Origin of the sequence: Paenibacillus sp. FSL H8-0034 (assembly GCF_038000305.1) — a bacterium.
In the GTDB taxonomy this organism is placed as follows: Bacteria; Bacillota; Bacilli; order Paenibacillales; family NBRC-103111; genus Paenibacillus_S.
Map to the genome: position 1 here is coordinate 6,552,947 of NZ_JBBOBS010000001.1, position 230,686 is coordinate 6,783,632.

The 230,686-nt window shown below is 46.7% G+C and carries 204 protein-coding genes (2 of these 204 cut by a window edge); 54 read left to right on the forward strand and 150 right to left on the reverse strand.

Annotated features, from left to right (window positions below; all coding sequences use genetic code 11):
- On the forward strand, nt 1–277 hold the 3' end of the coding sequence (locus NST47_RS29390) for a hydroxypyruvate isomerase family protein (protein WP_341158305.1). It extends 494 nt beyond the left edge of the window; 277 of the gene's 771 nt are visible here — the last part of the coding sequence; the start codon falls outside the window, past its left edge; it ends in the stop codon at nt 275–277.
- Nucleotides 278–655: 378 nt separating this feature from the next.
- On the opposite strand, the gene NST47_RS29395 is transcribed toward NST47_RS29390, so the two are convergent.
- The 5 genes from NST47_RS29395 to NST47_RS29415 form a co-directional block, all read right to left on the reverse strand.
- Nucleotides 656–1,696, reverse strand: a complete 1,041-nt coding sequence (locus tag NST47_RS29395) for an FAD-dependent oxidoreductase (RefSeq protein WP_341158306.1) — start codon at nt 1,694–1,696, stop codon at nt 656–658.
- Nucleotides 1,693–3,597, reverse strand: a complete 1,905-nt coding sequence (locus NST47_RS29400; RefSeq protein ID WP_341158307.1) for an FAD-dependent oxidoreductase — start codon at nt 3,595–3,597, stop codon at nt 1,693–1,695. Before NST47_RS29400 ends, NST47_RS29395 begins: the two co-directional genes overlap by 4 nt.
- 36 nt (nt 3,598–3,633) lie before the next feature.
- Nucleotides 3,634–5,175, reverse strand: a complete 1,542-nt coding sequence (locus NST47_RS29405) for an extracellular solute-binding protein (RefSeq protein WP_341158308.1) — start codon at nt 5,173–5,175, stop codon at nt 3,634–3,636.
- Between the two features lie 152 nt (nt 5,176–5,327).
- Nucleotides 5,328–6,203 (reverse strand): carbohydrate ABC transporter permease, encoded by an 876-nt coding sequence (locus NST47_RS29410; protein ID WP_341158309.1) that lies wholly within the window; start codon nt 6,201–6,203, stop codon nt 5,328–5,330.
- Between the two features lie 60 nt (nt 6,204–6,263).
- Nucleotides 6,264–7,250 (reverse strand): ABC transporter permease, encoded by a 987-nt coding sequence (locus NST47_RS29415; RefSeq protein WP_341158310.1) that lies wholly within the window; start codon nt 7,248–7,250, stop codon nt 6,264–6,266.
- Between the two features lie 251 nt (nt 7,251–7,501).
- Between NST47_RS29415 and NST47_RS29420 the strand changes: the two genes are divergently transcribed.
- Nucleotides 7,502–9,304: a sensor histidine kinase gene (locus tag NST47_RS29420; protein WP_341158311.1), complete on the forward strand. Its 1,803-nt coding sequence runs from the start codon at nt 7,502–7,504 to the stop codon at nt 9,302–9,304.
- A 51-nt stretch (nt 9,305–9,355) separates the two neighbouring features.
- Nucleotides 9,356–10,975 carry a response regulator transcription factor gene (locus tag NST47_RS29425; protein WP_341158312.1) on the forward strand — a complete coding sequence of 540 codons (1,620 nt, stop codon included), beginning with the start codon at nt 9,356–9,358 and terminating at the stop codon, nt 10,973–10,975.
- Between the two features lie 865 nt (nt 10,976–11,840).
- Here the strand turns inward: NST47_RS29425 and NST47_RS29430 are convergent.
- The 7 genes from NST47_RS29430 to NST47_RS29460 all read right to left on the reverse strand — a co-directional run bounded on the left by NST47_RS29430 (nt 11,841) and on the right by NST47_RS29460 (nt 21,502).
- Nucleotides 11,841–14,168 carry an FAD-dependent oxidoreductase gene (locus NST47_RS29430; protein ID WP_341158313.1) on the reverse strand — a complete coding sequence of 776 codons (2,328 nt, stop codon included), beginning with the start codon at nt 14,166–14,168 and terminating at the stop codon, nt 11,841–11,843.
- Between the two features lie 19 nt (nt 14,169–14,187).
- Complete coding sequence (locus NST47_RS29435; protein WP_341158314.1) at nt 14,188–15,687, reverse strand: extracellular solute-binding protein; 1,500 nt, start codon at nt 15,685–15,687, stop codon at nt 14,188–14,190.
- Nucleotides 15,688–15,757: 70 nt separating this feature from the next.
- Nucleotides 15,758–16,618 (reverse strand): carbohydrate ABC transporter permease, encoded by an 861-nt coding sequence (locus NST47_RS29440; RefSeq protein WP_341158315.1) that lies wholly within the window; start codon nt 16,616–16,618, stop codon nt 15,758–15,760.
- Nucleotides 16,612–17,520 (reverse strand): ABC transporter permease, encoded by a 909-nt coding sequence (locus tag NST47_RS29445; RefSeq protein WP_341158316.1) that lies wholly within the window; start codon nt 17,518–17,520, stop codon nt 16,612–16,614. The genes NST47_RS29440 and NST47_RS29445 overlap by 7 nt, the downstream gene beginning before the upstream one ends.
- Before the next feature lie 108 nt (nt 17,521–17,628).
- Complete coding sequence (locus NST47_RS29450; protein WP_341158317.1) at nt 17,629–19,392, reverse strand: sensor histidine kinase; 1,764 nt, start codon at nt 19,390–19,392, stop codon at nt 17,629–17,631.
- A gap of 4 nt (nt 19,393–19,396) precedes the next feature.
- The gene (locus NST47_RS29455) at nt 19,397–20,923 is read right to left on the reverse strand and encodes a response regulator transcription factor (protein ID WP_341158318.1); all 1,527 of its coding nucleotides are present in this window, start codon (nt 20,921–20,923) and stop codon (nt 19,397–19,399) included.
- A gap of 444 nt (nt 20,924–21,367) precedes the next feature.
- Entirely contained in the window at nt 21,368–21,502 is a 135-nt protein-coding gene (locus tag NST47_RS29460; RefSeq protein ID WP_341158319.1) for a hypothetical protein, read from the reverse strand.
- Nucleotides 21,503–21,963: 461 nt separating this feature from the next.
- Here NST47_RS29460 and NST47_RS29465 point away from each other — a divergent pair, with 461 nt between their 5' ends.
- Nucleotides 21,964–22,149 carry a hypothetical protein gene (locus tag NST47_RS29465; RefSeq protein WP_341158320.1) on the forward strand — a complete coding sequence of 62 codons (186 nt, stop codon included), beginning with the start codon at nt 21,964–21,966 and terminating at the stop codon, nt 22,147–22,149.
- A gap of 177 nt (nt 22,150–22,326) precedes the next feature.
- Here NST47_RS29465 and NST47_RS29470 read toward each other — a convergent pair whose 3' ends face one another.
- The 8 genes from NST47_RS29470 to NST47_RS29505 form a co-directional block, all read right to left on the reverse strand.
- On the reverse strand, nt 22,327–23,565 hold the full coding sequence (locus tag NST47_RS29470) for an MFS transporter (RefSeq protein WP_341158321.1): 1,239 nt from the start codon (nt 23,563–23,565) through the stop codon (nt 22,327–22,329).
- 30 nt (nt 23,566–23,595) lie between these two features.
- Nucleotides 23,596–24,525, reverse strand: coding sequence for an ABC transporter ATP-binding protein (locus NST47_RS29475; protein ID WP_445667488.1), 930 nt, complete (start codon nt 24,523–24,525; stop codon nt 23,596–23,598).
- Nucleotides 24,526–24,642: 117 nt separating this feature from the next.
- A complete protein-coding gene (locus NST47_RS29480; protein ID WP_341158323.1) occupies nt 24,643–25,605 on the reverse strand; it encodes an ABC transporter ATP-binding protein in 963 nt (320 codons plus the stop codon).
- 175 nt (nt 25,606–25,780) lie between these two features.
- Nucleotides 25,781–26,521: a cysteine hydrolase family protein gene (locus NST47_RS29485; RefSeq protein WP_341158324.1), complete on the reverse strand. Its 741-nt coding sequence runs from the start codon at nt 26,519–26,521 to the stop codon at nt 25,781–25,783.
- Between the two features lie 42 nt (nt 26,522–26,563).
- Entirely contained in the window at nt 26,564–27,307 is a 744-nt protein-coding gene (locus tag NST47_RS29490) for a cysteine hydrolase family protein (protein WP_341158325.1), read from the reverse strand.
- Nucleotides 27,308–27,361: 54 nt separating this feature from the next.
- Nucleotides 27,362–28,255, reverse strand: a complete 894-nt coding sequence (locus NST47_RS29495; protein ID WP_341158326.1) for an ABC transporter permease — start codon at nt 28,253–28,255, stop codon at nt 27,362–27,364.
- 25 nt (nt 28,256–28,280) lie between these two features.
- Entirely contained in the window at nt 28,281–29,225 is a 945-nt protein-coding gene (locus NST47_RS29500) for an ABC transporter permease (RefSeq protein ID WP_341158327.1), read from the reverse strand.
- Nucleotides 29,226–29,241: 16 nt separating this feature from the next.
- Nucleotides 29,242–30,816 carry an ABC transporter substrate-binding protein gene (locus NST47_RS29505; RefSeq protein ID WP_341158328.1) on the reverse strand — a complete coding sequence of 525 codons (1,575 nt, stop codon included), beginning with the start codon at nt 30,814–30,816 and terminating at the stop codon, nt 29,242–29,244.
- A gap of 354 nt (nt 30,817–31,170) precedes the next feature.
- Between NST47_RS29505 and NST47_RS29510 the strand changes: the two genes are divergently transcribed.
- Nucleotides 31,171–32,109 carry a LysR family transcriptional regulator gene (locus NST47_RS29510; RefSeq protein WP_341158329.1) on the forward strand — a complete coding sequence of 313 codons (939 nt, stop codon included), beginning with the start codon at nt 31,171–31,173 and terminating at the stop codon, nt 32,107–32,109.
- 158 nt (nt 32,110–32,267) lie between these two features.
- On the opposite strand, the gene NST47_RS29515 is transcribed toward NST47_RS29510, so the two are convergent.
- On the reverse strand, nt 32,268–32,585 hold the full coding sequence (locus tag NST47_RS29515; RefSeq protein WP_341158330.1) for a hypothetical protein: 318 nt from the start codon (nt 32,583–32,585) through the stop codon (nt 32,268–32,270).
- Nucleotides 32,586–32,959: 374 nt separating this feature from the next.
- Between NST47_RS29515 and NST47_RS29520 the strand changes: the two genes are divergently transcribed.
- Both NST47_RS29520 and NST47_RS29525 read left to right on the forward strand, forming a co-directional pair.
- The gene (locus NST47_RS29520; protein WP_341158331.1) at nt 32,960–34,315 is read left to right on the forward strand and encodes a cytochrome ubiquinol oxidase subunit I; all 1,356 of its coding nucleotides are present in this window, start codon (nt 32,960–32,962) and stop codon (nt 34,313–34,315) included.
- A complete protein-coding gene (locus tag NST47_RS29525) occupies nt 34,312–35,331 on the forward strand; it encodes a cytochrome d ubiquinol oxidase subunit II (RefSeq protein WP_341158332.1) in 1,020 nt (339 codons plus the stop codon). Before NST47_RS29520 ends, NST47_RS29525 begins: the two co-directional genes overlap by 4 nt.
- Before the next feature lie 144 nt (nt 35,332–35,475).
- Here the strand turns inward: NST47_RS29525 and NST47_RS29530 are convergent, their stop codons facing one another.
- The 13 genes from NST47_RS29530 to NST47_RS29590 all read right to left on the reverse strand — a co-directional run bounded on the left by NST47_RS29530 (nt 35,476) and on the right by NST47_RS29590 (nt 50,337).
- The gene (locus tag NST47_RS29530; RefSeq protein ID WP_341158333.1) at nt 35,476–36,558 is read right to left on the reverse strand and encodes a Gfo/Idh/MocA family protein; all 1,083 of its coding nucleotides are present in this window, start codon (nt 36,556–36,558) and stop codon (nt 35,476–35,478) included.
- A 286-nt stretch (nt 36,559–36,844) separates the two neighbouring features.
- Nucleotides 36,845–37,429, reverse strand: coding sequence for a histidine phosphatase family protein (locus NST47_RS29535; RefSeq protein WP_341158334.1), 585 nt, complete (start codon nt 37,427–37,429; stop codon nt 36,845–36,847).
- A 58-nt stretch (nt 37,430–37,487) separates the two neighbouring features.
- On the reverse strand, nt 37,488–38,921 hold the full coding sequence (locus tag NST47_RS29540) for a hypothetical protein (protein WP_341158335.1): 1,434 nt from the start codon (nt 38,919–38,921) through the stop codon (nt 37,488–37,490).
- 1 nt (nt 38,922) lies between these two features.
- Nucleotides 38,923–39,630: an HAD family hydrolase gene (locus tag NST47_RS29545; protein ID WP_341158336.1), complete on the reverse strand. Its 708-nt coding sequence runs from the start codon at nt 39,628–39,630 to the stop codon at nt 38,923–38,925.
- Nucleotides 39,631–39,648: 18 nt separating this feature from the next.
- Nucleotides 39,649–41,022: a sulfatase-like hydrolase/transferase gene (locus NST47_RS29550; protein ID WP_341158337.1), complete on the reverse strand. Its 1,374-nt coding sequence runs from the start codon at nt 41,020–41,022 to the stop codon at nt 39,649–39,651.
- A gap of 33 nt (nt 41,023–41,055) precedes the next feature.
- On the reverse strand, nt 41,056–42,066 hold the full coding sequence (locus NST47_RS29555; protein ID WP_341158338.1) for a sulfatase-like hydrolase/transferase: 1,011 nt from the start codon (nt 42,064–42,066) through the stop codon (nt 41,056–41,058).
- The gene (locus NST47_RS29560; RefSeq protein WP_341158339.1) at nt 42,059–42,472 is read right to left on the reverse strand and encodes a sulfatase-like hydrolase/transferase; all 414 of its coding nucleotides are present in this window, start codon (nt 42,470–42,472) and stop codon (nt 42,059–42,061) included. Before NST47_RS29560 ends, NST47_RS29555 begins: the two co-directional genes overlap by 8 nt.
- Nucleotides 42,473–42,550: 78 nt before the next feature.
- A complete protein-coding gene (locus NST47_RS29565; protein WP_341158340.1) occupies nt 42,551–44,041 on the reverse strand; it encodes a sulfatase family protein in 1,491 nt (496 codons plus the stop codon).
- Nucleotides 44,042–44,128: 87 nt separating this feature from the next.
- Nucleotides 44,129–45,472 (reverse strand): ABC transporter substrate-binding protein, encoded by a 1,344-nt coding sequence (locus NST47_RS29570; protein WP_341158341.1) that lies wholly within the window; start codon nt 45,470–45,472, stop codon nt 44,129–44,131.
- 23 nt (nt 45,473–45,495) lie between these two features.
- Nucleotides 45,496–46,323 (reverse strand): carbohydrate ABC transporter permease, encoded by an 828-nt coding sequence (locus NST47_RS29575; RefSeq protein ID WP_341158342.1) that lies wholly within the window; start codon nt 46,321–46,323, stop codon nt 45,496–45,498.
- Nucleotides 46,320–47,258 carry a carbohydrate ABC transporter permease gene (locus NST47_RS29580; RefSeq protein WP_445667489.1) on the reverse strand — a complete coding sequence of 313 codons (939 nt, stop codon included), beginning with the start codon at nt 47,256–47,258 and terminating at the stop codon, nt 46,320–46,322. The genes NST47_RS29575 and NST47_RS29580 overlap by 4 nt, the downstream gene beginning before the upstream one ends.
- A gap of 277 nt (nt 47,259–47,535) precedes the next feature.
- Nucleotides 47,536–48,903: a sulfatase-like hydrolase/transferase gene (locus tag NST47_RS29585; protein ID WP_341158344.1), complete on the reverse strand. Its 1,368-nt coding sequence runs from the start codon at nt 48,901–48,903 to the stop codon at nt 47,536–47,538.
- 15 nt (nt 48,904–48,918) lie between these two features.
- Nucleotides 48,919–50,337 carry a sulfatase family protein gene (locus tag NST47_RS29590; RefSeq protein WP_341158345.1) on the reverse strand — a complete coding sequence of 473 codons (1,419 nt, stop codon included), beginning with the start codon at nt 50,335–50,337 and terminating at the stop codon, nt 48,919–48,921.
- 314 nt (nt 50,338–50,651) lie between these two features.
- Here NST47_RS29590 and NST47_RS29595 point away from each other — a divergent pair, with 314 nt between their 5' ends.
- Both NST47_RS29595 and NST47_RS29600 read left to right on the forward strand, forming a co-directional pair.
- On the forward strand, nt 50,652–51,410 hold the full coding sequence (locus tag NST47_RS29595) for a DeoR/GlpR family DNA-binding transcription regulator (protein ID WP_341158346.1): 759 nt from the start codon (nt 50,652–50,654) through the stop codon (nt 51,408–51,410).
- 47 nt (nt 51,411–51,457) lie between these two features.
- Nucleotides 51,458–51,757, forward strand: coding sequence for a hypothetical protein (locus tag NST47_RS29600; protein WP_341158347.1), 300 nt, complete (start codon nt 51,458–51,460; stop codon nt 51,755–51,757).
- Here the strand turns inward: NST47_RS29600 and NST47_RS29605 are convergent.
- The 3 genes from NST47_RS29605 to NST47_RS29615 all read right to left on the reverse strand — a co-directional run bounded on the left by NST47_RS29605 (nt 51,752) and on the right by NST47_RS29615 (nt 55,377).
- Nucleotides 51,752–52,471 (reverse strand): response regulator transcription factor, encoded by a 720-nt coding sequence (locus tag NST47_RS29605; RefSeq protein ID WP_341158348.1) that lies wholly within the window; start codon nt 52,469–52,471, stop codon nt 51,752–51,754. The two genes, NST47_RS29600 and NST47_RS29605, sit on opposite strands and share 6 nt — an antisense overlap.
- A gap of 77 nt (nt 52,472–52,548) precedes the next feature.
- Nucleotides 52,549–54,351 (reverse strand): two-component system histidine kinase PnpS, encoded by a 1,803-nt coding sequence (gene pnpS / locus NST47_RS29610; RefSeq protein WP_341159785.1) that lies wholly within the window; start codon nt 54,349–54,351, stop codon nt 52,549–52,551.
- A gap of 267 nt (nt 54,352–54,618) precedes the next feature.
- Complete coding sequence (locus tag NST47_RS29615; protein ID WP_341158349.1) at nt 54,619–55,377, reverse strand: SDR family oxidoreductase; 759 nt, start codon at nt 55,375–55,377, stop codon at nt 54,619–54,621.
- Nucleotides 55,378–55,565: 188 nt separating this feature from the next.
- Between NST47_RS29615 and NST47_RS29620 the strand changes: the two genes are divergently transcribed.
- Nucleotides 55,566–56,177, forward strand: coding sequence for a TetR/AcrR family transcriptional regulator (locus tag NST47_RS29620; protein WP_341158350.1), 612 nt, complete (start codon nt 55,566–55,568; stop codon nt 56,175–56,177).
- An 80-nt stretch (nt 56,178–56,257) separates the two neighbouring features.
- Here NST47_RS29620 and NST47_RS29625 read toward each other — a convergent pair whose 3' ends face one another.
- Nucleotides 56,258–57,793, reverse strand: coding sequence for a fumarate hydratase (locus NST47_RS29625; RefSeq protein WP_341158351.1), 1,536 nt, complete (start codon nt 57,791–57,793; stop codon nt 56,258–56,260).
- 202 nt (nt 57,794–57,995) lie between these two features.
- On the opposite strand from NST47_RS29625, the gene yfbR reads away from it, so the two are divergent.
- Entirely contained in the window at nt 57,996–58,586 is a 591-nt protein-coding gene (yfbR, locus tag NST47_RS29630; protein WP_341158352.1) for a 5'-deoxynucleotidase, read from the forward strand.
- Nucleotides 58,587–58,604: 18 nt separating this feature from the next.
- On the opposite strand, the gene NST47_RS29635 is transcribed toward yfbR, so the two are convergent.
- The 4 genes from NST47_RS29635 to NST47_RS29650 form a co-directional block, all read right to left on the reverse strand.
- A complete protein-coding gene (locus tag NST47_RS29635; RefSeq protein WP_341158353.1) occupies nt 58,605–59,411 on the reverse strand; it encodes a DUF4253 domain-containing protein in 807 nt (268 codons plus the stop codon).
- Between the two features lie 141 nt (nt 59,412–59,552).
- The gene (locus NST47_RS29640) at nt 59,553–59,969 is read right to left on the reverse strand and encodes a hypothetical protein (RefSeq protein ID WP_240416166.1); all 417 of its coding nucleotides are present in this window, start codon (nt 59,967–59,969) and stop codon (nt 59,553–59,555) included.
- A gap of 120 nt (nt 59,970–60,089) precedes the next feature.
- Nucleotides 60,090–63,266, reverse strand: coding sequence for an efflux RND transporter permease subunit (locus NST47_RS29645; protein ID WP_341158354.1), 3,177 nt, complete (start codon nt 63,264–63,266; stop codon nt 60,090–60,092).
- The gene (locus NST47_RS29650) at nt 63,263–63,856 is read right to left on the reverse strand and encodes a TetR/AcrR family transcriptional regulator (RefSeq protein ID WP_341158355.1); all 594 of its coding nucleotides are present in this window, start codon (nt 63,854–63,856) and stop codon (nt 63,263–63,265) included. Before NST47_RS29650 ends, NST47_RS29645 begins: the two co-directional genes overlap by 4 nt.
- A 216-nt stretch (nt 63,857–64,072) precedes the next feature.
- On the opposite strand from NST47_RS29650, the gene NST47_RS29655 reads away from it, so the two are divergent.
- A complete protein-coding gene (locus NST47_RS29655; protein ID WP_341158356.1) occupies nt 64,073–64,594 on the forward strand; it encodes a GNAT family N-acetyltransferase in 522 nt (173 codons plus the stop codon).
- A gap of 107 nt (nt 64,595–64,701) precedes the next feature.
- Here the strand turns inward: NST47_RS29655 and NST47_RS29660 are convergent, their stop codons facing one another.
- The 5 genes from NST47_RS29660 to NST47_RS29680 form a co-directional block, all read right to left on the reverse strand.
- Complete coding sequence (locus NST47_RS29660; protein ID WP_341158357.1) at nt 64,702–65,829, reverse strand: NADH:flavin oxidoreductase; 1,128 nt, start codon at nt 65,827–65,829, stop codon at nt 64,702–64,704.
- Nucleotides 65,830–66,164: 335 nt separating this feature from the next.
- Nucleotides 66,165–67,106 (reverse strand): malate dehydrogenase, encoded by a 942-nt coding sequence (gene mdh, locus NST47_RS29665; RefSeq protein ID WP_076233188.1) that lies wholly within the window; start codon nt 67,104–67,106, stop codon nt 66,165–66,167.
- Nucleotides 67,107–67,974: 868 nt separating this feature from the next.
- A complete protein-coding gene (gene icd, locus NST47_RS29670) occupies nt 67,975–69,273 on the reverse strand; it encodes an NADP-dependent isocitrate dehydrogenase (RefSeq protein ID WP_076233186.1) in 1,299 nt (432 codons plus the stop codon).
- A 140-nt stretch (nt 69,274–69,413) separates the two neighbouring features.
- A complete protein-coding gene (gene citZ / locus NST47_RS29675) occupies nt 69,414–70,526 on the reverse strand; it encodes a citrate synthase (protein WP_341158358.1) in 1,113 nt (370 codons plus the stop codon).
- Nucleotides 70,527–70,781: 255 nt separating this feature from the next.
- Entirely contained in the window at nt 70,782–71,639 is an 858-nt protein-coding gene (locus tag NST47_RS29680) for an ATP-dependent DNA ligase (RefSeq protein WP_341158359.1), read from the reverse strand.
- A 103-nt stretch (nt 71,640–71,742) separates the two neighbouring features.
- Between NST47_RS29680 and NST47_RS29685 the strand changes: the two genes are divergently transcribed.
- A complete protein-coding gene (locus NST47_RS29685; protein WP_240416184.1) occupies nt 71,743–71,967 on the forward strand; it encodes an alpha/beta-type small acid-soluble spore protein in 225 nt (74 codons plus the stop codon).
- Between the two features lie 73 nt (nt 71,968–72,040).
- On the opposite strand, the gene NST47_RS29690 is transcribed toward NST47_RS29685, so the two are convergent.
- Nucleotides 72,041–72,691 carry a glycoside hydrolase family 73 protein gene (locus NST47_RS29690; protein WP_341158360.1) on the reverse strand — a complete coding sequence of 217 codons (651 nt, stop codon included), beginning with the start codon at nt 72,689–72,691 and terminating at the stop codon, nt 72,041–72,043.
- Between the two features lie 209 nt (nt 72,692–72,900).
- Here NST47_RS29690 and NST47_RS29695 point away from each other — a divergent pair, with 209 nt between their 5' ends.
- Nucleotides 72,901–74,433: a Ppx/GppA phosphatase family protein gene (locus NST47_RS29695; protein ID WP_341158361.1), complete on the forward strand. Its 1,533-nt coding sequence runs from the start codon at nt 72,901–72,903 to the stop codon at nt 74,431–74,433.
- Here NST47_RS29695 and ppk1 read toward each other — a convergent pair.
- The 8 genes from ppk1 to NST47_RS29735 all read right to left on the reverse strand — a co-directional run bounded on the left by ppk1 (nt 74,424) and on the right by NST47_RS29735 (nt 86,802).
- Nucleotides 74,424–76,517, reverse strand: a complete 2,094-nt coding sequence (gene ppk1 / locus NST47_RS29700) for a polyphosphate kinase 1 (RefSeq protein WP_341158362.1) — start codon at nt 76,515–76,517, stop codon at nt 74,424–74,426. The two genes, NST47_RS29695 and ppk1, sit on opposite strands and share 10 nt — an antisense overlap.
- 146 nt (nt 76,518–76,663) lie before the next feature.
- A complete protein-coding gene (locus NST47_RS29705) occupies nt 76,664–77,092 on the reverse strand; it encodes an acyl-CoA thioesterase (RefSeq protein WP_341158363.1) in 429 nt (142 codons plus the stop codon).
- A gap of 157 nt (nt 77,093–77,249) precedes the next feature.
- The gene (gene pyk, locus NST47_RS29710; RefSeq protein WP_076233178.1) at nt 77,250–79,007 is read right to left on the reverse strand and encodes a pyruvate kinase; all 1,758 of its coding nucleotides are present in this window, start codon (nt 79,005–79,007) and stop codon (nt 77,250–77,252) included.
- Nucleotides 79,000–79,980 (reverse strand): acetyl-CoA carboxylase carboxyl transferase subunit alpha, encoded by a 981-nt coding sequence (accA, locus tag NST47_RS29715; protein WP_341158364.1) that lies wholly within the window; start codon nt 79,978–79,980, stop codon nt 79,000–79,002. Before accA ends, pyk begins: the two co-directional genes overlap by 8 nt.
- A gap of 1 nt (nt 79,981) precedes the next feature.
- On the reverse strand, nt 79,982–80,893 hold the full coding sequence (gene accD, locus NST47_RS29720; protein ID WP_341158365.1) for an acetyl-CoA carboxylase, carboxyltransferase subunit beta: 912 nt from the start codon (nt 80,891–80,893) through the stop codon (nt 79,982–79,984).
- Between the two features lie 51 nt (nt 80,894–80,944).
- Nucleotides 80,945–81,136, reverse strand: a complete 192-nt coding sequence (locus tag NST47_RS29725) for a glutamate decarboxylase (RefSeq protein ID WP_076233175.1) — start codon at nt 81,134–81,136, stop codon at nt 80,945–80,947.
- Nucleotides 81,137–81,315: 179 nt separating this feature from the next.
- Nucleotides 81,316–83,016, reverse strand: coding sequence for an S-layer homology domain-containing protein (locus NST47_RS29730; RefSeq protein ID WP_341158366.1), 1,701 nt, complete (start codon nt 83,014–83,016; stop codon nt 81,316–81,318).
- A 162-nt stretch (nt 83,017–83,178) separates the two neighbouring features.
- Nucleotides 83,179–86,802 carry a DNA polymerase III subunit alpha gene (locus tag NST47_RS29735; RefSeq protein WP_341158367.1) on the reverse strand — a complete coding sequence of 1,208 codons (3,624 nt, stop codon included), beginning with the start codon at nt 86,800–86,802 and terminating at the stop codon, nt 83,179–83,181.
- A gap of 126 nt (nt 86,803–86,928) precedes the next feature.
- Between NST47_RS29735 and NST47_RS29740 the strand changes: the two genes are divergently transcribed.
- Nucleotides 86,929–87,261 (forward strand): YtrH family sporulation protein, encoded by a 333-nt coding sequence (locus NST47_RS29740; RefSeq protein WP_076233234.1) that lies wholly within the window; start codon nt 86,929–86,931, stop codon nt 87,259–87,261.
- On the forward strand, nt 87,258–87,758 hold the full coding sequence (locus NST47_RS29745) for a hypothetical protein (RefSeq protein WP_445667415.1): 501 nt from the start codon (nt 87,258–87,260) through the stop codon (nt 87,756–87,758). The genes NST47_RS29740 and NST47_RS29745 overlap by 4 nt, the downstream gene beginning before the upstream one ends.
- Nucleotides 87,759–87,793: 35 nt before the next feature.
- Here the strand turns inward: NST47_RS29745 and NST47_RS29750 are convergent, their stop codons facing one another.
- From NST47_RS29750 to NST47_RS29765, 4 genes are all read right to left on the reverse strand, one after another.
- Nucleotides 87,794–89,266, reverse strand: coding sequence for a hypothetical protein (locus tag NST47_RS29750; RefSeq protein ID WP_341158368.1), 1,473 nt, complete (start codon nt 89,264–89,266; stop codon nt 87,794–87,796).
- A gap of 107 nt (nt 89,267–89,373) precedes the next feature.
- Nucleotides 89,374–90,204: a VOC family protein gene (locus NST47_RS29755; RefSeq protein WP_341158369.1), complete on the reverse strand. Its 831-nt coding sequence runs from the start codon at nt 90,202–90,204 to the stop codon at nt 89,374–89,376.
- 47 nt (nt 90,205–90,251) lie between these two features.
- On the reverse strand, nt 90,252–92,018 hold the full coding sequence (gene cysI / locus NST47_RS29760) for an assimilatory sulfite reductase (NADPH) hemoprotein subunit (protein ID WP_341158370.1): 1,767 nt from the start codon (nt 92,016–92,018) through the stop codon (nt 90,252–90,254).
- A 15-nt stretch (nt 92,019–92,033) separates the two neighbouring features.
- Nucleotides 92,034–92,861, reverse strand: a complete 828-nt coding sequence (locus tag NST47_RS29765; RefSeq protein ID WP_341158371.1) for a uroporphyrinogen-III synthase — start codon at nt 92,859–92,861, stop codon at nt 92,034–92,036.
- A gap of 284 nt (nt 92,862–93,145) precedes the next feature.
- Here NST47_RS29765 and pdxR point away from each other — a divergent pair, with 284 nt between their 5' ends.
- Nucleotides 93,146–94,591 carry a MocR-like pyridoxine biosynthesis transcription factor PdxR gene (gene pdxR / locus NST47_RS29770; protein WP_341158372.1) on the forward strand — a complete coding sequence of 482 codons (1,446 nt, stop codon included), beginning with the start codon at nt 93,146–93,148 and terminating at the stop codon, nt 94,589–94,591.
- A 129-nt stretch (nt 94,592–94,720) separates the two neighbouring features.
- Entirely contained in the window at nt 94,721–95,812 is a 1,092-nt protein-coding gene (gene serC / locus NST47_RS29775; RefSeq protein ID WP_341159787.1) for a 3-phosphoserine/phosphohydroxythreonine transaminase, read from the forward strand.
- Nucleotides 95,813–95,868: 56 nt separating this feature from the next.
- On the opposite strand, the gene NST47_RS29780 is transcribed toward serC, so the two are convergent.
- The 9 genes from NST47_RS29780 to NST47_RS29820 form a co-directional block, all read right to left on the reverse strand.
- Complete coding sequence (locus NST47_RS29780) at nt 95,869–96,444, reverse strand: SCO family protein (protein WP_341158373.1); 576 nt, start codon at nt 96,442–96,444, stop codon at nt 95,869–95,871.
- 14 nt (nt 96,445–96,458) lie between these two features.
- The gene (locus NST47_RS29785; protein ID WP_341158374.1) at nt 96,459–96,788 is read right to left on the reverse strand and encodes a c-type cytochrome; all 330 of its coding nucleotides are present in this window, start codon (nt 96,786–96,788) and stop codon (nt 96,459–96,461) included.
- A gap of 58 nt (nt 96,789–96,846) precedes the next feature.
- Complete coding sequence (gene cyoE / locus NST47_RS29790; RefSeq protein WP_341158375.1) at nt 96,847–97,737, reverse strand: heme o synthase; 891 nt, start codon at nt 97,735–97,737, stop codon at nt 96,847–96,849.
- Nucleotides 97,734–98,060: a cytochrome o ubiquinol oxidase subunit IV gene (gene cyoD / locus NST47_RS29795; protein ID WP_076233165.1), complete on the reverse strand. Its 327-nt coding sequence runs from the start codon at nt 98,058–98,060 to the stop codon at nt 97,734–97,736. The genes cyoE and cyoD overlap by 4 nt, the downstream gene beginning before the upstream one ends.
- Nucleotides 98,061–98,687, reverse strand: a complete 627-nt coding sequence (gene cyoC, locus NST47_RS29800; RefSeq protein WP_341158376.1) for a cytochrome o ubiquinol oxidase subunit III — start codon at nt 98,685–98,687, stop codon at nt 98,061–98,063.
- Nucleotides 98,687–100,666 carry a cbb3-type cytochrome c oxidase subunit I gene (locus NST47_RS29805; protein WP_076233163.1) on the reverse strand — a complete coding sequence of 660 codons (1,980 nt, stop codon included), beginning with the start codon at nt 100,664–100,666 and terminating at the stop codon, nt 98,687–98,689. Before NST47_RS29805 ends, cyoC begins: the two co-directional genes overlap by 1 nt.
- 36 nt (nt 100,667–100,702) lie before the next feature.
- Nucleotides 100,703–101,611 carry a ubiquinol oxidase subunit II gene (cyoA, locus tag NST47_RS29810; protein ID WP_341158377.1) on the reverse strand — a complete coding sequence of 303 codons (909 nt, stop codon included), beginning with the start codon at nt 101,609–101,611 and terminating at the stop codon, nt 100,703–100,705.
- A 171-nt stretch (nt 101,612–101,782) separates the two neighbouring features.
- Entirely contained in the window at nt 101,783–103,243 is a 1,461-nt protein-coding gene (locus tag NST47_RS29815; RefSeq protein ID WP_341158378.1) for an aminotransferase class I/II-fold pyridoxal phosphate-dependent enzyme, read from the reverse strand.
- A 58-nt stretch (nt 103,244–103,301) separates the two neighbouring features.
- Nucleotides 103,302–103,484, reverse strand: coding sequence for a hypothetical protein (locus tag NST47_RS29820; protein ID WP_341158379.1), 183 nt, complete (start codon nt 103,482–103,484; stop codon nt 103,302–103,304).
- A 228-nt stretch (nt 103,485–103,712) separates the two neighbouring features.
- Here NST47_RS29820 and hisC point away from each other — a divergent pair, with 228 nt between their 5' ends.
- Together hisC and NST47_RS29830 are read left to right on the forward strand one after the other, a co-directional pair.
- Entirely contained in the window at nt 103,713–104,834 is a 1,122-nt protein-coding gene (gene hisC / locus NST47_RS29825) for a histidinol-phosphate transaminase (protein ID WP_341158380.1), read from the forward strand.
- Nucleotides 104,835–105,012: 178 nt separating this feature from the next.
- Entirely contained in the window at nt 105,013–105,489 is a 477-nt protein-coding gene (locus NST47_RS29830) for a hypothetical protein (protein WP_341158381.1), read from the forward strand.
- 8 nt (nt 105,490–105,497) lie between these two features.
- On the opposite strand, the gene NST47_RS29835 is transcribed toward NST47_RS29830, so the two are convergent.
- Nucleotides 105,498–107,459, reverse strand: a complete 1,962-nt coding sequence (locus tag NST47_RS29835) for an ATP-dependent DNA helicase (protein WP_341158382.1) — start codon at nt 107,457–107,459, stop codon at nt 105,498–105,500.
- Nucleotides 107,460–107,487: 28 nt separating this feature from the next.
- Nucleotides 107,488–107,757 carry a DUF1294 domain-containing protein gene (locus NST47_RS29840; protein ID WP_341158383.1) on the reverse strand — a complete coding sequence of 90 codons (270 nt, stop codon included), beginning with the start codon at nt 107,755–107,757 and terminating at the stop codon, nt 107,488–107,490.
- A gap of 219 nt (nt 107,758–107,976) precedes the next feature.
- Here NST47_RS29840 and NST47_RS29845 point away from each other — a divergent pair, with 219 nt between their 5' ends.
- Entirely contained in the window at nt 107,977–108,264 is a 288-nt protein-coding gene (locus tag NST47_RS29845) for a YtpI family protein (RefSeq protein ID WP_076233148.1), read from the forward strand.
- Between the two features lie 58 nt (nt 108,265–108,322).
- Here NST47_RS29845 and NST47_RS29850 read toward each other — a convergent pair whose 3' ends face one another.
- Nucleotides 108,323–109,666 carry a DRTGG domain-containing protein gene (locus NST47_RS29850; RefSeq protein WP_341158384.1) on the reverse strand — a complete coding sequence of 448 codons (1,344 nt, stop codon included), beginning with the start codon at nt 109,664–109,666 and terminating at the stop codon, nt 108,323–108,325.
- Between the two features lie 144 nt (nt 109,667–109,810).
- Here NST47_RS29850 and NST47_RS29855 point away from each other — a divergent pair, with 144 nt between their 5' ends.
- Nucleotides 109,811–110,146: a hypothetical protein gene (locus NST47_RS29855; protein ID WP_341158385.1), complete on the forward strand. Its 336-nt coding sequence runs from the start codon at nt 109,811–109,813 to the stop codon at nt 110,144–110,146.
- Nucleotides 110,147–110,219: 73 nt separating this feature from the next.
- Here NST47_RS29855 and NST47_RS29860 read toward each other — a convergent pair whose 3' ends face one another.
- Nucleotides 110,220–110,489, reverse strand: a complete 270-nt coding sequence (locus NST47_RS29860) for a hypothetical protein (protein ID WP_341158386.1) — start codon at nt 110,487–110,489, stop codon at nt 110,220–110,222.
- A 227-nt stretch (nt 110,490–110,716) separates the two neighbouring features.
- On the opposite strand from NST47_RS29860, the gene NST47_RS29865 reads away from it, so the two are divergent.
- Nucleotides 110,717–111,988 (forward strand): S8 family peptidase, encoded by a 1,272-nt coding sequence (locus tag NST47_RS29865; RefSeq protein WP_341158387.1) that lies wholly within the window; start codon nt 110,717–110,719, stop codon nt 111,986–111,988.
- Nucleotides 111,989–111,993: 5 nt separating this feature from the next.
- Here NST47_RS29865 and NST47_RS29870 read toward each other — a convergent pair whose 3' ends face one another.
- On the reverse strand, nt 111,994–112,914 hold the full coding sequence (locus NST47_RS29870; protein WP_341158388.1) for an AraC family transcriptional regulator: 921 nt from the start codon (nt 112,912–112,914) through the stop codon (nt 111,994–111,996).
- A gap of 149 nt (nt 112,915–113,063) precedes the next feature.
- On the opposite strand from NST47_RS29870, the gene NST47_RS29875 reads away from it, so the two are divergent.
- Nucleotides 113,064–115,733 carry a family 78 glycoside hydrolase catalytic domain gene (locus tag NST47_RS29875; protein WP_341158389.1) on the forward strand — a complete coding sequence of 890 codons (2,670 nt, stop codon included), beginning with the start codon at nt 113,064–113,066 and terminating at the stop codon, nt 115,731–115,733.
- A 145-nt stretch (nt 115,734–115,878) separates the two neighbouring features.
- Here the strand turns inward: NST47_RS29875 and NST47_RS29880 are convergent, their stop codons facing one another.
- Entirely contained in the window at nt 115,879–116,973 is a 1,095-nt protein-coding gene (locus tag NST47_RS29880) for an acyltransferase (protein WP_341158390.1), read from the reverse strand.
- A gap of 246 nt (nt 116,974–117,219) precedes the next feature.
- Between NST47_RS29880 and NST47_RS29885 the strand changes: the two genes are divergently transcribed.
- Genes NST47_RS29885 through NST47_RS29895 form a run of 3 tightly spaced genes read left to right on the forward strand, consistent with a single transcriptional unit; the run spans nt 117,220 to nt 120,010 of the window.
- A complete protein-coding gene (locus NST47_RS29885) occupies nt 117,220–117,999 on the forward strand; it encodes a DeoR/GlpR family DNA-binding transcription regulator (RefSeq protein ID WP_341158391.1) in 780 nt (259 codons plus the stop codon).
- Nucleotides 117,996–118,814 carry an HAD family hydrolase gene (locus tag NST47_RS29890; protein ID WP_341158392.1) on the forward strand — a complete coding sequence of 273 codons (819 nt, stop codon included), beginning with the start codon at nt 117,996–117,998 and terminating at the stop codon, nt 118,812–118,814. The genes NST47_RS29885 and NST47_RS29890 overlap by 4 nt, the downstream gene beginning before the upstream one ends.
- A complete protein-coding gene (locus NST47_RS29895; protein WP_341158393.1) occupies nt 118,811–120,010 on the forward strand; it encodes an MFS transporter in 1,200 nt (399 codons plus the stop codon). The genes NST47_RS29890 and NST47_RS29895 overlap by 4 nt, the downstream gene beginning before the upstream one ends.
- A gap of 111 nt (nt 120,011–120,121) precedes the next feature.
- Here NST47_RS29895 and NST47_RS29900 read toward each other — a convergent pair whose 3' ends face one another.
- Entirely contained in the window at nt 120,122–120,364 is a 243-nt protein-coding gene (locus tag NST47_RS29900; protein WP_341158394.1) for a hypothetical protein, read from the reverse strand.
- A 112-nt stretch (nt 120,365–120,476) separates the two neighbouring features.
- Here NST47_RS29900 and NST47_RS29905 point away from each other — a divergent pair, with 112 nt between their 5' ends.
- Nucleotides 120,477–120,818 carry a hypothetical protein gene (locus NST47_RS29905; RefSeq protein ID WP_341158395.1) on the forward strand — a complete coding sequence of 114 codons (342 nt, stop codon included), beginning with the start codon at nt 120,477–120,479 and terminating at the stop codon, nt 120,816–120,818.
- Between the two features lie 173 nt (nt 120,819–120,991).
- On the opposite strand, the gene NST47_RS29910 is transcribed toward NST47_RS29905, so the two are convergent.
- The 4 genes from NST47_RS29910 to NST47_RS29925 all read right to left on the reverse strand — a co-directional run bounded on the left by NST47_RS29910 (nt 120,992) and on the right by NST47_RS29925 (nt 127,253).
- Nucleotides 120,992–121,207, reverse strand: coding sequence for a hypothetical protein (locus NST47_RS29910; RefSeq protein ID WP_076233136.1), 216 nt, complete (start codon nt 121,205–121,207; stop codon nt 120,992–120,994).
- A 265-nt stretch (nt 121,208–121,472) separates the two neighbouring features.
- Nucleotides 121,473–123,467: a sulfatase-like hydrolase/transferase gene (locus NST47_RS29915; protein ID WP_341158396.1), complete on the reverse strand. Its 1,995-nt coding sequence runs from the start codon at nt 123,465–123,467 to the stop codon at nt 121,473–121,475.
- Between the two features lie 278 nt (nt 123,468–123,745).
- Entirely contained in the window at nt 123,746–125,677 is a 1,932-nt protein-coding gene (locus NST47_RS29920) for a GAF domain-containing protein (protein ID WP_341158397.1), read from the reverse strand.
- Nucleotides 125,670–127,253 (reverse strand): DUF342 domain-containing protein, encoded by a 1,584-nt coding sequence (locus tag NST47_RS29925; protein ID WP_341158398.1) that lies wholly within the window; start codon nt 127,251–127,253, stop codon nt 125,670–125,672. Before NST47_RS29925 ends, NST47_RS29920 begins: the two co-directional genes overlap by 8 nt.
- A gap of 245 nt (nt 127,254–127,498) precedes the next feature.
- Here NST47_RS29925 and NST47_RS29930 point away from each other — a divergent pair, with 245 nt between their 5' ends.
- The 5 genes from NST47_RS29930 to NST47_RS29950 all read left to right on the forward strand — a co-directional run bounded on the left by NST47_RS29930 (nt 127,499) and on the right by NST47_RS29950 (nt 133,895).
- Nucleotides 127,499–128,866, forward strand: coding sequence for a YheC/YheD family endospore coat-associated protein (locus NST47_RS29930; protein WP_341158399.1), 1,368 nt, complete (start codon nt 127,499–127,501; stop codon nt 128,864–128,866).
- An 18-nt stretch (nt 128,867–128,884) separates the two neighbouring features.
- Nucleotides 128,885–130,120 (forward strand): YheC/YheD family endospore coat-associated protein, encoded by a 1,236-nt coding sequence (locus NST47_RS29935; protein WP_341158400.1) that lies wholly within the window; start codon nt 128,885–128,887, stop codon nt 130,118–130,120.
- A gap of 113 nt (nt 130,121–130,233) precedes the next feature.
- Complete coding sequence (locus NST47_RS29940) at nt 130,234–131,601, forward strand: YheC/YheD family endospore coat-associated protein (RefSeq protein ID WP_341158401.1); 1,368 nt, start codon at nt 130,234–130,236, stop codon at nt 131,599–131,601.
- Nucleotides 131,602–132,762: a YheC/YheD family endospore coat-associated protein gene (locus tag NST47_RS29945; protein ID WP_341158402.1), complete on the forward strand. Its 1,161-nt coding sequence runs from the start codon at nt 131,602–131,604 to the stop codon at nt 132,760–132,762.
- 14 nt (nt 132,763–132,776) lie between these two features.
- Nucleotides 132,777–133,895 (forward strand): YheC/YheD family endospore coat-associated protein, encoded by a 1,119-nt coding sequence (locus NST47_RS29950; protein WP_341158403.1) that lies wholly within the window; start codon nt 132,777–132,779, stop codon nt 133,893–133,895.
- A gap of 88 nt (nt 133,896–133,983) precedes the next feature.
- Here the strand turns inward: NST47_RS29950 and NST47_RS29955 are convergent, their stop codons facing one another.
- The 8 genes from NST47_RS29955 to NST47_RS29990 form a co-directional block, all read right to left on the reverse strand.
- Complete coding sequence (locus NST47_RS29955) at nt 133,984–134,628, reverse strand: HAD family hydrolase (RefSeq protein WP_341159788.1); 645 nt, start codon at nt 134,626–134,628, stop codon at nt 133,984–133,986.
- 218 nt (nt 134,629–134,846) lie between these two features.
- Nucleotides 134,847–135,416 (reverse strand): manganese catalase family protein, encoded by a 570-nt coding sequence (locus NST47_RS29960; protein WP_076233126.1) that lies wholly within the window; start codon nt 135,414–135,416, stop codon nt 134,847–134,849.
- Nucleotides 135,417–135,448: 32 nt separating this feature from the next.
- Nucleotides 135,449–135,712: a spore coat protein CotJB gene (locus NST47_RS29965; RefSeq protein WP_240416246.1), complete on the reverse strand. Its 264-nt coding sequence runs from the start codon at nt 135,710–135,712 to the stop codon at nt 135,449–135,451.
- Nucleotides 135,713–135,800: 88 nt separating this feature from the next.
- Nucleotides 135,801–136,004 carry a spore coat associated protein CotJA gene (locus tag NST47_RS29970; RefSeq protein ID WP_341158404.1) on the reverse strand — a complete coding sequence of 68 codons (204 nt, stop codon included), beginning with the start codon at nt 136,002–136,004 and terminating at the stop codon, nt 135,801–135,803.
- A gap of 145 nt (nt 136,005–136,149) precedes the next feature.
- Entirely contained in the window at nt 136,150–137,193 is a 1,044-nt protein-coding gene (gene ytvI / locus NST47_RS29975; protein WP_341158405.1) for a sporulation integral membrane protein YtvI, read from the reverse strand.
- Between the two features lie 16 nt (nt 137,194–137,209).
- Complete coding sequence (locus tag NST47_RS29980; protein ID WP_445667416.1) at nt 137,210–138,559, reverse strand: hemolysin family protein; 1,350 nt, start codon at nt 138,557–138,559, stop codon at nt 137,210–137,212.
- Nucleotides 138,560–138,624: 65 nt separating this feature from the next.
- Nucleotides 138,625–139,749 carry a radical SAM/CxCxxxxC motif protein YfkAB gene (yfkAB, locus tag NST47_RS29985; RefSeq protein WP_341158407.1) on the reverse strand — a complete coding sequence of 375 codons (1,125 nt, stop codon included), beginning with the start codon at nt 139,747–139,749 and terminating at the stop codon, nt 138,625–138,627.
- A 182-nt stretch (nt 139,750–139,931) separates the two neighbouring features.
- Nucleotides 139,932–141,023: an HD-GYP domain-containing protein gene (locus NST47_RS29990; protein ID WP_341158408.1), complete on the reverse strand. Its 1,092-nt coding sequence runs from the start codon at nt 141,021–141,023 to the stop codon at nt 139,932–139,934.
- 343 nt (nt 141,024–141,366) lie between these two features.
- Here NST47_RS29990 and NST47_RS29995 point away from each other — a divergent pair, with 343 nt between their 5' ends.
- Nucleotides 141,367–142,197: an undecaprenyl-diphosphate phosphatase gene (locus NST47_RS29995; protein ID WP_341158409.1), complete on the forward strand. Its 831-nt coding sequence runs from the start codon at nt 141,367–141,369 to the stop codon at nt 142,195–142,197.
- A 115-nt stretch (nt 142,198–142,312) separates the two neighbouring features.
- Nucleotides 142,313–142,747 carry a PilZ domain-containing protein gene (locus tag NST47_RS30000; protein ID WP_076233120.1) on the forward strand — a complete coding sequence of 145 codons (435 nt, stop codon included), beginning with the start codon at nt 142,313–142,315 and terminating at the stop codon, nt 142,745–142,747.
- Here NST47_RS30000 and NST47_RS30005 read toward each other — a convergent pair.
- Both NST47_RS30005 and NST47_RS30010 read right to left on the reverse strand, forming a co-directional pair.
- Entirely contained in the window at nt 142,722–144,185 is a 1,464-nt protein-coding gene (locus NST47_RS30005) for a bifunctional metallophosphatase/5'-nucleotidase (protein WP_341158410.1), read from the reverse strand. The genes NST47_RS30000 and NST47_RS30005 overlap by 26 nt on opposite strands.
- 32 nt (nt 144,186–144,217) lie before the next feature.
- The gene (locus NST47_RS30010) at nt 144,218–144,676 is read right to left on the reverse strand and encodes a molybdopterin-dependent oxidoreductase (protein ID WP_341158411.1); all 459 of its coding nucleotides are present in this window, start codon (nt 144,674–144,676) and stop codon (nt 144,218–144,220) included.
- A gap of 182 nt (nt 144,677–144,858) precedes the next feature.
- Here NST47_RS30010 and NST47_RS30015 point away from each other — a divergent pair, with 182 nt between their 5' ends.
- From NST47_RS30015 to NST47_RS30025, 3 genes are all read left to right on the forward strand, one after another.
- Nucleotides 144,859–145,554 (forward strand): molybdenum cofactor biosynthesis protein, encoded by a 696-nt coding sequence (locus NST47_RS30015; protein WP_341158412.1) that lies wholly within the window; start codon nt 144,859–144,861, stop codon nt 145,552–145,554.
- Nucleotides 145,555–145,597: 43 nt separating this feature from the next.
- Complete coding sequence (locus tag NST47_RS30020; protein ID WP_341158413.1) at nt 145,598–146,671, forward strand: ThiF family adenylyltransferase; 1,074 nt, start codon at nt 145,598–145,600, stop codon at nt 146,669–146,671.
- Between the two features lie 182 nt (nt 146,672–146,853).
- A complete protein-coding gene (locus NST47_RS30025; protein ID WP_341158414.1) occupies nt 146,854–147,891 on the forward strand; it encodes an HD-GYP domain-containing protein in 1,038 nt (345 codons plus the stop codon).
- Nucleotides 147,892–148,023: 132 nt separating this feature from the next.
- Here NST47_RS30025 and NST47_RS30030 read toward each other — a convergent pair whose 3' ends face one another.
- The 7 genes from NST47_RS30030 to NST47_RS30060 all read right to left on the reverse strand — a co-directional run bounded on the left by NST47_RS30030 (nt 148,024) and on the right by NST47_RS30060 (nt 155,297).
- The gene (locus NST47_RS30030) at nt 148,024–149,127 is read right to left on the reverse strand and encodes a C40 family peptidase (protein ID WP_341158415.1); all 1,104 of its coding nucleotides are present in this window, start codon (nt 149,125–149,127) and stop codon (nt 148,024–148,026) included.
- A gap of 169 nt (nt 149,128–149,296) precedes the next feature.
- Nucleotides 149,297–150,694, reverse strand: a complete 1,398-nt coding sequence (gene sufB, locus NST47_RS30035) for a Fe-S cluster assembly protein SufB (protein ID WP_262688065.1) — start codon at nt 150,692–150,694, stop codon at nt 149,297–149,299.
- Between the two features lie 51 nt (nt 150,695–150,745).
- Entirely contained in the window at nt 150,746–151,174 is a 429-nt protein-coding gene (gene sufU, locus NST47_RS30040; RefSeq protein WP_076233112.1) for a Fe-S cluster assembly sulfur transfer protein SufU, read from the reverse strand.
- Nucleotides 151,161–152,387: a cysteine desulfurase gene (locus NST47_RS30045; protein WP_341158416.1), complete on the reverse strand. Its 1,227-nt coding sequence runs from the start codon at nt 152,385–152,387 to the stop codon at nt 151,161–151,163. The genes sufU and NST47_RS30045 overlap by 14 nt, the downstream gene beginning before the upstream one ends.
- Entirely contained in the window at nt 152,384–153,691 is a 1,308-nt protein-coding gene (gene sufD, locus NST47_RS30050) for a Fe-S cluster assembly protein SufD (protein ID WP_262688062.1), read from the reverse strand. Before sufD ends, NST47_RS30045 begins: the two co-directional genes overlap by 4 nt.
- A 26-nt stretch (nt 153,692–153,717) precedes the next feature.
- The gene (gene sufC, locus NST47_RS30055) at nt 153,718–154,548 is read right to left on the reverse strand and encodes a Fe-S cluster assembly ATPase SufC (RefSeq protein ID WP_341158417.1); all 831 of its coding nucleotides are present in this window, start codon (nt 154,546–154,548) and stop codon (nt 153,718–153,720) included.
- Between the two features lie 164 nt (nt 154,549–154,712).
- Nucleotides 154,713–155,297: a DUF1802 family protein gene (locus NST47_RS30060; RefSeq protein WP_341158418.1), complete on the reverse strand. Its 585-nt coding sequence runs from the start codon at nt 155,295–155,297 to the stop codon at nt 154,713–154,715.
- A 172-nt stretch (nt 155,298–155,469) separates the two neighbouring features.
- Between NST47_RS30060 and NST47_RS30065 the strand changes: the two genes are divergently transcribed.
- The gene (locus tag NST47_RS30065) at nt 155,470–155,643 is read left to right on the forward strand and encodes an asparagine synthase (RefSeq protein ID WP_076233107.1); all 174 of its coding nucleotides are present in this window, start codon (nt 155,470–155,472) and stop codon (nt 155,641–155,643) included.
- Nucleotides 155,644–155,716: 73 nt separating this feature from the next.
- Here the strand turns inward: NST47_RS30065 and NST47_RS30070 are convergent, their stop codons facing one another.
- Nucleotides 155,717–155,908 carry a hypothetical protein gene (locus NST47_RS30070; protein WP_341158419.1) on the reverse strand — a complete coding sequence of 64 codons (192 nt, stop codon included), beginning with the start codon at nt 155,906–155,908 and terminating at the stop codon, nt 155,717–155,719.
- 272 nt (nt 155,909–156,180) lie between these two features.
- Between NST47_RS30070 and mtnK the strand changes: the two genes are divergently transcribed.
- The 4 genes from mtnK (at nt 156,181) to NST47_RS30090 (ending at nt 159,607) form a co-directional block, all read left to right on the forward strand.
- The gene (gene mtnK / locus NST47_RS30075; protein ID WP_341158420.1) at nt 156,181–157,392 is read left to right on the forward strand and encodes an S-methyl-5-thioribose kinase; all 1,212 of its coding nucleotides are present in this window, start codon (nt 156,181–156,183) and stop codon (nt 157,390–157,392) included.
- Nucleotides 157,393–157,407: 15 nt separating this feature from the next.
- Complete coding sequence (gene mtnA / locus NST47_RS30080) at nt 157,408–158,496, forward strand: S-methyl-5-thioribose-1-phosphate isomerase (RefSeq protein WP_341158421.1); 1,089 nt, start codon at nt 157,408–157,410, stop codon at nt 158,494–158,496.
- Between the two features lie 157 nt (nt 158,497–158,653).
- Nucleotides 158,654–158,875 (forward strand): hypothetical protein, encoded by a 222-nt coding sequence (locus NST47_RS30085; protein WP_341158422.1) that lies wholly within the window; start codon nt 158,654–158,656, stop codon nt 158,873–158,875.
- Nucleotides 158,876–158,893: 18 nt separating this feature from the next.
- Nucleotides 158,894–159,607 (forward strand): ABC transporter ATP-binding protein, encoded by a 714-nt coding sequence (locus NST47_RS30090; protein ID WP_341158423.1) that lies wholly within the window; start codon nt 158,894–158,896, stop codon nt 159,605–159,607.
- Between the two features lie 87 nt (nt 159,608–159,694).
- Here NST47_RS30090 and NST47_RS30095 read toward each other — a convergent pair whose 3' ends face one another.
- Nucleotides 159,695–160,129 carry a MerR family transcriptional regulator gene (locus tag NST47_RS30095; RefSeq protein ID WP_341158424.1) on the reverse strand — a complete coding sequence of 145 codons (435 nt, stop codon included), beginning with the start codon at nt 160,127–160,129 and terminating at the stop codon, nt 159,695–159,697.
- Nucleotides 160,130–160,297: 168 nt separating this feature from the next.
- Here NST47_RS30095 and NST47_RS30100 point away from each other — a divergent pair, with 168 nt between their 5' ends.
- Entirely contained in the window at nt 160,298–161,155 is an 858-nt protein-coding gene (locus NST47_RS30100) for an SDR family NAD(P)-dependent oxidoreductase (protein WP_341158425.1), read from the forward strand.
- A gap of 103 nt (nt 161,156–161,258) precedes the next feature.
- Here the strand turns inward: NST47_RS30100 and NST47_RS30105 are convergent, their stop codons facing one another.
- The 10 genes from NST47_RS30105 to NST47_RS30150 all read right to left on the reverse strand — a co-directional run bounded on the left by NST47_RS30105 (nt 161,259) and on the right by NST47_RS30150 (nt 172,646).
- Complete coding sequence (locus NST47_RS30105; RefSeq protein WP_341158426.1) at nt 161,259–164,477, reverse strand: alpha-mannosidase; 3,219 nt, start codon at nt 164,475–164,477, stop codon at nt 161,259–161,261.
- 53 nt (nt 164,478–164,530) lie between these two features.
- On the reverse strand, nt 164,531–165,565 hold the full coding sequence (locus NST47_RS30110; RefSeq protein WP_341158427.1) for a LacI family DNA-binding transcriptional regulator: 1,035 nt from the start codon (nt 165,563–165,565) through the stop codon (nt 164,531–164,533).
- A gap of 113 nt (nt 165,566–165,678) precedes the next feature.
- Nucleotides 165,679–166,272 carry a PilZ domain-containing protein gene (locus NST47_RS30115; RefSeq protein ID WP_341158428.1) on the reverse strand — a complete coding sequence of 198 codons (594 nt, stop codon included), beginning with the start codon at nt 166,270–166,272 and terminating at the stop codon, nt 165,679–165,681.
- 426 nt (nt 166,273–166,698) lie between these two features.
- Nucleotides 166,699–167,493: an SDR family NAD(P)-dependent oxidoreductase gene (locus NST47_RS30120; RefSeq protein WP_076233087.1), complete on the reverse strand. Its 795-nt coding sequence runs from the start codon at nt 167,491–167,493 to the stop codon at nt 166,699–166,701.
- Between the two features lie 15 nt (nt 167,494–167,508).
- Nucleotides 167,509–168,669 carry a UxaA family hydrolase gene (locus NST47_RS30125; protein ID WP_341158429.1) on the reverse strand — a complete coding sequence of 387 codons (1,161 nt, stop codon included), beginning with the start codon at nt 168,667–168,669 and terminating at the stop codon, nt 167,509–167,511.
- Nucleotides 168,670–168,718: 49 nt separating this feature from the next.
- Nucleotides 168,719–169,039 carry a UxaA family hydrolase gene (locus NST47_RS30130; RefSeq protein ID WP_341158430.1) on the reverse strand — a complete coding sequence of 107 codons (321 nt, stop codon included), beginning with the start codon at nt 169,037–169,039 and terminating at the stop codon, nt 168,719–168,721.
- A 114-nt stretch (nt 169,040–169,153) separates the two neighbouring features.
- Nucleotides 169,154–170,074, reverse strand: a complete 921-nt coding sequence (locus tag NST47_RS30135) for a fumarylacetoacetate hydrolase family protein (RefSeq protein ID WP_341158431.1) — start codon at nt 170,072–170,074, stop codon at nt 169,154–169,156.
- Nucleotides 170,075–170,122: 48 nt separating this feature from the next.
- The gene (locus NST47_RS30140) at nt 170,123–170,896 is read right to left on the reverse strand and encodes an SDR family NAD(P)-dependent oxidoreductase (RefSeq protein ID WP_076233083.1); all 774 of its coding nucleotides are present in this window, start codon (nt 170,894–170,896) and stop codon (nt 170,123–170,125) included.
- A gap of 25 nt (nt 170,897–170,921) precedes the next feature.
- A complete protein-coding gene (locus NST47_RS30145) occupies nt 170,922–171,677 on the reverse strand; it encodes an IclR family transcriptional regulator (protein WP_341158432.1) in 756 nt (251 codons plus the stop codon).
- Nucleotides 171,678–171,905: 228 nt separating this feature from the next.
- Complete coding sequence (locus NST47_RS30150) at nt 171,906–172,646, reverse strand: SDR family oxidoreductase (protein WP_341158433.1); 741 nt, start codon at nt 172,644–172,646, stop codon at nt 171,906–171,908.
- A gap of 182 nt (nt 172,647–172,828) precedes the next feature.
- Here NST47_RS30150 and NST47_RS30155 point away from each other — a divergent pair, with 182 nt between their 5' ends.
- Entirely contained in the window at nt 172,829–173,404 is a 576-nt protein-coding gene (locus tag NST47_RS30155) for a TetR/AcrR family transcriptional regulator (RefSeq protein WP_341158434.1), read from the forward strand.
- Nucleotides 173,405–173,473: 69 nt separating this feature from the next.
- On the opposite strand, the gene NST47_RS30160 is transcribed toward NST47_RS30155, so the two are convergent.
- From NST47_RS30160 to NST47_RS30205, 10 genes are all read right to left on the reverse strand, one after another.
- Nucleotides 173,474–175,288 carry a SpoIIE family protein phosphatase gene (locus NST47_RS30160; RefSeq protein WP_341158435.1) on the reverse strand — a complete coding sequence of 605 codons (1,815 nt, stop codon included), beginning with the start codon at nt 175,286–175,288 and terminating at the stop codon, nt 173,474–173,476.
- Entirely contained in the window at nt 175,285–176,283 is a 999-nt protein-coding gene (locus NST47_RS30165; RefSeq protein ID WP_341158436.1) for a sensor histidine kinase, read from the reverse strand. The genes NST47_RS30160 and NST47_RS30165 overlap by 4 nt, the downstream gene beginning before the upstream one ends.
- Nucleotides 176,284–176,291: 8 nt before the next feature.
- Nucleotides 176,292–176,681 (reverse strand): DUF1987 domain-containing protein, encoded by a 390-nt coding sequence (locus NST47_RS30170; protein ID WP_341158437.1) that lies wholly within the window; start codon nt 176,679–176,681, stop codon nt 176,292–176,294.
- A gap of 15 nt (nt 176,682–176,696) precedes the next feature.
- Complete coding sequence (locus NST47_RS30175; RefSeq protein WP_341158438.1) at nt 176,697–177,245, reverse strand: SiaB family protein kinase; 549 nt, start codon at nt 177,243–177,245, stop codon at nt 176,697–176,699.
- 21 nt (nt 177,246–177,266) lie between these two features.
- Nucleotides 177,267–177,989 (reverse strand): response regulator transcription factor, encoded by a 723-nt coding sequence (locus NST47_RS30180; protein WP_076233075.1) that lies wholly within the window; start codon nt 177,987–177,989, stop codon nt 177,267–177,269.
- Between the two features lie 274 nt (nt 177,990–178,263).
- A complete protein-coding gene (locus NST47_RS30185) occupies nt 178,264–179,208 on the reverse strand; it encodes a LutC/YkgG family protein (protein ID WP_341158439.1) in 945 nt (314 codons plus the stop codon).
- The gene (locus tag NST47_RS30190; protein WP_341158440.1) at nt 179,198–180,712 is read right to left on the reverse strand and encodes a LutB/LldF family L-lactate oxidation iron-sulfur protein; all 1,515 of its coding nucleotides are present in this window, start codon (nt 180,710–180,712) and stop codon (nt 179,198–179,200) included. The genes NST47_RS30185 and NST47_RS30190 overlap by 11 nt, the downstream gene beginning before the upstream one ends.
- A complete protein-coding gene (locus NST47_RS30195) occupies nt 180,693–181,439 on the reverse strand; it encodes a (Fe-S)-binding protein (RefSeq protein ID WP_341159789.1) in 747 nt (248 codons plus the stop codon). The genes NST47_RS30190 and NST47_RS30195 overlap by 20 nt, the downstream gene beginning before the upstream one ends.
- Before the next feature lie 967 nt (nt 181,440–182,406).
- Nucleotides 182,407–183,120, reverse strand: coding sequence for a FadR/GntR family transcriptional regulator (locus NST47_RS30200; protein WP_341158441.1), 714 nt, complete (start codon nt 183,118–183,120; stop codon nt 182,407–182,409).
- 171 nt (nt 183,121–183,291) lie between these two features.
- On the reverse strand, nt 183,292–184,164 hold the full coding sequence (locus NST47_RS30205; RefSeq protein ID WP_341158442.1) for a helix-turn-helix transcriptional regulator: 873 nt from the start codon (nt 184,162–184,164) through the stop codon (nt 183,292–183,294).
- 250 nt (nt 184,165–184,414) lie between these two features.
- Here NST47_RS30205 and NST47_RS30210 point away from each other — a divergent pair, with 250 nt between their 5' ends.
- On the forward strand, nt 184,415–186,391 hold the full coding sequence (locus tag NST47_RS30210; protein WP_341158443.1) for a beta-galactosidase trimerization domain-containing protein: 1,977 nt from the start codon (nt 184,415–184,417) through the stop codon (nt 186,389–186,391).
- Nucleotides 186,392–186,531: 140 nt separating this feature from the next.
- Here the strand turns inward: NST47_RS30210 and NST47_RS30215 are convergent, their stop codons facing one another.
- Nucleotides 186,532–186,834, reverse strand: a complete 303-nt coding sequence (locus NST47_RS30215) for a YunC family protein (RefSeq protein ID WP_076233069.1) — start codon at nt 186,832–186,834, stop codon at nt 186,532–186,534.
- 177 nt (nt 186,835–187,011) lie between these two features.
- On the opposite strand from NST47_RS30215, the gene NST47_RS30220 reads away from it, so the two are divergent.
- Complete coding sequence (locus NST47_RS30220; protein WP_341158444.1) at nt 187,012–187,557, forward strand: hypothetical protein; 546 nt, start codon at nt 187,012–187,014, stop codon at nt 187,555–187,557.
- Between the two features lie 164 nt (nt 187,558–187,721).
- On the opposite strand, the gene NST47_RS30225 is transcribed toward NST47_RS30220, so the two are convergent.
- From NST47_RS30225 to NST47_RS30235, 3 genes are read right to left on the reverse strand one after another with little or no spacing between them, the layout of a single operon-like run.
- Nucleotides 187,722–189,650 (reverse strand): sensor domain-containing protein, encoded by a 1,929-nt coding sequence (locus NST47_RS30225; protein ID WP_341158445.1) that lies wholly within the window; start codon nt 189,648–189,650, stop codon nt 187,722–187,724.
- A 50-nt stretch (nt 189,651–189,700) separates the two neighbouring features.
- Nucleotides 189,701–190,081 (reverse strand): DUF423 domain-containing protein, encoded by a 381-nt coding sequence (locus tag NST47_RS30230; protein WP_341158446.1) that lies wholly within the window; start codon nt 190,079–190,081, stop codon nt 189,701–189,703.
- A gap of 27 nt (nt 190,082–190,108) precedes the next feature.
- Complete coding sequence (locus NST47_RS30235; RefSeq protein ID WP_341158447.1) at nt 190,109–190,408, reverse strand: hypothetical protein; 300 nt, start codon at nt 190,406–190,408, stop codon at nt 190,109–190,111.
- A 184-nt stretch (nt 190,409–190,592) separates the two neighbouring features.
- Here NST47_RS30235 and NST47_RS30240 point away from each other — a divergent pair, with 184 nt between their 5' ends.
- Nucleotides 190,593–191,372, forward strand: a complete 780-nt coding sequence (locus tag NST47_RS30240) for an ABC transporter ATP-binding protein (RefSeq protein ID WP_341158448.1) — start codon at nt 190,593–190,595, stop codon at nt 191,370–191,372.
- A gap of 105 nt (nt 191,373–191,477) precedes the next feature.
- On the forward strand, nt 191,478–191,954 hold the full coding sequence (locus tag NST47_RS30245) for a MarR family winged helix-turn-helix transcriptional regulator (RefSeq protein WP_076233064.1): 477 nt from the start codon (nt 191,478–191,480) through the stop codon (nt 191,952–191,954).
- Between the two features lie 88 nt (nt 191,955–192,042).
- Here NST47_RS30245 and NST47_RS30250 read toward each other — a convergent pair whose 3' ends face one another.
- From NST47_RS30250 to NST47_RS30305, 12 genes are all read right to left on the reverse strand, one after another.
- Entirely contained in the window at nt 192,043–192,525 is a 483-nt protein-coding gene (locus NST47_RS30250) for a DinB family protein (protein WP_341158449.1), read from the reverse strand.
- 2 nt (nt 192,526–192,527) lie between these two features.
- The gene (locus NST47_RS30255; protein ID WP_341158450.1) at nt 192,528–193,697 is read right to left on the reverse strand and encodes a CaiB/BaiF CoA transferase family protein; all 1,170 of its coding nucleotides are present in this window, start codon (nt 193,695–193,697) and stop codon (nt 192,528–192,530) included.
- A 28-nt stretch (nt 193,698–193,725) separates the two neighbouring features.
- A complete protein-coding gene (locus NST47_RS30260) occupies nt 193,726–194,313 on the reverse strand; it encodes a cysteine dioxygenase family protein (protein WP_341158451.1) in 588 nt (195 codons plus the stop codon).
- 44 nt (nt 194,314–194,357) lie between these two features.
- Entirely contained in the window at nt 194,358–195,101 is a 744-nt protein-coding gene (locus NST47_RS30265) for a CoA-transferase (RefSeq protein WP_341158452.1), read from the reverse strand.
- On the reverse strand, nt 195,098–195,952 hold the full coding sequence (locus NST47_RS30270) for a CoA transferase subunit A (RefSeq protein WP_341158453.1): 855 nt from the start codon (nt 195,950–195,952) through the stop codon (nt 195,098–195,100). The genes NST47_RS30265 and NST47_RS30270 overlap by 4 nt, the downstream gene beginning before the upstream one ends.
- Nucleotides 195,953–196,087: 135 nt before the next feature.
- Nucleotides 196,088–198,124: an ABC transporter ATP-binding protein gene (locus NST47_RS30275; RefSeq protein WP_341158454.1), complete on the reverse strand. Its 2,037-nt coding sequence runs from the start codon at nt 198,122–198,124 to the stop codon at nt 196,088–196,090.
- A 3-nt stretch (nt 198,125–198,127) separates the two neighbouring features.
- Nucleotides 198,128–199,024 carry an ABC transporter permease gene (locus NST47_RS30280; RefSeq protein ID WP_262687312.1) on the reverse strand — a complete coding sequence of 299 codons (897 nt, stop codon included), beginning with the start codon at nt 199,022–199,024 and terminating at the stop codon, nt 198,128–198,130.
- Between the two features lie 63 nt (nt 199,025–199,087).
- Complete coding sequence (locus NST47_RS30285; protein ID WP_076233057.1) at nt 199,088–200,014, reverse strand: ABC transporter permease; 927 nt, start codon at nt 200,012–200,014, stop codon at nt 199,088–199,090.
- A gap of 21 nt (nt 200,015–200,035) precedes the next feature.
- Nucleotides 200,036–201,682 carry an ABC transporter substrate-binding protein gene (locus NST47_RS30290; protein WP_341158455.1) on the reverse strand — a complete coding sequence of 549 codons (1,647 nt, stop codon included), beginning with the start codon at nt 201,680–201,682 and terminating at the stop codon, nt 200,036–200,038.
- Nucleotides 201,683–201,724: 42 nt separating this feature from the next.
- Entirely contained in the window at nt 201,725–203,053 is a 1,329-nt protein-coding gene (locus NST47_RS30295; protein ID WP_341158456.1) for an LLM class flavin-dependent oxidoreductase, read from the reverse strand.
- A gap of 44 nt (nt 203,054–203,097) precedes the next feature.
- Complete coding sequence (locus NST47_RS30300) at nt 203,098–204,426, reverse strand: LLM class flavin-dependent oxidoreductase (RefSeq protein ID WP_341158457.1); 1,329 nt, start codon at nt 204,424–204,426, stop codon at nt 203,098–203,100.
- Nucleotides 204,427–204,471: 45 nt separating this feature from the next.
- A complete protein-coding gene (locus NST47_RS30305; RefSeq protein ID WP_341158458.1) occupies nt 204,472–205,806 on the reverse strand; it encodes an LLM class flavin-dependent oxidoreductase in 1,335 nt (444 codons plus the stop codon).
- Nucleotides 205,807–206,099: 293 nt separating this feature from the next.
- Here NST47_RS30305 and NST47_RS30310 point away from each other — a divergent pair, with 293 nt between their 5' ends.
- Nucleotides 206,100–206,984, forward strand: coding sequence for a LysR family transcriptional regulator (locus NST47_RS30310; RefSeq protein ID WP_341158459.1), 885 nt, complete (start codon nt 206,100–206,102; stop codon nt 206,982–206,984).
- A gap of 131 nt (nt 206,985–207,115) precedes the next feature.
- Here NST47_RS30310 and NST47_RS30315 read toward each other — a convergent pair whose 3' ends face one another.
- The gene (locus NST47_RS30315; protein ID WP_341158460.1) at nt 207,116–208,129 is read right to left on the reverse strand and encodes an SDR family oxidoreductase; all 1,014 of its coding nucleotides are present in this window, start codon (nt 208,127–208,129) and stop codon (nt 207,116–207,118) included.
- A 356-nt stretch (nt 208,130–208,485) separates the two neighbouring features.
- Between NST47_RS30315 and NST47_RS30320 the strand changes: the two genes are divergently transcribed.
- On the forward strand, nt 208,486–209,586 hold the full coding sequence (locus NST47_RS30320) for an iron-containing alcohol dehydrogenase family protein (protein WP_341158461.1): 1,101 nt from the start codon (nt 208,486–208,488) through the stop codon (nt 209,584–209,586).
- Between the two features lie 91 nt (nt 209,587–209,677).
- Here NST47_RS30320 and NST47_RS30325 read toward each other — a convergent pair whose 3' ends face one another.
- The 8 genes from NST47_RS30325 to NST47_RS30360 form a co-directional block, all read right to left on the reverse strand.
- Complete coding sequence (locus tag NST47_RS30325) at nt 209,678–210,733, reverse strand: alcohol dehydrogenase catalytic domain-containing protein (protein ID WP_341159790.1); 1,056 nt, start codon at nt 210,731–210,733, stop codon at nt 209,678–209,680.
- Nucleotides 210,734–210,961: 228 nt separating this feature from the next.
- On the reverse strand, nt 210,962–212,626 hold the full coding sequence (locus NST47_RS30330) for an RCC1 domain-containing protein (RefSeq protein ID WP_341158462.1): 1,665 nt from the start codon (nt 212,624–212,626) through the stop codon (nt 210,962–210,964).
- A gap of 116 nt (nt 212,627–212,742) precedes the next feature.
- Nucleotides 212,743–214,806, reverse strand: a complete 2,064-nt coding sequence (locus NST47_RS30335) for an exosporium glycoprotein BclB-related protein (protein ID WP_341158463.1) — start codon at nt 214,804–214,806, stop codon at nt 212,743–212,745.
- Nucleotides 214,803–216,638 (reverse strand): glycosyltransferase, encoded by a 1,836-nt coding sequence (locus NST47_RS30340; RefSeq protein ID WP_341158464.1) that lies wholly within the window; start codon nt 216,636–216,638, stop codon nt 214,803–214,805. Before NST47_RS30340 ends, NST47_RS30335 begins: the two co-directional genes overlap by 4 nt.
- Nucleotides 216,639–216,996: 358 nt before the next feature.
- Nucleotides 216,997–217,650 carry a GntR family transcriptional regulator gene (locus tag NST47_RS30345; RefSeq protein WP_341158465.1) on the reverse strand — a complete coding sequence of 218 codons (654 nt, stop codon included), beginning with the start codon at nt 217,648–217,650 and terminating at the stop codon, nt 216,997–216,999.
- Nucleotides 217,651–217,685: 35 nt separating this feature from the next.
- Nucleotides 217,686–218,813: a mandelate racemase/muconate lactonizing enzyme family protein gene (locus NST47_RS30350; protein ID WP_341158466.1), complete on the reverse strand. Its 1,128-nt coding sequence runs from the start codon at nt 218,811–218,813 to the stop codon at nt 217,686–217,688.
- Between the two features lie 4 nt (nt 218,814–218,817).
- Nucleotides 218,818–219,579, reverse strand: coding sequence for an SDR family NAD(P)-dependent oxidoreductase (locus NST47_RS30355; protein WP_341158467.1), 762 nt, complete (start codon nt 219,577–219,579; stop codon nt 218,818–218,820).
- 374 nt (nt 219,580–219,953) lie between these two features.
- A complete protein-coding gene (locus tag NST47_RS30360; RefSeq protein WP_341158468.1) occupies nt 219,954–220,505 on the reverse strand; it encodes a PadR family transcriptional regulator in 552 nt (183 codons plus the stop codon).
- 307 nt (nt 220,506–220,812) lie between these two features.
- Between NST47_RS30360 and NST47_RS30365 the strand changes: the two genes are divergently transcribed.
- Entirely contained in the window at nt 220,813–221,835 is a 1,023-nt protein-coding gene (locus NST47_RS30365; protein ID WP_445667417.1) for an alpha/beta hydrolase family protein, read from the forward strand.
- A gap of 67 nt (nt 221,836–221,902) precedes the next feature.
- On the opposite strand, the gene NST47_RS30370 is transcribed toward NST47_RS30365, so the two are convergent.
- Together NST47_RS30370 and NST47_RS30375 are read right to left on the reverse strand one after the other, a co-directional pair.
- Nucleotides 221,903–222,592, reverse strand: a complete 690-nt coding sequence (locus tag NST47_RS30370) for an MgtC/SapB family protein (RefSeq protein WP_341158469.1) — start codon at nt 222,590–222,592, stop codon at nt 221,903–221,905.
- Nucleotides 222,593–222,796: 204 nt separating this feature from the next.
- Nucleotides 222,797–223,909 (reverse strand): slipin family protein, encoded by a 1,113-nt coding sequence (locus NST47_RS30375; protein WP_341158470.1) that lies wholly within the window; start codon nt 223,907–223,909, stop codon nt 222,797–222,799.
- Between the two features lie 631 nt (nt 223,910–224,540).
- Between NST47_RS30375 and NST47_RS30380 the strand changes: the two genes are divergently transcribed.
- Nucleotides 224,541–225,860 carry a helix-turn-helix transcriptional regulator gene (locus tag NST47_RS30380; RefSeq protein ID WP_341158471.1) on the forward strand — a complete coding sequence of 440 codons (1,320 nt, stop codon included), beginning with the start codon at nt 224,541–224,543 and terminating at the stop codon, nt 225,858–225,860.
- Entirely contained in the window at nt 225,841–226,650 is an 810-nt protein-coding gene (locus tag NST47_RS30385; protein WP_341158472.1) for a WYL domain-containing protein, read from the forward strand. Before NST47_RS30380 ends, NST47_RS30385 begins: the two co-directional genes overlap by 20 nt.
- A 51-nt stretch (nt 226,651–226,701) precedes the next feature.
- Here NST47_RS30385 and codA read toward each other — a convergent pair whose 3' ends face one another.
- From codA to NST47_RS30405, 4 genes are all read right to left on the reverse strand, one after another.
- Nucleotides 226,702–227,979 (reverse strand): cytosine deaminase, encoded by a 1,278-nt coding sequence (gene codA / locus NST47_RS30390; RefSeq protein WP_341158473.1) that lies wholly within the window; start codon nt 227,977–227,979, stop codon nt 226,702–226,704.
- Nucleotides 227,980–227,999: 20 nt separating this feature from the next.
- Nucleotides 228,000–228,803: an ABC transporter permease gene (locus tag NST47_RS30395; RefSeq protein ID WP_262687340.1), complete on the reverse strand. Its 804-nt coding sequence runs from the start codon at nt 228,801–228,803 to the stop codon at nt 228,000–228,002.
- Between the two features lie 138 nt (nt 228,804–228,941).
- Entirely contained in the window at nt 228,942–230,279 is a 1,338-nt protein-coding gene (locus NST47_RS30400) for an FAD-binding oxidoreductase (protein ID WP_341158474.1), read from the reverse strand.
- 23 nt (nt 230,280–230,302) lie between these two features.
- Nucleotides 230,303–230,686, reverse strand: the 3' end of a protein-coding gene (locus tag NST47_RS30405; RefSeq protein WP_262687339.1) for an ABC transporter ATP-binding protein. Its footprint extends 405 nt past the window's final position; only the last 384 of its 789 coding nucleotides appear in the window; the start codon falls outside the window, past its right edge; its stop codon occupies nt 230,303–230,305.

Below are 230,686 nucleotides of genomic sequence, written 5' to 3' on the forward strand. Positions count from 1 at the left end.
CAAAGTTCTGTACGACATTTATCACATGCAAGTCATGGAGGGAAATATTATAGATACACTCACCAGGAATATCCATAATATCGGACATTTCCATATTGCAGGTGTACCGGGTAGACATGAGCCCTACACGGGTGAGTTGTACTATATAAACATACTAAAGGCCATACAAGCAACTGGGTTTCAAGGTTATATAGGTCTGGAGTTTTATCCGCTTGAACCGCCAGCGATTGCACTCCAGAGATTTCGGGATTGGGTAAGGGCAGCGGGACTTATGTAGGTTAGAGTTAGAGTGAACATAATCAAAAACCGATTTTCCCATTTATTGGAAAATCGGTTTTTGACAGGAATAACTTCGATTTACAATCAATAGGAAAGCCGTTGCCTCCGGCATCTTTAGACGGATCTTGCTCCTCTTCTTCCCATTGGCATCCTCTCTGCGTAAGTATCTTATTTACAAATGGAATTGGCCTTGTTCCAACTGAAGTTATGTGCCAGAAAATGTTTTCAAAACCTAGCCATAAAGCGACTCAGGCAGAGCGAGTGATCTACAACGGTACAGCGGTTCGTAGTTATGTCAGCCCCGGAGGAAGCCGGCCCAAGAGAGCGGAATACACTGGAATCAAGTAGATTAGCCCTTTGAAGAGCTGCCAAGGAATTATACTGTCCCGGCGGCTTCCTTATGAGACGCTTCAAGAACCAGTTTTCCAGCGGCTTCCCCGAGCTTGATCAAGTTGATGATTACTTGCTCTTCCTGATCGACCTTCATGGGGAACCCCTCAACCCATAAGTTTGACATTACCAGCCCTTCTACAATTAGCGGATTGGCAAGTACGCTGCGACGCAATTCAACCGGGCCTCCATTGGGATCATACGGATTCAATAGTGCCGCAGCCACACGGCCATCCCCGGAATCCACCGTCAATGTGAATTCCGGAGTTCCCCAAACGTCGTCGGCGATATAGGTAAGCACTCCATTGGTTAATCGAGGCACTAATTCATGAAGAGCAGGCAATGAGGCAGCCAGCAACGCAGAGCATTCATCCCGCCTTAATAAAAGCCCAACCTCTAACGATACTCGCCACTCTCCGAGCCAGAAAGTAGGTTTGCAGGCTACCTTTACTTCGCCAAATTTCGGTATATGCAAATTAAAAGGGTCCGGGCATTCTCCTGCCACATTGTTGTATAAAAGATGAATCACTGAACGGACATCTGTACTCAAGGATTTCCTGAACCATGGCTGGCTGACCTTTCCATGGGCAGAGGCGTCGATAACCTGAGACGCTTGTATGAAACCATATCCTGATTTCGTGGCAACCTCGACGCCTTGTATCTTCCCGTCCTGTACCACAAGTCGTGAAGCCCATACTTGAAACCATATGTCAATGCCAGCTTGCTCCATGGCATCATCCATAGCAATAGCAGCGCAATTGGTATCAAGCTGGCCCCCAAACCACCCTTTGCGAGCCTCCAGAAATGCAAGTATGGATACACCTGTAGATAAGTCCGGATAACTTGACAAATCGACGAATAAATTACGGGCTCTAACTATTTCCCGGCCAAGCGAGCCTGTCGGCTCGATAATTACCACACTTAAACCGCCTTCGGCGGCAGTCTTAGCCGCAGCCATGCCCGCTACTCCACCTCCGACAACGACGACATCATAGGTCCCGATGATGCTATGGACATTCTCACTCATACTTGGACCGCTCCTTTCGTTTCACTCAATCGAGCCATCATGACAGCGGCTGCCGTTCTAGCATAGCCCCGGTAATCCTGCAGATATTGCTGCAGAAGCGACTCACCGTCTCCTCCGATTCGTCCAAGCAAATACCCTGATGTTATCTCAATCCCCCATCTCATGGAGCTGCATTCGCCCTTTGTCGGGGTAATACCGTGTGAACCCTTGACGAAATAATCGTCACCCAGCTCCGGGTCCTGCAGTAATTCCCGGAGCGCTTTGTCAGCCAGCCGTTGTTGTTCTTCCGTCATTTGGTCGGCAATGGCAACCAAATAATGCAGCATATACAGAAGCGTTGTGCTTTTTCGTTCTGTACGCAACAGCTCGATCACATCCGAAGCAACACCGGCTGCCCCCTGCTGCTTCAACAGAATTAACGCCGCAATCCAACGCTCCTCTGAGCAGGTAAGCGGATCGCTTTTCTTCTCGGCATCCTTGCTTCTGAACACTTCCTCCAACAACGAAATGCTGGCCGGATGCTTGATCAAACCCAGCGCTAGAGTGATTCCACGCCATTTCTTCCCTTGGGCATGCGGCAATGCCTCCAGCAAAGCGGATGCGCATACATCCCCGAGCTGCCATATCCACCATAAGGCGATGTCTTCCTGGGAGCCTCCCAAATAGTCGATTAACAGCTCGACATGATGCGTCTGATCCTCCTCTTGGAGCAGCTCACGGCGATGCTTCGTTGTTTCCGCCTCGAAGATCATCCAGGGCTCGCTCTCCCGCTCCAGGTCTGCTTGATTCAGTACGCCTCTGGCTATCAGCTTGCTCTGCAGCTTATGAATATCAACATGTCTTGGAAGGACTTGCTCATGGACACTTAAGGCCGCCGCAACGCCCGCTACTTCTCCAACCTTCTGCATATCCCTCTGCATACGCAAGGTCATCGAACAATCATGATCTTGGGAAAGCGCTCGGCAGCCGATTAACAGCCCTTCGATTTCTTGCGGGACAAAGCAACGGTATGGCACATCGCCGCCGAAAGGAAACTTCCGAAATCCCAGGATGGGAATGTAGATTTGCGTGAAATCACTTTCGTTCGCATAATCATAAGTATGGGTATCATGATGGGAGAAGCAACGCATCACCACATCATCGAACCTTTTATCATGCAGCAGATCATCTTGGTGGAGCACGTATTCCCCGATAATAATACGGCCTTCCCTGATGCCCAACTGAGGACCGACAACCGTGTAATGGGTATTAGCAGGGTTCTCCTGCTCTCTCCATGCGTATTGGCGTCCTGTCTTATAAGCCCGCGAAACATCCCTGAAATCGGTACTGTCTACCCAGCCCACATCGAAGTTCTTATATTGCAGGATGCTTCTATCGTCGATATAGCGGGGAACCATCGAAAATGTATGCATCGCCCCATCCCAATCGCGCCCCTGCATGAAGACTGCGCCAGCCAAATGGGCCACATCCCCGTCTCCCGTGGAATCAATCGTAACGCTGGCCGTGATCTCCAGACATTCCCGGTCGGTCTCGACAATTGCACCTATGATCTGTTTCCCGTTCATGAGGACATCCGCAATAACCGCGTCATAAATGACCTGTATACCTAACTCCTGCATCCGTTCGGTTATCACTACACCCTTTGCCTCGGGATGGAACCCCTTGCTCTTGCCGCCCAGTTCCTTCGTAAGCGAGCGTGTCGCTTGGTCGATGCCCATTTGCGCGCCGCCCAGGCTGCCATAATAATAGTAGTGGATGCCCGCACGGACACCGACGCCGCCTAATACGCTATCCCGTTCAACCAGCACAACATTCGCGCCTTCTTCCGCTGCGCCGATGGCAGCCAACGCTCCCGCGGTGCCACCTCCTACGACTAACACATCTGTAACGAGCTGTTTCACGCTGCAATCTCCTCCACATTCATTTTTGGTAAACGCCTAATAACCGCTCGGATACGTTTTCAGCAGATTATCCGTGTACTGCTTTCCGCCGTTTTTATACCAATTATTAATATCCTTGGTCACCTCTGCACCGCCAGCTTCTTCCCACTTCTTCACAAACTTATCGTAGTTCTCGATTTTTTCACTGCCGACAAGCAGCTGGGTGAAATAGTCATCCTCCATCTTACTCAACGATGCGTTATATTTCGTATAGCTTTCCAGCGGTGGCATCATGCCGGTAATATTGAAACGCGATAATTTATCATAGTTTTTATTTACCTTTTCATACGTTTCGAACAGGATGGCGTCCCTTCTTAGACGGGCCAGCCACATTTCCGAATATTCCTTCTCTCGTATGCCGAACAAATACCAATAGGCTTCCCCGCGCTGGTCACTCAATGCCGGCATAATGGGAATGTATTTGTCTTTTTCCTTAGTGAAGGTTTCTCCTTCCTTACCTATAGCAAGGTATTCGAAATTTTGGGGGTCCATTCTGCTATTCATAAACTTCATCGCATCCTCAGGATGCTTCGCGGATTTCAAGATGACGGTTGCATATACCAGATTGGCGTTAACAGATATCCCCTGTTCTCCGTTTTTGCCAATCAAGGGCTGCACAATATCGGTTTTGGCATTCGGATTATTTTTATATAACGCTGTAAATTGCGCTTGTGAGGATTTCCAGTCTGTAGGGATTGCTGCAGCCTTGCCCCCGGCAAACTTTTCGTCAACCGTAACTTTTTTATTAACGGGAAGATCCCGGTCAAGCAGCCCTTCATTATACAGCTTCATCATGAACGCCATATACTCCTTCATAGCTGGAAGCTTAAATGACGGAACGATTTCGCCATTCACATCCATCCATTGATTGTATAAGCCGAATGCGCTTTTTATTGTAGGAATCTGCACGGAGGTGCTAGTCAACGGGATCATGTCCTTATGCTTTTCCTTAATGGCTGTTAATGTTTGATAAAATTCATCAATCGTAGTTGGTGTCTTCATGCTTATGGAATTAAGCAGATCAGCTCTAATTCCTATCCCTAAAGAAATATTAAGTCTTTCGCTTCTTTTGGGGATGCCATAAATTTTCCCGTTGATCGTTGTTAGCTCCCACGCTTCCTTAGGGATGCCTTCCAGCACATTCTTTCCGTATTTGTCCAGCAGATCATTCAAAGGCATTAATGCGTTCTGGCTCGCCAGTAGACGGAAGGCCTGCGGCTGCATTCTAATAATGTCATAATCGGCGCCAGCTGCCACTTCAATACTCAATTTCTGGGTAGGGTCATCTGCAGGAAGCATGGAGTAATCTACCTTATAGCCCGTTCTTTCTTCAGTGGCCTTAGAGGTCGCGTCACTTCCCGGCTTGGCCAAGGCGTCATATTCCGCCATGACCTTAAGAACGGGCTTTGGCTTCTCCGCCGTCCCGGACGATGATGAAGAAGATGCAGGTTGATTACTGCAGGCGCTAGCTATGCTGGTTAAGACCAGCGTAGAGATGATCATGCCATTTAACGCGATTTTATTCGTATTGCTTTTCATGCGTTGCCCTCCCTGTCATATAGTATCTTAACGATGAATCTGGTCTTACAGCATCCCTGTTGCATGGCCCCTTCTGCTTCCCTCACATAAGCATCACCCCTTCCCTTACAGCGCCTCATTGCCAAGTCTGCCGCATAATTGTGGTCCGGCTATTAGCCTTTAACAGAGCCGATGGTCAAGCCCTTTACAAAATACTTTTGCAAAAATGGATACAAAACAATGATGGGAAGCGCGGTAAGTACGACGGTTGCCGATTCAATAGTCGCTGTCGTGATGTTCATAGCCCCTTCCGGATCACCCTCCCTGATCAGATTCTCAATACCTTTAATCATCTCGTACAGGAACAATTGGAGTGGTTTTAAATTGGTATTGCTGATATAGAAGAGCGGGTGTAGGTAATCATTCCAGTAGGCTACCGCGTAGAACAGTCCCACAGTCGCCAACGAAGGCAGCGATATCGGGAGGATCAGGCTGAATAAAATTCTCAGATTGCTGGCACCGTCGATTTTCGCTGATTCCTCCAATTGCTCAGGGATATTCTCAAGGAATGTTTTCATAATAAAAACATTAAACGGGATAATCAGGTAGGGAATAATCATCGACCAAATCGTATTGATTAATCCAAGCCCCTTAACCAGCATATAGTTGGGGACAACCCCCCCGTAGAACAACATAGCAAATACATAAATAAGTAGAAAAAACCTTCTTCCCTTAAGGTGGGACTTCGATAATGGATACGCTGTCAAGGTTGTCAGCACAAGACACAGAAAGGTTCCCACTATCGTCACAAAAAGCGATACCGATAACGCGTTCAGGAATCCAGATTTTATTAAAACAAATTCATACGCATCCCATTGAATATGAACCGGCCATAGGAATACTTTGCCCGCCATGACCGCTGATTCATCACTCACGGATTTAGAAATTAAATGCAGCCAGGGAGCGATGCAAGCCAAACCCAATAAGAGAAAAAACAGGGGGTTAAGAATCAGAAATATTCGTTCCAAGACAGACTTTTTGCCTAACATGCCGCTTCCTCCTCGCAGTAGCCTTATAGTAATCCATACCAATAAATTTCCCGGATGCCCTTACCATATACTGCTTCCAACTAATTTTCGACATAAGTAATTGCCACTTACAACTAGGATAAAGCCGATTACGGACTCGAATAGCCCCAAGGCTGTAGCCAGGCTGAAATTCATTTGGCCTAAACCAATTCGATAAACAAAGGTCTGAATAATATCGGACACCTCGTAAACCGTAGGGTTGTACATGGCCAAAACCTGTCCGAAGCCGGCTTCCAGCATGCTGCCAAGCCTTAGAATAAGCATTAAAGAAATAATCGGGATCATTGCAGGCAAGGTGATCTTGAACATTTTCGAGAATCTTCCTGCGCCATCTATTTCCGCCGCTTCATATTGCTCCATATCGACCGATGCGATCGTCGCCAAATAAATAATGGTCCCCCAGCCAACCTCTTTCCAGCCATCGGAAATAATGAGAACGGAGCGAAAAACGGAAATATCCGTAAAAAACATAACAGGTGGCAAGCCGATAAAGCCGAGGAGTTGATTAATCATGCCTTCATTGCCCAGAAATATATAAAAAACGCCGAATACGACAATCCATGACAAAAAATGAGGTAAATAAATTAAAGTTTGAATACCTCTTTTGAACATGACGGAGCGTAGCTCGTTAAGCAATAACGCCAACAATACAGGGAGCGGGAATAAAAAAATAATTTTGTATAAGCTAATAAGCAGTGTGTTTCGCAGTGCCCTCACAAAATCCGAGCTTGAGAAAAGGCTTTCAAAGTTAGCAAAGCCGACCCACTCGCTTTTCACTATTGCGTCAACTACCCCATTGCCAAGGAAGATTTGAAAATTCTTGAAGGCAATGGTTAATCCATACAATGGAATAAATTTGAATATAATGACCCATAACAAGCCTGGAACTAGCATGACATACAAATCCATATTTTTGATGACATAGCTGCTTATTGACTTTACTCGCGGGGGCCTGTCTTTGCGACCTTCATTGGCTATAGCACTGCTGCCTGCGCTCATCGACTTCATCCTCTCGTTAACTATCTCGGTCTCGTTTTCCCAAACCCACTTATTGAAGATCGTTTCTCCCCTCCCAGAGACTCTCAGGAATTCATTACGGACTGTAGATATAATGATATAGTCTTATCTTTTTTGTGTAAATAAGGCGATACTCTGATTCCGAGTAGTATCCTACTATTCTTTCTTACAACTCATATGTCGTGTATGTTACTGTGCTATAATAAAACTATACATAATTCGATTCGATGGAGGCTTGGATTGTGAATACCCCGAATTTCATCAAAATATCTCCTGACCTTCGGTTTCAAGCAAGACGATTTGTAGTCTATGTGATACTTATCTTAATTCCGTTCTATATGCTTTCTTTTTTTTTCTACCAGCGCACGGTTGCTGCATTGAATAAGGAACTGTACGCTTTCTTATTGGAAACATTAACGCAGTCGGAAAGTAATATCTCTTATAAATTAAATTCAATTCGGGAAATGTCCAATATCGTTGCCCAGCCCGAGCTTCGCAAATATTTAAGCGATGATGATTCCAATGAATCCGCCAGCACGATTGGACAACAGCTGGCAAACTATTATTCCCTGAACAACTTAATCGATTTGAATATTAAAAAAAATAGCGATATTTTTAACATCCGGATTTTTGTGAACAGCCGCTATATTTTCTCCCGCGAAAAGGTGCGGTTTTTCCAGTTGGATCAATTAACTCATGAGGAATGGTACCAGCAGTCTACCTTCCAGAATAAACAAATCTTATGGAGAGGCACCTATCTCGAAAGGTCTCCCTTCGATTTCTCGTCTAACGAATATATATATTCGATTGTGCGTGTCATCCATCCCTTAACGAATATGGACGATATCATCGGAGTCTTATTTATTGATGTGCTGGAAAGCAATTTGTACAGCGTCATTAGCACTATTACCCAGCATACAAATGGAAGGGTTTACATTGTTGACCCTCAAGGGAATATTATCTCTGCCGGGGACAAAAGCCAAATTGGTAGCCCATTAATGGACATGGACAGGTGGAACGAAATCAGCTCCGCTTCGGAAGGCTCGGCAACTGTAAAAATCGGTGAAACGAACATGATAGTAGTTCATAAAGAAATTCCGATAACGGGCTGGCATATTGTCAATGTCATACCGGAGAATATGCTGCAAAAGAGTATTTCCCTGTACCATATTGCAACCAATTTTACCTCTATTGTTTTCGTGGCCATTATCCTGTTGCTGTCCATTTCCTTCATCTACGCGTTTATTTCCGGGAAAATTACCTCCCGTATTCGCAATATCAACCGGGCAATGAAGCTGCATAACAGCGAATATTTGGGTGAGCACACGCAAGTGAGAAATGGAATTAGCAAAATAGAGATTTCGATTCACCAAATGATCCATACGATACAAAATCTGACGAAGGAATCCTATGAAGCCAAGCTGCGTGTGAAGGAAGCCCAATTAAAAGTACTGCAGGCACAAATTAATCCTCATTTTTTGTATAACACGCTAGATACACTTAAATGGATGAGCCTTCGTAACCAGACAGAACAGATTGGTGGATTGATTGATGCATTGGCGGAATATTACAGAAAAAGCCTTAATAAAGGCGAGGAAATCGTAACCTTGTCCCACGAGTTGAAGCTTATTCAGGTATATCTGGACATTCAGCAGCTGCGGACAGACCAAGCCTTCCACTATGAGCTCAACATGGACGAGTCCTTAGCAAGCTGTAAAATTCCGAAGCTTATTGTTCAACCCATTATAGAGAATGCGCTTTATCACGGTATCTGGCAAAGAGCCGACAGGACAGGCTCCATCTACTTGCATATAAGTAGTGAAAACGGTAAATTGTCCATTTCTGTAACCGATAGCGGGATTGGAATAGCACCCCTGAAGGTCGAGCAAATCAAGAGCGGATTAAGGAAGGGAGGGAATTACGGCTTATATAATGTAAACGAACGCATTTGCCTGTTCTTCGGCGAAGCGTACGGAATTGACATAGAATCGGAGGCGGATAAAGGAACCAAAGTCACACTCCATCTTGCAGTAAGAAATGAATAAGCCAATCGAAAGCAAGGAGTATGAACCGGATTGAAAGGAGCTGCACACACCATGTATCGCCTGTTAATTGTTGATGATGAGCCCGTGCTTCGGAGCGGGCTAGCCGAGCTCATTGAATGGTCTACATATAACATTCAGGTTGTAGGAACCTCCCGGGATGGTATCGAAGCCCTAGAACTACTGCAGAGAACACAGCCCCATATTGTGCTTACGGATGTCCAGATGCCGCGTATGAATGGTATAGAGCTTAGCCACAAAATCAGGGAATTTTCCTCTGAAATTCAGATTGTTTTTATTAGTGGCTTTGACGAATTGGAATATTTGCGAAATGCTTTGCAGGTCAAGGCCGTTGACTATATTCTGAAGCCGTTGAAGCATACTGATTTAGAGACCGTTCTCATTGAAGTATTGAAACGGCTGGACGAGACTATGGAGAAACAAACAAGTAAACAGTTGATGGAACAGAAGCTAAGCAAGAGCTTATCCCTTCTACAAACCAAACAGATGCAAGAGCTTGTTAAAAACGATGGTTCCGAATTTGTGGACTGGCAGGAGCAGCTCGATTTACTGGAATTACATTTTCCTATTGAAGGATTGTTCCTTATGTTTATTATTAGTGTGGATAACCCTGCGGACACACTGGGCCTGCTGGCTGGCAGCGATCAAAAACTCATTACCACCCGCATGAAGCAGGAATGCGAACGCTTGATCAAGCCTTACGCCGTCTCCCATTATTATTTTGAAAGTGGATTTGGCGAGTACACTTGTGTGATGCATTACCAGGATGCGAATCATCTTGAATCCTTTATTGAACGTATAGATCTGCTCAAGCAAACCATTAACGGGATTACTCAGCTATGTGTTTCGATCGGAGTGGGTGAAACCTTCGGCTGCATTGATTTAATTAGGGAAAATTACCATATTATTGTAAATGCAGTAAGACAGAAGCTCTATTACGGAAAAAACAGTACGATTTACGCAGGAAAGCTTGCAATAACAGAGGCATCCTCAGTGATCCCAAGTGAGTCGGAGATTGAAAAATTAATGTTCACGATCAAGCAGGATGGCTTGGCATCGGAACAAATGTATCAAACCATCGAAGAATTGTTCCAGAGGCTTCGCCTCAACAAGCAGTTGTCACCAGAGGATTGCCGGCGTATGGGTCTGCGCATTATTTTGGATGCATCGGCTCCCTATACCTTGCTCCATTCAGAGATGATTCAGCGCTGGGAGAAATCCTTTTGGCAGAAAATATCGAGCCTGGACATCCTCGAAGACATGAAAGAAGCGGTTTATTCTTACCTGTCCCAGCTATATACAGCGATTCTGAGCGGTCCCAGCAACAGGCATTATAAAACAGTCTCCCAGCTTAAACAGATCATCCAGCACAAGTATGATAAGAAGCTGACCATTGAAGATTTGGCAAAAGAAACCTATCTGGCTCCTAATTATTTAAGTACGCTGTTTAAACAAGAAACGGGGGTTACTATTAATGAATACCTGATGAGGGTGCGAGTGGAAAAAGCCAAAGAGATTATCTTGGATACCAATAAGCGAATTGTCGATATCTCTTTGGCTGTCGGATACGCAGATCCTGCTTATTTCACCAAAGTATTCAAACGCTACACCGGCATGAGTCCAAGCGACTTCAAAAATAAAATAAAGCCTTAACGTGATCGCTGCTTGCATGGCACATAGCCGGTTATTGCACGTGAGGTCCGAAGGTGGGGTGCAGTTATGCGAAGAGTACAATTATCCAACATGTTGGAATTCATCCTACTGTAGGATATCCATGATTCTCATAAATGAAAGCAATATGGCTATCTCCAATGGCAAATAACCAACAGCCGATTTTCCTGTTTATTGGAAACCCCCGCTTGTTCACCATTATAGGCAGTGAGCATCAGTTGTTTCAATACGTCGAAAAGTGATATGTTCGCCAAACTGTGTTCATAAACAAACAGAATCAGTTGCATGTGTAATAGAGGAGATCGGCAATGACCGATTAAAATACAAATGGGGTAGCATGCCCAAAACAGCATGATACCCCTCTCGTTTTGACTACTCATATCCGAAGTAGTTCGCTTTTCATTCTCTCCAAGATGAACCATTAGCGGTTCTCCGAGCTTACTGTTAAGAATAATTTCCTTCAGCGCATGATATCGTTCATAATAACGGCACAAGTATCTAACCTGTACCAATGGTTTCCCACGGGCTAACTCGGTTTCAATAATTCGTTTGCATCCTTCCTCTGTTGCAGTAAGTAGCTTTCGCAAAGCAGGCTTACCCGCAGCCATAGATGCCTGTACGAACTATTCATGCGTAAGACCCAGGATGTAATTATAATGGCATCGACCTCTTAGGCTTTAATCATCACCCTCGCAGTTCGATGCTCATGTAGGTTTTGCCTACAATCCGCACCTTCTTCCTCAGATTCTTGCTACCTTTTAGATCTGTTGACTTTTTGAACTCGCACTTATCTAGTTCTCAAGAAGGTATTTTTTGTTAATTTATCTACTTTTTTCTTATCCGCTCTTCACTTGTAGCAGCGCACTTCGTAAATGGCAGCAGACGGATCGCCATGGGTTGCCTGAACATTGATTCTTAATTTCTTCGCCGCAAATGGGTGTTCAAGCACATGCACGCGTTTCTGCTGGTAGTTGCCTTCACATACCATGACATCCCGCCATGCTCCGCTATCCCAAATGCTTATTGTATAATCCTTTACGCATTGGGGGTCACGATAGAAGGGCTCATACGCGTGGTATTCCCGCAACAGGCTTCCGGCAAACGTAAGCTCCACCTGTGAGATCTCGTGTTCCTCTTCCCACTCTAGCTCCAGCCATTGTGGCAGTGTATGCGTATCCGAATCGGATCTCCATAAATTGGTATACCGATATGGACGGCTGCACCCGCTGTTAATGTTGGACGCCGAATAACACGGCTGTGGTGGGTCGACCTGGAGGCTCATCGTAATACCGTTGTCATAACGCCTCATTTTCCCTCCACCCATATCAAAACCGCAAACATGGCCGGGCTCAATTTTTCCGGCACGAAGCCATTCCACATTTGGCTGCTCATCCAGATCCAAGCGAACATAGCTGCCCGGCTTTAATCCGGATGAGACTTGAAGATTTATTTTCCACTCCACCCATTGGTTCTCTCCAGGCGGAACTGCTAGCGTAACGCTTGCCAGTTCCAACGCATTGATCCGGTAATCCCAAATACTATCTACTTGCATTAAATAAGCCTTTACATATTCGATTTGCTTCGTGTTATTGCTTAAACACACCTTCAAGCATTCCAAAGTATCGGTTGCAATGGCAATCCATTGTCCCCTTCGTTTCAGCAGTAAATCCGTATGTGAAGATTGGAGCTGCGACAACCAAACATTCAAGCCTTCATGATGGCCAATCGTTTCTGGAGCTACACCCGAAAACTTAGCTTCGCTGCTTGCTGTTATCTTTGCTGTACGTACCAAATTCAACGGGTCTTCGGCATTTATATTGGGCAAAAAGCAATTATCTCGCAGCAATTGTTGTTGCAACTCTGCAATGGCCTTTTCGGGAACATCAGCTGCCAGAATCCCTTTGCTTTTGGCCAAAGCGGCTGCCGTCCCAACCGCCTGACCCATTAGGGCAGTCGTTCCAATGACCCGTACCGTACCCAAGGCTGCATGAGTTACGCTTACATTTCGCCCGGCCATCATCAGGTTGTCCACATCCTTGGAGATTAACATGCGTAACGGAATGCCGTAAGGTCCACAAATGCTTTTTCGCATAAAATCGCTGACCAACGCATAACCTTCAACTGCCCCGGGTTCGCTTGTTGGTGCCAAAAGCCCGCCGGGTGTATGCAAGTCGATATTCCATCCACCAAATGCCACCTCATCCGGGAACACGGTCTTGTTTAAAGGATCCCGTTCCGTCATCAAATATTGACCCATAATCCGACGACTTTCTCTTTTCCCCGGAACCTGACCAATCCAATCCAACGCATAATTAGCGAATGCATCTTTGAGCTGTGGATCCTTATTTTTAATCCAATCCCATACACCAAGAGTATGGCGTGTCAGCTGATGTAAAATTTCTTCATTTTCATATATGGAATCCCAAGGCACACCAATTTCTATCCACCAATATCCAGAACGGTAACGATCTGTCAAGCCGGTATTAAACAGCGGGCGACCCTGCTTATAGAAAAAGCTTGCATCCTCGTATTGGAATGCCCAGGCAGGAGCCTTATACGGAGAAGGACGGCCCATGTCGATCGCTTTGAAATGGATAGAACTTCCCATGACGCTTTTGCTGGCTTGCTCAGGAGCAAACATTTCATTGAATTCGGAGCTCGCCTCTTCACCAATCCGCCATTCACATCCTGCTAAATCCGCTACAACTCCGTCTCCTGTGCAATCGATGAAAGTATCTCCGTTAATGGTGATTTCGAGCTCCGCATTGGCTACGCGACAAATGACCGCTTCGATCGAGCGTGGATTCAGCATCTTCGTTTCATGAACCGTAGTATTCAAATGAAAGGTCAGGTTGGGCGTACTCACTGCCATATCGTATAAGACCATATCCCATACACTATTCGTCCAACCGTTCTCATTGATAAATTCATGATTGAGTGCCCGCTCTTCAATCAGTAGCTCTGAGACGATCCCGCTTTCTCTTGCATAGGCATGAAAAGCTGCCGCTCCGTGCGTTGTGACGCGGATTTCGGATGATCCGTTACCACCGAACACAGGCCGGTCATGGATCAAGCATGTCGCTGCTCCATGTCGCGCTGCAGCGACAGCTGCGCAAAATCCCGCCAAACCTGCCCCAATAACCACAACGTCATAATGTTCAATCGTTCGTTTCATTTCCTGAACCCTCCTGTTATTAATTTCCATACCCTAATTGTTTTAATTGCTTCTGTGCGTTATCCATATATGCCTGATATTTCATCGTTGTTTTTAAGGTGTTTGCAAAATCATCGTATTCCTGGATGCTTCTCTTTCCATAAATGAACTTCGCAAATTCCTCTTCAATATACCGATCCACATCAGATTTATTGTAGCCTTCTGGTAAAGTTACAAATCCGTTTAGCGCCTCGATCCGCGGTTGTTTATTAAAGAAATCGATATACTTTGTCTGACTTGCAAATTTGGCTGACAAATATTTAATCTCCGGCCGGCCGGTAAATTGATATAGCCAGGAATAACCGACCTCTTTACTCATTAAGTCTGTAGGCACGACATTGTCGCCTTCCAGATTATAATGCTTTCCTTTAACCCCGAATTGCACCAGTTGCCCACCAGTCTTTTGATCTGCGACGTAATTCAGCAAGTCAAATACTTTTTGCAATTTTTCCGGACTTTTCTCCAATGCTTTCGGTATGGCAAATATATAGGGTGAAGTTCCTATATCCCATGTCCCGTTCCACTGTCCACCCGGTCCGGTCGGAGCGGCCAAAGGTATCCATTCTGCTTTGGGATTTACCGCTTTAATCTGTTCCATGAACTGTTCCTTAGTTAAATTGGCCCAATCAATATATACAATTCCGGTTTGCCCCATGATGGCCTTTTGTTGATGCTGCATACCAGCATTCCCCAACAATTCAGGGTCAATGACTTTATCCTGAATTAGGCCCTGAATGTAACGCAATGCGTCTTTCATCGCAGGATCAAACAGTGAATTGGTTATTTGCTTGTTTTTTACGACAAATGAACCTGGCATTGCAACATTGAAAGCCCCGAATATAGGCTGGAAGGTTTCTAGCTTGGATCCGGTTAAGCCGAAGGTATCCTGCTTGCCATTGCCATCGGGATCTTTCTCTGTAAAGGCCTTCGTTACTTCTTTGAGCTCTTCAAGATTAGTGGGCGGCTTCAAACCAAGTTGATCCAGCCAGTCCTTCCGAATGAAGAAGGTTTGCATCGGTTTCTGCTGGGTATGGGAAACCGCATACAATTTCCCATCGATCATGCCGTTTTTAGCGCTGTCTCCGATAAAATCCAGTGCTGTCTTTAATTGATTCTTATACTTATCCAAATCCAAAATCAACCCTTGATTGACGTACTGGTTCAACATTTGTCGGTCAACCCAGAACAAATCGGGATAGTTGCCTGCCGTCAACCGAACATTTAATTGATTCTTATAATCATCTGGCGACGCAAACACCGTCATGTTATAAGCCGCCCCCAGTGCCTTATCCAACTCTTGTTTAATGATATCCTTATCCGGAGTCGGCAGGTTACTACCCGGTCGAATGAGATCGACCGTAATCGTCTTTTTATTTTCTTTCCCCTCCCCCGTGTTAGATTTCACATCCTGTGAGAGTGTTGAGGCGTTGCTGCACCCGAAGTTAACTACGGACAAAGCAGCAATTATAATCCCTGCCATCAATGAATTTCTCTTCAAAATAATCCCCTCTTTCAATAGATTGATATGTTGAGATCGGATGAACGATCCTTCAACCCTTCACAGCTCCAAGCATCAATCCCTTGGTGAACTTCCTTTGAATAAACGGGTATACTAATATAATAGGCAGGCTTGCCAACACCACTGAAGCCATTTGCATCGTCTGGCTAGGCACAATATTTTCCACCGAAGCCAATGGTTGCTGGGTTTGCATCAGGATGTCACGTACAACAACCTGCAAAGGAAACAGATTTCGATCTGTCACATACATGATTGCCTGGAAAAATTCATTCCAATGGCCAACCATGTAAAACAAACCAACAGTCATCATTACCGGAGCACTGAGAGGAAGAACAATTTGCCATAGTACTCTGCCTTCACCCGCACCATCAATGTTGGCAGAATCAAACAATTCCTCAGGTAAATTTTCAAAAAAACTTTTCATAACCAAAACGTTGAAGCTCCAGATGACATTGGGGATGATCATAGCCCATACAGTATCCAATAATCCCATTGACTTTACGGTTATATAAGTCGGAATGATACCTCCGTTAAAAATAAGTGTAAATACGACCATAAAGAGAAATATTTTCCGCCCTGGCAGTCGCGTGCGGCTTAACGGGTACGCGGTTAGTGATGTGAGAAGAAGGTTAAGCGCTGTACCTACGATCGTGATAAATATCGTAGTACCAATGGAACGAACTAGCGCCGTATCACTCAAAAGCATCTCATAGGCGGCGAAGGTGACCGATTTCGGAATAAAGATGAATCCGCCGTTCTTTAGCACCTCTCCGACTGGTGTAATGGAAACAGCTAGAACATACATTAACGGGAAAATAACAACAGCACTTGAAAAAGCAAGCATTATATAAACAAAAGTATTGAAAATTTTATCTTCTTTTCCTCTTACCATACGTTCTCCCCCCATCTCTTCGCTATCCTGTTGGCGAGAACGACTAGAACCAAGCCGATAAGGGACTTGAATAGACCCACTGCAGAAGCCAGGCTGAAATTCATCTGCTGCAGTCCGACTCTGAACACCCAAGTATCCAGGATATCTGCTACAGGATATACTTGAATGTTATACAAAATGTAAATTTGTTCGAATCCGGCGTCCATAATATGACCAAGCTTTAGGATGGTTAACAGGACAATCACATTCCGAATCCCTGGAAGGGTAATATGCCAGATCATGCGGGTACGGCTGGCTCCATCCACTCTCGCAGCTTCATAGAGCGTTGAATCAATACCCGTAATCGCAGCCAAATAAATAATGGCGTTGTAACCGACGCTTTGCCAAATGTCTGATAATATCAGAATACTTCTGAAATATTCGGTGGACGTAAGAAAAGAGATCGAATGCCCTCCTGTCTCTTTCATAAAATAGTTCACGATACCTGAATTTTGTGATAATAACGCGATCAGGATACCGGAAATAATGACCCAAGATAAGAAGTACGGCATATAGGTAAGCGTTTGCACTAAGGACTTAAACCAACGAATACGACATTCATTCAAGAGCAAGGCCAGGATAATTGGCGGTATCGTACCAAAAATTAATTTGTAAACACTGATCAGAAGGGTATTTGAAAGAAGCTGGGTAAAATACGGTGATTCGTAAAAGTAAAGGAAATGTTTATACCAGGGATTCGCCCAGCGGCTCCCCACAATACCATCCAGAATGTTGAAATCCTTGAAAGCGATAACAACACCGTACATGGGAAAATATCTAAGCATTACATAATAGATAATTCCCGGAATTAAAAACAAATACAACATTTTGAATTTCCATATAATTTTAAGCCGATACTCCATTCTCTCACCTCTTAGTAGTTGTTCATTCCTTGTGAGTATATTGTATCAGCATTGTGATCTGGCAAATATGCGTATAATCGGCGATTGTGTAAGATTTATCGCTGTCTTTTACGACATTTCCATCCGATTTGGAATTGAAATTCTGACAATTGTACCAATTCCCTGGACACTCCTGATTTTCATACCAAAACTTTCACCATAATGTAATTTAATCCGTTCGTTGACGTTTTTTAAACCTATGCTCGTAAACCTTGATTTGTCCATCTGATGTAGGTTTTCCTGCAGCAATCCATTTGCCACTTCCTGAGTCATACCCATTCCGTTATCTCTGATATGGATCTGTACCTTATCCTTGTGTCTGGATGTACGTATGATAATAGTCCCTGATTTTTTTTGAGGGGCAAGCCCATGGAAAATAGCGTTTTCCACGATAGGCTGCAGTGTTAGTTTCAATATAGGACAATTTAGTGTTTTCGGATCACAATCTTCAATAAAACTTATTTTGTCTCCATACCTCACTTTTTGAATTTGAACATACATCCGCAGCATCTCGAGCTCGTCCTGTAGTTTTACAATGGATGAAATCCGATCAATGCTAAACGAAAGCAAGCTAACTAGTGACTTAATGGTTTGGACAACCTCTTGCGTTTTATTTTGTTTCGCGAGACTGATGACACAAGCCAAAGTATTGTAAATGAAATGTGGTGCGATTTGGCTTTGAAGAATCTTTAATTCCGTTTCTTTCTTCCGTTCCTCAATCTCCTTAATCTCCTTAATCAAGAAATGAATCCGGTTTAACATTGCTTTGTAGCTGCTATAGAGCTTGCCGATTTCATCCTTTCGTGTGGTTGTCAAGGGAAAGATAACAGTGAAGTCGCGGGAATGGTCCATCTTCTGAACTAAGGTTCGAATTGGAGAGGTAAAGTAACGACTCATCATATAGCTGCAGAACAGAAGCGCAAACAGCCAAATTATGCCTGCAGAGCTAAAGTTATTATGAAGCTTTTGCGTTACTTGATAAAAGTAGCTTTCCTCTATAAAAAGCACTACCGACCAGCCCAATCGGTTGTAGGCGGATTTCACGGTTACGAGATTGCCTTTCGCGCCTTGAATATGATTAACACCAAGCGGTAAATCACTAACCCTAGCCATGAAACCCCCAGTTAATTGCGGTGGATATATGGCATTTTTAAAAGGTAGCATATCATCCATAGAGTCAAGTAGATAAACAGGCTCTCCGCTCTTTGTCATTATAACAAAGGTTTGATGCGAATTAATGAGCAGTGGAGAAATCCGTTTGTACAAAAAATTCAAATTGATTTCAAGCACAGCTGCCCCCAAATATTCATTACGTTCATTCAGAATCGACTTGGTATACGCAACTGTTAGGTCAGAAAGCGGGGAGTTGTAAGGGCCACTGACACTGATCGAGCCGTAATTGGTCTTAGCTAGATCAGATAATTGCTGCAGTCGGGGATGTCCCAAAATTTCATAATAGGTTTGCTGGTTGGAGTACACCTTTCCGTCACTTCGAATCAAATACAATGCGCCAATAAGTGAGCTGTTGGATTTGGCATAGTGTCTCAGGGTTTGAAAGGTCTGTTCTTCATTGCCATCTAAAAACAAATCCTTGCTGCTCGATAGCATTAAAAGCACATTGTTCACATTATCGATGTAGGCCTCGATCAAGTCGGCAGTACGGGTCATCAACACTTCTGAATCTTGTATAACTTGATCCCGAAACAAACTCTCTGCGTCTCGAAGGTTCAAAGTCGATAATGAAAAAAACAAAATTGCCGTCACAAAAAAAAGAAACACGAATTGCTTCGTCGCTATGCTCCATCCTTGAAACCATTCGATTAATTGTCTCATTTGATCAACCTCTTTTGTAATCTGTCGGCGTTAATCCGGTTTTTTCCTTAAACAACGCGGTAAAGTATCGGTAATTGGGAATCCCGATTCGCTCTGCAATCTCGTATACCTTTAGGTTTGTATCACGGAGCAGTTCCTCCGCTTTTTCCACTCTTTTCCGGGTGATATAATCGTTATAGGACTCTCCAACCTGCTCACGAAATACCTTGCTGAAGTAACTGGGACTCAAACCAACCTTGTAGGAGACAGTAGTAAGTGCCAAATCTTCATCGAGATGGCCCAGAATGTAAGCAAGCGCATCGCCGATTTCCTTACGGCCTCTTTTGGCCGAGGTGCTCCGGTCAGTTAGCAACGCATTTATGGTTCCTATTAATTCAATCAAAGAGTTTGCTTCGAGAATAGGCTCGTAAAGTCCTATTGTTTCAGCGACCGAGCAGTTCTGGGGAATGAAACCTTGAATCAAGGTGTGAACGAGGCGCTTCAATTCCTCCGGTTCGTATCGGCTTCTCATACACTTTATAGAAAATTCGGAAAGTAGGATTGTATTCTCTTCTCCTGGCTCCTTAGCCATCAAATTGAAGAGCCTTGTAAGAACGGTTGTTTCTTTGGCGTCAATCGGGGTAAGGGGAATAGGTTTTCCGATATAGATTTGAGTTTGGTTTCGTTCATAGAATTTACTTTTATCCCATAAGCTTGAATTGTTGAAGGCTTTTGGGATCTCCTCGTAGGAATTGACAGTTTCGCTTACTATCGTATACATCTGAATACCATCTTGGATGATTGTCATGCTTGGCAGCAGCATTTGTTTTAATGTGTACATGAGTGTTGCAAGCTGATCCTCAATACTTCTTACGTCTTGATGAACCGCTTCTCCTATAAAGACAAATTGACCATCAATTAGCGTCCACAGAAATAGCTTGCTTAATAGATGCTCAAGCTTGTCCAGAGCCTCGTATATTTCTTGAATGAGGTATGGCTTTACTGTTGCTTGTGTATCTAACCGTAAAAAAATGAGCCTGATAGGTAAGCTTGGCAAAACCGATTCCTCAGAATATGCGGCGCTGTTATTGAGTATCTTAGAAATGGTTTTTGCAAGCATATTTCGCTTTTGGACCAATTCGCCTTTTCGAAATAACTGCTCACTATGGATTACAGTGCGAGCTTTGTCTATTGCCATGCGAATATCGGTATCCTCTAAAGGAACTTTAGTTAAATATTCAGTTGCACCTAATCTCAAAGCTTCGAGAGCGTAGGAAAATTCTGTATGACACGTTAATAGGATGACTTTTATAAAAGGCATTTCGCTTCGGATTGCTTTAAGAAGGTCCAGTCCATTCATAAGAGGCATCGTAATATCAGCAATTACGACATTAGGCATATGTTCCCTGCACATCTCCAGGGCTTCTTCCCCATTTTCCGCTTCTCCTATCCACACCGCGTTAATATCCTGCCATGGATAAGCACGGAGATCCTGCCGAATCGGGAGCTCATCATCGACGATGAGTACTGTAAGAGGGGGCTGCATTGGCATATTGTCACCTGCTTCTTTACATTTTTGTTACCGCTTTCTTTAATTATAGATCTACAACTAAAAAAATATAGGATCCCGGTTTCTACTATCGTAAGAATCGATCCCGTCCAGGTCCAACTTTTCGTCAGTTTAGGAAAGTTTTCTCACTTGTGTAAAATTCGTTTTTTGAAGTTGTAAATATGTAATTGTAGGGGCTTTCCATTAAAAATCGCAAAATCGATGACACAGTGATCATAACACAGTAGGTCCTTCATTTGTATATCTATATTACTTAACTTATTCGCCAATAACAAACGATTAATTTGAGCTACCGAATTTTCAGTATTATAGATTTTTCGTTCAAAAACTGTGCGATTTCTTCATTCGGATAAAGAGTTCTCGTTAAGCTTAACCGTCGCGGTTTTCTGCAAATTATTTTAGAGCCTCTGTCATATCTTTTTGAGCCTATTCAGCTGTTACCGATCCATTTATAGCTATCGGATCCATAATCTCACCATAGATTTGGTTGATTTGTTGGAAACGGATAGATATCTCATCTTCCGCCAGTTTAGGATCGATGGTCTTTACGATATTAAGCATTGCATCCATCTCTTTCTGGAAAGTGGTATACTTTCACCCCTCATTGATAAAACTTGTACGCACAGGAATAAAGTTAGAAGCTAAAGAAAGCGTTGGCTTGTGTTACTGCGTCATTGTGGTGTTCGTGATTTTGTTGCCCATGATGTGCGAATGTTTCCAAGAAGGCTCTCCTTTCTTAAATAAGCCATAATCATGCCATGCAGAATTTGGTATCCCTTCGGCATACGCTGACTACCGCGAGCTGCTAGGGCGTGATGATAATATAGTTCGTGAACAACGAAAAATGCAATTGCAGGAGGAGTAACAAAGTCGAGGAAATGAAGAAGAAGAATTTGGTACTTATCGTAGCGGGACTGATGCTGTGCTTGTTTAGTGCGTCCGTCGACAATACCTGGTACATGTCAGCGCTACACGCGCTAACATACAGCTAAGCTAAATTAATTTGAAGGATGAAAAGTAAAATGGGAAAACCCGTTGTGCATATGTTCATTACCTTAAATGGCGTTGTTCCAGCTCCCGGGGCGCCCGATGAAGATCGTGAAGGTGGTTTCGGCTATGGCAGGTGGCAGGCACCGTATGTCGATGCAAAGTCCGGACAACGGATCGCGGCTAATTATGCGAGGCTCGACGCGATGCTTAGGTTGTAGAGTGGAGAACTGAAATTTCATTGGAGGGCGAAAGCCCTCTTTTTTACTTTTCCAGCTCCCCCTTCATCAAACCGGACGGAAAAAGATCTCATCACGCTTCGTAAAGAAAATCAACGATTTATGATGGTCATATTATAGCTGATGAAATTTTTGGTTACTTAAATAGCTGTAAATCGATCATGTCTCTTGTACCCTGGGGTTCAGTTCTTTTTTCGGATCCGTATTGGCTAGAATGTTATTCACAACCCTGGTTTCGGATATTGAATGGGCAAGCAAGACGGCTATCATTAGCAGTATTCCGGTTCCGACAAAAATACCATGTGTGGAAAAAGCGCCTCCAATAATGCCTCCGATTATCGGTCCAATCATGGAGCCCAACTGATTTGCCGTATTATTAAGGCCGAAAGCCCGTCCCCTGAAATCACTTGGAGTACTGCGCACCACCAGTCCGTTTATTGCGGGAATGACCGCACAGAAAAAAGCTCCGTAAATAAAGCGAACAATTGAAAATCCCCAAATATCATGGAAAAAGATTTGAGCGATGCTCCCTATTGCTCCGCCCGATAAGCCGATGATCAGAACGTAGCGGAAACCGATCTTATCTGCCAACTTCCCCCAAGACGTAGCGAATAATATACCGGTAATTCCTACCAGTGAGAATACAAATCCCGCCAATAACGAGGTGTTTTTTGCAGCACCGCCGAGCTCTACGATGTACAAGCTTAAAACAGGCTCGATGGTCATGACCGAGATAGAGATCAGGCAGGACAACAACAAAACCATAGAAAATGTCCGGTTTGAAGCTGCTGATTTAAATGATGCAAAAACGGAGCTTCGCGCTCCAGCTATAGCGAACTTCTCTTCCTTCACCAGAAAGATAACGGATAAGGTAGATAAAAAAACTAAAATTCCGGCAAATGCGAATGCTGCACGATTATCAAACAAATGCGCTATACCTCCGCCGAGCAGCGGTCCAAGGATACGTCCTGACGCCGTTGCCGTGGATATAGTGGTCAGCGCATAACCCACCTTTTGGTCAGGTGTGTTGGTGCCGATCAATGCGATGACGGCAGGAATATAACCGGCCATCAAACCATGAAATATCCGTAGAGCCAGCAGTTGATATGGATTTGTCACAAAAGAGGTAAGGGTGAAAACGATAACCAGTACAAATCCAGCACGTATAATCATTTTTTTTCGTCCGAATTTGTCAGCTAATGAACCCAAGTAAGGAGATGAAATGGCTGCGGCCATAAAGGTGGAGCTGAAAAGCAAGCCTGCCCACATCTCCGTATTTTCATGTACGCCAATGTCGATGAGAAACAACGGCAAGAACGGGATCACCATCGTTAGGCTTGCCGATGCAACGAATGTGCCAAACCATAATACCCATAGATTTCTACGCCAAGTTTCCATTGATAGGTTCCATCACTTCCCGAATATTCATTAATATAAATGACAAGCCACAAATTGCTGCGGCATGACTTCCTTTAACTCCGGACGCACGCCCTGGCACTGATCCATGGCCTTCGGGCATCGCGTATGAAAGGCACATCCGGAAGGCGGCTTTGCCGGATTGGGAACTTCTCCTGTAAGAACGATGCGCTCGCGTCTTGCTTTGCGGTTCGCCTCGGGTGCAGCTGAAAGAAGGGACTGCGTGTACGGATGCAGGGGCGTGCTGTAGAGCTGGGATTTCGGGGCAATTTCCACCAGCCTGCCCAAATACATCACCCCAACCTTATTGCTTACGTGTTTGACGACGGATAAATTATGAGAAATAAACAAGTAGGCCAGGCCAAACTCATGGCGAAGGTCGTCCAGCAGATTAATAATTTGTGCCTGTATGGAAACATCGAGTGCGGAAACGGCTTCGTCCAGAACAATCAATTTGGGATTCAAACTCAGTGCGCGGGCAATCGCAATCCGCTGCCGTTGTCCTCCGGAAAATTCATGCGGATGCTTCAGTCCGGCCTCTTGAGGCAGACCGACGACTTGGATTAATTCGGCAACCCGTTCCCTGATTTCAGCCTGTGATCCTTGGGTATTCACTTGCAGCGGCTCTGCGATGATCGCATTTACGTTCATTCTCGGATTCAGCGAGGAGTACGGGTCCTGGAACACCATCTGGAAGTTTTGGCGCATTTGCCGAAGCCGGTCTCCCTTGATCTTCGTGATATCCTGTCCATCAAAAATAATGGAGCCTTCCGTGGGTTCATATAGCCGCATAATAACCCGGCCGGTCGTCGATTTTCCACAGCCGGATTCGCCGACCAGTCCCAGCGTTTCTCCCTTTTTGATGGTGAATGACACATTGTCGACCGCCTTGACCTCCCCTACCCTGCGCTGGAGAATACCGCCGTGAATAGGGAAATGCATTTTGACATTCCGAACCTCCAGCAGGTTATTTTCAGTATCTACGGCGCTTTGTTCGGTGTGTTCGATTAGCTCGGTTTGCTCCTTCAGGCTCATTCTGCAACCACCTTCCATTATGTTCTATACCAGGGCGCAGCGGACAAAATGTCCCGGACTTAATTCTCGCAGCTCCGGCATGCTCGTATGACAGCTGCCGCGTGCCATGGAGCAGCGTTCCGCGAATCGGCAGCCCACCGGGAAATTCGCCGCGCTCGGCACCGTTCCAGGGATCGTAATCAGCCGTTCATTGTCTTCCGTAATGGAAGGGATGGAGCCCATCAGGGCCAAGGTATACGGATGCAGCGGTTTATCAAATACCACATCGGCAGCACCCGATTCGACAATTTGGCCTGCATACATCACCGCCATATCGTCGGCCATCTCCGCTACGACGCCAAGATCATGCGTGATGAAAATAATGGCCGTGCCCGTTTGATGCTTCAGATTACGCATCAGATCCAGAACCTGCGCCTGAATGGTGACATCCAGCGCTGTGGTTGGCTCGTCGGCGATCAGCAGCTTGGGTTCACAGGCCATCATCATCGCGATCATCACCCGCTGCCGCATGCCTCCCGATAATTGATGCGGGTACGAGCTAATGATCATCTCCGGCTGTGGGAACCCGACGCTGCGCAGCTGCGCGATGGCTTTGCTGCGGGCTTCGTTTCTGGAAAGCTTCCGGTGCCTCATCAGCACTTCCATGATTTGCTCCCCGATTTTGAACAGCGGATTCAAGGCGCTCATCGGCTCCTGGAAAATCATCGCCATCTTGTTGCCTCGTAAATCGGACAGCCGCTTTTCGTCCATCTTCACCAGATCTTCGCCGTCGAACATCACCTCGCCCTCGACAATTCGTCCATTCGGACCTGGTACAAGGCCCATCAGAGACAACGACGTCATGCTTTTGCCGCTGCCCGATTCTCCGACAATACATAAGACTTTGCCTTTCTTCACCTCAAAATCGACGCCATCGACAGCTTTAACCTGTCTGCTTGATGTGGAAAAGTACGTTTTTAAGTTGCTGACTTTAAGCAAGGCTTCCATATTCGCTGCACCGCCTCTTTTGAGGATTTAAATTCTATTTATATCCATATGTTTACTTTGATTTCAGTGTACATTCGCTGATCGGATCGCAATCATCCGGTTAGGATCACGCTGGTATTCATGAGTGAACTGGGGGTCTGATCGAGGTCGGCTTTGTCTGCATGATCTGGTTGTGTTATACGCGGCTGGCCGCAGCCGTCTTCAGGCTGTCGGACACCGCCGTGAACGCCTTCGATCTCATGTTATGCAGCGAACCTTCCAGGACATGTGCTGGAGACGTGGTCGCCGTACAATCCATCAGCAAAATATTGTCGTAGCCAATAAAAGCGGCATCGTGTATCGTATCCATGACGCACTGGTCGGTATTCACACCTCCGAAAAACAAGGTTTTAATCCCGTTGGCTTGCAGGATGGCATCCAGGGAAGTTCCCGGAAACCCGCTGATCCGGTATTTATCGACCCAATAATCACTCTCCTCGCGCAGCGCCTCCAGCTCCTCCACGAGAGCGGCGGACCAGGAGTCCTTGATCAGCGTTAAGCCGAGGTTATCCGGCAAAGGATCGCCAATCCCCGGCCGGCCGTTCCGCTGCCAGCCATACAGCAGGCTTGGAGGCAGATTGGCGGTGTCTGGGCGATGCCCCCAGTTGACCCAAATGATCTGCATACCCAATTCGCGACTGCTTTGGATGGCCGAAGTGATGGCCGGCACTAACTTCAGCGCGCCCTCCGGACGCCCCAGCAAGGGCGAACAGAAATAGTTTTGCATATCGATCAGGATCAAGGCCGAACGTTCCGGGTCAAATTTCAGGGTCCGGTTCTCATTCAGGTCCATCGTCACCGCCTGGGCAGCACCCCGGCTGATGTCAAAATCATCCCCCTCTACGATCCAATAGTTAACTCTGTTTCCGAATCTCATCGTGTAGCCTCCGTTTCATTCGTATCATTACTATCATTCATTTCATGATCTGGATGGAAGGGTTGCAGCCTTCAGGCTGTCTGAATCGGTGGTAAACGACCGGCCCTTCATGTTATACAGCGCACCTTCCAGCGCATAGGACGGCGAGGAGGTTGCCATACAATCCTGCAGCAGCACATTGTCAAAGCCGAGAAAAGCCGCATCCAGCAGGCTGAACATCACACATTGATCCGTGTTGACTCCCGCATAAAATAACGTGTTGATTCCGTTCGAACGCAGGATTTGATCCAGATTCGTACCCGGAAACCCGCTGGTCCGGTATTTATCGACCCAAAAGTCGCTCTCTTCGCGGCAGACCTCCAGCTCATCCACCAGGGCGGCCGACCAGGAATCCTTGACCAGCGATAAACCCAGTCCGTCCGGCAGCTGCTCGCCAATATGCGTACGGCCCTTTTTTCGCCTGGAATACAGCATGTTAGGCGGCAGATTGGCCGTATCGGCCCGGTTCCCCCAGTTCACCCAAACAATCTGAATCCCCAATTTACGGCTGCTCTCGATCGCAGAGCGGATAGCGGGAACCAGTTGGATCGCGCCATCCGAACGCCCCAGCAGGGCGGAACAGAAAAAGTTTTGCATATCGATAATGACCAAAGCGGATCGTTTCGGATCGAACTGCAAGGTTTCCTCTGCTTCGATTCCGATGGTAGCGCTAGTCGCGGAGCCCCGACTGATGTCAAAGTGGCTGCCTTCTACAAGCCAATAATTTTCTCCATTGCCGTATCTCAACCCTGTCATCTCCTTATATCGTCTCTATGCCTACGTACATCCTGTCATCCGGTATCAGCCGGATTTCACTTTGGAATGCGGATCAAATTCATCGCGGATGCCTTCACCCAGCAAGGTGAAAGCCAGCACCAGCAGGAAGATCGCCAAGCCCGGGGCAAAAGAAATCCAGGGGGACATGGTCAAAAAGGTGGTGCCGCTTTGCAGCATTTCGCCCCAGCTGGGAAACGGAGGCGGCGTCCCGAGCCCGAGGTAGGACAAGCTGGCCACGACCATAATTGCATGCCCCATATTCAAATTGCACGCCACGGTCAGCGAAGTCGACGCATTCGGTAAAATGTGGCGCAGCAGGATGCGCCAGGTCGGAACGCCGTGGCTTCTAGCCGCCTGCACAAATTCCCGGTCCCGGATACTGAGCACCTGGCCCCGGGTAATCCGTATGAATTGCGGGGCCATAATCACGGCCACAGCGAAGGCGGCGTTAATAAACGAAGGCCCCATAATAAAGGTCAGCGCCATGGTCAGGACCAAGCCGGGAAACGCCAGCCAGGTATCAACGACTCGCATCATGATTTCATCCACCCAGCCACCATAGAATCCGGAAATCAACCCCAGCGGGACCCCGATGGCAAAAGCGAGAGCGACGATCAAGATGCCTGAAGCCAAGGATTCCCTCGCGCCCCAGACGACCCGGCTGAACACGTCACGCCCCAGATTGTCGGTACCGAAGAGATGCGCCAGCGTCGGCGCCTTCAATGCGGACGTGTAGTCTGTAGCAAACGGTGAGTACGGAACAAAGGACGGCAGGATCAGCGCGACGGCAATAAAGCCAAGCACCATTAGTAATCCGGACATGATCAACGAATTGTTGCGGATTTTTTTGAGCAAGGTCATCGTTTTGGCTTTGAGCTTCAACTGATTGACCTCCATCTTTCTTCGGGTAACGTCCATTGACATGGTATTCATTTCCCCCCTTTTACGAATACCGGATTCGAGGATCCAGGAACGCATACAGCACATCGACTAACAAATTCGTGAATAAGATCGTACCGCCCATAAACAACACGCTGCCATTGACGACCGGATAATCTCTTTGGACAATCGCGTTCAGCACCAGCTGCCCCATACCGGGCAGTGAAAAGATTGATTCAATCAGGACGGCCCCGCCCAGCAAGCCGCCCATCTGCAGCCCGATCACCGTAACCACTGGCAGGATCGCGTTGCGCAGCGCGTGCCGCAGCAGGACGGCTCTTTGCCGCATGCCTTTGGCCCGGGCCACCTGAATGTAAACCTGGCTCAAAACCTCCAACATTTCGCCACGCAGCATTCTGGACTCCATGGCGGCTAAGGGAAGCGAGAGGGCAAACACCGGCATGATCAAATGATACAGATTCGTACCGAGGCCCTTGGACAAGGGAACCCAGCCCAAGGCCGGGAACCACTGTACCGTAACGGAGAAGACGAAGACCAGAATCAAGGAAACCCAAAAGGTAGGAACCGCCGCTCCGGCCAAGGCCATGAACCGCCCGAAATGATCAATCCATGAATTCGGATATTTGGCCGACAGGATGCCCAAAGGCAGCGCGATGCACAAGGACATCAGGATCGCCAAGATGGCAATTTCCAAGGTGACCGGAAGCCGGGAAAGAATCAGGCCAATAACCGGCTGGCTTCCATACAGCGAGCTGCCGAAATCCCCTTGCAGGGTAGCGGATAAAAAGCGGACGTATTGGACCGACAACGGCTGATCCAGTCCCAGCTTGACTTCCAATAAATGAACAGCTTGCTCGCTGGCCTCCTCGCCCAGAATCGTATGCGCAGGATTGCCAGGAACCAGATGGATCAAGCTGAAAGTAAAAGTAATCAGGAGTAGGCATACCGGGATAAACCACAGAAGGCGGCGTCCAATATAACTGGCCATGGCAGAATCACCTCCATTATTTGCTGATCGTCGTTTTGTACAGTCGTAACAGCTGATCGGGATACACATCAAAGCCTTGTACTTTGTCGGTCCAGACATCCACGACAGGTTGGTAGCCGGTGAATACACCCGGAACCTCATCCAGCAGCATCGTAGAAACCTGGGAGTAGATTTTTTTTCGCTCCTCCACCGATTGGGACTCACGTGCCGTCTGCATCAGCTTATCTACCTGGGCATTGCTGTATTTTCCGTAATTGAAGGGAGCGTTGCTGACAATAAAAGCGTAGCTGTTTTGATCGGGATCGATCATCCCGCTCCAGCCGCCTCCTGTGGCATCCCAATCTCCGCTGTTTCGTTTCTGGGTGATCGCAGCCGAATCGAGGGCTTCAATTTTCATCGTAATGCCAACCTTGGCCAATTGGCTCTGGAACAGCTGGCTGAGCTGCAGAGTTTGCGGGTCGTTAGCGCTGAGTAACGTGAAGGAGAAGCCATCGGGATTACCGGCTTTCTTCAGTTCTTCCTTGGCGGAATCGACGGAATACGCGACCTTCACATTCGGGTCGTTGGCAAAACCGGCCGGGGAGAAGAAGGAGAAACCCGGCACGAATTTGCCGAAATAGATCAGTTGATTGATTTCATCGCGATTGATCGCATAATTGACCGCTTTACGGTTGTTGATATTGTTGAAAGGCGGCCGCTGCAGATTGAGTGTCAGCCTTGAGTAGCCGAAGGACGTGCTGATGCCGAGCTTGAGATTTTTCGTTTGCTCCACCTTGGGAATATCCTGAAAAGGGATCGAGTCGACCAGATCGACCTGGCCGGAAATGAGTGCATTCAGTTTTTGCGATTGGTTGACAATCGGCTTGAATTCCACCTCATCCAGCTTAGGCTGGTCCTTTTCCCAATAGTTCGGGTTTTTGCGAATCGTCAAATGGTCATTTTTGTTCCATTCCACGAATTGGAACGGGCCGGTGCCGACCGGATTCATCTCATATTGATCGCCTAATTTGGCCCTCGCGGTGGGAGAGGCAATCAAGCCGGTACGACCGGTGATGGTAGCGATAAAAGGAACAAACGGGGTCTTCAATTTAACGACGAGCGTATGCGGATCCGGCGCCGAAAGCTCCTCCACGAGTATCAAATCCGAGCTGCGCGGAGAGGCATTGGCCGGGTCCATAATCCATTTCCAGTTATCAATAACAGCCTGCGCATTAAAATCAGTGCCATCGTGAAATTTGACGTCTTTTCTTAATTCAAAGGTGTACGTCTTGCCGTCTTCACTCACGGTCCATTTGGTGCTCAGACCGGGAATGAATTTGCCATCCGGGGTCAGCTTGACCATTGGATCATAAATATTGTTGTACAGCTCCTCATCAATCAGCCGGGTGGATTTGGCTGGGTCGAGCGTACCGAAATCGGTAATCGTCCCGACTCTCAGCTTTCCACCTGAAGCGTCTGCGGGAGCTGGTTGTGCGGAAGAAGCTGTGGATGGGTCCGTTGCGCTGCTACAGCCGGAAAGAAGGGTAACTACAAGGAAAGCGGACAATGATGGCAATAAAAACCTCTTTTTTATATCAGCCTTTAATTTCATATAAATCCTCCTTCTAAAGTTTATTAGAATTGTACCGCTTGCTGCTTGCCTTGCTTCGTGTACTATCCTTATCTCTCCCACTCCTTTTGACAAATACACCTAAAACAACGACGAAGTTACTTTTTGTTCAAGCATCGAACTCTGACTGAGTTCAAAGGTTGAACTTTATTTGTGTTATGTATTCTTACATTTACATAACACTTTTATGACTTAGCCTCATCATATATGTAGTTTTACAAATCGTAAATAGTGATTTTCAGATGCTTACATTCATTTTTTGGATGTAAGCGTGTTCCCAAAACCAATTATGTAAGGTAAAATGACATTATCATAGAAAGTGGAGGAGATGACGAGATGATTATGGATCAAATAATAACGTTTCTCGGGGTATACCATGCAGGGAGTTACCAAAAGGCAGCTGAGCAGCTGTATTTGCCGCAGTCTACCGTCTCGACCCGGATCAAGCAGCTCGAACGCGATCTAAACAAGACGCTCTTTATACGGAGCAGGACGGGCATTCAATTGACCGAGGAAGGACACACCTTCCTCCCCTATGCACAGAGAGCCGCCACCTCACTCGAAGAAGGAAGGCTGGCTGTCGAGCAATTAAATCGGCAGCAGTCCGGCAAACTGACACTTGGCTGCAACAATTCTTTCGCCTGCTCACTGATTCCGCATTTACTGGCAAAATTCAATGCCGATTACCCTGATGTATCCATTCACGTACTCGGATGTCCTACACGAGAACAAATAAGAAAAATAAACTACAACGAGCTCCGGCTGGGCATCAGCCGATATGCTGTGAACATTCCGTCTTTGACATTCGTAAATATTTTTCAGGAAGAGATCCGTTTGATAGTTTCAAGGAACCACCCTTTGGCCAAGAGGAAGGTTGTAACGATCGAGCAAATCACCGCGGAACCGTTTATCTCCTATGAATTAGACACTCTTTACCGTAAAAATCTGGAAATGACGTTGGGCCATTTAAACGTTACTCATGAAATTAAATATGAGAGTAACAATTTGCCACTGCTTAAATATTGGATCAAGGATGGGTGTGGAGTGTTCCTGTCAGGGGAGCTTCTATTCCGTCAAGAATTGCTTCAGCAGGAGGTGGTAGCCATACCTATCGAGGTCAACCCATTTCCAACCGACAAAGTATTCCTCGTTTACAAGAAAGATAATTTAAACAGTCTTGATACACTGTTTATGCAGCACACTACCCATACGATGCAGAGTATGGAAAACCTCAGGGATGATTTAACGGGAATGTACCAGGCAGGGACCATTTAACAACAATGTGGGCAGACGCCATTTCGATCTGCCCTTTCCTATGCAAAGTCTTGATGAAAAGCGCTTGGCTGTCGCCACTGGTTTTGTCCGTTCTCCGTGAAACGTTGGCTTTAAAACGAAAAATCCCCCTAATCCAAAACGATTAAGGGGATAATGATTCAGAAATTTTCCAGGATATATTCGATTACATTTGTTCTGTTAATTGATCTGTCGGTGCACAGCATCTTGCATTTCTTCTCGTTCATAAACTTTCTCGCCAGCTCTTTATCGTTAATAATATATTTAATCGAATGATTATCTGATTCCGGTACGTAAGTAGCCATTTTGTATGCACTATATTCCGCCGGGGAAATCTCTCTGTTTAGATCTCTGATTACTAATTCAGATTTTTTGAATCCTGTCATGATGAGTAAGGAATTATCTTCATCATATCCCTTTTCCGGTTGATTTCCTGAAATATAATAACACTTTACCATATCAAACCCCTCCTCCTTATTTAAAACCAGATATGCTACCCTTGATTTAAAAAATTCGAACGGCACAATGTCAGTTTAATTCACATACAATAGTACAATATGAGAAACCGCTTTTGCAATACCAGCGACTAAAGATTTATACGATTCAATTGTATATTGATGCATGATGATACATTTTCACAAATTTTGAAAAACTAGTATCAACAACTTTGAAAATTTTCTCAAATATTATGACGCCACACATGACCCGCTCCTTCATCATTTCGTAACGCATAAGTCATCAATTGATCATAGTTGTTGTGAAATAAATCACATACATAAGCTATAATAAGTGGTAAATAAGAGCATAATGTTCAAAAGGAGTGTGCATTCGGATGATGAATTACGACCCGGTATTTTACAGCCGTATTTTGACAGGACTTACGCTTGGATTTCACATTATTTTTGCTACGATAGGTGTCGGACTGCCTGTCATGATTGCCATTGCCGAGTTTCTGGGAATCAAGCGCAAAGATCCACATTATACACTGCTCGCACGTCGCTGGGCACGTGGATTCGTCATCACTGTGGCAGTCGGCGTCGTTACCGGTACTTCAATTGGCTTGCAGTTGAACCTGCTGTGGCCAAGCTTTATGCAAATCGCGGGTCAGGCGATTTCTCTGCCTTTGTTTATGGAAACCTTCGCTTTCTTCTTTGAGGCGATATTTCTCGGGATTTACTTGTACACCTGGGATCGTTGGAAAAATCCTTGGACGCACTTTGCAATTTCCATTCCCATTATCATCGGATCGACGTTATCCGCATTTTTTATTACGATTGTTAACGCCTTTATGAATACGCCACAAGGCTTTAAGCTGTCCGGTCGAACCATTATCGACATCGATCCCATGGTCGCGATGTTTAATCCGGCCACACCTACCAAGACCGCGCACGTGATTTCATCAGCCTATATGACAAGCGCATTTGTGCTCGCTACCATAGCCGCATTAGCCTTATTGGCAGGTAAAAAGCATGTATATTACCAAAAGGCACTCAAGCTGACGATGATTTGCGGACTGATCTTCTCCTTATCCACCGCGTTCATCGGTGATCTGTCCGGTAAATTTCTTGCCGAATACCAGCCGGAGAAGCTTGCCGCAGCCGAATGGCATTTTGAAACTACAGCGCAGGCACCACTTGTATTTGCAGGCTATATTGATAAGGAACACAATATTCACTATGGCTTGAAGCTTCCTTATGCGCTGAGTATATTGGCTTTTGCTGATCCGAATGCGGTTGTGAAGGGCTTGAATGATATCCCTGTGGATGAACGTCCACCGCTCTATATCCATTATTTCTTTGATGCCATGGTGGCGATCGGAAGTTTGATGATTGTGCTCTGTATCGCATATTTATATTTGAACAGAAAAAAGCGGCGTCAACAAGGAAAAGAAGTGCCGCGCTGGCTGCTTCGCTTCATTACTTTCTCAGGCCCGCTTGCAATGCTGGCGATTGAATCCGGATGGATATTTGCTGAAGCCGGAAGACAGCCATGGATTCTGCGCGGCTATATGAAAACGGCACATGGAGCCACGACCGCTACCAATGTAGACTGGATGCTGCTGATGTTCTCAATTCTTTACATCATACTTGGATTTGGCGCATGGACGGTACTCCGCCGTATGTTCAAGACGAATACGCCTGAAGAGGAATTAGCATTGCGGGTTGATCAAGGAGGTGAGCACCAATGAGTATTGAAGTCATCGGAATTACAGTGCTCTGGGTTTTCCTTTACGGTTATTTAATTGTAGCTTCGATTGATTTTGGGGCGGGTTTCTTTAGCTACTACACGATGATAACCGGGCGCAAAAATATGGTGCATGGCATTATCGAACGCTATTTATCGCCTGTCTGGGAAGTCACTAACGTTTTTTTGATCTTCTTTATGATCGGGATGGTCGGCTTTTTCCCGGATACTGCTTATTATCTTGGAACCACCTTATTAATTCCTGGCAGTATTGCGATTGTACTGATCGCTATCCGTGGCTCCTACTACGCTTTCAGCACCTACGGCTCCAAGGAAAGCCATCTGTACAAGCTGCTTTACGGGGGCAGCGGTCTATTGATTCCAGCTTCATTGTCCATCGTATTGACGATATCGGAGGGCGGATATATTGAAGAAAGCGGCAATAATGTCACACTGCTCTTCTACAAGCTGTTTACCAGCTCTTATGCCTGGTCGGTTGTCATCCTGTCGCTTGTCAGTGTGCTCTATATATCTGCAGCTTTCTTAACCTATTATGCTCACAAGGCTAAGGATACCAAAGCGACAGAAATTTTGCGAAGGTTTGCAATCGGGTGGAGCGGTCCGACAATATTAGCGAGCTTGTTCGTATTTTTCGCTATTCAGCGTCACAATCCGGTTCATTTTGACAACATGCTGAAGCTATCCTGGATGTTCGTTGTATCCTTGATTTGCTTTATGATTGCTACCTATCTTATATGGAACCGCAAGCGTCTTGGCGTTGCTTTTTTATTCGTGATGCTGCAGTTTGCCTTCGCTTTCTTCGGATATGGCGCGGCGCATTTACCTTATATTATTTATCCGATGGTTTCGATACACGAAAGTGTCACCAGCCCGGAAATGGGAATTGCCCTGATCGGAGCTTTTATCGCAGGCTTATGCCTGCTCATCCCTTCACTGATTCTACTGATGCGACTATTTCTGTTCGATGCAAATTATGTGCAGGGTCTGCAGAAAAAGTGATTGCATGGCAGTTAGGCTGGCACTCACTCACAAGCTCACAGCTATCAGGTGAGACATCACGAAATTGCACATAACAAACAACCTCCACAACCACTTCGTGGCTTGGAGGTTGTGGAGGTTCCATAACATATATTAAAATAGCTATTATTCAAAATATACCGCTTTGCCGGTTTTGGACGACTCATAGATGGCTTCCAAAATTTCCGATACAACGCAGGCCTGTTCAGGCGTGACAACGGGATCTGTATCCTCTTCAATTGCTTTCAGCCACAGACGCGCTTCCAGATCAGCCGGGGATTCTTGCTTCCCATCATAAAAATCGACGCCTTTGGCAGCCAATTGAATTTCATTCATGAACAATTTGCTATGCTTTTCACCGTTAATACGCAGACCATCCTGCATATCCGCACCGCCTTCGGTTCCGCACAAGGTCGTTTTGGCTTCACCGGTTTGCAGCATATTGATCGCCCAGCTCGATTCCAGCACAATAGTTGCTCCATTCTGCATCGTAATCATGCCAAATGCTGAATCCTCAACTGTAAATTTATCCGGGTCCCAGGAACCCCATGCATTAGCTGCGTCCTTCTTAGAGGACAGCTTGTGGAAGGCTGTGCCCAAGACTGCTTTCGGCTTATAGTTATCCATCATCCACAAGGTCAGATCCAGTGCATGGGTACCGATATCAATTAGCGGTCCGCCGCCTTGTTTTTCTTCATCTAGAAACACACCCCAGGTCGGTACGGCACGACGACGAATTGCGTGAGCTTTGGCATAATAAACCTCACCCAGATCACCCTCGCCACATATTTTTTTCAAATACTGGCTGTCTGAACGGAAACGATTCTGGTAGCCAATGGTCAGCTTCTTGCCTGAACGCTTGGCCGCTTCCACCATACGACGGGCATCCGCTGCTGTTTTGGCCATCGGCTTCTCACACATAACATGTTTATCCGACTCCAAAGCAGCAATCGTAATCTCCGCATGTGAATCATTTGGCGTACACACGTGTATAATATCAATGGACCCGTCCTGCAGCATTTCTTTAAAATCGCTGTATACCTTCGCACCCTCGGAACCATATTTATGAGCAGCCTCATAAGCTTTTTCTACTACGATATCACAAAATGCTACCATTTCTGCGTTTGGCTGATTTTGCAAAGCAGGCATATGCTTGCCATTTGCGATTCCACCGCAGCCAATAATTCCAATTCTGTACGTTTTCGACATGATTAGAGTCATCCCCCTTATAAGTTTAAGTAAAGTATAGTCAAGCTTCTACCAAAAAGATATGACTAATTTGGTCCATCTTTTATCCGATTTGGCTATTTCAAATTTCCTGGGAAATAAGAAAAAAAGCTCCTGAGCGGAGCTAATTCGACTAATGACACATCCGTGTCCGTGTCTAAGTGGTTGCTTTTCTTGCGAGATAAGAAGGGTTCAGCAAATTCATTCTTTTAAAAGTTTTACTGCCGCCAATTCTGCCTAAATCCATCAATCCGCCAAAGCAGGGCAGTTAGTCATTACTTGCAGTATGCTTGATACAATTATAGAGCTTATACTCCCAGTGTCCGCCGTTTTTGATTATCGTCGTAACAGAAGTATTGTGAAGATCGCTCCCTGTTGAATCATCCTGAAGCAGGCCTTTTAACGTTTGGCCAATTAGAAATCCATGACTGATAACAAGTATTTTTTTACCGGGATAATGTTCTGCAATATCATTGACAAAGCTCATTCCCCGTTCGCGGACAGACTCATGGCTCTCCTCGTTTAGGTCGAGCAGAATCCAGTCCTTGCCCCATTTCTCAATTCGCTCTTCTTCAGTGGTTCCTTCAACTTGGCCTCTGTAGATTTCACGCAGACGGGTGTCATACTGGGATATCGGCATGCCCAGAGCGGAGGATATAATCTCCGCCGTTTCCTTGGCACGCAATAAATCACTAGATACGAGTATGTCCCATTGTTCCTCGGTCAAACGCTGCGCAACAGCGGCAGCTTGCTTTCTCCCCGTTTCATTTAAAGGATTGTGCATATGGCCCTGGGCTCTTTTTTCCAAATTAAAATCCGTATTGCCATGTCTGACAAAAGTAATCGTCGCCATTCTATTAACCACCCTCAAATGAATTTCTTATTCTCATGCTGTTTCCCAACTGTATAAATCAGTTTATTTGATTGTCGCTTACGGGAGAGCTTGGTTTAGCGGCCTCAATAATAGAAGAAATGGGCACAGTCTCCCCTTTCTGTGGGTAATAAGCCCCGATTCCTTTCGTATCCAATAATTTAGTATGAAATCCGTGAACTGGAATTACTGCTTTAGGGGCAATCCTTTCGATTAAGTCAGAAATTTCTTCTGGATTGGCATGCCCTCTGTTGCTTATTGAATGCCTGGTGATGCTGAATGCCTTGCAATACTTTACAACCTCAGGATGGTCTATATCTACACTGTAGTCTGCTTGAATGAAATGCGAATTTCCGTGTGATGAGCCCAGTACTTCAAGCTCAATCAAATGAGCAAGGTCAGGGAACTTGAAAAAGTACAGGATATCGCTTTTCTGCTCTGCTATTTCCTCCAGTGTAATCGTAGCGTAAGGCAGTGCCTTTCCGGCAGCAGCCGTAACATCTACGATTTGAATGCTCTTACTGAGGGCGGGGTGATTCTTAAGAATTCCTATGCCCTCGTGATTAGCCTGATGCCAAATAACAGCAAGGGAGGCATCCATCACGATCTTCCGCCCTTTATCTGCGGCAATTTGAATCATCTCAGCCATGCGCTCCAAATCTCTCGGCGACATTTGCAAATAGACAAGTCCTTCCGCCTGCTCCAGAATAGCGGAAAACATGGACAGCGATTTTTCTTCCTTCCGAGGTGCAGATACTTGGGCCACCGTGTTTGGGTTGACACGAGTCGATTCTGTAATTAACAAATCCACACCTTTCTTGCGGCATAGATCAATGAACCGGTCGATTCGTTCCGGATGTCTGCCATGGAGGCGCCAGTCTCCTGTAACAGCGATCTTGTGATCCTTGCTTTCAATAAAAATGGCTGATGCCCCAACTGTATTATGATCCATCTCTACGATCTGGAGCGAAAAGTCCTTGAAATTAATGACGCTTAAATCCTCACAAGGAATAATCTTGGCTTGTGTGTCCGTTGCATGCCCGGCCTCTACGATTCCACGGTACAACGAATGTGTATCCTTGTTCATGTAAACGGGAATATCCCGATGTGCGAATGGCAAAAGAGACATGTGGTCATTATGCATATGTCCGATAAAAATGCTCAGCTGTTCATAATGCGGAAATTCACAGCCACCCCAAATACTGCGGACTATAGACGGGTCCAGCCCTTTAACATGCTGGGGCTCATAAAGCTCAAGCAGCGGCGGAGCCATCTTGGCCAAAATATGCTGGCGGATTTCACGGCTCGGCGTAGCGACAACGGGATTATATATATTGGCATTGCCCGGATTAAGCAAGCTGTGATGTGCAGTTCCAAAATCAAAGAGAAGTGCCTGATTCCCGTTTCCATACAGAATCTGAACTCCCCCAGACGTATCCGCACCACCAAAAAATGTCATTTGTTCACTACTCAATTTAATCCCCTCCTAATTTTTCTATTCGCATATTCGGCTGGTTATCCTGAGTGTCATCGATAAATATCTCCAACAATTGTTTAAAGCTGCTGCAAGTCAGATCCGGTTTATAGAGCGAAGTATCCTTGTCCTCATACCAAGCTAATAATACGGATAAAATTCCTGCATTTTGCGCCGCTAATAGATCAACATTCGTATCCCCGACCATTGCAGCGCAATCGGGATCTGTCCCAATATGCTGCAAAGCATCAGCGATCCCTTCGGGAGATGGCTTTCCTTTGCTAACATCCTCAATAGCTATGATGACTTCAAACAGCTCAGCCATCCCGTAAGCCTGAAGCGCATTGTTGACTGGCTCTCTTTGCTGATTGGTGACAACTCCAAGCTTAAAGCCGCGGTTTTTCAAAGCTTGAAGACCGGGGATGACGCCAGGAAAAGGCGGTGAAGATTTGTGATATCCGTTCAGCTTCTCCAGACAAAATTCATCGGCAACAACGCGGTTTCCATCGGGATCAATAGAAAGCAGAAGCTCGTGGAAGACATTGCCGAAATTTTCAACGATAAGCTCATAGCTGTACTGGCCAGGGTAATGCTTATCTAATGCAGTAAATTGAATATTCATTAGAAATTCTCGACTATCCAGCAAAGTTCCATCCAAATCAAACAACAAAGTGTTAATCTCACGTAAGTTCTTTTTTATTACTTCCACCTCGCATCCCCTTGTCTATTACTGAAGTGATTCTTCATTCGTCACATTCCGAAACCGGAGAGTATGCTGCAAAGCTTGCCGTTCAGGCGCTCGTATAATCTCCGGTGTAAGCTCGCCTGCTTCTTTCATTCTTCGAATCAAACGCTCGCCAAGCACCTTTGTCGTTTCATGATAAGCCTGTAATCCGATCAGATTGTTCAATTCATGGGGATCAGCCAAAAGATCATATAAATATTCTTCCTCGTAGTGGCTTGAATTCGGACTTGAGTAACCATCTACACCTGTTGCCACTACGCTGTATTTCCAGCGTTTGGTTCTAATTGCTCTGCCAATTTGTGATTCACTGATTTGAATGAATACATCATCCGGCCATTCACAATCAGTTCCTTTCAGCAAAGGCAGCAGGGATCGGCCTTGCATCTGCTCGGGAATAGGTATGCCTGCGGCATCCAACAGGGTTGGCGGAAGATCAATGAGGCTGACCAATTCATTCAACCAGCCCTTACCGTTAAAGCCTGGACCTCGGATCGCGGTTGGCACCCGTATCGAGCTTTCATGGCAGGAACGCTTGTATTCGTCGTTTCTGGTTTTAAAGTGACAGCCATGATCTGATGTAAATAGAACAATGGTGTCATCCGCAAAATTCATGCTCTGCAAAGCATCCAGCATACGCCCAAGCGCCTCGTCCAACCGTTTGACCATCCCGAAATAACCGCCCAGATGCTGTCCGCTGCTGCCTCCCAAGCCCTGCAAATCGCCGGGGATCCATCTTCCCGTATACTTGTCGCGGTAGCCGATGGGCGGGGGATAATCGTCCAAATGATTCTGATGATGCGGCTCCAGATAGGAAACAAATAAAAAGAATGGTTGTTCCTTGTGATTATCCATATATCGGATGGCTGCATCCGTCAAGGCATCTACCCGATATCCCGGAAGTTCAACCTGTTCACAATCATTGTTATAAACGACTGTATGGTAGGAGTCAGAGCACAGCTCTAACGCATTGGCCGCCAGCCAATATTCGTAGCCCCCCCTCTCGGATTCGACCACGGGTCCCCTGCCATTGGCAAGATGCCATTTCCCGATATAGCCGGTTTGATAGCCAGCTTCGCCAAAGTAATGTGCCAACGTCTTCGTTTTATCGGAAAGTGCTATATTATTTTTAAAGCATCCCGATGTTGTAGGATACAGACCCGTCTGCAAGCAAGACCGGGCAGGACCGCAAACCGGCTGGCATGTAAAAGAATGGGAGACATGCGTGCCCTGCATCGCCATACGGTCAAAATTAGGGGTTAATTCCAATGGATTCCCATGCACTCCCGTTGTATCCCAACGCTGCTGATCGGTAAAAAATACAACTACGTTTGGCTGTTCCCTCTTTTGCTTCTTCATAGCATTCACTCCCCGCTGTATTATTGCACGACTTTAATCGTTCCAATTTCCCCATATCTCCTTCGAATTGGCCTTCGAAGAAGGAAGGACAGGCCGGTAAGCCCACGGATCACCCATACGATGCTGCCACGCAGAAAGCTCGGAGGCCAGTCTCTGAATTTCCTGCGTATAGCGAGTCTCATCGGATAAATCGTGCAATTCCCAGGGATCCTCACTTATATGAAAGAGCTGGATGCGATCCGTGCCGTAATTATGCTCTTCAGGTCGGTAATAACGGATCAGCTTCCATTCGCCATCACAAACCATTCGCTGCAAATCCTTATAGACGGCAAACACACTGCTATGAACTTGTTCCTTGTCTCCTTGAATGAATGGAATAAGGCTTTCACCCTCAACTGTATGGGGAATAGGAATTCCAGCAAGCTCGCACAGCGTCGGGAATATATCGAATTGACAAGCAAGCTCATCATATTGTTTGCCTTGGGGAAGACTGGGTCCGCTTATGAGCAGTGGAATGCGAATACTGTGGTCATACAGGTTTTGTTTTCCCATTAATCCGTGCTGTCCGAGAGCAAGTCCGTGGTCTGCGGTGTACACGATGATCGTGTTCTCCAACTGCCCGCTCTCCTGCAGCGCCTTGAGAACATCACCAATCCGATCATCCATATGTGTAATCATCGCGTAATAATCTGCTATATGCTGGCATACGGAGTCCGGATTGCGTGGGCTCGGCTCGAGCAGCTCATCCCTGACTGTCATTTCTCCGTTATCGAAAGGATGCTCCGTCATGAAATTGGGTGGCAGCTCTATATCCTCAGCACGATACAAATCTGCATATGGCTGCGGGGCTGTCCTTGGATCATGTGGGGATGTATAGGCCAAGTATAGGAAGAACGGCTGTTCCTCTTGATACTCCTTGATAAAATGAACGGCTGCATCCGTGAACATATCTGTGGAGAATGTCTCCCCATTGTATTTTTGCTCCTTGCTGTACAGCCCAATGGGATCGAAGTCGTAAACAGGCACTTGAAGATGATTACTCATTCCACCAAAAAAATATTTTCGACCCATTGGAGAAGCTTTTGATAAAGCTTGTTCTGTCATTATGCCACTTGCCTGTCGCAAAAGTATGATAACCCGCTTCGCGCATCACATGTGGCAGAATCGCAAGCTCGGGATTGATCGTCATCAACCCCGGCCATTGGTTTAATTGATGGCCTTGCGAGGCGTTCAGCGTGTGAGCACCGGTATTGATGCATGCCCTGCTGGGTACGCAAACTGCCGGAGTAATGCCTCCCGTAATATACGTTTTTCGGAAGGCTACGCCACGGTTTGCCAGCGAATCCAGTACAGGCGTGTGTATGCTCGCATTTCCTGTGACATGAATCGTGTCAAACCGTTGGTCATCGGCTACTATAAACAAAATATTGGGCTTTCGGATTGTATTCATTGAAGAGCTCCTTTACTAAAGTCCGCTTGAAACCAAGCGGACATCTGTTCTAGTTTACCTTCGTTTTTCAACCTAAAGCTAAGCGCGGCATGGCCTACGGCTCAAAGGCTCGCTGCGTTCCATATCATTCAATAGCTCAAGCAGCAGCTGCATCTTGACAGCTTGATATTCGGGAACATCAAATATGTTATGCTTTTCACCAGGGTCTGTTTTCAAATGATAAAGCTCACCGAAAGCTTCTCCCATGTAGACAGCCAATTTCCACTCCTCGGTAACCCAGCATTTAAAACGGATACGGTCAGGCTCCTCCTTGAATTCGATTCGAACCCCGTTCCGCTCTAATGCTTTTCCGTTCTGCAGACGGTTTTTGAGACTGATTCCGTCTCGTTGAAGCGTATCCTTGATGCCTGCAAAGTCCAGCACGGTCGGCAGCATATCAATCAATGAAACACATTCCTCTACCTTGCAGCATCCGAATGCGTTGGGATAGCGCATGAGTAACGGTATATGCGTCACACCTTCATAAATCATCGGGCCTTTTTGGCCGATGCTGTGATCACCCAGCATTTCCCCGTGATCGGTGGTGAAAATAATGAGCGTATTGTCCTTAATTTCCAGCTGCTCCACTGCTTTCAAAATCCGGCCTAATTGTTCATCGATTAGCTGTACCATCGAATAATAATAAGCACGGGTTGCTCTCGTTTTAAGCTCATCCTTGAAATATGGCCTCCAAGGCGCTTTTACATTACCTGCGATGACAAACTGCCCGTTAAAGCGGCTTTCTACCATTTTGCCGTCAAGCAGAAGCGGAATATGCTCTGCATGGCCTGTTTCACTATCTACATCAATATCCGGTAAAGGAATAACATCAGGATCAACCCGATTTTGAAAATCAAAGGGCAGTACGTGCGGATGGTGCGGATCCTGGAAGCCGAGATTCAAAAAGAATGGCTGATCCCCTTCGTGCCGCTCCAGAAAATCGATCGCTCTTTCGGCGATCCAATGCCCGTTATGCAGTTCTACAGGCAGATTCCAGTTTCCCGTATCATTGGCATCTTCTTCATATAGACGATCAATCTTCAGAGTTGAAGGATCAAACCCCTTTTGCTTCACCCAGTGCTCATAAAAGCCTGTTATTCCAAAGGTAGTGTGGCCAATTGCAGGCTCAGCTGTTTCGAAGCCGGCGAAGTTGCGCAGCGGAGTGCCCACTTCATCCACCTTCTGGTTTTCTGGGCTGTCCACCCAAAAAGGATGCCAATGCGCCTTGCCGATATGATGTGTACGATAACCATTTTGGCGTAAAATCGTGCTCAAAAAAGAGTCATACCCGGAAGCAAAGGTGCCAATATTATAAGCACCATGCCTGGAAAGATGCATTCCGCTCATCATCGATACCCTTGAAGGCGTGCATACTGTATTGGGACAGTAGGCTTTGCCAAAGCATGCCCCCTCTTGTCCGAGACTGTCCATGTGGGGTGTATTCATAAAAGAGCCGCCATTAATCTTCACACTGTCGAAACGCTGCTGGTCGGTAGTGATTAATATAATGTTAGGTTTCTTGCCTTGCATGCATGCGTCCTCCTATCGTTACGAAATCCCTTTTACTCATCCAACGCAACGTGCTGTTCCACTTTAGGTCCTCCTGATATTGATTGGCTATTTTTTCGTATTTTTATTGTACTCCACAATTTGTTCGGTTATTTTCTTCGCTCCCTCATCCAATGTCTGTTTGACGTCACTTCCTTTTAGAATCCTGGTCAATGAATCGTTAATAACATCACGTTCCTGGGGATAAACACCGAGGATCGAACCACTAGCGGCGTTGTTGGCAGTAGCGGAAGCCAATTGGTCAATAGCGGTTTTAAACTGTGGATAGGTTTTCAGGTTTTCAACCATTTCTGGCAGGGCATAAGAAGCAGTGGTTACCGGGAAATAACCGGTATTGATGCTTAGGTAAGCTTGCTGGTCCGGTTTAGTAAGAAATTTGATAAATTTCCATGCTGCTTCCTGCTCCAGCTTGGGGCGGTTGTTCATAATGAAAAGGCTTCCTCCCGATATAAACGAGCCACCTGGCTTGGCGTTAGCTGGTTTGGGCAACGGAGCCGTTCCCAGTTCAAACTTGCCCTTCGATCCGGTTATAATGTTTTTAACACCTGCCGTAGAAGCAAGGACCATCCCTGCTTGGCCGGCAAAAAATGCCTTCTGTGTATCTGCCCTTACACCGCCTACATCCAGCGTCGAGCCATTATCCTTAAGCTGCTTCCACATATTGAAGACGCTTATTCCGCCTTCGCTGTTAAGCAAGGACTTGGTCGGCTGCCCCATACGACCGTTACCGTTATCCACAAGTTCAGCACCCTGAACGGACATAAACTGCTCGACGAACCATGATTCATTAGAGAAGGAGACACCAAATTTGCCGCCGCCTGTTAGCTGCTTTGCCATTTGTATCAGCTCATCGTAGGTTGCCGGTGGTTTATTGGGATCCAAGCCGGCTTGCTTAAACATATCCTTGTTATAATACATAATCGCATTGGATGAGTTGAACGGCATGGAATATAAAGCGTTCTTGTATGTATAAGCGCTGATGATCGTTTTTTCGAACTGGGATAAATCGAATTTTTCTTTATCAATAAACTGCTGCATCGGTGTCACCGTACCGCTGTCAATCAATGGCCCAACTTTATCAAAGCTCGACTGGAACAAGACCGGACCGCTGTTGGAATTAACGGTTGCAAACAATTTGGTGAAGGAATCCTCATATTCCCCTTGGAACACGGCCTCTACTTGAACATCTGTCTGGGATTTATTGAAGTTATCCGTCATTTGTTCTAATACTTTACCATTGGCTCCAGCCAGTGAATGCCACCAAACGATTTTTACCGGACCTGATTGCGGCTTAACCGTTTCCTCAGCATTGCTTCCCCCATTGCTACATCCAGAAGCAAGCACCATTGAAGCGAGCAACGAGAGACCCATCTTTCTCCTTGTAAATTTCATGTTGAACTACCCCTTTTCCATTGTCATTGTTTTACTGCTCCACCCGTAATTCCGCTAACTAATTGTTTCATGCCAAGTATCAAAAGCAATAATGAAGGGAGAAAGACCAGTGTAACCCCAGCCAAAATCAAGTTCCAATGGGAATAATCCTCGTTTTTCAGCATCGTAATCCCGATCTGTACAGTTCTCATCTTCTCGTTGTTAGTAATTAGCAGTGGCCACAAATACATGTTCCAGGCCTTTAGGAAGCTATAAACCATAAACGTACCGATAGCCGGACGGGAAAGCGGAATGACAATGCTGGCAAATGTGCGCATATGGCCGCAGCCGTCGATTTTGGCTGCATCAAAGAGCTCTCTTGGCAGCTGTAGAAAAAACTGGCGAAACATGAATATGCCGAAGACCGAAGCAATATGGGGTACGGTAAGTCCCAAGTACGAGTCCATCCAACCCCATTGCTGAATGGTCATAAAATTGGGGATGACCGTGACCTCCCAGGGCACCATCATCGTAGCCAAAAAAATGGCGAACAACGTATTCCTGCCACGGAATTGCAAAAATGAAAATGCATACGCGGCCAAACTGGCTGTAAGGAGATGCCCCGCCGTTATAACCATGGAGACAACAAAGCTATTAAGAATAAACCGAATAATGGGAATCATTTGTGTAACAAGGATGAAGTTCTCAAATTGAAAGCTTTCTGGAAAAAATGATGGAGGATAGGCCTGAACCTGCTCTGTTGTCATGAAAGCGTAGGAAATGGCGAAATACACAGGATAGATCATAATGACAGCCAGCACGGTGAGAAGCAAGTAATGCATAAAGGAAGGCAATCTTAAAGAAAGCTTCATTGATAATGCACCTTCTTTTCCCCGATTTTGAACTGGATGCCTGTCAATATCAAAATAATTACGAATAGCACAATAGCTCTAGCGCAAGCAGGCCCATATTGGAAGTTGCGGAAAGCTTCCTGGTAAAGCGCATATACGAACACCTTCGTGCTTCCCATAGGTCCGCCCTGGGTCATAATATTAATCTGCCCGAACGTTTGGAAAGCGTCAATAACGGAAACAATGGTAACGAAAAAAATGGTTGGTGACAGCAAGGGGATCGTAATATTCATAAAAGACCGGACAGGCCCCGCACCGTCAATCGTGGCAGCCTCATACAAATCATCAGGGATGCCTTGCAGCCCTGCCAGAAGAATGATGAACAGGAATCCTGAATTCATCCAGACCGTGGCAATGGAAACCGCATATAGCGCAGTGTCCGCATCAATCAGCCAGCCAACCGGCTGCAGCCCAATCTGAGTTAAAGCATAATTAAATATGCCTACCGTCGGGTTCAGAATCAATGTCCAGATTACGGAAGCTGTACCTACGGAAACTGCCAGCGGCAAGCAAAAAACAAATTGAAAGCCGCGCATTCCCCTTTTTTTACCGTGAGACAGCACGGCCAGCAGCAAAGCCAGAAAGATACCTGTAGGTACTGTATAGACCGTAAATAGCACGGTGGTCAACAAGCTGGAGTAGAAATCGGCAGATCCGAGAAGCCTCGTATAATTATCGATACCAATGAAAGCAACAGTCTGGCCCCGAATATTGGTACTGAATAAACTGAGATACGATGTTTTTAGCAATGGATAAAACATGAAAATACTTAATAAAGTAATGGTCGGCCATAAAAATAAATATCCGATTGCAAGCTCTCGCCGTTTGGATCTCGAAATGGATTCGGTACGAATGTTATTCACTCCCTCTGTAAGCGCTTTATTATAACTGTTTATTTTTTAGCTTTTCCCAGCTTTCTCTTCCCTTCTCTGTTGCAAGCGCTTCCTTTATATTCAAAATATAAAGCTTCGCGGTTCCAATTATCCTCCTTAAAGGAGCGCCACCCTACTCGTTCTTGCTCCTTCCAAACACGAGTTTTCAGCTTGGTAATGTGTAGGGTGGTCCAAATTCTGCTGCTCATGCAGCAACACTGGCGATATGATGGTGTCTCACATACTCAACAATTCTAAATTTTCATTCTACCGCTAACACGGATCTCCTCCACCCTGCCCATTATGGTTGGGAAAGAATTGGGTCGTTTAAATCGATCTGCCATTTCCGCAATTTTTGTAACATTTCTTCAATTACAGGCCCTTGCTCGGGATTCAAAGCTAAATTATTAATTTCCCAAGGGTCATCCACCATATTGAATAGCTGTATGGCATCAGTTCCCGTTTCCCTAGCTTCAGAACGATAATACCGGATTAATTTCCATGAATCGGTTTTTACCATACGCTGTACATCTTTATAAATGGCAAATACGCTGCTGTATAATCCATCATTGTTTTCACTGAGCAGGGAAAGCATGCTTTTTCCATCTACTGTTTGTGGTATCGATATCCCGCTTAATTCACATAATGTAGGAAAAATGTCCGTTTGACATGTCAAAGCATTAATTCGCACATTCTCAGGCAGACCTGGACCACTCATGATTAAAGGAATTCGTATACTGTGATCATACAAATTTTGTTTGCCCATTAATCCATGCTGACCTACAGATAAACCATGATCTGACGTATATACAACTATCGTATCTTCCGATAAACCTTTCTGTTGTAAAGTGTCTATAACACGCCCCATTTGTGCATCCATATGAGTGATCATCGCATAATAATCTGCTATATGTTTACATATTTCCGCAGGAACCCTTGGAAGACAAGCCAAATGCTCATCCCGTACAAACATTTCTCCATTGTCAAACGGGTGGACAGCCATAAAATTTTTGGGCAGCGGAATGTGCTGCGGGTCATACAAATCAGCGTACTCTTGAGGGGCCGTCCGCGGGTCGTGAGGTGAAGTAAAGGCCATATAGAGCAGAAACGGCTCTTCCTTGTCATAATTTTCAATAAAGCGGATTGCGGAATCACAAAAAATATTCGTTGAAAATTGATCGTTGACAACCGCCGCCTCACGCGGATATGTTCCTTCTGGATTGAAAGCATGAAGCGGCATTTGATCCTGTATTGCCATTCCTCCGAATAGCAGGCTCTCACCTCCGCTAAAACCTCTGTTAAAGCTTTCGACATCATTGTGCCACTTACCAATGGCATGTGTGTGGTAGCCTGATTGTTTAAACAGTTCTGGCATCTGAGCCATTCTTGGATTGATCTCAGTATGATTGGACATAGGCTCGTCAAATCTGGATTCTGGAAGATTGGATACGGCATTGAAGACATGGCCGCCTGTTAGTACACATGCCCGGGAAGGGGTGCAGACAGCACGATATTGCCCACCCATAATATGAGTGTTAGTAAAAGCTACTCCTTGCTCGGCCAACCGATCTAAAACCGGAGTTTGTACCAATGAATTGTGTAAGGTATGAACATCATAAAAACGGTGATCGTCAGCGATCATAAAGATAATATTCGGTCTCTTGGTCATAAAGTTACCTTCCTTTTAAGTTATTGTAAGATGACTTGATTGATTTTGGCTCGATACCAGCCGTTGAAGCAGCCTGTCTCTCAATAAGTGGGTTATCGATTCCGCTTCTGGTTTCCCTGCCAAATTATTGCGTTCTTCGGGATCCTTCTTCAGGTCGAAAAGCATATAAGGAATGCCGTTCCCATTTAGCGCCATTTTCCATTCTTTATTTTGAATCATAATTTCGTTGTGAATTTCACAAAGCGCTTCTTCCCTATGTACCTTGTGAGGATCTTTAATAACGTCTACCAAAGATTTTCCGAATTGCTGCCCCATTCGGAGGTTCAACTCACCACCAGCCAACTCGCACAACGTCGGGCCAACATCAAACCATTCGACCATTTCACTGTAACGATTTCCAATTAGAGGGCCACCCTGCTCCCCTGGTATACGAACGATCAAAGGAACCTTAACAGCACCATTATAAAAATTTTCCTTATAGATCAATCCATGATCTCCATTCATCTCTCCATGATCGGATACAAATATGACAGCAGTATGCTCCCATTCATCCTTGTCCTTCAGCACCTGAATGATTTCTCCAATCTGCTCGTCAATCAAGGTGATGTTTCCTGCATAATTGGCTCTCATTCGAGAGATTTCTTCATCGCTTATCTCTGGAGAATGCGAATTGCCGGTTTTATACAAAGTATTTAAAAATCCTTTGGGAGCTCCAGGGTCGATAGGAGAATTCGGAATCGGCTTCGGCATATCACCCGGGCTATACATGCTCGCATAAGGTTCAGGTGCATCCCATGGCTCGTGAGGCCCTCCAAAACTGACCGTACAAAACCACGGTTTATCGTCATTATAATCCTGCAAATATTTTTTGGTTTGCTGGCCGACGTAAACATCGGCATATTGCTCTAAGGGAAGCGCTGAGGGTTTGGCGACATATGGTTTATTAGCGAATCGTTCCTCATAATCCGTCGTATACTTTTCCCATAACCCCAATCTCTCCCAGTTCTCTGTCATGTTGCTTCTTATGTACATGCTTCTTCTGGGACCTGGAATCTCATCTACATCGTCAAATCCGTAAGCGTTCATAAGATGCTCACGATCACGCAAATCGCCTTCATGACGATGTAAATGGCTTTTACCGATCAGGCTGGTGCGATAACCTGCTTGTTGAATGGCTTGCATCCATGTTTCAGTATCGGCAGGCATATCATGCTGGACATTCCCCCATACACCAGTGTTGTGCGGATACAGTCCGGTTGCAAATGAAAGTCTCGCAGGAATACACACAGGTGAATTCGTTAAGCAATTGTCAAACAGTGTCCCTTCACTTACAAGAGCATCCAGATTGGGTGTATGAGCCCATCCTCCGGTAGCGCCTAATCCATCCAGTCTCCATTGGTCAACCATGATCAATAATAGATTAGTCCTCTTCATCGTTACCCTCCCTACTTAAATTTCGAATTCCAGAATCGGAAGCGCTCTCAACAACTTTCTCGAGTCCAAAAAACTTTGCGATATTTTGCAAAAAACCAACTACAAACATTTTCGAGCAGTAATATATAATTATTATGCTCGTTTTTGAATCATAATGCAACTTTTATTTCACTTTATGCTACATCATAACCTCAAGTCGCACATAAACACGTTTTTTTTCAGATAAAACTTTGCTCATTTGACCAATGTTCATTATAATGAATGGAAACGAACAAAACATAAATTTAATGCGCATATTAAGGGAGTGAGTTATATTGTTGCGTGTCGAACGAATTAAAGAAATTATAGAAATAGTTAAAAAGGATAAGGCAGCTTCTGTAAGTAAGCTGGCGGCAACTTTCAATGTCCATAGAGCTACTATTCGTCGGGATTTGGCAGAAATTGAGGAAAGAGGCTTGTTGACCAGAACCCATGGAGGTATCATTGAGGATGATATAACCATTGAACCCCCCTTTTCGGAAAGATCCCAAGATCATTATGAAGAGAAACAGAGAATAGGTTTAAAAGCGGCTGAATTGATAGGGGATGATGAGCATATTATTCTTGATTCCGGTACGACTACGCTGCATGTTGCCAAACATCTACATAATCGAAAGAGACTCACGATCATTACCAATGATATGAACATTGCCTCAGAACTTCGTGACGCTCCAGGAGTCAAGGTCATTGTGCCGGGCGGCACTCTGCAACGCGGAACATATATGTTAAATGGTATGTTTACACAAAACATCCTGCAAACCCTCCATGTTCAGAAGGTTTTTATTGGGATCCCTGCCGTTCATCCCCTTCATGGCCTGACTCATTCAGAGATTGAGTTTGTATATACCAAACAATTAATGATTAAAGCGGCCAAACAGATTATTGTGACGGCTGACCATACTAAAATCGGGAAAATATCGCTGCATACAGTAGCTCCTGCTCAAAGTATTGATATGATCATTACCGGGAAAGAGACAAGCGATGCTAATATCAAGCTATTTAAAGAAGCGGGAATTGATATGATCAGAGTCTGATTATACGAAAATGGAAAGCCTATTAACGGGCAACCTCGCTAATTTGTATGAATACATCCTTTTTCCACTTCGTTTTTGTTATGCGTGAAAAAGTTTCCTTATGCAACATTTTAATTGATACTGTTTACTTTTATCCAATAATATCTTACATAGTAGCGCTCATGCTAAAAAAGCAGCTTCTAAATTATATAGAAGCTGCTTACAGTGCTGTTCTTCCACGCGTTAGGCTTAGTGATCAATTGATCGAGCATCGTCAGCCAATCCACCGTATCGGTACGTTCACTGCCAGAGCTCGTTCATGCCGAGAGATGGCTTCACCCGCAGACGCTACTCCAGCAAACCTATGATTTTTTGACAGCAGCTGTGACCAATTTGTAGCCTACACCACGAATGGACTCAATCTGTACGCTTTGCTGGTTCATTTCCAGCTTTTTGCGTAAGGAGCTGACATGAACATCCACCGTTCGTTGACCGCCGATATAATCGAAGCCCCAAACAATATTCATCAGGTCGTCTCTGGTAACGACCACACTCGGACGCTGCACAAGGTAGAGCAGTACCTCGAACTCCTTCGGTCTGAGTGGAATCGACTCTCCACCCAGCATAACCTCGTATTTCTCCGGGTAAATAAATAAATCTCCTGCTGTGATGACCTTCTCACCTGCTGCATGTTTATCCTGCAGCTGCTCTTCCGACAAGGTTCTGCGAAGTACCGCCGATACTCTGGCCAGCAGCTCGGCAACACCGAAAGGCTTCGTAATATAATCGTCCGCACCATATTTCAAGCCTTGTACGACCTCTTCCTCTGCGTTGCGGGCCGTCAGTATAATGACAGGTGTCTTGTTTCCCTTCTGACGCAGCTTGGACAAAATCTCGAAGCCATTCAGCCCTGGAAGCATAATATCCAAAATAATCAAATCATATGCGTGCTGAAGTGCAGCCTGCAGCCCTTCGCTGCCATGATCGATGACCTTGGTCTCATATCCCTCTTGCGATAAATTATAGGAAAGCAGTCTGGCCAATGTAGGCTCATCTTCAATAACCAAAATTTGTTGTGCCATGGGAATCCCCCGTATCCATTTCTATAGATCAACCTTATCATAGCATAATATCATACATTATTAATATGTTTTACGTCCTAATATTGAATTACTGGCAATTCTATATAAAATTTGGTGCCCATCCCAACTTCGCTTTCCACACGTATCGAACCCTTGTGCAGCTCAACCAGATGTTTAACAATCGACAATCCAAGACCTGTACCACCGGAGCTGCGTGAGCGAGCCTTATCCACCCGATAAAATCGTTCAAAGATGCGTGGTAAATCTTTTTTGGGAATCCCAATGCCTGTATCCGTAATCGTCATGCGTATACGCTCGTTATCCATACCTTCTGCACCGTGGAAGATCGACTCGACCTTGATCTTCACCTTACCGCCTTCAGGTGTATAATTAATTCCGTTGGAAAGTAAATTAATCAGAATTTGGCGCAGCCGATCCTCGTCCGCTTCCATGTAGAGATCTGCCTCTACCTGCATTTCGAGCTCAATCGACTTCTTTTTCGCTTCCGATGTCATCACATTAACACAATTGTTCACAAACGTATTAACCGAGACGGGTGAGAACTGCAGCGGAATGCGTTTGGATTCAATTTTGGACAGCTCCAATATATCACCGATCAAGCGATTCAATCGTTCGCTTTCATCAAATATAATCTGCAAAAATGATTTTGCCGTTTCTTTATCGTTCAGTGCACCTGCCAGCAGCGTTTCTGCAAACCCTTTGACTGCAGCAATAGGAGTCTTGAGCTCATGAGATACATTGGCGACGAATTCACTTCTCATCCGTTCCAATCGGCGAACTGCCGTAATATCATGCAGCACGATCAGTACACCGGCCCATTCATTTTCATTTAATGAGATCGGACTGAGATTAATCTCCAGAATTCGCTCGGAGGGATAGTAAAAAATCATCTCATCGCGAATATGCTCACGCAGATCAATACATTCCTGAATCAGCTGTGTAAACTCAAATTGCTGCTTGGCCTCGTCGAATTTTTTGCCCAGCAGCTCCTGCACGGAGAAGCCCAGTATATCTTCAGCTGAACGGTTTAATAAGACAATCTTGCTGTCACGATCAATCATCATCACACCGCTGATCATATTGTCCAATACGCTCTTCAGCCGGCTTTCATCCTCCTGGATGCGATCCATTTGCAGCTGCAGGCTGTCCGCCATCCGGTTAAGGGCCTGACCGAGCTGACCGATTTCGTCCTTTTTCTTCACATTCACTCTTGCTTTATAATCCATATTCGTAATTTGCCGTGCGACCTTCGTGATCATCTCTATAGGTCTAGTAATGCCCCAAGCCACTCGGAAGCTGATTAAAGCGGCAATAATAAACACAGCAAGCAGACCAAACAATAACACATACCACACACGAAGGATGGAAGCCTCAACCTCCTCAAGGCTCATCGACAAGCGCACATACCCTTTCGTCAGGGTGCCGTTCTTGACCGGAACTACCACATACAGCATATTGCGTTGAATCGTAGCGCTGTATCGAATATCGGAGCCTACCACGCCGGTTTGCTCCGCCTCAATGATTTCCTTGCGCTGCAAGTGATTGTCCATATCTTCGGGATTATGATCCGAATCTCCCAATACCTTGCCATCCGAGCGTATAAAGGTCACCCTGGCATCCGCGGATTGGCGAAGCCGGTTCACCTGTTCTCCATAGTAAGCAAGCTGCTCAGCTTCAGTACCGCCCTTGTTCCAGTCCATTGTTGCGAGAATAATCCGCAGCTCCCGCTGCATATTTGTTTTTAAAGCTTCAATATGTGATTCCCTGAGGACCTGTGCCATGAATAGTCCGGCAATGAGGACCGAGGAGCCAATCAACACTATAAAAATCAACGTTAATCGCGCACGGAATTTGTGCATATAGGGTTGTCCCTCCATCATCGACATAGGCATTATGATAAGTAATTAATTGACTGCATTACACCTTATCGTATCTTTTTCACACTTGAATTGCTAGTTAATTATTTGTAAAGATGAATGTTCCCATCCTGTACATTATCTTGCTCAACACTCCAACAAAATAAAAAGCACCCCTGAAAATAGCTCAGAAAAGCCCTAATCGGGTTCTCATGTCTAATTTCAGAAGGTGCACATTGTTTTTGATCGTTATTATTCGTTGTGTATGGGTTAATATGCACTCCAGCCTGCATCTGCTGTAATGACAGTACCATTAACAAAGCTTGAATCATCAGAGGCAAGGAACAGAGCAACCTTCGCAATTTCTTCGGGCTTGCCAGTACGTGGGTTAATGGCCATCCCCAATTGTTGTCGAGAAGCACCAAATTGATTAATTTTGGTCATCGAAGAGCCAATATTGGTTTCAACCCCACCCGGTGCAATTGCATTACAACGAATGCCTTTTTCCGCATACATAAAGCCTGTATTTTTGGTAAAACCAACTACTGCATGTTTAGACGCCGTGTATGCCGCTCCTGCACGGGCACCATATAACCCGCCGGCAGAAGCAACATTAATGATAACACCCTGTTGCTTTTCCAAAAAGATCGGTATAACCTTTCGGGTCGAACGCATGACACTTGTCGTGTTAATGGCAAAAATTCGTTCCCAATTTGAATCCTCAATATCGGCTGCAGGCTCAAAGTTATCCATAATACCCGCATTATTTACAAGGATATCGACCGTACCATATGTACGAACTGTCGTGTCGATTAATTGCTGAATATCTTCTTCCAAGGCTACATTTGTTTTAATAGCCAAAGCCACGCCACCATTTGATTGTATTTCTGCTACCGTAGCGTGTGCGCCATCAAGATTTAAATCGGACACTACAACCTTTGCCCCTTCTTTCGCATAAAGTACAGCAATTTGTTTCCCCATACCTGATGCCGCGCCTGTTACTATGGCAACCTTATCCTTTAATTTCATTGAAATCCCCCCAATTATTTGAATTGTCACACATATTGAACAGATGTTTATTAAATTACTTCCTCTATAGTATAATTAATTTAAGAAGCGGTATTCAATCAGTAAATAGTTACCTTTTTGTTGATTAATCAACATTAAGGCTCATAAATGTTCAACAATGGAATCCTAACAAACAAAGGATGATTACAATGTCTACTACTATTTCTCATACAGACAGAAGAATTAAAAAATCCAAAAAAGCTTTAAAGGATGCTTTAATCTCGTTAATGCAAAATAAAGACTTGAAGGACATCTCAATAACGGACATTGTCGAGCTGGCGGATCTTAATCGAGGAACATTTTATAAGCATTATCAGTACAAAGAGGAATTACTGGAGGAGATTATGGACGATGTGATAGCAGATTTAATCGTATCGTATCGGGAACCTTATAAAAGCTCGGATACTTTTATCGTTAATGATCTCACCACTTCAGTGATCAAGATTTTTGAGCATGTAGCCAATTATTCCAACATTTATACGCTAATTCTTAAGTCGAATGGATTGCCCGGCTTTCAAAATAGAATTTGTAATGAATTAAAAAAATTACCCTTGGAAGACTTTGAAAATTATCAGACTAACCACAAAATCAATACGAATCTATATTCCAGTTATCAAGCACATGCGATTTTCGGTATGATTATTGAGTGGGTAAATGAGGAATTTACATACAGCACTGCCTATATGGCTGAACAGCTATTAGAAATTATTAATAATCATCCCAGCAACCATACGTTTAAAATAAATAAAAATGTCAACTAATTGCGGATTGCAATAAAAGAAAGCCCGCACGACCCAAAGGCTGCGCGGACCCAACTGACTACTAACCAGCTTAACTAAGCTTATACAAACACAGGCTCTTTAAATTGCGAGAGCTTGGCAAACGAATCCTTTTCCACTTCTGCGTGCAGGCTGTTGCCGTGTGAATCCATCGTAACAATCGCCGCGAAGCCTTCCGTTTGCAAATGCCACATCGCCTCCGGAATACCGAACTCCATATGGTCGACACCTTCGACTTTTTTGAAGCATTCTGCGTAATATTGTGCAGCGCCGCCGATCGCATTCAGATACACAGCCCCGTGCTCCTGCAAAGCTGCAAGCGTTTTGGCACCCATACCGCCTTTACCGATAACGGCACGAATTCCGAACTTTTTAATGATATGGCCTTGGTACGGCTCCTCACGAATACTTGTGGTTGGACCGGCTGCTCTCACATGCCATTCGCCGCTTTCATCTTTGGACATAACGGGTCCACAATGGTATATAGCTGCCCCATTCAAATCAACGGGTGCATCATGATTCATCAAGTGATGGTGCAGCGCATCGCGCCCGGTATGCATAATACCGTTAATAATGACTACATCGCCTACACGCAGACTGCGTATCTGCTCTTCACTGATAGGCGTTTGCAGAACAACCTCGCGGCGCTCCGATGCCACAGCTGTCTTTGGCTGCTCGGACTGGGTCATGGGCTGTGTATCCCCAGTGCGGTATACCCATTCCTTAATCTCACCCGAGCTTGCATCAAGGAGCACCCCTTGACGACGGAATGCCCAGCAATTGTAGGCAACCGATACGAAAAAGCTGGCAGGCAAACGGTTCATGACACCGACCTTACAGCCAAGCAGCGAAACTTGACCGCCAAAGCCCATCGTGCCAATACCAAGCTGGTTGGCATGCTCCATTACATATTCTTCAAGCTTGCGAAGCTCTTCATTTGGGTTTACATCGTCGGCATGGCGAAACAATTGATGCTTAGCCAATTCATAGCCTGTTGTCCGGTCTCCACCGATTCCCACACCGATGAAGCCCGCGCTACAGCCTTGTCCCTGGGCTTGATAAACCGAATGCATCACGCATTTACGGATACCGTCCAGGTCACGTCCTGCTTTACCCAAGCCTTCGAGCTCCATAGGCAAGCTGTATTGAATATTTTTATTTTCGCAGCCGCCGCCCTTCAGGATCAGCTTGACCTCGACATCTTCCTTCTCCCATTGCTCAAAATGAATCACAGGCGTACCCGGACCCAGATTGTCTCCACTGTTCGCGCCCGTCAAGGAATCAACGGAATTGGGACGCAGCTTGCTGTCCTTTGTCGCTTGTGCGACTGCTGCCAATATTTGTTTTTTCATTACGATCTGATTAGCGCCCACCGGACAGTGCACGATAAAGGTTGGCATGCCTGTGTCCTGGCAGATTGGCGATACGTTCGTTTCCGCCATATGAATATTGTCAGCAATTGTCGACAATGACAGTGCCGAGCGAGTTCCCTCGTCCTCCTGCTCTCTTGCCGCCTGAATCGCTTCACGTACGTCCGCCGGAAGATTCGTTGAGGTTTCCAAAATCAGTTTATACATACTTTGTTCAAAATGCTGCATGAATAAAAAATCTCCTCTCTGCTATAAGTGCCTACTCAAAAAGCCGACTTTTTAAATAACTTTATAAAGGCCTACAAGGTTTGGTTCCCTGACATACTATTCTATAATATCATAATCCGGCAGCTTCAAATACTGTTATCGGTTCACAATTCGTGTATAATATCGTACTATATATAGCCTTCAGGAGAATAGGATGGGATCAATGGAAAGTCATTTTTTTGCTTATATGTACCGTTTGCGTTATATCGAACGCTGGAGTCTGATGCGTAATGTCGTGAAGGAAAATGTAGCCGAGCATTCCTTTCATGTCGCACTGCTCACTCACGTACTTTGCACGATTGGCAATGAAATATTCGGTCGTCAGCTTCCGACTGATCGGATCGTCAGCATGGCGCTTTTTCATGATGCGACAGAGGTATTTACCGGCGATATTCCGACCCCCGTTAAGCATCACAATCCAAAAATTTTATCGAATTTCCGCGAAATCGAACAGCTCGCAGCCGAGCGATTGCTGGATATGATTCCAGACACGCTGCGTCACGTATATGAGCCCTTAATTGATACGAAAAGCAGCAGCCAATCGGAATTAAAAAAATACGTCAAAGGCGCCGATCTGCTCGACGCCTACTTGAAGTGTGTTACCGAGCTGTCCGCTGGTAACAAGGAATTCGGCAGTGCCAAGAAGCAAATCGAACAATCGATTCAGGAGCTCAATATGCCTGAGCTGGACTATTTCCTGCAAAATCTCGCACCAAGCCTGGAAAAAACATTGGACGAATTATCGGAGGACTAAACCTGTCGATCATCATCCTTAGTCCCACCAAAGCTCCACATAATCGTTGTCAAACAAAAACGCCTCCAAGGCTTCCATGGAGCCCACACCCTGATCGATCAGATCAGGGCAAAAGGCGTATAAATCGCTGCATAGTCGTGACATATCCTCGGGAAGCGCCGTAATCACAAAGCCGACGGTATCCGTGGAAGCCGTTTTAATTGAAATACCGTAGCGGCTGTCCAATTCCTGCAACTTGGCTATTAATGCTGCATTATCCAGATCATAATTGCATGCATCCGTTTGGGCTAGACGTACGATATCCAGCTGAGTTTCCCCAAGCCCGATAACTACCTCGGTACCTGTCTTGGGATCATCACCCAACCATTGTGAGGTCCCGGCATAGCATAACAGCCCCGGTGCGAGACGACGCTGTATATCATCGACCCATTGAAGGGCAACGGCTTTATCAGGTGCAATTACCGATATACTGTGGGGATATTGGTCGCGTCCAAAATCTAAGGTTGCATACGGAAGTAGCTTTTGACCGCTTAATCGCTCTAGCTCCAGGCCCGCTTCATCCAGCGTGTGAAGCTTATCGCTCGCTTCTTCACTTATAGGTCTACTCAGGTCAGCCTCTTCCGGCTTATTAAGCTGAATCCTGTTCTGTTGGATACCTTCTGCTTCTGCTGCGTCAGCATCAGAAGGTGTCCATCGATACGGCTCCTGTCTACTTGGCTCGGCTTTCCTCTCCTTCTCCTCTGCCAGCTTTCTTTTCCTTTCTCTTCTGTTGGTCCATTTGATGATAATAATACCGAGCAGCGCACCGAAAATAATCCACTCCATGATAACCCTCCTATCTGTAATCATTTCCCATATTCCACATCACTCACCAAGATTAAGCTGCTCACACCGCAATAGACAGAAAAGCCCAAAGGTATCAGACCTTTGGGCTTGGCTAGCTGTATGGTAAACAACCCATCTTTTTTAAAAAGGAAACTTCATAACGCCGACGATCAGGAAAAACAAGATTCCACAGATCACGCTCATCGATTTGATCTTGCCCAGGTGGTCCTTGACCTTGGAGCCGGATGGGTCTGACAATGCTTTACGCATAGCACCACCCAATACACCCGTTAACGCACCCAATGCAAGGAACAACACGACAGAAACAATCATCCAGGCAACGGAATTTCCGACCTTACTGACCAGATATCCGCCTGATAACAGCGCAATCACTAGCGCCAGCTGACCTGTCCGGTTCACAGCGAACAATACGCTCAAAAATCCGAATTGTGCCTGGCCTGTCAGCGCTTGAATTCGCATGGACAGGAAAGGCAGCAGCAGATAAATCCCCATCATTATAGCCGCAAGTACATGTAAAAAAACGAACACTTGAACCATCAGAGTACCTCCATATATACATAATTTATATAAATTAAGTATACCTGATTACGCAAAGCGTTAGCAAATGAAATGCGGCTTTATCGTCCGTTTATCACGTTTTACGGTTCTAATTAAGAACTATTCGTGAATAGCGATCCCTTTGCGGATAGCTCGCTTCTCGCGCCACGTTTCCAGAATAACGAATAAGGAAGGTACGACAATCAACGTCAGGATCGTCGAATAGATCAAGCCTGAGATAATGGTGATTCCCATCGGTCTCCACAGGTTGCCGCCCATAATCGTCATCGGCAGCAGGCCGCCAATGGCTGTTGCCATGGTGAGCAGGATAGGACGAAGCCGGGCTCTACCCGCTTCCGCCACAGCTTCATACAGCGGCAATCCGCGTTTTCTGGCCTGCTCAATAAATTCGATCAGGATGATTCCATTCCTTACGACTATTCCCGCCAAGCTGACCAAGCCCATGAGAGCCATAAATCCGATAGGCGAATTCGTAATGTACAGACCGATAACAGCACCACCAGCAGCTAAATATACGGTTGATAAGATCAATAACGGAATTGATAATGAATAAAATTGCATAACCATCAAAATATAAATCAGCAGCAAAACAATGATCGACAGCTTGCCAATCGCGATGAAAGCGTCATTGCGTTCCTCATTTTCCCCGCCATACTCAACGGTATAGCCTGCAGGCAGCGTTTGACTGTTCAGCTGTGTTTTGACATCCTTGATGACGGCATCAGGCAGACGATCCTGCGTGTAGCTTCTAACGATAATCGTTCTGGTTTGGTTACGGTGATGAATTGATTTAATCATCGAGCTCGAACGAATATCGCCAAGCTCACGAACCGCTATCGTTCCACCCTTTTGTGTAGGTACAAACAGCTTGCTCATCGTATCTATAGGATCTGCACTGCGTGCCTTGGCATATAAGGTCACATCAATCAGCTTCTCCCCCTGCTGCATGGAGACGATTTCCAGGCCTTCCGTAGCCATTCGCAGCGTCCTTGTCAAATCCTTATCACTGACTCCAAAAAGATTCAGCTTGGCCGGGTCCGCCTTCATCTCAAATGTATTCATGTCACCGCCGACATCATCAGATACACTTGTAGTGCCGGGAATTTGCTTTAATAGTTCTTGAATATTATTGGAAAGCTGACGTAATTGATCCAGATCATCCCCGCTGATACGAATCGCGATAGGCGCTCCAACGGGTGGACCTTGCTCCAGCTCCCGCGGTGTAATTTCGATATCCTCAGGGACCAGCTGACTGAGCTCCTGCCGCCAGCTGCTTATCACTTCTTTGGTATGAATCACCTTGGGATCGATTTTGACAAAGAGCTGCCCTACGTTCGTACCGGTATGTTCGGACTCCGAGTAGTAGAACTTGGGTGCGGTTCGGCCCGAATAGGCAGTAACAAATTTCACGCCAGGCTGATGCTGAATCCAGTCAGCAGCTTTATTCATCGTAAATTCAGTTTCCATAAATATGCGGTCTGTCGGCAGCTTGAAATCAATCAGCATCTCATCCTTTTCGGCAGGAGGGAAATACTGAACGCCCAGGAACGGCAGCAGGCCGAAGCTGCTGGTACCCACCAGTAAAGCAACAACTCCCGTCAGCAGCGGTCGTTTCAGGAATACGTATATTTGCCTGCTATAGAAGGAACTTAGTCGTTGAATCGGCTTACCCAGCAGCCCCGGAGAATGCTCTTCTACCAGCTTGAGCTCGTCCTGGGCAGAACGATTATGCGCTTCTAACAATTCGGGATCGGCCTTACTCAGCTTGGCGCTTCTTGTAGCCATTTGTTTATTTTGCTGCTTCCGCAGCGCACGTTCGCCTACCCATTGGCGAAAAATCGGAATGACCGTCAATGACATCGCCATGGAAGCGGCCAAGGTCAAAGAAATCACAACCGGCAGCGGTCGAATAAAGCTTCCGATATTGCCCTTGAGAAATAACAGAGGCAAAAATGCTGCAGCCGTTGCAATCGTAGCCGTCAGGATGGATACCGCAACATCGCGGCTTCCGAGCAGTGAAGCCTGCTCTGGTGTATCGCCCAGCTGCAGCCTCCGCTGGATATTATCATTCACAACAATCGCATCATCGACCAATATCCCGAGAACGATAACAATCGCTACAACCGTGATTTGATTTAAATCGATACCCAGGAACTCAATTGGGATAAACCCGACTGTGATCGAAATCGGTATAGCCAGCGCCACCACCCACGATGTACCAAAGGTTAGTCCCATCGAGCAGACTATGATAACTACGATGATCCCGGTCAGCAGCTCCTGACCCAAATCCGTAAATAAATGATCCAGACTTTCCTTTTGCGTAAACAAGGACACCAATTCCACATGCTCTGGTAATTTAGACTTCAGATCGGATACCATCACATCAATACGCTTCTGCAAGGAAGGAATGTCTGCACCCTTCTCTGCGTTAATAACAAGATCGAGAGCCGGTTTACCGTTATGTACAATACTGACCTCTTGCTTCTTAGGTCGAAGCTTAATTTCAGCAACATCTCTAAGCTTTAATGTATTGCCGTTAGGCAGTCCCAAAATATCCGTATTCGCAACATCCTCAGCCGACTTCCACTCTCCCGGCATATTGACATAAAAGGATTTCGTTGTTTGATCAACCATACCGAGAGGTACGCGATCATGGCGATTGGTGAGCGCCTGTGCAACAATACCCCAAGGCAGCTTGAACGTATCCAGCTTATCCGTATCAATAATCACGGCTACTTCCTGCTCCGGCAGCCCGATAATGTCCACGTTGCTCACACCCGAGAGTGTGCTTAGCTGTTTTTTCCACTGCTCCATAACGGGCCGAAGAGGTTCTAATTGCTCTGGCTGTTGGACGACAAAATGCAGGATTTGCTCGGCAATTTTACCCAAATCATCATTAACCTCAGGCTTATTGGCTTCAGCAGGAAGCTCGCTATCGGCAGATTGAACCTTCTGTCGCAGCGTATCCCAGGCTCGCTTAATATCGGTTTCCGGCTTGACTTCCACATTAATAATCGACACATTAGCCATCGAGGTAGAGCTGAGAATCGATATATCGCTCATTTCCTTGATCTTCTGCTCTAACGGTCGGGTAACAAACTGCTCTACCTTCTCCGGTGAGGCACCCGGATAAATCGTCTTGACTATGGCCGTTGTGATATCGATCTCCGGATTTTCCCGCTGCTTGAGCGTAAATACATTCACAATGCCCATAAGTACCGCCACCACGAAAAACAAAAGCGTTACTTTACGGTACTTCAGTAATTTGGTGATCATTTGTCACCCGCTTCCGTCGACTCCAACTGGCATGGCGCATTAACACCTGCGAGTACTTGAGCTATGGATTCAATATGTGTAGTATCGTAATTTTGAACGACAAAACATTGGTACGCCACCAACTCCACCATGCCTATTTTCGAATAGGCCGCAATTTCAAGCTGTGCATCCGAGTAATTAGGAAAAGCCCCCCAATCCAGAAAGGATTGCTTAATAACGAGCATAATTGTACGATAAAAAGCATCCGAAATATCAGCGATCTCTGTAGAAGCCGCCCCATGCCCGTTTAATATTTTCAAAATCGTTTTGTTATGATAATACACGTGCAGCGACTCCAGAATCATCCGGTAGAGTGCCTGTTCCTTCATGTCTCCTGTGCAATTTTGCTTGATCGCATCAGCAATTTGGCCGAGGCACGATTCAGCAATGCTGCGAAATAGATCCTCCTTGCTTTTGAAATACAAGTAAAAGGTCCCTTGGGCTACCCCTGCTTTATGTACAATATCCGAAACCTTCGTTGTATGATAGCCCTGATCCTCAAAGAGCTTAAGCGCGGCCTCTATAATACTTTCCCTTTTATCTTCACCCATCTGTGCGTTCCCCCTCTGAGTATCTGAACATTAATTTATGACTGACTCATCAGTCATTTTCATATTAACATCATTATCCAGGTTCTGCAACCTGTATCATTGATCAATTCCTTACTGAAATCCGCCGCCCAATGCAAGCCTTGTTTCATAGGTATATCACATGTATAATTGTAACAATTTTTCAAATTGAATGGGTTTAGAGAGGAGCTGCATGTTATGAATATTCGTTACCTGGGTCCAACAGATGCTGACATATATCGCCAGCTTCGTTTACGATCTCTTCAAGAAAATCCGGAAGCTTTTTTAACCACCTATGACATACAGCAGGCCAAACCTCTTGAGGCATTCCAGCAAAATCTGCAGCGGACAGCAATGAATTTTACGTTAGGCTGCTTTACCGAGGCTCAGGAGTTGGCTGGAATCGTTACGTTTGTGCGTGAAAGTAATCCCAAGATTACGCATAAGGGTACTATATATGCTATGTATGTGTGCCCTGAATTCCGTGGACAACGCATCGGTTACGCTCTCCTGACCGAATTAATTGAACAAGCCAAACAATGCCCGGGACTTGAGCAAATTAACTTAACCGTAGTCTCCACCAACCACGCAGCGAAAAAGCTCTACGAATCCGTTGGTTTTACTACGTATGGAACCGAACGAAATGCGATGAAAAGCCATGGACAATATTCGGATGATGATTTGATGGTTATACGCTTGTACCCTACAAATTCAAATTAAAATCAACTGGTTCGATTGCTGCAATTACTGCTTTTTAAGCTAAAAGGACCGGGATTACCCTATGATACAGGGTCTCCCAGTCCTTATATAGAGCTGCATGGACACTATTAGAACAATGTGCGTAACGCTTCCGGCGTGAACGGCGCCAGTTCTTCCGTTCTGCCTTCACGGATTTTGGACGCCCAAGCTGGATCAATTAGTAAAGCACGACCAACCGCAACCAGATCAAACTCATTTTTGTTGAGCTTTTCAATTAAGGTATCTACGCTGGCCGCACCTGCTCCTTCTCCCTTAAAGCCAGAAATAAAATCATTGTCAAGTCCTATCGATCCTACTGTTATAGTTGGCTTTCCGGTTAATTTCTTGACCCAACCCGCAAAGTTAAGATCAGAGCCTTCAAATTCCGGTTCCCAGAAACGACGTGTAGAACAATGAAACACATCAACGCCTGCTTCCACTAAAGGTGAAAGGAACTGAGCCAGTTGATCCGGATTTCCTGCTAATTTGGCTTGATAATCCGATGATTTCCATTGCGATATACGTATAATAATAGGGAAATCCGGGCCTACAGCACGACGGCATGCCGCAATGATGTCAGCTGCAAAACGAGTTCGTTTTACCAAATCACCGCCGTAGCTGTCATTACGTTGATTGGTTTTCTCCCAGAAAAATTGATCAATCAGATAACCGTGTGCCCCATGAAGCTCAATACCGTCAAAACCAATTCGTTTGGCGTCAGCCGCTGCTTGTGCGTAGGCTGCAATAACGGACGCGATTCTGGATTCGCTCATCGGCTCATTGACTTGCTCACCAGTTGCGATGTCGATACCTGAAGGCCCAATCGGCTTTTCGTCAGGGTTAGGGATGGCACCAATCTTGCGATCCGTACCGATGTGCCAAAGCTGCGGCATAATGAGCCCGCCCGCCTCATGGACTTGAGCTACAACTTCAGCCCAACCCTTCAATGCATCATTCCCATGGAAATTAGGTATATTAGGATTATTCGTCGCAGCTGGATCGTTAATTAACGTACCTTCAGTAATAATGAGACCAACGCCATTCTCTGCACGGCGGCGATAATAAGCAGCCACATCAGGTCCTGGCACGCCTTCAGGAGAGAAAGCTCTTGTCATTGGAGCCATGACGATCCGGTTTTTTAATTTCAATTTGCCTATCGACAACGGTTCAAACAACGGCTCTACCTTCGTGGATGATTGTGTATCTTGATTACTCATTCCTTATTACCTCCGTTTTATATAAATATTTGTATAGCTCATGCTTTACCTCAACAACTGTCATAGCAATCATTACAGTTAATACAAATTACTATACCACAAGTTTCCTCATTCTACTACTACTGACTTTTACCACAGCAAATAAAGAAAATATATTAACTAATCCGATATGTTTAGTGTATTTTAAATATAGTTTACCTTATCTGTTATGTCAATGAAGTATTTCTCACCCTCATCGCAAACCTGCATCCAGTTAAAACACAAAAAAAAAGCTGATTCCGATTAAACATCAGAGTCAGCTTGCTGTGAAAAGCGTTATTCAGCATACATGAAAATTAAGCAGATACCACCTTGATTACGTTACGAACGGAATCTGCGGATTTATCCAGAGCTGTCTTCTCTTCAGGCAGAAGCTCCAATTCGAAAATCTTCTCTATGCCATCGCCACCCAACAAAGTAGGCACGCCCATGAACAGGTTGTCATAGCCATATTCACCTTGCAGCAAGGCGATAGCAGGAATGATCCGTTTTTTGTCTTTGATGATCGCTTCAGCCATCTGAACCAGGGAAGCCGCAGGTGCGTAGTACGCACTTCCGTTACCCAACAGGTTCACGATCTCGCCGCCGCCTGTACGTGTACGCTGTACAATAGCTTCAATACGATCAGCCGGAATCAGCTTCTCGATTGGAATACCGCCAACATTGGAGTAACGAACCAAAGGTACCATATCGTCGCCATGGCCGCCCAATACGAAGCCGCGAACATCTTCAACCGATACATTCAACTCCTGTGCGATAAATGTGCAATAACGAGCTGTATCCAATACGCCGGATTGACCAATTACACGGTTTTTCGGGAAGCCCAAAGCCTCGTAAGCTACATAGGTCATAGCATCAACCGGGTTGCTCAAAATGATCACAATGGAGTTAGGGCTTGTTCTTTTTACATTTTCACAAACGGATCTTACGATACCTGCATTGGTGTTAACGAGATCATCACGACTCATACCTGGTTTACGCGCAATACCCGCTGTGATGATTACGATATCGGAGTTCGCTGTATCGTCGTAGTTGGAAGTACCGACGATATTGCTGTCAAAGCCTTGAACCGGAGAAGCTTCGAGCATATCCAAAGCTTTACCTTTTGTCGGGTTTTCCAATTGTGGGATGTCCAGCAGAACCACGTCTCCCAGTTCTTTCTGTGCTGCCAAGAATGCAGTTGTTGCCCCTGTGAAACCTGCCCCTACAACGGTAATTTTTTTACGTTGAATTGCCATAATAGATAGCCTCCTGAAATGGTTTATTTGGGAGTGCGAGGTTAAAGATTAAATATTAAGGTCATAGCATCCATAATATTAAGGACATAGCATCCAAAAGTGGGCTTTCAGGATTAGGGATATGCCTCCAAGCATATGCTTCCGTAGCAAGTTTGCTGCGCAAACTCTTAGCTGTTGAAACTGTGTTCTTATTATTAGATGAAGCGGTGGGAACACCGTTTCAAAGGCGGCGCGTAAACTCTACGGCACAATCCCTAACTCCTTATCGCACGATTTGGAGTTAAGTCAACGTTCACAAGCACAATCAACCTTTTCACTCGTTGAGTGTAGAAAGATTCGCCTCAATTGGACCCGAGGCGTAACAAGGTCTAGGGCTGCTAAAAGCAAAGCAAAATCTAGAACCAAATACTAAGCAAGCTCAAGAACAGTCTAAAGATGGCTCAAGCAAGCTAAAGCACCTAAAAGCCACACACATCAATTCTGTAGGAGCATGAAATAGCAGTTCGTCAATGCGATGCTTCGCAAAGCTGAAGCTCTCATTGACGAACGTGTTTCACAGCTAAACATTCCTTCGAGAAGCCGCGGCGCTTGGAAGCGTGTCTGTGGGATGCTTTGCGCAGCAAAGCCACCACAGACGGTCGCGTTCCCAACACCTCAACTTTCTCCACAACGCTATCCCGCATGATAGCGAGTCAGCAGCAAGCTTCGTGTAACGAATCTTGCTGCTGACAGTCGCGTTCCATGTACCCCAGACGCTCAAGAACACCCAATCCCCGAGATCACTCGCAGAAAGATGCTCTATCGTCGTCCAGGGGGCGAAACCCCTGGGGTCCCCCTTACAAAGGGGGATTTAGGGGGATGTCTCCTCTTAGGCCATATGTTTAATGATTTGGTTAGCGAACTCGGAGCATTTCACTTCAGTTGCGCCTTCCATCAAACGTGCGAAGTCATAAGTAACGGTTTTGTTGTGAATCGAAGTTTCCATGCCTTTGTAGATCAGCTCAGCTGCTTCCAACCAGCCCAAGTGCTCAAGCATCATAACGCCGGACAAAATAACGGAACCTGGGTTAACAACGTCCAAGCCAGCATATTTAGGAGCTGTACCATGAGTCGCTTCAAAGATAGCATGCCCAGTTACATAGTTGATATTAGCTCCTGGAGCGATACCGATTCCGCCTACTTGTGCTGCCAAAGCATCGGACAGGTAGTCGCCGTTCAGGTTCAATGTTGCGATAACGTCAAAATCAGTAGGACGAGTCAATACTTGTTGAAGAGCGATGTCAGCGATAGCATCCTTAACGATGATTTTGCCAGCAGCTTCTGCTTCTTTTTGTGCTTGGTTAGCAGCGTCAGTGCCTTTTTCTGCTTTAATTCTGTCGTATTGATTCCAAGTGAAGGTTTGATCGCCGAATTCTTTTTCAGCCAGCTCATAACCCCAGTTTTTGAACGCGCCTTCTGTATATTTCATGATGTTGCCTTTGTGTACCAATGTCAAAGTTTTGCGTTTGTGTTTGATTGCGTACTCGATAGCGCCGCGCACCAAACGTTCTGTACCTTCGGAGGAAACAGGTTTTACACCGATACCGGAAGTTTCCGGGAAGCGAATGTTTTTAACGCCCATTTCGTTTTGCAAGAAATCGATCACTTTTTTCACTTCAGCAGAACCGGCTTCCCACTCGATGCCAGCATAAATATCTTCTGTATTTTCACGGAAAATAATCATATCTACAAGCTCAGGACGTTTAACCGGGGACGGTACGCCTGTGAAGTAACGAACTGGACGGGAGCACACATACAGATCCAATTCTTGACGAAGTGCAACGTTCAAAGAACGGATACCGCCGCCAACCGGAGTCGTTAATGGCCCTTTAATAGCCACTATGTATTCACGAATTGCTGTTAAAGTATCGTTTGGCAACCAGCTTTCGAATTTATCAAATGCTTTTTGTCCAGCAAATACTTCATACCAAGCGATTTTCTTCTCGCCATTGTAGGCTTTCTCAACTGCAGCATCCAATACGCGCTTGGAAGCAGCCCAAATATCAGGACCTGTGCCATCACCTTCGATGAAAGGGATGATCGGGTTGTTAGGTACATTTAGAACACCATCAACGATAGTAATTTTTTCGCCTTCAGTTGGTAATGCGTATTTTTCGAATTTAGCCATGGGTATTAGTTCCTCCTTAGAATAGGTGCATAATTACACAAAATTGAACGGGAGCTACTGCGCTTGTCCGGATTCATACGAATGGGACAAAACCCGCAATAACAACCCGTTGATTGCAAGCAATCCGGTTGATCAAAAGATTAACGATTTTCGATTGGAATATACTTTTGGTTCACAGGACCATTGTATTCAGCACGTGGACGGATCAAACGATTATTCTCGTATTGCTCCAAAATGTGCGCGGTCCAACCGGATGCACGACTGATCGCAAAGATCGGTGTAAACAAGTCACGCGGAATTTCCAGGGAAGTATATACAGATGCTGAGTAAAAATCAACATTCGGCTTCAAGCCCTTTTCTCCAGTGACAATCTCTTCGATCTTGATCGACATTTCGTACCACTTCAGGTTACCCGTAATTTTGCCCAGCTCCTGAGACATTTTTTGCAAATGCTTGGCACGTGGATCGCCATTTTTGTAAACGCGGTGTCCAAAGCCCATGATCTTCTGCTTGCTGTTCAGCTTGTCATGAACATAGCTGTCTACGTTGTCAAGCGAATCAATGTCTTCGAGCATCGCCATTACGGCTTCGTTCGCGCCACCATGAAGAGGCCCCTTCAATGCACCGATCGCTGAAGTAACACCGGAATAAATATCCGATAATGTCGCAACAGTAACACGCGCGGCAAAAGTTGAAGCGTTCAATTCATGGTCGGCATGAAGCACCAACGCCGTGTCCAATGCCTGAATGGCTACTTTATCTGGTTCTGTGCCAATCAGCATGTACAAAAAGCTTTCCGCGATGGATTGGCTCTGTTTAGGCGCAACAGGCTCTTTACCTTCACGAATACGGGCAAAAGCAGCGATGATTGTCGGAATCTGCGCCTGCAGCTTGATGGCTTTACGCAAATTCGACTCAGGTGTCATATCGTTGGCTTCTTCATCGTACAAAGCCAAACAGGAAACCGCTGAACGAAGTGCTGCCATTGAATTGGCTTCCTTCGGATAAAGCTTCAATTGCTCGATAACCTGAGCAGGGATGGGTGCAAACTTATTAAAATCTGCGATTAATTGCGCTAACTCAGAAGCATTCGGTAATTTGCCATACCAGAGTAAATACGCAACCTCTTCAAATGTAGCATTCTCGGCCAAATCATCGATGTCGATCCCCCGATAAGTAAGGACACCGTCAATGATGGAGCTAATTGAGGATGTTGTTGCGACAATACCTTCCAATCCTTTGGTAGCAGTCAAAGCAATCTCTCCTTTACGTTCAATTCAAAACCTATACATAACGATATAGATAACTATATCACATAACACATATCCTATTGCAACTTGAGCGCAGGATGGCCATTCTCATCAATCTTACTATTCTACTATAAATGATTTACCAAGCAATGTGAACAAATACACACATAAAAGTTCATTATCGGTACAATAAACTTATGCTATCTCTCGATGACTTCAAAACCAAGGAGCCCCGGGCAGTGGTCCCGGAGCTTCCATTCACACTATAAAATCCACAAAGCTTGGTGCTCTGAGCAGCCCATGACGCGTCCAGCTGCTAAATTGAACTTTAACCTGAATACGTGGGTCTAAATAAACAAAGTTTTGATCTTCACCATTCTCCAGCTTCTTGCTGATTGCCTCAAATGCTTTTTTATGAGATGGGTTTACTCCCTGCTCAATGATGCCAGCGGGTCGCATTTTCCCATTCTCCTTCACGTGGGCAAGCCAGCCGAACTCATCTTTACGATAGCCTGCCACATACACATCCGTATATTGATAATTCATGATCGTCAGCCAATCGTGGGATCGCCGCGACACATAAACGCTGCTTTTCCGTTTGGCCACAATGCCTTCCATCGACTTCCCTACAATCGATTCATACAAGTCCTCTCCGCGTTCTTCAATCTGATTAACCACACTGAAATAATTATTCGGTAATAAAACCGATTCCAGGATGGAACGGCGCTTCATCAAGGAAAGCTGTCGAAGATCTCGACCTTTGTGAACAAGAATATCCCAAACTACGTAGCTAACCGGACTTTGATTTCTGAAAGCCTGAATTTTAGTTTTATTTGTTATTTGAAGCCGCTCCATGACCAACTCAAAATTAAATTGTTCGGATTCCGGATCTCTATAGCAGACCTCCCCATCAAGGACCACATCGCCCTCAATCGGGACGTCCCATAGCTCGGGATACTGTGAAGTGCATTCCTTGTGATCCTCTGTAAATAGACGGGTCTCTTCCCCACCCTTTGATAATATCAATCGGTGCCCGTCAATTTTCGGCTCAAATAAATAAGCCTGATCAGAAAAAGGCTTCTCGCGGGAGTTTAAGAGCATTGGCGCGATAAACATTAGCATCACCCTGCTACGATTTTACCATGTCTGATAGGTATGAATAATCAGGGAAATGATGGGGGAATATAGATTTAGTTGAAAATTTAAAGGAGGGCTTAACATGGCAGCAGGTCAGTCGAGAAGCAGCAATCAGTTAGTGGTGCAGCAAGCAGCACAGGCATTGGAACAATTGAAATATGAGGTTGCACAAGAGCTGGGAATTCAAATTCCGGCAGACGGTTACTATGGCTACATGGCTACTCGTGATACGGGTGCGATTGGCGGCCATATGGTTCGGCGGTTGGTTCAAATCGCTGAGCAGCAAATTTCCGGTAACCGCTTCTAATCGTATAGTTTACAGTAAATCGCCCTCAATCCTGACAAGGAACGGGGGCTTTGTTATGTGTAAACTCACTGATCTACTCTCTGGGCAGACCGGATGCATCCCGCAAGCTGTTGGCAAGCCATGCGTAATAGTCACGTTGCTCCTTCCAAGCAGCTGCCTTATTGCTATCCTGAGCGGCCTTGAGCTGAGCATCGGCAGCAGCCCATGAAGGCTTTAAAAACGTATTAATCATCGTCAGTGCCACACCTGGATCAAGCTTTGGCATATCGTCCTCTACCTCCAAAATATCATAGTTGTCCAGCCGGTTTGACTGAATGATTTGGATTAATTTTACCGCATACTTCGGATCAGACGCATACCCCGCATTTTGCAAGCAGCCAGCAGCCCCAACATAATCAAGCTCCTTGCAGCGTTCAAAAAAGCCGGATGCCTTGTACCTGCTGTTCGCTATCAAAAATTCACTATGATCGATTACAGAGCCTTCCCACGAATCATAAGTCCGGAAACCGCCAATTATTTTGACGAAATGACCATTGGTATATTCTGTTGTCACGAATTCCTGTCCGCTGCCTTTGATCCCAAACAGGTTATTCCCTGGCGCTGCAGCACCCCATCCCGATTCAATTGCGCCCTGTGCAATCGTAATACTGGCCAGAATGCCGGTACGCCTCTGCTCAGAGACAGCCATAGGAGCTACTATATTGATAAAATCCTGTGCTTTCACCTCGCATCATCTCCTTCATACAGGATATTCAGCTTGTACCTTATTGATTGTATGGCAGCCCTGAACGCACTCTCTTATATGTCAATGCCTGCATTCCTTCTGGACGTTCCGCTGGATGGCTTGGGTCTGGTTCTTAAAAAACTTGCGCTGAGGGCAAACGATGGTAAAATGAACTTGTTTGCAATACTAAAATGTCATGGGGGCTCATCATGGGAAACAATCGCAGAATCGGCATCATTGATATCGGTTCCAACTCGATTCGCCTTGCCATTTACGAACTCAACCACCATCAGGCTCACCGGGTTATCGGCGAGTTCAAGCAGTCTGCACGCTTAAGTTCAAGGATCGGCTCCGATCAAATACTGCATACGCCAGATATCCGGGATATCGTTGATATTTTAATCCAATTTAAACAGATCTGTCAGGCTAACCAGGTCACTGAGGTCCGCGCAGCAGCTACAGCAGCTATTCGCAATGCGGCCAATTCCCAGGAAATTATCGATCAGCTGCTGCAAGAAAGCGGAATAGAGGTTGAGCTATTGTCCGGAGAGGATGAAGCTACAATCGGATTTCTCGGGATGAGCCATTCTCTTGATATCGAGGATGGCATATTGGTTGATATTGGGGGCGGCAGTACGGAAGTCAGCCTTTTTAGAAATCGCAAGCTGGAGCAAAGCGTTTCCTTTCCTTTTGGAGCCGTCAATACGGCAAGGAAATTTTCTTTGGATGGCAGCTTGAACGAGGAACAGCTCAAAAATATTCGACTTATGGTGCTTACTGCGATTGCAGAACACCCCTGGATTGAGCAGCATCCTCAGCTTCCGCTTGTCGGGATGGGCGGTACGATTCGCAGTCTGAGTAAAATCAGCCAGAAGAAACGAAAGTATTCTTTGTCTCGCACTCATAATTATAAAATGGAAGCTGTCGAAATGGAGCAGTTGGTAAAGTGGCTGCCGTCCCTGTCTACCGACAAGCGGAAAAAGGTAGACGGGCTGTCCAAGGATCGTGTTGATATTATTATTCCAGGCATGCTTATTTTGGATACGATCTTTCAGGCAGCCAAGTGCAGCCATTATGTGATAAGCGGCGCAGGTCTTCGCGATGGGCTTTTTCAAGGAAAATATTTGCCAGCTCCCCAGTCAACAGCGCCAAGCATTCTGAGGCAAAGCACAACGAATTTGCTCGGACTGCACGCTAGCGCCCCAATCGAGCATCTGGAGCAGGTTGCAGGCCATGCTGTGCTATTGTACGATGCACTTCAGGGAATTCATCAATATGACAGCAGAATGCGACTATGCCTGCATACAGCGGCTCTGCTGCACCGTATCGGCGTGTCGATGAATTATTACCAGTTCGCCAAGCATTCCTTTTATATGATTGCCCATTCCCCTCTCAATGGCTTGAGCCATCGGGAAATTCTGTTGTGCGCATGCATCGCTTCTTACAAAACAAAAGGCAAGGTTCATCAAACCTATCAGCAGCACAAAGATGTTTTGCACGAAACCGATGTGGACGTTATCACCAAGCTGGGCACTCTACTGCAAATTGCGATCGCTTTGGATGCTTCTGAGACACAAGCTATCGCTTCAATCCGGGCAGCGGTGGAGGGAAAACAGCTTCATATTGCGGCCGCAATCAAATATAACCCCTCTGTCGAATACAGAGAGGTCGATAATGCAGAAAAAGATTTTCATAAAATATGGAACATGAAGTTCTCCTTCCAAACCTTTCATCAGGAGTGAGATTTCTTTTTCCAGACTTTGATTTTCATCGCTTCAAACTGGCTTCTTAGCGGCGGTGCCTCGTTGATGACTCTTGCATACATGCCATTGGACTGCAGCATACGAGCCTTCACGTTATCGCCCAGGCTCAACTCCAGTATTCGCATCAGGACCTTACGTAAATCCTGATCGAATACCGGGCAAGTCAGTTCAATTCGTTTCGTCAAGTTTCTTGTCATCCAATCCGCGCTGGACAGGTACATCTCGTTCTCTCCGCCGTTTTCAAAATAAATAATACGCGAATGCTCCAGAAAACGGTCCACGATACTAATCACACTAATATTTTCACTCAAGCCCTCTACACCCGGCCGTAAACAACATACTCCGCGAACGATAAGCTCGATTTTGACACCTGCCTTGGATGCCTCATATAACTCGTCGATCATTTCCTGATTGGATAGTGAATTCAGCTTGGCAATGATACGGGCTGGCCTGCCTTCGACTGCGTGCTGGGCTTCACGGCGAATTTTCTCAAATAGTCGATCCTTCATCACCGTAGGCGCGACCCCAAATGCTTTCCAGTTATGGGGTGCCGAATAACCGGTAACCTCATTGAACAGAGCCGACGCATCCTCACCAATGATCGGATCAGATGTAAACAGACCAATATCCGTATAGAGCTTAGCCGTGCTATCATTATAATTTCCCGTACCGACGTGGACATAACGACGTAAGCCATCTGGCTCCTGACGGACAACCAAGGTGATCTTGGCATGCGTTTTTAAGCCTACCAGTCCATAAACAACATGACATCCGGACTGCTCCAGCTTTCTTGCCCATGCGATATTACGTTCTTCATCAAAGCGGGCTTTAAGCTCAACGACCACTGTTACCTGCTTGCCCGATTCAGCCGCTCTTGCCAATGCCTGGATCAAAGGAGAATTGCCGCTGACCCGGTATAATGTCATTTTGATAGCCAACACATCCGCGTCATAGGCAGCCTGTACAACAAAATCGGTTACGGCGTCAAAGGATTCATACGGATGATAGAGCAGTACATCCTGCTGCTTCAGCTTCCCGAATATGTCCTCAACTTCGAGCAGCTCCGACGGATATACCTGCTCAATCGGTTTATATTTAAGATTATCGTAGCCTTTCAAGGAAAAGGCCAGCTTCATCAAGAAGCTTAAATCTAACGGACCATCTATCTCAATAGAATTATCGGTGACCTCAAATTCGTCCATCAATTGAGTCAGCGCGTAAGCATGAATGCCCTTTTGAACCTCAAGCCTTACAGGCGCGCCCCAGCGGCGGCGGCGAAGCTCCTTCTCGATCTCTTCAAGCAGATCCTCGGCGCCTTCCTCGTTCAATGTTAAATCGGCATTACGTGTCAATCGGAAGCCATGCACCGAAATCGGCGTATAACCGGAAAATAAAGTCTTAATATGATGTTCAATCAAATCCTCAAGCAGTACAAATTCATGCTTCTTGCTATTCGATCTGGCGGGCACCTCAATACAACGAGCCAGATTGGAAGGAACCTGCACAATGGCAAAATACGGCTCCTCCTCCGGATCATCGCCCTCCTTCATTAATACAACAGCCAGATAGACAGCCTGTGTATGCACCAAAGGAAACGGGCGGCTCTGATCCACAGCCATCGGTGTCAACACTGGAAACACAATATCATGAAAATAAATATCCATCGCTTTGCGCTGACTTATATTCAAGTCCTCATAATCTGTAAATATAATGCCTTCTTTAGCCAGTTGTCTGGAAACATCGCGGTATGATTTATACTGCTCGGATACCATTTTGGCTGACCGCTTCATAATACGTTTGAACAAGCCCGCTGGGGTATAGCCGGTAAAGTCTTTTTTTATGTAACCTGCTTTAATCTGATCTTTAATACCCGCAACCCGCACACTCATAAACTCATCCAAATTGGACGCTACGATGGCCAGAAACTTGGCTCTTTCCAGTAAAGGCGTTTCCGCATCCTGAGCTTCTTGCAATACACGCCAATTAAACTCAAGCCAGCTTAAATCACGGTTAATATAATTAGACGATGCTTCTCTTTCTCTAGGCGCCGCGATCTCTCTCATAATGTTGCGTAACCTCCATAGAATTCGACCAGTTTCAAAATGAAATTCGATAGCTTTCGCGCTATTTCTACTCTCATTCTGCTATTTTCATCGTAGCTCGACAATGTCAACAGAAGATGCGATTTATGTTAATTATTTGTAAACTGTCATGGTTGGTTATGTATCAAAGCATATAACTCGGGTAAGGCCCTGTCAATGCGCGTCGGTTTCCATGCCCGATTGACCCATATATGCTTGGTGCTCCCGCTGACCAGCAGCTCTTCCCCACGGCGGATCTCGGAATCAAAATGCAATCGAATGCTCGAGTATTCCGCAATCCGGGTGCGTATCGTAATCAGATCATCATATTTGGCGGGAAGCTTAAACTGCATTTGCAAATCGATCAGGGGCAGTAATACGCCCTTTTCCTCTATCTCTTTGTACGTCATGCCCATAGAACGAATGAGCTCGGTTCGTCCGATTTCAAACCAATTGACATAATTCGTATGGTAAACAACGCCCATCTGATCCGTTTCCTGGTAACGCACTCTTAAAGTATATGCAAACCATGCCGATAATTCCATAGTTTCATTCATACCTCCTGCCTTCTATCATCCCAAGTTAGCTTTCTTCTCACTCTTCCGGCTGCAATCCATCATAAGAACACGTTCTACTGCTTATATAGTCGCAAAAAAAGAGTGAAACCGACATGCTTATCGAGTTCACTCTTTTGAATTACGGTATACCTGATAATTAAAGAACGCGTGCGCTTCCGGAGTAGATCACACCAACCTCTGGATAAATCGACACTTCCGTACCGTCTTTAATGAGCTCCAAAGCACGTTCAACCCCAACAACAACGGTTTTGCTGAGCGAGATACCAACCACTGCTGCATGTGAGGTGATTCCACCTGTTTCAGTGATAATCGCGGATGCTTTTTCGATCGCAGGCATGTAGTCCTTATCCGTTGTTACGGTAACCAGGATGCAGCCTTCAACTGCCTTGGCATTAGCTTCTTCTGCGCTTTTGGCTGCAACTACTGTACCTGTTGCAATTTGTGTTCCGATGCCTTGACCTTTAGCAATCATATCACCAATTTGATGAACCTTAATCAGGTTCGTTGTTCCAGAGCGGCCTACTGGCACACCAGCCGTAATAACAACCAGATCACCAAGACTCACGAGTCCTGCATCCAAGCTGCTGTCAACCGCACGGCTGAACAGCTCGTCCGTCGTTTCACAATGCTCGCCCTTAACCGGGATAACGCCCCACACCAGTGATAAGCGACGCAGTACATGGTCAATTGGAGTGACTGCAATGATCGGTGCTTTCGGACGGTATTTGGACACCATACGCGCTGTATAGCCACTTTCCGTGGAAGTCAATATCGCTTTGGCTTCCAGATCCAGTGCAGAATTGGCTACCGCTTGCGAGATCGCTTCGGTTACTGTTTTTTGTTGTGCATTGCTTTGACGAATAAAAATTTCACGGTGCTCCAACGCACTCTCTGCACGCTCAGCAATACGAGCCATCATCATAACCGATTCAAGCGGATATTTCCCGGCTGCTGTTTCACCGGACAGCATCACAGCATCGGTTCCGTCAAAAATCGCATTGGCCACGTCACTTGCTTCCGCACGGGTTGGGCGCGGATTGCGCTGCATGGAATCCAGCATCATCGTCGCTGTAATTACCGGTTTGCCGGCTTGATTACATTTCTTGATCATCGCTTTTTGTACGATTGGCACATCTTCAGCGGGAATTTCCACACCAAGATCACCACGAGCAACCATTAAGCCATCGGAAACCTCCAAAATTTCATCCAGGTTATCGACACCCTCCTGGTTTTCGATTTTGGAAATAATTTGGATATGAGTAGCGTTGTGACGCTCCAAAATTTCACGAATTTCGATAACGTCGCTGGCTTTACGCACGAATGAAGCAGCGATAAAATCGACGCCCTGCTCGATACCAAAGATGATATCGTTAGCGTCCTTTTCCGTAATACCCGGAAGATTGATTTTAACGCCTGGCACGTTAACACCTTTTTTACCGCCCAATAGACCGCCATTGACGATGCGGCATTTGATTTCAGTAAAGGTTTTGTCAACAACCTCCAAACCGATTAAACCGTCATCGATCAGGATGGTTGCGCCGACTCTGACATCTCTTGGCAAATCGGCATAAGTGATATGCACACGGTTCGCATCACCGATAATTTCCTCAGTCGTTAGCGTAATAAATTGATCCTGTACAAGCTCAACCTTCTGATCGTCCTTCAGCTTGCCTGTACGAATTTCCGGGCCTTTGGTATCCAATAGAATAGCAACGGTCTTATTCAGCTCCTCAGCAGCCTGACGAACGTTCTTGATCCGGTTGCCGTGCTCTTCAAAATCGCCGTGCGAGAAGTTCAAACGGCATACGTTCATTCCGCCGTTGATCAGCTTTTTAAACATTTCCAGTGACTCACTTACCGGACCGATGGTACATACTATTTTCGTTTTACGCATGATTGTGATTACCCTCCTGAGTGTAAGTAAACCTTCCGATTTTCCTGAATTTCTTATAACGGTCTTCTACTAGCTCTTTCTCTGAAAGAACAGCCAACTCCTGCAAATTATTTATTAAGGTTTCTTTAATGACCTCTGCCAAAGACGCCAGATCACGATGGGCTCCGCCGCGTGGCTCAGGGATAATCGCATCAATAACCCCTAATTTCAAAATATGATCGGCAGTTATTTTCATCGCCTCGGCCGCTTCCCCTGATCTTGTAGCATCCTTGTACAAAATCGAGGAAGCCGCTTCCGGCGTGCTGACTGAATAGATTGAATTCTCAAGCATAAACACGCGATTGCCGACACCGAGAGCCAACGCCCCGCCGCTGCCGCCTTCACCGATGACCACACATAGAATCGGCACGCCAAAAGAAGCCATCTCCATCAGGTTTCTGGCGATAGCCTCGCCTTGTCCGCGTTCCTCGGCTGCACTACCCGGATAAGCTCCCGGTGTATCAATAAAGGTAATGATAGGTCGCTTGAATTTGTTCGCCTGCTTCATCAAGCGCAAGCCTTTACGCAAGCCATCTGGATGAGGCATGCCGAAGTGGCGGGCAATATTATCCTTCGTATCCTTGCCCTTTTGATGCCCGATCACAGTAACGGGAACGCCACCCAGCCTCGCCAAGCCACCGATAATAGCCAGATCATCGCCATATAAACGGTCGCCATGCAGCTCCATATAATCAGTAAAAATAAGCTGGATATAATCAAGTGTTGTCGGCCGCTGCGGATGACGGGCCAGCTGCATTTTTTGGGAAGTGGACATGCTGCTGTACAGCTCGGCCGCTAATTGCTCGTAGCGATTCTCCAAGCGGGCAATCTCATCAGAAAAATCCATTTGTCTTTCAGATCCGAAATTACGCAATTCCTCGATCTTAGCCTTCAGCTCCAGCAAAGGCTGTTCAAAGGGTAATTCACCTGCCATTCTACAAATCCCCCTTTACGACATGCAAATCCAGCAAGCGGATCAATGTGCTTTTCATATCCTTGCGCACCACGACCATATCCACCTGACCGTGGCTTAAGTTAAACTCAGCGGTTTGGAAATTGTCGGGCAGCTTTTGACGAATGGTTTGTTCAATAACACGGCGTCCGGTAAATCCGAAGGCTGCGCCCGGCTCGGCAATAATATAATCGCCCAGCATGGCATAGCTAGCAGATACGCCCCCGAAGGTAGGGTCCGTAATCACGGAAATAAACAAGCCGCCCTGCTCGTTCAATTGTGCCAAGGCAGCACTTGTTTTCGCCATCTGCATCAGACTGAGGATGCTCTCCTGCATCCTCGCGCCACCCGAGGTGGAGAAGATGATGATCGGATACTTCTTCTGTATCGCAAGCTCAATTGCTGATGTCACTTTTTCCCCAACAACCGAGCCCAGGGAACCGCCCATAAAATCGAAGCTCATCACCGCGGCAACAACCGGAAACCCACCTATTGTACCTTCGCCGGTAATAACGGCATCATTCATGCCAGTTGTGTCCACTGCTTTACGATATTTGTTCACATAATCCGGAAATTCCAGCGGGTCCTCGGATATCATTTCACTGTCATATTCAAAAAAACGGCCCTCATCCATTACCATCTGAATCCGCTCAACCGCACTTAATTTGAAATGGTATCCACATGTGCTGCACACCTTGAGATTCTTTTCCAGCTCCTTGGAAAATTGAATCGTTGCACACTTCGGACATTTATTCATCAAGCCTTCGGGTATTTCCCTCTTGGGCTTGTCGTCAGGAATGCTTTCCCCGTTCTCATCGACCCGCGGCACTGTAGTTCTATTGGCACCTGGAATGGTCGCATACTTTTTTTTCTGAAAAAAGTCTTTAAATTGCACGGCTACACCTCACTTGCTGTTGTTGTTCAAATGCGGTCCTTCATTCTCACGTTAATGTCTATGCAAAATGGAGTTGAGTACGTCCTGCACTTCTTCCACTTCACCTTCAGGAACCACGATTTCAAATTGATTCTTAGTCATGTTAATCGCCCGTACTTGAACAAGAAAGCCTTCTTCCGTCAGCTTTTCCTTAATTCGATCTGCAATTTTGGCAGTTGGCGCAATATAAATAACGGTCCACATGAAACAAGACCTCCCGAACATAATGCACTAATGATAGCATAACTTATCTTTTTATCGCAAGAAATTAACTTTGGAGAGAAAACAAGCAGACATTCTCTCTGCTTGGACTGCTCGTTTGGGCATCAATGCTCCATCAAACAAGACAAATCTTAACAGAAATCATGCCTGCCAGTCCTTGATTACTTTTGGTAATAAACGCTTTTGGTCACCGTCGAGCTCTTTCCAAGGTTATTAACAGCTTTAAAAACAAACGTGTTTTCACCCGCTTCTAGGGGAATATCATACTTGGAAAAATAGCTGCTGCCGCCGATTTTCTCATCATTTAAATACACAAGCGGAAACGAATCGTTTTTATCTGTTACTGTTCCTGATACCGATATCCTGCTAGACGAGGTTTTCTCTGGAATATAATCTACCTTGAGAATGGGACCTCCCGCTGTAAAGGTGATCCTTTTGGTTACTGTGGTCACTTTACCCACGCTGTTTTTCGCTTTGAAAATCAGAATGTTCTCACCCTCAGCCAGTACGATGTCTCTCTTTGAAAAATAACTGCTGCCATCGATCTTCTCATCATTTAAATAGACGGTTGGAAACGAATCATTCTTGTCCGTCACCGTTCCTGATATGGATATCGTCTGTGAGCTCGTGGTCTCCGGAATATCATCTATCTTGAGAATCGGACCTCCTGCTGTAAAGGTAATCTTTTTTGTAATTGTCGTCACTTTATCCACATTGTTTTTCGCTTTGAACACCAGAATGTTCTCACCCTCGACAAGTACAATGTCACTCTTTAAAAAATAATTGCTACCTTGGATTTTCTCATCATTCAAATATACGGTAGGAAACGAATCGTTCTTATCCGTTACCGTACCTGATATGGATATCGTCTGTGAGCTAGTGGTTTCTGGAATATCATCAATCTTTAACTCTGGACCTTCGATTTCATACGTCACTTTTTTGACTATCGTATTTGTTTTTCCACTGGATAATGTGGCAATGATAGTTAGCTCATAGCTCCCTTCCTTCTCTAACTTAAACCCTTCTTTAAATTGACCGTCTACGATCTCCGTTACCTCTTTGCCATTGATCGTTACCTTTGCATTGTTACTAACTGTTCCTGATATGTATACAGTAGAATTTGGCGTTTTTTCAGGAACACTTACTTTAAGAAGTGGTCCATCACCTTGATCTTTGGCCGATGATTTAATGGCTCTATACAAAAGCGTAGCGATTTCTGCGCGAGTTATAGGCTTGTCAGGACGAAATGTACCATCCTCATAGCCATTGATCAAAGATCTTTCAGTAGCTATCGCAACATAATCCCTTATTCCGTAGGAAACGTTGCTTACGTCTTTAAATCTTCGCTCCAAAATATTTTTGTTGGTCAGGTCGTTGGTCGTGAGTCCCAAAGTTTTGACTAGTGCAACCGCAACATCTTCGCGAGTAGCTTTAATTTCCGGGCTAAAAAAAGCTTTGCCTCCAGGAGGATAATAGCCGGTTAAAAAATCCTTGGCTGCTTCCACATACGGATACGACCATTTGTCAGTTTGAACATCATAATAGGAAGGCGCCTTGGGTGAAGGTATATCCAAATAAAAAGTAGTCGCAATGAGCTTGGCAAATTCTTCTCGGGTAATTGAATTGTCAGGTTTGAACGTTTCATCCTCATAACCGTTGATGTATCCTTTTTTGGACAAATCGGATATCGCCTCATAAGCCCAGTAATCAGTCTTCAAATCAACGAACACAATATTTTGATTAATTACTCCGCCATTGACGGCCTGATTTTGCAGCACATTGTCAACTGCCGCTGCGGTAAAAGCAGAACACTGAAACAACAACAAGGATAGCGTTAAACAAACTAACCTTTTACTTTTCATTACCATCTTCCTCTCTCCTTCAATTCATACATCCCATCACTTAATAAGCCTTTAGAACCATTTCTTTAGAACCACAACAACTGTTATTCAACAATATATGGTAAATTCCTGCTAAAAAAATAAAATCCGGCATTTTCCCGGATTTTATGTGATCACACGCTGCTATTTTACTCTCGCTGTATCCTTGCCCAATAAATCTTCAATAACCTGAATCAGCTTCGGAGACGGCTTTACGTTAAATTGATCGTTTAAGCTGAGTGTCTTTTGGCTGCTTTCGTAATAGAGAACAACAGATAACGATCCCTGATGCTGCAGCAGAAGCTCCTTCAGACTGGATAATATGCGCTGCTGCTCGTGGGCAGGCGAAATTTTGATATAAACCCGCTGGCTCGAAGGGGGACTTACTACCTTATTCGGTTGTACCTCACGCGCAGCAGGTGGAGTCACGGGGCGTTCAACTGTGTTTTTTGCTTTATCCGGCTTGCTGACTGTCCTGCTGCCCGGCTTATGGGTAGGAGCAGTTGGACGCCGCATTGCGTTCGCAAGCAGCTCGGGATCATTTAAGGCAAATAACTGATCCGCCAGCAGCTTCACTTCCTCATCGCCCTGCTGCAGCTTCGCTTTAATGAGCACTGGCTTGCCTTTTTGAACGAGCGGGGCAAATTGCTTCCAAACCTCCGGGAACAGTACGACCTCGACCTTGGAAACGCGATCCTCCAACTCCATGAAGGCCATCGGCTGGCCCTTCTTGGTCACGATTGTTTTGCTGGAAAGCACCAGACCTGCTACTATGACCTCACTGTGATCCGGCATTTCCGGCAAGTAATGCAGCAGATCGATCTCCAGCTCTCTCAGTACCTGCTCGTAATCATCAAGTGGACTGCCCGAGATATAAAGACCCAGCAGCTCCTTTTCAAACTCCAGCTGTTGTGTCATCGTGTAAGGCGCAATCTGCGGATATTCGACATCCCAGTTTACATCCTCAACAAAGCCGAACAAATGCAGCTGAAGATCGTCGCGTTCCTTTCGCCATTTGAGTGCAGCATTGATCGTATCCTCAAGCATCGCAAGCTGCTGGGCACGATGACCCGGCAAGGAACCGGCAGCGCCACCTTGTATGAGGGATTCCAACACACGTTTATTGCACACGCGCAAATCCACACGACGGCACAGATCAATCAAACTCCCAAATGGGCCTTCCTCACTGCTGCGCTCCTGCATAATGGTTTCAATCGCATGCGTGCCTACATTTTTGATGGCAGCTAGTCCAAACCGTATGGCTCCAAAACTGACCGGATTATCCTCCGACTCTTCGAGCGATTGCGGTTGCTTCGCCGGAGTGAAGACGATTCCGCTCTCATTGACATCAGGCGGCAGTACAGCAATACCCATCCGACGACATTCATCGACATATTCAGCTACTTTATTGTGATTACCCATCACGGCTGTCAGCATCGAGGCCATAAACTGAACCGGATAATGAGCCTTGAGATAAGCCGTTTGAAAAGCCAGCACTCCATAAGCGGTAGCATGCGCGCGAGGAAATCCGTAGTCGGCGAAGCGGACGATCATATCGTACACCTTGTTCGCCTCAGCTGCACTATAACTAAGCGATTGGCTGCCTTTAACAAAATGCGCACGTTCCTCGTCGAGTACCTCACGTTTCTTCTTGCTTACGGCCCGACGCAGCAAATCCGCTTCACCCAGACTGAATCCGGCCATTTGGGACGCAATTTGCATGATTTGCTCCTGATACACAATAATTCCGTACGTATCGCGCAGGATCGGCTCCAGATCCGCATGCGGGTATTCCACTTCAATTTCTCCGTGCTTACCTTGTATAAAACGCGGAATGAATTCCATAGGGCCTGGACGGTACAGCGCGACTACTGAAATAATATCCTCAAACCCCGACGGTCGCAGCTCCTTAAGCACTTTGCGAACCCCAGGAGATTCCATTTGAAATACGCCTGTTGTGTCTCCTCGACCCAGCATTTCGTAGGTAGCCGGATCATCGATCGACAGCTTATGAAAATCAAGCTCAATTCCTGTCTGCTCCTTGATCCACATCAAAGTACGTTCGATGATCGATAAAGTTCGCAGTCCGAGAAAATCCATTTTTAACAGCCCGATGGCTTCCAGATGCTCCATGGAATATTGCGTTAATGCCGTCTGCTCGTTACCTTCCTGCAAAGGTACGTACTGGGTTAACGGCTCACGGGAAATCACGACACCTGCGGCATGTGTCGATGCGTGACGAGGCATTCCCTCCACCTTCATGGCCATATCCAGCAGCTCTGCCGTCTTCGGCTGTCTGGCAGCAAGTGCTTTCAGATCAGGATTGGCTTCGACCGCCTCCGCCAGCGTCATCCCGAGCTGGTGTGGAATCATTTTGGCTGCGCGGTCCACTTCGTTATAAGGCAGGTTTAATACACGGCCCACGTCACGAACGGCAGCCTTGGCAGCCATCGTTCCAAACGTAATAATCTGCGCTACATGCTCGGGACCGTATTTGGCCACAACATAGTCAATAACCTCATCCCGTCGCAAATCGCTAAAATCGATATCGATATCCGGCATCGATATCCGTTCTGGATTCAAAAACCGTTCAAACAACAGCTTGTAGCGAATCGGGTCGACATCCGTAATACGCAGCACATAGGCAACCAGACTTCCTGCAGACGAGCCACGTCCCGGTCCTGTTGCAATCCGCTGCTCGTGCGCAAAGCGAATAAAATCCCATACGATGAGAAAATAATCAGAAAAGCCCATTCGTTCAATAACCGACAGCTCGTAAACGAGGCGCTCCTCAATCTGCTTGCGAAAGCTCGGGTCGTGCCAGGAATCCGAGTGCTCATATCGCGTTCTGAGCCCCACCTTACACAATTCGGCAAGATATTCTCCAGCGGTCGAATGCTCAGGAATCGGCTCGAAACGAGGCAAAATGGACCGGCCGAATTCGATCTCCAGCTGACAGCGTTCCGCTATAATCGACGTATTGGCAATCGCCTGCGGGACGTGAGGAAACAATCTGTTCATTTCCTCAGCGGCTTTCAAATAAAGCTGGCTCGACTGGAACTTGAGGCGATCCGGATCGTCCACCGTTTTGCCAGTGCCAATGCACAGCAATATGTCCTGTACCGCATGGTCCGGCTCACGTACATAGTGAACATCGTTGGTGGCAACTAACGGAATTCCCGTATCCTCACTCAGACGCAGCATGCTTTGGTTCACTTTTTTCTGCTCCAGCAGACCGTGATCCTGCAGCTCCAGAAAGAAATCATCCCCGAATATGGCACGGTAGCGAAGCGCTGCTTCCCTGGCTTGCTCATATCGCTCATGCAGCAGATGCTGGGACACCTCTCCACCCAGACAGGAGCTTGTGCAAATGAGTCCTTCCGAATATTGAGCCAGGTGCTGCGGATCGATCCGCGGTTTATAATGATGGCCCTGCAGATGTCCAATCGAGCACAGCTTCATCAGATTCTGATAGCCCACCTGATTTTTGGCAAGCAAAATCAGATGATAGATCGGATGCTCCTTGCGAGTGCCCTTATCACGAATGGAGCCAGCCGTATAATACATCTCGCAGCCAATAATCGGTTTAATGCCGTGCCGTTTGCATGCTTTATAAAAAGGAATTGCTCCATACATGACGCCGTGATCAGTCAAGGCAAGTGATTTCATGCCCATGGCTGCCGCTTGCCCGACCATATCGTCGATACGCGCCGCACCGTCCAGCAAGCTATATTCGCTATGTACATGCAGATGCACAAAGTCGCTCATCTGCCTCGCCCCCTCCATGTGTGTCCGAATACCTATATATAAATATCTTATCATAATACGAACACGTGTACCATACAATTTACTATAGGAGAACAAGCTTCGAAGATGAAGAGGGTGATAGAAACGATGACAAGCTTTTTAACCAAATGTGCAATGGATTGGTTTATTGCGTTCGGAGTTGTGCTTGGAGGCACGCTGCTCGGGGGGATCGGAGCCGTCCTTATCATGGAACCGCCAACGACGAGAATGCTGCTGATTTCGGAACAGATCAAAATCTGGGCGGTGGTAGCTGCTGTAGGCGGAACCATCGATCCGATTCGTGTCATTGAAAGCAATTTGACCGAGGGCTATATATCCCCGGCCATTAAGCAAATTTTGTATATTGTGTTCGCGTTTATCGGGGCACAGGTCGGAACCTCGCTGATCCAATGGATTTGCAAGGGAGGCAGCAGCAGTTGAGGGTGCCGCCTTTTGAACAATTTACCGGACTGCTGCAGGCTGCTGGCTTTCTAGCGGCGGGAGCGATCATCGGTTGTGCGGTATTTGTAAGCATTTACCACCATCACCTGAATGCCACGCTCCTGGAAAATCGTGAGCTGCGAGCGGAGAACGAACAGCTGATTCAGGACAATAATTCCTATCGGATCAGCAAAACCCAACAAAATCGAATTAATCGCCTTGACGTGATTGTCGAGTCGGGTGAAGACCAACTCTTCGACAAACTGACCGAACAAGAGCTGGAACGCAGAATCCGCAATGACCTGAATATTGTTAAAGGTCAAAAAATCAGCAGCATCGCCGAATCCCCCCAGCTTTACCGCTCACTGATTGCTCAGAAAACGTATCATGCGATTATGGACAAGGACTACACGGTCAACATTACAACCATGCTGCTGCTTCAAACAGAGCTGAAAGTTTGGGTTACCGCCAAGGAAGCCAAGCGCAGTCCTGGGTAAGCGAAGCTGTTCGAATTCGAACAGCTTCGCCACACTCAAGGAGCACCGATACGCAGTGAAAAGTGGGTCAGGATGGCCGAGCTCGCTTCCTGCTGCTGAATGGCTGTCGTGTTGTTAATCATATAGCTGATGGTCATCGGCAGCTTGATTTGCACATTATACAATCCAAAGGGTACCTGCTTGCCAGCCGCATCCTTTTGATCCCAATTGAAGGAGATTGCCGCACTGGTCCCGCTGTTGAACAGTCCCTTCGGAGCCTCAAGCGTTCCCGACCAAACGAGCTGCGGCTTCATACCGTCATCATTTTCGCTTTGACGTACAATTTGGATTTCAAAAGAAGTAGATGCGTCCAGGATGAGTTGATCGGGACTTACATTTTTTACGCTAAAGTGAATCGTGGCCGGTTGATCGGACGTAAATGTAGCTTCAGGATCAATTTTCTCGCCATTGGATACGATGGCAGTCAAGTCAAATGGATAATTGCTCCGTCTGGTGCCAATAACGGATTCAACCATCGTCCAATCCACCGGGATGAGCTTGGGTTCGATAGCGGCAGGGGGTGAATACGTGTCTGGATCATAGTCGGGTGCAGCTTGATAGATCCACACGTCCCCAAGCCACTCACTATGAATGTGATGCCAGCCGCTGCCGTGCTCGAAAGCTTCGACCGTCTGCGGTGCCAGTGTGCCCAACACCCGAGCTCTTCGATCAGGATGCTCATACACATTCACCGAAGCTTTGAGCGTCACACGGGTATCTTTCTTTTGCAAATCCTTGGGGTAGCCAGCATTCGTATGGACCCAACGTTTTCCTTCCCAGGTGTCAATGTAATACCATTCCTTGTAAAGCGTTATTTTACTTTGTATCCACTGCGGCTGCAGCCATCCCACGACCTCGCTGCCTAAATCCGGTGCATTGAACATCGGTGTGATCGTCCTTAGCTGTGCTGACCACCCCGAGCTGTTGCTTCCTTCTGCATTCACATCATCAAATATCGGCTGGTCAGGATGAATCCACTTGTAGCCCATCCAGGTCTGGATGCGGTAATAACCTTGATCCGAATAAATGGACCGCACCACCTGTGGTGCAATGGTTCCAAGGCTGCGAGCACTCGCGGATCGTTGATCATACAGATATTCACTTCCCGTAAGGGCTATATATTGATAATCAGTATCTTCCATTTCCGGACTTTGCACATGAACCCAACGATCACCGTCAGTCGTCTGGATTCGAAACCAGGCTTCGTCATGCGTGCTCAGCAGCTTCCGATCCCATCCATCCTCAGCTCCTGTCACTTGAACCTTCTGCGGGGCTGCTTCATAAAGCTTCACACCATTGATGGCATCGTAAACCGGAGTAACCTTATCCTTCAGGTTGAGCGCTTGGGGAAGCTTCATACCTGTTGAATTCGAGTCCGCCGCTAGCGCGTCCTGAGGAAGCCAGGACAAAGTCAATAACAGCAGCAGCACAACCCTTATTGGTATCTTTATAAAAAAATGCGATTTCATCAGCATCTTCCTCCCGACTTTGTTGGTCATTAACTAAGACGCATCATTCAAGAGAAAGGTTTCTAAACGAGAGATCATCATCGAGCTTATATTTGCCAGTCTGCGACTTATTTCCTTGCTAATGGCAAGTTTAACAAGGCAGCAGTTTCCTCTGGAAAAGCTGTCACAACGAGACGAAGCCTGTATCCATTGAAGCTAAAGCTCAGATCCTCATCATCTTCATTCGTGTGGTTGTCTATCCCCTGCTCCTCCAATGAGGTACGAACCTGTTGAATGAATCTGGAATCCGACACTCCCAAGCTTACGGTCATGCGAGGTGGCAATGCGATCATCGCAATTGGAATCCAACGCCTTTGGGTTGAAGTGACAATCGTATGCGCTGTACCTCCGATAACAAAATTAAAGTTGTCTTGCTCCTTGACCGTTTTTAATTGCAAGGTGTCCTTCAGCCATTCACGAAACCCAATGACATCATCAACGGGAAAACCAATTTCACGGAGATACATTACTTTAAGGGGACCGCAGGGAGCCCGTACACCTTCCTTCACATAGGAATGGGTTATGATTTCTAATAAATTACCGTCGCCGTCACGGAAATAAATATTTCTACCTGTCTCAAAGTCATCAATTTCGTGCCCTGCAGGCCATTTTAATGGTGAAATTCCCGCACTCCTGACAAAGGCAGCACTGGCCTCAAATTCAGAATAAGGTACCTCAAATGCAATATGGGCTGGGGCTATCGGCTCAAAAGCTTCCGTGAATGTTAATGCGAAATCAGGGGTCGGTTGAAAAGTAATGGCTGTTTCCGATTCGAACACAACGGGAAATTGCAGTTGATCGTAATAAAACTGCTTCACGGCAAGCTTCGAGACTGTATGTAATTGTAGTCCTGCAAAATGAGTAATCATTTGTCCACGCTCCATTTCACTTTCTATCATTTACAATAACAGCATCCATAGCAAGCCACATCCATTTTCACTTCAATTCAATCATGGAAATCCAGTCCAGAACGGACTTCTCTAACATAACCGGTTCGAATGACAAAATCACCGAAATGCTCGCCCGGATTTCGTTCATTGGCATATCTGTGGATGATAGGTGTTAACTCTCCCAGAAGCTCCGCTTCATTCAGGCTTTCCCGATAAAGCTTGCTCATTCTCTCACCTGCGAACCCCGCACCCATATAAAGATTGTATTTGCCGGGAGACTTGCCAATCATGGCAATTTCGCCAAGCACTGGTCGTGCACAGCCGTTCGGGCAGCCAGTCATCCTGATAACGATTTCCTCCTCATGTAAGCCTGCTTCGTCCAATACCGTCTCTATCTTCTCCAGTAAAGCGGGCAGATAACGCTCAGCCTCAGCCATCGCCAGGCCGCATGTAGGCAGCGATACACAAGACATCGCGTTTCGACGAAGAGCAGATTGCTGATGACCATCACTGAGTCCGTATTTTTCCACCAGCCCCATCACTTTTCCCTTATCTGTACTGGATACATTCGCGATGATAAGATTCTGATTTCCCGTCAAGCGGAAGTCACCTTTATGAATTTTGGCGATTTCGCGTAAGCCGGTCATCAGAAGATAGCCCTCCTGATCCTTGATTCTCCCGTTCATGATAAACAGAGTCAGATGCCACTGATTATTGCTTCCCTTCACCCAACCGTAACGATCACCGTGATGCTCGAAATAATAAGGACGCGCACGATCCAACTCCCATCCCAGCCGATCATGCAGCTGGCTAATAAACCAGTCATATCCGTATCGGTCGATTGTATATTTAAAACGGGCATTTTTGCGGACCGAACGATTGCCATAATCCCGCTGAATCAATACGGTTTTCTCCGCTACCTCAATGACCTGCTCTGGACGGCAGAAGCCGATTACCTGTGATAATTGTGGGTACGTAGACGTATCACTGTGCGTCATACCCATTCCCCCACCTACGGCCACATTAAAGCCCTTCAGTTCCCCATCTTCAATAATGGCGATAAAACCCAAGTCCTGCGAAAATACATCAATATCATTAGAAGGCGGAACGGCCATCCCGATCTTGAACTTACGCGGCAAGTAAGCAGGCCCGTAAATCGGCTCAACCAATTTGCCCTGCAGGCTGTCAACCACCTTCTCGTCATTAATCCAGATTTCATGATAAGCAGGAGTGCGTGGTGACAAATGGTTGCTGATCGCTCGTGCCCAACCGTATACCTCAGTATGAATATCGGACTGATACGGATTGGGATTGCACATGACATTACGATTCACATCCCCGCAAGCTGCCCGGGTTGTCATCAACGCATCGTTAACTTCCCGTATGGTTTCCTGCAGGTTCCATTTCACGATTCCATGGAGCTGAAAAGATTGGCGGGTTGTCAAACGCAGCGTATCGTTGCCGTACAGACGAGCAAGGTTATCCAATACCAAATATTGTTCGGGTGAGGCCACACCTCCGGGGGCAAGCACACGCAGCATGAACTGATAGGCTGGTTCAAGCTTCTTTTTTTCCCGCTCATTACGCTGATCCCGGTCATCTTGCATGTAGCTTCCATGAAATTTAAGAAGTCTGTTATCATCCTCTGGAATAGAGCCTGTAATGCGATCGCGCAATGCATCATAAATGGTGCCGCGCAAATATTCACTACCCCGTTTAATGTGCTCGACCTCGCTTGGCGGTCCTCCCGGCGGAGTTACTTTCGGTGGATTTGCCGGAACCTTCAAAGAACTTCTTACGTGATCCTCTTTATCTGATGCCATTTCTATTAACTCCTTTCATTGCTGGATGTCTGTAGATGGATTCTGATAGTAATGGGAGAGTTCAACGATCATGGCACCCATCCGTTCGGTTTCAGGTGTTAATATTCGTCTCACTCCCTCCTCCTTCAATGCTTCGGCCGTCACTCTTCCAACTGCCGTCGCGAGCACCTTCGTATTGAAGCTTTCATTAATCCTCGGATAATAACCATTCTTTTTCGCAAAATCATACAAATAGCGAACCTGAACCGCTGTCGTAAAACAGACCGCATCGACGGAGCCATCCATAATCTCCTGGCATAATTGACACGATACCTTATCATCCGGAGCGATATGTTTATAAGGCAAAAGTGTCCTGGTTGCTGCTCCCTTATTTTTCAAAAAAGCTACCAATAACGGCATAGGCTCGCCATGCAGCTGAATGGTTACCCCTTGACCTTCAAATGCGTAGGATTGCAGTTCTCGAATAAGTCCTTGCGTTGTGCCATCATCATCAATGACAATCGGCTTGATCCCGATTTTTTTCAGCATGGCAAATGTTTTATACCCTCTTGCTGCGACTTTGGACTGTTTCACAACTGTGAGAAGGCTTTGCGTCACACCGATTCGTTCTGCCTGCTGAAGTAAAGCTTCAAGTCCGGTTCCCGTTGTGAAAATCATCCAGTCGGTTCCACTCTCCACCAAATTAAGCAGATCGCGCTCCACTTCATTTTCAGCAAGGAGTAAGGTCCCTTGTTGTGGACGAACAACGGGAATACCGTCATGTTTTTCAATAATTGCACTCAGTTCACTTAATTTACGGGAACCGGTGATAACAATCCGTTTTCCATCCAAACCTCTAGCCATTCTGAATACTCCTTCCAATATAATGCAGTTTAACAATGAATTCCGACTTGATAACTATGATAAAAGAAAAGGACTTAAAGGAAACCATCCAAAGTTGATGAATTTATAACCATCCATTGCACTTGATAACCTATTGCTTGCAGCATCCAAGTTCAACAGATTGATAGACATTTGTCATTTTATGATGAAAAAATGAGGCTTACTGTATCCTTACAAATGGTATGATAAAAAACACAGTATTCATTCATCCTATATACAAAAAGATACCTGGGGAGGTCTAGTTCATGTGGAAACCTGATCGTTTAAGCGACCAAACTTTATTTCAACAAATTGCTGATGATCTCGAACGGAGAATTTCTTATGGCGAGTTTCCAGCTGGAAGCTTGCTTCCTTCCGAACGAAAATTAGCGGAGCAGTTGGGAGTGAACCGCAGTACCGTGATTCAGGCCTACGCGGAGCTGCGGGCGCATGGGATTATTGAGAGCCGATCGGGAAGCGGAACGCGAGTAAGTAAATATAAATGGGGAGCTACGCCCAAGCATACCCCTAACTGGCATCGATACGCAGAAGGCGGTAGCTTTTTGCCTAATTTGCCCTTTTTGCGACGTATCCGTGAAGCTCTGGGGCACAATCAAGCCTTGATTGATTTTGCCAGCGGCGAATTGGCAGGAGACTTATCCCCTGTCGAAGAAATCAATCTGCTCATGAGCGAACATGAATATACCTCCTATTTGGGCTATGACAACCCGCAAGGGTACATTCCGCTCAGACAAGCATTGGTAACGTACTTAAAGCAGTACCGGGGAATACAAACGACAGAGGAGTCCATTCTCATCACATCGGGTTCACAGCAATCCTTGTATTTAATTACTCAGTGCTTGCTGTCTCCTGGAGATGCTGTTGCCATAGAAGATCCTTCTTATTGCTATTCCTTGCCTATGTTTCAATCAGCCGGTCTCCGCTTGTTCCGTCTTCCCGTCGATGATAAAGGAGTTCGACCTGATGATATCCGTTCACTCTACAAGAAGCATCGGATCAAGATGGTGTTTATTAATCCGAATTTTCAAAACCCAACCGGTGCCGTTCTTGATGCTGAACGCCGTAAGGAACTGCTTGATATGGCGAGCGAGCTGGGTCTTCCCATTGTAGAAGATGATCCCTTTAGCCTGACTGCCTATGACGGGGTACCTCCAAAGCCGCTCAAATCGATTGATCCCATCGGATCCGTTCTCTACATCGGTTCATTTTCCAAAATAGCCGCTTCAGGATTGCGTATTGGATGGATGGTTGCTCCCCATTCCGTTGTCGAGCGGTTGGCCGATGCCAGGCAGCAGATGGATTTTGGACTTAGTGTAATCCCACAAAAGGTGGCTGCGCAGTTTTTGAAATCGGCTTATTTCGTTCCTCATTTGGAGCGTTTGCGCATGCATCTGCTGTATAAACGGGATTTGTTGATTGAAGCACTGCATAAGGAATTACACGAGCTCGTCAGCTTCACAGTCCCACAAGGAGGCTTGCATCTCTGGTGCAAAATTATACCCGAGGTGAATGATAACAAGCTGTTGGAAGAAGCGATTCGAAGGGGTGTCATCTTTGTCCCAGGAAGCGTCTATGGTTCCGAATCAGGTTATGTACGATTCACTTATGCGAGAGCGCGAGCTGATGAAATCGGTCCAGGAATATCGAAATTTGCAGCGGCTCTTCAGGAAGCCATCGTGAATAAGTACTGAAATAAACCTTCCACTCGGCTCACAGGAACTGGATGGCCAAAAAAGTGGGAGATTGGAAGGTTACTTAGCTATGCTCATCCTCTATAGTTAACCCCATAAAATATATAATTATAGAAGGTGACGATGAGTATGCGAATACGTCCATACAATTTTTATGCAGGTCCTGCTGCACTACCTATAGAGGTATTAGAGCAAGCACAAGCGGAGATGATCGATTATAAGGGAATCGGCATGTCTATTATGGAAATTTCGCATCGTTCCAAAGAATATGAAGAAATCCATAATGAGGCACAGCAGCTCTTTAAAGAACTGCTTCAGCTTCCGGCAGGGTATAAGGTGCTTTTTCTGCAGGGCGGAGCGAGTACGCAATTCTCAATGATTCCGATGAATTTTCTGTCACCGGGCAAAATAGGAAACTATGTAATGACAGGGGCTTGGGCGGACAAGGCGATCCAGGAAGCTCGAAAGTTCGGGGAAACGGTTATAGCGGCTTCGGGAGAAGCAAATAACTATATGGAAATTCCATCCGTTTCAGACATACAGGTTAACCCGCAGAAGGCTGCTTATCTGCATATTACTTCAAACGAAACGATCAATGGCTCACAGTTCCACAGCTTCCCGCATATAGATCATGTTCCCTTGATAGCCGATATGTCCAGTGATATCCTGTCACGTCCCATAGATCCCTCACAATTCGCCTTGATCTATGCCGGAGCTCAAAAAAATCTCGGTCCATCCGGAGTCACGGTGGTCATATTGCAAGAAGAAATCATTAGAAATATTCCTGCACATTTACCTGTGATGCTGAACTATGAGACGTACACCCAACACAATTCACTGTTTAATACTCCACCCGTTTATTCGATTTATATAGTCAATCTGGTTTTGAAATGGATTAAGCAGCACGGTGGTTTGACGGGGTTGGAGAAACGAAATGCGGAGAAAGCCAAGCTGATTTATGATGCTATCGATCAAAGTGGCGGATTTTACACAGGTATGGTCAAACCAAACAGCCGATCATTGATGAATATTACTTTTAAAGTCCATAACGAACAATTGGAGAAGCTCTTATTGCAGAAAGCGAACGCCGAGCATTTCATTGGATTGGAGGGGCATCGCAGCGTGGGACATCTCCGTGCGTCAACTTACAATGCAGTGCCTTATGAAGCATGCCAAGCGCTCGCGGATTTGATGATTGATTTTCAAAAGCGCAATGGATAACACAAAAAGGTTAGCATCTCCTAATGCTGACCTTTTTCACTCTCCACGCGTATTCCCTATCGTTGCAGCGCTTTGATATCCTTTATGATTTTATCGTAGGGTGTGTCCATGCTCCCATCATATTTGGCCACTACCGTGCCTGACGAGTCGACCAGATAAAACAGGATGCCGTGAATGACTTGATTGGAGGACGCATCCCTGGTTACGATAGATTTAAACGACTTGAGGGCAAAAGTTTGGATTTCATCAAACTCATATCCGGTTAACGCATGCCAATTGGAAAAATCAGCGTCAAATTTAGATAAGTATTTTTTTAAAGCCTGCGGTTTGTCACGCTCCGGATCTACTGAAAAAGAAACGATTTGAGCCTCAACACCTGCTGCCTTCAATTGCTTTTGCAGCTTTGACATGTTAGCAGTCATTGTCGGGCATACCGTAGTGCAATAGGTAAAAACAAAGTCGGCAATCCAAACCTTTCCTTTTAAATCAGATAAAGCGACGGGCTTTTCATCCTGATTGATGAAATTGAAGGGTGCCACCTGATAATGGAGTTGATTCGGCTTACCATTGCTGCATGCGGCTGTAAATATAAGGATCAGACCTAACCAACCAATTAAAATAACTTTTTTCATAACTGCCTCCCCCTTTATTTATGGATTGAGAGCCATTGTGCTAAAGCTTCCATTTCTTCACCATTTAATATGTGGTTAAAGGCAGGCATACCTACAGCACCACCTTGAATGATACCCAACAACTCTTCCTTGGTCATATTCGATCCAATATGCTGCAAGCTTGGACCTACTCTACCGCTTAAGTCAGCAGCGTGGCAGGATAAGCACTGTTTTTTATACAACGCTACTGCGCCGGCCTCACCAGGAAGGGCTGTATTCGAAGCGCTTTTTCCTTGATTACATGCGGTTAATACAACAACAACGAAAAACATCATAAGAACTAAATAACCTTTTCTTCTATTCATCCCCAACGATCAGTTCCTTTTTGGGCAGTTTCAATTTGAAATTCCCTCCCTGTTTATGTTAAAAAGGACGGCCTGTTGTATCCACTATCATCATGACAAACACCACCATCAAATAATTCACCGATATCAGGAAATTGGTTTTGGCCCATCGGTCCATATTCATTGCTGTTCTTCCACGCAGCGTATGCCAGAACCAGACGATACCCGCAAGTAAGGATACAATCAGAAAGAGGCTCCCGGAATAATCATACATATACAGCAGGAGGACTGTCGGCAGCAGCAGCGCTACGTATGGGATCATTTGTATTTGGGTACGTCGTATTCCTTTGCGAACAGGCAGCAGTGGATAACCTGCCGCTCTATATTCCTCCACACGCCGAATGGCGAGCGACCAGAAGTGGGCAGGCTGCCACAAAAACAATAAGGCAAACAAGAGAACAGCCCCTGCGTCAATCTCATTTGTACTTGCACAATAACCGATCACTGGCGGCATTGCACCGGACATACCGCCGATGGATGTGCTCCAGGTCGAGCTGCGCTTCAGCCACATCGTGTAAATGACAATGTAGACGAACATCCCGGCCAAGCCGAGCCAGCCGCACAGCGCGCTCACTTTCCAGAACAGGATCACTTCACCTGTTATGCCAAGCGTTAAGGCGTACAACAGTACGCCTCTTATTTTCAGTCGACCGGTTGCAAGCGGCCGCTCTTGGGTTCGCTTCATCTTCCTGTCCAGCTTATAATCATAAATATTATTGAACACGCACGAGGACGCCATCGTTAAGACGGTTCCAAGCAACGTCCATATCAATAGGCTCCACTCCAACGACCATTTGGAAGCCAGCCAATACCCTCCAAAGGCGGCAAACAGATTCAGTTGAAGAATGCGGGGCTTGGTCAATTGAATCCAGTCTTTGAATGTACCTGCAGCTTCACTTGTTCTACTCATAAAGCCACCATATTGTACAACATGATCCACATCGATCCCGCCACGATCACCAAAAGAATGACCAGTCCGAGAATCAGGGAGATCAGGTTATAACGCGGTTTCTTCTCATCACGCAGATGCATGAAAAAAATCAGCTGTACGCACAATTGCAGCACGGCCGCCGTCATCAGCACAACCGCGTTCATCGTCCCCTCCAGCCAGCCATTCATCACAATGACAATCGGAATTACCGTCAGAATAAGAGAACAAAGGAATCCGAGCGTATACGATTTGAACGAACCGTGTGATTCATCCTGCGAATGAGCCATTTCAACCTGGGCCATTCAGCTCACCCCCATTAAATAAACAACTGTGAATACAAAAATCCATACCACGTCAAGAAAGTGCCAGAACAAGCTGATCACATTGACTTTTCGCTTCGTTACTGGCGTGATTCCCTGCCTCGATAGCTGAATCATCAGTCCGATCATCCAGACCAGTCCGATCAATACGTGCAGGCCATGGGTACCTACCAGTGTATAAAAAGCAGATAAAAAAGCGCTTGTGCCCATTGTCGCGCCTTCATTGACCAGATGAATAAATTCGCTGACCTCCAGCCCGATGAAGACTGCGCCTAAAGCTGCCGTAACACCAAGCCAGCCGATCAAGGCTTGTCGTTTCCCTTTATGCATCGCTAATAAGGCCAATCCGCATGTGTAGCTGCTCGCAAGTAAGATGAACGTACTGACGATCACCCCGCCCAGCTCGAACAACTCAGCCGGTCCTGGCCCCCCGTTGGTATTGCCGCGAAGAACGATATAGGTGGCAAAAAAAGTGCCGAATATCATAACATCAGTCATCAGGTAGATCCAGAATCCGAATGTACGCATCTCCTCCAGATCATGATGAATGTGATGCTCTGCATGTGACTCGGGTTGAAAAGCATGCCCTGACAAATTGGATGCATCCATTAGCTTGTCACCTTCCTTATTGCAGCTTCCGTGCGTTCGATTTCATCCACCGGGACATAATAATCGGTATCATAATTAAACGAATGGACAATCATACAAATCGCTACCCCCGCTAATCCTGGTATTGTGAACCAAAGCCAATGAAATACGAAGCCAAAACCGGTCATAAACCAAAAGGCTGCCATAATAATCGGGATCGCGGAATTTTTAGGCATATGAATGGGTTCCAGCTTTGCAGGTTTAGGCGATGGCTGTCCGCTTTCCCTGCGCAGCTTTTCTTCCCACCACTCATCCTGCGCGGAGACTTGCGGGAGTACCGCAAAGTTATAATGTGGCGCTGGAGAAGGGATGGACCATTCGAGTGTGCGCCCGTTCCATGGATCTCCCGTTGTGTCGAGGTTGGCTGCACGGTGTTTGACGCCATGGGCAATTTGCCATACCTGAAACAGGAATGCGATTCCCATCAAGCCAGCACCAATAGTGGAAACCATATTCATTTCCCACCAGCCCTTATCCCATCCGTAGGTAACGACCCGCCTGGTCATACCCATCAGACCGAGCACATATTGCGGCATAAAACACAGGTAAAAGCCGATATTCCAGAACCAGAACGCCCATTTGCCAATCCGTTCATTCAGCTTGAAGCCGAATAATTTGGGCCACCAATAATACAGACCGGCAAAGTAACCGAACACCACACCGCCAATAATGACATGATGAAAATGGGCTACCAGAAAATAGCTGTTGTGAAACTGAAAATCCGCCGGGGCTACCGACAATAGCACCCCTGTAAGCCCGCCCGTGACAAAGCAAGGAATAAATCCGATCGTCCAAAGCATCGGTGTTTCGAACGTAATCTTGCCTCGAAACATCGTAAACAGCCAATTGAATACTTTGGCACCTGTGGGAATCGCGATCAGCATCGTCGTCAGAGCAAAGAAGGCATTGACATCTGCGCCCGAACCCATCGTAAAGAAATGATGCGCCCATACAAGAAACGACAGAATGCTAATAATCATCATGGCATATACCATCGATTTATAACCGAACAGCTTTTTCTTGGCAAAGGTCGATACGATCTCCGAAAAAATGCCGAAGGCAGGGAGCACGATAATATACACTTCAGGATGTCCCCACATCCAGATCAGATTAATGTACATCATAGGGTTGCCGCCACCGTCCAATGTGAAAAAATGCGCACCCGCATAACGGTCCAGAAACAGCAGTGCCAATGTTGCCGTCAAAATCGGAAAAGAAAAAATAATCGCGATACAGCTCGATAATACGGACCATGGGAACATTGGCATTTTCATCAGCTTCATGCCGGGAGCACGCATTTTCAGAATCGTGACGATGAAGTTGATCCCGGTCATCAAGCTGCCAATCCCCGATATCTGGATTCCCCAAATATAGAAATCCTGTCCGACACCCGGGTTATGCATAAGCCCCGAATAAGGCGGATAAGCAAGCCAGCCCGCATCCGGTGAACCTCCGATTACAAAGGACATATTGAAAAGCATTGCACCCGAGAAAAACAGCCAGAAGCTTAACGAGTTAAGGAACGGAAAAGCCACATCTCTCGCCCCGATTTGTAAAGGAACCATCACATTAAACAAGCCAAACATAAAGGGCATCGCCATAAACAAAATCATAATGACGCCATGGGTCGTGAATATTTGATTGTAGTGATCCGGTGCCAGAAAACCAAACTCCGGCACAGCCAGCTGCGTCCGCATCAGGAGCGCATCCACGCCCCCACGAAACAGCATAAGAAAAGCACAGATGATATACATAATACCGATTTTTTTATGATCGACGGTTGTTAACCATTCACGCCACAACCAACCCCATTTTTTGAAAAACGTTAGTACGAATAACACCGTTATAATAGTAATAACAATACTGACATCCGCCCCGTAAATTAACGGATCCCCCGTAACAAAGAAATCCGCAGCAAAGCTTTTTATTTTCTCCCACATGGGCAACTCTCTCCTTACTTTTCGATTCCGGGCCTGTTACTCTTTGACCTGAATCCTTTGAATATCTTTCCATGACAAGCCGTGATTGTGCGATGAAGCATACTTCGTGACCGTCATCTCAAACAGGCCTTCTGGAAAAGAGGAAAATGTCCTCACATCCGATGCAGCCGGTTTGGCTAACTGTTGGTAACCGTCCAGAGTAAGCTCAGGTGAGGTCGCTTTAACACCTTTCACCCACTGTTCAAAATCCGCCCGGGTTGTCGATTCCACATTGAAATACATCTTTGCAAAATCTTTTCCGGTGAAATTGGCGCCAGATCCCCAATAATGCCCCTGCTCATAGGCTTGTAAATATAGGGTCATAGCCATACCGGACATTGCGTACATTTGACCGCCAAGCTGCGGAATCCAAAAGGAATTCATTGGAGAGTCGGCTGTGATCTCGAATCGGACAGGCACACCCTTCGGGAATTTCACTTCATTTACTGTCGCGATTCCCTGCTCGGGATATTGGAACAGCCATTTCCAATCCAGTGAGGTCACCTGAATGGTTATCGGCTTTTCATCCGATGCCAGTGGCTGGGAAGGCTCCAGCGCATAGGTAGCCTGCACGGTAATTACCGCCAGCACGCCTATAATCACAATCGGAATGCCCCACCAGACCACCTCCAGCCGGGTACTGTGCTCCCAATTTGGCGTATATTTGGCTGTGCTGCCTTTTCTGTCACGGTACCGCCAAACAATGAATGCCGTAAGAAACAGAACAGGCACAATAACCAAACAACACAATACGGTTGAAATGACCATTAAATCCCTTTGCTGCTCCGCAATCGGTCCTTTGGGGTCTAACACGATAATGTTGTCTGCGCATCCGGTAGTCGTCAATAATACAAGCATCAGCAAGTAAAACGACGTCATCCATCGAAGCACATGGGGTAATTTCATATTTCTCAGCTCCTATCAACTAACCTTCGTACTTGAATTACGTTTCACTTTATAAGAGAACACTGGGTATGTCACCAGCCGCTTGCCAAGAGATCCAACCGACCATGTTCAAGAAAATGAAACAAAGAAGACATGCTTTGTCCATAAAGAAACCTTTCATAAGGACCCTTGTTATGGGATGGTAACGACCTTAACTGCTTGTATACTTGAATCCTCCGGACCTTTAACCGGAAGGCCTGCATCCAAATGCCTCATGATATAGTCAATAATTTCCTGAGTTATCATCTGACCCGGCATTAAAATTGGAATCCCGGGAGGGTAAACATAAATGAATTCAGCGATAATTCGATCACATGATTGCTGAAAACACACTTTTTCTGTACGTGCATAGAAAGCCTCTCTTGGCGATAATTCAAAGCTCGAGGCAGCAGGAACATCAACAGCTTCGATGCAGTGGACCGCTGCAGTACGATGGAATACCGCTGACATCTGCCGCAATGCTTGCAGCAAGCGATTCACTTCCCGCTCTGTATCTCCCATCGTAATGAGGCACAAAATGTTCGTCAGATCGCTCAATTCGACCTCTATCCTGTGCTTCTCCCTCAGCCACTGCTCGGCTTCATATCCGGTTATGCCTAGTTGACCAAGATGAATACAAAGCTTTGTAGAATCGTAATGAAACACGCCGTCAGTACGAAGGATATCATCTCCATAACAGTACAATCCGGGAATTTCATTAATCCGGCTGCGGCCATAATGGGCTAAATCTATCGCCTTCTGAGCCAATCCTTGTCCATTCACAGCCAATTGTCTACGGGCAGCATCAAGGGAAGCCAGCAGCAAGTAGGAGGTCGAGGTCGTCGTCAGCATGCTCATTATCGTACGTATTCTCTCTATGCTTACCCGATTGCCCTTCACATTTAATATCGAGCTCTGGGTCAGCGAACCGCCGAGCTTATGCACACTTGTTGCCGCCATATCCGCACCCGCTTGCATAGCTGAAATCGGCAGCTTTTCGTGAAAGTGGATGAGTGTGCCGTGTGCTTCATCAACAAGAACCGGGATGCCGTGACTGTGCACGAGTTCGACCATCTGGGATAAATCGATGGTTGTTCCATAATATGTCGGGTTGATGACGAGTACTGCTTTCACATCCGGGTTGAGCTTTAGCGCCTGCAGGATCGATTCCTTCACGACTCCATGCTCGATGCCAAGCTTCTTATCCCTTTCCGGATATACCCATACCGGGATTGCTCCTGCAAAAATAACAGCGGATAAAATGGACTTATGTGAATTTCGGGGAATGATAATTTTATCGCCCGGTGAACAAACCGACATAATCATCGTCATGATAGCTCCGGTAGTACCTTGTACGGAAAACAGTGTATAATCCGCACCGAAAGCATCTGCCGCGAGACGTTCCGCTTCACGAATCACGCCTGTCGGCTGATGAAGATCATCGAGCGGCATAATATTAATAAGATCAATCGATAAAGCATTATCCCCCATAAAAGCTCTGAATTCAGGGTCCATCCCTTTCCCTTTTTTATGACCCGGGATGTGAAACGGTAGTGGATCGCTTGCGGCGTGCTCTACCAATGCTGTAAACAAAGGCGTCTTCTGATGATTCATGTTGATCTTTCCTTTCAATTAAACATCCTCTTCGTATTCAGAGCTCATCCAAACCAGTCTATTCTTTAACCAAACTGACACATTCACTCGCCAGTTTCGTCATTGCGGCATAATTCCCGGCCTCAATCCACTGTTTATTTACCAAATGTCCGTCCATGCCTACAGCACACGCCCCCGCGGCAATAACCTCACGAATGTTGTGTAAACGTTCAGTATGCTCATCTGATTCAACTCCCTGCATAATCAAGCTTCTATGATAACCGCTTGTACAAACCGATCGTAATGGATCGGAGTAGAAACGTAACCATCCATTTCTTTTCTTTACGTGCCAGCCATTAGACAACACAAAATGAACCTATAAACTGGATCGGGAGAAATAAAACCGATTGGATGGTTACTTTACATAGAGGAAGTTTTACATTAAAACGAGCAGTCACCGCCTGAAATTGATATGAAAAGGAGATTTATTATGTCTGGAAACAATGAAGTCCAAGCGAGGAAGGCCATACAAAACATTAGTCCCTATACACCAGGAAAGCCTATTTGGGAGCTTCAGAGCGAGCTGGGGATATCCAGGATCATCAAACTAGCTTCAAACGAAAATCCGTTGGGACCTTCTCCCAAAGCTTTGGAGGCCATTATGTGTTCTTTACCGGACATTCATCGCTATCCAGATTCAAGCACAACGAGCTTACGGCAAGCTATTGCCGAGAAACTCAACATGAAACCGCAGCAAATGATTATCAGTAATGGAGGCGATGAGTTAATAACGCTTGTTTCCGAGGCTTTTCTGGAGCCTGGCGATGAAATCATTGTCCCTGCTCCATCATTCAGCGAATATGAATTCGGGGCACTTCTGATGGGAGCAAACGTCGTTAATGTTCCGCTCGGGGAGTCGTATGCCTTCGATATTGATGCCATCGTAAACGCGGTTACCGATCGAACCAAACTGCTCTGCATTTGTTCGCCTAACAACCCGACCGGCACCTATCTATCACAATCAGTCTTGCATCATTTGCTGGACGTGCTGCCTAAACATATCCTGGTGCTGTTTGATGCGGCTTACAGTCAATACGCTACAGCTGCCGACTACACAAACGGGCTGGAATTTGTCCGCGCCGGATATCCGATTGTCGTACTTCAGACTTTTTCAAAAATATATGGTTTGGCTGGATTACGAGTCGGTTATGGGGCGGCTCCAGAGTCCATTATCCAGCAGATTCTTAAGGTGAAGGAACCTTTTAATGTCAATGCATTAGCTCAAGCCGCGGCTTCGGCTGCTCTTCACGATACTGAGCACTTACACCTGTCTTTACAAGTGAATTCAGAAGGCAAAAAGCAGCTCTACCGTTCATTTCGGGAACTCCAGCTACCGTTTGTTGAAAGCATGAGCAACTTTGTGTTGGTTAATCTGGGCACGCATGCCAAATTTATTTATGAGCAATTGTTAAGTAAAGGTATTATTGTTCGTTTCGGGGGGATATGGAATCTTCCAGGCCATATTCGGGTATCGGTGGGAAAGGACGTAGAAAATTCAGCCTTTATACATGAATTAAATGAAATCTTACATTTCTTACACTTACGAATGTAGGTTCTACAGCGCACAAGCAGCTCGTGTCATCACCAGTTGGGTGTCTACCCCCTCCCAACCAAACAAAGCATCCCTATCGCAGGGATGCTTTGTTTTCTATTCCTTATTATGAGCTTGGTACGGCCTGAAGTGTGTGTTATAATCACTAGCACGATAAAATGATAAATGGAGGATATTTATGCTTACCTTTGAACAAAAAATTGCGATTATGGAGTCTTTCCCTGAGCTTACACGCAGCGATGTATCACTAGGCCGCGTTAATTTCAGCTATGAGCAAAGCGCCTATGATAAAAAGAACGTAGCTTATCACCTGCATCCGAACGGAAACGGATTCATTTATGCGGGCCGGCTGCGAGGCTATTCCACCGATGACAAAGGATTTGTCAATATTCGTGACTATGAGGCAGATGTGCTTCGTGCCCTTGTTGCCGAATCGATCCTCTCCTTGACGGGTACTTCAACCCCAAAAACGCCCCCGCGCACTGAAAGCACGCAAAAGGAGCGTTGGGAAGGTCCTGATAATCAGTCCCTTGTGGTAACCTTTGAAGATGAACTATGGTATGTGTATGCTGGAGTCAATCTGGAATCCGCGTTTGAAACCTACGAGGAAGCAGCGCAATACTGTCTTGAAGAAGGATTTGCTAAAGCTACCTGAGCCTGATTTCAAACAAGCTCATATGAATTCTTGATCTGAACCCCGGCAGGCAGGATCGCCTCAATATGACCCCGTATCAAGCTCTGTTCCTTGCTGTCCTCACAGAGTATAGCTATAATGCCGCTGTCGCCGCGGGTACGTATTAACCGTCCGATTCCTTGTCTCAGGCGCAGCAGCATATAGGGCAGATCCACCTCTTCAAAAGGATTCAGGGCTGCTTTGCGTTTCGCCATAAAAACAGGGTCCTGCGGAGGAAACGGCAGCGACCAGATGATCACATTGGAGAGTGATGGGCCTGGTACATCAAGCCCTTCCCACAGTGTGACCGCACATAATACACTCTGCTCATCACGCTGAAATTCTGAAATCAGATGGCTGATTTCCTGATCACCCTCGAACAGAAGACGCAAATCGGTACAGGCCGGATAATGTCCAATCTCTCTTTTGAACTGCTGTAAATCGTCTTTAGTTGGAAACAACAGCAGCGCTCTTCCTTGCGTCCGCTCCAGCAGGCTCGATGCCGCCCGCATCTTCTCTGTAAAGCTTCCTCCCTCCAACCACTTCGGCATGATCACTTCCATTTGCTCTGCATAATCATAAGGAGAAGCCACGGAAAAGGACGTGTACTGCTCAATTCCAAGACTATCAGCCACATATTCAAAGGAGCCCTCAACAGATAAAGTCGCTGATGAAAACACGATCGGCATACTGGACGCGTTGAATACCTGCTCCCGCAGCACTTCCTTCACGGTTCTCGGCATGATCGCCAAAGTAAGCCCATCCTCACTTTCCGTTACCCAACAAATTAAGCTGTCGGATTGCTCAAATAAAATCAGTGCCTTTTGCATCATTTCCAGATGCTCCTCCACAATACGCAGCTGGTAGTCATTCAACGTATACAGCTCGCTCTCGAACACCAGCTCCTCCTCAATCGCGGTGAGGACACTACGGAAGCGCTGCACCTCTCGAATCAGCTTGTCATTCAACATAACCTGCTTCCGATCCGTACCCGGTATCGCCTTGCTCTGACGTCCCAGCACATCAAACAGCGTTTCACTTTGGACAATCGCTTCATCAATGAGTACAGCCAGTGTCTCGCGCACTTCACCCTCCAATAGGCGCACAATCAGCGCTTCAAATACGACATGCTTTAATTTAAAGGTCAAGGCCTTCTGTCCGGCAGATTCCAATAGATGCCCTTCATCAAATACAACCGCACAATGATCTGGCAGCAGCGGCAGTTGGCCTTCCCGTTTGCGTCCTTCGTATGTCCAGATATGCTCCATATAAAAATCATGCGAGCAAATAATCAGATCACCCGACTTGCGGTAATGATCCCTTGACAGCGTCTGGCCGCAGCGATGCCGCTTCTCACAGGTAAAACAATCCTGGAACGTATCCCAGTTGATTTGTTCCCATTGCTCATCATTCATATGCGGATAATGCTTACGATCTCCATAGGCATGAAACGACTGCATCGGCTTGTAGCTGTGGACAAATTCAGGCAGGCTCTCATACAGATCCTGAAACAGATCGGCATCCGCCGCCCTCATACGTGCCTCCTCCAGCTTCACCAGGCATACATATTTATCCGGTGATTTGCCCAGTCGGGCATCGATCGCCAGGCCCAGATGCTGAGCCAGCTTCGCAATATCCCCCTCCGGCTTAACGAGCTGCTCGATTAATGACTCATCGGCACAGGCAATGATGGCCGGCTTGCGCATATAACGCGCATAACAAATCGTGTACAGCAGATACACTAGCGTCTTTCCTGTTCCCACCCCGGCCTCGGCAAATATGGTCTGTTTTTCAGCAAACGCTCTTTCCAGCTGAAAAGCCATATAAATCTGTTCATCACGAACCTCGAAGCCGGATTCCGGCAGGATATCATAAAATACATCAGCAATCCAATCGCCAGCCTGCTGGGTAAAGGATTGTCTTGGATCATAGTTAAAAGGGTAACGCTCCACTATTATTGTGCCTCCATAAAATCGAATTCTATTTTAAAAACCTGATCATCAGATAAACAACCGCCGCGTTAAAAATAATCAACAGCGGGATGCCTATCGTGAATGACCTGTGTTTGGTTTTATGATGCCATACCCGCATCCCTATCCAGCCCCCAATCGCTCCACCGAGAAAGGCAATCAGGAATAACTGCTTCTCAGGAACCCGCTGACGGGATTTTTTGGCGTACCGCTTGTCCTGACCCATTCTGATAAAGCCCCATATATTCATCACTATCAAATAGATAAGAAGTATATTCACTTGAGCCTCCATAATTAACTGAATTCGATGATGATAAATTGAACAGGTTACACTCACTCTCAGCCATCCACAAAGCTCCAGGGAAACCGATGAGCACAAGCATATCGTTGCTTTTACCCTCAAAAATCGTTACATTAGTAATATTGCCAAGAGACTTCCGGACTAACGCGAGATTCACTCTCTAGCACCAACGATTAGAATAAAGGATGTGCGTCATTCATGCAAACCGTTCAGACCATTTTGTTCGCGCTGATTCTCGTTACTTTGGCTTGTTCTGTCTACTACAGCTTCCGCTCCCGTAAGCATATCGATCCCAAGCTGCGAGGCATCTATAGCTCACGAATGAACATCATGATGGGGATTATGCTCGTCCTGATTGCCGTCAGTCAGCTGTTTTTTTTCACGGATTCCAATATCCGCCGCGTATTCGGCACCATTTGCTTCCTGCTCGGTGTGTTTAACCTGTTCTCAGGACTGCGCAATCATGCCCACTTTACCCGTCAATAATAAGGCTATCTAGAAGTCCGGTGAATAAGTCTCGCTGCGCTCGTTCTTCACCGGACTTCTAGACCTGATCAATAAACTGTGCAGTGAGCATCGCTTTGGCAACCAGTGTTTGCGTATTCGCATGATAGATGGCGACATCTATTTTACCGAATTTACGACTCACCTCAATGATTCTTGGAAGAATCTCGATCTCACTGTCGATTTGTACAGGCTTGACGAAATAAGAGGACATGTTGTCCATAACGAGATCGCCTTTTTTGATATCCTGCACAATATGGTAAGCAGCCTGCTTCATCAGTATGGTCAGTACACCTTCAGATACGGTGCCAAGCTGGTTCGTCATCTGGGGGGTAATGGCCCCACGAAATATGGGGTATCCTTCTTTGTTGCGTTCCTCTGCAAAGCCAGACCAGATCAAATCCTCGAAGGTTTCCCCATTCTGCGGCTGCCGTTGAATGTGCTGCATCGCTTTTAATACGTCCTTACGGCTAATGACAGCCATAATCTTACGATTCGTATCAATGATCGGGAGCAGGTCTATCCCTTCCCAAACCATCATATGCGCGGCGGTTGCTACGGAAGTATTTGGCGCGGCGGTCAACGGATTGCGCGTCATCAGCTTATCCATCGTTTGCTCCGGCTCTGCGCCAATCAAATCCTTCGATGTAATCATCCCTATGACCCGATTCCATTCATCCACTACCGGAAACCGGCTATGTCCTGCCTGTTCATTAAGCCGCTGCCAATCCTTGAGCGTATGGTGGCTCTTCAATACAACGACTTCCATGGAAGGAGGCACGATGTCCTCAATCAGCAAAATCTTCTTCTTGATAAGCCGATCATAAATGGCCCGATTGATCATGGAAGCCACCGTGAACGTGTCATAGCTGCTTGAAATAATCGGAAGCTCCAGCTCATTGGCGAGCCTTTTTACCTCTTCACCCGTACCGAATCCCCCTGTAATCAGCACACCGGCCCCTTGCTCCAACGCACATATGTGAGCTTTACTGCGGTTACCTACGATAAGCAGACTGCCAGGATCAATATAGCGCATCATTGCATCCTGCTGCATTGCGCCGATCACGAACTTATACAACGTTTTGTGCAAGCCACCGAGTCCGCCCAGTACCTCACCGTCTACAATATTAACAACCTCGGCAAAAGTCAGCTTGTCGATATTATCACGCAGCTTTTTTTCCACGCGAACTGTGCCAACCCGCTCCTTGGTGCTCACGAGCCCCAAATTATCTGCTTCTTTGATAGCTCTGTAGGCTGTGCCTTCGCTGACTGCAAGCTTCTCGGCAATTTTGCGAACCGAAATTTTTGAACCGATCTTCAGGTTCTCAATATACTTTAATATTTGCTCATGCTTGGTAGCCGTTTCCTGAGCTGTATAGTCCATAACTGTACCACCAATCTCTAAATCTCTGTATTAATCTGTATGACTCATTATAAACGCTCTTCCGTATAAAAAAAAGCCCTTCACGAACCAATATCTGGGCTCATGCATAGGATAACGTATACTTATTTTGGAGGTGCCTTATCGATGTATAACCAACCTGTTGTCAATTCCAATCCATCTGGCGAAGCAGTTTACCAAATGGACCCCGCTATGGTCGAAAAGCTTCACCACTTGAAACAGCATATTCATGGTATATGCAAGGAGCACATGCATCGACCGGTACGTGTACAAACCACTCATGGTACAACCTTTGATGGCTATATCATCCACATCGACGATGTACATCTGTATTTGAACCCTCTGCCCGGTCACGTACGCGGTTTCTTTAATCCGCTGGCAGCCGCTCAGCAGCAATATGCATATAACAATGTGATTTTGCCATTGGTATTGTTTAATCTGCTGACCATCGCACTCCTTTAAATTTGCTGAACTGCTCGTCCCACCTGCACACAAAGAGCCATACTCCGCACGATCGGAGTATGGCTCTTTGGCATTACTTCTTAAATTGCATCAGCTTGCGACGGCCGGATAACATTTGCTCCATCTGCCAGCCTTTCATCCGCTTGACACGCCCAATCTCCTGCTTCTTCCGCTCATCTACACCAATCAGCTCATGAAGATGAGCGGCCACAATCATCAGCGCGAATAGTACCCAGATCACTCCAAAAACCGTAGGCAGTGTGAGGCCCGACCTGATATCGAGTCTGGGGACGGCATAGAACAGCATACCCAGCGCCAGACCCATATACATCACCGATTTCATCCCTTTCAAGCAAGCATCCCTCCGCTTCCATTCAATTAAGGCTTGTTCTCTATAGTCTATGAATCCAGATAGCCAAATAGCCCAAATTAATGAACTTAATAGAATGTAACCGCAGCAGCGCATATTTTGTTGGGAACGAATGGCTTACGGAGTAAGTTTTCTTCGAAAACTCAGCTGTTCCTTACGAAGTAAGTTTTCTTCGAAAACTCATAAGAAGGTGATCCTTATTGAATAAGCATCGCAAGGTATCCGCTTCTTTACACCGTGCTGCCTGCCGCTGCCAACGCTCCGCCAAGCAAAAGACGGTTCGCGTCATCGTCCGCTTTGCAGGCCCTGCAAGCAAACGGCATGCCTCTTCCTTGAAGCGAAAACTGGATAAAGGCAAGCATCATTTTAAAGAAAAGGCCCATCTTAAGCTGATTGGCTCCTGGGCAGCACATGTATCCCCCGCTTGTTTGAAGGCTATTTGCTCCCATCGACACGTAGCAAAAATTGTGCTTGACCGTAAAAACCGCATCAATCTGAATGTGGCAACACCCGCTGTAGGCGCAGCCGCTGTCCGCTCGCGGGGTACCACAGGACGAGGAATCACTGTAGCGGTTCTGGATACGGGTGTAGCCCCACATCCAGATTTGACCCAACCGGCCAATCGCATCGCAGCGTTCAAAGATTTCGTAAATAACAGAACCAAGCCTTACGATGATAATGGTCATGGGACACATGTAGCAGGTGACGTCGCCGGCAATGGTTACTCCAGCAAAGGTAAATATCGAGGAACCGCACCAGGTGCCCGTATCGTCGGGGTCAAGGTATTGGATCAGCAGGGTGGGGGATACGATTCAACGATTATCAAAGGCATAGAATGGTGTGTCAATAACCGTAAACGGCTTGGTATTCGTATACTCAACCTATCTCTTGGTAAAAAAGCACTGGAGAACTGCAGTAATGACCCCTTATGTCAAGCCGTAAGCAAAGCCGTTCGGGCTGGACTTGTCGTGACGGTGTCGGCAGGCAATGAAGGGCCCGCCAAGGGCACAATTGATTCTCCGGGAATCAGTCCACTGGCTATCACTGTGGGTGCCACGAATGATCGAAACACGGTACGCGAATCGGATGATCAAATCGCCGCATTTTCCAGTCGCGGACCTGCCAAGGGCGGAGGTGTCAAACCTGATCTGGTTGCTCCCGGAACCAATATTATTTCGCTGCGCGCAGATGGCTCTGAGTTGGATCGCACGCTTCCTGGCAATCGGGTAGGTAAACGGTATTTCAAGTTGTCAGGCACCAGCTTCTCCTCTCCCATCACAGCGGGTTCCGCCGCACTACTGCTGCAGCAAAATTCCCGTCTGACACCCGCTCAAGTAAAACGATTATTACAACGCAACGCCTACTCTCTCAAGCAGTCGGTGCAGGCTCAAGGAGCGGGGGAGCTGAACATGCGGTTTGCCGCAGCCAAAGCACGCAGCCGCAAACAATCCTTGGGAGGCAAGTTCAGGTAATACCATCAGTGACCAAGTGCAGGAAGGGTCAGGATCTCTGGAGAGGTCCTGCCTGCCTGCGTGCGAAACTGCCGAGGTGTTAATCCGGTTTTTCGTTTAAATAAAGCATGAAAATATTTCATATCCTTATACCCTATAAGCTCGGCCACGGTGCTTATTTTGTCATCAGTAAGCTTCAGCAGCTCACAGCACTTTTGAATCCGCAGGAATTGAATATATTCCATATAAGTTTGGCCTGTGGCCTTTTTTATCAATCGGTGGAATTGTCTGGTGCCCAGATTGATGGATGCCGCCATTTTCGACAAGGAAGGAGGGTCTTGAAGCCGCTGGCCCAGCTCCTCCAGTACCGCTTTCAAACGATTCATTTCCAACTCTGCTTCAACGTCAGCGTGTCCTGCCGAGGATCGAACAAGACAAACAAGCAGCTGCAGCGCATAAGACAGCAGCATGATGCGGCGCGCCGGTTGGGTATCGTTAAATTCCACATACAGCTGGTGCATCAATGCACCTACTTCACCGCGCGACTCCCGATATACAAACCAGCTCTTCTCCTGATTCAAAGCCCGCAGCGCAGCAACGTCATCAGGTGCCCATAGACTGGAATCATTAGTAGCAATACGCTCGAAAAACTGGTCATGAAAAATGCAGTTATACACGATTAGGCGTTCCTTGGCCGAAGCCTGCGCAGGCCTGAACACATGGGAAACCCCGATTGGAATAAAGAAAAGATCACCCTTCTGGACAGTCACCACCTGATCGTCAATATAATGATAGCCTTTTCCTTCACTAATATAACTGACCTCAACAAAATCGTGCAGATGCTCCAACATCTCGAAGGATTCACTCGCACGATTTACATACAAAGGAAAATCAGGTCCAAAAAAAGTCTGGCCTGTCAACGAGTTGATTGATCTGCGAATGCTCATGAGATACGCTCCCCAGTCCATAATCCTTAGCTCAAACTTATTTTATAATGTCAATATACACCTATAAATATGTCAAGTCTAACCCAATCTTTTGCAGCCGAACCATACTAAAATAATTACAAATCCAAATCCACAATAAGAGGTGTATGATGCAGCCATTACAAGTTACGCAATTAACGTGCGAGTATCGCCGTAATCCTGTTGGAATTGATGTGATACAGCCAAGACTCAGCTGGAAGCTTGTTTCAGGGCGACGCAATGTGAAGCAAAACGCATATCAAATCCAGGTAGCCGCTGCTCCCGAACTGTTCGATACTCAACTCATTTGGGATACTGGCAAGGTCATCTCCGATCAATCCGTACATGTTGTGTATGAGGGAGCTGCGCTTGAGTCGCGTACCCGATACGTGTACCGCATCCGGATATGGAGCGAGCACGGTCAACACAGCGATTGGAGTGAAACCGCTTACTGGGAAACCGGCCTGCTGACACCATCGGAATGGACAGCTGACTGGATTACAGCCAGTATCCCGCGTGATCCTGAGCAAGCCGAACCTATCGACATGTTTCGGACCGTTTTTCAGATTGATGGTCAGGTCAGCAGGGCAGTCATCTATGCAACCGCGTTGGGACTCTATGAGCTTAGCCTGAATGGCAATCGGGTTGGAGATGCACTGTTTACACCTGGATGGACCAGCTATACAAGTCGGCTTCAATATCAAACCTATCCTGTGACCGAACTGCTGAAGGACGGTGGGAATGCACTTGGTTTGATGGTGGCCGACGGCTGGTACAAGGGCAATTTAGGCTGGCAGACACAGCGCAACTGCTATGGAAGCGAGCGGGCTGCACTGCTGCAGCTGCACATTACTTATGAGGATGGCAGCGAGCAGATCATCAAGACGGGCGATAACTGGAAAGCATCAGAAGGCCCCATTCGTATGTCTGAGCTGTATCACGGCGAAACCTACGATGCCAGACTTGAACAAAACGGCTGGGATACATGGGATTACGATGATTCGGGCTGGGGCGGAACCACTGTGCGCGAGCATTCCAAAGAGATCCTGATTGCCCAGGAAAATAATCCGGCACGTATTGTTGAACGGCTTCAACCTATTGAGCTGATTCGAACACCCGCCGGAGAAACCGTGCTCGATATGGGGCAAAATATGGTCGGTTGGATGCATTTTTCTGTCGAAGGCGCGGCAGGCCATACTATCACCATACAGCACGCTGAGGTACTTGATAAGGAGGGCAACTTCTATACCGGTAATTTAAGATCAGCCAAACAAACCAATGTTTATATATGCAAGGGAGAAGGCGTGGAAACCTACGAGCCGCGCTTTACGTTTCAGGGATTCCGTTATGTGAAGCTCGAAGGTTATCCCGGAGAACCGAAGCTTGAGCAGTTCACAGGATGCGTAATCACCACAGACCTGGAGACGACCGGCCATTTTGAATGCTCACATCCGTTGATTAATCAGCTGCAGCACAATATCGTATGGGGACAAATCGGAAATTTTCTCGACGTACCAACGGACTGCCCTCAACGGGATGAGCGGCTTGGCTGGACCGGAGATGCCCAGGTGTTCATCCGCACAGCGGCTTTTAACCGCAACGTAGCCCCCTTTTTCACCAAATGGGTTCGTGACCTGAAGGCAGATCAATTCCGTGACGGCGGAGTTCCTCATGTGATTCCAGATGTGCTTCCCCAGGATACGCATTCATCCTCAGCCTGGGGCGACGCTGCGGTTATATGCCCATGGACCGTGTATCTCAGCTATGGAGATAAGCGATTGCTGGCGGAGCAATATGACAGTATGAAGAGCTGGGTGGATTATATTCACAGCCAGGGTGACAACACGTATTTGTGGAACAGCGGATTTCATTTTGGGGATTGGCTCGGACTGGATGCCAAGGAAAACAGCTACAAGGGAGCAACACCGAGCGATCTGATCGCTTCAGCCTTTTATGCTTATTCCACAAGCCTGCTTGCCCAAACCGCCAAAGTGCTTGGTAAATCAAGTGACGCTGCGACTTATGAGAGCTTGTACAGTAAAATCAAGGAGCAGTTCCGCAATGAGTTCGTAACGCCTGCCGGAAGACTATGCGCCGCTACACAAACCGCACATGTGCTTGCTCTGATGTTTGATCTGGTAGAAGGCGAGCAAAAGAAACGCATTGTGCAAACGTTGGTCGAGCTTATTGAGGAGAACAGCTTCCATCTGACAACCGGCTTCGTAGGTACGCCTTATCTGTGCCATGTGTTATCCGATAATGGACAGCATGATATTGCGCTGAAGCTCGTTCTGCAGGAGAGCTACCCCTCTTGGCTGTATCCGGTTACGCAAGGCGCAACGACGATGTGGGAGCATTGGGATGGCGTGAAGGCAGACGGTTCATTTTGGAGTGATGATATGAACTCCTTCAATCACTATGCGTATGGAGCCATCGGCGATTGGCTGTATCAGGTTGTCGCCGGTCTTGATACCGACCATCAATCAACGGGCTACAAGCATATCAAGATTCGGCCGCGAGTCGGTCAAGGCTTTGAATACGCCAAGGCTTCGCTGGAGTCGATGTACGGAATGATTCATTCCGGCTGGGAACGGACCGAGCAAGGAGGATGGATCGTCAGCATTACCATCCCTGCCAATACGACTGCCGAGGTACACCTCCCTGATGCCCGGCTGGAGACTCTGCTGGAGAGTGGGCATTCGATCTTCGAAGCCGAAGGCATCTATAACCGTCAGCAATTGGCAGATGGTGTCACGATCACATTAGGCTCTGGAAGCTATCAATTCACAGCTAACCTATAATATAATCAAAGGCCCGTTATCCGGCTGAGCTGATCAGTCGGATAACGGGCCTTAACTTGGTTCGTTTGGGTGAGCGGTATTCAACTGCAGTTGTTTCGTATCAAAGACAGTTCAGCACCATACAATTCTGCTCAGTCGTTGAGGTTTATGCAGCACCTCTCTGCGGCTGTCTTTTGCTGCGCAATCTCAGCCATTTGACGATTTGTCCATAGAGGGAAACCAGCAGCCACGGAACGATCAAGCTGAGCAAAAATGCCGAAATCGTATACGCATGATAGTGCAGGATGCTGCCAGTAGCATTCGTTACGTGAGTGCGCCAATAGCTGAGCAGCGCAGGATGCATCAAATAAATGCCAAATGAAACAGCGCCCAGTGAAATAAATGCCTTGGAAAGCTTCGGAGCATACTGCAGCATCTTGCGCCCAATCCAGATAAAGCTCATCGCGGCAAACATCGGATACACGTTAAAAATAACCGTATACCAGATGCCGGTAAAGCGTATTTGACTGGATTGTTCAATTAGGAACATCCCCATAAAGCTGAGTCCGAGCAGCACGCTTAATGGTAACACCCAGCCGATGTGCCGCCCAATCCAGTTAGCAAACGTTTGATAATGTACACCTATGTATCCACCCAAAGTGAACAAGCTGAAATATGTAACACATAATGAAGCGGAATGCTCAAATGGCGCAACCGTATGCTCATACCAATAGGATGCAGCCTGTACGACTATCCCAATAATGACCAGACTGTTCATAAAGCCCTTCCAGAGCCTGCTCAGCCAGATTAATAACGGAAATACCAGATAGAACTGAACAATAATAACCATAAAATAAAGATGATACGACGCATCAGACCAAGGCAGCATACCAAGAAGCTCCTGCCAATCCCAATGCAGATGATCCGGATCGTAAATCCATTGATTATATACATAATAGAACACACACCAGAGCAGGTAAGGAAACAAGATTTGTTTCACCCTTTTTAGATAAAAAGTAACGGCCTGCTTACCGCTCCAATCATCGATATAGCGATAAAACAATACCAATCCACTTAAAAATATAAATAAAGGAACGGCAAAATTACTGAACTTGTTGATCCCTAAATACAGTGCCTGGGATGTCGAGCCTATGGGTATTTCAACTGTTGCTTCCGATGTCCCATGAATAACGAGAACAGCCAATATGGCAAAGGCTCTTACGATATCCAGTTCTATAAGCTTTGGTTTTTTTACTGTCAAAATATTTGCCTTCCCTCCGATCCGTTGTATAAACAGACCTATTGCTGATGTTTGTATACAGTAATCATCCTTCATCATACCACATGGAAGCGTTTATCAAATGTAACTTTTTTGTAAAAACTTATGTTTGCACAAAAAAACTTATATTTACTTAAAATTAATTGATTTAAAATGCATAATTACTTATAATCAACATAGAACATAATGACCACCGCTAACCCCACCCCACGGAAAAGGAGGCTTAACATGTATCAGGAAGAACGGTTGATCGGGATCATGGAATTTTTACAGGTCCATCACCGGGTCAGCATTGAAAATATATGCGAGCTGTTCGACATTTCACGAGACACTGCACGCAGAGACATTATTAAGCTTGAGGAGCAGGGTCACATTCTCCGTACACGCGGCGGCGCTATCCTGCCTACATTGTCCCGCACCATCGCCAACTACAATGAACGGCTTCACGATCAAGCGACTACGAATTCCAAAAGAGCCATCGGCCAGCTTGCCGCCTCTCTGCTGCATGATGGTGATTATTTACTGCTAGACGCTTCTACAACCGTACAAAGCGCCGCTGAACAAATCCGTACGAAGGACCATGTTGTTGTTACGAATTCCATAGATATTGCCAGTATTCTCAATCAAAAGGAAAATATTGCTGTCCATTTGCTTGGAGGGATGCTTCATCCGGAGCATCGCTTCATATATGGTGCTAGAGCGCTAAGCAATCTCAAGGATTATCACGTACACAAGCTGCTGCTCGGAACGTGTGCGATCACTGAGGATGGCATTACGGACCCTTATGAAGAAGAAGGCTATATTACCAAGGAAATGATGCGCCGCAGCGATCAGGTCATATTGCTTGCCGACCATACCAAGTTCGGTAAAAAGCATTTTCACCGAATCTCGGGACTCGATCGCATCGACATTCTCATCACCGATCGCGAGCCAGAGGATGCCATGAAGGAAACCTTGCTTAAGCACCAGATCGACATCATGATTGCCAAAGGAGATACAGAAATATGATCAAATTAATTATCAGTGATTTGGATGGAACCCTTTTGCATAATAGCCGCCATATTAAACCAGAGGATCAAGCTGCCCTTCATAATGCCTTAGCTAGTGGAATTACGGTCAGCTTTGCATCTGGACGGATGCACCCTGAAATTGTCCATGTTAGCAATCGGCTTGGGCTGTCCGCACACGCAGTCTCTCAAAACGGTGCCTTTGTGCACACCAAGGACCACGAGATTATCCTGCAGGACATCTTCGAAACCTCATTAGTCCGACAACTCGCACAGGCTGCTGAGGGTACATCCATTTACACTTTGCTGAACGGTCCAGACTATTATGTCACGACAGTTATGAACGAAGGCTACGCTGCTATTGAAGCCAATTTATTAGCTCCTCTGCGCGTCATGCCACATGCCGTCGAAGCGCTCGGGAGCGAGCTGATGTGCTGCAAGGTATCGTATCAGGGAGAGATGGAGCATCTGCTTGCCTTTAAACAGGAATTGTTATCCACTCATGGCGACAAGATTGATGCTTATATTTCTGATGTGCGCTGTATGGACGTTATGCCCCGCCATGTTTCCAAAGGTGCAGGCATTCAGACGCTGCTGTCGTACTCCGGCATACGTGCGGATGAAACGATCTGTATAGGCGATTCTTTTAACGACATCTCGATGTTCGGTACAATCCCCAATAGCTTCGCAATGAGTACCAGTCATCCTGAAGTTCAGGCCAATGCCGCGTATGTTGTGGATAGTGTGGCGGAGGCTATTGCCTGGGCTCTTCAAACGAACGCCGGCAATATCGATACGAAAGCGAAGCATACATGAAACGATTAATCTGGATTTGCTGCTGCTTCTACTTACTCATCGGAATTACTTCGGTTGTGATTGCTGCACTTTTACCTGAACTCCTTTCCCACTATGGACGCAATTATGCCGATGGTGGCAATCTTATATTTGCACAGTTTTGTGGATTTCTGCTAGGTGTGCTTACCCAGCCCCTATTGTCCAAAAAGTTCGGACGGTCCCGTATGCTGTCCTTTACGTTATGGTTTATTTTTGCCGGGTTCATCGTAATTGCAATACTTCCACCATGGACGATTGTGTTGTGCTTTATACCTTTGGTCGGATTTGGCTCAGGAATTATTGAATCCACCATAGGGGCGATGATTATTGACGCAGTAAAAGATCGAACAGCCGTAGCTTTAAGCCGGTTGGAGGTGTTTTACGGGGTTGGAGCGTTATCGATGCCGATTATAATCAGTATTCTGATTGCTTCGGGCTATTGGAAAATAAGCTTCTATGCTACCTGCTTGTTCGCACTGCTTCTGGCGTGGGCCTGGTCGCGATTCACCTCCACTCATGGACATCTTTTGGTTAACAAAAAAAGTAATGAATCACATTCTGTAATAGCATCTACTGTTAATCGTGGATTTGTGCCTTTGGCTATGGTTAGCACTTGTGTCCTCTTGTTCTTCGTGTATGTCGGTCTCGAGATGAGTCTTGTTAATTTCCTGCCTTCCATTTTACTGGAAACGATGAAGCTGGACGCCGCGTTCGCCGCGCTTAGTGTCAGCTTTTATTGGGGAGCCATGATTGTCGGCAGACTCGTATGTGGGTTATTAGCCGAGAAATTTGGTTATCCGCGATATTTGCTATGGAGCACCCTTGGTACGTTTATCGTGCTGATCTGCTTCCTGTTCGTCACAACAGCCTGGGCCGCGTTCGCAATAATTACATTAATGGGACTCTTAATGTCCGGTTTGTTCGCAATTGCACTTATCTACTCCAATAGTCTGTTTCCCGGACGTACGGAACAAACCACAAGCAAGCTGATTGCTGCCAGTGGCCTTGGCGGGGCCTGCATGTCCTGGCTGACAGGCCGGTTTATGGAGCAGACGTCCATCACCTTCACGCTTTATTTTCTCGTTGGACTGTCAGCTTTGATGGTGCTGCTAATTGTGATTATGATGAGAATGAGGCCGGTTCAAGCTACGGCTGCTGCCTCACCGCAGAGAGCATGATCTAGACCAAGCACAACAAATAACGCCACGCTTGCTCTTCATTGAGCCAAACGTGGCGTATTTATGTATTGTAGCCTATCCAGCAGCTCTCATTTAACTTCCTCTGCTCATTCATAACTCGTCTGCGTTCTCATTCATAGATGGCTCCGCCAGTTGCGCCATCAGGGTATACATAAGTACATAAGCATGTCCTTTATAATTTAATATTGCATATTCGTTGTCTAATTTCTTCTCCTGTCCATTCAATTCAAACCCGACGGGGAACAAATAGGCTTGAATGGTGTCCGATGCGTAAGTGGCAGTCGAAGCCGTTACAAGAATACCGCATGCCAAACCAAGAAAGAATTTTTTCAACCCAAATCCCCCTTAAATCAAAAATTGAAAAACAACACTTGCAATTCTTATAATTCCCAGTATAATACTAGGTATAAGAATATTAAAGATTCGGAATGGAGTGTTGATCCTTATGACGACCCCAATACTAACGAAATTAACCCAAGCGTGGGTAGATGATTATTTGGATCTCTACAACTACGCCAAACATATAGGTGATACAGCATGGCAGCAGCAAATCATAGAAGCATTAAGTCATAAAGATATGATTATTCAAAATCAGGTACAAGAAATGCAGGAAAAACTCAAGCAGGATCTTTGGAAAATGTTCGATGCCGTTAACCGTAATATGCTGCAAATCTATGAAGAGTTACGCAAAAGTCAGGATATCAAGCAGGTAGAGGATTTGAGAAAGCAAGTGTGGGAGTTAAAATCGCAGCGGATCGATATTTCCAGAAAAATCAGAAGAAGTTAATCGAATTAAAAAGCGAGTCATATATAATGGCATGCAGACGACCGCTCTGCCAGTGGGATGGAACGAAGGGCTAGCAGTGAACTGCAAAGCCGGCGGAAATCAATAGCATGCAGCTATCTGCTCTGCTCTTAACATCACATATTCATCAGCCAATGAATATGTTACTTCATGATTTACATCGAAGTTTGTTTCATTTCACGCATCATATTCATCATCATGGTCATCATCTCGTCACACTCTTGCATTTTGGACATCATCATGCTTGTATCCATATCCTGCATCATGTTCATCTCGGACATCTTGTCCATCATCATTTTCATGGATTTCATTTTGCACATCATGTCTTCCATGCACATACCCATCATCATTTCCATACACATTTTTTCCATGTTAGCTGCCTCCCTTCGACTATGATTGAGGTTACCAATTATTAGGCACTTCTGTAAGATACTATATTTAGCATAATAAATCAATAACTTTCTTGATTTATTACAATTCCTGTGATAATATATATGGCTTAATTCTTATTAAACACATAGGATTAAGTAATCTAGTAGACATTAAAAAAACGTGAGCGGCATTCAACTCACGTTTTTTCGTATGCCTTTATTTTAACCTTTAACCAGGATTTCGCTGTTAATGTATCATCGTCATCTATGGGCTTTCGTCTCCGCTTGCACTCAAACTATCGTCCACATCCGTGGATGCCTCCTCTGCAAATTCCTGATTATAATTTGGCATTACACTTGGCTGCAGATATGGCGAATCCATACTTTTGGCCAAATACTGCTTCCCGAACAGTGTATCGTATTGCATAAGCTGATATTTGTTCACATCATCTTTAAGGCTATCGGGTACAGCTTGGTACATATTCTGATCAGCATCCACGACCAGATTCCGCAGCATCGCAGGCATCTTGCGGGATAATTCCTCGTTATAGGCAAGTGTCGCCGGAAGCTCCATACCCATTTGATTCAACATGTAAGCACCAAGAAAGGAATTACTCAGCACCGGGATTTGTTCCTTCGGCAAATCTACGTTAGACCATGTTACAAATGGCACACTATGCATCCTTCTAAGATCATCAAGTGACCATTCCTCTGACTTGCTGCTTTGAATAAAACCGGTCTGTGCATACACATCATAATCATAGCCCATCATCGGTAGATGATCGCCATAAAATACGATCACTGTAGGTTGACCTGTCTCCGTAAAGTGATCGATCAGCTTCTGCAGGCTGGCGTCCGCATCATATACACCCTGCGTGTACGTTTCCAGTGTATTCTTCGCATCCGGCGTCAAGCTGCCTTCAGCTTGAATCTCATTCGTACCGTAACGGTTATCATCGTAAGGACCATGATTTTGCATTGTCACCGCATAGATGAAATTCGGTTGTTTCGTGTTGTCGACCTGCTGAATGATACTGTTGGCAACTTCATCGTCAGAGATAAAATCGCCTTTGTATTGCGGATTCTGGAATTGATCCTTGCTCATGAAGCTTTCAAAACCCATTTGTTTATAAACATTCTCGCGGTTCCAGAACCATCCTTCGTAGGAGTGAATAGCCATACTTTTATAGCCTTGCTCTTCAAAATATCCGGCAAGACTCGGAATAGGCCTGGAAATATACTGCTGATAAGGGACGGAGCCTGCCGGTAGAAAGCTCATCGATTGCCCAGTTAATACCTCATACTCCACGTTGCTTGTTCCTCCCCCGAATTGTGGCGAGAGCAAATAACCCGAAGTGGACTCCTGCTGCAATCGGTGAACCGTAGGCAGCGGGTCTTTACTGAATTCAACACCTGGCAGCAGCGTTGGGTCCCAGAACGCTTCGTTCATAATAAAGATAACGTTCGGTTGCACCGCTTGATCTGCACTTATTTTTGCTGAAGCGGTCTGCACTCCGGCCTGATTTTGCATTAACGACTGTGCCAAACTTGCCATAGAGGGATCGTCATAGCCAGACGGTTTGGGAACAATTGCGTTTTTTACATTCATGGTAAAAGCCAGAGCCATCCCGTTATTTCCATAGTTCTCGGACTGGTTCCATACGATCTCATTTGCACCCATCTTACCCATCAGCTGACTGGCAAGGGGCGCATTCACACCAAACGAATACAACGCGGCAGCAGCCAACACACCAACAACAATTCGCGTTCCTCCGATCCGCAAACGCATCTTGGGCAGCTTAAATGACAGTATGATGAGCATCAAGACTACGCCCAGCATCGTTCCAATGCGCAGCAAAGCCGATTTATTGGTCACCAGTGGCAATATGTTCATACTTTCTTTATTGAGGAAAATATCCCACGGAAAAAATGGCTCGCCAATCAACTTTACTTTAAAGTAACTGACAAACGACATTGAACAGAGCAGCAATAAGGCCAGCGCGACAGAAAATAATAAATTACCAGCCAGCACATAAATCAACAACAAGACAAACAAGTCCAATAAGGCATTCATCGCTACCAATTTCGGGTTCTGAACGAACCATATCCACGTTTCATTCAAGCTTCCGCGTTGAATATATTCCACACCGAATACTAATACTAAGGGCATAATTATACATGTGATGAACGTCCAGAAAGAACTCCACTGCCAATTCGGTGAGGACTTAACATGCTTCTTCTTATTTTTTAAACGACGCATGATCTCTGCACTCCTAACCCGTGTTATTCTATTTCTTTTGTACGAATTACATATTTGTAAAGCTATTGTAAACTCTGAATATTAAATTAAGATGAAATTAAGCCTATTTATCATCTAATTCCATAATTAACTTTAATTTACATTATAATTAAAGAAGCAATTTTTCTAGAAACCAGCGCTTTTACATAACAAAAAAAGACCAGGCATTATAAGCTGCCTAATCTTTGTTATACAGGGCCTATTCATATGTATGTCTGGCAAGCAAGATCATCTAAAGTTTATCCTTCATTGTTCAATGCGTAATCATAGGAAAGCACAGCCTGCAAATTATAGGGATCCGGGATTGCCAGCCAGCCAGCATGCTCAATAGGCTCATAACTTATCCTGAATCGATATCCGTCGAAGCTGAATATAGTCTGTCGGATATCATCCTGTTCCGGATCACGTCGATCCAATCCATCTGCGGCTTGATCAGCTTGCAGTAAACCTGCAAATGGAGGCATTCTGTACGCCTGATAGTGGAGAAAAAATTCCATCCGATACTGCTGCCAGCTTTGAATATGCTGCTGTAAGGACTGAACAAAGGCTTGACGCTGGTCCAGCTTGAATTGCTCTCGAACCGACCGGGTGATGATCATTTGGTGCAGCACAGGAGCTATGTTCTTGGCAACCGTATCGATCAACAATACCTCTTCTTCAGTAAGAGATGAAGCTGCTTCCAGCACAATTAAAAAACCTTTGGGATACGGGTCCTCCGCCAGCACAATTCGATTGCCAACTGTAAGAGGCGCAAGCACCGCACAATTCCCAGCACCCATCCATTGTAGCACTTCGTCTGAAAAAAAGCGCGCAGCCCCATCAGCCATATAGTCGAACAAGGTTTCCCCTTCGATACATGGCTCTAGCCATTCTGGTAGCGGCAGCGACAATACAGTTCTGCCTTTGGGATCAGCTTCCCAACCGATCGTATCCGCCACCAAATAATCATCTCCTGAACGAAGGCAAATCAGAGCTTTGCGCACACCAAAGGATACCTGCAGCGTTTTGAGCGTAAAATAGCATAGCTCCTCACTTGTTGTGCATTCGTTAAGATTTCGAACCAATTTGTTCAGCGTCGATAGCAGCTTCAGCTTGTTTTCCGCACTTTCCCGCTGTCTATGAACCTCTTGAAACAGCATGGCATTGGAGATCGCAATAAACGTTGAGGTCGCCAAAGATTCTATCAATTCAAAGGTAGACTCGTCGTAGACACGATCATTGACAGGTCGGCTGAGCGTTACCATACCTATAATGTGATCCTTCACAATCAGTATGATGTACTCGGCCTCCAGATCACGCAGCTGCTCGCTGCTCACGAATAGTGCTTGAATTTGTTCCTGGTCATGCTCCGTATGAAGGACGATCGGCCCATTGTAAGCTTGCGTGTGAAGCTCAAAATCACCATGGTAGGGTTCGTAGGAGGATACATTCCGATATCCGGTAATTCGCAATCGGCCTGTGATCGGATCGACCACGCCAAAGGAGGTAATTTGGCTGGAGGACACCTCGCTGAACACATCTGTAGCAATCTCATGAAGTCGATGCAGCGTTACTTCGGAGAGCAGTGCTTTGGTACTGTGGTGAATAGCGAACAGATTAAAGATCTTCTGATCGAGCTTATGATTGGATTGCTGCAAATCGGCAAAATGCTGGCTATTTTCCATTGAATTGTTAATCAGCCGCATTAACGTATCTGACATCACAATATCCTCATCGGTAAACTGACCCATGATTTTGCCGTTGGATACGATAAATCCGTGCAGCTCATCATCAATCATCAAAGGCATAGCCCATTTCATCTGGAAATGATCGACTTCCCGCTGTTCAAAAAAAGTATTAAAATCATTACGCACGGTTCGACCGTGAAAGGTGACCAATCTTCGCAGCTTACCTGTATAAGGTATAAAGTATTCCTTGTCTGCGTACAGCCTTTTTTGCCTCATTACGAATCGCTCTCCATCCCTGATAAATAGGGCAGACGCGTTCAATGTCAAAATTTCGTTAACAAATTCAAATGAAAATTCGCTAAGCTGGTTCAAATGAAATCGTTGAGTAAAGAACTCGATGGCTAATAGCAAGCCTTCAAAGCGGTAAAAGGTATGGTTATCGTCTCCCAGGTCTAAATGTAGATTTGAAGAAGTCACCCTATCATCCCCTTTGATTTTATTCATAAAACAGCTTGTTTTCACTCACATAAAAACTGCCCGTCGTGATTCGCTCGATATGCTTTTCCATTTCTTTGATCTGCAGGATGGTACGCGGAAAAGCTTTTTGAACAATAGAAATTTCGCCATCGCCTTTTGCGCTCAAATAGGCCATCAGCTTTTTCCGCGCCTCCTCTAATTGGTGGATCTTGTCAACCGAGGACTCCTGTTTGGACCAATAGTAAATAAAATCCTTTTTTTGTGTGCCCTTCAGATTATCACCATTGTCCCCACTATCCCCGAATAAATCGACTTCTTTTCTGATTTTTTCTATTTCTGCCAGCAAGGTCTGGTACTCCTTCAACAACTCATCCAGCTCCTGCTTTACCTGAGCCCGGTTAAAACCTTCGATCTGAACAACCGTCGGCCGTTCCATTTCATTGCCTATAAATGCTGAGACTACCTGGACCTTCGCTTGAACGAGGCCGCCAATAATTTTCCCCCTTGATTTGTCCAGATATACATATTTGGCATACAGCTTGCTGCCCATCGAATACAAGCCGATATGAATTTTTTCACCCGCACGTATCGTACAATCGTTGGCAAGCTTGACGAATACATGATTTGCTGCCGAAATCACCGTTCGGTCCTTGCCGAAGATTCCACCTTTAATGAAGATATCTCCGTTTTCCGACGTGATGCTTTCCGCAGCTCCGATACCCATTTGGCCCAAAACCGAAATATCCTGAGTAGCGGTTACCGAAAATCCATCCATAATCGTTCCTGTGATTTGCACACTTCCGTCATAATCAATATTACCCGTCTTAGGTCCTACGTCCCCCCGGATGGTCAGTACGCGTTGAACTTCAATGGTACGTCCTGCTTTTGCAACTGCACCGTTTATTTTGGCGCGCAGCACGATCTTGCCATCCTCCTGAGCCTCTTGTACCGTTTCTTTATCGTAAAACAGCGGTTTGTCGCGTCCTTTTCTTGCTGGCAGAATGACTCCCTTGAGGTTGCGCCCCGGCATTCCAAGCGTGGCAGGTATCTTCTCACCCAACCAATCGCCTTCTTCCACTTCATCAATGAAATTCAATTCATAATAATCTACGGTACCGTCCTGATGGATGGTAGGCTTTCTCTCAGATAACTCATAATACTGGATCACGGCGTCTACACCCTCAACAGGCTGAATCCCTTGTGCGATCAACACTTCCTGCTTCGTAAATGGTCCATTCAACGCATCATACAAAATACCTTCGGCGACTCCCTGCTGCTGCAGCGCTTTGAGAACAACCCCAGTCAGCTCCTGCCGTTTCGACTCGTATTCGTCCTCACTGAGATGAAACCGTATGGTGGCTCTCATATAATCAGGGCTAATCACAAGCTCGTACTCGGGCTTCAATCGCCCCACTTCAGTCCGTTCCGGGAGATTCTGCTGAATAGCTTTGCGCAGACTGCCAAATTGAGTAATTTGCACCCGCGGCACGGCTTGAAGCACCTGCTCAAATTCCGTAAAAGGATAGTCAGGGGCACACACCGATATATAAACCCGGTTGTCTACAGACGATAAAGTGAAATACTCATTCATGTATATTTGCATAGAGTCCACCTCCTCCATCTCTCCTATGTAAAATTAGACAAAATTCGCCTATTCCCTTCCGACCATAGGTATTTTGTCTCAAATTTAACAAAAAAAATATATCTGTTTTAAAATTCGAGGCTCTTGCATATTGCGTTTTATAACGTGTCGGACATTTTCTTTTCACCAAGGGTAAAAGGCCCTCATATGATGCAGTAGATCACTTGATAAGTCATACAAGTCGGCGCCAGGAAGGAGTTGCAAGAGTGAAAAGAACGAAGGTCAAGATTCAAATCCAACCTGCCGGTCTGCAGATAGACGATCACACGATCATGCTTAGCGATTCTTTGATGAAAAGATGGAAGTTAACTGCTCAATCATCATTGCAGCTGCGTTTTGGATCAGCCAAGCATGAGGTGAAGGTCATTCCCTTGTCGCAAGCCGGTGTCCTTCGGATCCCTGACTCCATAGCCGCTAAGTGGGGGCTTGTCCATGGCATACCGCTATGCCTTCATTATAAATCGTCCACGCGTTCGCTCCACATCGGCCCTTTGATCGGCGTGATGGTCAGCCGTGTGCATGCGGGTTCCCCGGAGCGACCCTTCGGTGCGGTCACCGCATTTTGCAGGGAAATGGACGATGCGTGCCGTCTATACGGAGCCGCTGTTTACTTCGTTACCCCCGATGAGGTTAACGGTCATGGCGAGACGGTTAGAGGCTGGCATTATGCCGGCAAATGGATTAAACGCGCTTTTCCGCTGCCCCATATCATTTATAATCGCCTAACCTCACGTAAACTGGAAAATCGCGCAAACGTTCAGCAATTTATACGCCATGCAAAAACGCAAAACCAGGCTGTACTCTTTAATGAGAAGTATTTAAACAAGACCGAGGTATTTGACGCTCTTCGCAAGGAAAGCGGCCTTCAAGTTTATTTGCCGGAATCGCACCTGCTGCACAACGTCCAGCAGTTGAAAATGATGTGCACCAAATATAACACGGTCTTTTTGAAGCCGATTACCGGCAGCCTGGGAAAAGGCATCATTCGTATCAAGCGAAAAATTGATGGTGGCTTCCTATGTCAATTTGCTAACCGGAGCGGTGCAAGTAAACTAACCTTCGGCAATTCAGGCCAATTGGCAAATGCCTTTATTAAAAAGATCAAGCGTCAGCGCTATCAAATTCAGCAGGGGCTTTCATTGATCTCGGTAGGCGGGCGGCCGGTGGACTTCCGCGCTCTGGTACAGCTCAACGATGTCGGACAATGGAGTATCACTTCAATTGTAGCAAGAACAGCAGGAGGTCATCACTTTGTTTCCAACCTGGCTCGGGGAGGCAGCCTGTCGACCGTCAGGGAAGCGTTGGCCCGTTCCAATTCAACCTCAGCCTCTGGTGGAGCGCTGAAGCTGAGACGTGCGGCTTTGGCTATTGCCAAAGGGATCGAAAACCAGATCACAGGACATTTTGCCGAGTTAGGCATTGATTTGGCTCTGGACACACAAGGAAAAGTATGGCTGCTGGAAGTTAATTCCAAGCCGTCAAAAGAAGATAATACCGCTCTCTCCACATCACGAGCTATTAGGCCATCCGTGAAGAAGGTCGTGCAGTACTCGCGCTATGCGGCAAAGTTTTGAGAAAGCTGGGTGAGAGGCATGGAGACAGAAACGAACCGGATTCGACACAGCCTTGGCATTATGACGACCCGTGTGGGTCGAAGGATGAATTCGGGCCACGAGGCGGTTCGAGCTGTCGAAGAGCCCCCTTTTGGAAGCCGTCGATTTTATAAAAGCTTGTGTCTGGCGGGTCGTCGGGCTGGAATGAACGTATTTGTCTTTACCCCGCAGGGCATCGACTGGCTGAACGGCACAACTGAAGGCTTTATCTACGATGAACGGGACCAGAAATGGGAATCCGGTACTTATCCGCTGCCGGATGCTGTCTATGACCGTTGTTTTTTCACGCACCGTTCGCAATATCTGGAGCACCGTACTGCTGTTCGAAGACTGCAGGAGGAGCATCATGCCCTGTTCCTGGGCTGCGGCCTAAAGGGCAAACAGGAAGTCCAGCGCACGCTGGAACGGGATAGCCGCTTTGCGCGTTATTTGCCACGCACAGTGGCTATGCGCAGCATGCAGTCAGTATCCGACTGGCTGCGGGAGTATGGCCAGCTGATTGTAAAACCGCAGGCCGGCTCGCAGGGCCGCGGCGTGCTGCTCGTGCAGCACAGCGAAACGCCCCAGGCGTTTCGTGTGCGCGGTCGCGATGCGCACAATGGACACATCGCGCACAGCTTCGCCGACAAGGCGTCGCTCTTGCTCTGGCTGCGCCGCTTCACGGCGCGGCGGCCCTATCTGCAGCAGCAATACCTGCTGCTGCAGACACGCACAGGCGACGCTTACGATGTGCGCTCGCTGGTGCAAAAGGATGGCACTGGCAAATGGTCAGTGACCGGGATGGCTGTTCGTAAAGGTCAGGACGGTAGTCTGACCTCCAATCTTCATGGCGGTGGAACTGCCCTGCCTGTTGGCAGCTTTCTAGCCGGACAGTTTTCCTCCAAGCAGGCCGACATGATAGTAAAAGAGCTTTACAGACTATCCGTTCTCATTCCTGTTGTCCTGGAATCCAGTCACGGTCAACTGGCTGAGCTTGGAATTGATTTTGGCATCGATACTTCAGGACAGCTATGGATATTAGAAGTCAATTCAAAGCCCGGGCGCTCCGCCCTGTCACGTATAAATGAAGCTGCATCCTATATTCATGCAGTTACGAATCCCGTACACTATGCCCGTTATTTATTGAAATCCCGTTCACCACTCCTATCATCCGTACCTGCGGATTGCGATATTTCTAATCGAATGGCAGCGGCTGAAGCAGTGAAACATCGTTAATACAGTAAACTATTGCATGCTTTCGAAGTCAGTTTTTGCTTACGCAAAAACATAGCACACGCTTTCGAAGTCAGTTTTTGCTTACGCAAAAACTTTAGGAGGAAACCCCAATCATGAGTTTGACAACTTGCACGATTCATGTGACACAAAGGCAGGAAAAAGTCATCTACTTGACCAGTGAATTGGCGAGATCCCTCAAGCTGGCAAAAACCAGATCCGTCATTCTGCATGTGGGAAGCAAAAGCGCCTCAGTGGGTCTCAAGCTGATTAAAAAAGCGGGCAATCACCTTCATGTTCCCCATTCCATCATGTCTCAGCTGCGTATTCCCAAGCTTGGAACGAGCATGGTGGTAAGCAATAACGGTAAAGATATCCGCATCGGGCCGCTCATAGGCATCCTGACAAGTGTAATGGCCAGCGGGACAGCGCCTTTTGGTTCACGTACCGGGTTTCTTCGCGAGTTCATGCGTGCGGGGTCCGATAAATCCTTTTATTTCGGTTTCTCACCCAGCGATGTCAACTGGTCTCAGGAAACGGTGCAAGGCATCTTTCCTCGATCAGAAGGAGGCTGGGTCCGTAAAACCGTACCGCTGCCGGATGTAGTATACAACCGCTTACCCAGCCGGAAAGCGGAAAAGCTGGCATCCATGAACAATTTCAAGCAGCGTTTTGTGCGCAAAGGCATTCCTTTGTTTAACTGGGCATTTTACGAGAAATGGGATGTATATAATTTACTCGAAGGAACAGATGCTTTCCGGCATGTACCTGAGTCCCATATTAACCCTTCCTCCGGTCAAATCAAGGAAATGCTCGACAAACACAAGTTTATTTATTTAAAGCCGACCGGAGGCAGTCTCGGTATCGGTATTTACCGGGTAACCTATAATCCCAAACGCGGTTACTATGCCCGCTTCCGTCGCAGTGGCAAAAATGTACTGCTGCGCTTCAGCCGATTTGATTCCTTGATGTCCATGCTTAATCGCAGTAATGCCAGACTTAATCATTACGTAGCCCAACAAGGTATCCGGTTGATTGAAATCGATAACTGTCCGATTGATTTCCGCTTCCATTTAACCAAAAACATTAACAATCAGTGGGTCGTTGCAGGCATCGGAGCCAAGAAGGCAGGGAAAGGCAGTGTGACCACCCATGTTCGTTCAGGAGGTCAACTAATGACCCCCGACCAGGTACTGCGGCAAATATTCGGTTCACGTGCAGAGCAAGTATTGAATAATGCCAAAGAAACGGCGATTAAACTGGCGGAAGCGCTCGAACGTAACGATAAGCATACGCTCGGAGAGCTTGGCTTTGATCTTGGCATTGACCAAAACGAGCATATTTGGATGTTCGAAGCCAACTCCAAGCCAGGTCGTTCCATTTTCAAGCATCCCGCACTCAAAGGAGAAGGTAAAGCAGCGCTTAAGCACGTTTATGACTACTGCTTATACCTAAGCCGATTTCGCTCAAGGAGGGAATCATGAGTGGAACCTCTCCTACACCAAAAACCACGACGACCTACCTTGGCCATTCTCACTCATTCCGATGACACGAGAATTTTTAGGGGAAATAAAGAAAATTATATCGACTTGATCGCTGCCGGAGAGGCAAAGGGAGTCCATGTATATGTCATGACGACCGCCAACTTCAAGCTTACAGCTAATCAAGCCATCGGCTACTCATATAATTTCAAAACCAAGTCATGGAAAAAGGAGCTTCTCCCTCTTCCTCATGTTATTTATAATCGTATTCCTTATCGTAAGTTCGAGCAGCTTCCCGAGGTACAGACCATCCTCCAGAGCTGCTTGCGCCATCGAAGCATCCATTTTTTCAACCCTTCATTCTTCAATAAATGGACGCTCTTTGAGTGGCTGAATAAATCCAGGGAAACCGGACCCTATATCCCTACCACCCAAAAGCTGACGACTAGCGATGATCTTGAAAAGCTGCTGCTTAAGCATTCGAGCCTTTATTTAAAGCCGGTCCGCGGTAAAGCGGGCAAGGGTATTATGAAGGTTAGCCGGATCATCGAAAAGACGACCCGAGTACAAAAATATCAGCTAAGCGTACAAGACAAGACGAGAAGTCATATCTCCCGCTATACGAATGTCTCGCAGCTGTGGGCCCAAATTAATCAAATGATGGTCACGCAGGACTATATTATGCAGCAGGCTATTTCACTATCGCTCTACAAGCAGCGCCCGTTCGATCTTCGGGTGCTTGTGCAAAAAAATAGCAAAGGGGCCTGGACGGTTGCCGGTATTGGCGCACGGCTGGCTGGTAAGCAGAGCATTACCACCCATGTACCACGCGGAGGTTCCATCGATGACCCTGCCAAATTGCTGAGTGCCGGCTTTGGTACGACAGAGAGCAAAAAAATATTACAGCGGGCTCGATCAGCCTCTTTACTGATAGCCAAACAGATCGGGAAAGCAAGCGGCAGCACCCTTGGTGAAATGTCACTCGATCTGGGGGTAGATACAACGGGTCAAATCTGGTTTTTTGAAGCAAATTCAAAACCCATGAAATTCGATGAGCCGCATATTCGCAAGCAATCGCTGGACAATTTAATCAACTACTGCGTTCACTTATCCAAGAAAATCAAGAAAAAGACAGTTACCACCATGTCCAAAAAAGCAAGGTGAGCAGGTGATGAAACATGACCCCGTACCGTTTAGGCATACTAGCTATGTACTTATCGGAGCAAAGGCTGGAAGAACTGTCCTATTTTCGTAAGCTCAGCACTTACGGACATAAGCTGGGCATCCAAATACTTGTATTTACACCCGATGATGTGGATAAAAACAAACAAAAAATCAAAGCTCTGGTCTACGATGTGGCCTCCGGCAAATGGCAGCGCAAGTGGGCACTCCTTCCCGAGCTGATCTATGATCGCTGTCGTTATCACGGTGTTCATAACTTTCATAAAATCTCCAGATTTCGCGCCGTGCATAAAAAGCTGCATTATCTAAGCAGTCCATTGGCCAATAAATGGTCTATGCATCAAGCATTATCAGAGGATTCCGTTATAGCTGACCATTTGCCGGCAACTGTCCGTTATAACGATCATAAAGAGTTGATCCGTCTGTTAAAGCAGCATCAGCGCATCTATTTGAAGCCCCGAAATGGTACCGGAGGACGAGGCATCGTTCGGCTGCAGCGAATATCGGATTCGACATTTTTGATGCAGGGAAGGGATGAACAGCGACGTATCATTCCCCAGCAGAAAATTAGCGAATCGCAAATTTCTACCAAATTAAGCAACTGGCGCCTTCAGGGCCGTTATATTGTACAGCAGGGAATTTCACTCACCCTTAAGGATGGCCGCGTTCACGATTTCAGGATGCTCATTCAAAAGGACGGCAAGGGTGAGTGGCAGGTTACCGGTTGTGCCGGAAGGATCGGACCGCTGCACTCCGTCACCTCCAATCTGCATGGAGGAGGTACGGCCATTGCGATGGAAAAGCTGCTGATGCGGCGTTTTGGCAACAAGGAAAAGGTAGCTTCCATTCAGCAGGAGGCTAACAAGCTGGGCATCGACATCGCCCACTTTTTGGAGCGCAAGTTCGGGAAGCAGTGTGAGATCGGAATCGATTTGGCCATTGATCCCAAAGGAAAGGTTTGGCTGCTAGAGGTCAATCCCAAGCCATCGCGCGAAGTTTTTTATCGAATCGGGGAACGTGAAACGTATCGAAAAGCAATTACACGGCCGTTAGAGTACGCACTCTGGCTGCTGCACAATAAAAACAAAAACAAAATACCGGAAGAAAAAGCTTGATCACATTCAACCAGATAAACGCCAAACAACCAACCGTATCAGCAGCAGGTCTGCACACGGTTGGTTATTTTATTATGCGATATGAAGCCTATTTCTCAATTAATTCCAATATTTCCGAAAATTTGGCAATACGGACATCAGCGCCTGCCAGTTCGCCTTTATTGCGGAACCCGGCATAATCACAGCCAATTACGGTCAAGCCGTTTTCTTTGCCTGCTTCTACGTCGGAAGAACGATCGCCAACCATCCACGCCGATTTCACGCCATAGGTTTCCAGAAGCTGCTTCACAAGATCCACTTTGGACCTTGTCTGAAATTCACCTGCACTGTACAAGCCTTCGAAAATCGGAGTTAATCCTTTAAATTCCATAACCCCTTTAACATAACCTTCCAATCCATTACTCGCAATAAATAAACGGATTCCTTGGGCGTGCAGGGCTGTCAATGTATCGGCAACGTCCTCATATAAAGAACCCTCTCCATTTACCAGGCCTTTCATCTGATAGTCCAACAGCAGTTCGTCAGCACGTCTATGTACCTGTACCTCTACACCTGGCATTACACGCTGCCAAATATGTTCAAGCAGCATACCCAGACTGCCGAGAATTGCGCTCTCCGGCGGTGTTTCACCACTATAAATTCCTTCTGTCCTCATTTGCTCAAAAGTAGCATGATAGGCAGGCAACAAAAGTGTTTCGGTTTGAAATAAAGTACCGTCCAGATCAAAAATCATCGCTTCGGGCTTTGGTAAAGTTTGTAACAAGCGCAATCCCTCCTGATTGAATAGTCCACGTTCTATACAATCATGATTTCGAGTGCTTGTCAAATAAACCAATAACGCATCGGAAAGCGGATCACCATGGATTGTAGACAACCTACTGTTTGACTTTTTGAACAACCTCTTAAAAACTCGTTACAGCCAAAAGGCCGTAACGATATTCAATCCATTTCTCAAAAAACCTTTTTCGCCCCCTGTTCCGATTTCAAGATTTCCACAGCCTCACGAAACCGTAAGGAATGTACCACTTCCCGCTCACGCAAAAATTTCAGACTGTCCTGCAGATCCACATCGTCCGTCATATCAATTAACCATTGGTAGGTGGCTCTCGCCTTTTCTTCCGCCGCAATATCCTCATAGAGATCGGCAATAGGATCTCCTTTCGCCTGGATATAGGCTGCCGTCCAAGGTACACCTGAAGCATTCGTGTAAAATAAAGCCCGGTCATGGCTGACATAATAATCATCGAGTCCAGCAACCTTGAGCTGTTCAATACTCAAGTCTTTTGTAAGCTTGTAAACCATGGTGGCAATCATTTCCAGATGGGCAAATTCCTCCGTAGAAATATCCGTCAGGAGACCGATGATTTTATCCGGAATCGCATAACGCTGATTCATGTAGCGCAGCGCGGCGGCAAGCTCACCATCCGCACCTCCATACTGCTCCAGCAGCAGTCTGGCCATCCGGGGATCGCATTTACTGACCCGTACCGGATACTGCAGCTTTTTCTCATAAACCCACATGGCTGAGTCGCCCCTCTCGTCATATAAGCGAATTAAACCTGCCAAGGCCATGGCGTATCGATCCACTGCCAAGGCTGTCGTGTAAAGCTTTGACCAAAGCTTTTGAGTGGGCCGAAGTGCTGTTCAAAACGCCCTGCAAGATGCATTCTCTTTTGCGCAAATTGGTTATATTGTTGTATGGCCTGGGTGTCCCGCGGATGCGTATCCAAATATAAAGTGAGCTCCACCAACACAAAGTCAACCTCTTGAAGCTCCAAAAGCATTGTATAGAATTGCTCCGGCATTGTATGTTCCATAGCCTGCAGCTCCTTCAAAGTATTGCTCAGCTAATGGGCCTTCACCCAAGTTTGCTGTGCTTTTATTATAGCGGCTCTACGCGCAGCTCTACTGGCATTTAGGTTCATAAGGACTAAAGAGCGCCGGCCATAACGTGCCATGCCTTAACGCTTCCTGCGGACTAAACTGGGGTAAATTCATCGGTTGAAATTGGATATATAATTGCGGTGGTGTTGAAAAAGTTTTCATTCGTATAGGCGGACACGGATCACAGGGACCTACATAGGGAAACCAGGCCTTTTCCTGATGCATGATCATACCTCCTTCCCAGGTTGCAGTGGTGTGGACTCCTTATTCCTATGTATATCACCGTTTCCTTGTCCATTATGAGTGTTTAATAAAAAACAAAAAACGACGATACCCGGGATCGCCGTTTGGGTTAGTCTTATCATCGATTTTATAATTTAATGCTAAGCTTCATTACGCCCACTCTGCGGAGCGCCATGTACACAATGATGAGGGAAGGCCCGAGAATAAGTCCAATCACACCTACCAGCTTAAAGCCGATGTACATACTGATTAAGGTTGCCAATGCGTTAATCCCGACTGCGTTTCCGATAATCTTGGGTTCAACCAGCCTGCGAAACAGCATAATCACGACCAGCAATATCAGCAAACCGACACCCAGCGACACATTCCCGGACAAGATACTGTACAAAGCCCAAGGGACAAGCACCACGCTCGTTCCAAGCACCGGCAATACATCTACCGCCACAATCAACAAAGCGATCGCCAGCGGGTATTCTGTCCGTAAGAAGAGGAGTCCGATCAGTGTCACAAAATATGTCAGGAAGCTGATCAGCACCTGAGCGAATATAAATCCGAACAGCGCTTTTCTCAGATCATACAGAACACTTACGATTTTGGGCTGCGATTTACCTTCAAAGATGTCCACGAACGACCGATACAAGGCAGGCAAGCTCAAGGAGATCAGATAAAGTCCGATAACAAACACGGCTGAAAATATAAACAAATTAGGTATCGTCTTAGCAATATCCAGAAAATAAACCGATATGGCCGTTATAATCTCCTTCAGATTTTCCGAGATCGTATTAATTCCAGCTTCTGTCCAGGCTTGCAGCTGTGCAGCCCAACCGTCAGGCAAGGTTGTATAAAAGATTTGGGTTTTCTCAGAGGTCATATCAAAAAACAGCTGGGCTTCATTTAAATATTCAGGTGCATTTCGCCAGAACTGGATCAGCTCCGAGACCATCTTGAACCCGAGTAAATAAAAGAAGCCCAGCACTCCCGCCGTAAACAAGCTGCAGATGACACCAGCCGCCCATTCTCTACTCATTCGCGTAAGCTTCATCAACCATTGAATCGGCTGCTCCAACAGGATAGCAACGAGCAGAGCCAGCATAAAAGGAAATCCAATCGTAAACATTCCATACAGCAGCAGCACACCCAACGCTACAAACAGGATCATCCTTAATGACATGAAACGGGCTTCCCCCTCATTCAGTTTCTTGAATGACTGGTTTCGCTAGTTCGGCTTTCTTATAGATCATCACTCTCATAATTCTAAGCCTTCTGACCTCTGTAATTTCAAAAACAAAATTTTCGAACTCCAGCTTCTTCCCTTTGGCGACAACACCATCCAGCCTCGTAAACAGCCAGCCGCCAATCGAATCCACCTCGTCATCCTCGATACCCAGACCCAGCAAGTCGTCCAGATCCTCGAGCAGAACCCGTCCATCTACGGAGTAGCCGCTGCCCCTCTTTTCTACACTTGGGACCTCAAACTCATCAAATTCATCATGAATCTCACCGACGATTTCTTCCAAAATGTCCTCGGCAGTCAAAATACCCGCTGTACCGCCGTACTCATCAACGACTATCGCAAGCTGGGAATGCTTACGCTGCATCAGCTTCAGCACGTGGCTGATTTCCATCGATTCGGCCACCATCAATACTGGCCTTATGTAATCCTGCAGCTGGCGCTCCTCATCAGGATCGGCAGTCAGCAGATCGGTAATATGAACAAAGCCGATAATATTGTCCTTATCCTCACTCGCTACGGGGTAACGGGTATGCTTCGTTCTGTAAACCACCTTCAAATTTTCCTCGAATGGCACATCGGCAAATAAACAGTCCATATCCGTGCGCGGCAGCATAATTTCTCTCGCTACACGATCCGAGAATTCAAAGATATTATCAAACAGCGCGAACTCGTCCTTATCGATGTGACCGCTTCTAGCGCTTTGATTCATTAGTATGCGAATTTCTTCCTCGGTATGCGCAGCGTCATGTTCAGTCGCCGGTTTAATGCCAATCAAGCTGAGCAAACGATTCGCCGTGCCGTTCAACATCCAGATTGCCGGGAAAAATATTTTGTGAAACAGCAGCAGCGGAGCAGAAGTCCAGAGCGCAGTCCCTTCCGATCTTTGAATCGCGAGCGATTTGGGCGCCAGCTCTCCAAGCACGATATGTAAAAAAGTAATAACAGCAAAGCCTATAAACACAGACAATACCGAGGAATACCAGGCACTGTTCCAGTGAAGCAGTGCAAACAGCGGGTCCACGATCAAATGGGTAACAGCCGGTTCACCGATCCATCCGAGACCGAGTGAAGCCAGTGTAATACCGAGCTGTGTTGCCGATAAATAGACATCCAGCTTTTTCGTAACTGTGAGTGCATATTTAGCCTTGACCACACCCTCATTGTACAGCTGTTGGAGCCTTGTTTCACGTACTTTGACCAAAGCAAACTCTGCAGCTACAAAAAATCCGTTCAGCACCACCAGCAGCAAAACCAGAAAAATATTAAGTGCAATGGATCCCCAATCAAAGCTTGTATGTGACAAAGACTTCAAACTCCTTTTCCACAAATTAACTACCTGAATCCTTAGGGGATATAATGAACATCCTCCTATACAATAGCTGCACGTTTGGTAAAATCGACATCCTTATAATAAGAATCGACAACCAGAAGATTGGGCCCGCAGCAGCTCACCGCTGGACAATGGCAGTTCATTGAAGCATGAAGGGGATGAGCTTCCCATCGCTCAAACACCTCCTGCAGCTTATCTTTATGTATATTACCCAAAGAAGGCACATCAGAAAAGTCTGTGACAAAAACATCTCCTGTGAACAAGTTCACATTCAATCGGTTGCGTCCATCAGGATCATTGCGGACTGTTACATTCGGCTCTTCTCTTAGCCTGCGCAGCAGCTGCTGATCAGCTTCACTTGTGTTGCAAGCATAATACGGCAGTGTACCGAATAACATCCACAGGCTGCGATCGCGGCCGTCCAGCAGCTTATGGATTGCCTTGCTGTATTGATCCAGTGACAGCCTTGGCAGACTAGCGGCAAATGCACTCGGATACATGGGATGCACTTCATGCCGTTCACAGCCCATCTCGACAATAAGCCGATGAATGTCGCTCAGCTTATCCAATGTCAAATAGTTGATCATCGATTCTGCCGAAATGAACATCCCGCTGCTGCTAAGCTTCCTTGTATTCTCAATCATCAGCTCATACAGCTTGCCTGTTGCCTTATCAGAAACCGATCGCCCCGAATGGACGAAGCCGACTCTATGAAAGTCTGCGGCTGAAGTATAATTAAAGGAAATATGCATCACATCCAAATAGGGTGCAACCATCTCATATCGGGATATCGGCAGCGTCAAATTCGAATTAATCTGCGACCGAATCCCACGCTCACGGGCATATTTAAGAATCGGGACGATATAGTCGCGAACCGTTTGCTCGTGAAAGCTCGGTTCCCCCCCGGTAATGGAGATCGTTTCGAGGTGCTCGACCTGATCCAGCCGCTTCAGCACCTGGGCAACAGGAATCCGCGCTCCTTCAGTCATCGTTAAGGCATCCCCAACTGCGCAATGCTCACATCTCATGTTACATAAATTTGTTACGGTTAATTCGATACTCGTTAATATATGTTTTCCGTGCCGCTGCAGAGATCGAATCGGGTCCCAAGGATCATTCTCGGGAGACATCGCCGGCAGCATGGAACTTAGCTTCTGGTTCATGATAAAATTCACCTGACTCTTGACGTATTTTACAACCTATTGTAGCTTATGATGGCTGAAAATGAAACCTGACTTCGGATCAAGGAGTATCCCATCTCCTCTATGACAGCTATGAAGTCGACTGGAACAAGCGCAGCCCAAAACCGGAAAGTCTGGTTTTGGGCTGCGCTTGTCCATGATAACTATGCGATATCATTGACTCCGGTAATCATGATCGATAATTTTTTGGATAAATCCACATCAAACGGTGCATACATCTCTTCCCCGCCAGGGGTTTGAAGCACTCTTACGATAGGCCGTTGTGGAAAAACGTTGTTCAAGCCAACGACCGTACCGATTTCGCCTGTATTCAGGGTAACATTAATCCCAAGCGGATATATCGCTATTTTATCACGAAAGAGCTCAATTTTTTTCTTTTCGTATAAGGTTTCGGTTCCCGTAAAGATGATCTCCATCGCTTGATGCGGCAGCATCGCTCTCCGATATACTCTGTGAGTAGTCATCGCGTCATAAGAGTCCACAAGTCCGATCCACTTGGCATAATCATGAATCTCCGTACCTTCAATACCACGCGGGTACCCGCTTCCATTCAGACGCTCATGATGCTGAAACGCACAGTGTGCGGACAGTAAGGGAATATTCGGCTCATCCTTAAGCAGCTTGAAGCCATATTCGGTATGTCTTTTCATACAATCAAATTCGTCGTCCGTCAATTGGGCATTTTTGCGAAGAATCTCGTAGGGAATCTGTGTTTTACCGATATCATGCAGCAGCGAACCTAGACCCAGCGTCATCAGATCATTCCGGTTATAACCATAGGCCATACCGAGCAATGTTGCGTAAATACAGACATGCAGTGAATGCTGAAACAAATAATCATCCATAACACTCATGTTGGTGAGCATAATCATGGCATCTTGATGGCTGCTGAGATCATCTATAATCAGATTCATCACTTCACCGAAATTTTTACCCAGCTGGTTATAGCCGGCTGTTTTGTTTTTTGTCGAATTATCCATCAGCTTGCGAAACGAGGTTCGTATTTCTGTAATAGCCTTAAATCTGGTCTCCTCACTCAGCAATTGCGGAATGATAATATCAGCCGTTCTTGGATCAGCGATATAAATAAAATCAACCCCGTACTTGCCAAGCCGGTTGATCAGCGTCTGCGTTAATTCGACTCCTTCTGCAAGAAGGACAAGTCCTTCTTCATTGTAGATCTTTTTACCGAGCTTCATCCCAGGTCGAACTATATGGATAGGCAGCAAACGCATAGGACAAACCACGTCTTCTTTCTACTAGGAAGTTAATATATTCTAAGCCTTAATGTAATAGATTCCGTATAAAAGAGCAATACACTTTTGCAAAATCCGACACCAAAATCAGGCTTTTTTCAAAAAATAAGGCGTTATACGCAGAAAATTGACGAAAGGTCCGAGCCTTTATGAAACTTTGCAACTAGATTGCTGTTTTCTATATGACAATTAGCCTATTGAAATCCGGTATATTTCTCAACCGGCGTGCATACGTATGGGTATTCCCGTAAATCGCTATTGTCGGACATGCCATAACAAGCTAAAATAGAATAGGTTTGCACAAAATTAGTGGGAGGCTTTTATGTTAAGTTTAAATTACTGGGTTTCAATCGTGATGGGTATCGTAGAAGGACTGACTGAATTTTTGCCTGTTTCTTCTACCGGACACATGATTCTTGTGCAATCACTGCTCGGAATTCCCGAGGAAGACACGATGATGAAAATATTTGAGGTCGTTATCCAGCTTGGAGCTATTATGGCCGTCGTTGTTTTGTATTGGAAAAGGCTGCTTAGATTGTTTGGTCTGAAAAAAAATCCGGTACGTGTAGGAAAGAGCAGTCTGAACCTTATCCATATTTTGATCGGAATTTTGCCTGCAGGTATTATGGGGCTGCTGCTTAACAAAATTGTGGATAAATACTTGTTTTCTCCAAAAACCGTTATGATCAGCTTGGTGATCGGTGGGATTTTGCTCATTATCGGGGAAAGACGGGCTGCCAAATACGGCTCACAAGCAAAGGATCTCGATGACATCACCTACAAGCAGGCGTTTTTCATTGGAATATATCAAATTTTGGCCGTTGTGTTTCCAGGCTTCTCCCGTTCAGGAGCAACCATTGCCGGAGGGATGATGAACGGTGTAAGCCGCGGCGCGTCTGCAGACTTTACCTTCATATTGGCTATACCGCTCATGTTCGCTGCTTCCGGTTTGGTTGTGATCAAATCGTACCATCTGTTTACAGCTGATCTTATCGGTTATTTCATTGTTGGATTCATCGTTTCCTTCATCGTTGCCTTGCTTGCTGTTATGACGTTCATCAAGCTTGTGCAAAATACAAGTCTTTCTTATTTTGCCTATTATCGCTTTGCTGTAGCCGCTATATTCGCCATTTACTTCTTTACAATAAAATAATAAACGATGAAACAGAACAATTTCTTTGTGCATCGGGCCTTGCTCTGGCTTTGCGTCGGGGTAAGGTTGTTTACAAATTACAGCACTAATCATATGAATTAAAGGTGGATGAAAGATGGCCGTCACCAATCATAGAGAATACTTCCGACTTTCGCTGCAAATCCCCCTATCCGCCCAGTTAAAAATCATTGGCATCAATCAGATCATGGTCGATACGAAGTACGCCCAGATTATCGTCGTGGACATAAGTGCTGGTGGGTTGCGCATCCATTCCAAGCTCGATCTCCCGCTGAATATCGATTTGCTGCTCGAATTCAGATTTTCCCTGTTTGACAAACAGATGAAAATTCTCGGTACCATCACAAGAAAATCCATTTTCAAGCCAGAGCTGTTCGAGTATGGCATTCAGTTTTCTCTGGATGAACAAGCCCATAGCATCTTGATCGGTAAGCTGAATCTTCTCCACATTCGTCTGCGACAAACCAATGTCATTTCAAGCTGCAGCTTTTGTACCGAAGAGGAGCTTAATGATTTTTATTCGAATCATTAATATCAACTTGCGCCCAGCGCTTGACCTGGCTTGCTTGAACCGCACCTGTCTCCTGAAGCTCCTCGCGAATGACATCCCGAATAAAGTTAGGTAATATATATTCAATCTCCGTACCCTCCGATAATGAAAGAAACCCGATTCCGAAGGTGAACATATCAATCGTCCCCACTACATATTCCTTTTCCATAACGAGCTGCTCACTGCCGATCCACACACGTTTGATTTTGGAATAAGCAGGCGCTGACGCATCATATTCGATCCGCATTCCATCCACATTGAGAATACCCAGCACCTTGCCTCGAAAACCGAACCCATATAGTGGTTTTTCCATAAACTCAGGGATTCGCGACTCCTCCAGAGCCTTCCATATTCGTTCTCCAGTCAAAAGCATTCGGCATGGATTAATGGGAGAAGGACAAATTTGCAGCAAACGTCCCATAGAAACGGCTCCCATATCGAGGCCACCCAGCAGTTGTCCCGCATTGACAATAGCGATATCGGCATGGGTCCAGCGCCGTATGCCCGCGGCCAGCAAATTGCCCAAAGGTGCCTCTTCATACCATTCCGCACTTAAAGGCCGCTCCAGATAAGCCACCTGACGCGAGAGTACCTGCTCTGAGCTTGACCGGTATCGATCCACCAGCTCCGCAATATGCGCATCAGCCGGGTAGCTGGAAGCTTCATGAATCGAAGCGCTCACCTTCACCTTTTGTCGGGAATGAGCATCGATTTCAATATCCACTACGCCGAAATATTGCCCAAACTTGCCTGCTGCGCACACATAGGTTTCTCCCATTCGAAGAGGCTCCTCCAGCAGATGGTGGGTATGTCCTCCCAGGATCAGGTCGATGCCCGGAGTCTCATCAGCCATTCGCTGATCATTGCGCAGTCCCAGATGAGATAGTACAACGATTAGATCAACCTGCGGACGCAGCTCGCGCACCAGCTCAGACGTAATGGACAAGGGCTCTTTAATATCCCAACCCAGTAACTGATAAAAATCCGGGAAATAGGCCGTCACACCAATCAGACCCACCTTAATCCCGGCTTTCTCTATAATATGGTAGGCTTTACCCCATCTGGGTATTTGACCGCTCGTCGCCTCCAATAAATTGCTGCACAGTACGGTAAAACGCGCCTCGGAGCCATACAGCTGGTTCAAGGTATCCTGCGACAAGGTTAGTCCTTCATTATTGCCGATCGTGACCGCCTCATAGCCCGTCTCGTTCATAATGGCCAGATTGGCGGAGCCCCCGCTTCCTTCCGTTTCGATGCGCACACGGTCGATATGATCGCCCACATCCAGCGTTAGCGTATGCTCTTCACCTGCAGAACCACGCAGCTCCTTAAAGGCAGCCGCAATCGACGGCATTTGTTCAAAATGGCTATGAATATCATTGGAGTGAAGAATTCTCAGCCGCAGCGTTCGTGAAGCCATAACGGCCACCTCCTATATATGTATGTTATGGCTTATTTACGGAATTTAAGCTCTTCCAGCGTAACTTGATTTTTGAACCCATAGGTTGCTTCCTGCGACGAGTCGTCCGTATACTGAAACCGGATCTGTACAACACTTTTCACATTCAAGCATTCACTGCTTCCATTGGGAACATATAAGCGGATCGGAAATCCTTTGCCAAGGGGTTCTCCATTCTGTTCAAACAGAAAAACAGCCTCACCCAGCTCTTTCCAAGGAATCGAAGCTTGAAATTCATCCACTGCCTCTACGGTCATCCGGGCCGGTTCTCCTTCAGCACGATGCTGCTGCTGGTTTTGCCATGCAGCGTACCATGCCTTCAGCTCAAAGGCCTGACCTTGAATACCAGGAACTCGTTCTTCCAAAGAAACCAGCCGCGGAGCCAAAGCTGCCATTTCCTGGACAGTCAATTCCGCATGGCCGCTCACTTCATCATACACACGAATTTTCATCGGCTTCCTCCATCATTTAGCTGGACCTGTAATAAAACGGATAATGCCTATTATACCACTATCCCTATAGAATATGGTATGCTGGAGAGAAACATCAAGAAGCACTGCTTAATCGCAAAGTACGCAAAATGAAATATACAATACCTTGATCTTCAATACATATATTTATGGAGCGATTCATTATGAAATTAACCATCCAGGTTTTTGCCGGCTTGGCCGAACGGATGCAAGGCTCACTGCTCAATCTCGAATGGGACCCCTCGATTCCACTCACCCCCGTTCGGTTGAAGGAGCATTTACAAGCACAGTTCCCTCACGCATCCACTTTATTGTCACAAGCTTTTGTAGCTGTTAACCAAAGCTATGCGGATGATAATCAGATCATCCATGAAAGTGATGAAATTGCGATTATTCCGCCTGTATCCGGAGGCCAGCCCAACTATGTAGAGCTGACTCGTGAAGTGATTTCCATACAAAAGGTTACCGACCAAGTGCTGCATCCGAACCATGGGGCAGCACTCACTTTCATTGGAACGACACGGGAATGGACGTTTGGTAAACGGACAACAAGGCTTGAATATGAAGCCTATGAGCCTATGGCTGTTAAAACGATGCAAGAAATCGTTGAATATATTCGTAATCATTATGATGGGGCTCTATGTGCCATCACCCATCGTCTTGGATGGGTTGATATTGGTGAAATCAGCGTTGTCATCGCTGTCTCCGCACCACATCGGGATGCCGCCTATGAAGCTAATCGTTATGCGATAGAACGACTTAAGCAGGTCGTACCTATCTGGAAAAAGGAAATATGGGAGGACGGCTCGGAGTGGAAGGGTCATCAGCAGGGCCCTTGGAATCCACGGGAAGTACTTTGAATACATCTATCCATTTTGAATTGTTAGGGAGTTGAATCACTTCATGAATACTACTAATCTGCATCCCGAAGCCGACGGTACACCGACTACTTCTGGTCGGTATTCCCGACAGCTTCTATTTGCACCTATAGGTACAGCAGGTCAAGCCAAGCTTGGAGCAGCACGTGTCGCTATCGTCGGCATGGGCGCATTAGGTACGGTATTGGCTAATCATATGGCAAGAGCAGGTGTTGGTTTTCTGCGATTAATTGACCGTGATTTTGTGGAAGAGAGCAATTTGCAGCGCCAGATGCTGTACGATGAAGCGGATGCTGCTGCCTCGGAGCCCAAAGCCATGGCTGCTGCCAAACGCCTTCAGCAGGCCAATTCCGAAATTACGCTGGAGCCGATCGTCAGTGACCTTAATGCAATCAATGCCGAAGCCTTGCTGTCCGATGTCGATCTCATATTGGATGGAACCGATAATTTCAGCGTGCGCTTTCTTGTCAATGATGTGAGCGCCAAACATCGTATTCCCTGGATTTATGGAGGTGCCGTAAGCTCCCGCGGTGTTTCACTAACGATAATTCCAGGGTCTACCCCTTGTTTGCGCTGCATGTTTGGACAATCGCCTGCTCAAGGCACTGCCGAAACCTGCGATACTGCAGGCGTGATTGGACCTATTATCCACACCGTTGCTTCCCATCAATCCACAGAAGCCTTAAAGCTGCTTGTAGGAGCTCATGAACAGCTTAACCGTAAAATGGTACATTGGGATCTGTGGCACAACCAGCATGCCGCTGTAGACGTCAGCAAGGCCCGTAAAACGGATTGCCCTGCCTGTGCGCAGGAGCGTTACGAATATTTGGAGCAGGATCTGGGAGAAGACACCATCCAAACCTTATGCGGTCGAAACTCCGTACAAATTCAGCCGCTGCACGCTGGAGCCTTTGATCTGAAGGAATGGGCAGCCAAGTGGGGGCAGCTGGGCAGCATTGAACTTAATCCTTTTCTCCTTAAATTCCATATCAACGATACATTAACCCTTGTCTTGTTTCCAGACGGACGAGTCATTATTCAAGGTACCGATGATCCAATTCAAGCCAAAAGCTTATATAGTCGTTATGTAGGAATGTAAGCCTAACCGCACTAAAACTTTTGTATTATTTAATCTATTCTTGACTATTATTCAAGTTTTATGGTTCGTTATGCTTATTGTCAAGTACTAGATGAGTTTGATAGGATGAATGCATAAAACTGGATTTATTCTACCAATTTTTTCATACTTTAGTTGAGGTGATCTTCTTGAGAGTTTCGGTTATGGATTTACAGGTTGGAGATCGCACTGGTTCTGATATTTTTAATAAAAACGGGCTCCTAGTCGTTTCTGCCCATACCGTTTTGAATTCTTCGGATATCAGTAAGCTTAACTTGCATCACATTGATTATGTCGACCTCATGATCCGATTCGACAATTCGTCTAAACATGAAGAAGAAGTTATATTGCCAGAACAGGAAATCTCCAAGCATGCAAAAGCTTACGAGGAGGCCGTTGACGGTATTAAGGATTTATTCGAACAAGTTGAAAAAAGCGGCAAGCTCGATGAATCCCAGGTTAACGATAGCTTTGCTCCGCTTTCAAACGAGTTTGTTCGTGAGAGGGATGTCGTTTCGCTGCTTCTTACCTTAAATAACCAGGATGATTACACATACCAGCACAGCGTCCAAGTCGGGATGATTTCTTATTATATTGCCAAATGGCTTGGACAAACCAACGAAAGAGCTTTAATAGCTGGAAAAGCCGGTTACCTGCATGATATAGGCAAATGCCGGATTGATAAAGCCATTCTAACCAAACCGGGACGTTTGACGGATGAAGAATTCGAAGAGGTCAAGAAACACCCTGCTATCGGTTATCAGCTAATCAAGGACTCTAACATGAGTGAAGCTTTGGCCCAGGCGGCGCTGCAGCACCATGAGCGATTTGACGGAAGTGGTTATCCACATGGGATCAAGGAGTCTGCCATTCTTCCGCTCTCCAAAATCGTTGCCGTTGCTGATATATACAGTGCAATGATATCTTCCCGTGTATACCAGAAAAAACGGGATCTACTGTACGTATTAAGAGAGCTTCATAGACTCAGCTTTGGTAAGCTTGATCCCAAAATTACTCAGGTGTTTATTCGCAATATGATTCCAAATTTTATTGGTAAGCGTGTTCTGCTGTCATCCGGTGAGACCGGTTACATTGTTCTGACACATCCCTCGGATATGTTTAAACCTCTGGTGCAGGTGGATGATCATTTTGTGAATTTGACCGACCATCCCGAGCTCGTAATTGAAGAAGTGTATGTATAGTCGTATGATCATAATAAAGTGGTGTACATAGTATTAATGCCGCTTAGCCGAGCCTTTCTCTAGAGAAAGGCTCTTTTGCATGCTGCGGTAAAAGAAGTCAGCGAGTTGTTTTGTAACCCACCGAATCCATAGTTAATAAACAAATCTCTTGGCTTCCAAAAAGGTTTCTTTCCAATACGGTTTATTGATATTGGTGATTTGAACCCCATTTTCCGGTTCGGGTGACGAATGGACAATACGGTTATTGCCCATATAAATAGCCACATGGCCGACCGTCTTATTGGAGCGAAACCGGCCTGGCACATAAAAGAACAACAAGTCGCCTTTACGAAGCTGCTTCCTGCTAACGCTGGCTCCTTCAGCGGCCTGTGCACGCGCCGTTCTCCCTAAGGTTATGCCATAACGTCCATAAATGTAGCGAGTAAATGTAGAGCAATCAAACCTGCTCGACTCCGGGTAAGGAGGCGCTCCAAACAAATATTTGACACCCATATAGCTTTTGGCTTTGGCTATGAGTTGATTAACGTCGACATTTTTAAGCTTGGCAGCGGGAATCGCTGACTGTGAAGGCTCGGACACTCCAGAAGCTGCTGCACCACTGCCGTTATGGGCAAATGAAGCTACTGTCTGCTCTACATGATCTGCTGTTGGCTCTTCTCCCTTAAAAGGGTCATTCGGATCGTCCATAAAATCAGCATCTCCACCCGTGCTTGTATCTTCAGGTCCATTGATAGGTTGTGAGGGATTCCCGGACGATAGATCAAGCTTGACTTCTTTGTCTGTAACGACAAAATTTGTATACGATGCAAACAAGGGGGAAAGCGCTGATACAGGTACATAAACCATCGAATTGCGTAAAATAGGTGGCTGCGCTATCTGAATGGTCCCTTCATCCACCCGTACATTATCAGAACCAATCTTCAACTCATAAGCCGCGTCAAAATCTCCTAGCTGGTAAATATTCCGATCGGCTTCCCATTTGCTATGAAGCTGTAAGGCTTGTGCCAAATCGTTACCTGTTATATAAGGAATCCCATCATAAATGGAAATGGGTAGACTCGCCGATTCGACAGAACTCAGCGTGTTAACACCACCGACCCCACCTTTACTGAACGGTTTCAACTGCGAACCCGCGACTGACTGCTGCTGAACTTGCTTGGGACTGCATCCACTGCCTGCAGTGGTTAAACATACCGCCAATACACTGACGATCCCGTATTTGACTGGAAGCCTCATGGTAGGTCGCTCCTCTTTCTCATCATATAAACAACTTGATCTACTTGCTTAGCATGAGAATTTAAGTGCTCCCTTATGCATTTTTGTTGAAAAGCAAAAAGGCATCGCGCCTCCGAAGAGAAACGATGCCTTGCTATAGCTGAATAGTAAGCCAGTATATGATTAAAAATTAACCGATACTGCCTTCCATTTCAAATTTGATCAAACGATTCATTTCAACTGCGTATTCCATTGGCAGTTCTTTGGTGAACGGTTCAATAAAGCCCATGACAATCATTTGTGTAGCTTCGGCTTCGGTCAGTCCGCGGCTCATCAGATAGAACAATTGATCCTCGGATACCTTGGATACCGTTGCTTCATGCTCCAGTGTAATGTTATCGTTCATGATTTCATTGTATGGAATCGTATCCGAGGTGGATTCTTTATCCATGATCAATGTATCACATTTGATGTTAGCCTTGGAGCCTTGGGAGTTGCGTCCAAACGATGCCAGACCACGGTAAGTTACTTTACCGCCGTGCTTGCTGATCGATTTGGATACAATCGTGGAGGTTGTATCAGGTGCCAGATGAGTCATCTTCGCACCTGCATCCTGATGCTGTCCGCGTCCTGCTACAGCAATCGAAAGCACCATACCTTTAGCGCCGCGGCCTTTGAGTACAACAGCCGGATACTTCATGGTCAGCTTGGAGCCAATGTTGCCATCTACCCATTCCATCGTTGCATTTTCTTCAGCAACAGCACGTTTGGTAACCAGATTATAAATGTTTGGAGCCCAGTTTTGAATCGTCGTATAACGGGCACGGGAGTTTTTCTTACAAATGATCTCAACAACCGCACTGTGCAGAGAATTCGTGCTGTAAATCGGAGCTGTACAGCCTTCCACATAGTGAACAAAGCTGTCTTCGTCCGTAATGATCAGCGTACGCTCAAACTGCCCCATGTTCTCGGAGTTGATACGGAAGTAAGCTTGAAGCGGAGTATCCACCTTCACGCCTTTAGGTACATAGATAAAGCTTCCGCCTGACCATACCGCACTGTTCAGTGCAGCGAATTTGTTGTCGCTTGGAGGAATAATCGTACCGAAATGCTCTCTGAATATTTCCGGGAATTCACGAAGCGCTGTATCGGTATCCGTGAAGATAACACCTTTATCCTCAAGATCCTTTTGCATACTGTGATAGACGACCTCAGATTCATATTGCGCCGATACACCGGCAAGAAACTTTTGTTCAGCTTCAGGAATTCCAAGCTTATCAAAGGTTTCCTTGATCTCTGTAGGTACCTCTTCCCATGTCTTTCCTTGCTTCTCTGAAGGCTTAACATAGTACTGGATGTCTTCAAAATCCAGATCGTCCATGTTACCGCCCCAACGCGGCATAGGCATTTTCAAAAACTGCTCAAAGGACTTTAAACGGAATTCAAGCATCCAGTCCGGTTCTTTTTTCATTGCGGAAATTTCCATAATGATTTCACGTGTTAAGCCTTTGCCGCTTTTGAAGATTGATTCGTGCGTGTCACGAAATCCATATTGATAAGCTTCCATTTCGGGCATTTGCTTGGCCATAATAGGTAAACCTCCTTTAAAATATCGTTCGTAGTACTATGATATTCGACTTTATTCCTGTCGTTGCGATTGTTCAATTCCCTTGCGTAAGGCGTTCCATGACAACGTTGCGCACTTGATGCGTGCCGGAAATTTGTTCACCCCTGAGAGGGCCTCGATATCCTCGTATTCAAATTCTACAGGCTCGCCCTTCATGAGCGAGGAGAATTTGTCTGCCATCTCCAACGCCTCTTCGATTGTTTTGCCTTTGACAGCATCCGTCATCATCGAAGCGGAGGAAAGGCTGATGGAGCAGCCTTCACCAACGAATTTGGCAGCTTTCACCTTACCATTATCAATCTGCATCTGAAGCTGAATCTTATCGCCGCAGGTTGGATTGTTTAAGTCAATGGTAACAGCTTCATCTTCAAAGGTGCCGCGGTTACGAGGAGTTTTATAATGATCCATAATGACTCGACGGTACAAATCATCCAATTGCATGGCCGAAGTACTCCTTTGTTTTTAGAAGCGAAGCAACCAGACGGTCAACATCCTCTTCCGTATTATAAAGGTAAAAGCTCGCCCGAGCCGTTGAAGATACTTGCAGCCAGCGCATTAAAGGCTGGCAGCAGTGATGACCTGCACGAATAGCAATTCCATCCGTATCCAGTACGGTTGCTACATCATGGGGATGAACATCACCTAAATTAAAAGTAACCAAACCGGCTCGATCCGTAAGTGGTCCAAAAATCTTCAAATCCTCAATCTCACTCAAGCGCTCTACAGCATAAGCAGTCAGCTGCCTTTCGTGACGTTCAATCGCATCCATTCCGATGCTCTCCAGAAAATCTATCGCAGCGCCAAGGCCAACAGCTCCAGCAATGACAGGTGTACCCCCCTCGAACTTCCAAGGGAGCTCCTTCCAGGTAGAATCATACAGATCCACGTGGTCAATCATTTCGCCGCCAAACTCGATAGGCTCCATATGCTCAAGCAACGTCTTTTTGCCATACAGGGCACCAATGCCGGTTGGACCGCACATTTTGTGCCCTGATAAGGCGTAAAAATCACAATCAAGGTCCTGTACGTCAACCTTCAAATGCGGTGTGCTTTGTGCACCGTCAACGACCATCTTCGCACCATGACGATGCGCGATTTCCGCAATGGCTTTAACTGGATTCACAACACCAAGTACGTTGGAAACATAGGTAACCGATACGATTTTGGTACGCTCCGTGATCGTATCTTCCACGTCCTGCAGTAGAATCGAACCATCCTCCTGAAGAGGAATATATTTCAACACGGCACCGGTCGCTTTGGCCACCTGCTGCCATGGAATCAGATTACTATGATGCTCCATTGGGGTAATGACAATTTCATCACCCTCCTGACAAATCACACGTGCATAACCAGATGCGACCATATTCAAAGCCGTTGTTGTGCCGCGGGTAAAAATAACTTCTTCCGTAGAGCCTGCATTTATGAATTTGGCTACCTTTTCACGTGCACCCTCATAAGCGTCAGTAGCTCTCGAACCCAACGTATGCACACCACGATGTACATTGGAGTTATCAAATTCGTAATAATGCTTGATCGCTTCAATAACGGACACCGGTTTTTGCGAGGTCGCAGCCGAATCCAGATATACCAGTGGATGACCGTTTACTTCCTGATGAAGGATGGGAAATAGTTGACGGATCTCTTTGGTATTCATTGTCCCAGCTTCCTTTCAACGAAGCGCTGCAGCTGTTCCTGGATGTTTTTCATTGGGATGATAGACACAACGGGTGCAAGGAAGCCATAAATAACCAGACGCTGTGCTTCTTCACGTGTAATCCCGCGGGACATCAAATAATGAATCTGCTCCGGATTTACTTGACCTACGCTGGCGGCATGTCCGGCTTTCACATCATCCTCATCGATGAGCAGGATTGGATTCGCATCGCCGCGTGCTTTTGGACTCAGCATAAGCACTTTTTCGGTTTGCTGGCCATTGGCGCCTGTAGCGCCTTTTTCAATCTTGGTGATTCCGTTAATAATCGCCGTAGCTGCATCACGCATAACGGCACGGGTAATCATGTCGCTGCTCGAGTTTTTGCCAAAGTGAACGGCACGAGTGGTTACATTCAGCTTCTGTTCGTTGGTACCGACACAAATGATTTTGGCATCGGAGGTTGAGCCGTTGCCCTTCAACAGTGATGTCGTATCCGACATGACGTTGCCATAGTTCATCTCGCCGATTACCCAGTTCATCGTAGCATCCTGCTCAACAACAGCTCTCCGGTAGGAAAGATCCGTAACCGATTCGTCAAAGTTGTGGACCGAAGCATAATTGACAACCGCTCCAGGTTTCAAGATAACCTCTACAACACCGTTCTGAACAAGATGGTTCAAATCACCATGAGAAGCAAAGTTATCGACATACGTAACATAGGAATGCTGCTCGGCAATGATGAGCACATGAGGCGAGAAGCACGCATCAGCGTCATCAGTCAGGAATAAAGCCTGCAGCGGCAGTTCGACTCTTACATTTTTAGGTACATACAAGAACACGCCACCGCTCCATAGTGCTGTATGAAGAGCGGTCAGCTTATTCTCATCCTTGCTGACCACACTCATGAAATACTGCTTAACCAGCTCAGGATGATTCGTTAAAGCTGCTTCAAGACTTGAGAAGATCACGCCCTGCTTGGTCAGCTCCTCTGAAACATTTTGAAACACGATGCTGGAATTTCTTTGAATGATCAAGCTGGCCTGGTCGCTGTCATCCTGCAGCAGCGCTTTGGTGAATGCAGGCAGCTGTTCTGTTGAGGTTATTTCTGTTTCTGCTTTATGGGTTCCGAAAGAACGAAGGTTCCAACGGTCAATTCTTGTTTTTTCAAGCACGGGTAATTCCAACGATCCGGCCAATTCCAACGCTTCTGAACGCAGATTGGTCATCCACTCAGGCTCTTGTCTCGATTGTGACAGCTGCACGATGGCTTGACGATCGATGGGAAGAATGGCTTGTGTAGTCATATTTATTCCTCCTGTACGATTATCGCTTAGTATTTTGGACCTGGAGTGTTCATGGGGATTTTAAATTCTTCTTCCTGTCCGCCAACCGTCTCATCGTCAATGCCCAGCTCTTCCTTAATCCAGTCGTAGCCATCATTCTCAAGACGTTCTGCCAGTTCAGGTCCGCCCGATTTCACTATACGTCCTTGCATCATAACATGTACAAAATCCGGTTTTACATAGTTAAGCAAACGTTGGTAATGGGTAATAATCAAAAAGCTGCGGTCTTCGGAACGCATCGCGTTCACACCTGCTGCAACTATACGAAGGGCATCTATATCCAAACCGGAGTCGATTTCATCCAAAATAACAACACTTGGCTCAAGAAGCAGCATTTGCAAAATTTCATTACGCTTCTTTTCTCCACCTGAAAAGCCTTCATTTAAATAACGGTGCATAAACTCCGGATTCATTTCAAGCTCTTTCATTTTGCTTTCCATTTGTCGGATAAAGCGGATCAAGGAAATTTCGCTGCCTTCCTCACGGCGGGCATTAATTGCACTGCGCAGAAAATCGGCATTCGTGACACCGGTAATTTCACTTGGATATTGCATAGCAAGGAAAATACCTGCACGGGCTCTTTCGTCAACAGCCATTTCGAGAACGTCTTCGCCATTGAGCGTGATCGCGCCTTCGGTAACTTCATATTTGGGATGACCCATGATAGTGGAAGCAAGTGTACTTTTGCCTGTTCCATTGGGCCCCATGATTGCATGGATTTCTCCGCCCTTCATGGTAAGGTTCAAGCCCTTCAAAATTTCCTTGCCTTCGACAGTAGCTTTCAAACCGTCTATAGTGAATTCCGTTGTTTGTGCCATGATCTTATTTCCTCCATATTTAAGTCTATATTTAGAGTGATTATTCTTATCTAATAATCATTATAAACTGATTATCATTGATTCTCAATGGTTTGAGAGAACTGTTTGCAAATTATATACAAAACATGCCTCATAAAAACAGCTTTTTGGGCCTTCTACTATCATTACCCTTTTAATGCGTTCTTGATTTGAGCGATGGCTCCATTGAACACTTCATCTGTAAGCACAGGCTTACGGGATGCAGTATGGACCATGCTGCTCTCCAATTGAATCCATGATTTGCATCCTATGTAAGAAGGAATAATCGGCAGCTTGATCGGCTTATCCAGCTCGTACACCCGAAGTAGCATCACATGAAGCGGCTTGGTGCGCTTCCACTTTAATCTTTCCTCGGCAAATGTATCTGTCCATAGATGCAGCTCGCTCAGCTTGTTCAATTGATCCTGATCTTCTATTAGTATATCCTCTACCAGCTCAGCGTAACAATGAACTTCAACCTCTGTATCCCCAGTGCTCCAGCCCTCCAAAGTCAGATCCAGCTGATATTGATGATCCGGTTTAATCCATTGTTTTTTCTGATGCTCGTAGGTCGGGTACAAATAGAAGCTCTCGCTTTCAATATGGAAGTCCCGTGTTTCCTCACGAATCCCACCTTTTCGCATGATCATGATTTGCCGACCTGCTCGCAGTGCTTCTATAGCTATGGCCCATTCCTTTAAAGCGACCGGCTTTAACGTGCTTTCCGTCATTACTCTCGCCTCCCTTCAAAAAAAATTATGAAGCCAGCTGTAATTCACAATACTCCATTATAAGATTGATCCGCCCGACAATGCAACTATTTGGCAAACATACATTTAACGATTTTACCCCAACCTATAGATGCATTCGAACATCCACTCAAAATTACGAGGAGGAACCATCATGAGAGAAGGACTTATTCCTACTGTTTTGGGTACAGCGGTGACGGCTTCAGGTGTTGCACTAAGGGGTAAGTACCCCATGGCGGCAGCAGCCGTAGCAGGCTTCGGATTGGCTCATATGGTATTGGGTGCCATCGATCTTGTGGAGCATCGGGGTCGCGGCAAGCAATTCTAAAGCTGTTTGATGCAGAATGACAAGGAAAGGGAGGGCCTAAGCCCTCCCTTTCTTTATTATGGGATTCCCTCAATTAGCGATTTGCTTGAGCTGTCCGATTGGACTCGCTATTGACAACGAGCACCGGCCCATGCAATCGTTCAAATTGCTGATGATTAGCTTTATAAGGATTTGCAAGAATCGGCTCCCCTTGAGCCTGCATTCCGAGCGTTAGTATAATACCTACAGCGAACACTATAGACAGTAACTTTACAAGCAGCTTCATCCTATGAAACCCTCCCGATATGAATCGTATAGGTATAATATAGAATCTGAGCGTCATCGGTATATTATCTCCAGATGTATTTTTTGTAAATGACGTTCTGTTTCAATCTTAACCCATGATCTGCTATTCCAAGCGAAGTCTCATTTTGCTATACTATAGGTTGGCAGTCTTATCGGATGAAGAGCATACTTGATGCATTTTTCCATGAAATTTTATAAGCATATGCTTACGAGATTATTAGAATACCCAACTCGAAGGAGGAATATGAAACCATGACTACATATCACGCTTTGACAGAAGCAGAAGCAGTAGCCTACGCTCGCACCATACCTGACTTATTCACCGCTGGAAGTGAGCTTTCCAGTCATGAAATCGGGGACGGCAATTTGAATCTCGTATTTCATATTTCAGAGGCTTCGACAGGTAAAAGTATTATTTTGAAGCAGGCCTTGCCTTATGCCAAGGTTGTCGGGGAATCATGGCCGCTCACGCTGGACCGGGCACGAATTGAAAGTGAAGCTTTACAGATACAAGAGTCCTTATGCCCCGATCTGGTGCCGCATGTGTATACGTATGATAAAGATTTGGCCTTAACAGTGATGCAGGATTTAAGTGATCATGTTATCATGCGTAAAGGGTTGATGGATGGCAACCGCTATCCGTTGTTTGCGCAGCATATTGGACGTTTCATGGCCCACACGTTATTCTATACGTCGGATCTTGGCATGAATCAGCAGGAAAAAAAGCTGCGCGTCAAGCAATTCATTAATCCCGAGCTTTGCAAAATCACGGAGGATCTGATCTTCGATGATCCTTATCGCGATGCAGATACGAACGATATTCCTCCGGCAATCCGCAGCGAAGTTGAGGCTCTATGGGTCGATAAGGAGCTGCTGCTCGAGGTTGCCATTCTGCGCAGCGGCTTTCTGACCAAGGCTCAAGCACTACTTCACGGGGATTTGCACACCGGCAGTATTTTTATTACTGAGGATTCCACCAAGGTTATCGATCCCGAGTTCGCTTATTATGGTCCAATGGGCTTTGATATCGGGGCGGTATTTGCCAATCTGCTGTTGAATTATGCTGCACAGGAGGGCTGGAGTCAGGATCAACTGTCACGTGATGATTACCGCGGTTATTTGCTTGGAACCATCCGTGATATCTGGCATACGTTCAGTGGTGAGTTTCGCTCGATCTGGTCCCTGTATGGCGTAGACCGCGTATTTGCGGGCGAAAAATATCAGGAATGGTATCTGGAGCAGGTGCTTCGTGACGCGATCGGTTATACCGGATGCAAAATGGTCCGCCGCGTACACGGTCTTGCCCAGGTTGCCGACATAAATAAGCTTGAGGACGAAGCCGCCAAGGATCGCGCACGGCGCATTGCGCTTCGCATCGGCACGGCCCTCATCAAGCATAACCGTCAAGCTCAATCGATTAACGATCTGTTGGAGATTGCGGCCGAAGCGATTGAACAGAAATAGAAAGGAGCATCTGGGATGAGCATACAAGAACAGCAGGAAGAAAAGAATAAGGCGGCCGATTGGCTGCAGTCGGTACGCTGGAACTCGGCGACCCAGAGTTTGGATTTGCTTGATCAACGGCAGCTGCCGGATGAAATTGTGTATTTGGAGCTGACGACAGCCGAGCAGGTGTGGGATGCGATCAAGCAGTTGGCGGTACGCGGCGCGCCCGCAATCGGGATCGCCGCGGCGTACGGGGTTTACCTCGGCGCGCGGGATACAAGCGGCAGCCTGGAGCTGCTGCTTGCCGAGACGGTCAAGCAGTGTGATTATTTGGCGACGTCGCGCCCGACGGCGGTGAACTTGTTCTGGGCGCTGGAGCGGATGAAGCAGCGTGCCACAGAGCTTGCTTCCGCTGGCGGCGAGCCGGAAGCGATGAAGCAGTCGCTGCTGGATGAAGCGAAGCTGATCCAGAGCGAGGACGAGGAAACGTGCCGGCTTATCGGCGTGCACGCGTTGGATTTGTTCGAGGACGGAATGGGCGTGCTCACGCATTGCAATGCCGGCGGTCTGGCGACAGCACGTTACGGCACGGCTCTAGCACCGATGTACCTGGCCCAGGAACGCGGCATCCATCTCAAGGTGTTTGCCGATGAAACCCGACCTGTGCTGCAAGGCGCACGCCTGACAGCGTTCGAGCTGCAGCAGGCAGGCGTTGATGTAACTCTCATCTGCGACAACATGGCTGGAGTCGTCATGAGTAAAGGCTGGGTACAAGCAGTCATTGTCGGCACAGACCGTGTCGCAGCTAATGGCGACGTAGCCAACAAGATCGGTACCTACAGCGTGGCTGTTCTAGCCAAAGCTCACGGGATTCCTTTTTATGTGGCTTGCCCGATGTCCACGATTGATCTGAACACGGCCAATGGGGCAGACATTCCGATTGAGGAACGTCATGAGGATGAAATTACACAAGGCTTTGGCAAGCGCACCGCACCAAAGGGTGTTAAGGTGTTCAATCCTGCCTTTGATATCACACCGAATGAATATGTAACTGCGATTATTACAGAAAAAGGCGTAATCCGCGCCCCTTATCACGAGAATCTAAAAAAACTTTTTGAATAGAATAGAAACTATCGACTTTAGGCAGCAGCTGCGATCCACGCGGCTGCTGCTCTTTATTTTCTACGTATGGCTCTCACATTTTTTCACACTTCATTCACATCCCGTTGCTACAATATTAGAAAACTGGCTCCCCTCTGCCAAGTCGCTTGAAAGTTGAATGAAATCTCGCAATACAATCAAACAAGGTGATGTTATCGCGTCATTGTTCAACGATATCCCGCAAAATGACATTCAAGCAGTCCACGATAGAACGCCAATAAATACGAGCAACGACTTACAGCATGCAGCTGCTGGTGGCGCTGGCGGTACGGATGTAGGTGGCACAGGTGGCGGCGACAACCAAAGCAGCGGGCGGGAACCATCGATAAATATTACATAAGGAGGAGGTATTTCCCGGATGCATTCCATGATCGAACTCCGCAATATTACCAAGGTGTATGAACGCGGCGCAGAGAAGCTGCACATCTTAAACGACCTCTCGCTGTCTGTGGCCAAAGGCGATTTCGTTGCTATAATCGGCCCCAGCGGCTCCGGTAAATCAACGCTTATGAATACGATCGGGTTGCTGGATATCCCGACTTCCGGCAGCTATCTACTCGATGGCGTAGCTACCGAAAAAATGAGCGATAATCAGCTGGCAGAGCTGCGGAACAAAAAAATCGGCTTTATTTTTCAACAATTCAATCTGCTGCCCCGGCTGAATGCTTTGGAAAATGTCGAGCTGCCCCTGATCTATTCGGGCCTCGGCAAAAAAGAACGGCGGGAAAAGGCAATGCGCATGCTCGAATTGCTCGGAATGGGTGCGCGTGGTCACCACAAGCCAAGTGAGCTATCCGGAGGTCAGCAGCAGCGGGTTGCCATCGCCCGGGCATTATCTGGCTCTCCCTCCCTGCTATTGGCGGATGAACCAACGGGCGCACTCGACACCAAGACAGGCAATGAGGTTCTCGAACTGGTCATAGAGTTAAATAAGCAGGGTAATACGATTGTGCTGATTACACATGACAACCATATCGCCGAGCATGCCAGAAGGGTTATTTCCATTCGGGATGGTGCGATCGTCAAGGATGAACGACTTTTACCGCTGCCTGGCGAAGAATCCACTGATTAGTGTTGCTTGTATTTCATTGCTCGAAATATACTGCTCCAGTTGTTAATTGAAGCCACGATGATCAGCGGTCTGGGCGGGATTATTTAATCACTTCTGAAACATCGGCATTCGTACATGTTCACCGGAGATCGAGCAGGCTGTCACAGCGGAGCTTCCCTTTTTGTTGAATCTCGATTCAAAGGAATCAATAAAATCAATAATCTGCTGCAAGGAAGCCATTTGATTGTAGATTTTTTCCTTATGGCTCTGAATCTTGGCATACAGCTCAGGAAATTCAGTGAGATCATCGTCATACGATAAATTCAAAAAAGGCTTCATTTCATCCAGCGACATTCCCGTTTTTTTGAGACATATGATCAGCTTCATCGTAGCAATATCCTCAGGATGATATATACGATGTCGGTTTTCCTTACGTTCTGCTCGCGGAAGAAGACCAATTTTCTCGTAGTAGCGAATCGTATCTTCTGATAATTCGGTCTGTTCCGCAGCTTCTTTAATCGTGAATACACGAGCCTCGCCCAATCTGTTCACCCACCTCTATCTTCAATTGATTCGATTATATAACTTGGAGTCAACTCCAAGTCAAGTATCGATGTGTCTTTTCACGCTTGACTTGGAGCCGACTCCAGGTTATACACTGAATCCATCGAATCGAACCTGAATCGAAACTAAACGATGGAGGTCATCATAATGAAGACAAGGGGACAAGATCAAACTGCTCTTATTACAGGTGCAAGCAGCGGGATCGGGCTCGAATTAACCCGCAAAATGCTGGCAGAAGGTTGGCAGGTCATTGCCCTGATCCGCTCGGGCTTCCCCGAGGACGACACACGGATTCAGAAGTGCCTTGACGCAGGGCAGCTTAGGATTTTCAAAGCTGACCTTACCGATTTCAACAATTTGAAGCATGCTCTGCGCCAGATCAAAGCTGCCGAGGTGAAGATCGATCTGTTGTTCAATAACGCAGGCGGCAGCTTCCCGGAGCTTAGCTTTTCCAAACAGGGACGCGAGATGCATTACGAGCTGCAGACTGTAGTGCCCTACATCATTTATATGGAGCTGAAGGAGCTTGTTCAGCGGGGAAGCTTGAAAACCATCGTGAACACCTCTACCCATGCTTTTAAATATATGAAGCATTTTGATCCCGACACACTGGAGCATCCTACCGTATTCAAAAAGCTATTCGGTCCATATGCAGCTTCCAAGCTCGCGCTTTCCCTGTGGACGCAGGAGATCGCTCCTTTGGTCGCCAATGAGGGAATCAAGATTCTTAGTGTGGATCCAGGTGGCAATAACACGATCAGAAAAGGTAAAAATCCAGGATTGCCATTTTATATTAAACCGATAATGCAGCTATTTTTTCCACACCCGAGTAAAGGAGCTTCGCTTCTGTACGAAGCTGCTTTAGGTGAAACCAACCATCGGTCTGGCGTCTTTCTTGTACAAGGAAAGGCCACGGAGTTGAAATTCGGCGAGCATGGCCGTAACCTACTGGAGACAATAAGCTCCATCTACCAACGGGAATTCACAGCAGACGGAACGATATAACTGATTGTGTACAGCTCAAAACCCCAAAAAAGCCTGACGTCCAAGCGAATTGGATGTCAGGCTGTCGTTGCAGTGCTGCTTATATGTCGATCTAGAGCTAGTGTTAGCCTTTAACAACATCAATCAGCAGTGTCTTGATCTCATAAGGTTTAATAGCCAGACGAATAACGGAGGTATTCGACGGTTCACCCATCGGCCGCTCCATCAAATCGCATTCCTGCCAGCCGCAAATCGTGTAATCACTGTTCAATTCAATCGTTCCGCGCTGTCCGCCAAACTCGTGGAAGCGCAGTACAACGCGACCATCATCCTCGGATTTTTTAACGGCATCTACGTGCACGTATCCGCCTGTTAACCTGAATAACGATGCAGGCGCATCAGAAGCACCCGGCTTGCTCGACATTGGGGCGTTCAAATCCCAAGCCTCAACAGCCGTTCCGCCTTCAATCCAATCTCCCGCATGCGGCAGCAAGGAGTAAGTGAAAGCATGATGCCCTTGGTCTGCCTGATCATCGGGAATCATTGCCGATTTAATTAATGTCAGCCGCATCACATTATCCTTAATATCGTAGCCGTATTTGCAATCGTTAAGCAGACTCACTCCATAACCACGCTCGGATAAATCGGCCCATTGGTGCCCAACAACCTCAAAGCGTGCATAATCCCAGCTAGTGTTCCAATGTGTTGGCCGTTTCACATTCCCATATTGAATATCAAAGGTCGCTTCCGTTGAACGTACCTCAACCGGGAATGCAGCTTTTAACAGCTTGCGCTGCTCATGCCAATCGATTTCATTCACAAAATCAATTCGGCGTGAATCGCGATAAAGAACCATTTTCTGCACGATGGAAGAATCCTTATAGGTCCATTTAAACGTCACAACAGCACGAAGCGCTCCGATTTCGCTAATGACAGCTGAAGTTAAATCAGTAATTTCTTCCTTCTTCTCCTGGTAATAAATATCAATATCCCAAGCCTCATGTCTGCTTTTCGGTTTATCCTCAAACACCTGCAGCACGTTGCCGCTGAAGCCCTCCGCCAACACTTCACGCTGTGCCGTTTTGTCCCAAATTGAAGTCAATTGCCCTTGTTCATTCCATGTCAGCACATAATGAGGTGTTTCAATCCCATTGTTCAATGAGGAGAACACTTCTGGGTACAAATCCGTGTTAGGCTCACTGCTAATAAGATTATTGAATACAGCGTAAATCGTCGAATAACCCATGGAGGCAACTCCGTTCAACTGCACCCACCATCCGGCAGCATCCTGCTGTGCAATGAGCGCATCACCCTGCGCATCCGTCCACTCCACATGACGATTAGCTGTCAGGAAACCATCATACCTGACTTGTACCAGACCTTTTCTTTCCCAGCCTGCGCTGTTCCATACCGTATAAACCGCTCTGTCGTCGGAAGCTTGCGTTGTACTTGCTGTATTGGCTGAGATAGTGGCATCAGACGTGACAATTAGTGCTTCATCGGCCTGGTCGCATGCGAGCTGCAGCAGCTTTTCTGCTTCTGCATATTCTTGCGTCGAATCCTCATAAACCTCTTTTATCGAAGAGCCTGGAATAATATCATGAAACTGATTCCGAAGCACAATTTTCCAAGCCTCATCAATTTTTCCCTTTGCATAAGGCTGCCAATTTTCTTGGACTAAGCTGCCCATAACGGCCAGCCATTCTGCTTCGCGGGCAAGCAATTCCAGCCTACGATTCATCAGCTTGTTGTATGCCTGGCTCGTATAAGTACCACGATGCAGCTCCAGATACAGCTCGCCATCCCACGTATGCACATACTCCTTCGTTTCTGCAATCGTTTGGTGCAGCGCGGCGAAATAATCATCGACACGCCCTGTGGTTACTTGCGGAATACCTGGCAATTCAGCCAGCCTGCGGCGCAGCTCCAGCATTTCTCTATTAACGCCACCGCCGCCGTCTCCATATCCATAGGCCAACAGCAGCTCCTGATTGACACCCTTGTCACGATATGTTTCCCAAATCCCATTAACTGATCTGGCTGTTACCTCTCCGTTATACGTATACAGCCAGCCTCCATCACCTGCATCAGGATCAGGTGTCGTAATAAAATGCGTTAATACCTCTGTGCCATCAATCCCCCGCCATTGAAAGGTATCATGCGGCATACGGTTATATTGATTCCAGCTAATTTTGGTCGTCATGAAGGTATCGATCCCTGATTTTCGCAAAATCTGTGGCAGCGCCCAGCTGTAGCCAAATACATCAGGCAGCCACAAATAAGTGCATTCCGCACCAAATTCCTCACGAAGAAACCGCGTACCATAGAGCAGCTGTCTGACCAAGGACTCCCCAGAGGTCAGGTTGCAATCCGCTTCCAGCCACATGCCGCCGCCAGCCTCCCAGCGTCCTTCCTTGACTCTCACCTTAATTTGCTCATACACTTCCGGATAGTCAGTTTTGATATATTCATACAGCTGAGGCATTGTCTGTAGGAACACATAATCCGGGAACTTTTCCATCAGACGCAGAACCGTGGAAAAAGAACGCACCGCTTTCTCCCGCGTATGCTTAAGCCGCCACAGCCAGGCCACATCTATGTGCGTATGCCCAATGCAGCGTACCGTTACCGCATGATGCTTTGGAAGCTCCTTGACCGTTGCCCTCAGCAGCTGCGCCGCGGCGTTTACCGATGCGTAAAAATCATCGGATCCCGGTCGGGACCAATCCACTAATAAAAAAGCCTGATCAACCGCAGACAGCAAGGTCTGCCGCTCCGGTGAATGCTCATGAATCACTTTGGCAACACTGAGTGCTGCGCGGGCTGTGTAATACAAATCATCTGCCGCCTCATCCAGCCAGCACAGCTCGGCACGCTTCAGTTGATGCTCCATAATCGCCTTGGAATTATAGCCTCCCAAGCCGCTCCACAATCTGAAACATAGCCCAAGTGTTGCTCCCGCCGCCTCTTCGAAAAAAACCTCCTGATGATTGGAGTCAACACCTTGATAAGGTTGTCCATTCACATACAACAGCGACTCAAAGCCTGAGCTTCCTCCAGTTTTACCAAAATCAAACCGACCCAGCACCTTCTTGCCCTGCCAGTCCTTCGGCACCACGACATCGGCTGCCAGCCACAGATAACGGTCACGCCCCTGCCAATACTCGCCCAAGGACATTTCCTTCGTATCTGGAAACTGCGTTAAAGGTAATACAGGGCGTCCGCCAATTTCACCCTCAGGATCCTCCAGGCTTTGAAAAGCTGGAATCGATAATCGATCTCTGTAACGAAATTCATCAAGCTCAATCACGCGGGCGTTCAATTTTTCCCATACATAAAACATTCGGATCACTCCCTGTATTTGATATAACACGTGTTATTAAATTTCAAAAAAAATTAGCTGCCGACACTATCTCTAACTATAAGCTGTGAGGACACCATTATATCACTATGATCTGTATACGCTCTACGGCCGTCAATCGTTTCCAGTATACGTTCCGCTGCGAGGCGGCCCATCTCTACATAAGGAACCTCTACGGACGTAATCGTCGGGTACATATGCTGGTTGATCCGCTCCGTATTGTCGGCTGCCATCACATGAATGTCGCGTCCAACCTCAATTCCAAGCATCTGCGCGGCACGGCATACATACACGGCCCCTCTTGACCAGTTAGTCAATATGGCTGATGGCTTGCTGCGTTCAGAAACCCACTCTGTCCAAAATTCACGCCTATGCTCCCATGGACCATCTAACGCCGATAGCGTACAGGGCTCCAACTGCTTGTCCGCCATCCATTGCTCATAGGCTTGCCGCCGCTGACGATCTCCGCTGCCAAGCTGAATATGCTCATGGTACATCTCGATATATACAGGGGCCAAACCCGTTCGTTCCCATATAAAATCAAGCGCACGGTGTATACTTTCCCGATAATCCATTAATACCGAAGTAATCTGATCATGCTCGGGATAACCTTCTACTGATATATAAGGCAGCTTGTGGCTGTTCACCAATTCCACCCAGGTTTCACTTACTTGATGCGGTCGGTCCAGGGCGACAATGCCATCTATCCGCCGCTGCAGGTACAAATCGAGCAGTCCCTCCAGCTTCTGATGCTCCGACGGACCGAATGGATACAGCAGTACATGGTAACCCTGACCTGCACATGCGGCCTGCATACCTTCAAGTACCTGCAAAAAAAGCAAATTCGTCACATTGCCATACGCGGCCAGGCAGCGGCTAAGACCGGTCTTCATCCCTCTTGCCTGTGCATCGACCTGATAATTCAGCTCACGAATCGCTTCCAATACAGCCTTTCGCTTTTCCTCACCAACCCCAATTCCCTGGGTTCCGTTTAACACAGCCGAAACGACACTTCGGGATACACCGGCACGCTTGGCTACATCAAAGCTGGTTACTCTTTTACCCGTCATGATTAACACCTCAGCTCCAATATAACACGTGTTATTAAAAGCAGCAATATATTTTACCACAACAAAAAACGCCGGGATCAACCTCCAGCGTTTGTTAAATTGTTATAAAAGTGTTAAGCGTGCATGAGCTGTTTAAATTGCTGAGTTGCCACATAATATTGAAATTTATTCAAATCACTCGGTGAGATCTTGTGAATCTCGGCTCCGTAACGAATCGTTTTCTCCAAAATGTGTGCGTAACGAACGATAATTTTAGGCATGATGCATTCATCGTCGCAAAATATTTTGGTATCGTACACATGGTTCAGCTTGATCGAAAAATCGTTGACCTCCAGGCCAATTCCGATTTGACTTACATTGGATATCCGAACAGCTGTAATTTTGAAATCATCGTTAAGTGTCGCATAGGTGTTTAATTTAAAGCTTTTTATCGGTTCCATATCGTCATTCATAAAGTCTTCATACGCTTTCTCTGGCCTTTTTCCTATGTTAAACAATTCCGATTCTGCAGTCGCAAGAATCAGCTTTGTTGAGGATGCATATAAAACCTTTGTCGGTTGGCGTCTTTGGAAATCAAAGCATAACACTTTATCTCCTCTTGCAAATTCTACAGGCTTTAAGGTCTCAACTTCCATCATATCTGGTTGATCATACCCTATGCGTCCATGATAAACTTTTCCTTTGTGTAATAATTGAATGTCTCTCATAAGAACACCTCCACTTAAGCTATACACATACTATACGTGAAAATGTTTCAAAAAGTTTGAGGTAACTATTAGAAATTGATTAGCTTTCTTGACGAAATTCATCAAATCTTGTCGAACGTTCAAGAAGTTTGATTCATGGCTGTGGCTATGTCCTTGTCTAAACCCATGCTTTGGTGCGTTGGCGAGGACATGGGTATGGGGTTCCAACCGTTGTTGAAGTCGTGTTCCTTGGATCAGGCAGGGTGGTGGGAACACGACTTCAAAGACGGCCCGTAGACTTTCCACCTACCACCGCAATGATTTTCTGGGACATCCAAAGACATCCGATAGGCCTCATCACCATCTATCTATATGTAAAAAAGCTCTTCGGGAACACCCGAAGAGCTTTCAACTCGTTAATATTCTATGTGGATACAACCGTCGATCTTAATGCTCCATATGATCTTCCGGTTGAGCCGCTTTTACTGTTAATCCGCCATCAACCATTAATAGATGACCATTAATCTGCATCGCTTCATCGGAAGCGAGGAATACGACAGCATCTCCGATTTGCCGTGATGTGCCCAGCCGCTTCATCGGATTAGCCTCAATCTCTTTGGCACGAATTTGCGGATCCGCCAAAAAGTCCGTACACATATCGGTATCCACAGTGCTGGGTCCGACTGCATTTACATTAATGTTGTACTTACCCAACTCGATAGCCATCCCTTTGGTTAACATATGTGCGGCTGCCTTGGACGATTGATAATGAGGAATCACCGGACTTGTTACCACAAGGCTCGCCGTGGAAAGCACATTAATAATTTTGCCGTAACGCTTTTCAACCATCGTCTTGGCTGCAAGCTGAGAACAGAGGAAAATCGATTTGACGTTCGTCGCATAGGTCCGATCCCAGGTCTCTTCAGTCAGCTTCATAAACGGTTCGAACGGTGCTATTCCGGCATTATTGACCAGAATTTCAATATCGCCCAGCTCCTCGCGAACCTGCTCGAACATCGCTTCCACCTGTTTGCCATCACCAACATCTGCCTGTACGATCATCGATTTTACGCCTAACGCCTGAATTTGTTCTTTTACCTTTTCCGCAAGCGAACGTGAACGATCTGACGTATAGTTGACAGCTACGTGAGCGCCCTCTTCAGCCAACCGCAGTGCCACAGCTTCACCGATTCCGCGGCTGCCGCCCGTTACCAAGGCAACCTTATTTGCTAATCTTGCCATTTACATAGGCCTCCCTTATAAGCTCGGTCCGATACGGTTGATGCTGAATTCGGTATGACCGAGAATTTCAGCCTTCGTCAGCTTGCCGTTCGCTACCGCTTTAATTTCTTCCCAAATCATTTCTCCGGCATCTTCCAGACTTAGCGTCCCTGCCAGCATGTCACCGACATTAATATCCATATTGTCACTCATCCGCTCGAACATCCGTGTGTTACCGGTAATTTTGATGACAGGCACAACCGCAGAGCCGGTTGGAGTACCGCGTCCGGTTGTAAAGCATACGAGATGGGCTCCACCTGCAGCCATACCGGATACGCATTCAATGTCATTACCCGGGGAATCCATAAAATACAGACCATGCTTCGGAATCGTCTCGGCATACTCAACAATCCCCTTAATAGGTGCCGTACCGCATTTGCTGATGCAACCCAGAGATTTCTCCTCAATGGTCGTTAAGCCTCCTGCAATATTGCCCGGGCTTGGGTTGCCACCGCGCATATCGGCGCCCATTCGCTCTACTTCTTTTTCAAAACGGTTGACGATGGTGTACAACATGTCAGAGGTTTCCGGTGTGGCACAGCGGGAAGCCAGAACGTGCTCAGCCCCGATAATTTCCGTAGTTTCTCCAATCACGACACCCCCGCCAATCTGAATCAGGGAATCCGCTGCTGCACCCAATGCAGGATTGGAAGCAAGACCCGAGGTTGCATCAGAACCGCCGCATTTAACGCCAATGATCAGCTCGCTGAAAGGAATCGGCTCCGACTCCATCGCATCCAGCTGCTGCTTCATCTTCTTCGCCAGCTCGACACCGTGCTGAATCGCTTTAACCGAACCGCCGACGGACTGAATATCGAATACCTCAACCAGCTTACCAGTCGCACGTACCGCATCTGCCAGCTGCGTAGGGTCGATCACCTCACAGCCCAAGCTGATGATGATAACTCCGCCTACATTCGGGTTTTTGCCTGTACCTGCCAGCATATCAAATGTCCGATCCTTATCCGCACCGATTTGGCTGCAGCCGTGCTGATGCGGAATCGCTATCGTTTCCGGTACCATTTGCATAATACGGCTGCATACCTGATTGGCACAAATCACAGTGGGAATGATTAATAAATGATTGCGGATGCCTACTGTTCCGTCCGATCTTCTATAGCCCATCATATGCTCCATTACAAATTCCTCCTTTGAGTCTGCTAAGCAGAGCTCACCTGCTATATGTTCAAGCCTTAGGCGCTTGATCGCCGCGTCCACGAATACCTTCGACATTATGGACATGAACGTGCTCACCCGCACGAATAGCGGTCGTCGTTCTGCCGATCACTTCACCGTATTTACGAATGTCGGTACCTTCGGCAATATCCATAATCGCCAGCTTATGACCGAATTGAATCGCATCCACCAGCGCAAGCTCATGAACCGCATCCTGTACACGATAGGCAACCTTGCTCCCCTGCTCCAAATCCTTGATTGCTGTAGCAACATGATCCCTTGCATCCATGACCAGGGCGTCTGCCCCTACTTCAATTTGATGTCCTGCCATTGTAATTGATAACCTCCTGATAGCTTCCTTAAGAAGCCGGGATCGTAAGCATGAACCGGAATGTCTTCGTAAAAAACAGACTACGTAAGCATCCCATCTATTCGTACTGTGACATTACCGTTGTTCGGCTACCATCCGGTTCGTTAATGTACCGAGTTTTTCCACTTCAATCGTCACCACATCGCCGTCTTTCAAATAAACCTGTTTGTCCTCAGGCAAGCCCAATACGACACCCTCAGGGGTTCCAGTTAGAATAATATCTCCCGGTACCAGCGTCATATGCTGAGAAATATAGCTGACGATTTCATCGCAATGGAAGATCATATCCGACGTATTCGAGTTTTGGCGCTGCTCACCGTTAACTAGCGTGCGAATGCCCAGATTGTTAGGATCGCCAACCTCATCAGCTGTCACCAGGTAAGGCCCAAGCGGGCTAAAACCATCCAGGCTTTTGCCAAGCAGCCATTGCTGAGTACGCAGCTGCAAATCACGAGCGGACAGATCATTGACGTTACAGTAACCGAACACATGGCTGAGTGCATCTTCCTTGGTTACATACTTGGCTTTGGTTCCGATGACAATAACCAATTCACACTCATAGTCCACCTTGCTAGTCACTCTTTCTGCAAGTGATACATCAGCACCATGACCCGTTAGCGTATTATTGAATTTATTAAAAAGGATTGGATATTGCGGAATCGGCGCATTGGTTTCTTCGGCATGCTTCCGATAGTTCAAGCCTACGCAGATGATTTTGTTCGGATGGGTCACACACGGTCCCAATGTCAGCTCAGACTCAACCAGCACATGAGCGCTTGGGCCGCGATCAGCAGCGGATAGTACTTGATCCACATAGGCTGCAAGAGCTGCTAGAGCATCTGCACCACCATCAATGACTTCATGTACCGTTTGCGGGACGACTTGACCTTCCAGTGCCGGAATTTCCTCAAGGGCAGCCGTAATATGTACAATCCCTTGTTCGGTCTTCACACCCAGCTTTTGTTGACCCTCTTCAATAAAAGTAAGCAGTTTCATAAGTTTCATTCCTCCATCATATATAGTTAGATTTAGCCGTATTGAATCTTAAGCATTTTTACCAAAAACAACGCCGCCATCAATATACAGCGGAGAACCCATCATAAAGCGGGAGTCATCCGAAGCCAGGAACAATGCCGCCTTGGCCACATCCTCAGGTCTGCCCAAGTCACCGCTAAGCTGGCGTTTCTTGAGAGAATCGATCGCTTCCTCCGGATCATCGTAGGAGGTACGCAGGTAATTTTCCACAAAAGGTGTGAGAATCGTGCCCGGGAGCAGCGCATTAACGCGAATTTGGTAAGGTGCATAGTCAACCTGCATCGATTTGGTAAGGGACAATACAGCACCTTTGGTTGCTGAATAAGAAGCACGACGGCCCAAGCCGATTTCGGCTATGCAGGAGGACATATTAATGATCGAGCCTTCACGGCGATCCATCATATGCGGCAGCACATATTTACATGGCAAAAACACACCGCGAATGTTGATCCTGATAACACGATCCCAATCCTCCGGTTCTACCTCATGAATGGCTCCGATACCGCTTACCCCTGCATTATTAAACAAGACATCAATACGACCGTAGGTGTCGATAGCCTGATCGACCATCGCTTTAACCGATTCTGGAACTGTAGTGTCTGCCTGGATAAAAAGCGCCTTGCCTCCAGCCTGATGAATTTCTTCCACGGTTTCAAGACCGCCTTTTTCAACCAGGTCATTTACAATGACAGTAGCGCCTTCTTTGGCGAACAGCAACGCCGAGCTTTTGCCGATACCTGATCCAGCACCCGTAATCAAAACGATTTTATTGTCTAATCTCACTCATTATCATTCCTTTCGATTGATATTAAACAGAACTATGTGAAAGCCTTGCAGCCAAGGCACAAATTTCACGCTGCGCCAGCTCCCGCTTTTGCTCCCATTCATGTTGAAACATCGAGCAGCTGATCGCCGCTATGACCTGACCCTGCGTATCTCTAACCGGTGCCGCCACACAGCAAAAACCCATTACAGCTTCCTGTAGATCAAATGCAACACCATGCTCGCGGGAAAGCTCCAGCTGTGAAATCAAGTCACTGCGATTCTTAAGCGTATGCGGTGTTGGGCAGGGCTGAAGTACCTCATCCGGAAACAGGCTTTCAATAACCGAGGTTTCCAGATCAGCCAGCAGTGCTTTGCCAAGTGCCGTCACATGAGCAGGCAGCTTCATACCAGGCTCGGAAGCTAATCGGACCGGAGATGGCATTTCCTCCTTGGCCAGATACAGCACCTCGTGCTGTTCCAGTCTGGCTAGTTGAATCGTTTCCTGAATCTTGTGTTTCGTGATAGACGCTTCCTTGCGAAACCGTTCTATTAAACTGAATTGCTTGAAAAAAGAGTTTCCGATAAACCCGAGTTTGGACCCCAAAGAATATGTCCCCTCTGCATCCCGAACAACCCATTCCAACTGCTCCATCGTATTCAGTAACGAAAACATCGAGCTTTTATTAATACCAAGCTGCTTCGAGAGATCAATCAGCTTCAGCTTGGAGGGCTGCCCGGAAATGGCCAGCAGGATATCATTAGCTTTGTCCAAAGCCGGTACCCAATACTTTTTGTCCATATTCCCTCCCAAGATGAAAAACAAATGTGGTTTTGTATAATAAACCTTAGTTTTGTATAATCTACATTTTAATCCTAACACCAGCCAATTCGTCTGTCAACGGGTTACTGCCTAAACATTTTTCTTCATTCCCCACTGAATAGGATTAAGAAAAAGATCGCCCTCGAAGTAAAGGACGATCCATGTAGTAATATCTATCAAGAAATCAAATCTATCACGGTAACTGGATTAAGGTTGAAGGGTCGGTCTAATTACGATCTCGTTGACTCCGGTATCCTCAGGTTCATTAATGACGTATGCAATCGCTCTGGCAATACTGTATGGAGAAATAGCCATTTTCATGAATTCGCTGGCCATAGCCTGGATGGCAGGATTGTTAATCGAATGGGTTAGCTCTGTATCCGTTATTCCCGGTGAGATAATGGTGGTTCGAATATTAGAGGCCGGAGATTCTTCCTGGCGCAAACCTTCCGTTATCGCTCTAACTGCAAATTTGGTAGCGCTATATACAGATGAGGTTGGACTTACACTATAACCTGCAACCGAGGAAATATTGATGATATGTCCCGATTGCTGTTCTCTCATAGTTGGCAATACTGCGGCAATGCCATACAGAACTCCCTTGATATTAACATCAATCATGTTGTCCCACTCGTTGACCCTGAGTTCGTTAAGCTGGGATACAGGCATGATTCCGGCATTATTCACTAGAACATCGATACGTCCATACTGCTGTAAGGCAAATTGTGCAAGCTTCTGCATGTCTTCCGCTGAAGCCACATTTGTTATATGGTATACAGCCTCTCCGCCTTCTTTTTCTAGCTCGCTGACAATCGTTTGCAAGCGTTCCTCTCTTCTAGCAGCTAATACGACCTTTGCGCCGTTTTGGGCCAATAGCTTCGCTGTAGCTTCTCCTATTCCGCTGGATGCTCCCGTAATGATGATCACCTTGGATTTCAGGTTGTCCATTTGTTATCGCCCCTTAACATAATTTGCAACCAATTTTAATCAACAAATGTTGATTATTTAATAGCTGTTGATTATTATTATATAGAGAAGATAAGTTAATTCAATCGCTAATACTTGCAATTTTGTTTCATATACAACAACAGTACTAGAATTGTTCATTAACGTGAGGAGGCAAATTCAGTATGGATACCGCAACGAAAATAGATAGACGAATCCTGAGAACAAAGGAATCCATCAACAAGGCGTTTTTGGGATTGTTTTCCGAGAAAGAATTCGATCAAATCACCATTAATGATATTGCTGAACGGGCCAATGTAAACCGGGGGACCATCTATCTTCACTACACGGATAAATACGACCTGCTTAATAAATGTATAGAAGACCATCTAAGCCAAATGTTCATAGCATGCAAAGCGATCGATTACAATCTGGAAAAAATAGATCTGATCCGTGCCTTAATGCCGGCATTTACTTATTTCGAGGATAATTTTCTATTCTTTTCTTCCATGCTCACTAATCAAAGAACCTCCGTATTTCGGGAACGCATGCTGCACAATGTGGCAGCCAGCATAACAGAGAAGATCAATATGCAGGAGATCAATCAGGAAATGGATAATGAATTAATTACACAATTTATGGCCTCAGCCTTCGTTGGAACCGTGGAGTGGTGGATTCTCAATAACATGCCACGTTCACCTCAATTTATGGCAGAGCAGCTATGGAAATTGTTTCAAAGAAATGATATTTACCCGAGATGACACCTAATCAGAAATCAACAAAAAAACACATGCCTGAGCATGTGTTTTTTATTGAAAGCCTTATTCTTTTCAGGAAATTTTGAAGCCTAATATCGTAATATCGTCCCGCTGCGGCTCATCGCCCATATAATCGACCAGTCGACTGCGGAACAAAGCTTCCTGCTCACCCAATGGTTTACCATGGAACTGCTCGATCATTTCAATCAGCTTTTGCTTGCCGAACGATACATTCTTGACGCCGCCGTTCTGATCCAGATAACCATCTGTAGTCATATAAAAGGAAGCACCCGTACTTACGGTAAGCTCGGCATTCGTAAAGTTGAATTGGTTATTCGTTCTGACTGAACCTATGCTTTTGCGATCACCCTTGATCACCGTCAATTCCTGGTCGTTCTTCATATACAAGGAGGTTTTGGCGCCAGCAAATGTAAGCTGATCCCCTCTGATGAAACAAAGCCCGATATCCAACCCGTCATCCGACATCAGGTCTCCATGCTCGCGGTGCAGTGTTTCTTTAATCAGTCGGTTCATTGATTGCAGAATGGATGCCGGGTCCATAGTTTCTGCCGTCTCGGCAATACGATTGAGGATGGAGATGGAGATCATGGTCATCAATGCGCCCGGTACACCATGGCCTGTACAATCACCAATAGCTAATAAATAGCCATCATTGGTCTGCTTCATCCAATAAAAATCGCCGCCTACAACGTCACGCGGCTCCCATAGTACAAAATGATCCTGCAGCACACCCTCGATTTCCTCGCGCGAAGGCAGTATCGAGTCCTGAATCCGCTTCGCATAATCTATGCTATCGGTCAGCTTCTGCTTCTGCTCGGATATCTGCTTCGTTCGCTCCTGAACCGCCTGCTCGAGCTTGCGATTAAGCTCCAGAGCCCTCTTGTAGGGGTTGGCCAGGTTGCGTGTAACGAAATAAAACATGAAGATCATAGCTAGAATGCACAGCAGTGACGCAATGCCTGTATTAATTTTAATCGTATCGAGAAACGAAACCGAATCACTTCGCCGCATTTGAAACAGCAGCTTCCAATCTGTCGATTTGAGCGGAAAGCTGATTAAATCCATCTTCTGTCCTTCGCTGTCCATATAATCCAGGACTACGGGTTGTTGACCCTTGGAGTCGGTTTGATTGAATTGACCAAGCATTTGTTGAACGAGCTGTTCAGGAACAAGCGTGGACACCATGGCCCCCACCTTGCTGATATCATCTGACAAGTAGATTTTGCCGCTGTTATCGATCAACCACAAATTACTTTTGGCTCCATACTTGTATTCGGCAAAATTGTTTGCCAGCTCCTTCAGGCTTAATCCAATACCTGCTACTCCAACGGGTGCCTCTGTCTTACCAACAAGCACATTTACGAATACAAAAGTATCCTGCCGCACTTCGTTATAATCCAAATTAAGTGTAACCTGCTGTTTGGAAGCGACTGTTTTATAAAACCATTGGTCAGCGGCATTGCCTTCTGATAATACCTTGCTAGCCTGTCCGTTTTCAATCCAATAATTACCGGTCGCCTTGCTTGCTATAAAACCGTTGCTGTAGTCAAATCCGGTTGCCAGGTTATTAAGCTTTTCAATAACATGGCCTCGCAGCTTCTCATCCTTCTCGCCATCAGCCAGCCAGTTGATCAGCTCAGGGTCCTTAGCCAACATTAACGATGACTCTTTGGCCCGTTGAAGACGGCCATCGACCTTCGAAGCGACCGACTCGGCAATCCGCACCAAATCCTTGCTTTTCAGCTTATGGACAACTTCTTTTTCTGCAATGATATATACGCTTGTTCCAGCAAGTACAATAGAAAGCACAATAATGATGCTTGCGATTATGATAACTTTCATCAGATTGTGATCTTTTGCGCTCATGATTCCGTCTCCCAAGCCTGATCCAGAATAATCGTTCCCGGTAAAGTAAAATAAAACGTGCAGCCGTGATTTTTCACACTGTTAACGCCAATTTGCCCGTTATGCTGTTGCACGATTTCCTTGGCAATAGCCAGCCCAAGCCCCGTACCCGGAGTCGTGCTAGATTTAGCTTTAATGGCCCGATAAAACCGATCAAAAACATGCGGCAGCGCTTCCTCATCAATACCCTCTCCTGAATCACTTACCTTGAAGGTAACCTCACAGGGAAGTTCATTGGCTGACATCCGTTGCTTCTCAATATGAACCTCTCCGTGGATTTTAATCATACCTCCGGGGGCCGTATAGCGAAATGCATTATTCACAAAGTTATTCATAACCTGCTCAAACCGTTTCAAATCTATCGAAATCGAAACATACCCAGCCTCCGGGATGTTTTCTTGAAAATCCTCGACACTGAACTGATAGCCACGATCCGCCGCTTCAAGCTCAAATCTCCCCCGCAACAAATCCAGCACCTGCTCCAACGGGTATTCGGAAAATTGGAAAATAGCTTTGCTGGCTTCAAGCTTGGACAGCTCAAACAAGTCATCTACCAGGTCATTTACGAGCAGCACCTTATTATAAATCATCCGTAAATGCGGTTCGCCCGGTTCGATCACGCCATCCAGCATCGCTTTGACATAACCCTGAACAGAGGTCATCGGTGTACCAAGCTCATGTGAAATATCACTCATCAGCTTACGACGCGATTTTTCGAGATGCTGCAGATCATGATTCATTTGGCGCATTTCATCCTCGTGCTGTTTGATGTTTTTGCCCTGGATGTCGCTGATCTTGAATATTTTGGTCGTCAATTTGATGAGGCGCTCATAATCAATGACCAGCTTGGAGAATTCAGGCAGCAGCTCGTTATGCTCATGAGCAGCATCCTCCATAATTTTGCGGGATGCCTCCAATATTTTCCGTTCATTTCCAAACAGATTTTCTTGATCCATTGCCGGCTTCAAACCTCTTTCTGTGCAATGATTTGAAATGGCAGCTCCAGATCTTCCTTAAATTCTTCAGCACACTCGATTTCACTTTCATTATCCTCACTGCAAAACCAGTTCAGATTGAGCTCCTTGCCATCATGAAAAGCTTTATTGAATTTTTCCAACAGCATCATGATACACTTCGAGCTGCTTGTATTGATGTAAGGCAGGCAGAATTCGATCTCAACCTTCTCCCCACCAAGATTATGTAAATATTGTTCAACCCATTGTAGAATAGGTTCGTAAAATTTAAACGAATTTTCAGGATAAGATTGTCCGCGAACAGATAGCCTATGATTAGTCGGATTGAAAAAAATCTCCGGTGTGCTTCTTGTAGCTTCAATACGCAATACGTCTAACATCTATTCACCTGCTTTCTATACGGTTGCTTTTAATGTAAAAAAGGAAAATTGCGAATCCAGCTCCGTGATCGTATATTCCAATGGCTGCTTAACCTTTCTGGCAATATCAATCAAACCTAATCCGGCTCCCGCACCTTCCAGCTCTGAAATATCCTGCTTGCGTTTCAGTTTGTACATCTTTTTCAATTCTTCCTTATCGAGTAGGTTAATCTCGTCTAATGCCTTGATCAGCTTGGCTGTATCACGGTTTTGAATCTGATTGCCGGAGCATACATAATTGCCAGTCTCCGTTTTGCCTATGGTAACAATACAAGATTCTGAAATTCGGTCACCAAAATCGGAATCCTGCATCAAGGAACAATAATTTTTAATATTTTGCGTCTGCTCGATAAAAATTGAGAACAGGTCGAAAATCGCATTTTGTGGGCGCTTCTCGGTCTCCAAATATTTCTTAACCGCTTCACCGAGCTCTTCTATAATACTTTGAGTAAATTTTCCGGAGAAGGTGATTAATAGACTATGCTCGCGCAATAAGGTTTGCAGCTCCAATAATTTATGGTTCATGGTTTGTCTACACCTCTATTTTTAAGATTTGGGCAGATATGAATTAAATTTATAACCGATCCCCCGAATATTGTGAATATACTTGAACTGAGCAACAGGTGTTTCCAGTTTCTTGCGAAGACTGCTAATGTGGACCATCACGGTACGGGTATCAGAAATGCTGTCTGCTCCCCAAATATTTTGATAAAGCTCATCCAAGGAAAATACTTGATCCGGCTGCCGCGCCAAAAATATGAGCAGCTGCACTTCCTTCGCAGACAGTGGAACATGGATTCCGTTAACATGCACCTGGAAATTAACCAGATCTACAGTCAAACCATCAAAAGAAAGTGTTCTCAGCTCGTCCTTCTTAACTGGAGTGGCCCCCCTGCGAAAAATCGGTGCTCTCCTGAGATTCGCCTGCACTCTCGCAACCATGACCTCGGGATCGAATGGCTTTGTAATATAGTCATCAGCGCCCAGCTTCAGACCCTCCACAATGTCATCCGAATCCTTATTACAGCTAATAAACACGATTGGAACGTTGGAAACCTCACGGATTTCCTTGCACACGGTAAGCCCATTCATACCATCCAAATTAATATCCAGCAAAATCAATGCGGGTGTGCTGTTCTCAAATTGATCGAGGGCTTCTTCCCCCGCCTCTGCTATAACAACGTTGAATCCTTGCTTACGAAGGTAGAGCTCAATCAAGCTGCTGATTTCCCGATCATCCTCTACTAGCAATATTAATTCACCTGACATGATTTCACCCCTTATGTAGACACATTTTGTCATTTATTAATACACCTGCAAGATGTACGATTTTCGCAAAAAAATCATTAATTCTATTATACTTCTACGAGCATATCATTTGAACTACTTTTTTAAGAAAAATGTAAAGATTTGGCGAATATGAATAACCTGTGAAGCATTTCCACGAAAAAAAGAGCGACAAGCACCATCGATTTCGACAAAAACCGACACTACTTCTCACCCTTATATTCAATTTATTTGATCAATAATGGTTTGCTTGGTTTTACTTGATAATAACTGCATATACCTTTCCAGGCCCATGGATACCGATAGTCAGATCATTCTCGATATCCGCGCTGCGGCTCGGACCTGTAATCAGATTTAGAGAGGAAGCATACTGACTCGCATCATGCTTGCCGTTCGTAACTTGCTGAAAAGCTTCACCCATTCGCGTGACAAGCTGATCGGCACGAAAAACAGCGAATAATATATCGGTCAACAGACTTACGGAACGACCATGCTCAGGGGAGCATTGCAGTACAAGCGTGCTCGTATTAGCTACAGCATAATCGGGCCATATAATACCCATCTCGCACCGCTCTGTCCGCTGAAGCAGCCGGCTGCGCTGCTGCCAGTTTGAAGGAGCTGCCACCTGCTTGTCGGTATGTACCGAGGACAGCTCGATCGGACCGGAATCCGCCGTCGCTTCAAGCTTGCTCGGATCCACAGAGTCAGCCTCGATCGGGTGAACATCGGCTTGTTCAGCAGCAACTGTCGAGTCAGGTCTGGCGGTACCAATTGAGCCCGACATATCCGTACCTGCCGGACCACCTTCCTGAGCAGCGCTCGGGTCGAGAATCCAGGGGACTACCTCGACTCCCGCTGCTGACAGAGCCCCGTCCACATTCAATCCGATCAAACCTGCATGCTCCCAGCGTGATGCCCGTTTGACCTGCAGCTCCTCCACGATCTGCTGCAGCCATACGCCAAGCTTCTCCTCTGCCTCCGCCGCTTCCACGACCAGCACCTTGCCTGTCAACGCTGTCCAGTTATCAGTAAAAAGCTGAATTTTCTCCTCGGTTGTCCGTTCTATTTCTTTATAAAATGCAGGCGCTCCTCTGTAAGGATGCTCCGGTGCCACGGCATCAGGCGACTTGCGCCCCAATCTTGAAGAAATATTCGCGATAAAAGAATCGCGGCCACGAATCTGTCCGGGCTTAATGGTCATGATGCTCACCTCTGTTCTTCGAGTCTGCCGTAGATGCCGCAATAGGAGCAGCAGCGCTTCCCGCAGAGGACTTCATTTCCTGCTGCAGCTTATTCCACTTATCCCGAAACGACTCCTTGGGCTTCATAGGAAAGAAGCGGGACTGCGTCCAGCCCGACATCGGTCCCGGACCTTTCTTAATAAAGCCTTTGCTAATAAAAGGCTTCTGCAAATAGTAAGCGGAATTCATCGCTACCTTGTACAGCTTGACGTTACCAAACACAGTTTGGAATGTCTTAAAGGCAGTACGCTCGGCAAACGGGGTCAGCCCCATCTTTACCTTGCGATTACGCAGCTGTACGAGCATATCATGCAGCGGAATTTTCACTGGGCATGCCTCATAACAAGCTCCGCATAAGCTTGAAGCATAGGCCAGCTCACCGGCTTCCTTCATGTCCTGCTGCAGCAGCGGAGTCAATACAGCTCCGATGGGTCCACTGTACACGCTGCCATAGGTATGACCGCCAACATGCCGGTACACAGGACATACATTCAGACAGGCTGCGCAGCGGATGCAGTTCAGAACCTCTTGGAACACCGGATCGCCAAGCTGCTCGGAGCGTCCATTATCCAGTACAATCAGATGGAGCTCTTCAGGTCCATCCAGCTCGCCTTCACGCCGCGGCCCTGTAATCATGGAGGTATAGGTTGTCAGCTTCTGCCCCGTAGCGCTTCTCGCCAGCAGATTCAGCACAACCTCCAGATCATCAAAGGTCGGAACCAGCCGCTCCATTCCCATAATCACTACATGCGACTTCGGTATCGTGCTGACCATTCGCCCATTTCCTTCATTGGATACAAGCGTGATCGAGCCGGATTCAGCCACACCGAAATTACAGCCTGTCAAGCCAATATCGGCCTCCAGAAAATAATTACGCAGCTTTTGTCTGGCAAAATCGGCCAGAACCCTCGTTTCCGGAGGAAAGCTTTCCCCGGACTCCTCGTTGAACAGGTCGGCAATCTGCTGCTTGTTTTTGTGAATCGCAGGAATAATCAGATGTGATGGCGTTTCCTTGGCAAGCTGCAAAATATACTCACCCAGATCCGTCTCAATCGCTTCGATCCCATGCTCCTCCAAATGGTGGTTCAGATGAATTTCCTCGGACACCATCGATTTGCCTTTGGCAACCAGCTTCGCTTTACGCTTCTCGGCAAGTTCCATAAAGGTCTTTACAGCCTCATCGGCAGTACGGCAAAAGTACACATGCCCGCCCGCCTTGGACACATTATCCGTGAACTGGGTCAAATAATAGTCCAGATTATCAATAACATGGGTACGAATCAATCGTCCACGCTCACGCCACTGCTCCCAATCGCCAAAATCATCTGTCGCCTTCAGCTTCCCGGTCTTCAGCTTATCCGTTGTGAACGCAACCGCCTTCCGCAAAAAATCGTCAGCCAATGCTTCTTCAGTACGCTGCTTTAAACCGCTACCGATTAACTGCCTAGTTTCGACCTGACTCATTGCGCTTCACTCCTTCCTCAAGCAGCTGTGCCAAATGCATCACCCGAATTGGCTTATTATCTTTATTCAAAGCCCCGCCGATATTCATCAGGCAGCCCATATCGGTTCCTACCAGCACTTCTGCACCGGTCGAGCATACATTTCCTGCCTTTTCGCATACCATTGCCTCTGACATATCGGCCATTTTGACGGCAAAGGTACCGCCAAAGCCGCAGCAATCTTCCTTTTTCGGAAGCTCGATCAGTTCAAGCCCCTTAACCTTCGACAATAAAGCACCCGGCTCTTCCTTCACGCCCAACAACCGCATTGCATGACAGGAAGGATGGTAAGTGACCTTCTTATCAAATTGCGCGCCTAGATCTGTTACACCAAGTACTCCTACCAAAAATTGTGAAAATTCGTACGTCTTTTCCACCAGCTGCTCAGCCTTCAACAGCCATTCAGGCTCATTGGCAAACAGCTGCGGATAATAGTGGTGAACCATACCGGTACAGGAACCGGAAGGCGATACCACATAATCACTATGCTCAAAAGCGCGAATCAGCCCGCGTGCAACTTCTCTAGCCTCATCCTGATAGCCGCTGTTAAAAGCCGGCTGTCCACAGCAGGTTTGCTGCTCTGGAAAGTCAACCTCACACCCGTAACGGGTTAACAGCCTTACGACACTTTCACCAACCTCGGGATACAGCTGGTCCGCCAAACAAGTAATAAACAGGGAGACTCGCATCTGGATACCTACCTTCTCTAAATTAACCATCAATCTTATACTTATCAGGTTATCAGATATGTTGGTTTTTTGAAAGTCTTTTTATTAAAAAACAGCAAAAAACCGCTGCTGAGCATCGGGGTTCTAGTCAGTGTTCTCTATGTAATCGATTATCCATGCATAAATAATAAACGCCCCTGTCTATTTTCCAATAAACAGGGACCTTTATGTGGTATTACTATTCACTTTTTTCTTAAGCTCCATTCATTTACCTTACATCATCAGAACATCTTCAGAATGAACATCATCAGATCAAATTTATTAAGGTTTTAAATTTTTGTTGCTAATGCTTGTATTCGGTCATTCGGTTTCAGGTTGAGGTCCCCACATGCTCTGAATGCTTCGGAAATGAGCATGCTTCGCTTACCTACGTCATTGGACTATCCCCTTTCCCTTCAGATCCTTTGCTTTTATTTTACTTTCAGCATCAAGGTTAACTTCAAGCACCCTGAACTGAAACTTGTTAATGGCTTTAATTAAGCTCGTAACCATTCGATTAACCATTGGATAGTAGTTTGTTATGTCACTGGGTCCCCGCATGCTCGGATGGCTTCAGATTAAGCATGCTTCGCTAACCTACGTCATTGGACTATCCCCTCTCCATACAGTTTCATTACAACATCATTTGTATGATTACTTTCAGTAACTAGAGGTTTTAACCTCTGTACCGAAACTTGTAAACGAATGTAAAGATGGAAATTTGATGGCTTACAGTAGTGAACTGGGATGTTTGCTGTGTGTGCTGCTGTTCTTTTGTTAAGTTCATATTAATATATTATTAGATTATTGTAAATATTCAGATAATTCTGTTTTATGGGCTAAAAGCCTGAATTTTTAACTCAGCTCCCCATTACCTGCCAATTTCATTTAATTGCTCTATGATCCTATGTATATGAATATTGCCTTCCATATATGGCAAAACAAGCTCTTATTTTTTTAAAAATTTTAGTAAAACCTGTTCAACATGGAACAGATGCCTGCGCATCGCTTCCTGGGCAGCGGCAGGCTCCTGATCACGAATCGCCTCAAATATCGCTTTATGCTCCTCCCACAGCTGCTTCGATACGGTTTTGTTGGCATACATCTGCAGACGTCTCGTTTCTCTGATGGCCGTCTGCATTTGTGTAGATATCGAATCGATCATCCGTGCCATGATGGAATTGTGCGCCGCTTGCGCCAATGTCAAATGAAACAACAGGTCAGAACGCTCTCCCTCCTGCTCATTACCAAGGAAATTCTCCATATTACGGATGATTTCTTCCAATTTGGCGATATCCTCTGCATTCCGTTTCTCCGCGGCCAATGCGGCATTGGAAATTTCCAGCGCCTTGCGCGCTTCAATCAGCTCAATGACCGTCTCCCGATTCATCAGCAGCGCATCAAATAAAGGCAAATCTACATCCTGCGATTCGATGCTTCGCACGTAGCTGCCTTCACCTTGGTGAATTTCAACAAGTCCCATAGCCTTTAATGCGCTTAACGCTTCACGGAGCGTAGATCTGCCTACCTGAAATCTTTCCGACAACTCCTTGGCAGAAGGGAGCTTCTCTCCCGGCTTCAACTGACCGCTAATAATTTGCTCCTTGATCTGGTCCGCTATGACTTCATATATTTTACGTGAAGATATTTTTTGAATGTCCAACCCCGACGCCTCTTTTCTTTATACAAAATGTCTGTAGTCGTTGAAATCATTATTAAAAGTAACAAACTTCCTGTTAAAAGTATATCCTGTGACCAAAACGTTACCACATATCATCAGGATCAACGGTAATGTGCTATATAAAAAACGATATTCGAACATATGATTCATGGACTATATGTAGCTTTGCGAGGATTTACGAAATAATCCAGGGGTTATCCCGACTGTCTTCCGGAACAAACGGATGAAGTAGTTGTAATCATGAATACCTACCTGTGCTGCTATTTCCTGAACAGGCATGCTGCTGTGAACAAGCAGCCGCTTGGCCTCTTCCATCCTCATCAGATGATGATACTGAAGCGGACTCATGCCGGTATGCTGCTTCAGACAGCGGGCAGCATAATCAAAGTCAAAATGAAGCTGATCCGCAACCCGCTGTGCCTCGAACGGCTCGTTGCTATGCTCCCGTATATACAGCTTGAACTGCTCGGCAATCACATGAGATCTTGTCGAGCGGCGGTTCGCTCTCAAGCCTGCCTGCACAAGGGACAGCAGCCTGCCCAAGGCTACCTGTACATCAACGGCATGCTCTAAGGTGAGACTGCTGCGCAGCCGCAGCATATCTTCAAGCGTTGGCAGGAGCGGCCGGATATCGATCTTGCCATATTTGGGTAGAAATAATGATTGCTCCGAGGGAATCAGGTCACTATCTGTTCCTCTGCTTACCAGGGTTGACCAAGGTATTTGTTTCTCGGCCATTCTTGCTACTGGACGCTCGTGCTTGAAATGAACCCAGTAAATTGAGGTGTCCTCCGTGCATGGCATATACCCGCAGTGTGTCCGTCCCGGCTCCATCAGCAGCATTTCCCCGCTCTGAATCTCATACGGGATGCTATCCTCCCTCATATATAAGGTCCCAGAGCACACAATCAACATGTCGTAAACCTCAAAGCATCGCTCAAAATGCTGCATACCCGGTTTCCAAACCGAGTGGCCTATGGTTAGAAACTGCGGAAGCGGCGGAATAGGTAACTGGAGGATATCCATCTCGACACTCCTTAGACTTTTGCGTAGCAAAGCTTGGATCGTAAGCGTAACCTAATGTTCCAGCCTGTCAGGTCTTTGTATATTCAGTGTAACGCAAACAAAACTCATTCACAAACGATTCCAGTCGAAAATGTGCTATAAAAAGTCGCTAGCTCGCCTATTCCCTTCTCCCGGCGGGCTTTATAGTGGTAAGGTAGTCTTCATTGTATCCGTATTCACCATCATTTACCCTTGAAGGAGAGTGTCATTTATGCGTTTTCGTCAGGTACATTTGGATTTTCACACCTCAGAGGCGATTCCCAATATCGGCAAGCAATTTTCCAAGCAGCAATTTCAGGACATGCTGATCCAAGGACATGTGGATTCGATAACGATTTTTTCCAAATGTCATCATGGCTGGGCCTATCACCCTACCGAGGATAATGAAAGGCACCCCCATCTGGATTTTGATCTGTTAGGTGCCATGATAGAAGCAGCCCATGAGATTGATGTCAAAACCCCTATTTATGTATCGGCAGGACTGGATGAGAAGCTGGCACGCCGCCATCCGGAATGGTTGATCCGGGATATTAACGACAACACCAATTGGCTGGATGGCTTTATGAAGCCGGGTTATCACCAATTTTGTCTGAATTCTCCTTATCTGGACGTACTCGTACGCCAGGTAGAGGAGGTTGTCCGCAAGTATGAGGGGGACGGTATCTTCCTCGATATTGTTGGCGTACGTAAATGTTACTGCCACAATTGTGTTCGTACACTTCGTGATGAGGGACAGGATCCGCGCGACACCGCGGCGGTCGTTGCCTTAGGGGAGCGCGTCTATGCCAACTATACCCAATGTATTCGTGAAGCGATTGACGCCATCAAGCCTGGTTTGCCTGTTTTCCACAATGGAGGCCACATTCGCCGTGGACGCAGAGACTTGTCCGCCATGAACACACATTTGGAGCTGGAATCGCTGCCGACCGGGGGCTGGGGCTACGATCATTTCCCGCTTTCCGCACGTTACGCTCAGGGTCTTGGCATGGATTATCTCGGCATGACCGGAAAATTCCACACAACCTGGGGCGAATTCGGCGGGTATAAGCATCCCAACGCGCTTCGTTATGAAACCGCCCTCAGTATTGCTAACGGCGCACGCTGCTCAATCGGCGATCAGCTTCATCCGGAAGGGTTGATGGATCCGGCTACTTATGCCTTAATTGGTGCGGCTTATCGTGAAGTTGAGCAAAAAGAAGCCTGGTGCAGCGATGTCCAAGCGATTGCCGACGCTGCCCTGCTATCTGTTGAAGCTATCGGTGCGTTCAAGGAAGAAAAACGTGAGGACCGTTCTGGATCAGCAGATGCCGGGGCCATACGTATGCTGCTCGAAGGAAAGATTTTGTTTGATGTTGTCGATCTGGACAGTGATTATACACGCTATAAAGTACTGATTCTTCCTGACGACATTCTGGTCAGTCCCGAGCTGCAGGCCAAGCTGAATGCCTACTTGGCACAAGGCGGCAAAATTCTGGCTACCGGACGTTCTGGACTGAACGAAGCAGGAGATGCATTTGCCATAGATCTGGGTGTCGCTTGGGAAGGACCCAATTCGTATAAACCCGATTATTTCCGCCCAAGCTTTGAGCTGACTAACCTCTCGAATGCCGCTTTTATTTTCTACGCAGATGGACAACGCGTAAGTTTAACCGACGGACAAGAGCTCGGCAGGCGGGAAAATCCTTATTTTAACCGGGAAGTGTTTACCTTCTGCTCCCATCAGCATACCCCAAGCGCCCAGCAGTACGACGGCCCTGGCATGGTCGAGAGCACGAACGGGATTTATTTGGCCTGGAACGTATTCAGCGATTATGCGACTAAAGGCAGTCTCGCTTTGAAGGAATGCGTACTATTTGCGCTGAACCGTCTGCTCCCGGATAAAACCTTGAGTACCAATCTGCCTGCGCAGGGTATTGTAACCTTGATGGAGCAGCCGGCCCAGCATCGCTACATTAATCATATCCTGTATGCCTCTCCCGTCAAGCGCGGCAATGGTGTAGAGGTGATAGAGGACATTGTGCCTATATACGATACCCAAGTGACGGTGAAGCTTGGAAAGAAAGCTAAGCAGGTTTACCTGGCACCGCAAATGGAGCCACTGCCATTTGCGGTGAGTGAAGCGGGGACTGATGTATCCTATACGGTGCCAAAGCTGGAATGTCATCAGATGGTTGTCATCGAGGTTTGAGGAATACGGGAACGATATCGCAATCGCATCAGAATTGAAATTGCAGCTGCCGGATTCGGTAAAGTTTCACACAGTTTATTTTGAAGAAAGCTTGAGAAATCAGGCTTTTTTCGTTTGTATCTACTCTGCTTCCGATTCATTTAACGCATTAACCCTATCGCATCCTTACCCTTCATCCCCGGTACAATACCCAAGCGTTCTGCTTCATAGGTGACGGATTCCAGTGGAGCCTCCAGCAGTTCTTCGATCGTCTTGACTCCCGTTGCTCTCGCTGCAAGAATGTGGCGATCCTTCAATCTTTCATTCAGCAGTCCGACATCCAGGGCTCCACACATAATATATCCACGGTCAGTTGTCACTACAATCAGCGTCGTTTTGGGCAGCTTAACCTCAATCGCCAAGGCCGTGAAACCGTCTATTTCAACAGGATGCATCTGGATCATATACGCACCTCCTTTATCAAACTTACACTGCAGTATATGAACAGCGCTGATGAAAGTTATGGGCTATTCGGAAAAATACATAGTGGTTTGGTCATGAACTCGTAAAAGTATGGGCTACTTTTGTACTAGAAAAAGTGATATAGTTAGGTTAGGCATCGTTCAAATGGAGGAGTCCACATGGATATTAAGCAAAATCATATAGACAAACGCAGATTTCTATTCAATGTAGATATCCTGATTGAAAGCGAATCCAATGGCCATGCTCTGGAGAAGCTACTCCACTTGTTAAATACATCCGAAGTTCAAGATTATTTGGTCAAAGAGGGCATTCATTTAGGTAAAACCATTGAGGTCATCATGCGGGAAACGATTAGCAAGCAACAAGCAGACACCAATTCCGAGGAAAAACCAGATAAAACTAAAACAACCAAGCCTTTGGATAAAGCTGCAGCCGCCCCGAACATGAAGAAGGATAGCGTCGCCAGCTCCATCAAGCTGGAAGATCCGCATCAAGCCATCTGGGATCAATTTCAGGGCTTTAAGGAACGCAATTCTCTGGTTCGTCTCACCATTGTCAAAGCCAAAGGCATCAAGCTGAGCCTGCCCTGTCGTATTCTAAATGTGGATGCGCCCGGTGGCATGGTCTCCGTGTATCATGTTGATGAGAAGCAAGTCTACCTGTTCAAAATCAACGAAATTGATGATTTCGCAGTAAATTCATAAGAAAAGCTTCTGATCGAAGTCTATTCGACGAAGATACATCCGTGTTTTATATGTAGCTTTTCTTGTGAGATAAGACGTTCATGCCACCTCGTGGCATGAACGTCTTATCTCTTAAAAAACGCCTTTAACGGGGATACGATTCTCTCCCACGTTAAAGGCGTTTTTTATTCCCCTGACTCCTCATCCTGATGGGCTGCTACCTGTTGAATACGCAGCATCAGCTCCTCCGCCTTAACCGTGCTGACCGGAGGACTGAACCAATAGCCCTGTATTTCATTACAATGGTTGTTGCGCAGAAAAACCAACTGATCCTCCGTTTCAACCCCTTCGGCGATCACCCTCAGGTTCATATGCCGCGTCATTGAAATAATGGAAGCGACAATCGCTGCATCATTAGGGTCTGTCATGATGTCACGTACAAAAGATTGGTCGATCTTCAGCTTATCGATTGGGAATCTTTTTAAATAGGATAATGAGCTATAGCCTGTACCAAAATCATCGATACTGATTTTCACACCCAAAGCTTTCAGCTCCAGTAATACACCAATCGCAAAGTCAACATCCATCGTACTGCTTTCGGTAATTTCAAGCTCCAGGTAAGATGCAGCCAAACCGGTCCGTCGTAAAACCTCCGATACTTGATCGCGCAGGTTATGCTGGAGAAACTGCCGGGTTGATAAATTCACAGACACAGGTACAAACAGAAATCCTTCGTCCTGCCACTGCTTATTTTGGCGGCATGCTTCCTGCATCACCCATTCACCAATCGGTACGATTAAACCGCTCTCTTCGGCATAAGGTATAAACTCATTCGGGGGTACGAGCCCTCTGACGGGATGAAGCCACCGAATTAAAGCTTCAAAGCCGACAATGTCACCCGTTTCAATATCCATTTGCGGTTGATAATACAGCATCAGCTCGTTATGACTTAATGCCCGCCGCAGGTCATTTTCAAGGGTTAGCCGCTGTAAGGAATCGGATTTCATTTCTGTATTAAAGACTTGATAGGTCTGCTTGCCCTTATTCTTGGCATGAGTTAAAGCAATGTCTGCGTATTTGATCAAAGTTTCTGCATCCAGCTCTTCATCTGATAACAGAGCAATACCGATACTTGCCGTAATATGTAATTGGAACGCATCTAATGTAAAGGGCTCCTCCAGAACCGCCATCACCTGCTCAGCGAGCTCCGTCACTGGGATCGTATAAGAGCGTCCAGTGAAAAATAATGCAAATTCATCACCTTGGGTACGTGCCAAAAAGTCATCGGGTGTGATACAGCGACTGAACCTCTCCGCAAGCTGCAGCAGCAGCATATCCCCATAATCATGGCCAAAGCAATCGTTGACCACCTTAAAGCGGTCGATGTCTATTAAGAATACAACCAGAAATCCATGAGGCGGATACGACCTGGAAATCACTTCGTTCAATTGGTTGACAAACAGGCTGCGGTTGGGAAGTCCCGTCATATCGTCATAATAAGCCATATGGCGAATTCGTTCTTCTGTTCGCTTGTTAGCGGTTATATCCTGACCAGTGACGATAATACCAGTAACATCCAGACCTTGCTTAATGGGGGCAGCCGTAGCATCCAGATCAACCCGATAGCCATCCTTATGCTGTACGGCCGTTTTGAAAGTTTGCGGAGTGCCTTCACAAGCGTCTTGAACAGCCTGCAAGGAGTGTTGGACGGTTTCCTCGGAGAGCAACGAGTGAAAGGAACGATTGTTCATATCTTCTTTCAAATAACCCAAAATTTGTTCCGTATTCCCGTTTGCTTTGATGATCACACCATCGCGATCCATCAAAAATACAATGTTAGGATTGTGCTCGAACAAAGATTCAAATACAGATTGATTTTCCTTTAGCCAGCTTTCCATCGAATCATGCACAGTACAACCTTTGACCTGCTTGCTGCTGACAAACCATCCGGGGCGATATAACAAAAGACCAAGATAAACGAATGTAATTGTACTGAATCCCACAACAAGAGGGTAGGGGAACCGCAAAGCCACTGCCAAGGCAAACAGAAAATTGGAAGCGAATATTACGTAAAGCTTTGCGGGAACCGTACTGGAGCCGGCAGCCTTAATCATCATAGAGCCCCCCTTCTGCAGAATATTACAGATAGTACCCCAAGCTCAACCTATTTCTTGATGTTTTTTCTTGCTGCGTTAATAAAAAATAACCATCCCAATAAAAAGGCTACCCCGCCAAACGGCGTAATCACGCCAAGCATCGTGACTCCTGTCATGCTGAGCACGTACAGGCTTCCCGAAAATAATACAATACCGATCAGCATCGACCAGCCTGCTTTATTCAGACTGCTGTTATTCGGTAGGTAGGCGGATGCGAAGCCAATAAGGATTAGTCCAAGTCCATGGTACATCTGGTACTGGACACCTGTCTGAAAGTTAGCAAGCATGTTCGGAGGTAATGCATCCTTTAGTGAATGTGCACCAAAAGCACCAAATAAAACAGACAAAAAGGCGCAAATACAGCCAATGATCACAAAACGAGCATTCATTCCATGAGCCTCCACGTAGTAATAGATTTACACCTCGCCAACGTCATGCTGGCCAATAATTAATGTTCTGGGTTCAAGATACACTCGTGTCGTGGCAGGTTGAGTGATCAAATCAATTTCAATATCAACAATGCGAATGCGCTGTTTCTTGCCCTCTCGTCTATCATAGACAACATCAAACTGTCTTAATCCCAATTCATTCGTTATAACGGAAGAGCCTACAGCGAGCGCGGACAGCTCAAAATCACCATGATCAAACAATACCTCTGCCATAATTTCATCGTTCATATCAACAATTTTCACAGACTGACTGATTAAATATTTCACTCAAACTCCCCCTTAGCTGTGCTGATGCTTCAAAAATTTGAATTCGACATAATCCTCCTTAATTCCTGCTTATACCAAAAAATTGTAGGACCAAGTCCTATGCCTAGTAATATTACTTGTAATAAATATAAAACCTGAGATATAATTTTTCGAATAACGGTTATGCGGGAGGGGCTATCGGCTTATGAATACCATCATTGATATGAACGAGGTTAGCTATCGAAGAGATCAGAAGACTGTGCTTAATTGTATCAACTGGCAGGTCAATCAAGGCGAGAATTGGGCTATACTTGGTTTAAACGGCTCCGGAAAAACTACACTGCTGAATCTCTTAAATGGTTATATGTGGCCAACCTCAGGAAGTATTCAAGTATTGGGACATCAATTTGGTGATGTGGATGTCCGCGAGCTTCGCAAAACGATCGGTTGGGTAAGCTCTTCCTTGCAAGAGAAGCTGTACGGCTCGGATCGTACACAGTATGTCGTAATCAGCGGTAAATATGCCTCCATCGGTTTATATGAAAAGCCGACTGAGGAGGATTACGAGCAGGCTTTAAGCTTGATGAAACGGTTGGGCTGCAGCCATCTGGTAGACCGGACTTATCAAACCTGCTCGCAAGGTGAAAAGCAAAAGCTGCTCATAGCCAGAGCATTAATGGCCACGCCGGCTTTATTGATTTTGGACGAGGCTTGCAACGGACTGGATTTCATATCAAGAGAGATGCTGCTTACGAGCATCACAGAGCTGGCTGCGCAGCCTGATGCCCCTCATCTCCTTTATGTCACCCATCATACGGAAGAAATATTGCCTCTTTTCAGTCATAGCTTATTGATTCGCCGCGGAGAAGCTTTTATGCAGGGCAAAACTCGTGATGTAGTAACAGGAGCAAATCTATCCACATTTTTTGAAACGTCTGTTGACGTTCGCTGGCATCAGGATCGCCCTTGGCTGTCGGTTACTTAACCATGCACAGCTCAACTCCCGCAGGGCCAAATGAACTATTTGGCTCGGGTTTGTGCTATTATAGTAAATATAACAGTTACTAAACTGGAAGTAAGGGGGAGTCTGATGAGCACAATTTCTGACAACAGCAAGGAAACCGTCATCGAGGCAACGACTGTATCGTCTCTATGGAAGTCTTTAATGGAATTAAATCGTCAAGTTAAGCAAATGATTCAGCTTATGAGTATTGAGAGCGGTATTTCTTATTCCTCCGTTTGCCTTATTTTCAAACTGGAGCATGTACCATCATTAAAAATGAACGATATTGCCGGTTTTTTGTCCATTACCGTTGGTGCAGCTACCAGTTTAGTTGACAAGCTCGAATCACAAGGATGGATTGAGCGCATTCGTTCCTTGGAGGATCGGCGTATTATTAATGTGCGCCTGACCGAACAAGGTATCCGTCAGCTGACAGAAATCAGAGAGCAGTTCACGGCGCGGGGAGAGCATATTTTCACTGCCATTCCTCAGGAGCAGCTCGCAAATATGGAACGGGAGTTAGGCAAAATCAACTCGATCATGAATCATTACAACCAAATATAAGCCAGATGCAAATAAACAAATAACCCTCCTACTCTAATCGTGACGTTGAAGGGTTATTCGCTATGAGTGCTGAAATCCGGGATATGAATTATTTCACAGACCACGCCGCCTTGTTCCTGTCGATTTGTCTTAGATGTATATTCACATGGTTAATGAAGCCTTGAAACAAATCCGAGATTGTAACTTCCTTTTCCCCGTTCAATCCTTTTTTACTCCAGTCTGCCTCCGTCAATCGCTCATAAAACAACGCATTATAATGTAAAATCGCCTGAAAAGCGCTTAATATTTCTGCTATAGAGGTTTCGTTGGCTCTGGAATCGGCCACCCATGCGTCCTGATCATAGAGCAGAAACGGTGGCAGCTGTGCGGAGCCTTCGGCCACGATCTTGCGTATGCGTATGGAATGCACCAGACTCGCGTCCACGAGATGAGCTGCTACTTCCTTAATGCTCCACTTGTCCACTGCCGGCTTCCACGCCAGCTGACCTTCAGACAAGCCTTCAACCGCTTGTTGAATCAAGGCAGAGGTTGCCCGGAAATCATGAATAGAACTTAAAGTAATCTCGCTCATCGTTATACTCCCCACTCTTCGAATAATTGGTGATTATGCTCTCCCTTAAGAGGAGGTTTGCGGTAAATCTGAAATTGATAGCCAGACAGCTTGATGGGATAGCCCACCGTCTTGGTCGTTGTGTTATTGGGCAGCTGAAGCTCATGCAGCAGACCCGAATCGGCAACTGCCTTATCGTTCAAGATGTCGGCAAAATTATTGATTGGAGCGCACGGTACGCCTCTGCGATCAAACTCCTGCAGCCACGCTTCCGCCGTTTGGGTACTGAAAACCGGCTGCAGGATCGCAGCAAGCTCTTTTTGGTTACGGGCTCGCATGGTTTGACTGATGAACCTCGGGTCATCGACGAGCGCCGACAAAGCTGTCGCTTCACATACCTCCCGCCACAGCTTATCGTTGCCGGCAGCAATGACAAAAGGCTTGTCGCTGCCCTGATAGCCCTGATAGGGAGCGTTGCGGGGATGTGCGCTGCCCAGACGTACAGGCGCCACCTGGTTGCCATAATATTCGCTCGTCTGCAGAGCGGATATACCGAGAACGCTTGCCAGCATCGAGCAATCGATGTAGGCGCCCTGCCCGCTTCGCTCCGCCTGCAGGATCGCAGCAACAACGGAATAGGCGCCGTACAAGCCAGCGGCAAAATCAGCTACGGGTACGCCGCATTTCACCGGCTCCCCATGTTCCTCGCCTGTCACACTCATCAGGCCGCTGATCGCCTGGATCGTCACATCGAAAGCACCCTTTTGCGAGTAAGCCCCTTCCTGTCCGTAGCCGGAGATCGAACAGTACACCAGCTTGGGATTGGACTGTGACAAGGATTTATAATCCAGACCGAATTTGCCCAGTACACCAGGACGGAAATTTTCAACGATCACGTCCGCTTTGGCACACAGCTTCCGAAGATTTGACAGCTGCTCCGATGATTTAAAATCGATCACGATACTACGTTTATTGCGATTCAGAGAGCTAAAATTAGAGCTGTAGGCTTCGCCGTCGTCATTTTCAAAAAAAGGCGGCCATTCCCTCATACTGTCTCCGATATCCGGTCGTTCCACTTTAACCACGTCAGCACCCAAATCGGCAAATAACATTCCGGCAAAAGGCCCTGCCGCAATCTGCCCAAATTCCAATACTTTAACGCCCGAAAGAGGTCCTTTCGTTAGCTGCTCCATGTAGGTCACCCCTTGTCGTATTCAGCTGTTAGCTGTAGATCGGAACCGGATTGTCATGTCTGGTGACGACATCCCGGTAAGTACCGGTCTGCACATCATGAATATGGCGCTCCTGCTTTCCTATATCTGTTCCATAAATGTGAACCGTAATCGCAATTTCATCAAAAGGATTGGAAACACCATGTATATCATAATCCGGCGGATACACGAATGTAATATCTCCTTTGTCCGCTTTCACCTCGGAAACCTCGCGAATCGAATAACGGGGCTCGGCTGATTCACCACGATCCTCACGCTTAAATCTTTTTTCGATTACCGATCCGCGGTACAAGCCTACCAGCCCCCAGACCAGATGGTCATGAACCGGAGCCGTCTGTCCGGCTCCCCAGATAAAGGCAATGACGGAGAACGCTTCGTTATCAGGCTTGTACAGTAAATACTGGGCATATTTATTTGGCAAAGGCTCTTGGTAAGCTGCCGGAATCAATTCTTCATAGGTTAGCAGCTTTTGCAGTAGGGGGCGGACACCCTCGATAATACTGCGATAATCCTGGTTGGACTCCAGTACGCTGCCGATCTCCTGCTCTAATTGCTTCCAATCATAGACGCTGCTCATGATCCATCCTCCATAATAATCATTTTGTTTGCTGTTATCGCTGGTTAAGCTTCTACAGTGCCAAACGTATTTCGCGCAAATTCAGGGTAAATCCGCTTCAGCTGCAAATTTACGACTCCTCGCAGCAGTTGAAGCTCTTCTGCAGTTGGCTCCGCTATTTCCAGAATCGGCACGCTAGTGATTCCAAGCTCAAATCCGGTTTGCGTCTGAACATGAAGGGGTTCGATACCCGGTGCCGTATGGGAAAGCTGCAATCTTCCGCCCTCTCGGGCTGATGGCCTCATAATACCAAGTGGAGTGAACACACCCTCCAATTGACTGTTCCGATTGACATAAGGCTCCGAGCTTGCAGACGAAGTGACAAAATCCAGCTTTTCAGGAAATCCCTTGGCGTTATGATCGGTTTTGAACAGGAATATGCGCTTGCACATAAAATAAACAACCGCTGATCCGGCACCTCCAGGCAGTCGAACCTTTGGAGCGCTGTAATTCCCGATGACATGGAGATTGATATTGCCATAGGCATCAATTTGTGCGCCGCTCAAAAAAAATACATCGATCCCGCCGCGCTGCATCAAATTGAAAAATTCGTGTGTGCCTTCAAAGGGCCAATCCGGCTGACCGAGAATGTAGACTGTTGCATTGGGGGCATGAAGCGCTTGGGCCAATAAAGCAGCAGCGGCAGGTACAGGAGAGTTATTCCCGACACCGATCTTCTCATGATCCTTTAATTCACGAGCCAGCATACAAATCAATAGCTCATCCTGCGTGTAGCAGCGTGTTTTCATCGGCTTACCTCCCGAAGGGATACAGCATTACGATCGTCTTCATGATGGTGTGGATCAAATATGTAACGCTTCACATATTCGGCAAAACCAGCTTCCGATCGAGACGCTTCCACATATGTGCGCACATGCTCACTGTCGATCTCATACCTGCCAGGGCAGCTGGTGGGGTATGCTCCATATGGGGCGTGCACTATCGCCGTTATAAATGCCGATGGAATTATCGAACCTTCGGCACGGCGCAGCTCCTCTGGCGATACGATTTCTTCAACGGAAACAATCGTCTGCCCAGACGCCTGGGCTAATATCCGGTTATTTTGCGAAGGATGGGCGATAACATTTCCTTCCGTATCCGCTGAATAGGCGTGAAACAATGCCGTATCTGGGCGGATCGCAGGAACAATAGCGATCTGCTCCTGCTCGTCATACGGATTGCTTATGATATGGAAATCAGGTCGAATACGCATATAATCCGTTCCGATCAATCCCCTTACTGGGATAAAAGGAATGCCCATCGCCCCCGCCTGTACAGCGGAAGCGAGCGAAGGACAGGCGTGCTCGAAGCCTGACAGGGAGCCGTCCTCGAATCGGCGGCGAAAATGCGGTGCGAAGCCGAATTCCCCCAGCGAAACCTGTGAAAATTCGAGGCTTCGTGCGATACCCGCTCCGATCAGCAAATCGGCATTAATTGCTGCCGCGCCAACGCAGATCACGGACAGGTCGTGCCTGCCAGCACGAATGAGCTCGCGGATCAGCGCCATGGGAGACATTTCCATATTGCCGCTTATCGCCAATGAACTACCATTTTTTACCAAATCAATGGCGGCTTGTATAGAAAATAATCGGGAGGTCATCCTCTACCCCTTCCTTGCTGCGATCTGTTGAATAGCTTGCGTACGTATAAAGCGCTAGCTGCGAAGCTCTTGTTAAGCACACCCACCAGCGAAATCATCTGCTGATTCGATCAACATTCAATGATTAAGTATGATTTACACCGGATAGTGGCAAGCTGCCCAATGCCCCTGTCCGACCGCCCTCAGCTCGGGCACCAACTCTTTGCAGCGCGCTGTCGCAGCCGGGCAGCGGGTATGAAACCGGCAGCCGGAAGGCGGGTTCGCCGGTGAAGGCATCTCACCCTCAAGCGGCACAAATACTCTTGTGCGGTTGGGGTCCGCAATTGGTATCGCTGACAGCAGCGCTTTCGTGTAATGATGGGCAGGCTGCTTGAATAACTCGTCCGTAGGCGCAATCTCGACAAGCTTGCCGAGATACATCACCCCAATCCGGTCGGAAATATGACGAACGATATTAAGTCCATGTGCAATGAACAAATAGGTCAGATTCAATCGTCCCTGCAGCTCCTGCATCAGATTGATCACCTGGGACTGAACAGAAACATCAAGCGCCGAAACCGCCTCGTCCGCCAAAATAAATTTCGGGTTAAGCGCAATTGCTCTCGCTATGCCGATTCGCTGGCGCTGCCCGCCGGAAAATTCATGCGGATGCCGGTCATACCAGCTTGGGCTTAGGCCCACGAGCTGCATTACTTCCTCAACCTTCTCCCTTTTGGCTGCGCCCTTTAACGAATCGTGCACCCACAGAGGTTCGCCGATAATATCACCAACCTTCCAACGTGGATTGATCGATCCGAAAGGGTCCTGGAACACGACCTGCATATCACGCCGTGTTTGCTTTAGCTCCTTGCCTCTCAGGCCAACCAGATCCTTGCCCTGAAACAGCACGCTGCCGCCAGTTGCCTTTTCCAGCTGGATCAAAACCCGGCCCAGCGTCGTTTTGCCGCAGCCGGACTCGCCGACAAGTCCAAACGTCTCTCCTTTATTAATTTGAAAGGAAACGTCATCCACAGCACGGATCGCTCCACGGTCCCGCTGAAACAATCCCCCGTTGATGGGAAAATATTTCTTGATCTGTTTGACCTCGAGCAGTGCTGGGGTATGCTCTCCAGAAGCTGCAAGCGCAGCGGCATTCCGATCCCTGCCTATGGCAAGCTCACCCTTAACGGTTGAATCCCAGAAAACCTCAGCCGCCATGTTATCCAATCTTTCGGCATGCCAGCAGGCAACCTCACGCCCGTTAACCTTCAAAAGTGGCGGCTCCTCCGCGAGGCAGCGATCCGTCGCGTAGGGGCAGCGGGGGTGAAACCGGCAGCCGGAGGGCAGCTCGGACAAGCTCGGAATCGAGCCGCGAATCGTATACAGTCGTGTATTCCGGTCGTTATCCATAGCGACAATCGACTGCAGCAGTCCCTGCGTATACGGATGGGACGGGCTTTCGAACAGCTGGTGAACGGAAGCCTGCTCCACGACCTTCCCGGCATACATGACCACAATTCGGTCCGCCATTTCGGCGGCAATCCCAAGGTCATGGGTGATCAGCAGGATGGACATATTGAATTCGTCCTTCAGCTCGCGCAGCAAATTCAGAATTTGCGCCTGAATGGTTACATCCAGAGCGGTTGTCGGCTCATCGGCAATCAGCAGCTCCGGTCCGCAGGCCAAAGCCATCGCAATCATGGCGCGCTGACGCATCCCGCCTGACAGCTCGTACGGATACTGCTTCATGCGGATTTCCGGCTCGGGAATTCCTACCCTGCGCAGCAGCTGAGTCGCTTTCTCCTCAGCCGCAGCCTTACTAATCGTCTCATGACGCAGGATCACCTCGATAATCTGAAAGCCGATACTGAATACAGGGTCAAGCGCAGTCATGGGCTCCTGAAAAATCATTGCGATTTTTTTGCCACGAAGCTCACTGATTTCTTTCTGTGACAGACCGACCAGACTGCGACCGTTAAACTCAATATTACCGCCGGATATTCGCCCGTTATCATAATCAATCAGACGCATAATCGATAAAGAGGTAATCGTTTTACCGCTTCCTGATTCTCCGACAAGGCAAACAATTTCTCCGCTGCCGATCTGCAGATCAACCTTGTTAATCGCATTCAGCGAGCCTTTGGATGTCTGAAAATCGACCGAGAGCTGATGAAGTTCAAGAAGCTGTTTCATGTGTTATGCCCTGCCTTTCTTCGGGTCCATCCGGTCACGAAGATCATCTCCAATCATGTTGACGACAACGACCAATATGGTAATAGCCAAGCCCGGAAAGGTAGCGATCCACCAGGCAACTGTCATATAGCTTCTTCCCTGTGAAAGCATGTAGCCCCAATCGGGAATTTCCTTGATGACGCCCAGTCCCAGAAAGCTTAGGCCGGTTCCGACCAGAATGGAGCTGCCTACGCCAATCGTCATCATAACGAGCAGAGGTGAAAAGCAGTTCGGTAAGATGTGCCGGAACATGATCTCCATATGAGACGTTCCAATCGACCGTGCCGCATCAATGAAGGGCCGATTACGAATCGTAATCACCTGGCTTCGCACGACTCTGGCTTTATTCGGAATGGAAGCGATACTGATGGCCAGGATCACATTAAAAAAACTCGGACCCAACACGACCGCAATCACGATCGCAAACAAAATACCCGGAATGGTCATCATCACATCATTGATACGCATGAATACCGAATCGACAACACCGCCGAAATAACCCGCAACCAGTCCTATGGCGGTGCCGATCAAACCGCCGATCAGAACGGAAATGACCCCGATCATCAGCGACTGCCGACTCCCATAAACGATCAGTGACCACACATCCCTGCCGAATTGATCGGTGCCCAGTATGTGCGAAAGGCTGGGCGCCTTCAATAATTCGTCCGTTAGCATGTCCGTAGGCGAATAAGGTGCAACCCACTGCGGGACAATCGCGAATATGACCAGCACAGCTAGAATGAATATGGAGAAACCAAGAAGCAGGTTGCTGAACGAAACCTTCCTGTATAAAGAAATCGGTGGCTGCTGCTTGATTCTATTCGGAGCCAGAGCTTCAGTCGTAACCGAATTCATAAGCATGTGATAACTCCTCCCTTATTTTCTGATTCCAAGCGTATCCCGTTCCTGTGCCGACTCCTTCGGCTAACTGCGTGATTTGCGCACTCGAGGGTCCACATAGGAATACGAAATATCAACCAGCAAATTGACGAGAATCGTAATGACTGCCGTAATCAATACAGCTGCCTGAATGACCGGTATGTCCTTCTGGTTGATGGCATCAACGACCATTTTACCTAAGCCTTGCCTGGAAAAGACGGTTTCTGTGACTACAGCACCAGATAGCATATTACCGACGATAATGCCAAGTATCGTCAGTGCAGGCAGCAGCGCATTTCGCAGCACATGCTGATAAAGAACAACCCTTTCAGAAAGTCCTTTGGCTCTGAGGGTGAGCACAAACTGTTCGCCGATAACCTCCAGCACACTGTTGCGAACCATACGGATCAGTGTCCCTGCACCTGAAATGCCTAATGCTATCGCCGGAAGAATCAACTGCTTAAAGCTACCGTTCCCAATCGCAGGCAATAATTGAAAATGCACCGAAAATATCAATATCAGCAAAATCGCTACCCAGAATGAGGGCATGGACACGCCAAGCAGGCTCACCAATCGAATCACATAATCCATGAAACGATTCTTATATACAGCAGACAGGATGCCCAGCACAACTCCAATTACGGCAGCGAACAGCGTGCTCAGCACAGCCAGCGACAACGTTGCCGGCATCTGCGCAATCAACCGGTTCAGCACCGGCTGGCTGTTGGCAAACGAGGTACCGAAATCTCCCTGGACACTGCTCCATATATAGGATAAATACTGCTGCCATAGCGGACGGTCCAGTCCCAGCTGCTGTCTCAAAAATTCGATACGGTCAGGTGCGGCATCGTCTCCGGCAAGCATCACCGCCGGGTCTCCCGGAAGCCAGTGGATGATCAGGAACACCAGTGTCAACGTTCCCAGAATGACGGGAATCGACACGAGTAACCTTCTTACAATATAACCTGCCATATCCGCTTCACCTTCACTTATTTATTTTTGAATCCATGCATCATAGAACACAGGCCATGCCGGGGAATCAAAGGTAATCCCTTGGACTTCCTTTACGGTTGCAAAAGAATACTGGAACACATAGGTTGGGATCGAGTAGACATTTTTAATGATGTGCTGCTGTACCTTTTTGTATATGTCTATCCGTTTGGCTGTATCATTTTCCAGCAAACCATCCTCCAGCAGTTGCTCCAACTGAGGGTCATTCGTTCTTGTTGAATTATTTTTACCGGACGGCCCCTTGGTCGAATACAGCTGCCGCAGCACATTCGGATCTCCTGAAAACTGGCTTCCGGCCAGCAAATCATAATCGTTCTTCAGACTGCGCTCCGAATACGTTCCTGACGGAAGCGAGATCAGCTTGAGCTCGATTCCTGCAAGCTTCAGCTGTTGGGTCAGGATCGATAGCAAATCCAATCGCTTCTCGCGATTGCCCTGCGTATCAAGGAATTCAATAATCAGCTTCTTGCCGTCTTTGACGCGATAGCCATCAGCACCTTTAATCCAGCCTAAGGATTCCAACGTTTCGTTGGCGCCTTTCAGGTCATACTTCCATGATTTCTCCAACGACGCATCATAACCGAAGGTTTGGGGCGACAGAGGGGACCATGCCTGCTTCGAGGTTCCCAGGTAAATCGTCTTGATGGCAGAATCCAGATCAAGCGCCGAGCGTACGGCCTCTCTCACCTTCAGATTGTTCCATGGCTCCCTCGTTTGGTTAAAATATAGCTGGTGATTCGCTTGAATCAATTCCGTTTCCAGGACGTTAAAATTTTTGTCAGCTTTCAAGGCGACCAGATTTTGCGGAGGAATGATGTCAGCCGCTTGTGCTTGCTTGCTTTGCAGAACGCTAACCCGAGTCGACTCTTCTTCCACATATTTGATAGTGATTTTGTCCAAATAAGCCGGACCTTGATGCTTGGCGTTCGCTGGACCCCAGTTATAATCCGGGTTTTTGACCAGCTCGACCTGCGAGCTTGGGGTAAGTAACGATAGCTTGAACGGTCCGGTGCCAACCGGATTTTGCGGATATTTGTCTCCAAATTTTTTAACGGCTGCCGGAGATACAAATCCTAGGTCGACTTTGGCGGCATTGACCAGAAACGGCGCGTACGGCGTAGCGAAATTAATTTTGGCCGTAAACTCATCGATCACATCGGTTGATACATAAGGTCCGATTTCATTAATGGATATCGACGCTTTTGTAGCAGGATCCTTGATGCGATCAAAATTAAACTTGACGGCCTCCGCATTAAACGGTGTGCCATCGTGAAACTTCACATCCTTGCGAAGCTTGAAGGTGTAGCTTTTCTTATCCTCCGAGATTTGCCACGATTCAGCCAGCCATGGTTGAATCGAGTGATCGGGCAGTTCCACTACCAGACTGTCATACAAAGACCTCATGACGCGTGTAGTCGGGGCAAAGCCAGCTTTATGTGCATCCAGGCTGTCATTGGACACCGTTCCTGCCAATGCCCATACGAGCTCGCCACCAGGTGTAACCTTCCCGGGCTCTGCCCCCGCCTGGCTGCCTTTGCCGGCATCCGAATTGCTGCAGGCCGATATCAGAATAGACATGCTAAGTATAAATGCGGTGAGCTGGAGTACCGATTTTTTCTGTTTTTTCATAAATTCCCTCCGGTATAAAGGCATTAGCCTATGGACTATCGTCTACACAGTGACTTTCTGTATACTGTTGCGGTTAACCGGAAATGACAAACCGAGATGGTTGCGCAGCGTGTCTCCATCGTAGTCATCGCGGAACAGTCCCCGTTCCTGCAGGATCGGCACGACCAGCTCTACAAAATCCTGTAGGCTGCTTGGAAGCGCAGAACCAATAATAAAGCCGTCTGCTGCGCCCTCCTCGAACCAGCGCTGCACCGTATCAGCTACCTTCTCCGGTGTGCCAACAAAGCTGCTTCTTGGCGTTGCGAACCGCAGTGCCGTCTGGCGAAGTGTCAGCTTCTCTTCCTTTGCGATTCGTTTAATCCGGTCCGTTGCGCTGCGGTAGCTGTTGCTGCCGAGATCGCCAAGCTCCGGAAAGGGTTCATCCAGCGGATACTGTGTGAAATCGTGGTAAGTGAATGGACGCCCAAGCTGTATCAACGCATCCTCCAGATTGACACGGCCGACAATTTCCTGAAACTTGCTTTCTGCTTCCTCCTGCGTCCGTCCAATAACCGGTCCTATGCCAGGAAACACAAGAATTTCCTCTGAGGCTCGACCAAATGCCGCAGCCCTCTGCTTGATATCCGCATAAAAAGCCTTCGCTTCTTCGATATTTTCATGACCTGTAAAAATCGCATCTGCGCTTTTGGCGGCTAAATCCCGTCCTGTGCTTGAACCCCCAGCCTGAAAAATAACCGGCTGCCCCTGCTTAGAGCGAGCAATGTTAAGCGGGCCCTTGACTGAGAAGAACTCGCCCTTATGGTTCAAGGTGTGCAGCTTGCTTTTATCAAAAAATTCGCCCGTTTCCTTATTGCGCACAAAAGCGTCATCTTCCCATGAATCCCACAAACCTCTGACGACCTCAAGATGCTCCTCTGCCCTTTTATAGCGAACCTCATGATCGAAATGCTCGGTTTTGCTGTAATTTTGGGCTGCGCCCTCCAGTCCGGTCGTAACCACGTTCCAACCAGCACGGCCATGACTGATATGGTCCAGTGAAGCGAACTGCCGGGCTACCGTAAATGGCTCTGTAAAGGAGGCAGTCAGCGTGCCCACCAATCCGATCTTTGAAGTCACAGCGCCAAGCGCCGATAACACCGTCAGTGGTTCAAGTCGATTCAGGTAGTGTGGTGCCGAGCCTTCGGTAATATAAGGACTATCGACAATAAACACGAAATCGAATTTGCCGGCTTCAGCCTTTTGCGCGATTTTCTTGAAATGCGCAAAGCTGACACTTTCATCTCCATTCAGATCAGGATGCTTCCAGCCATGCTTGGAAGTGCCTACACCAGTTATCGTTGCACCAAGTCTTATTTTTCTTGAATGAGCCATATGTGTACCTCCTAAAAGTTTTTATAGAAAGCTTGCAATCATGATTATGGGGTCACACTCACTTTACTGTAACGATTCACAGGAACCTGCAGACCCAAATGTCCGCGCAGGGTATCATGCTCGTATTCCGTGCGGAACAGCTCACGCTCCTGCAAAATGGGTATCACCAGCTCCACAAAGTCCTTCAAGGCACCTGTTGTCCCTGTCCCTACTATAAAACCATCCGCTGCCCCTTCCTCGAACCATTTCTGGATCGAATCCGCCACCTGCTCCGGTGTTCCGATAAATTCGCCTCTCGGAGTCGAGAACAGCAGCGCGGTCTGGCGCAGCGTCAGATTCTGCTCCTTGGCTGTTCTTTTGATCCGTTCAGAGCTGCCCTGCTGGCTGTTGGCACCGTGCTCTCCCAGATCAGGGAATGGCTCGTCGAGTGGATAAACTGAAAAATCATGATCGTTAAACGGGCGTCCGAGCGCTATTAATGCATTCTCTATCGTCACCAGATTGGCATAGGTCTGGTACTTTTGCTCTGCTTCCTCCCGGGTACGTCCGATAATCGGTCGTATGTTCGGAATAATCGAAATATCGTCAGCCGATCTTCCAAAGGCAATCGCACGTTTTTTCAGATCCTTATAATATTGCTGGGTTTCTTCGAAGGATTGATGGCCCGCGTATACGATATCTGCGTTTTTTGCTGCAAAATTTCTTCCGTCCTCCGAGGTTCCGGCCTGCAGAATCGGCGGTTGGCCCTGCTTCGATCTGGATATGTTAAGCGGACCCTTCACCGAGAAGAACTCGCCTTTATGATTCAAGGTATGCAGCTTGCTTTTATCAAAAAATTCGCCGGTTTCCTTATTCCGCACAAATGCGTCATCCTCCCACGAATCCCACAAGCCCTTCACAACCTCTAAATATTCCTCAGCAAGCCTGTAGCGGACATCATGATCCAGGTGCTTCTCTTTACTGTAGTTGCTGGCGCTTCCCTCCAGCCAGGAGGTCACAATATTCCAACCGGCCCGGCCGTGGCTGATATGATCCAACGAAGCAAACTGCCGAGCTACCGTAAACGGCTCACTGTAGCTGACCGTTAAGGTACCTACAACTCCGATTTTGTCCGTAACCGCAGCGAGTGCAGACAGGATCGTCAAGGGCTCGAAGCGATTCAGATAATGCGGACTGGAATTTTCCGTAATGTAGACACTATCGGCAACAAACAGAAAATCGAATTTGCCCGCTTCCGCCTGTTTGGCCTGCTGCTTGTAAAATTCAAAATTAATACTGCCGTCGCTGAACGCTTCGGGATGTCTCCAATCCCACCAGCTGGCGCCTGCTCCATGCAGCTGAGCACCCAATTTCAACTTTCTCTGATTCGCCATATAGATAACCTCCAGGTTGGATAGACTTTATGAACATCGACTATGTTAAACCGTTATGCCGGCTTTGGCCTTTGTATGGCGGTTAACCGGAACCTCAAGTCCCAGATTCCCGCGCAGCGTGTCCTGATCATATTCGGAGCGGTACAATCCACGTTCCTGCAAAATCGGCACGACCAGCTCAACAAAATCCTTCAAGCCGCCGGGAATAGCCGAGCTGACAATGAAACCGTCAGATGCTTCCTCCTCAATCCACTGCTGGATCGTATCCGCTACTTTTTCAGGCGTACCGACAAAGGTCGATCTTGGCGTTGCCAGCCTGAGCGCAACCTGACGCAGCGTCAAATTTCCTTCTTTGGCAATTCGTTTAATTTTTTGTGAGCCGCCCTGCTGGCTGTTGTTGCCCAGGTCACCCAAATCCGGGAATGGCTCATCCAGCGGATATACCGAGAAATCGTGATCGTTAAAGGGGCGTCCCAGTGAAATAATCGCATCTTCGATGTTAACAAGATTCAGCTTCTGCTGGAATTTGCGTTCCGCCTCTTCCTCCGTGCGACCGACAATAGGACCGATACCCGGTAAAATCGAAACATCATCCGCAGACCGTCCAAAAGCAACGACTCTACGTTTCAGATCCTTGTAGTATGCCTTGGCTTCTTCAATATTTTCGTGTCCCGCAAAAATGGCATCCGCCTTCTGGGCAGCAAAATTTCTTCCATCATCAGACGTTCCCGCCTGGAAAATAACCGGTTGTCCCTGCTTGGAGCGGGCAATATTGAGCGGACCCTTCACAGAGAAAAACTCTCCCTTGTGATTCAGCGTGTGCAGCTTGCTTTTATCAAAAAATTCGCCGGTTTCTTTGTTGCGAACGAACGCGTCATCCTCCCACGAATCCCACAAGCCCTGTACAACCTCCAAATGCTCTTTGGCCAGCCGATAGCGTGTTTCGTGAGAAGGATGCTCGGTTTTACTGTAATTATCCGCACTTCCCGACAGCCAGGAGGTGACGACATTCCAACCTGCCCTTCCATGGCTGATATGATCCAGAGAGGCGAACTGTCTGGCTACCGTGAACGGCTCGCTGTAGCTTGCGGTTAAGGTGGCAACCAGCCCGATGTGGTCTGTGACTGCCGCCAAAGCGGACAAAATCGTCAACGGTTCAAAACGATTGATATAATGCGGACTCGATTTTTCATTAATCGATACACTATCCGCAATAAAGGCAAAATCGAATTTGCCTGCCTCAGCAATCTGTGCCTGCTCCTTATAAAATCCGAAATTCACACTGGCGTCCGGAAGCGCATCGGGATGCCGCCAATCCGCCCATCCACCTCCGACTCCATGAATCATTGCACCCAGCTTTAATTTCTTGTGTTTTGTCATTTGAATACCTCCCAATTTTGTTTTACGTTAAATAATAACTATTCCGATTGAATTACTATTAATTAATACAAATCATACCTCATCCGCTTTTTATTGTAAAATCGAAATACATGATGCTTTTATTCACTTTTTATGAACTACAATAAAGCCTAAGCTAATATTCAAGTATTCCTGTTGGTTTAATTAAATATATTCTTTAGATATATATACATAACTATTTTGATTTTGTACAATTGAAAAAAAAGAACTATTCCATCACTTATTTTGAAGTATCGGCAAAGGAGAAAACCGACATGGACCTGCGTACCATTAAAACCTTTCAAACCATCGTCAAGCTGGGCAGCTTTCAACGAGCAGCAGATGAACTGCAGTATGGCCAGTCCACGATCACTATGCATATTCAAAAGCTGGAGATGGACCTTGGCGTCAAGCTGCTGGAACGCGGAAAAAAGCTTCGATTGACGGAAGCCGGGCGGTTGTTTCATGAAAAATCGGATTTGCTGCTCAAGGACTACGCTTTTCTGAGCAATACGATGAACGAGTTTATTAAGGGTGAGACCGGCGTGATCCGTTTCGGCGCGATGGAACCAACAGCCAGCTATCGGCTGCCGCAAATATTGGGTCCGTTCCTGCAGCAGTATCCCAAGGTACAGATCAGCATCCAGATCGGGAACACAACGGTTTTGAGCCAGATGCTCGCTGATGATGAAATCGATTTGGCTATTTGCACGACTCCCGAAAGCGGTCTTAGCAGCACCTTCGAGCCGTTGTTTATAGAGGAGCTTGGACTGCTCATACCCGAAAATCACAGCCTCGCCGGTAAGGAACATATCTATCTTCACGATCTTCAGAATGAAACCTTGTTAATCACGACCTCCGTCTGCCCCTATCGCAAAAAGCTGGAAAGCTGCCTGTTGGAAAAGGGGGGCAGTCCTTACAATGGGATGGAGATAGGGAATATGGCCGCGCTCAAGTATTATGTGCAGGCTAATTTTGGGGTTGCCGTCGTACCGCTGATTACCGTCCTTCCTCCACCTGCTGGAACCGTGCTTAAGAACATTCAGGATCTGGACTCAGGACTGGTAACGGGTATTCTAAGAAAGCAGGAGGGCTCGTTATTCAGCTCTGCTGTTGAGAAGCTGCTTGATGCGTTGAAGGTGGGGCTGTTGGCGGTTTAGGTAGCGCAGACAGATAAATATTATGTAGATAGGTAAAAAATGCAGCCTGTCTCTCGGGGAGACCGACTGCATTGTCAGCTTATTATTTACCAGCTTATATTCAAATCGTATGCAAAGCTTCCAGCAGATGATTAGCTGTTGGCTCGCAGCCGTCCTGCCTCGTGGGCCTCGACAATCCGATCCATCAGTTCATTCCAGGCTGTGTCCACGGTGCATTTCTCCGGGTGTCCTTCGAACCATTCTACAGTCCGTTTGATCCCCTCATGAAAAGGAACGGTTGCCACAAAGCCGGGAACGAAGCGTTTGATTTTACTGTTATCAAATACACTGCTCACTGCCTTATCACCCAGCAGACCACCGACACTATCAGGGGAGAACGCCGTTATAAATTCAGAGGAAATATTAGCAATATCCGGCTTAATTCCTGCTGCTGCCCCGATGGATCGAGTGATTTGATTCCAATCCAGCACCTCGTCGGAGGTGATATGGAAGGCATGTCCGATTGCTGTAGGATTGCCTAATAATCCAACAAAGCCTTTGGCAAAATCGGTGTTATGAGTCATCGTCCAAAGAGATGTTCCATCTCCGTGTACGACGATTTTTTTGCCTTTGCGCATCCGGTCCACCAGAGACCACGGATGGCTCCAGCTGTTCAGTGCGGATGGAATCATCGTATCCCCATATGTATAAGACGGACGTACAATTGTGATCGGGAAGCTCTCATTGCGATATGCATTCATCAGCAATTCCTCACAGGCAATTTTATCCCGAGAATACTGCCAGAATGGATTGGCAAGCGGTGTCGATTCCGTCACCAGGTACTGGGTAGCAGGCTTCTGATAGGCCGAGGCCGAGCTGATAAATATGTACTGGGATGTTTTGCCTTTGAACAGCTCTACATCTACCCGAACATGATCCGAAGTAAACGCAATCCAGTCTACGACGACATCGAACTCAAATGGCTTTAACGCCTCCGCCGTAGCTGCTGCATCCCGAATATCTGCCTTGATCACATGAGCACCATCCGGGACAAAATCATTCCGCTGCCCGCGGTTTAACAAGTATAAATCGAAACCTTTTTCCACGGTCAGCTTGGAAACTGCCTGGCTGATTAACCCCGTGCCTCCAATAAACAAAACTTTCATGTTCGTTTTCCCTCCTCAAAGCTTCCTTTAGGAAGCTTGCATCGTAAGCATTTGCTTGAGCTTCCATCTGGAAGCTTGCATCGTAAGCGTTTACTGAGCTTCCATCAGGAAGCTTTAACGTGTATGACTTTCAAAATAATAATAACATATGCAGGCCCACTTGAAGTAAAATAGTACTAAACCCATTTTATTATAAAGGATTGTAATGTCAAATTATTGAAAAACAGTGGGTGCTTGCGATGTGAGTTTTGCGGAAGCAAACTCCGCGGATGTTATGAAGTAGGTTTTCTGTCCTAAGTCGGTAAATGCTTATGAATGGTGTGCTCCACTCAAACGCTAAGGAGGAATCTAATATTATGCTGGTGTCAATGGCGTATCCAACGGTTTATATTCAGGAACCGAACATTTTACAATTGTCCGGGGAATGGTTGGGGAAATTCGGAAAGCGAATTCTGATCATTGCGGGTAAAACTGCTTGGCAGAAAGCGGGACCGCAGATTAAAGCAAGCCTGGAAATGAATGCGCTTCAATTTCACTTGTGCACCTTTAATGGTGAATGCACCTATGAGGAAACCGAGCGCATCATGGCGCTCATACCTGAGCATATGGATTTGATCGTTGCCGTTGGTGGCGGGCAGTGCATGGACACAGCCAAGGTTGTCGCTCACCGTACTGGCATTAAAATGGCAACCATAGCTACACTGGCCTCCACCTGCGCAGCTACGACTCCACTGTCCATTATGTACAAGCCCGGTCATGAGTATTTGGGGATGGAGTATTATGATTGGTGCCCTGTGCTGACGCTGGTAGATCCGCAAATTATCGCAGAGGCTCCTTATCGGTATTTGATTGCTGGAATCGGTGATACACTGGCGAAGTGGTACGAGGCCTACCCCATCAATGAAGGTAAATTTCAAAACGCCAAAACCCGTCTCGGTCTAAAAACAGCTGAGCTTGCACGGGATCTGCTGATGGAATTCAGCGAACAGGCGATTAGTGAAAGTAAACAAGGTCTCGCCGGTGACGCCATTCGGCAAATTATCGATACGAATATTTTACTGGCCGGACTTGTCGGAGGTATTGGCCACCATACATGCAGAGGCTCGGGAGCCCATGCTTTTCATAACGGAATGACGTGTATCGATGAAATTCACGGTACCTATCATGGTGAGCTGGTTGCCTTCGGCATTTTGTGTCAGCTGATGCTGGAGAACAAATCCGAGGAGCAAATTGTTGAGCTGATGCGTTTCTATCAGGTGATCGGTCTGCCCGTCAGTCTGTTTGATATGGGCTGTACCGAAGTGCGGGATCACGAAATAAGGTTGAGTGCCCAAAGAGCCTGTGATCTGAACGAAATTATTCATTATCTTCCCTTCCCGGTCCACCATGATAATGTGTATGCGGCGATTCAAGCTGCTCATGCGCTTGGTGAAAAGGTAAAGCTGGAGAGCAATTAGCAGACAAAAGCAGTCCCTCTACCGCAATTCGGTCTGGGACTGCTTTTGGTATATCCACAATCAAATATTTTTCTTAAAACTGCCTTTGCTTCTAAGGGATCAAGATCGCCTTTATACACGGATCACCCTTCTCCATCATCTCAAAACCTTCCCGCCATTGCTCAAGACCGAGCTGGTGCGTGACCACCCCGTCCGTAGGCAGCTTTCCGCTGCCAATCCATTCAATCACCGACTCATAGCAATATGGGCTTAGGTGGGCGCCGTAAATATTCAATTCCTTGGAGTCCCCTATAATGCTCCAATCGACTGTTACGAGATCCTTAAACACGCTAAACTCTACGAAGGTTCCCAGCTTGCGCACGATTTCCAGTCCCTGCTTGACGCTGGCCGGATGCCCTGTAGCCTCAATATAAATATCACAGCCATAGCCGTCCGTCATATTCATGATCATTTCTTTTACATTTTCTTTGGATGGATTGATCGTAATATCAGCGCCAAAAGCTTTCGCGAGCTCCAATCTATCATCCTTCATATCGAGTACAACGAGCTTTTTGGGGTTTCTCAGCTTAATTGCGCCTATCATGCCAAGTCCCAAGGTTCCTGTTCCTGCCAGCACCACAATATCTTCATTGCCGATATTCGCCCGATCGACGCAATGCTTGGAGCAGGCATACGGCTCTATAAGGACTGCCTTTTCAATCGGAATTTCCTTCGGAATCGTATAATTGATCGCTTCCTTCGGAAATTTCATATATTCAGCCATAGCGCCATTCACATGGGTTTGAAAGCCATAAATATCGTGCCTTTGGCACATCCAGTATTTGCCCGTATTACAATATCGGCAGTCCCAGCAGGGCACGATCTGCTCGGAAATGACCCGATCACCTACTTTAAAATCACCCTTCACACCCGGTCCCATACTTACGATATGGCCGACAAATTCATGGCCCGGTATCGCTGGAGTTTGAATATAAGGCGGATTGCCGTCACCACCCCAAATTTTGGGCGCACCCAAAAAGGTTTTGACATCGCTGGCACAAATGCCGCAGGCCTCTACCTTAATTAAAATCTCCCCTTCGCCCACTGTGGGCACATCAACCGTTTCAAGCCTGTAGTCACCTATTCCATAGACGACCAGAGCTTTCATTTTCTCAGGAATTTGAGTTTGTTCCAATTGTAGATCCTCCAGTCTGTATGGTGTCCTTTTGGCAATGTGTTCTAGCTTTACTTCATATTACACAAATAATAACTTAAATTAAAGTAAAGAAGACTTCAATTATGAAGTCTTCAATAATAAAATCGGGATCGGCAGACTGCTAACATCCCAGCATAAGGCACCTACAAGGGGATAGCTTATCCTGCATAGTTCGTGTAATCAGTTGCCTTTAGCTTCTACTGCAACCAATGCATTAGCTTGAATAGGACTTGTAGAACCCACAATTGAACCGTTACCCAATTGACCCATATCGTTGGATCCCCATGTGAGATAAGTGCCCTCACGGCTAAGCGCACTACTGCTCATATATCCAGCGGACAAAGAGCCTGCAGCTACTTGAGTCACCACTTTAACAGGGAGCAACCTTGCAGTTTTCGTACCATCACCCAGTTGGCCGTATGCATTATATCCCCAGGTCCATATGGTGCCGTCCGATCCCAAGGCCATACTATGTAGGCCACCGGCAGAAATTTGTGTTGCAGCGGCTAAGGCAGATACCTGAACAGGCTGTAAGCGAGAAATCACGGTGCCATCGCCCAGCTCACCTTCCCCATTATGTCCCCAGGTCCATACTGTGCCATCATTTTGCAGAGCGATACTATGATAAAGTCCGCCGGACACGGTTGTTATCCCGCTTAAGCCCGCTATCTTCACAGGTGCTAAGCGATTCTCAAGCGTTCCATCACCCAGCTGGCCAAATGCATTGAACCCCCATGCAAATGCAGTGCCATCGCTTGTAACAGCTAAACTATGAAAAGCGCCGCTCGAAATGGAAGTAATCGAGCTTAATCCAACTACTTGAACCGGTGTTAGTCGATCAACTATCGTACCATCACCAAGCTGACCATATGCGTTTAAGCCCCAAGCCCACACCGTTCCATCACTTTTCAAAGCCAACGAATGCTGCTGCCCCGCTTGTATCGCAATGACATTGCTAAGTCCCGGCACTAGAGTCGGTACCAGCTTCGGTTCGACCGTACCGTTACCTAATTGACCAACTTCATTATTTCCCCATGCCCATACCGTACCGTCCTGCTTTAAAGCAAGCGAGTGATTCTGGCCAACAGAAACGGAGCTTACAGAATCCAAATCTGTTACCTTTGATGGAATTAGGCTGTAAATAACCTTATCACTTCCTATGATTCCAAGCCTGTAGCCTCCCCATTCCCACACTGTGCCGTTATTGTTAACAGCTATAGTGTGAGAAGCGTTAAAGCTGCCCATCGAAATTTTTGGCGTTATTTGCAATTGAGCGTCAAGAAGGCTAAGTGTCACTTCATTACTTGCCGCTGATACATTTCCTGCCGCATCCTTCGCTTTGACCATAAAGCGATAAGTTGAACCCGTAGCCAACCCAGTAATAGTTGTTTCGAGTGTACCATAGGTCACATTTGCTACTGAAGATGCGCCCTTGTAAACCTCATAACCTGTGACAGCGATATTATCCGTTGCTGCAGTCCATGCCAGGCTCACGCTATCCGCTGTGCTTCCGGTCAATTTCAGGAACGGTACGCTTGGCGCCGCTGCATCGGTTGGTAACACCACTACAGGAACTACGCTTGGCGGGACAACGATTTCAAGCTGTGGCTCCTTCACCTGTGGGACAACATATACGTTCTGGTTAACAGCACCCGAATTGTAAGCAGCATACTGCACCGTTACCTCAGCGCGCTCTACTCTGTTGCCGGACTCAACCACAATACCCTCAGAGCTTAATGAGATATCCGGATTGCCAGGACTGCTTTGTACCTGATTGATTATTGCAATTGGATTGAGTATGAGAGCTGTCATCATAATAAAACTTATCAAAGGCTTATTTTTCATAAAGTATGCAACCCTCCCCATTATTTGGCATCCTTATCGGTTACCAAGCTTATTCCGGACAACGATTGGCGATAGTCTTTATCACCGCGTATCTGTCTAATCATCAATTAAACTGGTCATTCTCCGGCAATGTCAACTCCGGCACTTGCATATCCGGTTACTGTATTTATGAGAGTGAGTCCTGTGGCTGTTGCGGAATATACCAATATAAAACGGTCTCCAGCCGCTACGGGTATAGCTAAGCCCGTTGCATTCCCACTTGATACAGACCCTAAAGAAACTATTCCATCCACACTTGGAGATAATGTTACTACAGCTCCTGGTACCGGAGTAAATGTATTGTCAGCTGTGGGACCGGCTGATCTAAACAATTGAGCTTGGACAGTTATCGTTGTGCCTATAAGTGTTGTAGTATTAGTGTTACTAAAAAATGCAGAAATCGATGTGATTTTTCCCGCACGTGGAGTTATAAATGCATAATTAATATTTGGACCCGAACTCGAACCAGTAAGATCTATTGTGCCTCCAGTATTCTGAATTCCCGTTGCGGAAGATCCAAACCCTACCAAGCTTGTTGTGCCGACCAATCCACCCGCGATGGTTGTCATTGTGATCGGTGTACCAGACGCAAAGGGGATAATCGCACTTGCACCAGCTGCGCCTGTAGCTCCGGTTGGCCCCGTTACTCCTTGTATGCCTTGTGGCCCTTGTGGCCCGACCGGTCCGGCTGGTCCCACTGGTCCGACTGCTCCATCTGCTCCTGTAACTCCGATTGCTCCCGTAGCCCCTGTTACTCCTGTCGGCCCTGTTATCCCTTGTATGCCTTGTGGTCCATCTGCTCCATCTGCTCCTGTTGCACCCGTAACACCTGCCGCTGCTACCAGTGTATAGTCTGGAGATATTCCAGGCACTCCTGTCGGTGCTGCAACTTTCGAAACATAGGTGCTGCCATTATGTGCTACTACCTGAGTTGCGGTATAGGTAGGAGCTTCTGTTGGATCGAATGCCACTATTCCATTAAATCCAACCCCAGCTGATCCTGTGGCTCCTTGTATGCCTTGTGGTCCTTGTGGTCCTTGTGGCCCGACTGCTCCATCTGCTCCTGTTGCACCCGTCTGTCCATCCGCACCTCTCGAACCTATATTACCCGAGCTACCTTTATCGCCTTGTTCACCTTTATCGCCTTGTTCACCCTTTTCACCTTTTTCACCTTGTTGACCCACATCACCCTTATCGCCTTTACCTCCAGCCACTCCTAGAACTGGTGGCGTTACTGGCGCAGGAATGGCACTCTCAGTTGTTGCTTCAACAAAAAACGCATTACTTCCATTATGTACGATCGTTACCGCATGACCGACGGGAATTGTCGATACCGGTCCACTCTGACCGTAGACAATAGAGTCTGGATTCAACTGATATACGACTCTGGCTCCGGCGCTGTTCAGTACGGTGACACTAGTCCGAGTCATCTCAACAATATTCCCGCGGGTTATCCGATTGGTCTGGCTGTTAACAAATATTTCAGCATTGCTGAATATCGTCGCCAATTGGGCACGTGTTAGTGTCTGCTTTGGCTTAAATGTATGATCAGGAAATCCACTAATTATTTGATACTGTACCGCTGCATTCACGTAACCGACTGCCCAGCTTGATATATCGGAAGCATCACTGAATGATGTTGCCTTACTGGCCAGTGCTGTAGCCTCGTCAAATTTGCCCATAGCTCTAACGACAATCCTTGTTATCCATTCGCGGCTCGCGGTTTGGTTCCCCCAATCAATGCCTGCAGGCTGTGCTTCTTCACTTGCTACAAGCAGCCCTTTCTCTAGTGCAAGCTTAACCCAGTTCTGCGCCCAGGGATCGACTTTCAACGTGAGCTCAGCAGACTTAGGTGCAGCCTCCTCCAACCCGAGAAATCGAACCGCCATAATGGCTGCTTCCTGATGGCTGACCGGGCTATTCGGATTAAACTTGCCTGTTTCATATCCTTCAACTACGCCAAGCGCAGCTAGCTTTGATATGTATTTGTATGCCCATGAGGAGGAGTCCACATCTGAGAATGCAGCTGCTTCGGCCACCCCATATTTTAAGGAACCAAAGCTCGGAAACATCGCGGTAAACTGGCTGACTACCATTAATGCCATAACTGACTTTATAAACGTTGAATTTTTGTATTTCATTGATGATTACCTCCATTAATTTGAAATACTTTATTGAAATATTGCTTATTCGCCAGCACACTGCTGTCACTTGGCACGAATATGCCTGCCGAATCATTGTGAATACGCGCTAATTCTGGCTGTCCTAAACGATCGTAACAAACGCACAGCTGAAGGTGCGGCAGCCATGTCCAGCAAGCATGCACAATCATAGCATTCGGCTCGACCGGTTTGGGCGCCGTCAAAGCCTGCTTGTACCAATAAATGGCTTCTTCGTATCGTTCCTCCTTCATATGATATAATCCCAGCTTGCAGCAATGCTCGGCCCTTGGCAGCGAATACGCAAAGGCTTGGAGTGCTTTCGTCTTGGCTTCCTCTAGACGCCCCAGCTCCATCAAACTATCCGCTGTACGTCCACAAGCAGTAATTTTATCTTCAATCCAAACGTCAGAACGCTGCAGAAACTGTTCATAGGTGGCAATGGCTCGTTCCCATTGTCCGTTATCTGATAATTCATTAGCGAAATATAGCATATCACGTGTTGTGAAAACCTCGCCTGCCTGCAATCGCGCTTCGTAAATATTCAGGTTTCGGGTTGAATTCTTATGTTTTCTGTCATGTGTGATACAAATATCGGAGTATACAACATGCCCACTTACCTCCAAGTATTCATGAACCATCCCAATCCATCGAAAGCCTCTTTCCCGCTTTACTAAACGGTTTCTGCGCAGGCTAGTCGTCACATTGCCAGCATCATCAAAAGCAAGATTGTAGTGCATTGATACAGAATCCGTATTCCATTCCAGGTTGGACACAATAGCTTTAAATTTCTCAGCATCGGCTGGAAGAACGATATCGTCTGCATCCAGCCAAAGTACATATTCCTGAGTAGCCAAGCTAAATGCGTAGTTTCTTGCTTTGGCAAAGTCATCAACCCATTCAAAATCAACTATTCGGTCTGTGTATCGTGATGCGATTTCTTTTGTCTTGTCCGTTGAGCCAGTATCCACTATAACGATCTCATCTACAAAATCGCGAACACTTGCCAAACATCTATCCAATGTTTGTTCCTCATTTTTCACAATCATGCACAAGCTCACCGTGACCTGTCTTTTCCAATGGAGTAACGCTTCTGTAATATCGAATCCCCATTTGTTCCATGCAGCTGCTTTGTTGCGCTCAAGCTGCCGCCTATACCAATCGGGATCATTCGCCATTAGAGGGGGAGGTGCGATATAGCGAACAAAACAATCCTCGGCTATATACACGCTGTAACCAGCCTGGAGTACACGGTAACAAATATCATCATCCTCATACGTTTCCAGTTCGAATCGCTCGTCAAATCCCCCCAGTCGTTGAAATATATCACTGTTTATAATCAGAAGATGGCTGAGTAATCTCGTGACTTTTTGAGCTTGACCTGTTTTTGTGATTGCCAGCGCTTTGGAAGCGTTGTCCAGTTGCTCCATACTAACGCAATGAAATGGAGTTTTTTGCATACCACTGACATCATTGCACACAGGGCCTACCATTGCTGCATCCTCATGCCTGTCCAAACACGAGAAGAGTCTGTTCAACCAACCTTCCGATACCGCCATATGATCTCGAATGAACACCAATCGTTCTCCCGTAGCTGCTGCAGCACCTTGATTATAGCCTTTTGCCACACCTGCAAACTCCAGATTTGTGATCACCTTAATATCATTGGTCAACAACCGCTGGGCAATCTTGTTAGAAGCTCCATCATTTATGACAATCAATTCATAGGGAACTTCCGTATACAGCCGGATTCTAGACAGGCACTCTGCCAACAATTCTTCTTGCTGCGCCAACAAAATAATGCTAATCCTCATATATACGCCCCTTGAAGAGTTATGAATTATTTCCGATATCATTCTACATATTTAATACAAATCGACATGGTTCATTCAGATATCAAAAAATTATAGGGTATATTCTCATAAAATATACATTAACATATCGTACTGAAAGAATTATGAAAGAAAATGCCCCAGCAGCTAACGTAGTTGCCTTCCAATGAGAATCCTTGGCATGCGTCCATTGACAATTTTACAAAATTTGCAATTCCATAACTACCTATCTGAATAGTAAAAAAACCTTTCATCTCTGTATTGAAATGAAGGTTTTTTCTGATTATTGCATACAAAGTAATTACAGATAGATAGATAGAGCCAGAGGAGCGCCTCCAGACTATACCGGTTCCTGTGACTGACCCTCCAAATAAGAAATAATCATCTGCTGGCCTATTTCCAAGTGCCCCTTCAGCAGGTGAATCGCTTCATCAGCCTCACCCGCTAATAACGCTTTCGTAATATCTGCATGACTATGAACAACAAAACCGATATCCCCGTAAGTCCCTGTCGTCATTTCTATTAAAGCACTCGTCAAGCCTTTGATCATCAGCCACATATTGAGCAGCGTACGGTTGCTTGCGGCTTTCACGATTTGATAATGATACTCGATATCCAATCGAATCGTATCTGATTTGGAAGTGCTGGCTTCCATAGCTTGCTGGACTCCCTGTACACCAGATAAACCATGATGGTTTCCCTGTTCAATCAAGCTGCGAATCGCCAAGGCTTCCAGCATACATCGAAGCTGAAATAAATCCTTTACATCCTGCTTGCCATATCCCTTCACCAACGTTCGGCCATTTCCCGGAGTTTCAGTCAATCCTTCGTTCTCAAGCAGATGGATCGCTTCTCGAATGGGCCCCCTGCTTACGGCAAGCTCCTTCGATAACTGTGCTTCACTCAGATGAAATCCTTTTGGATACTCGCCTAACAATATTCGGGTACGTAAATAGCTGGCAACCTTCTCTGATAAAACTTCCTTTTGAATCATGTTACTCACTCCTATGGAAAGCTGCCGTCAAGCGCTTAACAGAACCGATACTTGCGGACTGCTTCTTCATCTACCTCCACACCCAGACCCGGCTCCTCGATAGGCAGCACCCAGCCATCCTGCTGAACAATCGGGTTATACACGAGCTCGTGCTGCATGGAGCTTGGAAGCGGCTTAAGCTCCATGATTATGCAATGGGGCGAGGAAATCGAGAGATGAACACTGGCGGCGGTTGTTAAGGCCGTACTCCAGGCATGGGTATTGAATTTGATCTTGGCATCGGCTACAAGAGTAAGCACCTTGAGAAATCCGGTAATACCATCGGACCGTGCAGGATCAATACCGACAATATCGATCAAGCCCGTCCGGATCAGGCGGGAATAGGCATCCACCGTCGATTCACGCTCTCCCGACGCCAGCAGACAGCCCGTGGCCTGCTTGAGCCGGGCAAAATCAGCAAGCTGATTCGGCTCAAAGGGCTCCTCAATCCAGTCGATTCCATATTCGGCAAACTGCTTCGTCATTCGGATCGCGTGTGCGACATCCCATTTGACCTTATGCCCGATATCGACCATAAATCCAACCTTGGGACCGATTGTGCGACGGACTGCCTTGACGAATGCCATATCGTATTCTTCGGTTAAACCCAGCTTCGCAGTTCCTTTTTTCCCAAAGCCTACCTTGACCGATTGATAGCCTTCATCGATGTAGCCCTTGATCTCATCGGCATTTTTTTGATGCTCGAAATATTTGATATGAATGCTGGCATTCGCATGAAGCTTATTCAGTACTTTGCCGCCAAACAGCTTGTAAAGCGGCTGCTGTAAAGCCTTTCCTTTAATATCCCATAAAGCCATATCGATAGCGCTGATAGCAAAGGATGCAATTCCGCCATCTCCACCATACCACCACACATGCTCTTTCATCACCTGCCAGTGCAGTTCGGTATCCAGTGGGTCCTTGCCAATCACAAGCGCCGTCAAACCACCATCAATTAAAGCTGCCGCCGCCTTAACGGCTTCCGGCCACATCGCTATCCCTTCCCCCCAGCCCACAAGTCCGCTGTCCGTCTCGATTCGGACGAGCATCGTATAACGCGTGCTGTTATCATCATTTGGCTCGATATAACGCATGCCCATCGGCTCAACCTTCATGATTTTCATAGCATCACCTCATGTATAAGCCACCATTGATATCCAAGGTAGCTCCTGTAATGTGACTGGCTGATGCATCACTTAAAAATAATATGCTTTGCACCACATCCGCTATTTCACCGAGTCGGCCATCCGGTGTTTTGGAAATCATGCCTGCAACACCCTGCGGAGTAAAATCGGCAATCATATCTGTCTTGAACGGCCCTGGTGAAACGGCATTCACACTAATTCCATAGCGGGAATATAGAGCAGCAAATGACTTGGTCAAAGCCACTACTCCGGCCTTGGAAGCTCCATACGGAGGGCTGACCAGCGTTCCACCGTTGTACGCACTGATCGAGCTGACATTAACAATACGTCCATAACCCCGCTTCTTCATATACTCTGCGGCTGCCTGGCAGGCGAAAAAGGTTCCTTTTACATTTACGTCCATCATTCGATCCCATAGCTCATTGTCCACATCGGCTGCCGCTACGGTAGAGCATACTCCGGCGGCATTGATCAGTACATCGATTCTCTGCGCCTCACGTTCAATCATCTGCAGCCATTCCTTCAGTCGGGCCGTGTCTCTGACATCAACAGAGGAAACATCGAAGCTGTCGTGTTTATAGGTCTGCGACAGTGTTTCCCTGGCTTGTATCAAATTGGCATCATTGATTCCACAGCTGTACACCTTGGCACCGCTTTGAATGAAACTTTCCGTTAAAGCGTATCCTAATCCGCTTGTCCCCCCCGTAATGACAACAACCTGCTTTTCAAAATTCCATGTGATCATCGGCACTGCCCTCCTTTGGATTATCGCAGTCAGTCTCTTAACGAGTAGCTCACCGGCAAGGATATACATCCAATACGGCGAAAGTCTAAAGTATGCGCTTACAAATAAGGTTTCAAAGCAACGAATGGAATCATTAAGGCTTCTCTTGAGGTATTGACCACGCAGGCGGTCAGCATAGCTTGATGGGAAGGCAGCGGCAAAAGGAACATCCGACAAAATCAGCTTTTTCGCATGTATCAGCACTGGATAACTGTTAACAGTTTACTATAAATAAATTATAAACGACCCTCTTCCGTTCAGCAAGAGGGTCACTTGTGCTCCAATATAAAAATTAGGCTAAAATCGATGATTTTATAGGCAGCTTCAGCTTGTATTTATATTTGATTTTCCTTCAACCGCCCGATCATCGCCTCACACCATTCCGTGTAGCTGCGCTCGAAGCCGATCCCCATCTCCACAACGGCAATCGAGGAAAATAGCGGGTGGTCACTTGTTAATCGCTCATGTTGCGCACGCAGCGCGGCAACCTTTTCTATATAATCGTGAAGGCGACTTTGATGCTCCAGCTTTTTGTCCTCCAGGAGCGCAATCATCTTGTCCGGCTCCACCAGCCATGAGCTGTACTGTTTGAGAATAAATTCATCCCAAGCACCAGGCTCAATCGGTTCAAGCACCCAGGCCTTTAGTTTTTCAACCCCGGATTCCGTAATTCGATATACTTTCCGGGCCGGCCTGTACGATTCTCTTTCATGCGATTGCAGCTCCACCAGACCCTCCGCCTCCAGTTTGGACAGAACCGGATACAGTTGATTATTGTTGATCTTATAAAAAAGATTAATTCTGCCATCCATTTGCTGCTTCATATCATATCCACTCAACGGCTCACGCGCCAATAAACTGAGCAATACATATTGAATTGTACTCATGCATTCATCCCTCTCGAAATTATAAGTTAATTTTAACATAAGTTATTATTGACATATTAACTCAGTTGTTATAAGTTAATTTTAACCTATTAACAATTCAACTACAACTTATCATGGAGGAGAGATCAACATGCGTCTTGTTTTTAACGATCAAACATTTTCATTTGAATTACTGCGTACCCTCAGCTATGCGCCCTATGGAGGGGCAGATATCGGGGAATGACTGCTAACCGCCTACAAGATCGAGGAAGGCAATTTTGAAAGCTGGTATAAGGAATGGCGGTCAACCGCCGAACGGGTTCATTCATTGGCCGATTCAGCGCTTGCTTCCGGTCAGCGTATCAGTGCCCGCGAAGCTTATCTCCGTGCTTCCAATTATTATCGTACAGCGGAGTTTTTTCTGCATGGCAACGTCCATGATCCACGAATTCTGACCACATGGGAAAACAGCCGAATGACGTTCTGGCAAGCCGCTCAGCTTATGGATACACCGGTTGAACAAATCAACATCCCCTATGAGGGGACTTTTCTTACAGGGTATTTCTATAAGGTTGACCATTCCAACAAGCCACGTCCTACTCTCATTATTCACGGTGGCTACGATTCTACCGGAGAAGAGCTGTATTTGGGTGGAGCGGCCGCTGCCATACAGCGCGGCTATAACTGCCTTACGTTCGAGGGACCCGGTCAAGGCTCTGCTATTCGTCTGCAGCAGCTTCCGTTCCGTCCGGATTGGGAGCACGTCGTTACACCCGTTGTGGATTATGCATGCACCCGTTCCGAAATAGATCCAAATCGAATCGCACTCATGGGTATCAGTTTTGGCGGTTATCTAGCTCCACGCGCAGCGGCCTATGAACATCGACTTGCCGCTTGTATTGCCAATGACGGTTTATTCACCTTTCGGTTCAGCGAAATGGGCAAGCCTTTTATGGAGGCCAATGAAAAAAAGGACCCGCTGCCTCAGGACTTTGAGGATGTTATTATAAAAATAATGAACCAACACAGCGGCATACGCTGGGCGATAGAAAACGGAATGTTTACCTTTCAAGCCAGTACCTTAATGGAGCTTGTTCAAAAAACCGAGCCCTATTCGCTGGCTGGCATTGCTGAACAAATCATCTGTCCAACCTTGATCTGTGAGGCCGAAGCCGACCATTTTTTCGCCGGACAGCCCCAAAGGCTCTATGATGCCCTTACTTGTCCCAAAACCTATATGAAATTCACCGCAGAGGATGGTGCAGAGGAGCATTGTCATTTTGGAGCACTGCTGCTGTTCAATTACCGCCTGTTCGAATGGCTGGACCAGACGCTTCATATCCATGAATAAAATGATCAGCACGCCTTGACCGGACAGCAAAAACCCCTTCTGCGTGGATCGCAAAAGGGGCAGTCGCTTATAACGTTTCAACCTCTACCGTTTCTATATAAGGCAAGCTTTTCATTTCATAATAGACCTCCGAGGCAATTTTCTTTTCAACAAGAAGGATAAAATTCAATTCCTGCTGCTCGGCGCTCAATTCTTTGATATGAATATTGTTCATCTTATAGTGCTTCGCGATAATCAGCTTGATAATACTGGTCAAATCACCTTCGTGCTGTACAACAAGCTTGATACGAAGCTCTTTTAAGGTCAAATTTTTGGGCCCTATTTTTTTGATAAAAAACGGAACGGCCACAACGCTCGCCAGGATGAGCAGCATGCCAAATATGGCCTCAATATAAAAGCCGGCCCCTACAGCTATCCCCAAGCCGCTGGCTCCCCAAATCATGGCTGCAGTCGTTAAGCCTACGATGACATCGTTTGATTTTCGAAGAATAACACCGGCTCCCAGGAAACCGATCCCGCTCACAACCTGAGCAGCCAAACGCATCGGGTCCATAACGTGAAGTCCGGCTATCGCATATTTGTTCGCAGATTCAATGGAAACAATCGTTAGCAAGCAGCTGCTTAGACAAATAACCAACGAGGTTTTCAAGCCCAATGGCTTGTTGCGAATCTCCCGTTCTACACCAATAACCATACCCAAAATAGCCGATATACCCAGCTTCATTAAAATTTCAAGCTCAAACCAACCAATTTCCATCATACATCCACCTTCTAATCACGATCACCGCTCTGGTGAAGCTGCCGTTGTGTATTTATTATCGTCTACCAGACGGAATTGTTCCATTATATCAAATAAAACCTGACATTGAATAGTCAGAAACAATTAGATAAATACGTGGCAGCATGACTCATTTCGCTGGACAATAAAAAACCACAAAACGACCATCTCTCGTCTTGTGGTTTATTGCTTGGATTCCTTTATGCTGAGCAAGGAGTTCAGCTGCTCCAGTAAATTACCGCCGCCCGTGAGTGAAATCGTTCCGATTTTCTCACAGATTTTTTCCAGAAACTCCAGCTCCTTCAGACGATACAGCGTCTGGTTCTCATCCATCAGCTTGGCTGTATTGAGCAGACTGCGCGTTGAGGCCGTTTCTTCACGACGGGTAATAATAGTAGCCTGCGCCTTCTTCTCAGCCAACAGGACCGTATTGAGAATATCCTTGATATCGCCAGGCAAAATAATATCCTTCAGGCCGGCTGACAGAAACTGCACCCCGTAATCCTCACTTCTCCGGTTCAGAGCAGAGAGTACGAAGATCGCGATTTCCTGCTTCATTTTCAACAAGTCATCCAGCTTCAGCGTACCTACATATTCGCGCAAGATCAGCTGCAGCAATATATATATCTGGTCCTCGAACGATTTGATCTCAAGCGACTTCAGCGGGTTTACAATTTTATACTGGCAAACAAAGTTCAGACGAAGCGTGACCTTGTCCTCTGTCATAATTTCCTGACCGGTCATATCCAGCTGCTGCTGCCGCAAGTCCAATGTTTTACCTGCAACGTGAACAGGACCCTTCCAAAAGTAATACTTGCCGGGACGCAGCTCCCTTTGCATCACATGATTGTAATACAGTACGCCTGCCTCATGCCCTGCAACCTCAATCGTCTGGTAATATCCGGTCAGCTTCGGCAAAATCGAACGCTCCACCGCAGCATCCATCTCTGGTTCCCGGGTATCGATACGCACACAGGTATGGCGCTTCAGCACGTTCCAGAACACATACAAGCCAGCCGTCAACAGCGAGACAAACTTCCCATCCTCATAATGCAGCACATATTCATAATCCTGAACGTCTATGATGGTCAGCTCCTTAAGCAGCTGCTCATCCTGAATGAACAGTTGAACATCCTTGTTGGGCACATAAAAACGCTTTGCCACATCCATGATGATAATGGCATCCTCGGAAAATGGACCAAATCGGTACGTTCCCGGCTGCAGATGCTTGATGTAATTGCCCTGGCGAAACAGCAAGCCCCGCTCACCGGTTTGAATGATAACTTTTTTAAACATAGGACATCCTCCTTAACCTTCTTTGAATTTGACCTCTTAATTTAGGAAGCCTCCTGAAGCGAGAGCGGAGTCTGGCTTAAGAATCGGGTACATCAGCTTTCAGTCTGCAGCCTCGGTGAAACGCCACAGGGTTAACTTCAACCCGTAAACCGTTTAACTTTGTCCACAGTCTGATCTGCGATTCCCCCGCTTCGGTATCCACCGACTACAGAGCCTGCCAGCAGTGTGAGCACAAGTGCCTACTGAGACTTCCTGTCCAAGGCCTTGTTCAGCATTTTCAATATCGCTCGATTAAAAGTCGAGTGCTCTACCACTGAGCTAATTGCCATGCAGGCAATAAGGGATTCGAACCCTTGACACATCGGAGATTGACACCGGTATAAACGTTACAGTATACCTGCACCCATAGTGTGCGGGCACTGCGGGATGCTCGACATCCCTGCCTGGGTAAGTTACCCGTGCATCAACCTGTCTTATCATCGCTCATTTTGAGGTGCAGGAACATGGTGAAAGTATTACGACTCGCTACAAACTTTCCATTTTCTTCATTTCCTTCTGCTGTTACAATAGCATTGCGGTTCCATAACGGTATTTCTGCACGAAAGAGAACAACCAGAATTGAGGGATTCACATGGCCAAGGAAAGCTTCGATAAAGAAATCCAGTTTTTACGTATGCTTGTCCTGACTGGCGGCGCATACAGTCGACAGCAATTTGCCGATCGACTTGGCATTTCTGTTCATACCTTTGACAAAACGATCAAACGATTAAAAGAAATTGTCGGCTCGATCTATCGCCAGCTGCCTGAGGACCAGGGAAAAGAACTCGCCGATATGATCCGCTACAGCTATTTGGATTCCACGGACCCTATGCTGCTGTTTCTATTTCGCGCCAAATCGCTTAAAGAAACTGAATCCAAGCGGATCTCCTTGCTGTTGGCCACCCTTCATAAGAAGCCGCTGACCGCCATGGAGCTGCTGGATGCCTGCTGCAGCGCAATGCCCTCCGAGCTTGCTTTGCCCGATGAAAAAACAGTCCGTTCCGATCTCAAATATCTCGAAGAGGTTGGCGTAATCGCCAAAGAACCAGGACCGCGCCCATATCGTTACCGCATTAACCATGACCTGGTCCGGGATTTATCGCAGGATGAGCTGCTGGATCTGTATGATTTTGTAGATGTAATGGCCAATACTCAGCTTCCTTCGGTACAAGGCTACCTGCTGCGGGACAGTCTGAAGAAGAGTCTCCAGTACAGCCAGTCGGAGAAGCTGCTATTGGAGCCTTTTCTGTATAAATATCATTATTACTCCCGTATTTTGGATGAAGCACATTTGTTCGTGCTGCTCGAAGCTATCCGCAGCCGCCGTAAAGTGCAATTTTTATATTTTTCGCCGAAAAATCCGCAAAGCTATGCTTCGCAAAATACGAACCCCTTGTTTGAACGCGAAGCGGAAGGCCATCAGGAGCTGACACTTCCCTTAAAAGTAGTGTACAATCATCAATATGGACGCTGGTACCTGCTGTCTCATCATGCACGGCATGGTATCAGAAAATATCGAATCGAGGGAATGACGCAGATTGGCGAGGGCGAGTCTGTTAGCGAGGCATTTTTTGAAAGTAAAAAGCTGGAGCTGGAGCATAAAATTCAACACAGCTGGTTAATCGATACCGGTCATCCGGTTACAGTTCGTGTGCGATTTTTCAATCCGGTTCATTTGCAGACGAATTTCGTCAAGGAACGTGTGCTGCTGCAAGGACAATGGGGACTCATTACCGAAGAGGACAAGGAATCATTTATATATGAAATAACCGTCAACGGGACGCAGGAGATCAAGCCATGGCTGCGAAGCTTCGGTTCCAGCTGCGAGGTTCTGGAGCCGAAGCGGTTCCGACAAGAGCTGATAGCCGAATGGAAGGAGATACAGTCTTACTATGAACCTGAATCTGTTTGAAAAAATATTTAACTATCAGATTATTTCCCGCCTGGAGGATTCTGGCACCTTCATGATCACCTCCCATGAACGCAGCTGGCTGAAAACCATGCTCCAGCATCCCGCAGCGGAGGAAGCGTTCACGGCAGCAACACTTGGAAAGCTGCAGCAGCTCCTCGAACCGGAGAGCATGATGGACATAACCGAGGCTTTCACGGAAAAAGCCCGCAGCACAGAGCGGCAGGTTTACCACGCTTACCTGCGCCCCTTGCGTCGGGCGATTATGAATCAGCAAGGAATTTGCATCAGCTATCAAGTGAAAGGCGGGCGGACCAAACTCGATGAACTCGGGTTTCCTTATAAGCTGGAATATTCTATGGTCAAAAAGGAATGGTATCTGCTCTGGTACCATCAGCGGCGCAAAACCCTGATGAGCACACGGCTGCACAAAATCTTGGCTGTAGCCGAAGAAGCTCTGCCTGATCATGAAATCGCACAGTATGGCGCAGCCATTCACGCCGCTCTTGAGCAGCATAAGGCAAGCACCTCCATTCAGGTACTGAGGGAATATAACCGCGAGCTGTCACGCATCCTGTATGCCTTTTCCTGCTTTGAAAAGGAGGTCGATTATGACGCCGAATTAGATCTGTATACGATTCAGGTGACATTTGCCAAAAATGAGACCGATTATATGCTGTCCAAGCTTCGCTTTCTCGGCAAACGTGTCCGCATCGTCGGGGATCCGGCCCTCCAACAGCGAATGTACGAAACCACTGTGAAGGCTTTGGATCGTTATGCGGACAATGGATGATAACGAATGCCGAGACGAGTTTGTTAGATTCTTATCGTCTGTAGGCGCTTCTCACTCATCCAGACAATCGAACAAGCTGCTCACAGCAGGAACCGTCTCGGCAACGATACGGCCCTGACTGATAACATAACGGCAAGCCGGCTGCTTGTTCACAAGCTCCATCGCATCACGAGCCTCTAGTACAACAAAATTTGCCGGTTTGCCGACCTCTATCCCGTATTGATCCTCTATCTGCAAAGTCTTCGCCGCACGAACCGTCACCATTCGTACCAGCTCGGCCACTTCTTCCCGACCCGTCATGTGCGCAAGATGGGCAGCCATATGGGTAGCCTGCAGCATATGGCCGGTACCAAACGGATAGAAGGGCGTTTGAATATCATCATGCGCCACACTCACATTCACACCCGCCTGCCACATTTCCTTGATCCGGGCGATGCCGCGTCCCTTCGGGAAGCTGTCGAACCTGCCCTGCATCGCACTGTTAATAAGCGGACAGCATACCACATTGATTCCAGAGCGGGACAGTAGGCCGAGCAGCTTTTGAAAATAGGCCTCTCCATAATAAGCCGTTGCATTGCAATGACTTACGGTTACCCGTTCGCGCAATCCCGTTTGAATGGCCAAATGGGCAGCGGTTTCAATAAACGTTGAATGTCCGTCATCAATTTCATCGCAAAAGATGTGGACAAAACGCCCGTATTTCTCGGCAAGCCGGAAACAAACCTCCAGCGAAGCAATCCCTTCCTCCCGCGTATGCTCAAAATGCGGTATCGCACCAACTCCATCCGCGCCCAGCTGAAGCGCTTCTTCAAGCCGCTGCTCATTATCCGGGCAGGCGCGAATGCCATCCTGCGGAAATGCCATAACCTGAAGGTTAACATAAGGCTTCACCCGCTCACGAAGCTCCAGGAGTGCTCGGAGAGCAACCAGCTGCGGATCGGAAATATCCGCCTGTGTGCGTATATGCAGAATACCGCCGACGATATACATCCGCAGCACCTTCTCAGCTCGCCGCAGCACATCCTCAATGGAAAGGCTCTGCTTCCGCTGCTGCCACAGCCTGATGCCTTCAAACAAAGTGCCGCTCTCATTCCAGGAAGGCTCACCAGCTGTGAGCACCGTATCCAGATGAATATGCGATTCAACAAAAGGAGGCAGCGCCAGATAGCCGCTGCCTTCCACTTCGCGCGTGCCGCTATGAGCAGGTATCGCGCCGATCAGCGTTATGGTTCCATCCTGCAGGCCGATATCGACCAGGGGCAAGTCTTGTTTGCCTTGCAAACGCACATTTCGAAATACGAGATCGAACATCGGAATCACCTTCTTCACATGTTAACAAACTATTCCTGTCAGCTTTCACGGCTCATTTCCGATTCATGCCATGAGCTTAATACCCATTTGGAGAAAGCGTTGACCAAGAGGAAAAATCCGATACCCAGCACCGATGCAGATAAGCCGCAGGCGAATAAATAAGCTGTTTTCAGACGGGCAGCTGCGTTGGTAATCGCGTAGCCAAGACCACCCTTATCCCCGCCGATTCCGGCAATGTACTCACCGACGATTGCACCGATGACACAAAGCGTACACGAAATCTTGAGACCGGCTATGATGTAAGGCAGAGCAGCCGGAATACGCAGCTTCCACATCGTCTGGAACGGGTTGGCATTGTATAAATAAAACAGATTGCTCATATTGTGATCCGTAGCATTCAATCCGATTAACGTGTTCGATAGCATCGGGAAAAATCCGATCAAAAAAGCGATAATGACGATTGCATTCATCCCCGCGTCGAACCAAATAACGATCAATGGAGCGACGGCAACAATCGGAATCGTCTGCAATATAATTGCGTAGGGATAGACGCTTTTCTCTATCAGCTTCGAGCTGGCCAGCAGAATCGCTCCGAGGACACCAAGCACCACACTCAGCACAAAGCCCACGATCGCTTCGATTGCCGTAGTAGAGACGGACACCCACAAATCTCCCTTGTTCAACCAGGCGGCACTTACGATATCCGATGGTTTGGGCACGAGATAGACGGGCAAATTGAGCAGGCCCACAATCAGCTGCCAGCCTCCGATAAACACCATAAATGCGATTAATGGAGGCAGTATACGCTTGACAAAACCGAGGCGCATGAATCGGTCTTCCATTCTGTACGTCCAGGCCGCACGTTCACGCTCCGGGAATATCTCATCCTCAAACATCATTGAATACACCTTATCCATTGCCATAGCAGTCAGTCTCCTTTCGATTGGACTTGTATTCCCAATGATCGTATTGGATTATATTTACATCTCGCAAATAATTTTTCCGGGATTAAGCAGTCCTTGCGGATCATTCAGACGTTTTCTGCGCTGCATACTGCCGACTTCACCGCGCCCGCCGTTTTCCAATACCCAAGTATGGGGATCGAAAATTCTCACACCAATCGACTCACAATAATGAATAATCTCGTACAGCCGCTCCTCGCTTTTGTAAAAAACGAGCGGCAGGCAGGTAGGCGTGATCGCCCCCGAATTGCGCATCCATTCAAAATGAAACAGAACCTCATCACCGAACTGCTGCTTGATCAATCGCATTTGTTCCAAATAAGCTGACAATTGAAAACCCGCTTGCAAATAGGTTAAGGTTGAATCGGATTTCATTCCCCACAAGGTCGTATGGTTCCATGTAAAATCAGAGACCCCGATCGTTCGCCGGTATTTGTCCGCTTCAATGACATGTCCGATATGCCCGTCAAAGCTTTGCGCAAGCGCGTCTACCATTGGCAGCATCGCTTCGGCGATTTCAACCATAACAGCCGCCATATCTGGCTTGATCACTTTGGCAAACGGAGTAAAATACGAAGGAATCGGCCATTCCATCGGACTGATCAATCGTTTCTGGATCGTTTCATCCGCTGCCAGCGCCTCTCCAAAACGCATCGCTTGCTCAAAGGAAGGAAACTGGACAATGAGCTGTGCCCATTCGGTACGCGGTGCCAGCGGAATTGTGACCTCTGTCATGATGCCTGTCGTTCCATAATTGTGAATGTAATCGAACAGGTCGCGACCCTTCACTACTAATCGCTGCGGCACTTCTTCCATTGTATAGATGACAGCCTCCAGCACATTGCCATCCCATAGATTGCCATAGGTTATTGAACCGATACCGCCCGAGCCACCACTCACAAAGCCGCCTACCGTTGCTTTTACGTAAGTGCTTGGGTAAATACGAATTTCCTGACCCGCTTCCCGCGCTGTTTTCTCAATCGTGCCCAGCTTAACCCCGCACTGCAAGCGGGCATAACCTTCACCGATTTCGATAATTTGATCCATCCGGCTCAGGTCAAGCACAATACCGCCCTGCAGTGGAACCGCCTGACCGTAATTCCCCGTTCCTGCTCCGCGAACCGTTACAGGAATTGTAAATGAATAGGCAAAAGCGAGCACAGCCGCAACTTCGGTTTCATTGCGCACAAGCGCCACACCATCGGCTGCCTTGATGTCTTTGAGCTGACGATCAAGCACAGGCGAATACCAGTAATAATCCTTGGACAGCTTGGCCCGGATCTCCGGATCAAATACCATTACGTCCTTGCCAAGCAGCTCAACAATGTCATGCTCCCAGCTTAAATCAGCAGCCATAAGTTTATGCTCACTCCTTCGATTTAATGATGTAAAGCGGCAGATACGTCACGAACAAGCTGTCCGAATTGTGCAGAGGTCCGGTATGCCTCATCCCTTGGAAAAGGGACCGGAATTTCGATCTTTGCCGAAATTTTACCAGGGCGTGCTGTCATCACAACCACACTGGTGGACAGAAACACCGATTCGAACACGTTATGCGTGACGAACAATACGGTCATTTTCTTGTCCTGCTGCCATATATTAAGCAGCTCGGTTTGAAGCGTTTGTCTGGTGATTTCATCCAGAGCGCCAAAAGGCTCATCCATCAGCAGCAGCTTTGGCCTGGAGATTAACGCCCGTGCAATTGAGACCCGCATTTTCATCCCGCCGGACAGCTGCCTTGGCAGCACCTTCATATAGTCCTT

Excerpts from the sequence above, each read along its gene's own strand:
- NST47_RS30005 (WP_341158410.1), bottom strand. The coding sequence starts at position 144,185 with ATGGCTTCACGAACGCTGCGGCTGAGAATTCTTCACTCCAATGATATT.
- NST47_RS30255 (WP_341158450.1), bottom strand. The coding sequence starts at position 193,697 with ATGGAGCAGCTAACGAAAGGACCTCTTTCGGGCGTTAAAGTATTGGAA.
- NST47_RS30245 (WP_076233064.1), top strand. The coding sequence starts at position 191,478 with ATGAGCACAATTTCTGACAACAGCAAGGAAACCGTCATCGAGGCAACG.
- mdh (WP_076233188.1), bottom strand. The coding sequence starts at position 67,106 with ATGGCAATTCAACGTAAAAAAATTACCGTTGTAGGGGCAGGTTTCACA.
- NST47_RS29895 (WP_341158393.1), top strand. The coding sequence starts at position 118,811 with ATGAAACGATTAATCTGGATTTGCTGCTGCTTCTACTTACTCATCGGA.
- NST47_RS30375 (WP_341158470.1), bottom strand. The coding sequence starts at position 223,909 with ATGTTTAAAAAAGTTATCATTCAAACCGGTGAGCGGGGCTTGCTGTTT.
- NST47_RS29685 (WP_240416184.1), top strand. The coding sequence starts at position 71,743 with ATGGCAGCAGGTCAGTCGAGAAGCAGCAATCAGTTAGTGGTGCAGCAA.
- NST47_RS30325 (WP_341159790.1), bottom strand. The coding sequence starts at position 210,733 with ATGAAAGCTCTGGTCGTCTATGGAATAGGTGACTACAGGCTTGAAACG.
- NST47_RS29655 (WP_341158356.1), top strand. The coding sequence starts at position 64,073 with ATGAATATTCGTTACCTGGGTCCAACAGATGCTGACATATATCGCCAG.
- NST47_RS29750 (WP_341158368.1), bottom strand. The coding sequence starts at position 89,266 with ATGAAATCGCATTTTTTTATAAAGATACCAATAAGGGTTGTGCTGCTG.
- NST47_RS30320 (WP_341158461.1), top strand. The coding sequence starts at position 208,486 with ATGCTGGTGTCAATGGCGTATCCAACGGTTTATATTCAGGAACCGAAC.
- NST47_RS29725 (WP_076233175.1), bottom strand. The coding sequence starts at position 81,136 with ATGTGGACCGTTATTTATATTGCGCCAACTGCCAAAATTGCAGATCGA.
- NST47_RS29935 (WP_341158400.1), top strand. The coding sequence starts at position 128,885 with ATGGAGACAGAAACGAACCGGATTCGACACAGCCTTGGCATTATGACG.
- NST47_RS30015 (WP_341158412.1), top strand. The coding sequence starts at position 144,859 with ATGAAATTAACCATCCAGGTTTTTGCCGGCTTGGCCGAACGGATGCAA.
- NST47_RS29965 (WP_240416246.1), bottom strand. The coding sequence starts at position 135,712 with ATGGAACATACAATGCCGGAGCAATTCTATACAATGCTTTTGGAGCTT.
- NST47_RS29815 (WP_341158378.1), bottom strand. The coding sequence starts at position 103,243 with ATGAATCATCAGAAGACGCCTTTGTTTACAGCATTGGTAGAGCACGCC.
- NST47_RS29410 (WP_341158309.1), bottom strand. The coding sequence starts at position 6,203 with ATGTTAGGCAAAAAGTCTGTCTTGGAACGAATATTTCTGATTCTTAAC.
- NST47_RS30100 (WP_341158425.1), top strand. The coding sequence starts at position 160,298 with ATGAAGACAAGGGGACAAGATCAAACTGCTCTTATTACAGGTGCAAGC.
- NST47_RS29600 (WP_341158347.1), top strand. The coding sequence starts at position 51,458 with ATGAATACATCCTTTTTCCACTTCGTTTTTGTTATGCGTGAAAAAGTT.
- NST47_RS29520 (WP_341158331.1), top strand. The coding sequence starts at position 32,960 with ATGATGAATTACGACCCGGTATTTTACAGCCGTATTTTGACAGGACTT.
- NST47_RS30115 (WP_341158428.1), bottom strand. The coding sequence starts at position 166,272 with ATGAGAGACATTCAATTATTACACAAAGGAAAAGTTTATCATGGACGC.
- NST47_RS30185 (WP_341158439.1), bottom strand. The coding sequence starts at position 179,208 with ATGACCATTAAGCCCGGACAGATTCGTGGCCGCGATTCTTTTATCGCG.
- NST47_RS29780 (WP_341158373.1), bottom strand. The coding sequence starts at position 96,444 with ATGAAAAAAGTTATTTTAATTGGTTGGTTAGGTCTGATCCTTATATTT.
- NST47_RS30155 (WP_341158434.1), top strand. The coding sequence starts at position 172,829 with ATGGATACCGCAACGAAAATAGATAGACGAATCCTGAGAACAAAGGAA.
- NST47_RS29845 (WP_076233148.1), top strand. The coding sequence starts at position 107,977 with ATGCAAACCGTTCAGACCATTTTGTTCGCGCTGATTCTCGTTACTTTG.
- NST47_RS30105 (WP_341158426.1), bottom strand. The coding sequence starts at position 164,477 with ATGTTTTATGTATGGGAAAAATTGAACGCCCGCGTGATTGAGCTTGAT.
- NST47_RS29960 (WP_076233126.1), bottom strand. The coding sequence starts at position 135,416 with ATGTGGGTTTATGAGAAAAAGCTGCAGTATCCGGTACGGGTCAGTAAA.
- NST47_RS30330 (WP_341158462.1), bottom strand. The coding sequence starts at position 212,626 with ATGAAAAATAAGCCTTTGATAAGTTTTATTATGATGACAGCTCTCATA.
- pyk (WP_076233178.1), bottom strand. The coding sequence starts at position 79,007 with ATGCGTAAAACGAAAATAGTATGTACCATCGGTCCGGTAAGTGAGTCA.
- NST47_RS29430 (WP_341158313.1), bottom strand. The coding sequence starts at position 14,168 with ATGAAACGAACGATTGAACATTATGACGTTGTGGTTATTGGGGCAGGT.
- NST47_RS29705 (WP_341158363.1), bottom strand. The coding sequence starts at position 77,092 with ATGAATGAAACTATGGAATTATCGGCATGGTTTGCATATACTTTAAGA.
- NST47_RS30000 (WP_076233120.1), top strand. The coding sequence starts at position 142,313 with ATGGCCGTCACCAATCATAGAGAATACTTCCGACTTTCGCTGCAAATC.
- NST47_RS29990 (WP_341158408.1), bottom strand. The coding sequence starts at position 141,023 with ATGCGTTTGCTGCCTATCCATATAGTTCGACCTGGGATGAAGCTCGGT.
- NST47_RS29925 (WP_341158398.1), bottom strand. The coding sequence starts at position 127,253 with ATGCAAATATACATGAATGAGTATTTCACTTTATCGTCTGTAGACAAC.
- accA (WP_341158364.1), bottom strand. The coding sequence starts at position 79,980 with ATGGCAGGTGAATTACCCTTTGAACAGCCTTTGCTGGAGCTGAAGGCT.
- mtnK (WP_341158420.1), top strand. The coding sequence starts at position 156,181 with ATGACTACATATCACGCTTTGACAGAAGCAGAAGCAGTAGCCTACGCT.
- NST47_RS30110 (WP_341158427.1), bottom strand. The coding sequence starts at position 165,565 with ATGACGGGTAAAAGAGTAACCAGCTTTGATGTAGCCAAGCGTGCCGGT.
- NST47_RS29805 (WP_076233163.1), bottom strand. The coding sequence starts at position 100,666 with ATGTGGGAGAAAATAAAAAGCTTTGCTGCGGATTTCTTTGTTACGGGG.
- NST47_RS29785 (WP_341158374.1), bottom strand. The coding sequence starts at position 96,788 with ATGAATAGAAGAAAAGGTTATTTAGTTCTTATGATGTTTTTCGTTGTT.
- NST47_RS29870 (WP_341158388.1), bottom strand. The coding sequence starts at position 112,914 with ATGAGCATTCGCAGATCAATCAACTCGTTGACAGGCCAGACTTTTTTT.
- NST47_RS30310 (WP_341158459.1), top strand. The coding sequence starts at position 206,100 with ATGGACCTGCGTACCATTAAAACCTTTCAAACCATCGTCAAGCTGGGC.
- NST47_RS29395 (WP_341158306.1), bottom strand. The coding sequence starts at position 1,696 with ATGAGTGAGAATGTCCATAGCATCATCGGGACCTATGATGTCGTCGTT.
- NST47_RS30220 (WP_341158444.1), top strand. The coding sequence starts at position 187,012 with ATGGATATTAAGCAAAATCATATAGACAAACGCAGATTTCTATTCAAT.
- NST47_RS30150 (WP_341158433.1), bottom strand. The coding sequence starts at position 172,646 with ATGGACAACCTGAAATCCAAGGTGATCATCATTACGGGAGCATCCAGC.
- NST47_RS30130 (WP_341158430.1), bottom strand. The coding sequence starts at position 169,039 with ATGGCAGGACATCAAATTGAAGTAGGGGCAGACGCCCTGGTCATGGAT.
- NST47_RS30060 (WP_341158418.1), bottom strand. The coding sequence starts at position 155,297 with ATGACGGAAAGCACGTTAAAGCCGGTCGCTTTAAAGGAATGGGCCATA.
- NST47_RS30020 (WP_341158413.1), top strand. The coding sequence starts at position 145,598 with ATGAATACTACTAATCTGCATCCCGAAGCCGACGGTACACCGACTACT.
- NST47_RS29550 (WP_341158337.1), bottom strand. The coding sequence starts at position 41,022 with ATGAAGAAGCAAAAGAGGGAACAGCCAAACGTAGTTGTATTTTTTACC.
- NST47_RS30275 (WP_341158454.1), bottom strand. The coding sequence starts at position 198,124 with ATGAAACAGCTTCTTGAACTTCATCAGCTCTCGGTCGATTTTCAGACA.
- sufB (WP_262688065.1), bottom strand. The coding sequence starts at position 150,694 with ATGGCCAAGCAAATGCCCGAAATGGAAGCTTATCAATATGGATTTCGT.
- NST47_RS29625 (WP_341158351.1), bottom strand. The coding sequence starts at position 57,793 with ATGCAGCATTTTGAACAAAGTATGTATAAACTGATTTTGGAAACCTCA.
- sufC (WP_341158417.1), bottom strand. The coding sequence starts at position 154,548 with ATGGCACAAACAACGGAATTCACTATAGACGGTTTGAAAGCTACTGTC.
- mtnA (WP_341158421.1), top strand. The coding sequence starts at position 157,408 with ATGAGCATACAAGAACAGCAGGAAGAAAAGAATAAGGCGGCCGATTGG.
- NST47_RS30170 (WP_341158437.1), bottom strand. The coding sequence starts at position 176,681 with ATGTTAGACGTATTGCGTATTGAAGCTACAAGAAGCACACCGGAGATT.
- icd (WP_076233186.1), bottom strand. The coding sequence starts at position 69,273 with ATGGCTAAATTCGAAAAATACGCATTACCAACTGAAGGCGAAAAAATT.
- NST47_RS30340 (WP_341158464.1), bottom strand. The coding sequence starts at position 216,638 with ATGAGGATTAGCATTATTTTGTTGGCGCAGCAAGAAGAATTGTTGGCA.
- NST47_RS30125 (WP_341158429.1), bottom strand. The coding sequence starts at position 168,669 with ATGGAGCATATGATGGGCTATAGAAGATCGGACGGAACAGTAGGCATC.
- NST47_RS30165 (WP_341158436.1), bottom strand. The coding sequence starts at position 176,283 with ATGGATCAAGAAAATCTGTTTGGAAATGAACGGAAAATATTGGAGGCA.
- NST47_RS29445 (WP_341158316.1), bottom strand. The coding sequence starts at position 17,520 with ATGGAGTATCGGCTTAAAATTATATGGAAATTCAAAATGTTGTATTTG.
- NST47_RS29875 (WP_341158389.1), top strand. The coding sequence starts at position 113,064 with ATGCAGCCATTACAAGTTACGCAATTAACGTGCGAGTATCGCCGTAAT.
- NST47_RS30360 (WP_341158468.1), bottom strand. The coding sequence starts at position 220,505 with ATGAGTACAATTCAATATGTATTGCTCAGTTTATTGGCGCGTGAGCCG.
- NST47_RS30285 (WP_076233057.1), bottom strand. The coding sequence starts at position 200,014 with ATGGCAGGTTATATTGTAAGAAGGTTACTCGTGTCGATTCCCGTCATT.
- NST47_RS29730 (WP_341158366.1), bottom strand. The coding sequence starts at position 83,016 with ATGAAAAGTAAAAGGTTAGTTTGTTTAACGCTATCCTTGTTGTTGTTT.
- NST47_RS30045 (WP_341158416.1), bottom strand. The coding sequence starts at position 152,387 with ATGAATACCAAAGAGATCCGTCAACTATTTCCCATCCTTCATCAGGAA.
- NST47_RS29525 (WP_341158332.1), top strand. The coding sequence starts at position 34,312 with ATGAGTATTGAAGTCATCGGAATTACAGTGCTCTGGGTTTTCCTTTAC.
- NST47_RS30070 (WP_341158419.1), bottom strand. The coding sequence starts at position 155,908 with ATGAAGCTGCTTGTAAAGTTACTGTCTATAGTGTTCGCTGTAGGTATT.
- NST47_RS29510 (WP_341158329.1), top strand. The coding sequence starts at position 31,171 with ATGATTATGGATCAAATAATAACGTTTCTCGGGGTATACCATGCAGGG.
- NST47_RS30395 (WP_262687340.1), bottom strand. The coding sequence starts at position 228,803 with ATGGAAGACCGATTCATGCGCCTCGGTTTTGTCAAGCGTATACTGCCT.
- NST47_RS29470 (WP_341158321.1), bottom strand. The coding sequence starts at position 23,565 with ATGGAAACTTGGCGTAGAAATCTATGGGTATTATGGTTTGGCACATTC.
- cyoD (WP_076233165.1), bottom strand. The coding sequence starts at position 98,060 with ATGGCCCAGGTTGAAATGGCTCATTCGCAGGATGAATCACACGGTTCG.
- NST47_RS30400 (WP_341158474.1), bottom strand. The coding sequence starts at position 230,279 with ATGGCTGCTGATTTAAGCTGGGAGCATGACATTGTTGAGCTGCTTGGC.
- NST47_RS30190 (WP_341158440.1), bottom strand. The coding sequence starts at position 180,712 with ATGAGTCAGGTCGAAACTAGGCAGTTAATCGGTAGCGGTTTAAAGCAG.
- yfbR (WP_341158352.1), top strand. The coding sequence starts at position 57,996 with ATGGAAAGTCATTTTTTTGCTTATATGTACCGTTTGCGTTATATCGAA.
- NST47_RS29590 (WP_341158345.1), bottom strand. The coding sequence starts at position 50,337 with ATGAAGAGGACTAATCTATTATTGATCATGGTTGACCAATGGAGACTG.
- NST47_RS29860 (WP_341158386.1), bottom strand. The coding sequence starts at position 110,489 with ATGAAATCGGTGATGTATATGGGTCTGGCGCTGGGTATGCTGTTCTAT.
- NST47_RS30085 (WP_341158422.1), top strand. The coding sequence starts at position 158,654 with ATGAAATCTCGCAATACAATCAAACAAGGTGATGTTATCGCGTCATTG.
- NST47_RS30300 (WP_341158457.1), bottom strand. The coding sequence starts at position 204,426 with ATGGCGAATCAGAGAAAGTTGAAATTGGGTGCTCAGCTGCATGGAGCA.
- NST47_RS29850 (WP_341158384.1), bottom strand. The coding sequence starts at position 109,666 with ATGGACTATACAGCTCAGGAAACGGCTACCAAGCATGAGCAAATATTA.
- NST47_RS30260 (WP_341158451.1), bottom strand. The coding sequence starts at position 194,313 with ATGAGCAGCGTCTATGATTGGAAGCAATTAGAGCAGGAGATCGGCAGC.
- ppk1 (WP_341158362.1), bottom strand. The coding sequence starts at position 76,517 with ATGAGAGAGATCGCGGCGCCTAGAGAAAGAGAAGCATCGTCTAATTAT.
- NST47_RS29830 (WP_341158381.1), top strand. The coding sequence starts at position 105,013 with ATGCTTACCTTTGAACAAAAAATTGCGATTATGGAGTCTTTCCCTGAG.
- NST47_RS29500 (WP_341158327.1), bottom strand. The coding sequence starts at position 29,225 with ATGGCCAGTTATATTGGACGCCGCCTTCTGTGGTTTATCCCGGTATGC.
- NST47_RS30030 (WP_341158415.1), bottom strand. The coding sequence starts at position 149,127 with ATGAGGCTTCCAGTCAAATACGGGATCGTCAGTGTATTGGCGGTATGT.
- NST47_RS29970 (WP_341158404.1), bottom strand. The coding sequence starts at position 136,004 with ATGCATCAGGAAAAGGCCTGGTTTCCCTATGTAGGTCCCTGTGATCCG.
- NST47_RS29425 (WP_341158312.1), top strand. The coding sequence starts at position 9,356 with ATGTATCGCCTGTTAATTGTTGATGATGAGCCCGTGCTTCGGAGCGGG.
- NST47_RS29485 (WP_341158324.1), bottom strand. The coding sequence starts at position 26,521 with ATGAGATTCGGAAACAGAGTTAACTATTGGATCGTAGAGGGGGATGAT.
- cyoC (WP_341158376.1), bottom strand. The coding sequence starts at position 98,687 with ATGGATGCATCCAATTTGTCAGGGCATGCTTTTCAACCCGAGTCACAT.
- NST47_RS30225 (WP_341158445.1), bottom strand. The coding sequence starts at position 189,650 with ATGATTAAGGCTGCCGGCTCCAGTACGGTTCCCGCAAAGCTTTACGTA.
- NST47_RS29755 (WP_341158369.1), bottom strand. The coding sequence starts at position 90,204 with ATGATAGAAAGTGAAATGGAGCGTGGACAAATGATTACTCATTTTGCA.
- NST47_RS30345 (WP_341158465.1), bottom strand. The coding sequence starts at position 217,650 with ATGATTCAAAAGGAAGTTTTATCAGAGAAGGTTGCCAGCTATTTACGT.
- NST47_RS29465 (WP_341158320.1), top strand. The coding sequence starts at position 21,964 with ATGGGAAAACCCGTTGTGCATATGTTCATTACCTTAAATGGCGTTGTT.
- NST47_RS29535 (WP_341158334.1), bottom strand. The coding sequence starts at position 37,429 with ATGGCGACGATTACTTTTGTCAGACATGGCAATACGGATTTTAATTTG.
- NST47_RS30305 (WP_341158458.1), bottom strand. The coding sequence starts at position 205,806 with ATGACAAAACACAAGAAATTAAAGCTGGGTGCAATGATTCATGGAGTC.
- cysI (WP_341158370.1), bottom strand. The coding sequence starts at position 92,018 with ATGGCATCAGATAAAGAGGATCACGTAAGAAGTTCTTTGAAGGTTCCG.
- NST47_RS29650 (WP_341158355.1), bottom strand. The coding sequence starts at position 63,856 with ATGGGTGAAGATAAAAGGGAAAGTATTATAGAGGCCGCGCTTAAGCTC.
- NST47_RS29820 (WP_341158379.1), bottom strand. The coding sequence starts at position 103,484 with ATGCAGGGAGTTGAATCAGATGAGCATACTGAACGTTTACACAACATT.
- NST47_RS29890 (WP_341158392.1), top strand. The coding sequence starts at position 117,996 with ATGATCAAATTAATTATCAGTGATTTGGATGGAACCCTTTTGCATAAT.
- NST47_RS29640 (WP_240416166.1), bottom strand. The coding sequence starts at position 59,969 with ATGGTTCAAGTGTTCGTTTTTTTACATGTACTTGCGGCTATAATGATG.
- NST47_RS30350 (WP_341158466.1), bottom strand. The coding sequence starts at position 218,813 with ATGAAAATCATGAAGGTTGAGCCGATGGGCATGCGTTATATCGAGCCA.
- NST47_RS30010 (WP_341158411.1), bottom strand. The coding sequence starts at position 144,676 with ATGAAAATTCGTGTGTATGATGAAGTGAGCGGCCATGCGGAATTGACT.
- NST47_RS29955 (WP_341159788.1), bottom strand. The coding sequence starts at position 134,628 with ATGATTTTTGATCTGGACGGTACTTTATTTCAAACCGAAACACTTTTG.
- NST47_RS30090 (WP_341158423.1), top strand. The coding sequence starts at position 158,894 with ATGCATTCCATGATCGAACTCCGCAATATTACCAAGGTGTATGAACGC.
- NST47_RS30265 (WP_341158452.1), bottom strand. The coding sequence starts at position 195,101 with ATGAAAACACGCTGCTACACGCAGGATGAGCTATTGATTTGTATGCTG.
- serC (WP_341159787.1), top strand. The coding sequence starts at position 94,721 with ATGCGAATACGTCCATACAATTTTTATGCAGGTCCTGCTGCACTACCT.
- NST47_RS29440 (WP_341158315.1), bottom strand. The coding sequence starts at position 16,618 with ATGGTAAGAGGAAAAGAAGATAAAATTTTCAATACTTTTGTTTATATA.
- pnpS (WP_341159785.1), bottom strand. The coding sequence starts at position 54,351 with ATGCACAAATTCCGTGCGCGATTAACGTTGATTTTTATAGTGTTGATT.
- NST47_RS30215 (WP_076233069.1), bottom strand. The coding sequence starts at position 186,834 with ATGATCCAGATGCATCCTGTTGAAATAGACGGTTTCACGGCCTTGGCG.
- NST47_RS30280 (WP_262687312.1), bottom strand. The coding sequence starts at position 199,024 with ATGCTTATGAATTCGGTTACGACTGAAGCTCTGGCTCCGAATAGAATC.
- NST47_RS30385 (WP_341158472.1), top strand. The coding sequence starts at position 225,841 with ATGAACCTGAATCTGTTTGAAAAAATATTTAACTATCAGATTATTTCC.
- NST47_RS29455 (WP_341158318.1), bottom strand. The coding sequence starts at position 20,923 with ATGCCAATGCAGCCCCCTCTTACAGTACTCATCGTCGATGATGAGCTC.
- NST47_RS29460 (WP_341158319.1), bottom strand. The coding sequence starts at position 21,502 with ATGCTTAATATCGTAAAGACCATCGATCCTAAACTGGCGGAAGATGAG.
- NST47_RS30180 (WP_076233075.1), bottom strand. The coding sequence starts at position 177,989 with ATGTCAGGTGAATTAATATTGCTAGTAGAGGATGATCGGGAAATCAGC.
- NST47_RS29575 (WP_341158342.1), bottom strand. The coding sequence starts at position 46,323 with ATGAAGCTTTCTTTAAGATTGCCTTCCTTTATGCATTACTTGCTTCTC.
- NST47_RS29855 (WP_341158385.1), top strand. The coding sequence starts at position 109,811 with ATGTATAACCAACCTGTTGTCAATTCCAATCCATCTGGCGAAGCAGTT.
- NST47_RS29765 (WP_341158371.1), bottom strand. The coding sequence starts at position 92,861 with ATGGCTAGAGGTTTGGATGGAAAACGGATTGTTATCACCGGTTCCCGT.
- NST47_RS30335 (WP_341158463.1), bottom strand. The coding sequence starts at position 214,806 with ATGAAATACAAAAATTCAACGTTTATAAAGTCAGTTATGGCATTAATG.
- NST47_RS30355 (WP_341158467.1), bottom strand. The coding sequence starts at position 219,579 with ATGATCACATGGAATTTTGAAAAGCAGGTTGTTGTCATTACGGGGGGG.
- NST47_RS29950 (WP_341158403.1), top strand. The coding sequence starts at position 132,777 with ATGACCCCGTACCGTTTAGGCATACTAGCTATGTACTTATCGGAGCAA.
- NST47_RS30315 (WP_341158460.1), bottom strand. The coding sequence starts at position 208,129 with ATGAAAGTTTTGTTTATTGGAGGCACGGGGTTAATCAGCCAGGCAGTT.
- NST47_RS29480 (WP_341158323.1), bottom strand. The coding sequence starts at position 25,605 with ATGGAAGCCTTGCTTAAAGTCAGCAACTTAAAAACGTACTTTTCCACA.
- NST47_RS29995 (WP_341158409.1), top strand. The coding sequence starts at position 141,367 with ATGTTAAGTTTAAATTACTGGGTTTCAATCGTGATGGGTATCGTAGAA.
- NST47_RS29555 (WP_341158338.1), bottom strand. The coding sequence starts at position 42,066 with ATGAGTAATCATCTTCAAGTGCCTGTTTACGACTTCGATCCCATTGGG.
- NST47_RS29515 (WP_341158330.1), bottom strand. The coding sequence starts at position 32,585 with ATGGTAAAGTGTTATTATATTTCAGGAAATCAACCGGAAAAGGGATAT.
- NST47_RS29695 (WP_341158361.1), top strand. The coding sequence starts at position 72,901 with ATGGGAAACAATCGCAGAATCGGCATCATTGATATCGGTTCCAACTCG.
- NST47_RS29660 (WP_341158357.1), bottom strand. The coding sequence starts at position 65,829 with ATGAGTAATCAAGATACACAATCATCCACGAAGGTAGAGCCGTTGTTT.
- cyoE (WP_341158375.1), bottom strand. The coding sequence starts at position 97,737 with ATGAGTAGAACAAGTGAAGCTGCAGGTACATTCAAAGACTGGATTCAA.
- NST47_RS30240 (WP_341158448.1), top strand. The coding sequence starts at position 190,593 with ATGAATACCATCATTGATATGAACGAGGTTAGCTATCGAAGAGATCAG.
- NST47_RS30205 (WP_341158442.1), bottom strand. The coding sequence starts at position 184,164 with ATGGATATCCTCCAGTTACCTATTCCGCCGCTTCCGCAGTTTCTAACC.
- NST47_RS29680 (WP_341158359.1), bottom strand. The coding sequence starts at position 71,639 with ATGTTTATCGCGCCAATGCTCTTAAACTCCCGCGAGAAGCCTTTTTCT.
- NST47_RS29940 (WP_341158401.1), top strand. The coding sequence starts at position 130,234 with ATGAGTTTGACAACTTGCACGATTCATGTGACACAAAGGCAGGAAAAA.
- NST47_RS29735 (WP_341158367.1), bottom strand. The coding sequence starts at position 86,802 with ATGAGCGACTTTGTGCATCTGCATGTACATAGCGAATATAGCTTGCTG.
- NST47_RS29570 (WP_341158341.1), bottom strand. The coding sequence starts at position 45,472 with ATGAAATTTACAAGGAGAAAGATGGGTCTCTCGTTGCTCGCTTCAATG.
- yfkAB (WP_341158407.1), bottom strand. The coding sequence starts at position 139,749 with ATGAACCAGAAGCTAAGTTCCATGCTGCCGGCGATGTCTCCCGAGAAT.
- NST47_RS29585 (WP_341158344.1), bottom strand. The coding sequence starts at position 48,903 with ATGACCAAGAGACCGAATATTATCTTTATGATCGCTGACGATCACCGT.
- NST47_RS29450 (WP_341158317.1), bottom strand. The coding sequence starts at position 19,392 with ATGAGACAATTAATCGAATGGTTTCAAGGATGGAGCATAGCGACGAAG.
- NST47_RS29565 (WP_341158340.1), bottom strand. The coding sequence starts at position 44,041 with ATGCAAGGCAAGAAACCTAACATTATATTAATCACTACCGACCAGCAG.
- NST47_RS29740 (WP_076233234.1), top strand. The coding sequence starts at position 86,929 with ATGACAAGCTTTTTAACCAAATGTGCAATGGATTGGTTTATTGCGTTC.
- NST47_RS29415 (WP_341158310.1), bottom strand. The coding sequence starts at position 7,250 with ATGAAGTCGATGAGCGCAGGCAGCAGTGCTATAGCCAATGAAGGTCGC.
- NST47_RS29920 (WP_341158397.1), bottom strand. The coding sequence starts at position 125,677 with ATGAATAAAATCAAAGGGGATGATAGGGTGACTTCTTCAAATCTACAT.
- NST47_RS29635 (WP_341158353.1), bottom strand. The coding sequence starts at position 59,411 with ATGGAGTGGATTATTTTCGGTGCGCTGCTCGGTATTATTATCATCAAA.
- NST47_RS29615 (WP_341158349.1), bottom strand. The coding sequence starts at position 55,377 with ATGAAATTAAAGGATAAGGTTGCCATAGTAACAGGCGCGGCATCAGGT.
- hisC (WP_341158380.1), top strand. The coding sequence starts at position 103,713 with ATGTCTGGAAACAATGAAGTCCAAGCGAGGAAGGCCATACAAAACATT.
- NST47_RS29645 (WP_341158354.1), bottom strand. The coding sequence starts at position 63,266 with ATGATCACCAAATTACTGAAGTACCGTAAAGTAACGCTTTTGTTTTTC.
- NST47_RS29620 (WP_341158350.1), top strand. The coding sequence starts at position 55,566 with ATGTCTACTACTATTTCTCATACAGACAGAAGAATTAAAAAATCCAAA.
- NST47_RS30160 (WP_341158435.1), bottom strand. The coding sequence starts at position 175,288 with ATGAGCGCAAAAGATCACAATCTGATGAAAGTTATCATAATCGCAAGC.
- NST47_RS30290 (WP_341158455.1), bottom strand. The coding sequence starts at position 201,682 with ATGAAAAAACAGAAAAAATCGGTACTCCAGCTCACCGCATTTATACTT.
- NST47_RS30270 (WP_341158453.1), bottom strand. The coding sequence starts at position 195,952 with ATGACCTCCCGATTATTTTCTATACAAGCCGCCATTGATTTGGTAAAA.
- NST47_RS29560 (WP_341158339.1), bottom strand. The coding sequence starts at position 42,472 with ATGAATACAATCCGAAAGCCCAATATTTTGTTTATAGTAGCCGATGAC.
- NST47_RS30175 (WP_341158438.1), bottom strand. The coding sequence starts at position 177,245 with ATGAACCATAAATTATTGGAGCTGCAAACCTTATTGCGCGAGCATAGT.
- NST47_RS29435 (WP_341158314.1), bottom strand. The coding sequence starts at position 15,687 with ATGGCAGGGATTATAATTGCTGCTTTGTCCGTAGTTAACTTCGGGTGC.
- NST47_RS29605 (WP_341158348.1), bottom strand. The coding sequence starts at position 52,471 with ATGGCACAACAAATTTTGGTTATTGAAGATGAGCCTACATTGGCCAGA.
- NST47_RS29905 (WP_341158395.1), top strand. The coding sequence starts at position 120,477 with ATGACGACCCCAATACTAACGAAATTAACCCAAGCGTGGGTAGATGAT.
- NST47_RS30295 (WP_341158456.1), bottom strand. The coding sequence starts at position 203,053 with ATGGCTCATTCAAGAAAAATAAGACTTGGTGCAACGATAACTGGTGTA.
- sufU (WP_076233112.1), bottom strand. The coding sequence starts at position 151,174 with ATGCAATTGGATGATTTGTACCGTCGAGTCATTATGGATCATTATAAA.
- NST47_RS29405 (WP_341158308.1), bottom strand. The coding sequence starts at position 5,175 with ATGAAAAGCAATACGAATAAAATCGCGTTAAATGGCATGATCATCTCT.
- NST47_RS30370 (WP_341158469.1), bottom strand. The coding sequence starts at position 222,592 with ATGGAAATTGGTTGGTTTGAGCTTGAAATTTTAATGAAGCTGGGTATA.
- pdxR (WP_341158372.1), top strand. The coding sequence starts at position 93,146 with ATGTGGAAACCTGATCGTTTAAGCGACCAAACTTTATTTCAACAAATT.
- NST47_RS30210 (WP_341158443.1), top strand. The coding sequence starts at position 184,415 with ATGCGTTTTCGTCAGGTACATTTGGATTTTCACACCTCAGAGGCGATT.
- NST47_RS29915 (WP_341158396.1), bottom strand. The coding sequence starts at position 123,467 with ATGCGTCGTTTAAAAAATAAGAAGAAGCATGTTAAGTCCTCACCGAAT.
- sufD (WP_262688062.1), bottom strand. The coding sequence starts at position 153,691 with ATGACTACACAAGCCATTCTTCCCATCGATCGTCAAGCCATCGTGCAG.
- NST47_RS30145 (WP_341158432.1), bottom strand. The coding sequence starts at position 171,677 with ATGGACAAAAAGTATTGGGTACCGGCTTTGGACAAAGCTAATGATATC.
- cyoA (WP_341158377.1), bottom strand. The coding sequence starts at position 101,611 with ATGAAATTACCCCATGTGCTTCGATGGATGACGTCGTTTTACTTGCTG.
- NST47_RS30135 (WP_341158431.1), bottom strand. The coding sequence starts at position 170,074 with ATGAAACTGCTTACTTTTATTGAAGAGGGTCAACAAAAGCTGGGTGTG.
- NST47_RS30065 (WP_076233107.1), top strand. The coding sequence starts at position 155,470 with ATGAGAGAAGGACTTATTCCTACTGTTTTGGGTACAGCGGTGACGGCT.
- NST47_RS29475 (WP_445667488.1), bottom strand. The coding sequence starts at position 24,525 with ATGCATTTCCCTATTCACGGCGGTATTCTCCAGCGCAGGGTAGGGGAG.
- NST47_RS30250 (WP_341158449.1), bottom strand. The coding sequence starts at position 192,525 with ATGAGCGAGATTACTTTAAGTTCTATTCATGATTTCCGGGCAACCTCT.
- NST47_RS30120 (WP_076233087.1), bottom strand. The coding sequence starts at position 167,493 with ATGGCAAGATTAGCAAATAAGGTTGCCTTGGTAACGGGCGGCAGCCGC.
- NST47_RS30230 (WP_341158446.1), bottom strand. The coding sequence starts at position 190,081 with ATGAATGCTCGTTTTGTGATCATTGGCTGTATTTGCGCCTTTTTGTCT.
- NST47_RS30380 (WP_341158471.1), top strand. The coding sequence starts at position 224,541 with ATGGCCAAGGAAAGCTTCGATAAAGAAATCCAGTTTTTACGTATGCTT.
- NST47_RS29910 (WP_076233136.1), bottom strand. The coding sequence starts at position 121,207 with ATGGAAAAAATGTGTATGGAAATGATGATGGGTATGTGCATGGAAGAC.
- NST47_RS29495 (WP_341158326.1), bottom strand. The coding sequence starts at position 28,255 with ATGGACGTTACCCGAAGAAAGATGGAGGTCAATCAGTTGAAGCTCAAA.
- NST47_RS29530 (WP_341158333.1), bottom strand. The coding sequence starts at position 36,558 with ATGTCGAAAACGTACAGAATTGGAATTATTGGCTGCGGTGGAATCGCA.
- NST47_RS30195 (WP_341159789.1), bottom strand. The coding sequence starts at position 181,439 with ATGCGAGTCTCCCTGTTTATTACTTGTTTGGCGGACCAGCTGTATCCC.
- ytvI (WP_341158405.1), bottom strand. The coding sequence starts at position 137,193 with ATGTCATTAAGGATGATCCTGTTTGTAGCGTTGGGTGTGCTGCTGCTG.
- NST47_RS29885 (WP_341158391.1), top strand. The coding sequence starts at position 117,220 with ATGTATCAGGAAGAACGGTTGATCGGGATCATGGAATTTTTACAGGTC.
- NST47_RS30025 (WP_341158414.1), top strand. The coding sequence starts at position 146,854 with ATGGATTTACAGGTTGGAGATCGCACTGGTTCTGATATTTTTAATAAA.
- NST47_RS29505 (WP_341158328.1), bottom strand. The coding sequence starts at position 30,816 with ATGAAATTAAAGGCTGATATAAAAAAGAGGTTTTTATTGCCATCATTG.